Origin of the sequence: Marinoscillum pacificum, from assembly GCF_024714495.1 — a bacterium.
In the GTDB taxonomy this organism is placed as follows: Bacteria; Bacteroidota; Bacteroidia; order Cytophagales; family Cyclobacteriaceae; genus Marinoscillum; species Marinoscillum pacificum.
Genome location: NZ_JAMZMJ010000001.1, coordinates 288,357 through 519,042, shown reverse-complemented (window position 1 = coordinate 519,042; position 230,686 = coordinate 288,357). Strand labels below are relative to the sequence as shown.

Genomic DNA, 230,686 nt, shown 5'->3' with positions numbered 1-230,686 from the left:
CAATATATCAGTCCTGCCTCTGAAATTTCTATTGCCAGAACGGCAATTACCTCTGCCATGCAGGCAAAATCTGATAGTTATGCTTACCCAACACTTAAAAGAGCTCAGACTTTGTATGATTCAGCCATGAATCTTTGGTCAACAGAAAATGAACGATTCATTCTTTACAGAGATTATCAGTCGGCCCGAAATTTGGCTAACGAGGCTGCTAAAATCGCGAACTCTGCATTGCGTACCGCTAAGCTGGCGGAATCGGAATTGAAACAACTGGTTGCTGATCAATTGGGAAGGATCGATAAAATGATCCTCAACTATGATCAGAATTATGCCAATGTTCCATTAACCAAGTCCCTCAGGCAGGAGCTCGCTAATGCCAGGCTATTGTATCATGAAGCGAAATCTGCTTATGAAAGAAAAGATTTGAAACGAAGTAAGCTCAAGCTAGATAATGCACAGGTACTAATCACAGGTTTGACTGATCACACACATCAGCTACTTGCCAACTACTTTGAAGAATATGACCAATGGATGAAATGGGTGAATAAAGCTATTGTCAGATCATCCAGAGAAAAAACGACCAGCATTGTGGTGGATAAGTTTGCTCGAGAATGCAAAATCTACAAAAGCGGTAAGTTGGTGAAAACATTACCAGTAGAATTAGGTGCCAATTGGATTGGTGATAAAATGCATCAAGGTGACAAGACTACACCTGAAGGGAATTACCACATTGTGAAGACCAAGGTCAATGGCGACACCAGGTATTATAAGGCGCTACTGATCAATTATCCGAATGATGAGGATAAAATTAGATTTAGTCAACTTCAGAGTCAGGGTCGAATCAAAAAAGGAGTGAGTATTGGTAACCTTATTGAAATCCATGGAGGAGGAGGTAAGGGTGTGGATTGGACTGATGGATGCATTGCTTTAAATAATTCGGACATGGATATAGTATTCGGCTATAGCCAGGTCAATACACCGGTGACCATTGTTGGATCACTTCGACCTTTAGATGAAATACGTACATCATCATCTGCCAAACCATGATACTTAACCTTTTTAATCGTTTGTGGATCAGACTTAGACCAGTCTATTCTCACTATTTGATCCGTAGAATCTTCATTGGAGTACTTGTTCTTATTGCATTGCTGATTGGGCCGAACGTGATTCAGCAGATTCTATTAAGGGGTACATTAAGTAAGTATAACCTGGTAGAAGACTCAATTTCTGTTTCTGCTCACAAAGCGAAACTTCAAGCGGAGATCGTAAAACTTGATAAAAAACTTCAAGCTAAAATACCTGCCAATTATTATCTGGTGATTAATACGGCTGAAAACGAGTTTCAGCTATATAAGAAAACGGAGTTGATCAAACAGGATAAATGCAGTACAGGAAGCTATACGCTATTGAAAAATGGTGACCAGCAGCAATGGCTGTTTAAAACACCGAAAGGTGAATTTAGAATACAAGGCAAGACCACTTCGCCGGTATGGAAAAAACCTGACTGGGCTTTTGTGGAGGCAGGATTGCCGGTTCCAGCTGCCAATGCTGTGTCCAGGTTTGAATATGGTGTTTTGGGCGATTATGCACTTAGCCTGGGTCAGGGATATCTCATACACGGTACTTTATATCAGCGATTTCTAGGACTTCCGGTCACACATGGTTGTGTGCGCCTAAATGATGAAAACCTGGAATTGGTGTACAAATCACTTACTACTGGCTCTAAAGTATATATCTATTAACATGACGAGATATTTAACCTACGCATTTGTGGGCATTGTTTTCATATTTCTTATTTACAGAAAGATGGGCCCAGTAGCGGAGCTGAGGAGATTGGAAAAGTCCAAACTTTTGGATTCGCTCTCGCAGGATTTTTACCCGATGGCTACCAGTGACCTGGCAAGAGAATTTGCTTTCAAAAAGGAACTGCTCGACCAGACTCAGAGTGATTCTATTGGTTTGGTTATTAACCTAAATGACAGCACTGTGTCAATTAACATCCATGGTGTGACGCTTCACTCTACCAAAATGTCCGCATTGGCGGTGGATTCTTGGTTGACACGTCTGCCAGATGCATTATACCTGCATCAGTATGCTACAAGTACCAGCATTGGGTCGGTGAGATCAACAATTGTCAAAGAACCAATTGTGGTCAGAGATGCACCAAAGGATCCTGAAGAGGCTGCCGTGAATGCTTATGAACCAGATACCCTTATTCAAAACCCTGCGTATTTGCAGTTTGTTTTGGAGTCAAATCTCCAGTTGATCATAGAACAGGACAGTGGGAATACCTGGTTAGAAACTACTACCCGATACAAATTCTTTTCAGCGATGTATTGGCATGAATTCAAAACGGATTTAAAGGGTTTTTTGACATTTAGTCAACCAAGCTATACACCATCGGTCAGAGTAAAATTGCCTGTATCTGATATGCGCTCCATTTACCGGGCATTACCTGCTAGGCCTGTTGTGGTTGTAAACTGGTCTGAGTAAAATATTCTCGTTATCTATGATGTTACTTCCCTGATGATCAACGTCTCAATTATTGAATCCTGAATAATCAGGATGTCTAAAAGATGATAACAGATAGTGCTACCCTTATAATGGGTATTTTATTCACAATAGCAATTTTTGCTCCGGTAGTTTTCTTTGTTTATTTAGGGAAAAAGCGGTTGTTAAAGACCTCTAAAATTATATCCAGAATTCAATTTAAAGGGAACTTTAAGTTTACAGAAAAGGATGTTTGGAATGATCATGGTCTCGCAATTGATCCTTTGAAAAAGGCTATGGTTTGGGTGGATACTTCGACCGCCAATTATAAGTGGAGAATAATCGACCTAACGAAGGTTTGGAACAGTCAGGTGGTAGATACTCCAAATATGATACAGCTAATTATAACTTATCGTGATGACCAGAACCATCCTTTTGAAGTAATCACGCTCTTTGATGCCAAAATTGATGACCCGTTTGAAAAAGGATTTCATGGAGTGTTGGCTAAAAAATGGAATGCACGAATTCATCAGTTAATCCATAAGTCTACTTCTCCTACGATTACCCCAAGAAGAGCAGCTTAGTTGCTTGGGAGTATGGTGAATCAGTAAGTCGGTAACCAGTGATTAGTGAATGGTGTAATAGTGAACTTTCATCAACATCAGACTTCAAGCACCTAGCATCCAGCATCAAGCCTTCTCTTTGCCTATTGAGTAATTGCCTATTGTGGTTTGTTTTAGTGATTGGTGAATTAGCTGTATGCCCCTCTGTATAATTAAATGAATTCAGATTTTGTAGATGCGATATCTGAGGTTTATGGTAAAATGCCTAATTCAAAATCGTTTGGATGAACTCACCCCAACCCCTCTCTTGGGAAGAGAGGGGCTTTGATCCATATTAATGTCAAGGATTTAATGTGCTTGGGGTGAGTTGGATGATAAATGGTAATAGAATAATCGGCATCATATTGAGTCTGAAAACTGTTCTTAATAAACTGATAGCTAATCACCTAACATCCAACACCCGACATCCAACATCAAGCTTTCTCTTTGCCTATTGATTAGTTTTCTATTGCCTATTTTGATTTGACTCCCAACCCATAACTCAGAACTCCTGAACCCAGAACCCAAAACCCAGTCCATCACTCCAATTTACCATTCATAAATCCGCCTAAATCGCTGTGAATCATATTCATATATTTGTTCTTCAATCCTAATATATCATGAAGAAGATTTTTATTACCCCTTTAGCACTAGCAGTCTTGTTTAGTGCTTGCAATCCTCCTAAAGAGGAAGCAAAAACGGACATGCCTCCAGGTTTGGACATGGCCATGATGAACAAAGAAGTTAGTCCGAAAGAGGATTTTTACCAGTTTGCCAATGGTGGCTGGTTAGAGACTACTGAGATCCCAGAAGATGAAGGAAGATGGGGTGGCTTTGGTGAACTACGTGATAAGAACGACAAAATCATGTTGGACATCATGGATAAGGCTGCTCAAAATCCAGAATTCAAAGAAGGAAGTGATGAGCGCAAGGCAATCTCATTCTTCTCTGTAGGAATGGATTCTGTACTTGCTGAGAAAGTAGGAGTGGTTGCTCTTGATAAATGGATGAATGACATCAATGGTGTTGCCAATACTGATGAATTGCAGGCGTTGATTGCAAAGATGCATTTGAATGGATATGGCCCGTTTTTCGGAGTAAGTTCATTTGCTAATTTGATGGATAGCAAGGTGAATGCATTGTATGTAGGTGCTGGAGGACTTGGTTTGCCAAATAGAGACTACTACACCAAGGATGATGCAAAGTCAAAAGAAATCCGCGAAAAGTATGTAGAGCATGTGGCTAAAATGCTCACAGTGGCTAAAGTAGATGGTGATCAGGAGGCTATGGCCAATGACGTTATGGATATCGAAAATCGTTTAGCGCTTGCATCATTAACACCAATTGAGTCTAGAAATATTCCTGCATTGTACAATCCGATGACTGTTGAAGGTTTGCAAGACATTGCTTCTAACATCGAGTGGAACACCTATTTCAAAACGGTAGGTGTAGATATGAGTAAAGTTGATACCCTAATTGTTACTCAGCCTAAGTTTGTGAAAGAAGTAAATGAGTTAATCGTAGATACTGATCTTGCTGCGATTCAAGCTTACTTGAAGTGGAATGTGGTGAATAGAGCTGCCAACTTCCTGAACAATGAGATGGTTCAGACCAACTTTGACTTCTATGGTAAAGTAATTCGGGGTACGGATAAAATGCAACCACGTGAAGAGCGAGTTTTGTCTACAACCAATGGTGTGATTGGTGAGGCTATCGGTAAAGTGTATGTAGCGGAAACGTTCCCTCCAGAAGCGAAGGCTAGTGCTGAAGAGATGGTAGCAAATCTGATGAAAGCATTTGATCAAAGAATCAAGGACTTGCCATGGATGTCTGATTCATCTAAGGTTCAGGCTTTGAAAAAACTGAATAGTCTTACAGTTAAAATCGGATATCCTGACAAGTGGAGAGACTATTCATCGTTAAACGTAGAAAGCAGTGGCGAGTCTTATAGCTACTTGTCTAACATGGAAAATGCATGGAGATGGGAATTTGCTGAAAATATCAAAGAAGTAGGCGAGCCCGTAGATAAAGCTAGATGGGGAATGAACCCTCAGACGGTAAATGCATACTTCAATCCACTGAACAACGAAATCGTATTCCCTGCGGCTATTTTACAACCTCCTTTCTATAACTACACAGCAGATGCCGCTGTAAATTATGGTGGAATGGGAGCTGTGATCGGACACGAGATTTCTCATGGTTTTGATGATCAGGGAAGCCGTTTTGACTGGGAAGGTAACATGGTGAACTGGTGGACTGAAGGCGATCGTGAGCGTTTCACAGAGCGTACAGATAAACTGGTAGCTCAGTTTGACGCTTATGAAGCACTAGACTCTGTAAACGTACAAGGTAGACTGACTCTAGGTGAGAATATTGGTGACTTAGGAGGTTTGAATGCAGCGTATGACGCACTTCAAATCTATTTAGCTGAAAACGGTAATCCTGGTTTAATCGATGGATTTACTCCAGAGCAAAGATTGTTCATTAGCTGGGCAACTATCTGGAGAACGAAGTACAGAGATGAAACTTTGAGAACTCAGGTATTGACCGATCCACATTCTCCTGGTATGTTTAGAGCTATTGGTCCATTGACCAACATGGAAACATTTTACGAGGCGTTTGATCTGAAGGAAGGCGATGAGCTTTGGAGACCTGAAGAAGAGCGTGTGAAAATCTGGTAAGATTTTTTAAGAGACTAATTTAAAAAAGCATCTTGAAGATCCTGAAACAAGTTCAGGATGACGAGATGCTTTTTTTATAACCGAAGGTATTCTGAAATAAATCTGTCAGCCAATAAGCAGGGATATAAGAACGATGAAATACGTTCTTTTTTTATTCGAAAGTAATCTTATGCAATCTCAATCCTGAAGCTGGAGCTACCCACGGTAAAGATTCTTCTATGTCAGGAATCAAGGAAGCCTGTACCTGATCTAGTGTCCATTCGCCTCTGCCAACAGCTACTATTGTGCCAGCCATTAAGCGAACCTGGTATCTCATAAAGCCATTTCCTGAAACTTTGAATACACAATGAGGTAAGTTGTTGAGACGTGAATTATTGTCAGTAAGAACCTCAAATGAGGAAGAAAGTATTTCACGTTCAAACTGAATGTCACCGCTAGGCTTGTTCACATACCTTCTAAAGTTATGTGTTCCTGTAAATAGCTCTGCAGCTTTAAGCATCAATTCTGGGTCGAGCTCTTCAGGGAAAACAGCCATTTCAGAAGCCAAAAAAGGACTGGGTTTATCTCCATAGGTAAAGTGGTAGTGATACTCCTTGACCTTGGCGTCTTGTATGATATTGAAATCAGAACCGACAGGTTCAATAGATTGTGCTCTGATGTCTGGAGGAAGATTGATGATGAATTCCCTTAAGAATGTATCAGGATCGATTGGTTCAGTTAGAAACAGCTCGAAAGCATAGTCTTCTGCTGATACCTTGGCGTCCGTTCTGCTACAACCGAGTGTTTTGAACTCTTGTTCACCCATCACATAGCGAATGGTATTATCGATCATTCCATGGACAGTCTTTACTCCGGGTTGTTTTTGCCAACCAGAGTATCGAAATCCTAAAAAATCAATTCTTACCAGATAATGGATGGTCCATTTAGACATTTTGCAATACTAGTTTGCATAATGTTCTTGGACAAAATTGCTCAGCCATGTTTGTACTTGTCGACGCTGATCTTTTTTTGCTTTGATAAATCCATGATCTACTTTATCTAGTTCATGGTATTCGTTCGGAATCCCCAAAGTGTCTAATTTTTTCCTCAACTGTAGAGATTGTTCTACAGGTACCACACGATCAGAGTTGCCATGAATAATGAGCGTAGGTGGGGCTTTCTCCGTGAGATAGTTTGAAGGTGAATAGCGTTTCATGAAGTCATTTGCTCTTATACTATCTTCAGTGGGATCAAATCCAAATAGCTTTCGAGAAAGGTCTAGTCGCTGTTTGACAGAGGCAGGGAGTTTATTCAAATACGCTCCAATAGTATCTAGTGTAGGTCCATGATATAGCATATCCATATCTGCAGGCCCGTAGACATCAATGAGGTAATTGAATTTAATGGAATGAGAGGAGGCTTCGAATGCTTCTGGAGGAGCAAAAGCAGTCATCATGGCGATGTGTGCTCCAGCAGATTCTCCAAAAATTCCAACATTATTCAAGTCGAGTTGATATTCTTCTCCATGTTTTTCGAGCCAGGATATGGCATCGTAAGCATCTCTGATGCATTCTGGAAACGGAGATTTTCCATCTTTGGCAAGTGTATAAGATGGGCTAATAACACAATATCCTGCTTCTCTTAGTGTGTTGATTGCTCCATTGAAGCGATTCATGTTAATGGCCTCTTTGCGGCCAACTACCCATGCTCCTCCATGAAAATAGATTAGTACTGGAGCTTCGTCATACAGTGAATTGATGGGTCTATAGATGTCCAGTGTTTGACTGGGCTTAAAGGGTATCCGATAATGTACCTTACCTTGAAGGATAGGTGCTTTGTTGGATACAAAAAAGTATACGATACCTGAAAGTATGAGTAGGAGGAAGACCCCATTGACGATAAAAAATACCAACATCCGTCTTTTGGTTATTGTCATTTAAAACAATACCTCCAAAAGTATCAATTTGTTGCTTTCTGCCTTAAAAAATGTCAGTATGTCTGAACTTGATTTTTAAGGTTAGAAAATTTCAAATGAAGTTGATCAATTAGATATTCCAAGTTCTCCACTTCATCATATTTACGCTCTCTACGTTTTTCTAGCATTTCACCCTGTAATCGGTGTAATTCAGATTCAATATGACTGAGACTTTGGCCTGAAGTATAGTAGTTCATTTTCATGGCGGTTTAAATTTTTACTTTTCTTCTTCCCTTAAGACAATTTTGATGCCAATTACCACCAAAAAGTCCTTAAGAATTTACTGCATTAATTTTCCAATTACAACAGTTATACATCGCCTAATCTCAACTGCACTTACGTTGAAATGTTGTTCTTTAGATTTAAAATTTATCAACTTTTTTTCTTTGGCAAAATCATAAGATATTGAAATACAATTGTTAAAAATGAGTAAGTTCAATAAGTTTCGAATGGTAATATTGTCATTGATTTGATTTTGATTCCATTCGTCGAAAAGTGGAAATAGTTTTCCACATCGGACAAACTGTCATTCAAATTATTGCCTAACACTAACCTTGAATACCTTGTGGCCAAGTACCTATTTATTTGTTTCAATCTGAGTTTTGTCCTATTTCTCCTCTGTTCATGTAATCCATCAAGGTCTGATCTCTATGGTTTGTATGAGCTCCAAACCATTAACGTGGATGGGATAGATCGCTCTCATAGTCCTGAGTTTATTGAGTTTAAACAGGATGGTTCATTTGCACTCTCCCTGGTAAAAGGGGATTATCTGGGGTTTTATGAGCTCACAGGGAGCATACTCAAATTATCTTCAGAATCCGGAGGTAGATTTAATGCTGATTGGAGTCTAACCATACTTCCCAATCAAATTATACTGAAAGGACTTGATGATGGCTACAAAGTCACCGAAATGTACTTTTCAATAATTGATAAAGTCCCTGACTTTGATGATTTTGAGGAGCGTGTTCTTGGAACATGGCAAATCTATAAAACACGCGATAACGGAGATGTGAAGCATGTTGCCACCACTTTCATGCAAATAGATGCTAAAAGTTATCGAATAGAGGTGGATGGTCAGATGGTGGAAAACGGAGCTTCTGTCATCAATACGCGTCATCACAAGGTTGTATTTGAGAGTGATGACGTGATGTGGGAGGCATGGTTTTATGGGAAGGAATTGAGATTGACTAATCCGAAAAATGGATTTCAATATGATTTGAGAAGAGTAGATTAAATTGTCAAATGAATTATATTATCGCATAGTGTTGTCTAACAGGTATTTATACGGATATTCATTTCGTGTAATTTCCCTATGATTAATTCAATATTATGCATTAAACTTGTGACTTAAAGGATCACTGCCATGCACGTTTTTGACCTCATTGCGTCCATTATCTTTATATCTGGGCTATTTATTTTCATTAATACTTTCTTCCTAAAGCTGCCATCTTCTCTAGGTTTGATGATACTAACGATAGTGCTATCCTTCTTATTAGGGTTGTGCAATGTGTTGTTTCCAAGCTGGAACATAATTGGTGAAATTCGTGGTTTTGATTTCAATCAGGTGCTTAATCAATTTGTGATTAGTTTCATCTTGTTTGCAGGTGGATTGAGTATGGATATCAATAAATTGGGTAAGCAAAAAGCTGCAATTATTATCGTTTCAGTGGTAGGGGCAATTATCTCTACGATGGTGATTGGTACGATTCTGTATCTTCTGCTTAATGCTATCGGAATCGAAATCAATTACATGTACAGTTTGATTTTTGGTGCAGTAATTTCATCTACTGATCCTATTTCTGCTACTAACACCACTAAGCGATTTGCACTTCCAAAAATATTGTTAGTGAAAGTGGAAGGTGAATCCTTGTTTAATGGAGCTTTTTCTGTGGTTTTGGCTTTTGTATTGTACCATCTTGAGATAATTGCTGAGTCAGAAGCAATTACATTCTTTGCAGTTACTGAAATCTTAGTTTTAGAGCTTATTGGTGGCGTAGCTATCGGTTTTGCATTAGGCTTTCTGGGACATTACCTTCTTCGTTTTATAAATAATGATGACGTACATATTGAAGTTCTAATAACTGTAGCTCTTGTGTTAGTTGGATCGTTCATTTCAGGGTATTTCTCAATCTATTCCAAAACCGTGTCACTCGTTATGGGGCTTTTGATTGGAAATCTAGGTAGAAATAAGACTGGCGAAGGCTCAGTAGGCAAATACGTATATAAGTTTTGGTATTTGGTAGAGCAAATTATGGCCGTTATGCTTTTTGTATTGATGGGACTCGAAATGTTGGCCATCGAGTGGAAACTTGGCTATTTCGTCGCAGGATTCTTTGCTGTCAACGTGGTTTTCCTGGGTCGTTGGTTAGGTGTGTTGATTCCAGTGAAGATACTATCAGCTTCTTATGAATTCAACGTCAATACGGTCCCTGTCATGACATGGAGTGCCTTCAGAGGAGGGCTACCAATTGTGTTAATACTTGCATTAGCGACATTTCCTGGCAAGGATTTATTAATCACAATGACTTATGTCGTAGTTGTTTGTTCAATGCTGTTTCAGGGCTTCACACTACCTGCTTTAATGAGAGAGCGCTTTCCTGAAATCAAAAGCGCTTAATGTTTGACAGAAACTCATTCAATTGATATTGCTGAATATGATTTTTCATCAATCAGAATATGCATTTGATTGATATTCGCTTGTTTCGTTCAAAGCATGTAACCAATAGTTGGAAGAATAAACAGTGATTATATCTTCAGCTATCTCATGCTGCCAAACAATTCCTTCTGATTCAGGAAATTTCGTTCCCGCAATCTGCTCATCAAATAATCTATTAATGACTGCATGATCATCCATGCCATGTGCTAAAAGTCTTGAAATGAATGATTTACTGATGGTAGAGAGTTCCATCCCTTTTACTTCCAGTACACATTTTAGCGCATAGGTCTCTGGAAATTTTCTTGGAAAAGCCCACTTCAACAATACTCCAGCATTAAAGAGGTCCTTGTGTAAAAGAATGTCCTGATATTCTTCCCATTGCTTTTCATCTAGCATTTCATGAGCCAGGTTTTCGATTTGACCTGGCTTAAGTTTGTCTGCCAAAACATATTGAAGAACAATGTCAGCTGCTTCATCGGGTTCTAATTCCTGCAAAGCCAAAATAGTATAATCTTTCAGTTCAGAAGGATCAATTTGATCAATATCATCAAAGTCAGCTAGTTCCAAAACGTTGAGATAATCTTCGTTGGTCCATCCATTTGGAAGTTCAGTCACTTTTTTCAGACTGAGAACTTTCACATGATAGTTGTTCTTATTTTTCATTGATATGCAATTGAGGAGCATATACGATGAATGTGAGAAATGGATAAGGTTAAAAAAGAATATTTATCATGACTTTCTCTTGACTCCTCTGACAGCCTCAGCTGTCCAGGGATCATCTGGCCAGTGGTGCTTAGGATATCTACGCTTCAAATCCTTTTTCACTTCAAAATAAGCATTGCTCCAAAAGCTTTTTAAGTCTCCAGTGATCTGTACAGGTTTGAATCCTGGAGATAGCAGTTGCATCAATACAGAGGTCTTTCCTCCATTGATCTTAGGTGTATCTTCCAGTCCAAAGCATTCTTGCAATCTCACACTTAAGAACGGAGGTTCTCCATTATCTCTGTAGAGCAATTTGATATTGGAACCACTAGGAACTTCTATTTTCAATGGAGCCAGCTCATTCAGTATTTGCTGTTTGTCAAACTGCAGACTATGCTGTAGAATATTCACCAGATCCAATTTTTTCAAATCCTCTGGTTTCTTCACATGATCCAGATATGGAGCTAGCCATTCATCATTAGTGATTAACAAAGTAGAAGTAGTTACATCTGGCCAGTTCTGTTCTGGGTTCCATTTCTTTAGAGATAAAACGCGGTTTTGCCATTGCTCTACTTCTTCATTGAAATCCAATAGGTTAGCACCTTCTTTTTTGATAGCATCACAGATGGCTTGTACTAATTCCGATTCATCTGGATCAGGTAGAGGTTTGGATTGCAACACAATACTACCAATTCGTAGGTCTCTACTTGCAATCAATCCTCCATGTTTGGTGTCCCAGGTGATGACCTCCTTTTCCTTCACCATTGGTGCCAGGTCTCGTGGATTGAGAGGTGAGGCCATGAATATTTTTCCTAATCCATCGCGAGCGTCCATGTGAGCAATCGCCAACCACTGTTCGTGGGCCAGGTCATCGCGATGACCTGCTACGGCATATTTGCCGTTGGCGAGCTGAAACTGGGCGTTATTTCCAGGTCTTGATGAAGCGATTCGTTCTGGATAAGCAAAGGACAACACCAAACCGGTTTCATAGGCATCAACAGGTCCATTGTCAGCTTCGATATCAAACATTTGACGGTATTGACTTGCTATCTTCTCAATTCGGCTAAATTTCTTGCCTAATCGATTTTCCTCACGGAATCGTCTCAACGTTTCAATTCTCAGGTTGATATCAATTCCCGATTCTCTAGGTAATGGATCACGTTCTTCCAACAAAGCTGCTATATCAGTAGCCAAATCCAGCAACTCATGATCATCTGCTTCTATGAGCATGTGAGCAATACGAGGATGACATGGAAGCTTGTGAACACGTTCACCATGTTCTGTAATCCGTCCATTGTCCAGCGCATTGAGTTGGTGAAGCATTTCACTTGCCAATGCTACGGAAGCCCTATTAGGTGCATTGAGCCACGTTAATTGATTAGGGTTGGTGATGCCCCATTTTGCCAGATCAAGAACTAAAGAGGAGAGGTCTGCTTCCAGAATTTCTGGCGTACGATGTGGTTCCATCTGATGCTGTGTAGCAGGTGTCCACATGCGGTAACAAACACCAGGACCTAGACGACCAGCTCGTCCAGCACGCTGATCAGCAGAATCTTGAGAGATCTGAACTGTTTCTAATCGAGATAATCCCGATTTAGGATCAAACTTTTGCTTTCTACCGAACCCTGTATCTACCACCGTAGTGATACCTTCTATGGTCAAACTGGTTTCTGCAATGGAGGTAGCCAAGACCACTTTTCGTTTACCTTCCTTATTGGGCATTATAGCTGCATACTGCTTGCCTTGTGGAAGCATCCCATATAAAGGATGGATAGCAAATCCTTTAAGGTCCTTTTTTAGTAGTTCTTCTGTTTTTCGGATTTCTCCTTCTCCTGGGAAGAAGGCTAAAATATCTCCTTTTTGCTCACGACTTGCCTGGAGAATGGTTCTGGCGGCCATTTCCGGAAGCATCATCATGTCCTGGTCGCCAGTGTACTTCATTTCCACAGGATATTGGCGACCTTCACTCACTACTGCTGGCGCTTTCAATAATGCAGTCAACTGAGGCATGTCCAGTGTAGCAGACATCACCATGATCTTCAAGTCTGGCCGCAATACCTGCTGTGCTTCTCTGCACAAAGCAAGAGCTACATCCGCATGGATGCTTCGCTCATGGAATTCATCAAATATGACGATCCCGACACCTTCCAGAGCATTGTCGGAATGGATCATTCTGGTCAGAATTCCTTCTGTCAGTACTTCAATTTTGGTCTTTTCAGATACTTTGTTGTCAAAACGTACGCGATAACCTACTGTTTTACCTACCGCATCTCCCAATAGATCAGACATTCTGCTAGCGATACTTCTAGCTGCTAAGCGTCGTGGCTCCAGCATGAGGATTTTTTGATCGCCTAGCCAGTCTTCTTCCATTAAGGCCAATGGAAGCAAGGTGCTTTTTCCGGCACCCGGAGGAGCATTGACGATTAAGGTGTTGTCAGATTTTAAGTGATTCTTTACTTCGTCAATGACGTCCGTAATGGGAAGATCTATGTTGTATGGATTGAATGCCAAGGTTGTTAACTTCTTTTAACTGCAAAACTAGGGAAGGAGAACTTGTACTGATGGAAATTCTTTTCAAAAGTTTGTATCTTAACTCAATGAAAAGATTGCCTATACTGATTTTACTAATAATTGGCGCATTTGCCGCAAATGCCCAGATTAAAGAATATCCCCAGTCTCCCTATGATTTTCATAAAGGATATTCAATTAAAAATGATTCTCTGGCAGGAATTCCAAATTTTAAAGAACCGCAAGGACTTGCAGCAACCAATCCTTTTGCAACAAACCTAACCATCAAAGTAGGTACTAATCTTGTAGATGATATTCCTATTCTTCATCCTGAGATGGAAGGTTACGGTATGCCTGTAAAAGAGCCTGCCAAGAACATTGATCAGTCTTTGATCATATCTCCCGTTCCAACGAAAGAAAACGACCATTGATATTTACCGATAACTAATGAAAAATCTTTCCAAAATCATCTTTGGATGTCTATTGATGATGTCCATGACCTTATCCGTACAAGCTTTTACAGTGAATGTCAAAAGTGATGTTAAACTAAAAAAGGTATTTATTAACGAAAGATCTGGTCTGGGTAGGAGTTACTTACAGGCAGGTGAAAACTCGATTGATCTTGAGCACTATCCAAATTCGGTTTCTCTCATGATCCATAAAGGACGTGGTGATGTTCTATTGTCCAGAGTTTGGGTAAATGGACCTAATGCAATTGTAAATATTTCAATAAACCAAGATTTAGACTTTAATATAGAGAATCCTGATACAAATCAGAATGACTTGGATCAAATCTCATCTGAGATAGTCACTTGGGGGCTGTTTCCATATCAATTTCAGGAAGGAAGACCTATTGAGCCAATCCTTGCTTTGGAGGCTAAATCAATCATTGAAAACCAAACCGTATATACAAGTCGGGAAGTTTTAGCGAATTATGTGGAATTGGCAAAGGCTCATGATGTGTCTTTTTGGGCTACAGATATTATCAACGCCTATTTGCGTAAACCTTCTGAGTATTTCTATTCGGATGCTCAACTTCATCTAGTGGAAGCAAAAAATGGTGAAGAGGAATTTGTTAAAATCAAGCCTGATGGTACCAAATATTGGTTGGTGGCAGTATCTGGAAGTTGGTGTGGACCATGTTTGAAAGGCATACCAGATATGCGCAAAGCATATGATGAATTGAATGAAGAAGTCAAATTTGTTTCACTATGGAATGATACCGATTTAGATACCTTCTTAAACAATCATAAAGACAAAAAAGAGGCAATCGTTTGGACCAATCTGTGGGATGAGTATGGATTGGTTGCTAACTCCATGAAGGTACAGGCATATCCTTCCTACATGCTATTTGATCCTTCAGGAAAAGAGATCGGTCGGTGGGAAAAGCTTCCAGGAGATTTGAGTAAATATTTACCGAATTAGATTCCTGTAATTTGTGCTACGTCATTTTTAACAGAAGGTTATTCTGTCCGTTCTTATTTCAATAAGTGTACGTTTTTGTACGAAATATCAATGCGTACGAATTGTAACTAATTGATAATTAGATTATTAATTTCGTTGGCATAATGGTTGGAATATAGTGCATGACCTCAAACTAAACTGATCATGCTTAAGAACTTTTTAAAAGTTGCTGTAAGAAACCTTTCCAGAAACAAAGTCTATGTAGCTATCAACATAGTAGGGCTGGGATTAGCTCTAGCCTGCTGTATAGTGGCTTATCTCAACTCCAAATACAATTGGGACTTTGATGCCAATCATGCGCAAATAGATCACATTTATAAGGTGCATGGAATGCACGAGAGACAAGGTGATCTTCATGAGTTTGGGCGTATTCCAATGCCAATGGCTGATGCGATGAGAGAAGATCTTTCTGGGGTGGATAAGGTTTTCCGCTTTGAGCGCCATGTATTTACCGTGAGGGATGAATCGATGGCGGATAAGGTATTCAACACAGCTGTATGTTATGCAGAGCCCGGCTTTTTGGAGTCATTTACCTTTCCTCTTGTTTCAGGGAATTTGTCTGCTTATCATGAGATAGATCGTGCGGTGGTTACGAAAGATTATGCCGAGAAATTCTATGGAGATGAGGATCCAATTGGGAAGATTTTAACTGTATTTGATGATACAGGGATAAGCTTCAATTTCGTCATTGCTGGTGTAGTGGAGCGTGCTCCTCAGAATTCCTCCGTTCATTTTGAGCTACTTACCAATTTCGAGAATCGTTTTAGAATGTATGATGACAATGTGAGGAATAATTGGGCGTCATTCGCTCAGAATACTTTTGTGTACTTCAATGATCCAGCAAAGGCAACCGCATTAGAATCTCAGTTAGAACAATATCTTCCATTGCAGCAACAGGCAAATGATGGCTTTCAGTTAACACGCTTCTTGCTGAGCCCAATGAATACTCATGCACATAATTCACGTGAAATATGGGCGGATAACTTGTCTAATGCCATGGATCCAGCAGCCGTTTTGACTCCTCAGATCATGGCGTTGCTCATCTTATTGGTGGCATGTTTCAATTTTACCAATACGGCCATTGCCAACTCTAATAGAAGATTAAAGGAAATTGGTGTGAGAAAAGTGCTTGGTGGCAGTCGTAAGCAGTTAATTAACCAATTCATGACCGAAAACATGACCGTATGTCTGTTGGCTTTGATCATCTCGGTTGGTATTGCTACTTATTTGGTGCCGGCTTATGCGGCGATGTGGGAAGGAATGGAGTTGAAGCTTGAACTGACGGATGATATTGGTTTCTACCTGTTTCTATTTGGTCTATTGGTTTTCACTACCTTATTGGCCGGTCTTTATCCATCGCTTTACATTAGTAAATATCAACCTGTAAGCATACTTCGCGGTGGCTTAAGCATTGGTAGTAAAGGTGGCTTAACCAAGTTCCTTTTAGCTACTCAATACACCTTCACAGTGATAGCCATTTTTGCTAGTGTTGCTTTCATTCAAAATGCAAGATATCAGGACACATTGGACATGGGGTATGATCGTGATCAGGTGATTGCGGTAAACCTTCTGAATGAGACTCAGTACCAGAAAATGAAAGCATCAATGATGTCCAATCCCAATATTACATCGTTTGCGAGTGCGAAACATCATATCGGTCAGGGTAATTATGGGGCTACACTGATCAATGAAGGTGAAGAAGTAAACAGCAACATGATGGATGTTGGAGTTGACTATTTGGAAACCATGGGGTTAGAAATCTTACAAGGGAGATCGTACTCCAAAGATTTAGAGGCATCTGATACTAGAAGCTCTATCATAGTAAATGAAAAGTTAGTGAAGTCATTTGGTTGGGAGAACCCAATTGGTCAGCGTTTAGCCCTAAATGATACGACAACACTGACTGTTGTAGGGGTTGTAGAGGACTTCTACATGAATGGATTCTGGGCACCAATACAACCAACTGGGTTTAGACTGAGCAGTCTTAAGTTTGAAGATGATGGGACATACAGTTTCATCGCTTGTAAAACGGATATTGACCATATCACTGAAGTGTATGATTATTTGGAAGCTGAGTGGAATGGTAAAATCCCGAATAAAGTATTCTCAGGTTTTTTTCAGAACGATTTGTTGAGAGAAGCGAAAACGGTGAATAACAACATCATGACCATTTTTACCTTCTTAGGTGTTGTAGCATTCATTCTTTCTTGTTTGGGGCTGTTCACCCTGGTGTCCATTAATTTGATACGCAAAACGAAAGAAATCGGCGTAAGAAAGGTGCTCGGAGGAGAAGTAGGGCATATTGTTTATTTGATAAGCAAAGGGTATTTCTTGCTGTTATTTATTTCCTCTGTAATCGGCGTTACTGCCGGATATTACCTCATCAACGCTTTGATATCTGATATTTTCACGAACCATAAAGAAATGGACGCTTTCACTTTTGCCATACCGATGGTAACAATTATAGGAGTTTCCCTGGCAATTGCATCACTCCGAACTTTAAAAGCGGCGGTGGTGAATCCTGTGAAGTCCTTAAGATATGAATAAAACTAAGTAGCATAGTTTCAAGTACAAGCCTGGCCTGAATATCAGGTTGGGCTTTTTTATTGCACCTACTGGATATTTGATGATTATTAACTAAATTCATAGTTGATTAACTTTTAAATCTCCAGCTTATGCGTAGACTTCATTTATTATCTATTCTTATTGTTCTGTTTCCTGTATTGGTCTATCCACAGTCACATCAGTCATTGGTTGAAAAGGAAACCCTAAAAAAGCATATTCAGGTATTAGCATCTGACTCACTGGAAGGTAGGGGGACAGGATCACCTGGATTAATTAAAGCCCAAAACTATTTGATTGCGGAGTTTGCGCGATTAGGATTGAAGCCAGGGAATCAATCATCCTATTTGGAAAGCTTTACCTTGGAAAAGCGTTATATGGGCGAAACGTATTTGAGTATTGGAGATAAGCGTTGGAGTAATTTCGAAGAAGTGATTTTTATGCCTTCCGGCTATTTTCAACAAGAGGAGGTTGAGAAAGAAGTGGTTTTTGGAGGCTTTGGAAGTGATGAAGAGCTTGAACAGATTGATTTAAAAGATCGCTTTGTTGTAGTGTTTATTGACAATTTAATGGCTCACACTAAGATAGGAATGGAGCTGAATAAACGTGGCGCTTATGGCATGATTGCCGTAAAATCAAGTAATGATGTTCAGCAGATGTCTACCATGAAATCAATTTTTAGAGATCATTATCTTAAGGATCATTATGGTTTGAGAGATATTCCCAATCCTAGAGATACAGCATTCAGGTTGAAGGATGTTGTTAAGTCAGTTCGTGCAGTGATAACACCCCGGAGTGAAATGAAAAAACTGATGGGGTATAGTGTAGCCAAACTTCAGAAAATTGCAGAAAGTGGAGAGTTGACAAGCGTTCCTAATAGCAAAGTCACGGTGAAAATTGAGTTGGATACAGACGAAATGGAGTCTGCAAATGTTACGGCGTTTATCCCAGGAAATAGTGAAAAGAAGATTGTAGTAACAGCACATTATGATCATTTGGGTAAGAATGATGAAGGCATATTTAATGGTGCTGATGACAATGCAACAGGCGTTGCTGGTATGCTGCAGCTGGCAGAATCATTAAGTAGAATTAAGGACTTGCCGTATGGAATTGAATTTGTTGCCATGTCAGCAGAGGAGCCCGGACTTCTCGGATCCAAATACCATGTCAATCAACCCGCGTTTAATCCAGATGACGTCTTAATTAATATCAATTTGGATATGATTGGTAGGCAGGATGAAGAACATCAGGATTCTGATTATTTGTATGTGCTTGGTACTGATCAATCTGATCCACTCAAAGAATTGATCAATCAACTGGATGAGGTAAATGATGAAATAGTAATTGATTATAGACATGATCAATCGAAAGGGTTTGGAGGCTTTTACAGTCGCTCAGACAATTACAGCTTTCATCAGCGAGGGATTTTGGCTATATTCTTCCATACGGGTACTCATGAAGATTATCATCATCAAACCGATACCTGGCAGAAAATAGATTATTCAGCTTTAGAGAAGCGAGTGAAATTTATAGAAGAGGTAATCCTACAGCTTGAGGGTAACCAGAGTATTTTGTAAAGACCAAAAAATCTTTTGAAAGTCAATATCCGCGATTAAAACTCTACTTATTTTCATGATGTCTATTGCGTAGTTAATTGGCTACACATATATTTGTAGTCAAATAGCTACATAATGAAGTTAAGACGTGATGTATTTCAAGCTATAGCTGATCCAACCAGGAGAGCCATATTGATGTTATTGACAACTCAGACAATGACTGCAGGTGCAATTGCTGGTAATTTTGATTCGGCTAGGCCTACCATTTCCAAGCATTTACAGATTCTCACAGAGTGTGAGTTGCTACAACAGGATCAGCAAGGAAGAGAGGTTCATTATCAGTTAAACCCAAGTAAGATTAAAGAGATAGCTGATTTCATCGAGCCATTCAGGCAGCTGTGGGATGAACGCTTTAACAAGTTGGAGGATATTATGAAAAACTATCAATCTAAAGGCTAAAACTATGGAAATGAAAACTCAGGTTCACGCTGAAGACAACAAGCAGGAACTCTTTATCATCAGAGAATTTGATCTGCCTATAGAGCTTCTTTTCAAAGCTTATGAAGATCCGGAGATCGTTGCCCAATGGATGGGAACTAAAGTGATCAAGCTTGAAAATAGACGACATGGAGCTTACCAGTTTGAAACAACAGATCCTAAAGGTAATAAGCATGGTTTCAACGGAACCATTCATGAATTTGTTCCAAATAAAAAGATCACCAGAACATTTGAGATGGAGAGTGCTCCTTTTCCTGTTCAACTGGAGTATTTGAAATTTGAGCCATTGAGTGATGAGAAGTCTAAGCTTACCATGCAAGTCGTTTATCAATCAATCGAAGTAAGGGATCAGATACTCAAGTTACCCTTCGTGCAGGGGGTCAATATGGCGCACAATCGAATCGAATCACTTTTTAACAACTAGTCATGTCAAAACGCAACAAAATCATTTATTGGATTGCGACTTTATGGATGTCATTGGGAATGGTATCCACAGCAATCGTGCAGTTAATCCAAATGCCGGAAGAAATCGAGCGGACGGTAGATCATTTGGGGTACCCGGCTTACTTCTTAATCATTCTTGGTGTTTGGAAAATTTTGGGAACTATCGTTGCTTTGGCTCCAAAACTTCCTTTGTTTAAAGAGTGGGCGTATGCAGGCTTCTTTTTTGCCATGACTGGCGCATTAGTTTCTCATTTCTTTGTTGGTGATCCTTTTGGTGAAATCTTTCCATCAGTGCTTTTGCTTTTATTAACCTGTATTTCATGGTATTTTAGACCTGAATCTAGAAAACTTGTTAACCCATGATGGACATCCCAAGTGCTGATTTCTTTTTCAATAAAGAATCTAAATGGCAATTGTGCTATGAAGAATTGCGACAGATTATTCTTCCATTCAAACTGGATGAAGAAGTGAAATGGGGGAAACCTTGCTATACGCTTGATGGTCAAAATGTGGTTTTGATTCATGGATTCAAGGATTACTGTGCGCTGCTATTTCATAAAGGCGTATTGATCAAGGACCCTGAGAATCAGATGGTACAGCAAACTGAAAATGTTCAGGTACAGCGTCAATTGCGTTTTTTCAGTTTGGATGATATCAAAGGGCGAGCATCATATATCAAATCATGTATCAAAGATGCCATTCGAGTAGAGAAGTCAGGTGAGCAAGCGGAAATGAAAAAGACCGCTGATTTTGAAATGGTCGAGGAGTTTGAGTCCGCTCTCAAGGAGAATACAGATTTGAAAAAGGCATTTGAAGGTTTAACTCCAGGTAGACAGAGAGGGTACTTGCTTCATTTCAGTCAAGCGAAACAGTCAAAAACAAGACAAGCTAGAATTGAAAAGTATTGGGATCACATATTGGCTGGCAAAGGGTTGAATGATTAAATAGACAATAGACAATAGACAATAGACAATAGACAATAGACAATAGACAATAGACAATAGACATTAGTTTTAGCCAAATGAAGAATCCAGCAATTGATAATTATCTAGAAGAGGGGTGTGGTCGATGTAAACTCGGTGGTACTCCCGACTGCAAAGTGCATCGATGGCCAAAGGAATTGGTTGTTTTACGTCAGATTGTATTGGATTGTGGTTTGACTGAAGAATTGAAATGGAGTATTCCTTGTTACACCTACGAAGGAGCTAATGTTTGTGTGGTTAGTGCTTTTAAGGAGTACACGAGTCTTAGTTTCTTTAAAGGTGTATTGTTACAAGATGCAAAAGCACTTTTGCATAGTCAGGGAGAAAATTCACAATCAGCTCGAATCATTAAAATTACTTCGCTCAAACAGATCGAAGATTTGAAGGAAGATCTCAAGGCTTACGTATATGAAGCTATTGAAGTAGAACGTCTTGGTTTGAAAGTTGATTTTAAGCAGAAAGATGAATTAGAATATCCTGAGGAGTTATTAGAAGAATTTAAAAAAGATCCACAATTTCAAACAGCATTCGAAGCATTGACTCCAGGCCGTCAGAGAGGGTTTATCTTGAATTATACCCAGCCTAAACAGGTCCAAACCAGGATAAATCGCATTCAAAAGAGTAAACCTTTAGTGTTTGCAGGCAAAGGACCACAAGGGCGTTGAGAGATCAATGCTTTTATTTTTACTTATCGCTTTGCAATACAAAGTACTTTTATTTTATATTAGCGCTATGAATAGTAGAATTCGCTATGCTGTTGCCAGCTTGATTTGTATTGCTCTAGGCCTGTTTTCACGTTCATCCTTCTATGATTTTCCAGATTGGAGTGATGCGTATGTAGGGGATGTTCTCTGGGCATCAATGGTCTATTTTCTAATTGCCGTGCTTAATCCGAAAGGAAGGATTTCTTTAAAAATAACCCTGGCTATGTTATTCGCTTTCTTCATTGAGTTTACTCAACTGATTCAGACGGATTGGATGAATCAAATCAGAAGTATTCCCAGCATGGCACTTGTATTGGGATATGGATTTAAATGGAGTGATCTCTGGTGTTATACCGTGGGAATTGGAGTTGCAGCTTTGATTGATCGATATGTTGTCAAACATTAGTTTGATTCTTTGACAAACAGTGGTTTTTGGCTATTATTGATCCATACTAATCTAACCAAAGTCTATGAACGTATTCAGTCGAAGCTGGCAGATCACTAAAATGTCTTTTCGTGTTATCAATAAAGACAGGGAATTGTTGGCGTTTGCTTTACTTTCTTTTGTTTTCAGTGCCATTTTCTCCATTGCTATGATCGTACCTTCAGTGTTGTCTGAAATTATCAATCAAGGTCAACCTGTTAGCGAGCTGGAAGTATATCAGTACATCATCATTTTTGCGACCTATTTTGGTTTGGCATTCATTGCCACCTTCTTCAATGTCTGTGTGGTTTACACGGCCAAAATCAGATTTGAAGGTGGAGATGCTACTTTTGGTGAGAGTATCAGATTTGCCTTTTCTCGTATTGGGTTAATCATTCGCTGGAGTTTGTTATCCGCAAGTGTTGGACTGTTGTTAAACGTACTGGAACGAGCCGTTACAAGTTTTGGAAAAGTAGGAGAGATTGTTGGAAGAATCATTATTGGCTTAATGGGGGCTGCATGGAGTATCGCTACGATTTTCGTGGTTCCAATATTGGTATATGATGGTCTGGGTCCAATAGATGCAGTGAAAAAATCTATGAGCGCCGTAAAGGAAACCTGGGGTGAAAACATCGTTCGCAGTATAGGTCTGGGCTTGATGACTTTCTTTGCGTATGTTGCTGTAATTGCAGGAGGAGTAGGCCTAACGATATTGTTGACAAACTATTTCGAGATAGCTGGACTTATCACCGGACTGGTAATTGGTGGTTGTTTGCTACTTTTTACTGGATTACTTTTCAAAGTAGCAAGCACAGTGTTTACCACAGCACTTTTTGTGTATGCCAATGAGAAAATTGTGGCTTCTGATTATGATCCAGCGCTTATTGAAGGTGCTTTTAAATCAAAAAAGTAATATTTTGTTGAACACCAACACGGCGTTACTCCTCATAGTGATGTCGTGTTTTTTTGGTCTTGTATTTCCAAACTGGAGGAGTTTTCTATTCCTAATTTCCCGACACCATTATCCAACAGAGTCAGAGTAACCCTTACTTGTTACCAGATAATTCTTCTTTGCTTTATGCTTCGGAGATTAGCGATCAATAGGCGGTTGCACAAGTTTCAATATCCTCAGTAATACGATAAGGTTCAATTACTATTGGTTATTTGTTGATCGGAGACTTGTAGTTCTCAAATTACCGATTAAATACAGCCAATTATCGAATAAATCCTATTAAGGTAAATGAAACACGTTAATCTAGAGGTGAAATTCATTAGAATCATTTGAAATTACTCGCTCGTCATATTAGCGCGTTGATTGGTATACTAATATGCCTTACAGCTTCCTTGTCCATTTATTGGGATGAAGAATTTCAATTTTATTTTGTGAAAGAACAATCTTCACTGAAGGTAGGTGATAAAATTCTTCTGGCAGATATCAAGACAGATATATCCAAACCCTTATATATACACTTCTTTGACGAGCGATGTGTTGATTCCAAAGTCAGTTTGGAACATCTACCACTAATAATTGATAAGTACCCTGAAACATGTAATTATATGATCATAAATGGATCTTCTTTAACCGAACGGGATTTAAGAAAAGCCTATCAGTTACCAGAATCGGTTAGCATATTTCAAGATTCTAATTTTGAGCTGACTCAACAGTTAAATGTACCCACTACTCCTCATGCATTAATCATTGATAGAAATCAGAGCTTGTATTTTACTGGAAATTATTCTGACGGTAGTGGGCTGTGCAGTGCTACCACGATCTATTCGTCAGCGCCTGCTGTTGCGCTGAGGTTTTTAGCATCTAATAATCAACCACCATTATTTACGAATTATCAAGTTTCATTTACAGGTTGTCCCATAAATTAATTCGCCATGAAATTTACCCTAAGTACAAAATCGCGAAATCTTATTGATGTGAATAAAGAATCAGAGCGAATCATCACAGGAATGATAGTGATGCTTTGGATCTTTGGCATAGGAATTTCAGCTCATTACGATACCTGGAAACTTGGTATTGGAATGGGAACAGCCAACATGGTGATTTATTTGATTGCACAATGGATATATTCCACAAGACTGATATCTAGAATGTTGGGAGCGTCGGTTATGGCTTTGTATATGGTGCAGTTTCTGGCTCAGCTTCATGGATTGTATGAAATGCACTTCTGGTTTTTCATCATGCCCATGATTCTGATTATTTACAAAGATTGGTTGGTATACATTCCGTTCGCATTGATCATTGTCATTCATCATGTGAGCATATTTGTTTTGGTGCGTCAGGGACAGGAGGAATATCTCCAGTACTTCATTAATATGGATGTGCTAACAAATATGACCTTTGCCTATCATATGGGGCTAGCCGTTTTAGGTGTTGCTGTTTCAGCATGGATGTCATTTCGTTTGCAGGAGCAGACTAGAAGTCGTTATGAGAATGCGGCTAAAGTACAGTCTCAGCTAGATGAGATGAATGAACTGGCGAAAAATGTGCAAAAGGTTGCCTCCAGGATCACTAATAATGAAGCTTATCAACATCAGTCAATCAACGAGGCAATGATGGCGTTGGGCAATGATTTTAACAATATCATTGACAACATTATTGTGGAGACCAAGGATGTGGTTGACCAGGCCGGAAAAGAAGGAAACCTGGGGTCTAGAATGCAGCTTGAGAATAAGTCGGGAGTTTGGAGTAATCTGGCGAATTCTATCAATAATATGTTAGATGCAGTATCTGAGCCCATAGATCGTATCAATTTAATTGCTGCCAATCTGTCTCAAGGTAAACTTACAGATCATATAGATACCGATGCTCAAGGAGAGATCAAGGAGTTGTTCGATAACATGAATATTGCTCTCACTAACCTGAGGTCTTTATTGGGAGATGTTTCTTCCGGCATTGAGCAGATAACTGGTGCAACCAATGAGATGATGGCTTATAGTGGTGAAATGGAAATTACCACCAATGAAATCGCTGATGCCATAGGTCGGGTAAGTTCTGGAGCTCAACACCAATTGCAGGATATTGAAAATACCTCTAGAATTATCGAAGAAGTACTGTCTAGTGCTAAGCAAATGGAAGAAGATGTAGATAGCATCAACCAGGTGGCAGAAGAAGGAGCTAAAAGTAGCGATCAGGGAATTGATATTGTAACTACGGTCGTTAACGATATCAAAAGTGTTGAGGAATATGCGGGTAAGACTTTGGATTCCATTAACGTGTTATCTAAGCGTTCTCAAGAGATTGCTCAGATACTCAATGTGATCAATGAAATTACCTCTCAGACCAATTTACTCGCACTGAATGCGGCTATTGAAGCTGCCCAGGCAGGAGAAAATGGGAGAGGATTTGCTGTAGTGGCAGGAGAGATTAAGAAGCTTGCTGAAAGTGCTAAGAGCTCAACAAGTATGATCGAACAGATTGTGCAGGATGTGCAAAGTGATATTAAGCAAACATCTTCTGTGATTACAGAAATGAACAAGAAGGTTTCTAGTGGAGTAGAGTCAACTCGAAAGACACATGAGATATTGGCGGTCATTTCAGGTGAATCTAAACGAACCCTACAATATTCAAATAATGTGAAAAGTATTACGGAAGTTCAAACTCAACGAATTTCTGAAGTCTTCGAATCATTTGAATCCGTATTGTTGATTTCTGAACAGGCGGCGGCAAGTGCTGAAGAGGTTGCTAGTTCCGCCAATGAACTGTTTGGAGGCATGAAAGAGTTCAATAGAAACAGTGCTGAAATCAATACTCAAGCAACAAAGCTCAAAGACTCTATGAAAGAGTTTACTCTCTAAATAGTTTGTTTGTTTGCGGTATTTGTAAAATATTCTGGTTATTTCATTAAAACTCTGATATTTAGTTGGTTGTAATGTGTTTAATTGATTAATTTTCAATTAAGGACTAATGATTAATTGAGTATGAAGAAGTTAATACTAGTAGTGCTCCTTCCGATTTTGTTGGTTGGGTGCAAAGAAGAAGAAGTAGAGTTTGGTACACTTTTTACAACCAATGCTGTCGAATGGTTCGACTGGGTGGTAGTCTCTGATTCCAAAGGGAAAGTTTTGAATTACAAGCAAGTAACTCAGGAAGGAGAGGTTATTCGATTATCTGGAGGAACCAATGACGAATCTGTGAGTGTAACATTTGTAATGCCTGAAAGAAATGGGTATGCATTTCGTCTTAAAACTTATCACGATATTCCTAGAAATAGCAATTTTACTTTTGATGGATCAGCCAATCTAGAAATTGAAGAAAGGGAGGCTATTGGCTCGTTTACCGTTACTATTGACGATTTCAACGACGGTCTGGATGGTTTTTATTCCTTTATTTTCAACGATGGTTTTTCACAGAGTTTCTATAATATAGACAGGTCGTCGGTTATTTATGAAAATGGCCAATATACTGCCACAGTTTTTCTGTATCAGGATGAGTCAGACCTTTTGATATCAAGTTACAAAGAAGGAAAACCAGTTTATTATGAATTGAACGGGGTGTTGCCTGATGATGAACTCTCTATTTCATATGGGGATTTCAAATCAATGACACCTGTATCTATGTCACTTCCAGAACTGCATGGAAGTATAGACGGACTTTATGATGCTTCATTCAGTAGAGTTGATGAACTATCTGATTTAACTCCCTGGTCAAATTCTCAATCATCTTCAAACTCTGATCATCAAGAATTGGGTTATGTGAGTGGTTATCCATTTTATGCGGTAACTCTTGCTGGTAATGTGAGCAGCTCTTCTGATTATAATCAAAATGTATACTATCAAAGTATCGTTGAGAATCTTCCTTCAGAAATAGTTGTCAACGGTTTTTCTAGTGATGTTGCAAATACTGCTTTTGATCGTTTTTCAGTTAGTATAGATCAAGCATACAGTTATGCAGAAGTAGATTTTAGATATTCGGAAGCAGGAGATTATTTTGTTTGGAGTTTTATAACTCCAGAAGGTTCGCAGATTCAACCTATTGCCATTCCTGATGAAATCGTTGACTCTTATGCACCTCTTGGGGACATTGATAAGATTGAGTTCGCTTATGCTCAGTTTGTTAAACTAGATGAGTCGGAAACATACATCGGTCGGGTGGAAGAACTAATTACTGAAAAATCACGAGGTACCTTCACAGATGTTCGATACAGCGTGTGGCCAAAAATTCAATAGTTCAATATAGACTCTTTGTAATCGGGACTACCTTTGATGGATAATTAAGTACCATGAAGGCATACCTGTTTAAATCTCCGGGAGGAATCAATAAACTACAACTAACAGAAGTTCCTAAACCTGAAATAGGTCCTGATGAAGTCCTGATTAAGGTAAAGGCTATAGGAATTAACTACGCAGAGGTATTGTCTCGTAAGGGGCAGTATAGCTGGGCTCCAAAAAGACCTTATGTTCCGGGAATGGAGGCTGTCGGCGAAGTGGTTCAGGTTGGCTCAGAAGTGACTAATTGTATGGTTGGCGATCGGGTGATTATGGGTGCGCAGTATGGCGCTTATGCTGAATTCATGAAAAGCAAATCGCATCTGGTATTTCCTATTCCCTTAGGATGGACCTGGCAACAAGGAGCGGCATTTCTTGTCAATTATATTACTGCTTGGGTGGCATTATTCAAATTGGGAAAATTGTCTGTAGGAGAGAAAGTCCTTGTTCAGGCAGCCGCAGGTGGAGTAGGGACAGCCGCTGTCCAGTTGGCATCAAAGTTCGGAGCCAAAGTAGCCGGAACTGCGAGTAAAAAAGAAAAGCTGGAACTTATCAAATCACTGGGTGCACAACTAGCCATCAATTATCAAAATGAGGATTTCGAGGAAGTCATTCGAAATGAATGGACCAATATTGATGTTTGTCTTGAAGTAGTGGGTGGAGAGGTATTCAGGAAAAGTAAATTACTGCTGGCACCTTTCGGAAGAATGATTGTTACGGGTTATGCGAGTATTCCGCTGAAAAAATGGCAGCCCTGGACCTGGTGGCCAGCATGGCGAGACGCCCCAAAAGCCGGAGTAATGGAGCTTGCCATTCAGTCACAATCACTGACAGCAACACACATTGGCTATTTAACAACTAAGCCCGAAGTTACCAGATCCGTTTGGACTGAACTGATAGCATTCACACACCTACATGGGATAGTACCTGTCATTGGAAAAGTGTATGAATTTGAGGAATTGCCTCAAGCACATGCCTTTTTAGAGTCACGCGAAAGTGTTGGAAAGGTGGTTGTAAAAATGGGAGATCCAGTTAACGATCAATAAGGTCTGTCTATCGAAATCTAAATCTGATAGTACATTCTCACTCGTATTTTTGATTAAGAAATTATTGCAGTAGAATGTACAAAATTGAGATAAAAGATTACGGGTTCAAATTCACTTTCAGTGGGTTTATCAAAGAATTCGAAATGCAGGAGTATTTTGATAAAGCCGAGAAGACCTTGGAAGATTCCGGTCTAACTGAATACTGTGTAATGGTTGATAACAGGGATTTAAAACCATTGCCTCCAGAGTCTAAAGCGATCATTGATAAAGCACAAAGAATGTTTAAGCAAGGAGGATTGGTAAGGTCTGTTCTCTTGCTGAATAACCCGGTTACAACGCTACAATTTAAAAGAATTGCTAAGGAAACAGGAGTCTATGAATATGAGAGATTTATAGATGCTTCTCAAACGGAAAATTTTGAAGAAGTTGGGCAGGCTTGGCTAACAGATGCCATCGATCCTGATCAGGAATAATTAATAGTTGATAGTCATATTTTGAAGCCATAGAGAGATATCTCTGTGGCTTTATTAATTTCTACTAAACTGATTCACTTTAGGATCGTTATTCTTGCAGCAGATTTTACATTATGGCAATATACATCTTTGGAGCCGCCGTGGTTGGCTTAGTGTTTTATACCTGGAAAGTACTCAATCCAGGTAAGGAAAAAATCCTTCAGGCACCACAAAAGTGGAAGAACATTCTTAATGAGGAAGTTCACTTTTATCAAAACTTGAATGAAGTACAAAAGGCTCAGTTCGAATCGGATATTCGTAATTTTCTGGAACATGTACCTATTAATGGAGCTCAGGTAGATATAACACTTGAAGATCGTTTGTTAGTCGCTGCAAGTGCCGTGATTCCATTATTTGGATTTCCTCAATGGACGTATAATTATCTGGATGAGGTTATCTTATATCCAGGTCTTTTTGATGAGCACTACAACATCGGTGGTCCTAATGCAAGAATGTCGGGGATGGTGGGGAACGGACCCATGGAAGGTAAAGTGATCTTGTCCAAACCAGCCTTACACCGAGGATTTGATATCAATAATGATATGCGCAATGTAGGCATTCATGAGTTTGCCCACTTGTTTGACAAAGAGGATGGTGAAATTGACGGAATACCACCAGGTTTTCATGATAAAATGCACAGTATTCCCTGGATGGCGCTTATCAAAAAGAAAACTGATGAAATCAAAAAGGGCCATAGCAATATTGATGAATATGCCGCTTACAACGAAAAGGAGTTTTTTGCGGTAGCTAGCGAATATTTTTTTGAAAGACCGCACCAGTTGGAAGACAAAGAACCTGAATTGTATAAGTTGCTAACAGAAGTGTTTCATCAAGATCCAACCAATATCTTCTATGAGCATTCGTACAATAAACCCAAAGAGATTCCTCGTAATGCCAAATGTCCTTGTGGAAGTGGTAAGAAGTATAAAGATTGCTGTATGAAGTAGTTGGTGAGTACAAAAGGATATGGAGTTATTTCAAAGAGAGTCAAATAAGAACCTATTACCCCGGGATGGAGAAGTTCGGTATTATGGTCAGGTCTTTCCAGTGCAGGAGTCTACCAGATCATATGAACTGCTCCTTGAAGAAATAGAATGGCAACCTGATGTAGCGTTTATTTTTGGAAAACGCATAGAGACCAAGCGCAAAGTGGCCTGGTACGGAGATCAGGCATTTTCCTACACTTACTCTAATCACACCAAAACTGCTCTTCCCTGGACTCCTGAATTATTGAAACTTAAAAAGCAAATTGAAGATATTTCTGGAGAGACGTTCAACTCTTGTTTGCTTAATTTATACCATGATGGATCAGAAGGAATGGCCTGGCATTCAGATGGGGAAGAAGATTTGAAGAAGCATGGAGCTATAGCTTCAGTATCATTTGGGGCTGAGCGAAAGTTTGCTTTCAAGCATATGTCAACTAAAGAAACGGTTTCACTGGTCCTACAGCATGGGTCTTTATTAATTATGGCAGGAGTTACTCAAACATTTTGGCTCCATCGTCTTCCTCCAACAAAAAAGGCCCACTCGCCAAGAGTGAACCTAACTTTTAGAACAATTGAGAAATAAGCTTACTTCTTGATGATTCTTTTTGTTTCAAGTTGATCATCCACCTGTATTTTTAAGAAGTATTGTCCAGGCTCCAGAAACGTCAAATCAACTTTGTTGAATTTCGGAGATTTTAATTGATATAGAGATCTGCCGGAGATGTCTAGAATTTCAATTTGCTGTAAATCCTGATTGTCGGAAACTCCGATAGTAAGTATATCCTCTACAGGGTTAGGATAAACCTTTAGATCAGACATTGAGAATTCCGAAACTAATTCTGGACTAATTCGAGCCCCTGAAGCACTACTTAACTTGATCCAATTAAGATTCCAACCACCAGCAAGAGCTTTAATCGCGATTTGTTGCTGTCCAGCAGAAAGGTATACTGTATGAGATATGGAAGTCCAGTTTTGCCAGCCTCCAGTATTTGGGACACCTAATGATCCATATACTGGGCTGCCTCCCGCATTTTCTAGCTGTATACTACCTCCACCTGAGGCACTGGCCACTCGGTACTCTACCGTATAAGATCCTGCATTTGGTACATTGACGTCCCAAACAATCCAGTCATTGGCATCTATCCAGCCTACATTTAGTCCACCTTCCGAGCATGCTTCTGTTTGTACGCCTGACATGACCGCCCAGTCTTCCGCTTCAATTTGCTGTGACCAGCCACCAGCAGTACTGACCACCAATGAGCTGATGTCATCATTGAAACCATCATCTACCAGACAGGCATCATCACCAGCTTTTACTACGGTATTTCCTGTGAAGTTATCATGCTGATACATGGTTACTTGATAGCCACTTTCTATTTTCAAAGAAGAAATGTCATCATTGCTTATTCCCAGTGCCTGCAATTGACCTAGCGTATAGGATCCTTCATCTAAAGACACAGCATATCCACCATAATTACAATGCTGATACAAAGTGACCGGACCTCCAGATGTTCCCCCAGGATATCCTCCAAGTGTAATATTGATGTTGGTAGGGCTAGGAGTATGTATGGTAGCTGACTGATCAAATACATCGTCAAACGAGAATGCATACGTTTGACTGTTGTAGGAGATGTCTGATCGATGCCAGAACTTTGCATACCAATTGTAAGGCCAGGTTTGATAGTAATTTGCTTCATTGGAGAAGTCCTGCATCACACCAGATCCAAGATTCAGATTGATAGCATGTCTATTGATCGCTGCGGCTATCTGAGCCTGAACCACTAAATCCCATTGAGCTCCCTGAGCCATTACTCCACTTGCTTCCATGGCCATCTCTGTAGTTGGTTTACCAGGAATCGTTGCAACCTGGCCATCACTATCCCTGGTGAATACAAAGTTGTTGCCTGACACACTTCCTCTCCAGGTTCCTGCATCACCAGAGTTAAATACCAGCTGTTGAGAACTGTATTTAGACCAAATCTGATCTATATAGTTTTGGATTAGGCTTTGAGGAAAAGTAGATGATTTAGTAGGGAAGTGGATAGTTGTGGAGCTCTGGTCAAGCAGTCCTTGAAACTCGGCCGGTGCAGTTGCTTGCCACTCATTAAGGATTTGTTGATGGGTTTTCAATTCTCCCACTTTCTTATAGAAACCATTGCCCCAAACTTCTATTCCCATTGGGTACTGATATGAATCTACGCGAGTCGTATTGATCCAAAGCCCATAATTGTTATAGGTAAGTTCTGCTATCTCAAATTTGATTCCCTGGTTCGGATCTGTAGCATTTTCCAGGTTGGGAGCAGAGTACCCACTAGGTGCTCCGGAATACCCAAAGAAATAAAGGTATAACTGACTTTGGAATGCGAAGAAAATTCTGCATCCAGCTATCTGTGGTAAATTGACTGTGTTATTCGGAATATCGCTGAGCTTTCTGAAACAGTTGGCGTACAAGGCATTGTTTCCTGGTCCCATATTTCCACCGTATACTGGTCCGGGGACCGTATTATCTGATTGACTCATTTGATTGACTTGTCCGGTTATTGGGTCTACCCAAACATGTCCGCCTGTTATTCCTACAATAGCGACATAGACTTCATTGTCAGGATAATCTGAATTGTTGGTGATTTGATAAGGCAATGTCTGAGCATTGGTCATCGAGAATGCCAGAATGATTAGGCAATAGAGTGCTGGTCGGATGGCTTTTTGCCACCGACTCATAGTGAGTTGCATTTTCATAGTGTTGATTTTAAAAAGTAAAAGTGAGGCACCCGTTATAATGGGTGCCTCGTGAGTTATTTCTTAATGAATTGGAGTGTTTGATTGGACGCTTCCAGTCTGAGCAAATACATTCCTGACTTCAAGGAATTTACCTCAATCTGTGATTCCTGTGAAGACAGCTTTCCAGAAAGAAGTTCACGACCTCCAAGGTCTACCACCGAATAGTTGGTTTCATCTGTAATTCCTTTAACATTGAGATAGGATGTCGAAGGGTTTGGAAATACCTGGATGCTTTCTTGTTTGAAGTCCTCTGTAGATTCCATTTCTAATCGAGCTCCAGAGCCACTGACTATTTTAATCCAGTTTAGATTCCAGCCTCCAGAAAGAGCTTTAACAGCAATTTGTTGTTGGCCAGCGTTCAGGTTGACATTATGTGAGATAGTGGTCCAATTTTGCCATCCACCGGTATTTGGTACGCCCAGAGAGCCATAGACCGGACTACCGCCAGCATTTTCAAGCTGCAGATTACCTCCGCCACTAGCACTGGCTACTCTATATTGAATGGAGTATTGTCCAGAGCTAGGAACATTGACATCCCAAACCATCCAGTCGTTGGCGTCAATCCATCCAGCGTTGAGTCCGCCTTCTGAGCAGGCCTCCGTTTGTACGCCAGACATAACTGCCCAATTTTCCGCCTCGATTTGCTGTGACCATGAGTTGCCTGTGGAAATGACAAGGGAACTGATATCATCGTTGAACCCATCATCTACCAGACAAGCGTCATCACCATATTTGGTTATGCTATTGCCCGAAAATCCATCATGCTGGTACATCGTTACCTGATATCCTGATTGAATTCTCAAAGAAGAGATGTCATCATTTGCTACTCCAAGAGCTTGCAACTGTCTAACAGTATAGCTTCCAGGGTTTAGCCCAACTGCGTATCCTCCATAATTACAATGTTGATACAAAGTAACTGGAGCAGTAGGGTTGGGGTTGGATCCTGCTTGATAAACTCTTACATAGTCAATACGCATCTCAGCTGGCATAGCGCCATTGTTGATGGAAAAACCTGGCCAATTACCGCCAATTGCCATGTTCAGTATAATGAAGAAGTTGTTATGGAACTCAGATGTGCCATTAATGCCTCCAGCAATGTTTACTTCATGGTATTGAACTCCATCTAAAAACCATCGGATGGTCTGATCTGTCCATTCTATGGAATAAGTATGAAATTGTGTTACATTGACACCTGTGTAACCTCCATAATTGGCATAGTTACCATTATGATCCTGCCAGTGAATAGTACCATGAGCGGCTTGCTCCGTATTGATATGTTCCATGATATCAATTTCACCACAAGCGGGCCATCCAACGGATGTGATATTATCACCTAACATCCAGAAAGCAGGCCAAACCCCAGAAAAAGAGGGCATGGAGATACGTGCTTCTATTTTACCGTATTTCCATGATTTTCGTCCTTGTGTTTTTAATCGGGCAGAAGTGTAATTCATTCCGCCAAAGTTTTCCTGTCTGGCAGTGATTACAAGGTGACCGTTATTAATACTGGCGTTTTCCTGACGGTAGTATTGCAATTCGTTATTGCCCCAACCTCCGCTTCCGGTTCCTGTTTCAAATACCCAGTCGCTACTAAGACTGCCATTGAACTCATCTTGCCATACAAGATTCCATTGCGAGTAAGAAAGGTTACTTATTAAAATTAGAAGTGCGAACAGACTCACTCTGTTCAGAATTTTCATAGTAGAATATTTCATCATATTAGGAGTTTAAATAAGCGCAATCATTATGGTCGGGATGTCATTCTGAGTGGGTGGAATTTTTAATAATTGCACTTTGGTTTATTTCATAGGCATCGTTTTTTAATATTTTGAAAAAGATAATATTTAGGTTAAAATTATTTTAATAATGGGCTAATTGGAAAAAACGGACTACTTCAATAGTACACCAGGTAATACATCATTAATACATCAAGTGTGAAATAATGAGTTCAGGGAATTTATCATGAGTTTGAATTATCTTTTCCTACTGAACTCTTTGGCAGTTATATGGACATTACAATAAAGAATGCCTCCTTGTGGGACCAAATTCCTGATTTTGAATCATTGGATTTGAGTGGAGCGGCAATGATAATTTGCCAATTGGATAAGAAGTTGGTAACAGATATACATCAACGGTTAACAAGTCTTGGATATGAGACATTCCTCGTTCAGTTTGATGTTTCGCTGAAGCCCAATAGTGTTTATTTGATCAGTGATGATCACGAGTTTGAATGTGATGGTAGCTCAATTCAATTAAATCAGGATACTATTTCTACTAATTTGATGGAGTTGATGCTTATCAATTACCCTCAAGGATCAATCAGTTTGGCGAATGATGATTTGAATATAATTTATACATCTGGTTCTGGTTATGAAGAACATAATGTAGACCCCAATTCCATCAAAGGTATCAATATTGCGACCTTATGGGAACAGAATATTTTTGAGGGATTCCAAAAAGCACTCCCAAGTATCCGTAATGGTCAATTGTGGGAGTTTGAATCAGAGTTTCAAGGTAAGTGTTATTTGACCACTGTTTCTTGTATACCAGATCGCAAAACGTTTTATTATTTAATTAAGTCTAAGGATATTACGGAACGTCGAAAGACAGAAACCGCCTTATTAGAAAGTGAGCAGCGCTATCGTTATTTTTTGGATCAGTCACACGAGGTGATTTGTACCCATGACCTGAAGGGAAATTATAAACTCGTTTCGCCCTCAGTGAAAAAAATGCTGGGATATCATCCTGAGGAGATGTTAGGTCTTCACCCATATGACTTTTGCTACCCAGAAGATAAAGGTATCATCAGAAGCACATGGACAGAATTGCTCGAAGGCAAAAGACCTAAAAATATTCAGTACAGAGCAATTAGAAAGGATGGATCATTGATATGGGTTGATTCCTATTCTGATATAGTTACAGATTCCAAAGGAAATGTGGTATCTCTTACCACCGCGTCAAGGGATATTACCAATCTCAAGCACATAGAACTAGAACTCAGAAAGAGTGAGGAGCGCTTCAGAGGAATTGCAGACAATTTGCCGGGAGTCATTTATTTATGTCTGAATGATGAGAATTATAGCATGCTTTATCTAAATGATGAAGTGAAGAAGTTGACCGGGTACAAAAAGGAAGATTTTGTAAAAGGCAATATAAGCTTTGTCGATCTGTATCATCCGGATGATGCTCCCAGAGTATTTGAGATTGTAGATGGGGCATTGGAGAGGCAGGAATCATTTCATGTAACCTATAGGCTAAAAAATATCAAGACGGATAGTTGGGTTTGGGTTGAAGAGTTTGGCCAGGGAATCTATGAAAATGGTCAACTAATTACTCTGGAAGGGGTCTTGTTGGATATCACCAAGAAAATTGATAATCAATTAAAATTAGAGCAAAGCGAGGCAAACTTGAAGGCCATTTTCGAATCTACCCAATCAATTATTGGTCTATATAACACTGAAAATGAACTAATTGAATTTAATAGCTCCTTCAAGAATTACATACTGGCTTCAGATGGAGTGGAACTTAAGAAAGGAATGGGTCTTGCCGACTTCATAACATCAGATAAGATTGATGAATACAAATCATATCACAATCGCGTTTTAAAAGGTGAGAAATTGAAAATTACAACAGAGTACCCAACACCTTATGGTACGATACATCTACTCAGTGGATTGAACCCTATTTTTAACAAAGGAGAAATTACCGGCGTTTCCCTATTTGTAGAGGATATAACAGAGCTTAAAACATCTCAAAAGAAGCTCGAGCAGTATGCTGAAGATCTTGAAAAGTTGGTGAAAGAGCGAACGGTTGAGTTAGAGGAAAAAAATGAAGAATTGATCTTAGGTAATGAGCAATTGGAAGCTGCATTAGTCGAGTTGCAAATGGCACAAGATAAACTTGTTCAGGCAGAGAAAATGGCCTCTTTAGGGGTATTATCAGCAGGCATAGCTCATGAGATTAATAATCCACTCAATTTTGTAAAAAATGGTGCACTAGCATTGTTCAATAGGATTGAGGAGTTTCAGGACTATGATGAAGAAGAAATGAGGCCCTACATTGAGCTGATCAACGGTGGAGTAGATAGAGTTACCAGAATCATCAAAAGTCTAAGCCATTTCAGTAGAGATGCAAGAACAATGAATGAGAAATGTAATATTTCATCTATCATCGATAACTGCTTATTGATTCTTCAAAATAAGTTAACAGATCGAATTAGAGTAATCAAAGATGTAGATTCAGAAGCCATAGTGTTCGGGAATGAAGGTAAACTTCATCAGGCTATGTTGAATTTATTATCAAATGCTGAGCAGTCTATTGATGGAAATGGTGAAATCAAAATTTCGGCAAAACCTGTCGGAACGTTGGTTGAATTGATAATTGAAGATAATGGTTCAGGAATTAGTCAAGAGAATCTTGTAAAAATTGGAGATCCATTTTTCACAACAAAACCGCCAGGAGAGGGCACAGGGCTTGGTTTATTTATCACTTATTCAATTATTGAAGAACACAGAGGTAAAATTGAAGTGTCATCTATTGTAAAAAAAGGAACAAAAATTAGGATTGAATTACCAAATTTGTAGATTTAAAGGTAGAATGATCCAGCACCCAGATATTACAGTACTTTATCTTGATGACGAGAAGGACAACCTTTTTGTATTTAAGGCCAATTTTAATCGCAAGTTTGAAGTTATTACCACATTATCTCCGAACGATGCTTTACACGAATTGGATCTGCATCATGACGAAATCATCGTAGTAATTAGTGATATGCGAATGCCTGATATGAATGGAGTTGAGTTTATTAAAAGAGCCAAAGCAAAGTATAAAAACATCTTCTATTACATCCTGACCGGCTATGGTCATAACGAAGAGATAGAGGAGGCTATTGAGGATAAACTCATTGAAAAGTACTTCACTAAGCCTTTCGACGCGTTGGAAATAGAAAAAGCAATTCTTGACGCAACAAGTCATCTAAGGAGAAACTAAACCGTTAAATTACACCATCGGTAAGGAATTCTTTTTTAAATGCATTAGATTAGGTGCATGTCTCGATGGTTTTTACTACCCCTGGTATTTCTATCATGGCAGTATCTTAAAGGACAATCTATTTTAGATGTCGAACTTAGCCCTAATGATTATACTTCCCTCACGGAGGTATTAGCACAGGTGCAAGCTCAAAATGATGGACGTGTTTTTTATCTCCCCGAATGGACTGATGCTTATAGTGTTCAGGTAAGGGAGGGTATGATACTGGATGATCTCTTAGCCGATTCATTTGAAGGATCTGAATATTCCTATTTTTTAATGGATGACCAAACTCTGGTCCTCGTAAAAGATCCTAAACAAGCAATCCTCAGAAAACAACTTGTAGAGCAAGCCGTTCGAAGTAATGAACGTGTGGATAGCTATCAGTTTGGTACAGAACAAACCCGAAAAGCACGTTCAATCATCTTAACAGGGAAAGTAGTTGATCTAAAAACTGGAGATCCGATCCCATTTGCAACGATTCAAGTTGGAGTAGAGTCAAAAGGTTACAGTACCAATGAAAGCGGTGAATTTTCTATAGATCTTGTTTCAGGGCCTAATGTCTTGACTTTTAGCTTTGTTGAGTACGAAAATACAATTGTCAATCTAGATATTTATGACAATGCCAATGTGACGGTCTCAATGGAGAAGGAATCCATAATGCTCAACGAAGTGGTTGTTTCTGACAAGAGCACTCAGGAGCTTTCCAAAGTAAGAATTGGTCAGGCCACTGTTTCTGTTTCTAATATCAAGAAAGCTCCTAGTTTTTTAGGTGAGCCAGATTTAGTGAAATCCATTCAAAAGCTTTCTGGAGTAACCACTGTAGGAGAAGCGGCATCTGGATTTAATGTACGAGGAGGAAGTGTGGATCAGAACCTGATTCTTTATGATGGCATACCAGTGTTTAACAGTTCACATGTTTTCGGATTCTTTTCGGCTTTTAATGCTGATGGAATAAGAGATGTAGATTTTTACAAAGGAGGGATTCCGTCTAGATATGGAGGAAGAGCGTCTTCTGTATTGGATATTAGGAGTAGAGATGGTGATTTTGATCAGTGGCACTTTAAAGGTGGAATAGGCTTGATTACCAGTAATTTCAATGTCAATGGACCGCTCGATCGAGGAAAGACTGCAATTAATGCATCCTTTAGATCAACCTATTCAGATTGGTTGGTTCATTCTATACGAACTGAATATGCAGATCTTAGAAAAAGTAAGGTTCAGTTCTTTGATGCCAACTTAAAAGTGAGTCAACGATTGTCAGATGACTCCAAATTGTCAGTAACCACCTATGCCAGCAATGATGGTTTTCGATTGATCGGAGACACCACGTATCAATGGCACAATTATCAGGTTTCAGGTCAGTACAATAAGCAATTTACTCCTGCATTTTCAGGTGATTTTGTAGCAGGATTTTCGGCGTATGGTTATGATGTAACTAACGATGATCCGAGAACGGCCTCTGAGTTGTCATTTGATATTCTGACGAATGTATTAAAGGCCGACTTCATTTATGATCAGGGAATTCATCAATACAATTTTGGATGGAATTTTCATTTGTACAACATTCAGCCCGGTAAGACAAGACCTATCACATCTGAGAGTAACGCGAGTAACTTTTCGTTAGATAATCAAGTAGCGATTGAGAATGCCTTATATGCCGCTGATCGATTCGAATATTCGGATCGATTAACACTTGAGTATGGAGTAAGAATTCCTTTGTTTGTATCTTTTGGTGAGGCCACTCAGTATCAATATGCTGCTGATGCACCGAGAGATGAAAGCAATATTACAGACACTGTTTCTTATGGCTCATTCCAGCCCATGAAGGCTTACATAGGATTAGAGCCAAGAGCATCACTGATCTATAAGGTCAATGAACAGTCTTCTTTTAAAATTGGCTATAATACGGTCTTTCAATATTTGCACCTGATAACAAATAGTACGGCAGTAACACCAGTTGATATTTGGCAGCCAAGCAGTAAGTATTTTAAGCCACAGCGTGCTGATCAACTGTCCATGGGTTATTCCTGGGATGATAAACGGAAGAAGTACAGTATATCGTCAGAAGTGTTCTATAAAAATATCGCCAATCTGTTGGACTTTAAGGACGGTGCTGAACTGGTTCTCAATGAACACCTGGAGACTGATTTGTTACAAGGGAAGGGATTTGCTTATGGCTTTGAACTTTCAGTGAATAAAAATACTGGCAGATTAGAGGCTGATGCCAATTATACCTATTCCAGGTCATTCAGGAAAATTGAAGGAGATTATGATAGTGAAACAATCAATAGTGGATCTAAATATCCTTCCAATTTTGATCAACCGCACGTTGCCAATTTCAACTGGCGCTATATCATGAGTAGAAGATTCTCTTTTACAGGGAACTTCACCTATCATACGGGTAGACCTGTGACCATTCCACTTTCAGTCATTCAGATAGAAGGACAATCTGTAGCATATTTTTCTGGAAGGAATCAATACCGTATTCCAGATTATCATCGATTGGATCTGGCATTGGTTTTAGAAGGAAATCACAAACGAAATCAGAAATGGCAAGGAACCTGGGTGTTCTCTGTATATAATGTTTATGGCCGTAAAAACCCATATACCATCTTCTTTAAGCAAAATGAAGAGAAGGTACTGCAGCCATACCAGCTATCTATTATCGGAACTGTATTTCCATCAGTAAGTTATAACCTGAAAATACAATGAGGAGGATCTGGATATATAGTGTCGTATTGATAGCTGTTAGTTGTGTAGAGCCCATAGCTTTTGAAGTGCCACCGGCAGGTGATCAGTTGGTTGTGGAGGGATATGTGCAGTCAGGAGATGGACCTCATAAAGTACTGTTGTCCAAGGCAGGTTCTATTGAAGAATCAGATTCGATAGTAGAATATCCTGTTTCCGGAGCAGAAATTATCTTGTATGAAGACCGTGTTAAAGTAGGTCAATTTATTGAAAATGAAGCTGGTACATACATCATAGAGAAGGGGTTGCTCAATACTAAAATTGGCAGCAAGTATCACATTGAAATAAAGACAGCTAATGGTCATCGTTACCAGTCATTGCAGGATCAACTTCAGGATGTTGGCACTATTACTGAGATGCGAACAGAGTTTGATAAACGAAGCGCATTGACCGAAACAGGAGAAACGGACGCAAGTGTTTTAAAGGTTTTAGTGGATGGGAAAATGGCACAAGGTGAAGGTGTGTTAACCCGGTGGAGGTTCAAAGTGACTTACCAGGCGGAAACATTCCCTATGTGGCATTTAACGATTAATCCACCGTACGATCCATTGAAAGATCCATTCCCTTGTTCAGGATATATCGTCACTGAAGGGCCAATTTTCAGCGGAGGTTTGGTCATTAAAGTAGGAGAGTGTGAGTGCTGTGACTGTTGGGCTGATTTATTTGAACCTTATCCATCATTGTCTGATGAGGCAGTCATTAATGGAGATTCTTATTACAATATGAGTGTGGGTGAAATTCCAATTACACCTGCCGTATTTGCTAAAAAGGCGCAAATCAGTGTAGAACAGATGAGCTTGAGTAGAACAGCTTTTGATTTCTTTAGTATCATACGTTCTCAAAAGGAAAATGCCCAAAGTATTTTTCAACCTGTTTCCGGTGAACTGAAAGGTAATATGGTTGCTGCGAGCTCGGCTGATTTTGTAACTGGGATATTTTACGCTACTTCTATCAGCACGTCTACCATGATGATTGATAGTACCGATGTGCCCATTGCTATTCCGGATGCGACTTATTTGACCTGGCCTTGTGCTGAGATTTATGAAAATGCTACTTACACACAGCCAGACACATGGGAGTGAGGTGTTTACATAGTGCCCTTCAAGTTCTTCTAGCTACTCTATTTTTAGGTTGTGTAGAACCCATTTCCTTCGAGGTTCCTCCGGCTTCTTCCCAATTGGTAGTTGAGGGCTATATCGACAATCAGGCAGGTCCGCATATCGTTCATTTGTCTAGAGCAAGTAGCATAGAAGCAGACACTATCATTCAAAATCCCGTATCTGATGCAGCGATTACTTTATATGAAGATCGCATTAAAGTAGCTGACTATGTGGAGGTCTCTCCAGGCTTGTACAGGATTGCAGAGGGTTTATTTTCAGGAAGTGTAGGTCATCGATATCATATTGAAATAAGAACATCAGATGGGCATACATATCGATCACTTCAAGATGAGTTGATGGAAGTGGGAGAAATCAAGGATATACGAACAGCTTACGAAAGCCGCAGTATGCTCACTCAAACGGGTGAAACAAATGCCAGTGTCATGAGGGTGTTGGTAGACAGTGATGCAGGTGATGGTGAGCAACCATTGATTAGATGGCGTTACTCAGGGTATTTTTATGTAACCACTTATCCCATGTTTTTTTGGAGAGATGAACCTCCATACACGCCATATAAAGACCCCTGGCCTTGTTCAGGCTATATTGTTGTGGAAGGGCCACCAGGAAGTGGTGGTCTGCTATTGCAGGTAGGAGAGTGTACATGCTGTGAGTGCTGGGGCAGGCTTTATGAAAATGCTCCAACCTTATCCAATGAAGAGTTAGTCGTAGATGGAAATTTTGCCAATGTTTTGGTTGGAGAGGTGCCAGTCGCACCGATGGTGTTTTCCAATAGAATCATGATCAAAGTGGAGCAAATGAGTTTAACCAGAGAGGTGTTTGATTTTTTTAATATCCTCAGATCTCAGAAAGAAAATGGTCAAAGCATATTTCAGCCGGCTTTTGGAGAATTGAAAGGAAATATCGTAGCTGATCGATCGGATGATTTGGTGTCCGGAATATTTTATGCTACGGCAATAGATACAAAAATCATATACATTGATAGTACAGATGTGCCGGTCAAAATTCCTGAGGAAACATATATTACTTATCCGTGTACTGCTTTGATTGACGATACCTCCTACGAAAAGCCTGATTTATGGGAATGAAAATGAAAATAGTACTAGTAGTTATTCTGTCTTTATTCTTCATGAAGATTCAGGCACAGGAACTGGTATCTCAACTAGTCTTTAATCAGCCTTTTTATACAATTGGTGATACTGCCTATTTTTCTCTGCGAATGATTGAAGGAGACAAGAAGTTGACTGGTATTCTCAAAATGAATGTATTTGATGATAAACGTTCAGTACAGGAAGTTAAGTTTAAGGTAACAGATGGGCAAAGTGCCAATCAAGTAGCGGTTCCAAATGATCTGATAGCAGGTTCATATCCATTGATTATATCTAATGAAAATGGTCAGGAGCTCATGAGAAGCCATTTGAATGTTGGAGGTGTAGAGTCATCTAAATTGAATTCGGGTTCTTCCGTTAGGATCACTATGGATCATCAGAAAAGCTGGAAACCCAGAGAGAAAAGTGTGATACAGGTAAATGCTAAGGATGCGTCTGGCAATAGCGTAGATGGATATTTAACAGCCAGTATTTTGTCTAATCAGATTCTGAATGATCGACCTATCTCTACTACTTCTACCAAAACATCATTTAAGTTGTCTCCAAGAATGGTGCTCAAAGGTAGACTCAGAGATAAAGTAAGTAAGGAGTTATTGCCTTATGGAACTTCCTTAATGTTGTATTTCCAGAAATCACGTTTGCGATATTTAGCTACCGTCAGAGAAAGCGGGTACTTTGAATCAGAAATTTTGGACTATTATGGTGATGATGAGCTTTTTTTAATCGCTGAGACTCCAGATGGGAAAATCTTATCAGCTATTGAGGTCGAATGGGACGTGAATACTATTAGTAATAATGCGTCCGTTAAGCTTTTTGCAAATTCTAATACAGAGTATACCGAGTTTATGACCAGAAAAAGGTTGATGGATGAGTCCTATGGATTTTATACAACTCAGGACACATTGATGCTCGAAGTGTCGAAAGGAAATGCTTTGGATATTATCAAACCGGACTATCGTGTAAAGCCAGTCAATTTTGTGAAATTCAAGAATATGGGTGAATTTCTTAAAACCATTGTTGATCCTGTTTGGTACGGTGAATTAGATGGGAAAGAGTCAGTTCGGGTAAAATACTTAAAGCCCTATGAAGCTACATCAGAGCCCCTCTATGTCATTGATGGGATTGTAACATTGGATACTGATTATTTTTTATCACTGGATCAAGATGCAATTGATGAATTGATAGTCATTCAGGACTATCGAAAACTGGTGAGATATGGATTGCTGGGTAAAAATGGAATTGTGATTATCAAATCCAAGAATGGTAATTTAAGGCCACCTGTCGATACCAATAAGGTTTTGAAAGGGTTAAGTGAGCCTAAGCGATTTCCAGAACTTTCAACACTTGAAATAACCAATTCGAATAGGCCTTACTTTAGTGCAAACATCGCTTTTCAAACCAGAATTAAAGTTGAAAACGGGAAGGCTTTGATCTATTTTACCAATATGGACAATTTGGGAGACCATACGATATATATCGAGGGCCTTACCTCTAAAGGAGAATCGTTTTCCGCTGAATCAACCTACAAGGTGTTAAAAGGCGAACAATAGCGAATGAGCTGATTTGTGTCATTCTTCTTACTGATTTTCGAGATTTGAAATCATCAGCTATTTGCCGTACTTCATACAAAAGAAAGAAAGGAGGATAGCAGCCATGTTAACACACAAAATAAACGTTATGGATTGGTTCATTGTCTTATTTATCATAGGTTTTACCAGTATCACGGTAACTTTTGTGATTAAAATAATGACATACTTCGCACAAGGAATTATGAATCTCTTTTAGTCCGAAATAGACTAATGCAAGTACCTAATAAATCTGTTCACGGCCAGAAGAACTTCTTCTGGCCGTTTTTTTTATTCTATTTTTTTGACTGAAAGCGCAACTTTTTGTACTGTTGTGGTGTATTAGTAACATAGTACACTAGATATATAGAAAGAAATTGATACAGATTAATAACCTTTTGTACGCTTACGGCAGTAAGAAGCCACTTTTTGAGGAGTTGCAATTGCAGCTTCAGGAAGGTAATATCTATGGTTTATTAGGAAAGAATGGTGCGGGCAAGTCTACTTTATTGAAAATTATCTCTGGATTGTTGTCTCCTAATTCTGGAGAAGTTCAAGTGTTGGGTTATCACCCAAATGATAGGAATCCAGATTTTCTAAATCAAGTCTTTCTGTTGACTGAAGAGTTTGATCTTCCATCATTAACCATTGAACAATATGTAAAGTATTATGGAGCTTTCTATCCATTGTTTGAGGGTAGTTTGCTTGATCAATATCTTTTGGAGTTTAAGTTGACAAGAAGCCTTAAAATCAACGATTTATCATATGGTCAAAAGAAGAAGTTCTTGCTTTCCTTTGGATTGGCCACTAATTGTAAATTATTGATTCTGGATGAACCCACAAACGGCTTGGATATTCCGTCTAAGAGTCTATTTAGAAAGGTCGTTGCCAGTGCGATGACAGAAGATCGGACATTCATCATTTCAACACATCAGGTAAGAGATATGGAGGGGTTAATTGATCCAATAATCATTGTGGATGAAGGAGAAGTAATCCTGAACCAATCTATGGATGAAGTTGCACAGAAGTTGAAAGTAATTAAAAGCTCCAAAGTGCCTAATGAGGATGTTGCTATCTACTGGGAAGGTAATTTTGGAAGTTATGCAGCTGTGGAATTGAATGAAGATAATAGCGAAACCAATATAGGTCTGGAATTGCTTTTTAACGCCGTGACAGCAAATAAAGAACGTATTCACGAAATCTTTCAGCAATCATGAAAAGTCAATTTGATTTCCACCGGTTCATCCAATTGCTGAAACTTGAGTTGTTTCAAAGCAGGAAAGGAATTGCCATGATATTGGTTATCACCTTCGGCGCATTGTTTTTTATTGGTTTCTTATTGTCATTGTTTATTGAAAGACCAGCAACATACGATCATACCGAAAGTTTTGGAGGAGCATTGATGTTAGGAGGGTTTATCGTTTCCAGTTTGGCATTTTCAGGAATAGATAGAAAGCTAAGACGAATAGGTTTCTTAATGCTTCCTGTTTCTTCATTAGAGAGGTTCATATGTGCTTGGTTGCTTACATGCATCGGCTGGTTGCTGGCCTTTTCTGTTGGTTTTGCTATCTATGTGATGATAGCTAATCCTATTGGTCAGATGCTTTTTCCAGATACCGCTTTCAAAGGATTTAATCCATTCGGAAGTGTTGGGCTATTGACTATGAAAGTGTATGCAGTGCTGCAAGGAATCTTTTTGGTAGGTGCTGCGAAATTCCGAGGATATGTTTTTCCAAAGACGATGGTTGTGATCATTTCGGTTTTAACTGTCTGTGGATTCGTAATCTTTTTTGCTTTGAAGGAAGAGTTTACGTCGGATCATTACTGTACAGTGACTGGAGAATGTGAATTGGTGGATGCATTTGCTTTGCATTCCGTCTATTCTGTTGCCAAAGTGTTGTTTTGGTATGTACTTGCTCCTTTGACCTGGGTGATCGCCTATTTTGGACTTAAAGACCAGGAGGCATAATGGAGTTTAAGGATAATCAGGCCATATATCTCCAGATTGCAGAGCTCTTTTTTGAGAATATTCTGTCACAAAAATGGCTGCCCGGGGATCGAATACCATCCGTGCGAGAGATGGCAGTAACAGTAGAAGTCAATCCTAATACCGTCATGAGAACATTCACCTATTTACAAGACAAAGGCATTATCTACAACAAAAGAGGAATCGGTTATTTCGTTGCTGATGATGGGTTTGAGTTGACTAAAGCACTCAAAAAAGATGATTTTGTAAGTCAGGAATTACCCGAATTATTCAAAGCGATGGACTTACTGAATGTCTCGCTTGATGATTTAAAAACATATTATGAAACCTATCAACAAGGAGGGATGTCATGAAAATGAGTAATAAACTATTAATCGGGGTGTCCATCCTTTTAATCCTGCTGTTTACAACGGCGCTTGTTCTGCTAAAAGGTGAAGCCAAGCGAGTAGTCAAACAGTATAGTTTGCAAACAGGATTGAATCGGATAGAAACAGGGGCTTTTCACTCAGTAGAAATTGGCCCAGGGTATGATGTTTCCGTCATTGGTTGGGCTTCAACAGCAGTTTCATGGGATACCTCTGCCAAAGTAAAAACCAAATTAGAAAACATAGATGGAACACTTCGTTTCTCAATTGAGCCAGATACTACAATCAACCAGAATGAATTGGTTGAGCTCAATATTCGCGTAGAAAATATTCAATCAATAAAGTCAATGAAAGGATCAAAGTTGAGTTTAATCGCTTTGTCATCGGATTCATTGAGCGTTACGCTAGAGGACAGTCAGTCATTGGAAATGATCAACTGTAATATCAAGTATCTAGAAATCACCGATAAGGATGGTTTGACCATCACATCCACACAATCTGAAGACATGATGTAAGCCTTAAAACACCTAAAATATAATAACCACCAGATCAACAGGCTGAAGTGCCTGAACAGGTGAAGTACGTCCAAAAATGTGCTGTCTCCTGATAGATTACCATAAGTCTGTTGATCAACTTTTTACACTCAATCGAATAGATTTTGACATAAGTGTTGAAGAGCTCCGGGAGCTCAATGACCTCTTATTGCCCAAAGTTTATTCCCAAACTCGAAACTCAATGAAATTAAATCGACTATTAGCGATCATGGGATTGGTATGTCTACTCCATTCCAACCCAATTTATGCCCAGGACCAGTTCACGGTCAGTGGCTATCTCAGAGATTCCTCCAATGGGGAAGCGCTCATCGGAGCGACCATTCGCATTACCGGAGAAAGCATAGGTACAGTTACCAATGTCTATGGATTTTACTCTATAACATTAAGTAAAGGGAACTATGTTTTAGATTACCGATATGTAGGTTATGATGCTTTCACGCAAAGTGTGGAATTGAATTCCAATACCCGATTGGATATTGAATTGAAACCATCTGAGCAGCAATTGGAAGCAGTGGTCATTTCAGGTAAGGCGGCTGATGATAATATTTCTAATATCGAAATGAGTACTGCAGAATTGGACATTAAGTCCATTCAGAAAATGCCTGCATTCGCTGGAGAAGTAGACGTAATCAAGAGTATTCAGTTGTTGCCAGGAGTCACTACTGTAGGTGAGGGAGCTGCAGGTTTCAATGTGCGTGGCGGTTCTGTTGGACAAAACCTGGTGCTGCTGGATGAAGCGCCAGTTTATCAATCATCACATTTAATGGGTTTCTTTTCAGTGTTTAATCCTGATGCGGTTAAAGATGTCAAACTCTACAAGGGAGGAGTTCCTGCGCAGTATGGAGGTCGTGTTTCATCCATATTGGATATTCGAATGAAAGAAGGAAATAGCAAGTCCTACGATGTGTCTGGCGGTATTGGTACAGTATTTAGCCGATTAGCTATAGAGGGGCCAATCAAAAAGGATAAAGCTTCATTTATTGTCGCGGCAAGACGGTCTTATGCAGATGTGATTGCCAAAGTGTTTACCGATGCACTTTCAGATGGTACGGCGATGTATTTCTATGATCTTACGGCCAAAACCAATTACCACATCAACGAAAATAACCGGATATACCTTTCTGGTTATTGGGGACGTGATGTGTTGGAATTTGATGAGAATCAAGGTTTTGATTGGGGTAATCGAACAGCTTCTTTCAGGTGGAATCATCTCTACAGTGATAAGCTGTTTTCAAACCTGACCATGTTCTATAGCAACTATGACTATGGCTTCAAATTCGGTGACAAAGATGATCTGTTTCAAATAGGTTCGGAGGTGAGTACTGTCAACATGAAACCTGAGTTTAACTGGTTTTTAAATACCAATAATGAGCTGACATTCGGGGGAGAAGCCATTATGTATTTGTTCGAACCTGGGACGATGATTAACAAAAGTGTTGGAGAAACGACCAACTCTAGCCTGGAATCTCGTAGAGCATTGGAAGCAGCTATTTATGCAAGTAACAATCAAAAAGTCACTGAGCAGCTGTCACTTCAGTACGGTTTGAGATTGAGTTACTTCAATTACCTGGGTGGAACGGTCTTTGAATATGGGGATACCATTCCTGGTAATACCAAGCCCATAGTTGATGAATACCAATACAAGAAATGGGGGTCAATAGCCGATTTCTATAATTTGGAACCAAGACTTTCTTTCAATTATAAAATGTCTACTACTGCTTCATTGAAAGGGAGTTTCACTCGAATGAATCAGTACATCCATTTGATTTCGAATACCACGGCAAGTACGCCGATCGATGTATGGCAGCCATCAACGAATAATATTGATCCACAGGCAGCAGATCAGGTTGCGTTGGGGTATTTTAAAAACCTGAGCAGCAATGAGTTTGAATTGTCTGCTGAAGCTTACTACAAGTGGATGCATGATCAGGTAGACTACATCGATGGTGCTGATGTTTTTGTCAATCAATACCTGGAATCTCAATTGCTAAGTGGAAAAGGAAGAGCCTATGGCTTAGAGCTTTATGGTAAGAAAAATCAGGGCAGACTGACAGGTTGGATGAGTTATACACTTGGCTGGACCGAGCTGAAAGTGGATGGCATCAACTATGGCGGAGATAAAGTCAACCGGATAGGAGATTGGTATCCAACCAGATATGATCAGCGACATAACGTGAAACTAGCTGCCTTTTATGAGTTGAATGACAAGGTTTCATTCTCCGCCAATTTCAGCTATATCTCAGGTACACCAACGACTTTTCCTACAGATCGCCTGAACGTGGCTGGGTATGTGGTTCCATACATCAATAATAACGAACGCAACAATTACCGCATTCCGGACTATCACCGATTGGATCTGGGTATGAGCATCAACAACGTGTGGAGAGGTAAGAAGGGTCGAAGTGGCGAAGACAACATTGCTATCTCTGTCTACAATGCCTACGGTCGTCAGAATCCATTCAGTATTTATTTTTCACAAGAAAGAGGCCGCATTCCGGTTGGTTCTCCAGTAGAGACAAACGCCACTCAACTCTCCATCATCGGGTCTGTAATTCCTGCCATTGCTTACAACTTCAAATTCTAAATCGTCATGAAAAACATTCTATTAATAATTGCCATAGTCATGCTAGCTAGCTGCGAATTTGAGATTCAACCCAAGTTAGATACTCCTGAAGAACTTATGGTAGTAGATGCCTTTCTGACGGATCAGTTAGGCCGTCAGGAAGTGAAAATCACTCGTTCCCAACCATATTTTGAAAGCTCTAAACCAGAGTTGATTACTGGTCTTTCAGTTACTCTAGAGGATTTAACAGCTGATGTTTCATACGCTTTAATAGAAGGAAGCGACAGTTATTATTTGGATGTTTCAGAACCTATTGGGTTTGTGGGTCATGAGTATCGATTGGTGGTAGAAACTCCAGACGAAACGTTCGAAGCTATTGCCAAAATGAACAGAGTTCCGGGTATTGATTCTGTTGGTTACGAATTTAATGAAGCCAACTTTCTTGTTGATCAGGATCATTTCACCGCTCAATTTTACTCAATTGATCCAGAAGGGACGGGCGATTGCTATTGGATCAAGGCATGGAAAAACGGTAACTACTTTGGCAAACCAGAGGAGCTCAATATGGCTTATGATGCCAGTGTGAGCCCAGGTCAGCCTATAGATGGGCAATTGTTTGTTTTCCCAGTGAGAGCAGGGTTCATCAACCCTTATACCAGTGATGATCCTGAAATCAGTGAATCACAACCGCCATATGTCGTGGGAGATTCCTTGTACGTGGAGATTCACTCGATTGATCGCGCAGCTAATGATTTTCTCTATGCGCTTTATTTCCAAATCAATCGAATGGGAGGTTTTGGGGAGATTTTCTCATCACCATTATCCAATGTGTCTACCAATATTATGAGCACAGACCCAGGCTCTAAAACCAATGTAGCTGGTTTCTTCAACATGTCAGCAGTCAGTGCAAGCGGACGAAGACTGACATCAACCGTCGCGGAACAAGCAAAGACAAAATATTACGAATAATAGAAACATATAAATCACAGAAAATGAAAAAGTTAAAAATGATTGTCGTGTTAGCATGTTTAATGGGAACTATCACCTCATGTGGAGTGAGTAATGCATTCGTGCTGAATCACAATACAAATAGCACACAGGTTCAATTGAATCAAAAAAACTATGAAGTCATTGGCCAGGCTGTTGGTGATGCGGAAGTGTCTTATGTTTTGGTTTTTGGAGGCGCTAAAAAGCGCAGATTGTATCAAAACGCATATGCTGAGATGGTTCAGAATGCCAAACTTGAATCTGGAGCAAAAGCTTTAACCAACATCGTTACCGAAGAACACCTAGGAGGGGTGCCACCATTCTTCAATAAGCGCACGATTACGGTAAGTGCTAATGTGATAGAGTTTACGAAATAGCAATGGACGCTCGTAAGTTTCCGAAGTGGAGAAGTCACGTATTACGAGGACTGTTTTTCCTCAACTTCATAAGTCTATTCTTTGATAATTGGTCTCAGGTATTAGGCGGTGATCTAGCAGAGGCTATTTATCCTGCAGTTACGGTAAGTTTTTGGGCGGCCTTTTCTTTGCTCAACGTTTTTGGGGTAATCAATCCTCTTCGATTCATACCTATCCTTTTGCTGCAGCTAGTGTATAAGTCTGCCTGGCTGGTAGGAAGTTATTGGCCTGCCTTTGCTTTAGGATCTATTACAGAAGATCAACAAGAGTTCTTCTGGATTTGTGTAGCAGGAATCGTTCTCAACCTGCTGATCATTCCATGGAGGTACACTTTTAACATTTATATCAAGTATCAACAAACCAAATAATCATGAATACATCAAATCAAACAATGAACAAGTCCAATAGTAGTCCCGCAAGTTGTATTTACTTGCTGGGAATGATTGGCGCAGCAATCTATTTTATTGGAAATGCCAGTGGTTTTTGGGCTGGGGTATTAGGCTTCCTGAAGGCACTGGTATGGCCAGCATTTCTTGTTTTTGAAGCGTTTAAATCCCTGGGAGTATGAGTGTTGTTTTAGATAAACCGGTGCCGTCTACAAGGTTGACGGCTTCTAAAGCGCTCAGCCTTTCCGCCAAAATTTGGGTAGGCATAGCGTGTATCGGATTCGCTTTGTTTATCTACCACATCCTGTTTTTCTACGGAGGCACTACCTTATCTGGCGATCTTGCAAAATGGAATGATCGATTGTACAATGGCCTGGTAACAGGCGATCGCCTGGGAAATGTGGCGCTCTTCGCACATGTGTTTTTGGCAGCTTTAATCACTTTTGGTGCGCCTTTACAGCTGATTCCTGCTACCCAAACTAAGTTCAGGAAGTTTCATCAATGGAATGGTCGAATCTATATGGTCACTGCTCTTGTTATGAGTATTTCTGGGTTGATCATGGTGCTGAGCCCACATCGAACGGTGCTTGGAGGATGGACAATGGCTTCAGGAAATATCATTAATGCCACTTCCATTCTCATAGCTTCATTGGTTGCCTGGTATTATGCGGTCAAAGGCAGGTTTGTTCAACATCGAGAGTGGGCTCTACGATTGTTTATGGTAGCTAATGGGGTTTGGTTTATTCGGGTAATGTTCGGTTTCTGGATTTTGATCAATGGAGGAGCACCGGGACATACGGATTTGTTTCAAGGACCGTTTGATATCTTTCTGGCCTTTTCGCACACTTTGATGCCATTGGCATTTATGGAGCTCTACATAAGAGCTGGCAGATCCAAGAATACCTTTTTCAAATGGCTAATTACTGGGTTAATTGCTGCATTGACTATCTTTTTAGGAATGGGCATATTCATGGCAACCATTATTTTCTGGATCTGAATCATGGAATTACTCATCCTTCGATCCACCATTAATACAGCAGAAGAGGTGCATCGAGTTGCAGATCGATTGGATAATCATCCTGCGATCCGAAGATGGACAGTCGATCTGGACGATTGTGATCGCGTTCTTCGGATCGAAGCGCTAAATGCTTTAAATGAATCAGATATCCAACACCTGATCAGACCTTTAGGACTTGACTGTGAGGATTTACCAGAATAATGAGCCATATTCAGGCAAGGTCAAAATTTGAACCTAAAACTCTAGACTTAAAACATATAACGCAGAACCTAAACCTCAAAACTTAAACTATGAAAGCAATTCAATTTAAAAACTATGGCGGTCCAGAGGTCCTTGAATATGTTGACCTCCCAAATCCAACTCCTGGACCAAATGAAGTACTCGTAAAGATTCATGCAGCAGCATTGAACGCTGCAGACTGGCACATTATGCGTGGAACACCGTATTTCATGCGATTAGCGTTTGGCTTATTCAAGCCCAAATATACTCGCCTCGGGTGTGATTTATCCGGAGTGGTGGAAGCTGTAGGCGAAGAGGTTACAGCATTCTCAGTGGGCGATGAAGTGTGCGGAGAGGTCAGTGGTGGCGAAGTAGGTTTTGGTGCTTTTAGTGAGTATTTGGCAGTTAAATCCGAAAGGCTCATTCATAAGCCAACGAAACTTTCTTTGGAAGAAGCTGCCGCATTGTCGCTTTCAGCAATTACTGCCTGGCAAGGGTTGAAGAAAGGTGGCTTGAAAGCAGGAGAGAGGATACTTATCAATGGCGCTTCTGGTGGTGTTGGCACGTATGTCATCCAGTTGGCTAAAGCATTAGGTGCACACGTCACGGCTGTATGTAGTACAGGTAAAATAGACATGGTCAAGCAATTGGGTGCTGATGATGTGATCGATTATACCCAAACGGATTTTGTACAGCAAGACAAACAATATGATATGGTCTTTGCGGTGAATGGCTCCAAATCCATCAAAGACTATAAGAAAGTATTGAAACCGCAAGGTCGATATATCATGTGTGGTGGGGAAAATAGACAATTGTTTGAGGTAATGATTTTCGGGGGATTCTACTCCAAAAAAGGAGGGCAGCAGTTTCATCCTGTGATTGCAAAATACTCAAAAAGTGATTTGGAAGCTATCAAAAAGTTGGTAGAAGCGGGAAAGGTCAAGCCAGTAATAGATAGAACATATTCGTTACCGGATGTTGCCAAAGCCATGGCGTACCTGGAAGAAGGCCATGCGAGGGGGAAGATTGTGCTAACAATAGGAGCATAGGACTATTGCATGTTTGTGGTTTATTCCGTTAGTTTGGAGTTAACAAGCAGTGATTAACCGTATTTAAACGTTTATAAAAACGGATAATCCAAATTATAAAGAGTATATGTTCCACTTGTGGATCATATACGGAAGTTGGGAATAATCAGAATTTGTCATGAAGCATTACTTAGCCTTTTTCTTTATTTTAATTTCTTCGCTAGTCTTTGCTCAAGCCAATTCTTATGACTCCTTAGCTTATGACATAGATAACCAGATAAAAGAACTAAAGGAAAAAGTCAATTCTTTAACAGAAAAAGAAAATAGGGATGATGAACTCATTCAAAATTATCAATTAACGAATGATAGGATAAATAATCAACTCACCTATATAAGTGTAATTGCAACAATATTCGGGGTGATTCTCGCACTTGGATCAATTTTTTTGGGATTCGAGAGCCTAAAATCTAATCGCGAAAGAAAGGATGCATTAGCTACATTGGAAGAAGCAAAAGCATATGTTAATAAAAAGAAAGATGAGTTCGACAAGCTTATTGCTGATAAACTTGAAACAATAGATACAGAATACAAAAAGGTACTGAATCTTGCTAAAGATCAATTAATAGAAAACATTGATAATGAGACAAATAGAGTTAAAAATATCGCTTTAGCCAAATCAAAAGAGATTGAAGAGATTAAAGTTGAGAATGCCTCGGAAGAACTTAAATTAGAATTTGATAAGAAGATTGAATTTTTAGAGAGTATTGGTATTCCAGATGACCCAGATGTTCTAAAGTCAAAAATCGAATTACTGAGAAATAGAGAGATGTATGAAGAAGCTGTAAAATTAGCTTCGAAACTTATCGAAATTGCACCTGAAGATCATAAAGGATATTGGGAATTGGCCTATTGTAATGCTAGCATTGGAAATTCTGATATTGCTATTGAAAATTACGAAAAAGCTCTAAAAATATTTCCAAAGAGTAGCAGTGCCCTTAATAATTTAGGAATTCAATTTGAGAAAACTGATAAGTTATATGATGCTCTCCAAAAAATTGATATGGCTATTGAAATTAATAATGAAGAAAGTCTTTATCACCGAAATAGAGGTAGAATACTCTTCAAGCTAAATAGCCCGGAAGATGCAATTTCTTCATACAAAAAGTCCATTGATCTTAGTCCTGATAAATACTTCATATATTCCTATTTGATTCAACACTTAAAAGAGTTGGAAAGATATGATGAAGCAATTGAAATTTTTGACTCTGCGATTAGTAATATTGAAGATCGAAATCTTGAGATAAATTTTGATAAGGCTGAATTTTTGAAGGAGATTAGTCGATTTGAAGAATCTAAGAAGATTTTTAAAATTCTCATTCAAAGCAACTACAAAACTGAGTTATCGTATATTAGAATCTCACAAATAAATTTTGAAGAGAATAATCTAAAGGATGCTATTTCGAGCATTGATGATGCCATTTCTTTGAATCCAAAAGCACAATACCTGCATCAATATAAAATCATTTTACTTTTCCATATGGGTAAAAAAGATGCCTGGCAGTATGTATCTGAAATTGGTACCGAGTTCGACAGTGAACATTTTTTTCAACTCTTGGGTAGGAAACTTTTTGAAGAAGGAATGTTAGAGGATTCCAAAAAGATGTATGTAAAAGCAAATAAGGTTATTCAACCAAAACTTGCTGATAATAATGATCCTGATATCGTGAATTATTTTGAGGGTCTGATTATCTCGTCAGGCTATGACGAATCAAATAAATTTTACTCTGAATACTTCCCTAAAGTTAAAGAAATGAATTACCGGTTGGTCATGCAGTTTCTGCAGGACATAAATTCTTTATGTGAAGGAAAAATTAATTTCGGGGATATTAAATTAATAGACATCAAAGAATATTATGAAAGCTCAAAATCAAAGTGGGATTTCAACGATATATTAAATTACATATCTTTAAAAGATATAGGTGAAAGTAATATTAAAAAAATAAAAAATATTACATTTTACATCAAAGGAGAACTCAGCCTTTTGGACTTGGAAGCTATATTAAATCCTGAAAATTCCTAACAAACACTAAAATGAATATGCGAACTGAGCCTTATGATATAACAATGCGAAACAGATACTTCAGTGCATCTAGCAACTGTGGCGCATACTCATTTTAGTTGGTCGTTATGTAGCACTTCTGCAATGAAAACAGTTTTTCACTTACTTCTTATTTCAGCGTCTTTGAACCTCTTCGCACAAGAGAGAACTTTTAACAATCTAGATATTGCAGAGGACACAACTTTTGGATCGAACGAACATGCTGAACGAGTTGAGCAACTGAATAACATTATCAAGGCTAACCAAGAATTCATTTCGAAGTACGAAGATCAAGTTGAACTTATGGCTATCGTTGGAACTTCAACTGAACCAATCAACTTACCAGATAGACAATGGCCAGATAACGTTTCAACTTCCATTAATATCATAAAATCCGAAAGTGGAACCCTAACTTATTATGCAGAATACCCGTCAAGTGAATCGGGTGACTGGTTTATAGGTTACCGATACTACCTAGATTCAACAACTGGTAGAGTCATCGCAGGCTAACTTCTTTAACAGCATTTGTACATCAGGTGTAGCAAAGGAACTTTCAACTTACTATTTCTCAGCAACTGGTGAACTCATTGCCAAGTCTTACTCATTGGTGAACAACGAAGGAGACGATTTAACTGCTGAACGGTGTTATTTCAATTACGATCACGAATACCAAATCGCAAAAACAGCTGGTGAACTGCTAAAATAGAGCTACATAACAATAGCTAGAACGAATGCACCAACTGCTATTTTACACACTTCAGTGCAAACTTCACCGCGCCGCGTAGGCCATGAATCAGCCACTGGGAAAGGGCGTTGCTTTCTATTGAGTTCGGCTCGCAGGATTTTTTCTCTTTCTTTTCGCGGCGCATTCTGGATACTTTGGAAGCACCAGAAGATTTCACTATTTTGCTGGTATTAGCCAGTGAGGCGCACTCAGCGCCATACAGGGGCTTTAGAGCGAATTGATGACAGCATTACTGATAATTCTTCACAGCTTTTTAGCCGGAACAACTCCGAATTTAAAAGACAACTCAATTGGATTGGTTTATCTCAAGGCCTTGGTCTCTGATAACTCTGCTGATATTGAGATTGCCCTACCTGAATCATCTGTGAATGAACTTCCAAATGGATATAAGTAGAAGTATTTCGATTCTGGTGAAATTTTAGAGATACCATTTGACGGTGAACTCCAACTCTTTGACTCGAAGGGTGAACTCATATTTCTTCAAGGCAAGCAAATTTTCAAAATGCGGATTTGGTGTGAAAATGATGGGGGTATCCAATTTAGACCAACACTCGAACTGAATATCCCTTTGGACGATTTCAATAGACTGTTTGATGTTGAACCAGAACTTCAAAAACTCATTGGATTTGTCATTACTAACCCTGAATTATCAAAACTGGGCAGACCAGCTTCCGAACACTTATCCAAAGATGTGAGGTTAGCTGGCGACATTGACGTAGACGGAACTCCAGAGGCTGTAGTGTTTGTCTTTTATGACGATGCTGAGAACTGTGATGGAGAACCACAGAATAACCTTGTAATCAATTTAGCAACATCTGAACGGAGCTTTTGGATGAGATGCTGTGGGCCGTAAACTCAGTCTAACATTATGTATAAAGACATTGTGCTTACGTGCTTTCTATAAACGGCATCAGGATTTACCGTGAGTAAGTCGCCAAGAAACTGAAAAGCTCTCTATAAACTTATTCTTTGGGAGTTTCTATAACCTGCCTGCCAAAAGGCTTTAGAACTACCCCTTGGCCAGTCGCAATAGATAAGCTACTTTTATCAGAATTAAAAAACCAGGGAGCCATATCCTGAATATGCGTTAGAAAGGTTTCAAACCTGGATTGGAAAACATTAACAGAAAAAAGTGAAGATTAAACTATTTCTAGCTCTGATATTGGTGTCTCAATCACTCATTGCACAAACCACTATAGAGCATTTAACAATAAATTCAGAACACCTTGATGAGACTAGAACGCTTAAAATTGCGTTGCCAAGTGAGTATGAAAATTCAATTAAGAACTATCCAATTATCTTAATTTTAGATGATGGATTGTTATTTAACCCCACAACTGCTATTGTCAATCAGTTAAGCAATACTTCACGGATGCCAGAATCGATTGTAGTATCCTTGAGCCCAGGAGAGAAGCATAGAAATCACTTCGCACCAGACCTATACAATAACCATCGAAATAGAATGTACAATTATGGTAATCATCAAGAGGAATTTGTCAATTTCGTGGAGCTTGAGTTATTACCACTACTAGAAGAAAAATACCGAACGAACCACTTTAAAACTTTTATTGGATTTTCACCATCTTCAGCAATTGGGCTTTATACCCTAATGAACAAACCCAACTTGTTTCAAGCTTACATTTGTTTTGCAGCAGCTAATATAATAGGAGATGGGTTTGACAAAGGCGAGCGACTTATTGAGAGATTAGAAACGCTTTACATTCAAGAAAACATCGAACAAAGCTATTTATATGTTGTGTCAGGTAGTAAAGATGCCGATTCTCAGCCCTACATCAATGCTAATATTCAAGATTTCAATAAAAAGCTGTCTAAATTCAATGGTTCAAACATCCAAACAAGAGCTAACATAATTCAAGGAGAGGGACATACCGATGTAATTTTACCTGGCTTACTTTCCGCTTTCGATTTTCTTTTTCCAAAAGAAAAGTGGCCGGTCGATTACCTTGAATTGATTGAAAATGAAGGATCAGCTAAAGACAATATTTCCTCTTTTTATCAAAAACTTTCTGAAGAATATAAGTTTGAAATTTATCCAAACGCAGACAGATTATATAGTATGAGCTGTCTGAAAAATATAGGAAGAAGACTGCTAGGAGCTAATAAAATAGACCAGGCTATAGACATATATCAATACTGGGTTGAACTCTATCCTTCATCTCATTTGGCTCATTATAATTTGGGATTAGCCTACGAACAAAATAAGGATAATGGTATGGCCAGAACAGCATTTAAAAAAGCCCATGACCTGGCCTTATTACAAAAAAGCGAAGACGCAAAAACCTATAATGTTGCTATTGATAATCTAAACAAATAGACTGCTTGCCAGCAATATAGGAAAGTAATACAGGTTTATGTGGTATAAATAAAGGATTAAACATCAAGCAATGGGCGGTACGAATCAGAATGGATAGTGAGTGAAAAATCGGCCATAATTATACACTAATACTATTTGCAGCCATCTGCTGAACTCAACCAGTCAATCTTTACATCTTGATAGCGCTTGATTCCAATGCTGCATTTCTTATCTTTAGGTTAATCAATCCGCTTCTTGAAATATTTAATTGAATAGAAGCCAAACCCCTGGAGAAGCCATGAAAAGAATTGTTCTAGTTGTATTCATTTTAGTTTTTGGGTGTACACGAGAGAAGTCAACTCAAACGGAAGTAATTGACTCCAGTGACTTGCAAAAAAGAATTGCCATGTGCTTGCCTGTTCTTAATGACAAGGAATGGTATGAAAATTCGGATAACAAAGCACCTCTGATAGATGGACTTGATGTACTGAACTTTCCCATAACAACGAATAATCCATTAGCTCAGAAATATTTCAATCAAGGACTAATACTTTCGTATGCATTCAATCATGCTGAGGCAGCAAGATCTTTCTACTATGCATCAAAACTCGACTCAACTTGCGCCATGGCTTACTGGGGGTATGCATATGTCCTTGGTCCAAATTTCAATGCAGGAATGAGTCCGGAAAATTTTCAAGCAGCATATGAAGCCATTCAGAAGGCCAAATCTCTGATCACGGAATCAAGCTCTGAAATTGAAAGAGATTTGATTTTAGCTTTGAATGAAAGGTATGTAGCTGACCCACCAAATGATAGATCCACATTAGATGTAGCTTACTCTGAGGCAATGGAGAGAGTTTTCATAAAGCATCCATACAGCGCAGATGTTGGTGCCCTATACGCTGAATCAGTCATGGACTTACATCCATGGGATATCTGGGATCAAGAAGGGCGGCCAAAGCCATGGACTTCTGATTTGTTAGCCATCTTCGACCAAGTATTTGAAGTTGACTCAGTGCATGCCGGGGCACATCACTTATATATCCATTCTGTGGAAGCCTCCGCTACCCCTGAATTGGGGCTAACAAGTGCTCGGCTTTATGATGCTGACCTGGTTCCCGGAGCTGGACATTTGGTGCACATGCCATCTCACATTTACATAAGAACCGGTGACTATCATGAAGGTACAATGTCTAATCTTCGATCCGTTAAAGTTGACAGTTCGTATTTGTCTAACTGCTATGCTCAGGGAACCTATCCGCTAACGCTTTACCCGCATAATTATCATTTTATGTCAGCGACAGCTACGTTAGAAGGTGATGGTGATCTGGCCATTTTCGCAGCACAAAAGGTTGCAGATCATGCCAATCGTGAGTTGATGAAAGCACCCGGATGGGGCACAATCCAGCACTATTATACCATTCCGTATTATGTCAAGGTCAAATTTGGCAAGTGGAACGAAATACTCAAAATGAGTAATGAAGACACTACGCTGGCATATCTGGAAGCCATACGTCATTATGCACGGGGCATGGCATTTTTGAAACTAGGAAATGAGAATCAAGCGTTCGAAGAATTAAACAACCTAAAACTGCTTGCTCAAGATGAGCATCTGAAGGAGGTGACTATATGGGACTTTAATAGCACGCACGAATTGTTACAAATAGCACAGCGTGTTTTAGAAGCAGAAGTGCTAGCGGAGCAAGGTGAATATGATTCAAGCATAGAACTTCTTCAGGAGGCTGTTGAGATTGAAGATAACCTTAATTACCAAGAGCCGCCAGATTGGTTCTTTTCCGTAAGGCATCAGCTAGGAAATGTTCTAATCAAGGCTGATCGGTTTAGTGATGCTATAGCTATTTACAACGAGGATTTATCAAAACTTCCGAAAAATGGCTGGGCTTTAAGTGGATTGAAACTGGCTTATCAAGAGATAGGAGATGTGGCGAAGGCAGAAGTAATAGACAATCAATTAAAAACAGCGTGGAAGTATGCAAATGTCGATCTTAACGGCTCAATTATTAGTAACTAATCGCAATTGTGCTAAAAGGTAAATTGGATCAGTACCGCTATCGGTGTTGAATTGACTTTTTTAATCACGACAATATGTATTACCAGCGGCTTATGGGAAACGTTTTTTGTTAGTTTATAATTTCATTATCAGTTTTTTCAATGCATGCGTAAACGTCATTTTTTCATATTAGCATTCTTTGTTATTGGCTGTCGAGCTAAATATGCCGGGTTTATTCCAATGTACAAGGACGAATTCATTGGTACAACTAATGAAAGATCATTCGAACTTATTGAATCATTAACTGGCTACATCATTCGCTTTCAGCCTAGTTATGACTGTACGAATGACTCTATTATAAATAACTCAACTTCAATAATCAGACTGGACAATGGAGATACTGTAACTGTTTATTCACCGTGCCAACTAGATAACCTTGAAATTGGAAGTTTGGTAACGGTTGAACCTGTGAGCTTACATGGTAGATCTATTCAACAAACAAAACGAGAGGTCATCCAACAATTCCCAAAGAAACATCAGAACTATCCATATTGGGAGTGTTTTTCCTGTAAATACCCGAATACTATTGGCAAAGTGGTTGCTCAAGAAAGGGGCTAGATGCGAAATATCAATATGCTTTGTACACACTTTCTTAATTAACTAAAACCTTGTAGATAATGTATTAATCTACGTTTTGTCATGGCCTATTTCCGCTAAATACTATTAATTTGCCATGATTTTAACTGATTAACTAACCAGACCAATGAAGTCTTTAAAGCTTATTCCATTCCTAATTTCATTCTTATTAATTGAGTCCTGCGGGCTGTTAGAGCAAGAAGAAATAGAAATTCCTGATTATGCCTCAGATTTAGTAGGTAACTATGAAGTGATTTATTCTAGTAAATCATTCACCTCCTTATCGTCCATAGTAAAGGTGGAGAAAAGTAGCAATGATGAAATCTTGATTATACCTTCCGTCCAATCTGGACATCATGCATTCACAGCAACGCTAGCTTTAACTACAACGGATAATTTAGGTATAAAAATTAGTGAACAAGCTTCAGGAGATATTACCATTACTGGTGGCACACTCCAAAACTCGACTTTCAATGGAGGGTACTTGTATGAGGACAGTACTTTCGTTTATACCGTTGTTTATACCCAGAATGGTGTATCGGATACAGTGCTTGCTGTTGGCAACTATACATTTGATGAATTTGGAAGTGAGGAAGATAACGGCGGTGGAAATGGTGGTGAAGAGCCTGTTCTGGCTTCCTTCCCGGTTGATACGTTGTTTGAGAGTGGAGAAGATATCTGGATGTTCGACTTTCTGGATGTAGGTCACGGAATTGTTTATTCTGAAACAGCAGTATCCAAAAGTCTTCATGTGACAAGTGATGGTGGAACTACCTGGACTAAACAGGATTGGAGTGGAGATAGAATTAGGGATATTGAATATTTTGATGCGAATAAAATCCTTGTTTCAACTGGTACCACTTACTTATCGGAAGATGGAGGAACCACCTGGGAAAACGTTGTTTCAAGTGATTTTGTCACTGCATATGGTAACTCTCATTTTGTAACTTCTTATTTCCATTCCACAGACGGGAGGACTTGGTCGGAGATTATCTTCGACACTTCAGAGTTTGAAGATTTTGGTGCAGGCATGTTTGATGCATATTACTATGATGAAACACATCTTTTTGCATTCTTTAGAGATGGGTCAAACGGTAATATTTATGTAGGAACATCAGCAGATGGTGGTGCTACTATTAAAATCATATCACAACCAATCAATTCCTATGTAAATGGAAATGTATTCGTAAGCGAGTCGGAGGGCTTTGCTATTGGAGATTTTGGTGGTATTATTCATACTGCAGATGGTGGGATCAACTGGGAAATTGTATCTGGAACATCTGAAGAGCAGTTCGGGCATGGAATTCACATTGATGGACAATATGGTTTTGCTATGTACAACTATCCTCTGTTTACCAATAACGGAGGTGAAAGTTGGACTAAAATTTATGATCCAAGACAAGAATGGGAGTATTTCATTGCAACAGGTTCAGGTTCATCGATGATTGGAATGGGTGAAGAAGTAATATACACAGATGGTGCAAACGGCGGGAGACTCTATAAAATTGACCTATCGGAAGTGGAGTTCCCTGAGGACTGATTTATTGTTTTGTTCGGTTAAAAAATCAGAATGAATGGATGTTGAATTCTAATAAGGTAGCAGTCTTCTGTTTTTCATTAGTTCTATTGGTTTGTTCCTGTGCTCCAAAGCGTACCTGTGAAGATTACCGTAATGGTCAGTTTAGAATCACTGACTGGGACAATGATATGAGTTTTTGAATCATGAGGCAAGATTCTATTCAGGTAGAAACGAAGGAGGGAACAGGAGATACCTCTCGATATATTGTTCGATGGTTGGACACCTGTGAATATCAGTTGGAACTTGTAGAAGGAAACCCGGAGATGATGGAATTTTTCAAAGGGAGGTCACTAAACGTTGAGATTTTGGAAGTACTCCAAAACGGATATCAATACAAGTCCTATTTTGAAGGAACAGAAATGGTGTTTTACCAAAATCTTACTAAAATCGATTAGTCGAGTGGTTGGTTTGTTTCACCGAAAAGAAGTCAACTTCCATTGTAAGTTACTTTTATGCAAGACCTAGAAAGGTTAGATTAGGGTATTGATCAGCAATGTTCAACCCTTAACACCTTGAAAGAATGAGAAGCATCACGACCTTTTTTGTCGCCTTGTTATTATTCTCCACTCAACTCACCGCTCAAGAATCCCTAACCGAAAAGGCAGAAACCCTGGATGATAATTCGCGATTAGTTATCAGAAAACGAGCTTATGAATTTTTAAAAACCTGGAATCCATCTGCAGATGAAATTCGTCCTATAGAAAAAGAACTAAGTGAGAAAATACTTGAGAACAAGCAGAAGCGCAAAGACCCGGAAAAAGGGACCGAAAAGATTCGTGAAAGGTATGAAGAGACAGTAGAACAAGATGGAAAAGAGCGTTCCTTTCTTGCAGAAAGCTTTGCCCAACCCATGCTTCATGAATTGAGTGAGGTGGGAATTCAACTTCCTCCAGAAGATATCTACACTGCCCAGTATGTAATTAAGTTTGTATTAGGTGTACCTCGATTCAATAGCAGAGAATTGGATGTGGACGATCATGATCAAATGGCTCACGAATTAACAAGCCTTATTTCTACTTATCCAGACAATGACGCACATGATCAGGAAATTGATGGGCATGTAATTGCCGTTTTTACAGAAGAAGCCAATGCATTTTTTGAGAAATTTGTGGCTAGAAATCGCGCAGATTATGAAAGTGGAATTGGCGCTTCTTCAGGTCCTATTACCGGACTGGTTGGGATGACTTGTCAGGAAAAATACAATTACCTAAAGTCAAAAGGAATTATGCATTGATTCCGTATAGGATTAGATAAAGTACTATTTTGTTTCATCAATAGAAAATAGTGTTCGCTGTTGTATTCATTTCTTAGTTCCAATAATAGACCGATTATCCTACGATTTACATTTTTCTGCTGACCATGATTTAAGAATGTCTCTTTTATTATAAAGGATAAAAGAATGATACAGGATTGTTAGACGCTGCTCCTCTTAATAATCCAAATAATCTAATTCCTATTTAGATACATTGCATGTTAGAAGTAATTTTCTTCTTGTGAATTTGTTCCAGAAGTTTACAATCCTAGCTGAGTATAGATGCCTTAGTTTATACGATTTGAGAATTAGTAGTTAGGTATAATCACTTGATAAGTAGGATTTTGAAAATTAATAAGGGGTAGGAGTAGGTATAGTACCTATTTACTATCAACAATATGTACTTGCATATTTTCAGCCAGAAACTTCCGCTATATTTAATTAATAGAAGTCACTGCCTATGAAGTTCCGCTTGAACACCATACCCTTACATGATAAGATCACATTTTTGGTGTGTGTAGTAGCTGTGGTTATCTCTTCATGTTTAGGATATTACGCCTATCATCGTATATATGACCTTAGTTATGAGAAAGCCATTGACAAGTTGGCAACTGACACTAGGCTAATGTCAGGACAAGTTTCCAGTCAATTTACTCGTATATATGATGATTTATTAATTATTTCTGGAACACCTCCATTTTCAGGCATAATTAGAAGTAAGGAAAACCTGGGAATTGACCCAAAAGATGGGTCTTCAGAGGATGTTTGGAAATCAAGGCTGTCGGAAATTTTCTTTTCTGTAATGGAAGAGCGGCCTTATTACATGCAAATGAGATATATCGGACTTTCCGATAATGGTAAGGAGCTGGTAAGAGTAAACCGATCAGACGAAGATTTGGTGATTGTATCTGACCCAGAATTACAAGAGAAAATAGGTGAGCCTTACATGCTTAATTTGGATGGCTTGCTGAAAGATCACGTTTACTTTTCTGATGTAACTTTCAATCGCGAGAATGGTAAAATAGATACCGCTCGATTGCCAACCCTTCGTGCCATTACACCGATCTTTTCAGGCTCTGAATTATTTGGAATATTTATCATCAATATCAATTACCCAGAGTTCGTCAAAGGGCTTGTAAAAGGCTTTTTACCTAATCATGACATGTACCTGGTCAATGACCAGGAGGATTACTTGATGATTAAACCAAGTGGAGAAATTTTGCCATTTGAATACCATGAAGAGTATAGCAAGCAGCCACCAAAATTCATAAGTGCCTTGAATGATGGCTTTAAGAATAATCACTTCGTCGATAATGAAGAGCATATAGCCTATTATGCAAAAATCCAAATGCCAGGACATGAAGAAATGAAGCATTTTGGAGTAGTTTTTCAAGCCACATATGATGACATCATGTTTGAGGCAATTGAAGCAAGGAACAATGCGATTTTGCTTAGTGCTATTTTCATTTTAATTTCTGGAATCGGATCCTATGTTCTTGCCAGAAATTTTGTAAAACCTTTTAGGGAAATGACCAAATCCATTGCTTCATTCAAGAGTCTACAAGAAGAATTGGTATTGCCTGATGCAGGCAGTTTGGAGTTGAAGGAGTTAGCACAGGCATTTGAGGTAGCAGTAGCAAATCTTAAAGAGAGTGAAGATATGGCCAATGTGATTTTGGAAACTGCTTCGGATGGGATCATTTCTATCAATTCTCAAGGCATAATAAGTCGGTTCAATAAATCAGCAGAACATATTTTTGGTTATTCTCCAGCTGAAATTATTGGCCATAATGTAAAAGTCCTAATGCCTGGAAATCATAGAGATCAGCATGATAATTACCTTCAAAATTATAAAGAAACAGGAGTTGCCAAAATCATGGGTAGTGAGCGGGAGGTTATTGGAATTAGATCCTCAGGAGAAGAGATACCACTTGCGGTTTCCATCAGTGAAGTGAAAACAAAGAAAGGTAGTGAGTTTACTGCTATCATACGTGACCTAACATATCGTAAGGAAACCGAAGATAGACTAAATGATTTACTCGCTGAACTAAAACGTTCCAATGCAGATTTGGATGAGTTCGCTTATGTGGCATCTCATGACCTTAAAGCACCATTAAGGGTTATTGACAATGCGTCAAGTTGGTTGGAAGAAGATCTAGATGGACAGTTGGATGAAGAAAGTCAGGAGAACTTGGCATTGCTGAGAGGTCGTGTGAAAAGAATGGAGAATTTGTTAGATGATTTGTTGGAATATTCACGAGTTGGAAAAACAAAAGATCAGCGCTATGATGAAGTAATTAATGGGTGTGATTTGCTAAATGATATACTTTTTATGCTGAATCCACCGGAACAGTTTTCAGTGACTGCTGATGAGGAATTTAAAAACATGTTGTTTCATCGTATGCCAGTTTATCAAATTCTCTATAATTTGATAAACAATGCCATAAAGCATCACCATGTGGATAATGGTAAGATTTCGATAACAGTGAGTTCAGATAAAGGAAGGAAAGTCTGTAAAGTCACCGATGATGGTCCAGGAATTGAAGAGCGTTATTTTGACAAGATTTTTCAGGTATTTCAGACATTGAAGCCGCGAGATCAAGTAGAAGGAAGTGGTATGGGATTGTCAATCATTAAAAAACATGTGGAAAGTTATAAAGGCGAGGTAGGTGTTAATTCTGTATTAGGCGAAGGCACTACTTTTTGGTTTACTCTTCCTTTAGTAAAAGACAAGTCACCCGATTCAATTAAAATGTAAGAAGCATGAATGAACAAATGTCACAAGTGAAAATCCTTTTGTTGGAAGATGATGATGGAGATGCTAAGGCAATTTCAAGAGCGTTTAAAAAAGCCAAGATTGCGAATCCAATTATCAGAGCTGTTGATGGTATAGATGGTTTGGAAATTCTAAAAGGCGAAAATGGAAAGGAAAAGCTTGAACCACCATATGTTCTTTTGGTCGACATTAATATGCCGAGAATGGATGGTTTAGAATTTATTGAGCATTTAAGACAGGATGAACAGTTGAAACAAAGTGTTATATTCATTCTTTCTACTTCCAAAAACGAAGAAGACAAGCACAAGGCTTATGAATTGAATGTGGCTGGTTATATTTATAAAGAGACCGCTGGTAGCGATTTTCTCAATTTGGTTGACTTAATGAAGATGTATTGGAGGATTGTTGAGCTTCCAAAGATTCGACAATAATATATGGATTTAGAATTGAATATACTGGTTATTGATGATGACTTGGGTGATCGCAAAACACTTAAGAGGTCATTAATTAAGAATGGATTTAATCGGGAAATTTTTGAAGCAGAGAGCATTGAAGATGCCGTTCAGTTCGAGGGTAAATTAGTTGATTGTGCTGTTGTCGATCACTATTTGCCAGGGCTGAGAGGTTTGGAAAGTGTTGAATTTTTAAGAGATAGTTTTCCTGATGCTTGTATCATTCTTATATCAGGGAAGGGTGATGAAGAGCTTGCTCGAAATGCATATAAGGAAGGTGCGGATGATTATATTCCTAAAAGGTTAATTAATGATCAGATCATTAAACAGTTAATGGTCAATGCGATTGAACGGAGACGGTTAAAAATTCAACTCGATAGAGATTTAAATGAGTTGAAGAAATTCAATATGTTACTGGAAAAGGATTTCAGTTTTCAAATGATTTCTATGAAGCAAATGACCTCTGCATTGAGTGATGCTTTGCTAAGTGAAGATCATGATAAGGTAGGAGAGTTGATAGAAAGTATGGAGGCCGAGGGTACGCATGTTCAAGGCCTTATTCAAAGCATGATACAATACCACGCACTGAGAGATGTGATTAACCCAGTGATGAAGGAGGTACGTGTTGAAGCCATTCTGGATAAGGTGAAATTACATTACAGAGATGTTTTTAAGGATAGTGAGTCTTCGTTGGATTATTCCATTTTGCCATTTGTAGAAGGGAACACTTCCCTCTTAACCAAGTTGTTTCAAAATCTGGTTTCAAATTCAATTGTGTATTGTAAAACAAAACCGAAAATTCATGTGACAGCTGAGGAGCTGGATGAAAACAAAGTACGCATTATTTTTTCTGATAACGGAGTGGGCATTAGTGAAGAACACCATGAAAGGATTTTTGAGCCATTTGAGCGAATGCCATTTAAGAATCAATATAATGGAGCGGGTCTCGGATTGGCTACTTGTCGCAAAATTGCAGAAATACATCATGGAGAAATCAGTTGCGACTCGGAAATAGGTCGAGGTTCACAATTCAAAATCACTCTGAATAAAGCTAAATCTACAAAACGTTAATTTATCAAAAGAGCATTGATAGGTTTTCCAATTACGCCCGATGATTCTATGATAATTATCAATTCAAAGTAAAAAATATCTTCTAGCGGTTTTGTAATTCGTTATTAATGAATAGATTAGGAGTAAACTCGTTAAAATTTACTCTCTATGAACTTATTTCACCTTGGCATCAAAGATGATGTTACGCCCTACATGAAAGGGAAAATTAAGTTGACCAACCAGGTGTCAACCATGTGTGCATTTATTGGATTCTTCTACAGTTTCTTTGTATATGCTCATTATCCAGAATTGGTAGTTTATCCGGCATCTCTTTTTGTAATTTCATCTATTCTTCTAGTGCTGACAAAGTTTGGTTTTGTAAGCACTGCACGGTTTCTGGCTTCCTTTGAAATGTTGGTATTGGCCTCCTTGTTTCATGCATCCATTATTCAATCAGGAGACTCGGTATTGGTTTCATTTTTCTGCTCTATGTTGGCAATGACTTTAATTCCCTGGGTGCTATTTGGAATGCAAGAGAAAAAAGAATTGATTACCTCTTTGGCTATTTGTTACGGGTTGTTGTTGTTTCAAGGAGTGCTGAACAAACAAATTGAAGTGCCTGTAGATGTTACTTTCTTTAGAGAAAGCTATTTGGATATTATGACCTATGCCTTTGCTATTGCCATAGCTATAGTATTGATGGTCATGATGAAGCAGGATAAGAGCGAGCAATACGCTTCTTGATTTTATAGATAAAAATTAGATAGAGAAAAGCGCATCATGTGTCACATGGTGCGCTTTTTAGTTTTAGCTTTCCAGAACCCCATGTTCCGATGGGGTATAAAAGAATTGCTCCATCACAATTTTTCCATTGGCTACCTGGTAGACACATACCTCATCCATTTGTATGGGCTCAGGTAAATCTTTCAGCTTTACTTTCATTTTCATTGTTAGAGTGAAGTAATTCTCCGCTACTAATGGATCTGAAACCTCAGAAGAATAGACTTGTTCTACGCTTTTATTCCATTCCATGCCTTTTTGCATTAATTGTTCCATTCCGGTAACGTTTTCAAAACGTGCTCCTTTTGGTTCGATACTATTAATAGCTTCAGCATCGTACAGCTCTTGGTAGATTTGTTCAAATTTGCCTTCTCGACAAAGAGCAACTAATTCGTTAGCAATTGTTGTTGTGTTTTTCATGTGATTGTTTTTGCTGTAAAGAAAACCTCCAGAGTGACAACCCTATGTCACAGGATTATCTGGAATTTTTATTGTCAAATGACGTTTCGTATGAAATTGAGCCTTTATCTATATATCCATATTGTTGATAGAATATCAGTATGAATATTAGCTCGCTGGATGATTATTGATTATTTTGATAACTCCAAGCCCTGAATGATGAGAAGAGTTTTTTACTGTATACTATTATTGTTGGCATTTGTCGATCTAACAGGGCAATCACCTTCCTTTAGACACTTGACAAATGTCGATGGCCTGTCGGAGAATTGGGTTAGGCAAGTGATTAAAGATAGCAGAGGGTATATCTGGATCGCCACCTCTTTAGGCTTAGACCGTTACGATGGCTATAATATTGTGAATTACAGAGCTAATATTGAGGATTCTACTGCTCTCCGTTCAAATGACATCTATCATCTCTACCTCAATTCATCTGGAGATTTAATGGTTGGAACAGGTGAAGGTGGAGTAGCACAGTTTGACTATTCTAAACAGCATTTCAAAAATTATCATATCCAGAGTGACTTAGGAGAAAACCTTCAAACCCAAAGCGTGATGCGTATGTCTGAGACGAATAATGGGTGGTATTTATTCGGTACTTATGGAGCGGGATTATTTCTATTTCACCCTGCATCCGGGGTGGTAAAACAATTTCGACATGACAATGGGGTGACAAATTCTGTTTTGAATGATCAGGTGTCAGTCATAGAGAAATTGGATGGAACTACTTTTTTGATTGGAACTATTGAAGGTGGTTTATCAAAATTAACTGTAAATGAAGCTGGTATTTGCAGTTTCGAACATTATGAAGCCACTTTAGGTAAAAGCATTTACAATGTGAAGGTCTCTAGTGCCAGGCAGTTATGGATTGGTACGGGAGGAAGTGGTGTTGTACATTATAGTAGTCTAGATCCGAATAGTAAATCGGCTGTATATGTTCACAGCGATAGGGATCCATATTCTATTGGAGCAGATTTTATTTCAGATATAGAAGAGGATAGCCAGGGCAATATATGGATTGGCAACTCTGCTTCTGGAATAGATAGATTTGAGCCCATTTCTTCACATTTTATACACTACGGAACTGGAAGTGATATGCCAGATTTGTTCCTCAGCATTTTCGATATGGGGGATATTCATCTAGACAAGCAAGGCAATCTTTGGTTTGCTAGCGGGGGAGAAGGTTTGTTTTTGTATGACCCACTGAGCGATCAGTTCCAATCCTTTGCATATGGAGGGATTATGGAAGATGGTATTATTTCATCCAATAAGTTGAGAACCATTTATGAGGAAGGAAATGGTACTATTTGGATAGGTAGTTTCTCAGGTGGAGTAAATATTTACAGTAAATACAATTCATTTTTTAGTACTTATAAGCATTTACCTGGCCAGTCCAATACTTTGACCAATAGTAGTGTGATCTCCTTCGAAGAAGTTGCAGAAGATAAGGTTTGGGTTGGTACGGATGGTGGTGGAATTAATGTTTTTAATACATCCACCAGAACGGTTGAAGAGAGTTTTGAAATGGATTTGAATGACCCAAAAAGTATAAGCTCCGATAACGTTTTACGAATTCTTAAAGACGATCAAGGTATAAAGTGGGTTGGAACCTGGGGTGGTGGACTAAATCGATACAACGATGAAACTGGAACTTTTGACCATTTTGATACGAAGTATGTTGGTAATTCATTGATCAGTAACAATATCTGGCAGCTTGAGCAAGATGAGAAAGGTCGTTTGTGGGTTGGGTCTATGCTAGGCGGCTTGCACCTGAAAGAAGAGAGTATTGATGAGTTTATTCGGTTTTATTCGAAGGATCATAAAAATCGATTGAATGAGGAGAATATTTGGAGTATACACGAAGACCGCAATGGTACATTGTGGGTTGGTGGTAAATACCTCAACAAGATCATTGAGAAGGAAAATGAGATTCTATTTGAGACCTTTTTCACGAATGATGATGATAGCTGTCTTGCAGTCAATAACAAGTCAGTAACGGCAATACATGAAGACTACAAGGGTAAGCTTTGGGTTGCTATTAGTGGTACCGGGTTATGCATGTTCGATAGAATTGAGAAGTGTTTTACATGTCTCGATGAGAACTCAGGGTTGTCCAATACCAATATTAGTGGTTTAGTGGAAAATGACGGTTTTCTCTGGATTGGTACTAATGATGGGTTATTTAGGATGAATTTGGATGATTTGTCGTTCGTTCATTTTGATAGAACAGACGGCCTTCAAGGGAACATATTTGCTCATGGCGCATGTATGAAAGACTCAAAAGGTCTTTTATATTTTGGTGGTGCTAATGGAATGAATGTCTTTGATCCTTCTAAAATTAAAATAGATTCCAGTCATTCACGTATTGCAATAACTGATTTCAAAGTTTACAACAATTCAATGGCCATTGGAGAAGGTGATAATGAATTGATGCATTTTGTAGATGAACTGAGTCAGTTATCTCTAAACAGTAATCAAAGGGTTTTTACAATAGCGTTTGGAGCCCTCAACTTTATTGCACCTGAGAAAATTGAGTATGCCTATCAGCTCGAAGGGTTTGATGACTCATGGAACTATGTAGGTGCCAATCGATCGGCAACTTATACCAATCTGGATCCAGGAACATATACCTTCAAAGTAAAAAGTAAGAATCACAGTAGGGTATGGAACGATAATCCACGTGAAATTGAGATTACGATAATTCCACCTGTTTACCAGACTCTTTGGTTTAGAATAATGGTCATATTGATCATTGCGTTGTTGATTTATGGGTATAATGATAACCGTCTAAGAACTATCAAGCGAAACCAACAGGTGTTGGAACAAAGAGTAAAAGAAAGAACCGAGAAGCTGAGTGATGAGATCGAGCAACGGATCTTAACGGAAGTTGAGTTGAGTAATGCATTAAAAGAATTACGTCAAACTCAATCACAGCTTGTACAGTCTGAAAAGCTCGCTTCAGTAGGTCGATTTGTGTCAGGAATTGCACATGAGCTTAATAATCCATTGAATTTTATCCAGGGTGGATTGGAAATCTTGAAGAACGAGGAAAATACTTCAGATGGAATCCGACTGGTAAGTGATGGATTTAAAAGATCGTCCAAAATAGTGAAAAGTCTTACCAGCATATCTTTCAATAATTCCTCAGTTTTGAAACAGGTAGAAGTGGATCAGATCATTCGAAATGCTATGCAAAACCTGAGTGTGCTGTTTCAAGAAGATATCTTACTGGAGACCAATTTGGCTATTGCAAACAAGTACTGGGTCATTCCTGATATGCTACACACCGCACTTGAGAAAGTATTTGAAAATGCTGTGTATGAAATGAAATCTAGTACAGACAAGTCATTGATTCGGGTGGCGAGTTTAGTGGATGAAGAAGATGATGTTATTAAAATTATGATTTTTAACAAGGGAAATCCTATCCCTGAAGAGATTAGAGAGAAAATATTCGACCCGTTCTTCACTACTAAGGAGCCAGGAGAAGGGATAGGACTTGGTTTGGCGATTGCGTATTATTTCATCAAACAACACGATGGTGAAATAGATGCTGTCAACCAGAAAGATGGAGTGACCTTCGTCATTACTCTACCGATAATTACCAAAGACACTTAGACAAGAAAAATACCTCTAATAGGTGAATCAGGTCTATTTCTTGATTAGTTTCCAGACTTTTGATGCTCCGCTAATCACAAGAAGAACAATAAATCCAATAACAAGTCCTGCTAGGAACTCAAAGGCAATCGCAGGCATTGGAACCAATTCTTCGAAATGATGAACAAAATGTAGGTTATGTACGAACAAGCCGCCGGAAACAAGGAAAAGGGCAATTGTTCCGATAATAGATAGACTTTTTACAACCTTTGGAAGCGCACTAACGAGGAGTTTTCCAACCTTATCAGAAAAGGAATCATCTTCTTCATTTAGATTGATCAATTTCAACCCCAGATCATCCATTCGAACAATCAGAGCTACAATCCCATAAACTCCAACAGTAGCTATCAGTGCAATTAATGTAACGACTGGAATCTGTATGGAAATTGATTCTTCAGGTACTGAACCTAAGGCTATGATGATGATTTCAACAGAAAGAATAAAATCAGTTATAATGGCTGATTTGACCTTTTGCTTTTCTAATTCAAGAATTTCACTCTTCGTTAAGTTCTTTTTTTCGTCAAGTTTGGATGTATGCTCATGAGGCACGAAAAATTCATAGACTTTTTCGGCTCCTTCATATGCCAGATACAAACCACCGATGATCAGGATGACCGTGATGGCTTGTGGGAGAAATGCGCTTAACAGAAAAGCTATTGGGAGTATAATGGCTTTGTTTAGCAATGAGCCTTTGGTGATTGCCCAAAGCACTGGTAACTCACGAGAGGATACAAATCCTGAAGCTTTCTCAGCATTAACTGCCAGGTCATCTCCAAGAATCCCCGCTGTTTTTTTGCCCGCAACTTTACTCATCGTTGCCACATCATCCATTAAGGAACCAATATCATCAAGTAATGCAAATAAGCCTGAAGCCATAGTGTCTGATCTTTGTATGCGAAAATAAGAGGAATTTGTTAACCTTGAGAATCATTCGCTGGTTGATTCTAGTGAGTTAAATGCTAAAAAGCATATTTTGGTAAACTCTAAATTTTTTGACGTGTTTACAGAATATGACTAAAGTACTGATTACCGGTTCGAATGATGGTTTAGGGTTTTTAGCAGCCAAACGATGTGTTGAAGAAGGAGCTCAGGTATTTCTTCACGCTAGAAACCAAGAGAAACTAGATAGGGCTGTTGCTCAAATTCCAGGCATAAAAGGTGGTTTTGTAGCCGATTTGTCTGATATACGGCAAGTTCAAAAGCTTGCTGATCAACTTAATAATGGAGGACCTTTCGATGCAATCATTCACAATGCCGGTGTTTATCAATCTACTTCCGAAGAACTATTCAGAGTAAATGTCCTGGCTCCGTATTTGCTCACAACTAATGTAACTACTCCAAAGCGATTGATCTATGTAAGTTCTCAAATGCATAAAGGCGGCTCTTTTCCTAAATCAATTAATCAATTAACCTATTCTGACTCCAAACTTTGGCTAACGATGCTGATGACAAGTTTTAGTATGCAGTTTCCAGAATGTTATGTGAATGCCGTAGATCCGGGCTGGGTATCAACCAAGATGGGAGGTAAAGGAGCACCAGATGATTTAGATCAGGGAGCGGAGACTCAGGTTTGGTTGGCAACTAGCAATGAACCCGAAACTTTGGTGTCTGGTAAGTATTTCTATCACAAAAAGGAGCAGGCACCTCATAGTGATGTTCACAATACAAGCAAGCAAGAGGAATTGATCGAATTACTCAGCGAATGGAATTAAAGTCTATTCATTGATGTTTGGTTTGAATACCTTAATTTTAAATCATGGCAGCCAAAGTAGAACGATCACTTTCAGAGTTCAATAACGAATTAAAATTGAAAGGTTTTAATGTCTTTCAGATAGAGAAAGATTCTCATGCTACGAAGACGTATAGTCGAAAGGATTTTTATAAAATCTGTATGACTACAGGGAAGAGCATGATCCATTATGCAGATCGTAGTTTTGAACATGAAGGTACGGTGTTGTTCTTTGGAAATCCTCATATTCCGTATTCCTGGGAAACACTTTCGACTACCTATGCGGGTTACACTGTGCTATTTTCAGAAGACTTTTTGAATCTTTCTGATAAAGCGGAGAGCCTTCAGAAATCGCCTTTGTTTCGAATAGGAGGCACACCAATTCTCAAAATCAGTGAAGAACAACGACAGTTTTTGAACGGAATGTTCAATAAAATGATTGAGGAGCAACAATCTGATTATGCTCATAAGGATGATCTAATCAGGAATTATATTCATTTGTTTCTACATGAGGCAATGAAAATGCAGCCTTCAGAAGATTTCGACACGAAGAAAAATGCAGCATCTCGTCTGACCTCAGTTTTTCTGGAATTACTTGAGCGTCAATTTCCTGTGGAGTCTGCAGAGAGTCCGCTGAAGTTGAAAACGGCACAGGATTATGCTAATCAACTATCTGTTCACGTCAATTATCTCAATCGTTCGGTGAAGCAAGTGACAGGTAAGTCAACAACAACACATATCACTGAGAGAATTCTCGCAGAAGCAAAGGCCATCTTGCAGCACACTGATTGGAATGTAAGTGAGATCGCTTACGCTCTTGGGTTTGAGTACCCTACATACTTTAACAATTTCTTCAAAAAGCAAACGGGAACCACACCCAAGTCCATGCGGACTGAGATGGTTTGATATTCTTAAGTTTTGATTTGATTTCCTTTAACAGGAGCACTCTATTCATTCGGATCTTTGCATTGGATATTACTTATGGTCAATTAATCAAGTCTATTGATTGAATGATTTAGCATCCAACGAGCCTGTTTGGTTTGATATTTATACTTATTGGTTTGAATATCATACCATCAACATTGATTTGAGCTCGTTAAATGTAGTAATTGATAATAAAAAGATTTGAATTATGAAATATTTGAAATTGATGGTGGTATTAGGACTAGTAGCCTATACCAGCCATGTATACGCAACAGATTTAGATAAGAGAAATCAAAACGACAAAGAAATGAGTGCAGAAGAAAATTACACATTTGATTTAAGTAAGCAGGTGACTCGTACAGCAGTTACTTTCAAAAACAGGTTTGGCATTACAGTAGCCGGGGATTTATATCTCCCAAAAGATGCACGTAACGAAAAACTGGCAGCTTTAGCAGTTAGTGGTCCTTTTGGAGCGGTTAAAGAGCAAGCATCAGGTTTATATGCTAATCAAATGGCGGAAAGAGGTTTTGTGGTATTGGCTTTTGATCCATCATACACAGGCGAAAGTGGGGGAGAACCAAGACATACATCTTCTCCAGATATAAACACCGAAGATTTTAGCGCGGCTATTGACTATTTAGGTCTTCAGTCTAATGTGGATAGAGAACGCATAGGAATCATCGGTATCTGTGGTTTTGGAGGTTTTGCTCTAAACGCAGTAGCAATAGATAAGCGAGTGAAAGCGGTTGCAACAACAAGTATGTATGATATGTCAAGAGTCATGTCAAAAGGATACTATGATTCGACAACACCTGAGCAGAGAAGTCAGGCACTAGAGCAAATGAGTCAGCAGCGTTGGGTAGATGCAGAAAATGGAACTGTGGCATTGTCTGGACAAGGTTTACCAAATGAGATTACAGGAAATGAGCCTGAGTTTGTTCAGGGATACTTTGACTACTACAAAACAGAGAGAGGATTTCATCCAAGATCGATTAACTCTAACAGTTCATGGACAGTGACTACTCCACTATCATTGATGAACATGCTGATCATGACCTACATCGATGAAATCTCTCCAAGACCAATTTTGTTGATTGCAGGTGAAAAAGCACACTCAAGATACTTTGCTGAGGATGCATATAAAGCCGCAAATGAGCCTAAGGAATTGATGATTATTCCAAATGCAGTACATACCGATTTGTATGACAAGGTCGATGTAATCCCATTTGATAAATTAGAATCATTCTTCGACACGTATTTGGTTGCTGAAAAAGCAGAAGCTGTGGCCAATCAATAATTCGTAACTTGAAGGAAGTGTCATTCTAACGATATAATCAACAATGGAAGATAGAGAAAAAGACATTTTCAAAAGGTTGAGATCCGGATCATCCATACCTATGGATGATCCGGATTATGGCAAGTTGCGTGAAGTGGTCAATAGAACCATGAAGTTATCTGTGAAACTCAACAATTCGGAAGATACAGATGAAGCAAGGGCTTATCTAAGTGAGATCATTGGTCAACCGATTGATGAATCCACAGTGGTTTTTACGCCCTTTCATACCAATGTAGGAATCAATATTCAGCTTGGTAAGAATGTGTTCATCAATCACGAATGTAGCTTTTTGGATATCGGAGGAATTATCATTGAAGATGAGGTGATGATAGGTCCTCGAGTCAGTATTACTTCTGAAAATCATCCAGTTTCCGTGAAAAACAGAAAAACCATGGTTCCTTCAGAGGTGGTCATCAAGCGAAATGCCTGGGTTGGAGCAGGAACAACAATTCTACCTGGTGTAACAGTGGGTGAAAATGCAGTTGTAGCAGCCGGAGCTGTGGTAACTAAAGATGTTCCAGCCAATACTGTTGTCGGGGGAATTCCAGCGAAGGTTCTGAAGGAAATTGAAGATTAAACAGCTTATTTGGTTCCAGATAATTGACTTATTATTTGTAGAGGATTGAATTCATTAATGATTGGTTTGATTTTCATACTAACCAATTCCTCACTTTTTGACTTATAAGAAAATTAACCATACAACTTATTGACTATGAAAGAACTATCACTATTTTTTCTAGGTGGTTTGCTGATGATAGTATCATGCTATCAGCAACAAGAAACCTCAGAAACCACCAAAAAGAACACTCAGAAAGTCTCTGCGATTTTTCCAAAAGGTAACAAAGGGTCAGATCAATTCTTTACTGGAAACGCTTACAACTACGGATTGGTGATGGATACTACGTTGACAACCATCGCAGGGAATGTGTACTTCGAGCCGGGAGCTCGTAGTAACTGGCATACACATCCTGGAGGTCAAATATTAATTATCACTGATGGGGTTGGTTACCATCAGATAGAAGGTGAGCCTATCCAAATCATCAATAAAGGAGATGCCGTAACCTGTCCTCCAAACACAAGACATTGGCATGGAGCTAGTCATGATGTAGCATTACAACAACTATACATTGTGCCTAACATAGAGAAAGGTGTAGTAGACTGGATGGAGGCTGTTACCAATGAGCAATACGATCAAGTACTCAACAAATAAATACGTTGATCTTGAAATGACAAATAACTATAAATGAGCTTAATCAATATAGTTCAACACCTTTTCAAGTTCGGCTTTATAGTAATCCTTAGGTTGATATAATAATTTACCTTCCGGGGAAATGAAGTAATAAGTAGGGTAGTAGCTCACATTATAGTCCTTGAGAATGGGATGATTGGCTCCTGCATGAAGTTTGGTTCCAATGAATTCGAACCGGTCAGCAATGGCTAATCCCTTATCAAAATCATCATAACCATTTATAGAAACGAACTCTACTTTCCCTTGATACTGATCGATAATGGAAGGAAGCCCTTTCATTGCCGCGATACATGGTTTGCATTTGGAAAACCAAAAATCGAGGTAGACATACTTACCTTTTAGGTCTGACAAAGAAATCGTATCGCCTTCATAGGATATTAAGCTAAAATCTGGTACTTGTTGACCAATTGCTAGAGTTCTTGTACGGCTAATACTCTGCGCATAATTGAAAATAAAGTCATTAGCTGGATTCTGAGTGATTTCATTTAAGTAAGGATCGATGGTGTTTGGTGTGTCATTTAAATCAATGAAATACGAGTGATAGTAATGGTTTAGTTGAGATAGTTGAGCGAGTTGTCTTGTCTCTGAGTTATCAATCTTACTGATAAAGTCCATGGCTTCAAAAAAGGCCTTTTTATATAGGATTTTAGATTGTTCATTTGAATAATAAGAACTTCTTTGGAAATACTGAAGTAAGATATTGCCGAAAATAAAGTCAAACGAATTCAGTAAAATGGGATTATCAAATGGACTGCCCACTGCTAAAAGTACTTCATTGATAGTGCTTTCAAACTCTTGTATGTCTTCTTTCTTAAAGGCATTGATTAGTAAAAATGAGGCAAGGTAGGAATCGATATATTCTTTGTGAGTTGTGTAATAGGGTTGAGATCTGATTTTCTCTATTCTACGATTGATCGTGCGGATTTCATTTCGGTTGTTTTTAGTACTTCTCCCGAGATAAAGGAAACCAAGAAATTGGTCTTTACTTCCCTGATAGTGCTCTTCTTTCGTGTAGAGATCTTTAAAATGCTGATCAACAGCCTTTATAATGGTATTGATCTCACTATTAGATTCTTTCAATTCTACCTGAAGCGGATTCGTATGATTGATTACAAGGTCATAGGTTCCATTGGGCTCCACATAAAAGGAGAAAGACTCATTGTCAACTTTCAAAAGTATTTCTTCAAGAGGAGGTTCATTTTTGAAATCAATAATGAAAGTTTCTATGTTATCTGAATGTGCTTCAACTATCTCAGAATGTGAGGGATTAATCACTTTAGCAAGTGTAAAACTCGAATTAAAAGATGATGATTGGTTAATTCGAATTGTACTTTGGCCAAAGATAGGAAGACAAGAAAAAAGGCAAATCAATCTGATTATTGGTTTCATATGGCTTTGTTGAGCTGATATTGAATGGATTGATCTAGGGTAAATATGTTAGATCAACTATTAGTCATAATGAATATAACCTTTTTAACTAAGCGATAGTATCAAAAAAGCTCAGATTTCAACGTATTTTAAACAATATAATGCATAAACATTCTAGGATTATTGACGTGCAAGTCGGTATGAAAAAAGCCCGAATCAATGCGATTCGGGCTTTTGGATTTATAAACATGTCAGTCAAAAAGCTGTTTTAATATTCTCCTCGGATTTTGATCACCATGCCGTCCATTTCGTCTTTCAGTTGAAGCTGACAAGCCAGACGGCTGTTGTCATCTGCGTCAGGTAGGGTGTCCAGCATGTCATATTCCTGATCGATTCGCTCACCTAGTTTATCAAGTCCCTCCAGCACTTCTATGTGACACGTTGCGCACATAGCCATACCACCGCAGGTGGCCATTATATCGTACTCACTTGCTTTGAGAAACTCCATGAGGTTAAGTCCCATGTCTGTAGGAATCTCCAGTTGTTGCTGGGTTCCATTTCTATCTTCAACGGTTATATTTACCATGTTGATGTGTTCTGTTTACTTATAATTTAGAAGGAGTTTACTCCATTTACAGTAGTATATTTGAAGCTAAGCTTTTGCTCTGGGTATACGTATTTGAAAGCACTCTGTGCCATCAAGGCTGCTTCATGAAATCCACACAATATCAGTTTCAGTTTACCTGGATAAGTATTGATGTCTCCAACTGCGAAAATGCCTGGTACGTTAGTTGAATAGTCAAAAGTATCCACTTGAATAGCATTACGGTCTACATTTAAGCCCCAATCGGCTATAGGGCCAAGTTTCGGACTCAATCCAAATAATGGAATCAAATAATCTGCGGCATGTGCGGTTTCATCTTTGTTATGATCAGCGATAACCACTTCATTCAACTGTCCATTCCCACTTATTCGAGTAATGTTCGATTTTAGGATCAAGTTAATTTTTCCATCATTGGCCAATTGAAAAACTTGCTCAGCACTATCAGGTGCACCACGGAAAGTCTCATTTCTATGAACCAAAGTCAGAGATTTAGCAATTTTGGATAAGTGAATGGTCCAGTCCAACGCGGAATCCCCGCCGCCTGCTAGAACAATATTTTTGTCTCTGAAAAGCTCGGGATCTTTGACCATGTAGATTACTCCTTTACCATTTTCAAACACATCCAGATTCTCAATAGCCGGTTTTCTTGGCTCGAATGAGCCCAGGCCTCCAGCAATAACAATTACTTTCGCATTGACCTGAGTTCCTTGATTGGTAGTCAAAGTAAAGCTTTCATCCGCTTGCTTCTCCACTGTTTCTACTCGCTCACCTAAGCTATATGTAGGACTAAATGGCTCAATTTGTTTCAATAAATTGCTGATGTGATCCTGAGCCAATATCCCTGGAGATCCAGGAATATCGTAGATCGGTTTTTGAGGGTAAATTTCAGATAATTGACCGCCTACTTGTGGCAATGCATCAATGAGATGACATCTCATTTTCAAAAGGCCTGCTTCAAAAACGGCGAATAGTCCCACTGGACCTGCTCCAATGATGCAGATATCTACTTGTTTCATACAGAATTTCTATTATTTAAATGGAATTTTTAGAGCTAGATGAAGGACCTTTAGTCAATACATCTAGTAACATGTCAAAACGCTTCTGATAGTCCTGACACAACTCGTTTCCATTAAAGAGATCTCCACGTTTGATAGGTATGCTCAGAGGAGCAGTCCATGCTCTCAGTGCTTTTGCTACCGAATCCATCGCATTGATGCCTTGCATGGCTTGTACGCCATCTGCCCAACACACCAGACCAATTGTTTTTCCTGTTAAATACGGTTCTGGAAGACCAGCGCTACATTCCAGCCAATCCAGGCAGTTTTTCATGGCTCCAGTCATGCTGCCATGATATAGTGGGGTAAGCCAAATGTGAATGTCTGCCTCTCTGAAAATAAGGTTCATTAATTCTACAGACCGTGGAGTGCTTTTGGTGTTCGTATCAAATAAGGGAATGTCTGCTTCTGCTAAATTGAATTGCTGTACATCAAATCCCTTTTTACTTAAAGTTTGGTTTAAGAATAAGCTGAGGCGGTTAGAAGTGTCTGTTTCTCGGTGCTCCATAGCACCATTGAAGACTAATATTTTCATTTAGAGGTTGGTTGAGAATGAATAACAGTGGTCTATTGTTGATTTTACAGATGACTTTTAGTTGTCCTGCTTCAGCATACATCAGCGATTTGACTATTGGATTTGTGCAAGCTGCAAAAGGAGGACCGGTTTAAATCGTGAAGTGTTGTTTTAAAAAATGGAGAAGAAGATTTTGGTAAAACACATTAAAAAGATGTTATCTTCTTCATCCATATAGTAATCAGTAACCGCTGGTTACTTCAACTTTGAAATAACTTCTTCGTATTTTTTCTCTACAGCAGCCCAGTCTAAAACATCCCAGAATGCATTGAGGTAATCAGGACGCTTATTTTGATACTTTAAGTAGTACGCATGTTCCCAAACATCAACTCCAAGTATAGGGAAGCCTTGATTGGTTTCATTGATATCCATCAAAGGATTGTCCTGGTTAGGAGTAGACGTCACTCCAATAGTACCATTGTATTTTACAAATAACCAGGCCCATCCAGAACCAAATTGGGTAGCTCCTGCATTATTGAATTGCTCTTTAAAAGCGTCAAGACTACCGAATACCTTATTGATTTCTTCCGCTAGCTTTCCTTCAGGTGCTTTTTTAGGAGTAGGAGAAAGGATTTCCCAAAATAATGAGTGGTTGTAGTGACCTCCGCCATTGTTTCTTACACCTGCGCCGTACTTGCTGATGTTTTTGATAATTGCCTCAATATCGTCTGTAGGTGCATCCGTTCCTTCGATTGCAGCGTTCAGCTTGGTAACATAAGCCTGGTGGTGTTTCGTATGGTGGATGGTCATTGTTTCTTTATCGAAATGAGGCTCTAATGCATTGTATGCATAAGGTAGCTCAGGTAATGAGTAACTCATGATTTTACTTGTTTTATGTTCTAAATTGTTATGCAAATCTATAATCAGGAACGATTAAAACAAGTAAAAGGTTTGATAAATAGGAAAATAAAACAATGAGTTGCTTTGTTTAAATTGCTAAGAAGCCATTTTGAACCAGCTATTGCAATTTTTATATTATTTTTACCTCGAATAAAACAATAATTGAATTGGATATTAATTCTACGGTCAACAAAATACTCGTCTCTATAAAAATGAAGGGAGAAGTGACAGCTGCCTCACTCGCTGATGAGCTCGGTATGACCAAAGAAGGAGCCAGGCAGCATTTGTTAAAGCTTGAAAAACTGGAGCTGATTCAAGGGAAAGCTAAAAGTGCAGGCGTTGGAAGACCAGTTACTTACTATCAATTGTCTTCAAAGGGACTAGATGAATTTCCTGATTCTCATGCTCAGGTCACTATAGACTTACTGAATTCGGTCAGAAATTTACTTGGAGAGAATGCGTTGAGCCTTTTAATAACTGATAGAGAGCAGAGAACTTACGCTCGCTATAAGGCCGCATTGGAGTCGGATATAACACTAGAGAGCAAGTTGAATAAATTAGCTGAACTTCGCTCTAATGAAGGGTACATGGCAGATTGGAAAAAGGAAGATGATGCTTATTATTTGATAGAAAATCATTGTCCTATCTGTGCTGCAGCAAAGGCATGTCAAGGATTTTGCAAAGCCGAATTAAAGAACTTTAAACAATTGATCGGGGAGGAGTATCAGGTAGAGCGTGTCAAGCATATACTTTCCGAAGATTCCAGATGTGTATACAAGATAACCTCGAACGGGTAATGCTTTGTCAGTTTATGGATTTGTGAATAGTACCTTATCAACGATAATCAATTGATGACACCATGTTAACGGTTAGCTGTTATTAGGAAGGCATATTTGCTGAAGAAAAATAAACCAATACCAGCAAATGAGTTATTCTTTTCAGGCCTTAGTGCAGGAGCGCAGATCGTCCAACTTTTTAAACCTGCGAACCATTTCGAAGATCAATCAATTTGATATTGTTTATCAACCGTTAATTGAGGATTTTAAGAATAAAGTAAGGTACACCAAGTCAGGTGAATTGGTGATCAATATGGATTTTTTAAATAAAGAAAGGGCTCGTACACTGTTTGGTCTGTTCAAATTTTTACAAACTGAGCAACGATTGGGTGCGGTTTTAAAAATAACCTGGGAAGTGCCACTTTCTAATATCTTGATGCTCGAAACAGCCATGGATTTTGCCGAACTCTATGAACTGCAGGTGACGATATCTATTGATTAAAGGTAAGTGAGCGTATAATAGTTAACTAGAAAAGTAGTTAATAGACCAAAGCATTAGCTGAAATACTATAATTTAGCAGTAGTTGATGTCGAATCAACATATTGTAATTATTAACTATGAAAACTCACAACCTAATGAAGAAAACGCTTTTAGCGGTGGTCATCTGTGCGCTTGCATTTGTGACTTTTGCCCAGGAAAAAGACATCAAAGGTCAACTCGATAAACCTTTGACAAGTCCTATTCCAATGGATCCTAACGTTCGAGTGGGAAAATTGGAAAATGGATTGACTTATTACATCCGTAAAAACGATAAACCAGAAGATAAGATTGAGTTTAGACTTGCAGTAAATGCTGGATCTATTCTTGAAAATGAGGACCAGAAAGGTCTGGCTCACTTTGTGGAGCACATGGCATTCAATGGAAGTAAGAATTTTCAAAAGAATGAATTGGTGAATTACTTGCAGTCTATCGGTGTGGAATTTGGTGCTGACTTAAATGCCTACACGAGTTTTGATGAAACCGTGTATATGTTGCCTATTCCAACTGGTGATCCAGAAGTATTGGATCAGGGATTGAAGGTGTTGGAAGACTGGGCTGGTGGACTGGAGTTTTCTCCGGAAGAGATCGACAAAGAAAGAGGTGTCGTAATCGAGGAGTGGAGATTAGGTCAGGGTGCAGATCAGCGTATGCGTGACAAGTGGTTCCCGATTATGTTCAAGGATTCTCGCTATGCTGAGCGCTTGCCAATCGGTGAAAAAGAGATTATCGAAAATGCGGATTACGAAACCATTAAGAGTTTCTACAAGACCTGGTACAGACCAAATTTGATGGCGATCGTAGCTGTTGGTGATTTGGATCCTGATGCTATGGAAAAAGAGATCAAAACGCGTTTTGGTAAACTGAAGAACCCAAAGAAACCACAGGAAAGAAAAGTATTTGACGTGCCGAGTCATGAGGATACTTATGTGGCTATAGAGCAAGATAAAGAAGCATCTTTTACCATGGTAAGAGTGGTTTATAAAATGGATGATGAAGACGGATCTAAAGAGCTTAAAGACCTTAGAAAGAGCTTGACTTATAGTTTGTTTAATAACATGATCAATCAGCGTTTGAACGAGCTTCGTCAATCGGCAACTCCTCCATTCGTATTTGGAAGCACAGGTTATGGTAGCCTGGTAAGAACTAAAAACAACTATTCTTCTTTTGCAATGGTAGGAGAAGACGGTATCATGAATGGTTTGGAAGCGCTTGTGACAGAAAACGAGCGTGTAAAACGCTTTGGGTTTACGGAAGGTGAATTGAAGAGAGCTAAAGCAAGATTGCTTAATTCATTGGAGCAGGAAATGAAAGAGCAGGACAAAACAGAAAGTGGCCGATTGGCTATGGAGTATGTGAACTCCTTCCTAGAAACAGATCCAATCATTTCTCCATACTTCACTTATGAGTTTGCTAAGAAGCAGTTTGAGAGTATCAAAGTAGCTGAAATCAATGCCTATGCTCCGAAATGGATCAAAGACAGTGATCGAGTAGTGGTTATCACTGGTCCTGAAAGAGACAATCCAGATGTGACCAAAGAGAGCGTGTTGGCTACACTAAAGGATGTAGGATCAATGGAGCTTGAGCCTTATGCTGATGAGATGTCTGATTCAGAATTGCTGGCTGAGAAACCAAAGAAAGGATCTGTTGCCTCAGAAAAAGTTATTGAAAACGTAGATATCACGGAGTTGACCTTGTCTAATGGAGTGAAAGTTGTATTGAAAGCAACTGACTACAAGAATGATGAAATTCTAATGTCTGCAAGCAGTGATGGTGGACATTCATTGTATGATGATGACAACTATGAGAATGCTACTTACTCTTCGAGCATCGTTAGCGAAAGTGGTGTGGCAGATTTCTCTAAAACGGATTTGGATAAGCTATTTGCAGGTAAGACCGTGAGAGTTTCTCCGTTTGTAGGAACATACAGTGAAGGCTTTAGCGGAAGCGCTGCTCCTAAGGATTTGGAGACGATGATGCAAATGATCTATTTGTATTTCACAAGCCCAAGAAAAGATGCGGCAAGTTTTGAGTCATTCAAGACAAGAAATACTATGTTGTATGGCAACCTGATGTCGAATCCGGCATACTATTTCCAAAATGAGATGATCAAAATCTTGAGTCAATACAACAAGCGTGTTGGTTTCCCAACTGCAGAAGAATTGGCTAAAATTGATCTGGACAAATCATTTGCGATCTACAAGGAGCGTTTTGCTGATCCAGCTAACTTCACGTTCTTCTTCGTGGGTAACTTCAAAGTAGAGGAGATTAAGCCATTACTTGAAACGTATTTGGCGAGTATTCCAAGTGTAAAAAGAGAAGAAACCTGGAAAGACCTGGGCATTAGACCTCCAAAAGGTAAGTACACGAAAGTGATCAACAAAGGTACTGATCCAAAGAGCCAGGTGTCTATTAACTACAAAGGTGAGGCAGACTACAGCAAAGAGGAAAATTATATCTTGAGCAGTCTTGGTGAGGTAGTTACTAATCGTTTGATCGACTTGATTAGAGAAGAAAAGAGTGGGGTATATGGCGTAGGAGCTAATGGTTACATCAGTGAGCGTCCATATGAAAACTACACGTTCTCTATTTCATTCCCTTGTGGTCCTGAAAATATGGAAGAGCTGAAGCAAGCGGTTTATGACGAAATTGAATTGATCAAAAAAGAAGGCGTAACCGAAGAAGATTTAAAAGAGATCAAGGAATCTCAAAAAATCAATCGTAAAGAGAGCTTGAAGGAGAACCGTTACTGGTTGAATAGTCTTTCTTCCTATTACTCATACAACAGAGATTTAGCTGATTTCTATGAGTATGAAAAGCTTATCGAAGAATTGAAGCCAAAAGATCTACAAGAAGCAGCTAAGAAGTATTTAGTGAAAGGCAACTTGATCGAGATTGTCTTAATGCCGGAAGAATAAATAAAGATCTAAATGTATCAAAAAGGAGCCCTGTCAGTGATGATGGGGCTTTTTTGTTTGGCTAATTGTAGAATCGATTATAGGTAATTAGTTGTTGTACGACCGGTGACTGTTTGACTTAAACTCTGTTTTCAAGTTTGCGTCGGAGGTTACTGGATAAAAAAGCCATAATGAAACCTAATGTGATCAATGCTGATGCAATAATGAAAAGTGCAAAGAATGGATTGTGAAAGGATCGGATTTGGTTATGGACTTCACTAATATTATCGAAAGTCAGTGATTTCACACCAATAAATAATAGTATTAAAACTCCTAAAGTCATTAGGAAATAGCCCAATGATTTGAAAAACCGAATACGTTCCTGAAAGTTTGATTTCATAATTGGCGGAGAAAAAAGCTGAATAGTATGCCTAAGATTATAAAGAGTGAAACACAAGAAATGTAAAGTTCGATTTGCTTATTGATAATGTTCTGACCGATTTTGGGTGTTTCAAAACAGTGAAGTACATATTTTGTATAACTCCATAAGACTGGAAAGATCAAACGTATTTGTTTATTGAATATCATCTAGGAACTTTTAGTTAGATGTATTGAATATTTTTTTAAAAAGGAGATCAAATCGATCATTTCATCTTCGGTCAACTGGAAGGATTTCATTCGGTGGTTTCGATGATCAATGAATGATATACCGAGATTAGCACCATATTCAAATGCCAGGGTTTAGCCCTTTATTTCTTTACGTAAACTGTTTGTTGTCTTAGCGAAAGCCATTGTTAATGGTTTTGTGTGATACATCATTTTCAAGGTTTTCACTTCCTATTGGATAATTCATTGAGTTTTTTCTTCTGGTTAGTACTAAAGTGTGTAGGATTAAAAAAGGCTCGAACAATATGTCCGAACCTTTCAGTAACCGAATATGAATAAGATTAGATAATCTCTACTTTGGCGGCAAATTCTCCTCTATCTCCTTGCTCAATGACAAACCTTACTTTGTCATTCTCAAGTAGCTTTTCCTTTGTGTTAGACTTATGTACGAAAAGTTCTATGTTGGTTTCATCTTGAGTAATGAACCCATATCCTTTTTCCTCATTAAAGAATTTTACTGTTCCTTTTTCCATAATTGTACTATTTTATTGTTCTTTTTCTGGTTCATTTTGGATATTTCCATTGAGGTCTACAAAGGCCATCATGTCTTCCAGCTTTCCACTGGATTTGGAGGCTTTATGATCTCGTTTTCTTTGGAGTTTTTCCTCACGCTTTTTGTTCTTGCCAATAGCGCGTTGTTTTTTCATGAATTTGTTCTGTGACTTTGCCATACGATATCTTATTTGATTAATCGATTAGCGTAATTGCCCTTCCCGTTTTACCTGCCCTTCCTGTTCTACCTATTCTGTGGACATAATCAGCGTAGTTTCGAGGAGTTTGATAATTGATGACTAATTCTACATCACTGATATCAATGCCTCGAGCGATCACATCCGTAGCGATCAGAATGTTAATCTTCCCTGTCTTGAAGCTGCTAAGTGTTTGATCACGTCTATTTTGTGACTTGTTACCATGGATAGCGTCGGCAGCATAGGAGTCGTTGATTAGCTTCTTTAATAATTGATTTGCGTGTCTTTTAGTTTCACAAAAAAGGATTGTTTTAGCATCTATTGGCTGGTTGAGAATGCTTTTCAGCACCTGAAACTTATCCTTACCTTCTGTATAAACCACTTGTTGATCGATAGAGGAGGACCTGTGCGTGGAAGTGGCCGATTTTACTACAATAGGCTTATTGGTAATTTCTCGGATTAGATGTTCTTGAGCAGGATCCAGCGTAGCAGAAAAGAGTAGGGACTGTTCTTTGCTTGTCATCTGATTATTGATCTTTTGAACTTCTCTGGAGAAACCCATGTCTAGCATTCGATCAAACTCATCCAATACCAATACTTTGAACTGACTATAGTCTATTGCACCCTGTGCATTCATGTCTTGTAGCCTGCCTGGAGTGCCAATGATTACATGATTGGTTCTTTTCAGCGTATTCAATGTCTGAAATACGGAGGTGCCACCGATTAATACTGTAGAGTAAAGACCAAGTCCCTTGGATAGCGAGGCGAACTCTTCGTTGATTTGGGTGGCTAGTTCTCTGGTAGGTGCAATGATCAAAGCATGATTATGACGCTTGTTTTCAAGCAACTGTTGGATGAGTGGAATCAGAAAAGCAGCTGTTTTTCCAGTACCTGTACCTGCTATCCCAATTATATCTTCGCCTTGAAGTATCGGTATGATGGATTTGTCTTGAATTTCAGAAGGTCTTGAATAACCTTTCTGAGCGATCAGAGTTTGCAGCTTTTGATGCAAGGGGAACTCTGTAAACGTATATTTATTTTGATAAACTGTAGCCGTTTCAGGACTTTGTTCACCAGTATGAATGTATTGATTGACGTCTATCGTTTTATTGACAGATTTAGTGGTTGTTTGTTTTCTTGTTCGCTTTCTGCGACTGTATGATATATTATGCATATGATTTTTTCGTTTTTGTAGGCTCTGAACCGAGTTCTTTGAGCATGTATAAATGTTGATAGACAGCAGTAGCTAATGTAGGCTGCGTATGATAGGGCAGGTTGTACTCGCTGGCGGTGGCTGCTACTATGCCGGAAATTTTACGGTAATGAATGTGGCAAATATGAGGAAACAGGTGGTGCTCTATCTGATGATTAAGACCTCCGGTAAACCAAAATAAGAGTCTGCTATTAGTTCCAAAGTTGGCGGTGGTTTTCAGTTGATGAGCCAGTCTATTCTCAGGTATATGACCATCTGGTGAATTGATAAACTCTGATGAATCCATCACATGCGCGCATTGGAAGGTAAATGTCAGTATACTTCCAGCCACAAAGTGCATGGTCAGGAACATCAGAGCCACCATCCAAAATGGGTAAGCCAACCATATGGATGGAAGAACAAGAAAAAGAGAAAAATAAACAGCTTTTCGTATGATGATTTGGGTGATGTGGAGATTGAAATCTTTGCCTGACTTAATAAAACCCTCATTTTTGTATTTGACAGCTTTAGCAAAGTCCTTGACTGTCACCCAGATCAGTGTGCCTAACCCATAAAAGAAGAAGGCATAAAGATGTTGGTATTTTTGAATGGATAACCTGGGCTGATGTGGTGAAAACCGAAAGATGAACCTGGGTTCTATGTCTTCGTCAGCGTGTTCTATATTGGTAAAGCTATGGTGAAGTACATTGTGCTGAATTTTCCAGTTTCGGGGGTCCACACCAACTAACCACGTGCATAGTGCCACAAGCTGATTGGTAGATGGTTTGTTTGAAAATGATCCGTGCAGACTGTCATGCATTACCGACATGCCTATAAAAGCCTTACCAAACCCCATAATGGCCCAAAGTAGAAATAGCAGTGGGAGTGAAGAGATTTGAAATACGAGTAAAGCAACAAAGGGCAACAGGTAAATACTCAGTGCAGAAATGGTTTTCATTACCATTTCTGTGTTGGCTCCTTTGCTGATGTGGTTGTCTTTAAAGTAGGAATTGACCCGTAATTGTAATGTTTTAGCGAACGCTGAATTGATCTCGGATGAGAATTGGCAATTTATCAAGTATGATAAGTTAAAAGTTAGTTTCTGTTTGGAAGCAGTAACTAATCAATTAAACTTGATTTACTGGTTCTGAAACAAAAGAATATCGAGAGATTTTCTCTCAATGAATAATGCAGCCAGAAAATGCAAAAGGGAAACGTTGTAAGGATTTGACTTGAGAAGTCTCTGAACTTGATGTGCCAAAGGACGACAATTAAATTGACAATACCTATTATCTCAATGGATTCTGTCATCTGCATGTTTTTTATGGTTTCTTGCTGATAATCACTAGAATCCAGTTTAAATCCTGAGAAGAATAGGAATATCCAAAAATTAAGAACTAGCTTTGCTACGCTGTATTTAGAATTAGACAAATTCTTATTCTCGTTTTGAGCCAAGGAATTGAATGAATTTTAGGATTTATTTGATTCCAATCAATAAGCACCTCTCTCGACTAAGCTAATCGCTCTTGCAGTTGGGTTCATTGAAAGCCCCGAATACTGAGTAAAATCTAGACTGATCATGTAACGCTGCCTTCTGGTATATCCAAAATTGTGGTATTGTTCATTATTGTTTCATGTGCAGCCGAAATACGTAATTAATTAATCATAATAGAATGCAAGAAGGAACTGTAAAGTTTTTCAATAATTCCAAAGGTTTTGGATTTATTAGTCCCACAGAGTCAAGAGAAGATGTTTTTGTACATGAGTCAGGGCTGATCGATGATATCCGTGAAAATGATAAAGTGACCTATGATCTGGAAAGAGGAAAAAAAGGAATGAATGCTGTCAACGTAAAAGTTGTAAGCTAAAATCACACATAAAAAAACCATCACTTAGGATGGTTTTTTTATGTAAATAGGTTTCGCCAAGAAATGTAATAATTTGGATACATTTCATTCAAACCAGAGTTATTCAAAGTGCCATTCACCCTTGATTTTTCTCTAACTACACCACGCAATGAAACAACTTAAAATACTTGTTCAAATAACGAAAAGAACGCATTCATTAGAGCGGTATTTTCAGGAGATTGACAAAGTGGAGCTGATTTCCGCTGAAGAAGAAGTTCGGCTGACTCAGCGTATACGAGAAGGGGACGAACAGGCGCTGGAAAAATTGACCAAAGCTAATTTGCGTTTTGTGGTTTCTGTGGCTAAGCAATATGATCGAGGTTTTCCCAATATCACCTTGATGGACTTGATTAGTGAAGGGAATATAGGTCTGATCAAAGCTGCTACACGGTTTGATGAAACCAGAGGATTTAAGTTCATCTCCTATGCTGTGTGGTGGATTCGACAGTCAATTGTTGCTGCCATTTCGCAAAATTCGAGAACGGTTAGGCAGCCTTTGAATAGGGTAAATAGTTACAATAGAGTCATCCATTCTTTTACAGCGTTAGAGCAAAAGCTAGAGCGTGAACCTACAGATGACGAGTTGGCTGAAGAAATGAATGTGTCTGGAGATCAGATCACTGACATAAAGGAACTAGGTGCTAAAACAGCTTCTTTTGATGCACCATTGATGGCTGATGAAGCAGTTAACTTACTTGATGTGATGGCTGACCCAGCTGGACAAAATCCTGAAGAGAGTTCCATTGCACTTTCATTGAAGTCTGATATTCGCAGTGCTTTTAAGGTACTGACATTCCGTGAATCACAGGTATTAATTCTTTTTTATGGTCTCAATGATGAGCCAAACATGACACTAAATGATATTGGAGAGCGATTTGATCTGACAAGAGAACGTGTGCGTCAGATTAAAGAGTGCGCTATTCGCAAGCTTCAGCACAACCCAAGTGGAGGTGCACTTCTTAAATCTTATTTAGGTTAAACTGAATTAGTTATCGGTATTTCAGTAAGTCGGTTTATCGGTAAATCAGTAATCGGTAGGACGCAGTTTAGGAAGTTGGTTAGCAGCCTATAGCGGTATCCATACAGTTAACTGAAAACTGTCGACTGGTTAACTAATCACTAACTAACCAATGATATGTATGGACTGCCCGACGAGTTTCCATTGGCCTTTGATCTTTTCCAGCATGCGAATTTCATACGACTCTTGCGAACTTCCATCAGGACTATAGGAGACTTCTTTGTGGCTCACCCAGGCTGATTTTCCATTGATACTAAATCGATAATCGCTGTTTTCTGCTCTACCACCTTTACCGAAGATCTCCGGACTTGGATTGAGCATTACTTCCACTGGGATATCCAGAAACTGTCCGTCTTTCGTAGTGATGAGGATTTTGCTGTAAGGGCGTGCCTGCCAGCATGCAGCATGTCCTTCTTTATCTCCAGCTCTCCAGGTAGCAGATTCTTTTTCGAGTACAGCGATGATGGCTTGTTCTTCCTTTAGTTGAGCTTGACTAGCATCGGCCATTCCAATGCCAGCAAGTCCCATAGCCGATTTGATAGCAAAATCACGACGATTGAGGGTGTTCTTTTTCATCTTCAGGTTAGTTGATCACCGATGAAGGTAGTGATTTTACTCGAATTCCGAATTTAAAGTAAGCTGTTACTTGTCTCTCTTGGCTTTGATTTCATTTGGCGCAATTGCTGGATTGGAGTTGCCAAAACTGTTTCTTATGAAATTCAATACGTCGCTTACTTCCTGATCGGATAACATCTCATAGGAAGCCATTTCTCCATTGTATCGGGTACCGTTGATCATCAAAGGCCCTTTTAACCCATGGAGTAGCACCTTAATCATTTGGTCTTTGTCTGAAACTCTTGGCGACTTAGCCAATGATGGAAATACCCCGCACTTAGCACCCAACATCAAGCATCTCACACAAAAAAGCCCAGCCTCATTTCTGAAACCGAGCTTACGACACAATTTTACTAATACTTTTATCCTAGTGTAATTCTATCCTTACTTAAGAATGGCTGATTGTAATGCCGCTTGTCAGTGGCTTTGTACAATGCATTCGCCACTGCTCCGAAAATAGGAGGGAATGGAGGCTCGCCAAGTCCTGTTGGATCTATTTCATTTTGTACGAAATGTACGTCAATTGCTTTTGGTGCTTCGTTCATGCGAATCATACGGTAACGATCAAAGTTGCTCTTTTCAGGGATTCCGTTTTGGAAAGTCATCTCTCCGAAGAACGCATTTCCGATACCATCTACGATGGCTCCTTCCGCCATGTTGGATGCGGCATCTGGATTGATCACTACACCACAGTCCATAGCGCAGGTTACTTTTTCCACCCTTGGAGTTCCGTTTACCAATTTGAGGTCAACAACGTGCGCTGCGTAGCTGTTGTGACAGAAATAAGCCGCTACTCCGCGATGTGTTCCATCGGATGTTTGACCCCAGTTGGATTTATCACGAACCAATTCCAGTACTCCTGCATAGCGATCTGCATCGTAATCGTTGTTTTCACCAACAGGCTTTTCTTTAGAACGTTTCAAGAGGTCCAGTCTAAACTGGATCGGATCTTTACCTGCTGCTTCAGCTACTTCATCCAGGAAGGATTGCTCCACACCTCCAAGGAAATTGGACCTTGGAGCTCTAAATGCACCAATGGTGATGTTCGATTGAATAGACCATTCTTCTGCTAAGTAATTGTCAACGCAACCTGCAGGGAAGCGATTGGCTGCACCTCGTCCCAAAGGACTTTCAGGAATGCCACCCGCTTTCACATGATATCCAATCAGGTTATTGTTTTCATCCAATGCCGCTCGATAAGTTGCCATATATGCTGGACGGTAGATTCCAAAAGTCATGTCATCTTCACGAGTATACATCAGTTTGACAGGCTTTTGCACTTTCTGTGAAATCACTGCCGCTTCCACCATGTAGTGGCAATAAGCTCTTCGGCCAAAACCACCACCCATACGAGACATGACAATCTCCACTTGCTCTACCGTCATCCCCAGACGATCAGCGATTGCTGGTTCTATAAAGCCAGGAGCTTGTGTCGGAGCAGAAATAATCGCTTTATCCGCTGTAACATCCGCTACACAGTTGATTGGTTCCATCATGTTGTGTGCCAAAAAAGGAGCGGAGTAAGTTTTTTCAATGACTTTGACTGCTTCCTTAAAAATCTTTTCAGGATCCCCATCTTTACGAAGTTGGGTGCCTGGTTTGCTGGCGACTTTGTGCATTTCAGCCATATGAGACTGGCTACTTTCTAGTCCTGCAGGTACTTGAACTTTTATTTTGTCTCCGCCACCCCAACTATTCATTAGAAAAGATTGCTCGCTAAACTTTTCCCATTCTACTTGTAGAGCTTTCTTCGCATTCATCACTTCCCAGGTGCTGTTCCCAACAATGGCAACCATTTCTGGGAAGGTATCAGTATCAAAGAAGTTTCGGCCAAACTCATCATTGTAAGTCTTGAATGAAAACACGTCAACAATCCCAGGCATTGACTTGACGGATTCAGCATTAAAGTCTTTCAGTTGCAATCCGAAAGCAGGAGGATGTGCAATCATAGCCGTCAACATTCCTTCCTTTTTGATGTCCAAACTGAAGAGCTTATCGCCTTTAATGATTTTCTTACCCTCTACATTCTTCTTAGAATTTCCAATGACTTTGAAATTCTTGACCTCTTTTAGCTCAACTTCCTCCGGCGCTTCTAATGCAGATGCTGATTTCGCAAACTCTCCATATCCAGCTGATTTTCCTGAAGCTTTGTGGATGAGTTTACCAGCGTCAGTGGTAATGTCCTTTGCAGAAACGTTCCAGGCATTAGCTGCTGCTTCTTTCAGCATGTGACGAGCAGTGGCTCCAGCCATTCGCAGAGGATTCCACGCCGTGCGAATTCCCTGGCTTCCCCCGGTGAATTGGCGATTGTACAATGCTGTGTTGAACTCAGCCATTTCAACAACCACATTCTTCCAGTCCATATCCAGCTCTTCAGCAATCATCATCGGCATGGAGGTCATTACATTCTGTCCAAACTCAGGATTGGGGCAGAAGATGGTCGTCATTCCATTTTCACCAATCTTCAAATAGGCATTCAGCTCAAACCATTCTTCAGGCATAGCCAGCACTTCAGCTTTGGTTGTGGAGCTTGTACAGCTAGCCAACCAACTAAAACTGATCATTAAACCACCTCCGGCTGCTGCAGAAGTCTTTAAAAAAGAACGTCTTCCTAGTTTTGTTTTCAGTACAGTCATGACTTAGGCGTTTTGGATTTTAGCTGCTGTTTTAATTGCTTCCTTGATGCGAACATAAGTGCCACATCTGCAGATATTGCCACTCATTGCCGCCTCAATTTGCTCATCCGAAGGACTAGGATTGGATTTCAATAGAGATGCTGCACTCATGATTTGTCCTGCCTGACAATAGCCGCACTGAGGTACATCATGTTCCAACCATGCTTGCTGAACTGGGTGGTTGGCTTCTTCAGCCAACCCTTCAATTGTGGTGATTTCATTGTCACCTACCACAGAAACGGGTAGCATACATGAACGAGTAGCGGTTCCATTCAAATGAATTGTGCATGCACCACATTGTGCAATACCACATCCATATTTGGTTCCAGTGAGATCCAGGTGATCACGGAGTACCCAAAGCATGGGTGTTTGTGGATCAACATCCACTTCCATGTCTTTGCCATTAATTTTCAGATTGAATTTTGCCATAGGGATTGATTTTGGGAATACAAGTTGTGAGAAAGCTTGAGTATTAACTTATGCTTATCAAATAATAAGTTACGAAATTCAAATAGCATTTCCTTATCCACTCTTTGGTCAGGTTCTTATTGTTTTAGCTTTTCTGCTACACTATCGTAATATTCCTGAGAAAGTACCTCGGTCCATGTGGTAGGATGCTCACCTCCATATAAAGCTAAATAGGTTACATCGCTCTCTTTGGTAGAGGAATGCCAATGCTCGACATCCTTGTCGCATTTGATGACGTCTCCTGCTTTTAAAATCACTGGATCTTTTCCTCTTTCCTGATAATATCCTTCTCCATCCACATAGATCAATACCTGAGCAGAAGAATGTTTGTGCCAGTCAAGAGTGGAATTGGCTTTGAAAGTTGCTTTGGTGATGTTGTAGCTAATATCGTCATCTGCGGTAAGTAAACCATTCAGCCAGGCTTCTCCAATGTAATGGGTATTGGGAGCTTTGAATCCGTCAGAGAGAAAAGAGGAAACAGCATAGGTTTCTTCTTGAGCAAAGACCAAAAAGGGTGCGATAAGCGATAAGGCAATAAGATATTTTTTCATTTTCAAGTAGGTGTAATTCAGGACAGAACTTTAATGAGTTAGAAGCAATGCCATGATACAATGTTACATGTGGAATATTGGAATAATGTATATCAATTACGGTATTCAGTACCAATATTACTGATGGCCTCAAAATCCCGTATAAAAGGAAGTAGATTAGTCCTATAGAAATAAGAAGCTATGAGCGATCACAAAATATTTGATTCAATCAAGTCGTACAATGACTTCAATAATCACTCAACATTACATCCATTGGTTAGTGTGCTGGACTTTTCCAAAGCTGATCAGCGACATGGCTACAAAATGTCTTTTGGGATTTATACGATTATCTTAAAAGAAGTAAAATGTGGAGATCTGGCTTATGGCAAACACACCTATGATTACCAGGAAGGAACACTGGTTTTTATTGGTCCTGGGCAAACCATAGATGTCAGTAACAAAACGGAAATCTATCAGCCTGTAGGTAGGGGGTTGACTTTTCATCCGGACTTGATTATGGGAACGCCACTGGCCAAACAGATCGATGAGTGTGGGTTCTTTTCTTACAATCTCACAGAGGCTTTACACCTTTCACCAGAAGAGCAATCAACAATTCTAGACTTGCTTGTGAAAATTGACAATGAGCTCAAGCGACCAATAGATAAGCACAGTAAGAAGCTCATTACTGCCAATATCAGTTTGTTTTTAGACTATTGCGAGCGTTTCTATGATCGTCAATTTATTACGCGCCAGCATGTGAATAAAGGCATTCTAGGTCAGTTTGAAGAATTGATGACAGATTACTTCCACTCAGAGAAGCCATACTCAGAAGGGTTGCCGTCTGTTGGCTATTTTGCGAACGAACTCAACTTATCGGCCAACTATTTCGGCGATCTGATCAAGAAAGAAACAGGCAAGACGGCTCAGGAATACATTCAGAATAAGCTCATAGATATTGCCAAGGACAAGATTTTTGGTTCGGATAAATCCATCAAAGAAATCGCATTCGAATTGGGTTTCAAGTATCCGCAGCATTTCAATAGAGTATTTAAGCAGAAGGTGGGGATCACTCCGAAGGAGTTTCGGGAGAATAGGTGAGTCGGTGAATTGGTGATTAGTGGATTGGTAATTAGTGATTTGGTGAGTAGGTAGGTCGGTATTCAAGTAATCGGTAAGTCGGAAGGAGGATTGTGCTTTATGAGAAAAGCGTCATTCTCCGAATGTTAGATGAAGATGATCAATTAAGTAGGATTTAAATCATTCAAGGGGAATCGGGCATTTCTAACATCCAAAATCGAATATCTAGCTTTTTCATTGCCTATTGAGTGTTTGTCTATTGTGGTTTGTTTTTAGTGATTGGTGAATTAGCTGTATGCCCCTCGGTATAATTAAATGAATTCAGATTTTGTAGATGGGATATCTGAGGTTTTTGGAAAAATGCCTAATTCAAAATCGTTTGGATGAACTCACCCCAACCCCTCTCTAGGGAAGAGAGGGGCTTTGATCCATATTAATGTCAAGGATTTAATGTGCCTGGGGTGAGTTGGATGATAAATAATCGGCATCATATCGAGTCTGAAAACTGTTCTCCATAAACCGATAGCTAATCACCAAGCACCCGACACCCAACATCAACCTTCTCACACTAAAAAAGCCCAACTGCATTTGCAATCAGGCTTTTGTATGATCAAGTCAATATTCGTTACCCTACCTCCATGTCAATCTGGTCCTGAGGGGCCGTGCTGAATGGCGTGTGGTAATAGCGCTTACCCGTAGCTTTGTACAAGGCATTGGCTAAAGCGCCTTGAGCTGGTGGTAAACCAGGTTCACCCAGTCCGGTAGGAGAGATCTCATTCTCTACAAAGAATACCTCAATGTTTTTCGGTGCCTGTGAGTGACGAATCAGCTGATAGGTATTGAAGTTGTTGTGAACAGGCTTGCCGTTCTCAAACTTCATCTCACTGTACATGGCATGACCAATACCGTCTACTACACCACCTTCTATGATGTTGGTAGCTCCTTCTTTGTTGATCACAATCCCACAATCTACTGCACACCATACTTTCTCTACGATCGGTTGCCCTTTGTCCATACGGATGTCTATGACCTCAGCCACATAGGAGTTATGACAGAAATAGGCTGCTATTCCACGATGGATTCCAGGAGTATCCTGTCCCCAGTTACATTTTTCTCTTACAAGTTTCAGCACACCCGCGTAGCGATCTGCATCGTACTCATGTTCCTCACCAACAGGATTGCTTTTTGCTCGTTCGAATAACTCCAAACGGAAGTCTATGGGATCTTTGCCTGCCAGTTCCGCTACCTCGTCTATGAAAGACTGTTCTGCTCCAGCTGTAAAGTGGGAGCGAGGGGCTCTCCACGCACCGGTAGAGATGTTCGTTTCAGATCCGAGCTTCTCGGCGCTGTAGTTGTCTACTGCACCAGCAGGGAATCGTTTCGGGAATACTGGTCCTTCTGGTAAACCAACACCTTTCACTGAGAAAGCGATCAGGTTATTGTTTTCATCCAGTCCAGCTTTGTATGTCGACATGTAAGTTGGTCGATACGTTCCTTGTGTCATGTCATCTTCACGGGTATAGATGAGCTTCACCGGAGCGCCTAATTTCTTAGAGATCGCAGCGGCTTCCATTCCATAATGGATGTACAAACGCTTACCGAAACCACCACCAATTCTGGTCATGTGTACTTCGATGTTTTCAACTGGAATGTCCAGCATAGCAGACACACGCTCTTCCAATGATTTTGGAGTCTGAACTGGCCCGATCAATTCCACGGAGTTTTCCTTCACGTCTGCGTAGAAGTTCATCGGCTCCAGCGTGTTATGCGCTATGAAAGGAGAGGTGTAGGTTCTCTCAATGACTTTGGCTGCGTTTGCAAAAGCTGCATCTGGATCACCGTCCAATCTACTTTCCAGTACTTTTCCGTTTTTCAGGTCTTTCTTTAAGCGAGCAGAGTGTGTATCAGAACTTTCTGGTTCACTCTCAGTATCATAAGAGACTTTCAGTGCTTTCTTGGCGTTCATTAGCTGCCAGGTAGATTCACCAATGATGGCTACTAAGGTATTGAACGCATTGACTTCCGTCCATGCTGGCTCAGCAGTGGAGCTATCGATGATGAACGCATCAGAGACGCCATCCATCGCGACGATTTCGTCACGGTTGAAGTCTTTTACTTTCATTCCGAAAGCAGGAGGATGATGGATCATCGCCAGCTTCATGCCTTCTTTCTGGAAGTCCAATCCGAACAATGGCTTACCCGTGACAATCTTCTTGCCTTCTACGTTTTTCTTAGCGGTACCAATGATTTTGTAATCTTTAGGATCTTTCATCTCCAGATCCTCCGGTACTTCGATGCCTACGGCTTTAGTAGCGATCTCTCCATATCCAACAGAACGAGCACCACTAATTTCCATAATCATGCCGTTTTTAGCGGAAAGAGAATCTACATCCACTTGCCATTCTTTGGCGGCAGCCTCCAGCAACATTCTTCTGCCAGCGGCCCCAGCCATTCTTAGGGCGTCCCATCCCAACATGATGGACAAGCTCCCTCCGGCAAACTGAGGGTTTTTAAAAGAGTCTTCGTCAAGTTTCCCTTGCTCCACGATGACATTCTTCCAGTCCACATCCAGTTCCTCTGCCACGATCATCGGCATGGAAGTCATTACATTCTGACCGATCTCAGGATTAGGTGAGTAAATGGTTACGACTCCATTGTCACCGATTTTGATATAACCATTGAGTTTGAACCACTCTTCTGGCATCGCTAATATTTCTTCTTTGGTTCGGCCAGGCTTACAAGATGCCAACCAACTAAAACTAATGAGAAGTCCTCCACCTGCTGCAGCTGAAGTCTTTAGGAATGTTCGTCTTCCTACTCTGGTTTTAATTACTGACATTGGGCTTAGGCGTTTATGTTGTTGGAAGCTTCTTTAATGGCTTTTTTGATACGGGTATAAGTACCGCATCGGCAAAGGTTGCCACTCATAGCTGCTTCAATTTCTTCATCAGACGGTTTTGGGTTGGATTTCAACAGTGAAGCCGCATTCATGATTTGTCCTGCCTGACAGTATCCACATTGTGGTACGTCGATCTTCAGCCAGGCCTGTTGTACCGGATGATCAGCATCTTCCGAAAGTCCTTCGATGGTAGTGATTTCATTATCGCCAACTACTGAAACGGGTAGCTGACATGAGCGTGTGGCAGAACCATTCAGATGCACCGTACAAGCACCACATTGGGCTACACCACATCCGTATTTAGTTCCAACCAGGTTAAGATGATCTCTTAATACCCACAGCATTGGGGTTTTAGGATCTACATCTACTTCCTGGGACTTGCCATTGATTTTAAGTTTAAAGAGAGCCATAGGGAAATTTAGAATTGTTTATTGATCAATTTGCTCGTTTTTTGACAACTAAAACTATAGATATCAAACTATAAGTTACAAAATTCAAATGTCAATAGTTGTCACATCATCATTTCTTAATGATAGTTGGTCAATTCATTGGGTGAGTGGGAATAGGTTGATGGTTCTGAGTTTAAGGTTCATAAGTTGACCTTGCCTGAATACGGTTGCCTGATGAACTGGTCCGACTTTAAACCAAAAACCTAAAACTTTAGTGCTTTGGTATGTCCAGCTTTTCTTATGTATCAGTTGCTGAAGTCTACGGATTAGCGGAGAATTAACATATTGAGCATTGACACATGTCAGAATTATTCCATATTTAGGCTAGTAGATTAGCCAAAACGAACATCCTATGCCTTCAAAAATTGACAGAGAAACCTACGAGAAATCACTTAAGAATCTTCAGCTTGAACTGGTTTACCTTCAAGAATGGGTGAAATCCCAGGGATTGAAAGTAGTCGTCATTTTTGAAGGTCGAGATGCGTCAGGTAAAGGAGGAGCTATCAAGCGGATCACCGAACCATTAAATCCACGAGTTTGTCGTATTGTGGCTCTAGGGGTGCCCACAGAGAAAGAAATGAGCCAGTGGTATTTTCAGCGCTATGCGAAACATCTTCCTGCTGCGGGAGAAATCGTACTGTTTGATAGGAGCTGGTACAACAGAGCAGGAGTGGAGAAGGTGATGGGTTTTTGCACTGATGAAGAGTATCAAGAATTTTTACGCAGCTGTCCGTTGTTTGAAGAGATGCTGATCAAGTCTGGGATCATTTTGATCAAGTATTGGTTCTCCGTTAGTGATGAGGTGCAGGAAAAACGATTCAAAGAACGAATCAAAAGACCTGAAAAACGATGGAAATTCAGTCCAATGGATTTGAAGTCTCGTGAACGATGGATGGAATATAGCAAAGCCAAGGATGATATGTTTCAGCACACGGATACAGAAATCAGTCCATGGTTTGTGGTGAATGGTGATGATAAGAAAATGGCTCGATTAAGCTGCATTCAGCACTTGCTCAATCACATTTCGTATGAGCCATTTGAACTCAATCCAATAGAGTTGCCAGAGGTTCCAGATCAGGAAGGCTATGAGCGCATGCCTTTTGACAATCAGAAGTTTATTCCGGATTATAAAGAAGATTAGATGCTGGATGCCTGAAGTTGGATGATTACAATACCTCGGTCATTTGACCTTCCAGTCTTCGCACATGCTGTAGGTATTCCGGCATATTTTGTTCTGTGATGTCTGGACGTCTCGGGAAATCAAAATCCAATGGATCTCGCTGTTTTCCTTTGTACCACACTCTTAAGCATAAATGAGGACCTGAAGACCAGCCTGTACTTCCTACATAACCGATTACCTGGCCTTGCTTCACTCGACTTCCTACATGAATGTTGGAATCGATCTTGGTCATGTGTAGGTATTGAGTGGAGAGATCAGCACTGTGTTCAATTTTTACATTGTTGCCATTGGCACGACCATATCTTGCTCTTGTAATTACTCCATCTTGGATAGCCTCAATTGGAGTACCCAAATCTGCTTCAAAGTCCATTCCATAGTGTGCTTTGTAGCGGCGCTGAGTAGGATGAAATCGCTTTTGAGCATAGAGTGAAGTGATCATGTCAAACTGCAGTGGCGCATAGCTCATGTTATGGCCTTCAGCATCAAATAGTTCATGACCCGCCCCATTATCAAACCCATATGCCGCATATTGTACATCTTCATGGTTGAATTGAATGGCCAAAATATTGCGAACACCCAATATTTCCGATCCGGAAGTTTCCTTTTCGTAGATCACTTTGAAGTAATCACCTTTTTGTAAATGTCTAAAGTCGATTTTCCACGCAAAGACACTCAGTATTTTGTCAGCCAATTCTTCTGGAGCTCCATGCTTTAAGACTGTTTGAGCCAACGAGCCATTGATCACGGCATCCAGTAACTCTACAGTGATGTCTACAATCTTATCCTTGATTTCAACTTCCGATGATTCAAAGGTGACGTGAAGTTCCTTACGGTCTTCCAAATCATAAATTAGCGATACTGGCTGCTTTGTTCGTTCATCGTATTTGATACGGTAAATATTCCCAACCTGAAACTGATTTAAGTCGATGGTTTTGGATATTTCATAAGCCAGTTGGTTAGCCAATTCATGCTCAAGTCCAAGATCTTTAAGAATGACAATGAATGAATCTCCATACTTGACTTTATAGTTCCTAACATTAGGAGCCGTCTTGTCAGTAGTAAATGTGGGGATGATTACTGCTTCAGGTATAGACGGCTTTAGAGGCCACAATACCTTAGCTGTTTGTTCTTGTTTTACTGCTTTTTTGGAGAAGAATTTCTTAGCGGGAGATTCTTTATTTGGATCTTCTACCTGGAAATAACTTGTCCATACGAGCATTCCTAGTACGATGACCAGGAACAGGGTAATAATTCTCTTCACGGTGGAGTGTGGAGTTTTATTGTTTATTGACAACCAAGCTTCAAACTTAATGGAATTTCAAAAAGGGTACAAGTCATCTTTTATTAGGGACTTTTAGAGGTTAGTTCTATAAAGTAGAAGAAATAATTAAGGGTTTGTTCTATAAAGTAGAATAAATTAACCTAAGTTTGTTCTATTAAATAGAACTAATTATGTCTAAAGATCATCTTGGAGAGTTAGAAGAGCTCATTTTATTGGTCATTTTGAAGCTGGAAGAACAGGCATACGGATTGGCTATTCAAAAGGAAATTCAATCAGAGACTTCTAGAAATGTAACCATCGGTGCTGTGCACGGAACAGTGAATCGACTAGAATCGAAAGGTTTGCTGGAGTCAGCTTTTGGTGGAGCTACCGAAGAGCGTGGTGGTAGAAGAAAGCGTTTCTTGAAGATTACTTCGGCTGGAATGGATGCTCTAAGACAAAGTAAGGAGCTACGACTTGGTCTTTGGAATCAGATACCATCACTAGCCATTACAAAGGACGATACTCTATGAGTAGGAGACCGTCCATATGGGTTGAGCGATTGATTGAAAGGATTTGTATAAAGGACTATTCTGAAGAAATCATAGGGGACTTGTACGAGTACTACGGAGAGGTACAGCATATGAACTATGCGAAACGACAGCTTCTCTTCGTAAGACATGTGCTATCTACTGTTCGGCCGGACCTACTCAAAAAACCAAAGTTCAATCCAAAACTCAAAAACTTTATGGACGTCATCAATTTAGCACTTAAACTCAATTGGCGTGGTTTTAAAGCCAACAAACTCGTTACCATACTAAGCTTGATGATCCTAATCATAGGATCTGTGAGCTTCCAATTTGTAAATGCCTGGTTAACGAATGAGAAAACCACAGATCAGTTTCACCAAAACATTAATCGAATTTACTTAATGACTGCACAATTCAATCCAGGTTCTGATTGGAGCGCGTTGGATGTGCAGCGAATTTTTAATCTGGATTACTCTAAATGGCCAGAAGTGTCAAATACGCTTAAAATTCATGGGTATAACAATGGGGAGATCAAAATATCGAATGGCCAAACAGAGTTTTTCGGTACTGCTTTTATGGCAGATAGTACTTTTTTTGACTTTTTTGATTTTCCATTGAATACTGGTGATGTGGCATCTTTCGCTGATCCAGCCAACGTGTTTCTGACGGCATCATATGCAGAGAAATTATTTCCAGATAAAGATCCAGTAGGTGAGCGCATTTCCATTCAATGCGATCAAACCGGAGAGTACTTTGTTGCAGGAATTTTAGAAGATATCCCATCCAACAGTTCCATCAATTTTGATGTACTCATTCCAAGACATTCTAAACGCATGTGGAGACGAATGCCACAAAACCTGATCATGGTGAATGAAGAATTTGATCAAGAAGCATTCAATCAAAAAATAGCGACTTTAGGACAGGAGAATCAGCGTTTTCCAGAGTCTACCTTAGGAGCTACAGCATTAGCGGACTTGTATTGGACTCAGTTCGTATCTGTTCCCATTATCTCTAAGTATGGTAGTGAGCGTTATTTTGAAAATCTGCAGTGGGTTTCCTGGATCATTATCATCATTACGGTAGTTGCTTTTGTAAATCTGCAGACCACCGTTCAGTTAAACCAGTACAAGAAAACAGGCTTGCAACGCATCATTGGTGCTACCAGACGGCAGTTAGTGCATGAAGTTCTTTCTAGCAGAATCTTATTGACAGTTACGGCTATTGCACTAGCATCTGCTGTATACTATGTCCTTTTTGATGATATCTCTAATTACCTGGATTTAAACCTGGATTTTCTGGTTTGGCCATCCATCATTGGCATATCAATGCTTGTCTTAGGGTCTGGCTTGTTGTCGTTCTTAACCATGATCTACAATATCTACCAGCAGGATATCATTGATGTGGTGACTGGTACCTTTAGAATCAAAGTGCCACAGTTTCAGCGACTCGTGATGGTGGTGCAATATAGTTTTACCATTTTGCTACTCAGTGGTGCCATGATCATGTTTCTCCAGGTGCGCTCCATGCTCACGATGGACACAGGGGTGAATCAAGAAAATATTGTAAGTGTTGATTTCTTTGGAATTGTTCCTAATCAGTCACAGGATAGTCTTGCGGCATTGGAGCATCAGCGAAAGTTGGATTATGTGAAATCTCATATTCATTCAATGCCTGGAGTTACTGCTGTTACGCAGGGAATTATGCCGCTGAACAGAGCCTATCAGAGTTCCTGGAAAAAATTAGGTGAAGAAAACTTTGTATTGATCAATGCGATGGTGGTCGATCCAAGCTATGATGAGGTATTTGGTCTTCAATTGAAAGAAGGTCGATTCTTTAGCGATTCCTTGGACTCCAATGGAGGGTCAGCTTTGATTATCAATGAAGCTGCAAAAGAACTCCTTGGTATTGATGATCTGATGAATGCTCGTTTGACTACAAGCACCAGAGCAGCTAATCATGCCGATTGGCAAATAGTGGGAGTGGTAGAGGACTATCATTACGAGCATTTGGCAGATGACATAGAACCTCTTTTACTCGTTTATCAGATTCATGATTCTCGTGAATTTGTAGTGCAGTTTGATCCGAATCAAAGAGCATCAGTGATGAGCGAATTGGAAGACATTTATCGTCACGTGAATCCCGCTGGGATCTTTACTTACCGGGAAATGGAAGATCTGGTTCTTAGACAATACGAATCAGAAAAACGCATGGTGGCTATCTATTCACTCTTTAGTCTTGTAGCAGTTGCCATCACTGCTATTGGTTTGTTTACATTCACTTACTATGAAGCGCAAAGACGCACCAAAGAAATGGGAATTCGCAAAGTAATTGGCGCCGAGTTTAAGAATGTCTTTTGGTTAATGAACAAGACTTTTCTAATGGCTCTGACCATTGCATTTCTAATCTCAGTCCCTGTTTCATGGTTTTTCTTGGATGAATGGCTGCAGGGATATGCTAATCGCATCGATGTTAGTGCCTGGATGTTCATAGTTGTAGGGACATTCATTGGCGCTGTAGCTATGCTGACTAGTTTGTGGTCCACTTTAAAGTTATCACATAACAATCCAGTGGATAGTTTACGATATGAGTGAGATTAGTTAGGAATTCCGTAACTAAAAATGTGTTTTGTGGTTGAAAGAGGTAGAATCAATTAACAACAAAACACATTTAATCCATGTCAAACACAGTAAAAGTAACAGAGGTGCTGTCTCTGACTCATGACGTCAAGCAGATCAGAACAGAGAAACCCAACGGATATCAATTCACTCCTGGACAGGTTACAGAAGTCGCTTTGAATAAGAAAGGATATCAAGAAGAGAAACGCCCCTTTACCTTTACTTGCTTGCCATCAGATGACTATCTCGAGTTTGTGATCAAGTCTTATTTTGATCACGATGGAGTAACCAAACAAATAGATGAAATTCAGATAGGAGATGAGTTAATAATTGATGAAGCCTGGGGAGCCATTGAATACAAGGGCAAGGGTGTATTTATTGCTGGTGGAGCTGGTATAACTCCATTTATCAGCATCTTCAGAGACCTGGAAGCGAAAGGAGAAGTGGAAGGAAATAAGCTCATTTTCTCCAACAAAACTGGTAAGGATGTGATTCTGGAGCCTTATTGGGACGAATTACTAGGAGAAGACTTTACTTCTACCATTACTCATGAGAAAATAGAAGGGCATGAAAATGGAATGATCAACATGGAGTTCCTGAAAAAGCATGTAGATGATTATTCGCAGCATTTCTATGTGTGTGGTCCAGATCAGATGATTAAAGACATTTCACGGTCCCTCAAACAACTCGGAGCGTCACCTGACGGAATCGTGTTTGAGAAATAGGTTAGAAGTAACAAACGATATATTAAGCAGGCATCTCAGTAATGGGATGCCTGCTTTGTTTTCTGGTATATGAAAATCTGTTGATTCCATTTTTGATTAGTTTTCAGGTGCCATGAACAAATACCTCAAAATCATTGGTCCTGGATTATTGGTCGCTGCAACAGGTGTAGGAGCTGGTGATCTGGCTACTTCGGCCTTAGCAGGAAGTCATATCGGCTTGACTGCTATTTCAGCCATTGTCATCGGAGGTATCATCAAATACTTTCTAAACGAAGGAATTGCGAGATGGCAATTTCATACGTCCACCACTTTGTTAGATGGTGCATTGTTATCATTCGGCAAAGCAATCACCTGGATGTTCTTAATCTATTTAATCATTTGGTCTTATACGGTAGCTGTAGCATTGATCAGTGCGAGTGGAGCTTCTTTCTACGCTATCCTACCGATTTTTGAGAATCCAAGAGTCGGTAAAATTATCTACGGTATAGCGCTTAGTCTTCTTGGATATGGTTTAGTCAAGGTCGGAGGTTTCAAAGTGTTCGAGCACGTCATGAGCGCAGCTGTTGTTTTGATGGTTTTAGCTGTTTTCTATAGTGTTTTTCAGCTTGATTTTAGTGAATCAAAAGAGTATTCTGTTGTGCCGTCCAGTGAAGATATTAGCTGGTATCTAGCAGTCCTTGGAGGAGTAGGTGGTACCGTTACAGTACTTTGTTACGGGTACTGGGTGATAGAATCGCAAAGAGACCTCTCTAAAATGACTCAAACACGTATTGATTTAGGGATTTCCTATTTTATCACGGTATTACTTGGAGTCAGCATGGTGCTGATAGGTACCAGGATTCAAGTCAGTGGCGGTGGCTCTGGTTTGTTAATCAATCTCTCTAATCAACTCGATCAAGAGGCTGGACTAGTAACGGGTTGGGTCTTTAGAATTGGAGCCTTTGCTGCAATATTCAGTAGTTTGTTAGGAGTGTGGCAGAGTGTTCCATATCTCTTCATTGATGTCATGAAACCTATCCGTAAAGACCTCAATGAACTTTTGTTTTATCAACGGTATTTGTTAGCCATAGCTGTAATTCCCTTGACGGGATTATACTTTGGATTTACCAGTATGCAAAAAGCTTACGCATTGAGTGGTGCATTATTTACACCCATGTTGACTTTGGCATTATTGATTTTAGGATTCACCTCTAAGTCATTTAAAAACAGCTGGTTATCGGTGGTTTTTTTGGTGCTAATCTTATTTTTCTTCGTTGGATTGTTGGTAATGGCGTCATAAGGCGTGTAGATTCACCCTTAGAATCTGCCAAATCATGAAAACTCTTCCAAAAGCGAACCCTAACAGTAGTTCCTTTAAAAACCTCAAGCCTTTTCAGAAGAATCCGGTGGCCTACATGCAATCAGCAGTGGAAACACAAGGATCACCAGTAGACCTCAATCTACCTATGGGTGATTTCGTCGTGTTGAATGATCCAGAGCAATTTGCTGAAGTATTTGCCGCGGAGAGAACTCATTACAGTAAAAGTAGAGGTTATAAGGAAATTGCTTTGGTGCTTGGGAATGGTTTGTTGACGGCTGAGGGAGACGAGTGGCATGAACAACGAAAGGCATTGCAGCCATCTTTCCATCAAAAGGAACTTCGTAAGCTATTGCCATCGATTTGGGAAACGGGTGATCAATTCACTAGCAAACTGAATGATGATCAGGTCTTGCGACTAGATGAAGAAATGAGCGGGCTCACCATGACTATCTTGCTCAATTCCTTGATTAAATACCAGGATGAGCAAATGGTGACCAAAATGAGTGAGCATATCTTGTTTGGTCAGGACTTCATCGTTGATCGCATCAGAAGTCCATTCAAATGGCCTGTTTGGGTGCCTACCAAAACCAATAAGCAGTATCACAGAATGATGCAGGAGGCCAATGACATCATTCAGGAATGCGTAGACAATCGTAAACTGGAAACAGAGAAAGTAGATGATCTGCTGAATGTGCTGATGGAGTTTTATGATCCAGATGAACAGTTCATTGATATCCGAAATCAACTGCTGACCTTGCTTGTGGCTGGGCATGAGACCTCAGCAATTGCCATGACCTGGACGTTGCATTTGCTAGCGCATCATCCGGAAATACAGGAGAGACTTTTTCAAGAATTAAAAGATATCCAATCGTTCGAAGATATGGATGTGATGAATTTCTCCAACACCGCTTACCTACAGCAAGTGATTAAAGAGTCTCTGCGGTATTATCCACCTATATGGAATATCGTTAGATTGGCACAAAAAGATCATCAGGTAGGAGGAGTGGACATCAAAGCCGGTAAGCAATTAATGCTGAACATCTTCCTAATGCATCGCAACGAAGCGTATTGGCTTGATGCCAATGTGTTTAATCCAGATCGATTCGATAAGCCTGAGTTCAAGCATAAGCAACAGTATTTGCCTTTTGGCGGTGGCGGCCGCTTTTGCATTGGTAACAACTTTGCACTTTACGAGATCATGATCTTACTGATTCAGTTCGTGAGGGACTTTGAAGTACTTCCCAAGTCTCCTGAATTCATTGATTTCAATCCATTGCTGACCTTGCGGCCAAAAGATCCAGTGAATGTGACACTGAAGAGTAGAAAGTAAAGACCTGTTCCATCCTTTAGGGTAAGGGGTAAAGAACAGGTCTATTTATTAAATCATCAATAGTTTGCCTCAAAGTAATCTTGAGTCATTCTGAAACTTGCCGTTCGCATTTATTTCAGAATCTAAAAATGAGGGTCTTATCAAAAAGATCCTGACATTCCATGCGGAGCTAGTTCAGGATGACAATGCAAAATTTGAGGCAAACATCAGATAATATTTTTACTTCTCCACAATCACCCTAAAACCTACATGCATAGATGAAGATGGAAGTTCAGAGTTCATGGCATCAACAAAGTCATAAGCACTGAAATCATAGATTTTCAATTTTCCACCATCCAAATAGTATTCGGCTACATTACCTCCCAGATCAAATACCTTCGCTGATTTATGAACTGTTACAGCGGCTTTTGTTCCTACAGGTTGAATCAGGCTCGACTTCATGTTTTCAAGCTTCTCAGCGAGCTTATTTGCGTCTAGAATGGTGAGTTCATAGCCAGCATAGTAATTCAGGTTGTTTTGACCTGTAGCACTTACTGCTAGCTTGTGTAAGGCTTTAGCTTCTTTTGCATTTGGAAGCCGGTAGGTTTTGCCAGTCTTTTCGGTTAACCATGCTAAGTATTTGGTTATTTGCTCCTGACTCAAACCAGTTATTGGTTGGTTGGCAACTAATCGATCATAATCTTCTCCAGTTGAGGCATGGTATTGCGCGATAGTCACTTCAAATACACCAATAGAGATACTATCCTTACTAAGTGGAGTCACTGCAGGGAGTAACAGTTCTTCTTTGGTGACACCTGCCAAACCATCAGTCGTAGCACTGTCCAGAGTCAAGATTGAAGCCAGTGGACTATCTGTTTTGAATGCTTCATTCTTATCATCCTCTTTTTCGAAAAGATATTTATCTATCCACGCAATCTCTTCTTTCATTTTCCTCAACTGATGCGTAATCTTCTGAAGTCCATGGGGCTGTCCAGGGAACCAAAGGAATTTTACAGGTGTCTTACCGACTTGTTGCAATCCTCTATAATATTCCCAGCCTTGATCTCTTGGAACTGCTCGGTCTTCGCTACCATGAAAGATGATGGTAGGAGTCTTGATCTTTTCAATCTCGAAAATAGGAGAGTTGTTGATGTACCATTCATTGTAGTGCTTACCATTGGTATCGTCCCATGGAGCACCACCAAAGTAACTTTGATCAAAAGTGACCCCAAACTGACAGGTGCCGTAATCAGAAGTCCAGTTGATGTCTCCAGCACCCGGAGCTGCGAACTTGAACATATCTGGATATTTCAAAGTCATCCAGGTAGTTAGGATCGCTCCATTGGACCAACCCATGGTTCCTAACTTATCCATATCAATTAGTCCCTTTTCATTCAGGTGCTGAATTCCATTGTAGATATCGATTTGCTCCAGGCTGTAGTAATTACCATTCTTGATAGATTCAATAAACTCTAAAGAGTGATTACCTGATCCATGATAGTTGGGTTTAAGGACGAAAGCACCTTTCTGAGTAAGAATCTGCGGATAGGTAGACCATCGCTCACTCCAGCTGTCCTGATCAACTCCTGTAGGTCCGCCATGAATGGATAAAATCAATGGATACTTCTTGCCAGCTTCATAGTCTTTTGGATAGTAAAGGATACCATTTACCTGCTCGTCATTAGCACCTGTCCAATAGATTACTTCTGACCTGGCAATCGTCTTTTTCTTCAAACCATCATTAAGTGATGTGAATTTCTTTTCGTTAGTGAAGGAAATGGTCTTCTTCTTAGCAGAAATGTCTGCTGTATAATACTCTGGAAGTTTGGAAGCTGTGGAGTACGAATAAAGAACCTTCTTACCGTCATCACTTACTGCCAAAAGACTTACATGCTGTTGCTTGTCACCAAGATCGATTTCTGAAGGTGTCCAGGTGGATCCGCTTTTGGAGTAATAACGAATCTTCTGGTAAGGTCCATTGGCAAGCTCAGTCAAAACATTGGATCCAATTAGGTAATAATCAGATATGCCATTTTCCCAATCCAAATCCACTTTCTCAAACGAGTTAGTGGCTAGTGTGAAATAGTATAATTCTTCAATACCTGCACCTTCCCATTCAGGGTTAGATGACTTGGTAGCTGTGAAATAAAAGCCTTTACCATCTTTAGTAAATTCAAATCCGGATGGTGTTTGAAGGTCAATGAAGGGTGTTGTTTCTGTTCCTTTCACTACATCTTTCAAAACAATGTTAGGTTTCGTTTTGCCATCTACACCATAGTGAGGAGAAGTGGTTTCCCGATACACTAAATACTTTCCGTTCTCTGAAACACTGTAGTTAGAAATTTGGAAGCTGTTTTGAGTTAGTCTTTGTATGGATTTGTCGTTAATGTCGAAAGTGAACAAACGTTTCGGTGCCCAATGAATACTGTCTTCTACAATCTCGGTATCATCCTTTTCATTGGTGAGGTCAAAAAGTGTTTTGCCCTCTCCAGCTATAAAAACCAATGTGCTGTCATTTAACCAGTCAACGCTGCTAATACCATTTTTGAATTCGTGTACTTCTTCAGGCTCACCGCCATAAATGCTTAGTTTCCAGAGTTTTTTGCCTTCTTCTCGAGACGATAGGAAGTAAATGGATTCATCATCTTTGCTGAAAAATGCGTTGTACTCATTATGCTCTCCTTGTGTTAACTGAATGGTTAGAGGAAGTTCTTTTTTAAGTTGATCCAAGCGAGTCAAGTAGAGTTTGCTCACGAACTTATCTTTCTCTTTTAGGCCTTCTCTTTGTGACCAGACCACCATGGAGCCATCATTGGAAAATGAAGGACTGGAAACGTATTTCGTATGTATGATTTCTTCTGGAGTCCATTGATCTTTTTGACCATGCAGTGCGGTGAATCCAAAGGTTAATAAAGTTAGAATTAGGATTTGTTTCATTGATTTGATCATTTCAACCTTGAAAATAGTGCAAAATGCTGATTGGGTGCTAATGAAATTGCTAAACGGTTATTCTAAGTTGTAATCTGTTCTGAATAGTTCTGATACCTTTGAATGATGTTAGAAGTGACCTGTGCAGTGATTATTCAGAATGGTCAATTGCTCGCTGCACAACGTAAAGAAAACGACCGACATCCACTGAAATGGGAACTGCCTGGCGGGAAAGTAGAAGCCGGTGAATCCTATTCGGCGTGTATTCAAAGAGAACTTATGGAAGAGCTTGATATTCAGGTGATTGTGGTAAATGAGTTAAATTCAACTATTCATCATTATCCAGATTTGTCACTCAAGTTGATTCCACTGCAATGTGAGATTGTTGATGGAAGTCCCAAAGCTTTGATTCATAAAGAGATATGTTGGATTGGCTTTAAGGATATTTGGGCTCTTGATTGGGCAGAAGCGGATATTCCCATACTTAAAAAGCTTTTGGATTAATAGTGTAATGCCAAAATCGCTGAACAATTTGCATTTAGGAAAGTTGTATAAGTGTATTATAATCAAGGAATTATGACAAAACAAGAGATACAACTACACTTAAATCAAATACTATCAAATATAGCTTCTATTAACTCTACTGTTAAGGGACTGGAATACAATGATTTTCATGCCAATGAGCAAGTGAAAGAAACCGTGTTTAGTTACTTACAGGAAATTGGGCAAGCAGCTTTTGAGTTGAATAATGAAACTCACGAAGTGCTTTCAGAATCTTTAGCCTTGGGTCAACTTTCGAATTTACGACATGCTCGTTACAATCAAGAAACAGAATTTGCAGAACAGAATGTGTGGGGAATCATTACGAATGATCTTCCAGAGATTGGTGAAGAAATAGAACAGACCGAGCTCTATGCCGTCATGTAAAATATAGGTGAAGAATTTACTGAAGCGATGACCGAATAAGTTGTCGCTTTTTTTACGTCTAGTGACATAGGGTTGTCACTGAGCAGTAGTAATTTACTAACATGGAAATTATCGAGAGCCAGGAAGTGTATGATTTATTGGAAAGCTATCCTGAGAAACCAAGAGAAAAATTAACAGAACTAAGATCATTGATCATTGAAGTTGCTGAATCACTGGAACTCCCTAAATTGTTGGAAACAACCAAATGGGCGGAGCCAAGCTACGTGGTAAACAAAGGAAGCACGATTCGCATGGATTGGAAGTCTAGGACTCCGGATAAGTTCCATTTGTATTTCATTTGTTCTACCGAGTTAGTTAGCACCTTTCGATTTCTTTTCAATGAAGAGTTAGAGTTTGAAGGCAATAGGGCTATAGTACTTGATATAGATAAGCCGTTGCCAAAGCCACAATTGAAGAAGTGTATTGAATTGGCTTTAACATATCATAAAGTTAAAAATCTGCCTTTTTTAGGAGCCTAATTCTACCCAATGTCGGAATTGTTTAAGTATGTGTCGGAATAGTAATAGTCCGGGTACCCGCAATAGAGTAATTTGAAACTTTAATAGAGTGCGACCCAACCAGCGGGTTTTAGATGTGGTAACCTAACCAGTTGCTAGTATTTATGAGAAGGCCATTCATGGCCTTTTTTTATACTCTAGCTGGATTTGGGAATCATTTCTTCGATTTTCCCGACGTTTCAATCGGGCTTTTTTCTTTCGTTTTTTCTTAAGATCCTTATAGGAAATGAGCACTTTTCTGACTGAGAAACCAACTTGACCATCGTACCAGTTTTCTCTTCCTATAAGATTGATATTTGGTTTGTAGTCCAGCGAAACGTTTAATCCTAATAAGGTAAGTTCAGCACCCAGCATCACATCGGCACCAATTGTTGGATTGTCATAAGTTGTGATCAATTGCTTTGATTGTTCATCTTCGATGATGGATTCTTCATTTCCCATAGAAATACCTGTACCGACGTATATGTTTAGAAATTTGCCCAAAATTGGTTGGTGCTGTTTGATCAAGGCATGCGCTGTAGTATTTCGATTAAAATCTGATTGAAATATTCCTTCAGCACTTAGGTAACCAAACAAATGCTGATTATATGTTAGGCCAATAGTTCGTTGATTGCCATTGCCAAACCTTAACCCTAATGAATTGCCGTAACGCTGGGCATTGATCTGACTTGTTACTAATAAAGACAGTCCTAATACAATTCCGATTCTCCTCATGCTTGCTCGATTTTGGTTGCTAACGTTTAGTTCTTATACAAATTGTATGCACTAATCCATAAACCGTACCAGTTTGTCGAAAGCCTCACAAATAACTAATTAATGCCTTTTTCAGAATTCTTGAGATAACATATCTTGGCGCCAAACTTAACCAATGGATCAAATCAACCCATCGTATCGACTGCTTAGAAGAGCGGTTGGAATTCTTGGTATTTCATTACCAATTCTGATAGTCATAGGGCATGGTCATATCGAACGAGCCATGAGTTATTACTACTATACCAACATGAGTACCGTTTTTACGGGAGTGCTGATCACTTTTGGGTTAGTGTTATTCACCTACAGAGGAAAGGTAGTTCCTGGTGAGAAGTTTAGTGAAAATAGACTGACTAACGCAAGTGGCTTCTTTGCGTTGATTGTTGCATTAGTTCCAACTCAATTTGGGCAGCCTATCCAGGCAATTTATTATGTGCACAATGACCCAGTAAGGGGATTAATTCATAATGGAAGTGCTGTAATCTTTATTCTGCTGATGGGAATTATCGTGTTGACCAAATTTACCAAAGCGAAGTACTTTAAGCGGTTTTACCAAGTAGCAGGCTGGGGGGTGATTTTTGGTTTGATATTTACTATTTTCTCCTATGTGTACATGAGAGTTAGTCATCATCAGTTATTTCCGGGAGCAGTAATTTTGGGTCAGACAATTGCTCTATGGGCATTTGGAGCTGCCTGGTTAAGACGCGGGATTCCACACCCTGATGCTGCTAAGCAATAGCTAATATCGTCATAGGACGCTTTCTAGGGCCTAGCTCCAGTATAGCCTGTTCATTTGTCTTTTTACCGTTTAATACCTTGGCCACAGGAGCAGTAAAAGCAATTTTATTTTGTTTTACATCTGCTTCATCTACACCTACAATTTGAAATGTTTGTGTTTGGTTTTCATTGTCAAACCTCACTGTAACTTTAGCTCCAAATCGAACTTCTTCCATTTCCTTATCAAACTGAAGTAGTCTAGCAGAACTTAATCGCTCCTCAAGAAGGTTTAGTTTTCCCTTCTCAAGCTGGAGCTTGTACCGTTTTTCTTTACTGTCCTCGCTTTTAATAAGATGTTCAATTATCCCGTTGAGTTCTTCACGCTCGTCTTGTAATGCTTTTAATCCAGCAGGCGTTACATAGTTCGTTACGCCTTTGGGCAAAGGTGCTCTTGGTGGAATTAATGGAGCTTCTTCCTGATTATCTTCGTTTACAAATGCTCTGCTCATCGTATGTACAATGAATTTTTACGTCAGAATGTTCAAATAACTTTAAAATGAACAACCTAGTGATGATGATGTTGAGCAGTGATTTTCTCCATATTTATGCCAACGGACTTGGATGCAGGTGTATGACTTCTTCTTGCGCTGAGCGTTAACGGAATCAAAGGATTGGCTTCCGGGAAATACGTGGCAATACAGCCAGCAGGAATGTCATATGGCACCACTTTGAAACCTGATACCTTTCTTACTTTTCCATAGTTATTGGATAGCGCTACCGTATCCATTTTCGCCAGACCAGCTTTTTTTACGTCTTCTGGATTCATGAAAACGACATTTCTACCTCCAAAGATGCCTCTGTATCGATCATCCAATCCATAAATAGTGGTATTGAATTGATCATGTGATCGAATGGTCATCATAATGTATTGGTGACCTTCTGGAATTGCTTCAGGTAATTGGTTGATAGTGAACTTAGCCTTATGATCTGAAGTATTGAACTCACCGACTCTGGCTCCATTGGGTAGGTCAAAACCTTGTGATTTCTTCAATCGCTCATTGTAATTTTCAAATCCTTTGATGGCTTTGGCAATCAAGTCTCGGATTAAGTCGTAATCATCCACCAATCCTGACCAGTTGATATCATCGTTGCCAAGCGTAACTGCTGCGATGGAAGCAACTATTGCGGGTTCACTTAACAAGTGTCTCGAAGGAGGAGTGAGTACTCCAGCAGAACTGTGGACGACTCCCATAGAATTCTCTACCGTAATGACTTGCTCTTTTCCGTTCTGAATATGCTTGTCTGTACGACCTAAACATGGTAAAATCAACGATGTTTTACCAGGTGCAAGATGTGATCTATTGAGTTTGGTACTAACATGGACTGTGAGCTCACAATTTTGAAGTGCTTCTTCAGTGACTGGAGTATCAGGTGCTGCAGAAAGCAAATTACCACCCATAGCCATGAAAAACTTCACTTTTCCTGACTTCATGGCATCAATTGATTCTACTACGTTATATCCAGGGGATTCAGGAGGCTCAAATCCAAAGGTGTCTTTGAGCTTATCTGTCCATTCTTTGGTTGGTCGTTCCCAGATACCCATGGTTCTATCTCCCTGCACATTGCTGTGACCTCTGACAGGGCAAGTTCCTGCTCCGGGTTTTCCAATACTGCCTTTTACCAGCAGCAGGTTTACAACTTCTCGTATGTTGTCAACGGCATTGACATGTTGAGTTAATCCCATGGCCCAGCAGGCAATGATTTTATTGTTGGATTTAAGTAATTCGGCTGTTTCTAATATTTGACTTTTGGGTAATCCAGTTGCCTTAATTAATTCGTCTAATGGATAGGAGGAGAGGTCATTTTTAAGTTCTTCAAAGCCAGAAGTCTTTGATTGGATGAACTCCTGATCAAGACATTCTTCATCAACAAGGAGCAGCTTAAGCCAGGCTTTTATTAAGGCTACATCCTGGTTAATCTTGATTTGAAGGTAATGATCTGCGATTTCGGTTCCAGAACCAATCCAACCAGAAATCTTTTGCGGATTTTTGAATTTAACCAGTGCTGCTTCTTTCAATGGATTGATCACAATGATCTTAGCTCCATTTTGCTTTGCTTTTTCCAAAGAACTGAGCATTCTAGGATGATTGGTGCCTGGGTTTTGCCCAATAATGAGAATAATTTCTGAATGATTAAAGTCCTCTAAGGTGACCGAGCCTTTTCCAATACCTACGGTCTCTGTTAAGGCTACTCCGCTTGATTCATGGCACATATTGGAGCAGTCAGGAAGATTGTTGGTGCCATATTTTCTTACGAAAAGCTGATAGAGAAAGGCCGCTTCATTACTGGTTCTTCCTGAAGTATAGAATACTGCCTGGTCTGGATGATCTAGTGATTTTAAGTGATCTCCGATTAGTTTAAAAGCATCTTCCCAGGCAATGGGTACGTATTTACTATTCCCATGGCGTACGATCATTGGTTGCGCTAATCGCCCTTGCTGGCCTAACCAATAATCACTCTTGCTTCTCAAAGAATTGATGGAGTAGTGCTTGAAAAACTCTGCATCTGCCAATTTGTGTTGGGCTTCTTCAGCTATTGCTTTGACACCATTTTCACAAAACTCACCCAGCTTAGAGCGCTTTTCAGGATCAGGCCATGCACAGCCAGGGCAATCTATTCCGGACTTTTGATTAAGATCTTTTAAGACCTTCAGAGCCTTCCATGGAGGCATAGCTTCTAAAACCATTTTACTAGCAATACGAACTGCTTTTGGGCCTGCAGCGTATTTGGGTGTTTCGTCACTCGATAGATGGTTGTGTTTTGCCATGGAGGTTAAAGATAAGAACACTATTTTTATCAAATTAGACAGATTGTAGGTTCATTTGACAAACAATCAGATTTAAGACGTTAGAGACGGTAAACCGAGATTTATGAATTTGAAGAATGTAATACTTTACTGTGGAATAATTGTGATGGCTATAGCGTGTGCTAGCCAAAAGAATCAACCTCCTAAATTACTTATGGAGATGTCCAGATCTTCTTGCATGGGTGTTTGTCCAGTTTATATCATGCAAATTTATGACAATGGACTGGTACAACTTGTAGGGGAAAAGAACATTGAGCAGATAGGAACTTACAAGGCTATGCTTACTAGCGAGGAATTGATAGCTTTAAAAAAGCAGTTTGATGAAATAGACTTCTTTACTCTGGAGGATGAATATGTTAAGCGGGTTTCGGATTTACCTACCACATATATATCCTATACATTAGGTGATCAAACCAAGCGAATTAAAGATTATTATGGAGCACCAGAAGGCTTAAAAAACCTTGAGAATTACATCCAAAACTATTTGAAGGAGTTAAAGTGGGATAGTACAGAAGAAGTAGAAAACGAATAGTTGTTAATCTAATTGTAAATGATGAACATGTTCATCTATGATGTCAATTCGCTCCGTGATAATATTAATATAAGCAACTAGTTCTTTCTCAAATTTTTTGATAGCCTTTTCGTATTGTTTGATGGTTACTGCATCAAAGTCATCTCTTATAACTTTAATTTGACCACATTCTTCCTGGATAAACTCTTTAAAATTCAACGTAGTAAAGTCCGCTTCTAGCGTTTCAATATCTTTCAGCGTAGCAGCGGCTTCCTTGTCTTGAGTTTTTTCATATTTCTCCTTGACGACATAATAGAGGGTGGTGTCCCAATGATGAATATCATCTAAAAGTTTAAGGGTTTTCTCCTTTTCTACTTTGCTTGAGCAGAATTCCTGAATGCCATGGTAGTCTTTCAGCGAAATGGCTGTTTCATCCCAGTTGTATCTCAAGTCGTCAATGACTTTTACAATGCTGTACTTACGTTGAGCATTACTAGTAAATGCGATGCATAGTATTATAACTCCTAATGAGATCTTGGTCAGATTGGAAAGCATACGTTTTGGTCAGTTAGAGAACCACTAAGATAATGCCGTTTGGCGATAATCAGAAGCGATTAACTTATTCTTGATCAGTAGATAAACGTTTGATGACTTCAGCTGCCATGGTCATTCCAAACATTGCCGGCATGTAGGATATAGTACCGTAAAACGACTTCTTATAGTTAGTGCCATCCGTCTTCTTCAGGGAATGTTTTAACTGGATTTCATCTGAATAAACACATAAAACTTTTTTATCTACACCTTTGTTTTTCAGCATCTTACGTAATTGTTGGCTGAACTTACATTCTCTTGTGTTACTGATATCAGCAACCTTTATTCGAGAAGGATCTAACTTGCCACCAGCACCCATGGAAGAAATGAATTTGCACTTCATTCTACGCAAAGTTAGGATCATGGAGAGCTTTGGTAAAAAGCTGTCAATACAGTCAAGCGCAAAGTCAAAGGAATTTTCTCGTAGGAATTGATTCATCACATCTGGTTCCATGAAATGATCAATTACCCGAATATTGAGGGTAGGATTGATGTCCAGGAATCGTTCTTCCAAAACATGTGCTTTTTGTTTACCAATGGTAGAATTTAGCGCTTGAATTTGACGATTCTTGTTCGTTGCATCTACATCATCTCCATCTATAATGGTGATGCTTCCAATACCCGCACGAACAAGGGTTTCGGCAGCATAACTACCGACGCCTCCTAGGCCAACAACCAATACTTTGGAACCTTTTAATTTGTTTAATGCTTCCGTTCCAATCAATAATTCAGTTCTCTCTAACCAGTCACTCATATTCCAAAAAACGCTTTTGCGTTGTAATTCATTTGTTGTTTTAATGCCTCCAATCCAATAGTAGTAGTTTTTGATACCTGATCATAAATCTCAATAATACTAACATTAGGCATACTGTCAGTTTCCAAAAATAGGCGATCATGAGGCAATTGCTCAAACCATTCCGCATACTTTTCATCTTTTGAAGGCATTAGGGATAAATAGCATCCTTGATCAATCAATTGCCTCGCCAGGATTAAATGACGGCCATAACCATGGATGCACCAGTTGGGAATGGCAGGAAACTCTTTTTTAATTTTCAGGAATTGATCAAAAGCACGAACACAATGTATAATTACGGGCTTTTCAAGGTCATTGGCAATGGCTAACAAACTTCTTAGAATATCCATTTGAGTATTCATATCAGGGCCTTTCAGATTGTCCAAACCCATTTCTCCCATGGCCAAACATTTTTCTTGATTCAAATATGAAACCAATTTAGCTTTTTGGGTAGAAGTGACTGGCTGATCAGTCCACCAGGGATGCATACCCATCGTGAAAAAATGATAATCTTTTTGCTGACCAAGATGAACTGAGATTATTTCTTGAACTAATGGATTGTCAGCGTTTCTCATACTGTGTGTATGAAAATCAAGAATGGTAGGTTCATTAAAAAAGGTGCGCTGGCTCATGTTGTAAACATAATCATCACACCTTAAATCATAGTCCAGATTAAGCTACAGCTATACTTTTCTTTTTACGCTTAGCCTTCTTTTTCAGTTTGTTTACCCATATGATGGTTCCTGTTACGGGTAAACTAGTTGCTATGAGACAGGAAACGAAGTATATTATCTTGGAAAAAGTTCCGAAGACATCTCCGACATGAAGCGCCTTGATAGATCTTGCCACTTTCTCATTGAATGGATTATCTGAAAAAATTTCCTTTGAAATTATCCTTCCACTTCTAGAATCAAGTGTCAAGTTATCAGATGCAGGTCCAGCAAAAAATCCAGAGGAATACTTCCTAATGCTAACCGATTCTTTGTCTTCGTTAGGTAGGTCAATTCTATAGGTGCCTTTATAGGTCAACTCCGTATTAGCTATTGAAATAAGCTTTTCCGTAGATAAAGTTGGTTGACTAGAAGTTGTAGAGTCTTTAGGTGCCTTTTCTTCAGGTCTACCGCCACGTTGAGGAGCTTCCACGCCCAAAACACTTCTCAAGCCATCTCGGTACCAGTCAAAAGACCATTGTAAGCCAGTAAGTCCCATGATCAATAAAAAAATAGCTGTATAGAGACCCAGTGAATTGTGTAAATCGTGATTGATTCTTTTCCAATTGCCACTCCATTTGATTTTTAAACCTTGTCTCCAGGATTTGGCTTTTTGTGGTACCCAAATTACCAAACCTGTTAGGATAATCAGTATAAAGATAACTGTGCTCCACCCAACTATCGGTCTGCCGATTTTGGTATCTAGCATAAGCCATCGGTGTAGTCTGAACATGACCATAAAAAACTCTGAAGCTCCACTTTTGGTATCTCCCAAAACCTCTCCTGTATACTGATTCACCAGGTATGTGGTACCTCGTCGTTCGCCTTCTTTTCTCACAGAAAATTGATAAGAGACCTTGGGGTCTTCACTTATCACTACTGAAGAAGCACTGCCGTCTACAGATTCTGCTAGTTGCTTAGAAAGATCTTCTATTGAAAGGGGAGTGGCTCCACCCTCAGGCAGGTCTACTGAATACTTATGACTATTGATCGCATGATCAATCTCTTCATGAAACGTGTATACGGTTCCAGTAAAGCACACGACAAATAAAACAAGTCCTGCTCCAATACCCATCCACAAGTGAATGTCATTGAACAGTTTTCTTACACGCTTCCAGGTTGATGCTGAGGCCATATGAGGATGATTGTGAAATTAAATGTGAGGTAGAAACCCAGTACAAAATCAATAATTCAATTAACAACTAAAAGGGAAGCTTTACCAGAGGCTCATTTTTTAATGAGAATGGTAAAACTTCCCTTATATAGAATACGAATGAGTATTTAGAATGCCCCGATAAAGTGACTTCCTTCTACGTTAACTAATTCAGCACCTTTGGTTACTTCACCAGTTTCTGTATCTACCACATAAATATTTCCATTTTTACCAACTGGAGCTTGTGTTAGATAAATTTCAGATCCGTTAGCAACAAAACCTTGATATTGGAATAAGTAAAAATCAGCTTCATAAGGAATGTCTGTGATTTTTTGAGCAGTTTTAGCTTCTAAGTCTACCAAAGCAAAAAAGCCCTGTGCTCCGGCAACACCTTCTGCAGATGTAGCGTCACGATAAGCCACTACTGCTTTTCCGTTAGAAGCAGGTCTCCAAGCTAAGATGTAAGACTCTTGTGTACCCAATGCATCATCAAGACTGAAAACATAAGAATCATCGTATTGATTATTAGCATCTATCTTCAATATGTGAGAACCATTAGGATCTCCCTGATTAGCCTGGTAAACACTTCCATTGTATTCGAAAGAGTTGATGCTACGGTAACCGTTAGTATTACCATGACCTACAGCTGAAGTAATAACAGTTGGATTTAACAAAGATGGGTAGTCAAGAACGATGGTTTTAGAACCCAAAATTTCACCATTTCTATCAGACTCACCTGTTGCAGGATCTACTTTACTTAAGCGTGCACCGATGTACAATTTATCTCCAGCCGTATTCAGAGTAGGCATGTCAATTCTTGAAATGTAGTAACCCTGAGCTTCTTCTTCGTCAGTTAATTTTAAAGAACTCTCTTGAAATTCATTAATAGATGAATTGACCAAGTCTAAGGTCACAACGCCCATTGTTGCTTCATGACGTAAGTAAACATCATCAGATGCATCATCTGGTGTACCATTGTCATCAAATTGAGCTTCTGCAGAGACATAAACCGCAGATCCTGTTTGGTCACCGTCAAATAATTTGATCCATCTTGGCGCTGAACCTACATAAGGAGCAATACTTATTTCAGTACCTGTTTTGACAAAGTCTTGTCCACCTTCTACCGTGTACTTGGAGTAGTTTCCTCCTGTATCACCTGCATAGCTAATGTTAAAGATTGTGTTACCATCTTCAGATGATTGTAATCTTGCTGTTCTGTTAGAAGGAACAATAAATCCATTATCAAATGGCGCTATAGAAAAAGTAGGATCTTTGGCATCTTCACTAGAAAGTGAATAAATCAACGTTCCTCCGTTGCCATCGCCAGGGTTATCACCCATTCGAGCAGCAGCAACTGTGATCCATCTTCCATCTTCAACTTGTTCCGGATCTATTTCATTATCGTCAGTACATGCAGTATTTAAGCCAATTGTTAGCAGTATTCCTGCTAAGGTTTTATAATTCAGGTAGCTTAATTTCATATATGGTTTAATTAAAAGTGTTAAAATTTATTTATTCGATAATTGATTTTTAAATAAAAGGCTCTACCAGGTTTTTGCACTGATAGGTTATCATAGACAGGCTTGTCAAATACGTTCTTAACATCAAAACTCACTACGAATTCATTGCTTGGGAAAACATAGCTAAAGCCTAAATCTTGTGAAATCTGGGTTGGAATCTTAAAGAAATCATCACCCACAGTATTCGTCCCCTGACGGACCAGATAAGAGAACTCATCCGTGAAATACATGGTATAGAATAGGTTCAATCGAGAGTCTTCTTGGATAAGGTTTTTCAATGAATAACGCAGACTTCCATTCATGGTGAAGAATGGAGTATTTGGGACATCAATTTCGACCCCTCTGTTGATCACTTTAAGGTCAAATCGCGAAAGGTTAAAATTAAGTCCGAAGTTGTTATTGTATTCATATTCGAACTGTGCTTCAATACCTTTGGAAGTACCATTTCCTTGGTTTTCGTAAAGAATGGTTTCATCGTTTACGTTCAGCGAGGTTTCTATTGGTAGTCCAATTCTGTCTTTAATATTACGCGCAAAGAAGTTTGTTGTGATTGTGAAGTCGTGCTTTTTATAACTGAAGGTTCCTATCTTGAATCCTAAATTGTAATTATGACTCAACTCTGGTCTGATGCTTGGGTTAGCAACAACATTGTCCCCGTCATTACCAAAAACTTCACTTTCATTTGGTAGCCTAATGGCCTTTTCAGCCGAGGTAAGAATTATAACTTTAGGCAGCAGGGCATACGAGAGAGTAAAGCCATATCCATTATCCTTCACATTTGCACTGGTAATATCGTCTACTATTTCATTGGATTCTTCGTCTATTTCAGGGTCAATGTTAACAGTATTTTGCTGATAGAATTTTCCGAATACATTTGCCTTGAATCTCTCATCTAATGCTTTCATTTCGTAGGTGGCTGAGAGTATATTTTTAGTCAAATCTCTCGTTCCCCGGAAGGTATTTTCTAAAACAGACCTAAGAGCATCGCTATCTTCTCTATCAATGCTACTGTAAACATGATTGAATAAAATCTTGTGATCTTTGTTGAAGGAATAGGACAAACCCGTTCTTACTGAACCGACTGTTCGATTAATTTGAGATAGCGTAGGGCCACCTTCTTGTTGAGATCTCCAGGAATACTGGTATTCATTTCCTCTAAAATCTGTTGCTCGTTCTCCGTTCCAACTGTAGGCCCAGGAAACTGTATCACTGACTGATCGGTTTCGTTTGCCGTACAATCCATTGATATTTATATCTAAACCTTTTATGAAGAGGTCTTTTTTAGCGTAAGTAAGGTTGCCTAACATCGCATCAGACTCTAAAAAACGATCCTTATACGGAATAATGGTCATAAATGCTCCATGCTGGACTTCTTTATAATCACTAGATCCTGTGACTCCAATTAAGAATTGATCAGCCCACTTGACATTGGTGAAGCCAATTTGAGTCATCCCACCGGTAGATCTGTAAGCGTCATTAAACCTTCTCGCTGTTATTGGCGTTTGCACACCACCTAAGCCAGTTACGACAACACTTCGTCCGGATACCTTGTAGTCATTGTCCGAGTAATTGTGAAATATTGAAGCCTTAACGGTAAATCCCGAATCATCAAATCGATAAAGCCCATTCGCACTTGCTTGAAAGGTATTGAAAGAGCCATAAGAGACAGATGCATTAAAATTGGTTTTGGTTTCCTTATGGAGTACGATGTTAATCGCACCCCCAAGTGCATCATCAGACAAATGTCCAGGAACAACCCCTTTGTATACTTCGATTTGTTTGATCATGGAAGGAGGTATGCTGTTCAGGTTGAACGAATTTCCATAGGTGGATATAGGAATGCCGTCGATGAATATTCTAACAGAACTGCCAGAAAGACCATTTAAACTGTAACTAACATTTGATCCTAGTCCTCCGTTTTGACGAATTTTAACTCCGACTGTTGTATTCAGCAATTCGTTTGTTTGAATACTTCTTAAGCTTGCCTCTTTCGTTTCAACAACATTTACCGAAAATCCCTTGGTTTCAATTTCCCTCTTTACTGATGCGCCTTCTACTGTTACCTCCGAAAGAACGCTTGCCTCAGCTTTTTTAACCTTGATATTCAGCTTGTTTGATGCAGAATTGACCTTGATTTGTTGAACCTTATTATCTATTTCAATACTACTAATTTCTAACTGGTAGTTACCATAAGGAATATTGGTTAATTCAAACCATCCATTTTCAGATGTAAGAGTGTGATTTTTTGTTTTGGCTAAATTGATAGTCGCGTACGCAACTGGTTGTCCATCTTCAAATAAGATTTGACCAGAAAGAGTACCCGTTTGAGCATACATTTCTAGAGGTATGATGAACATACCTACTACGATCAGGACTAAATTTCTAAACATTTACTTCTACGGCTATTAACTAGTCTTATTCTTATTTAGACTAATTAAAAATAATAATGCAAAAGTAAGTTTGACAATTACTTGATCCTATCACTACCAGTAGGGAAATACATAGCTCCAATCACTAGAAGTAGTGAGAATCACATTAGAATATCATTAGAAACATTCTCTTTTTCTAATCTATAATTTTTCTATTACGTATATCGATCCAATTACGTAATGGATACTACCAATTCAGGTCTAAACTATGCAGGGTTTTGCATAGCAGACAAGATCGATTTAGTTGGCTACAAACTTCAGTTTCCTGACATGTTAGTGGCTTCAACTTCTAAAGAATTATACTATCAGTATAGTGCTACTAAGTATTTGTATTTGCTCAGCTATGGCGTGGCTGTATTTTCAGATATGAGTGTTTCCGAGATCTCTGCACACATTGAACGCATTAAGCCGTATTGTTCTAATTCAAGAGAATCATTAAAGGAAGATGAGTTTAAAGTTAAGGTTGCTGATCAAGAAGGGATGATTGAGTTAACCTTTGATGCCTTGTCTTTGGGGCGTTTTGATCACGCGGTAAATAAGATGATCATGATGCACCTGGCACAGTCCGTGGCATTGGATTACTACAATGGTATGAGTCAGTCGCTCTTGAGTGAACTCAAAGACTATACCCAATACATGGAAATACATGGTAAGGTGAAATTGAGTCATAAAAAGGCATTGAAATTTATTGGAAAGAGCTTAAATGCGAAGAACAGTATTGCTCAAAACCTCTATATTCTTGATAGTCCTGAGACAGCATGGGAAGATGAATATTTGGATCGTTTACATAACACGCTCGCCAAACACTTTGAACTAGTACAACGCTATCGAGAGATAGATAGTACGCTGAAGATCATTGAGGATAACTTGGAAGTGTACATTTCCTATAATCACCATAGAGAAAGCAGTCGTTTGGAATGGATCATTATCATATTGATCATCATTGAAGTGATCGATACGTTTGCAAGCAAATGGTAAAAATCTGAAGTGGGAATTGCGACCAATAGATATCAGTTATAACTTGCCTGTTCAACTAATTGTAATTTTATGTTTGACGGTTCTGATTTTCCTAAATCTCTAGATGAAGAGGTGTTTGATGAATGGCTGGAAAAGGGGAGGCAGAGTAAAATCAGTTACAGCATACTCTTGATTGTATGGGATGCCTTTGAGAACAACTATGTGCCAGTCTATACCGAAAACAGAACTGAGCTAGCCAAGTATGAGAAATATCAAACAGCTACTGGAAGAGAGTCTTTAGTAGCTGCATATGACTTGTATAGTGAGTCCAGGATATCATAAAGAAGGCCAACCTGATGGCTGGCCTTTGTTTTTTAATGCTTGATAATAAACTTTTGTTGATACTTTCCTTTGGCTGTGTTTATCTCTAGCAAGTAGATTCCATTTGGTACACTCCTGATATCCATTTGATAGTTGCCTTGATTGGCTGATTTACTTAAAAGTTCCTTTCCATTAAGATCTCTGATGATGATAGATAAATCAGCAGGACTGTTTTTAAAGCCAATATAGTCAGTTGCTGGATTCGGGAACAGCTGGATGGATTGCAATTCAGGTGTTGAGGCAATCACTGCTATTGGAATGGTCAACTGGATAGTGTCGCTATTGAGCTCACCGTCATTGACTGTAACTGGAACTATAATATCACCATTAAAGTCAATAGAAGTAGTGATTCCAGTATTGATGACTTCATAGTTAGCACTCTCTAGAATTTTCAATGTGAAGTCATCTGGATAAACATTATCTACGTCCTCAGCAGTGAAATCCGCCAACGTTATCTCAATATCTTGTCCTTGTGTTCCAGTGAAATTTGTATTGGAAGTTAGATTTGTAGGAGGGTCATTGACAGGTGTAACTTCCACTGGAAATTCATAAACATATCCTTCATGAGATTCATCATCTACTCGTAGTTTGATCATCAATGGTCCATTGTAATTCTCATCTGGAATTATTTGTGCGTCCTGATAAGTATAATTTACGTTATCAAGTACAGTTAATTTCAATGTAGAAGGGTCACTATCTTCATCAATGATAGTTGCATTATCCAATGAAATTGAAGTTGGCTCATCTTCGACTATAGATTCTATATCCAGGTTCGTAATTGTAGGATATTTATCCCCAAAGGTGAGTTTGAGAAGTTGGTGTTTTGTTTCTGAAATTAGGAAATCCCCAACTAAATAGACGCTATTAGGGTCAGTTTGATCAAACGAAATATCAAAGAGGCTGTAGATGTAAACTTCAGGGATCATTTTAAAATCACCAATTATATTACCATCAGAATTTTTAAAGCTGTATCCGGAAAATCCGTCAGAATACATAAATCCTTTTCTACAACCTTCCAAGCTTGTTAGCCTATACATGTCATTTTCAAATGTATTGATGAAATTCCCATCACTATCTATTAAAACTATTTTTGATAGTTCAATACCTTCAAAATGAGTGAAATCACCTGTAATTGCTATTTCTCCAAATTGGTTAATGTTGATTAGATGGATATATCCATTGAATTCTTCAAACCCATTTTTGAATGAGTCATCAATGTCTCCATCAGATTTTAATTTAAGTAATGGGCCATTAGAAACATCATCGATTTTAATGTCCCCACCCCCCAATATTATTTCTCCAGATTGTAGTTCTTTGAAAACTGAAACTCCTGTAATTGTATTTTTTAGAAAATTATGATCGATCGTACCGTCTATATTATAGGCGAAAAGTTTTTGATTGAAACTAATAAGGCGCAGGTTGTTACTCAAAATACAGTAGCTGTCTAGACTGTAAAAAGGAATGCCGAAACCAGGGTTTTCAATGGAAAATAATTTTTCGCCACTTTCATTAACGACATTGAGATTTCTTTCGTAATCAAATATTAAATAGGAGTTCGAATCCCATTTATACATATTCATACGAGAGTGTTTATTCTCCTTAACATCAAAGTTCAGAATATTTCCTTGCAAATCTAGAATCGCCCCATTTTTAACTTTAACGTCATTAACTTGATTGAAATCACCTACTAGATAGATTAGACTGCCCTCATTATACACCTCATACAAATGCCCTTGGTCATAGAATTTTGGTGCGAAGGATAGGGTTACCTCACCATTGTGAATTTTTGTAATCCCATAATAATTATGATCTTGATCTAACTCAATACTTGTATAAATTGATCCATCAGATGTTGTGTAGTAATAAGGTAAATTTGAAGAGGGAATTGTTTTTATCATGGAAAAATTCTCATCAATAGTGCCATTTTCGTTTAAACGGACTAAATAATGATGATGTGGATCTTCAAAAGAGTAAAGATGAACAAGTGCTTTATTGTTTTGCAGTTCAAGTTTGTTAGAACCAAAGTACTTATCCGAGTCATTAAATGAATAAGTTTCATCAATAGCTCCATTTTCGTTTAACCTTATTATATCAGGATCATTGTTAATAATACATATTAGTTTACCATCTGACTGAATTTTCATATCTAGAACCTCAGTTGATTGGTCAATTTCAGGATTGAAGTTTGGGCTAACTTCTCCAGTTGATAGGATTTTAGCTAGTCTCGGAATGTTTACATCATTCACTACATCGAAATAACCAGATATATATACATTGTTATCTTGACACAGTATGTTGCTTATACTTCCATTTGTTTCAACAGTAAAGCTTTCATCAATATTTAGGTCTTGATCATACTTAATTAGATTGGTACCACTGACTACAACAATCTCATCACTTGAAAGTACTCCAACTCCACCAATATAACCTTCTAAGTATTTGGTCTGAATTAATAAACCACTTGGATCAAGTTCATCAATTCTTCCGTAGCTAGTAACGATAATATTACCATTGTTCTTAACATAAAATTGTCCTCCAAGCTCAGTTTTAAAGCTTTCATCAATTTCCCCATTTGGTGTAATTCTGTAGATTAATGATTTGTTAGGGTTCTTTGGATGTATTCCAGATATTAATATTTTACCGTCAGTAAATTCAGCAAATGACCGCAATACAGAGCGTCCTCTGACTTGAATATTCGGGAAACTCTCATCGAGCACTTGAGCACTGAGTTGGGATAATAATAGAAATGTAGTTAGAAGAGATGTAAAAGCTAGTTTGTCAATCATAATGTATTTTTTTGCTAAAATGCTTAATTCAATCTTAGTTATGAAAATCTAACCTTAATTTCAACAAGAATTAATCGGGAGAGTTGTTATATGGTTCTCGCCGCTTTCTACAATAATTTCATTTTCTAGTTGACATTCGGTTAGGTAATATCTATTTTCCAGCTCATTAAGAACCTAACTGATATGAAACACTTTGCCATCGTCATTGTAGTGGCATTACTGGCAATTGCCGTGTTACTTTTTCTATACAATCCAGGTATTCTGGAAGATGTCTGGTTATGGATTGTTGGTTTGATTGGTGTGATCATTTCTGCAATCAAAAGTGCGATTGAGGGTTTGAAGAATCTTTTCAAATCAGATCAGAAAGAAGTTAATTCAATCAAGCAGCCAGAAACCGTAAAGAATGCATCTCCAAGTCAACCAGACTTAGCGATCATCACACAAGCAAACGAAGAGTACCGCAAGTCCATTTCGGAGTATAAAATCAGAATCAATGATTTAGAATCGCAAATCAATGTATTGGAATCTAAACTCTCCTCCACACTACCAAAAGATGAATTTAACGGAACAACTCTTTCGGTTATCCGATATTTCGATGATGGGGAAACAACGCTTGGTCTATTGTTTATAGATAATAAGTATTTCTGCTACACTCTTGAGGATACCTACAGAGAAGTGAAAGTCAAGGGGAAAACACGAATTCCAAAAGGCACTTATAACCTGGACTTTAATCGGTTTGATACCAGTTTGACTCTAAAATACAGAAAGACTCGACCATGGTTTACTTATCACTTGCATGTACAGAATGTTCCAGGTTATGAGGGGATTTACATTCACAGTGGAAGTACGCATGAGCATACTGAAGGCTGTCTTTTGGTGGCTAGAAGCATTTATTCAGATGATGCCAAGAGTTCCATCTTTAATTCCAAAGTAACCTTTGAAGCATTATACAAGCAGCTAAAAACTAAACTTGACGCGGGTGAGCGATTACGTATCATCTACTATGACGAAGACTTTATGAACTACTCACTATTAAATAACAAAGCCTCATGAAGAAGCTATTCAATCATCGCTGGCTATTCAGAGCATTCAATGTGATTGCCGGGATTATATTCGGGCTTGGAGTGCTTTCATTTTTCTACATTTTTTTGATTCAGCAAGATCTTTATGAGGCTTTAGGAATCTTCATTGCCTTCTCCTGGACCAGTATTTTTATTTGGTACTTCAGTTGGGCCACGTATTTCTACAATGTCAATTATGGCTGGACAGATCGTGATTGGTTAAACTGGGAAGAAGCCCTTGAGAAGAAGAAACAGGGTGAATATGTGACCAAAGAGGAATTAGAAGCCCCTCAATTCAACCCTTACAGAAGTCAGAGTTTTGGATTGCCAACTGGTACTGTGCGAGGAATGATCACTTTCACCTTACTATTTGGAGCGATTAGTTTGATGATCAGTAGTTTCGGTAAGGACGGTAATATCAGTCAGGATTCGTTTTATTGGGATCATTTTGAATTCTTCAAGACAGCTTTCTTAATGATGATTGCTTTCTATTTTGGTGATAAATCCCTGAAATACTTGTCTAATAGATCAAATGCTGCTCGTGAGAAGAATTGGTTGAAGTACAAGCAAGAATCCGGTGCGCCAACAAGTCAGCTGGATGAAGATGATCTAGAGTTTCAGGCTCAGATGGGAACTACAGAAGTAAAAGCATTTGATGGTTCACCCGCCAGTCCTCCTGCTAACCTGAGTGCCTTGAAAAAAGCTATTGCAAATTCAGAAAATGATGCTGTTGGTTCTGGGATGTTTCCAGTGATCGATGCGGGTCATGGGGGGATAGATCCTAAAACGAAAGAGTACACCACAGGAAATGCTAAAAGGCATCATTTTACAGATGCAGATGGAAATCCATCTTATGAGATTCTGGAAGGTGTAATTAACCGAGGGATTGCATCGAAACTGATTGATTTACTGAAGCAGTTCAATATTCCTTACTTGGAAAATACGGTGTACACGCATCAGGATGTTTCACTAAAAGATAGAGTCCGTTTTGCTAATGAAGAATATGCTACCAATAAGAATGTCTACTTTTTATCCATTCATAGCAATGCGGTAGCAACTGCAAGTCCAGGTCCTGGAGAGCCAAAAGCTAAGGGTTTTGAAATTTTTACTAGTGTAGGTCAAACCAAGAGTGATCAATTGGCAGACATAGCTGCCAAGTGGTACAAAAAGGATTTCCCAGACTTTAAGTTCCGGCAAGACATGGTAGATGGTGATGCTGATAAAGAAGCGGATTTTTATGTACTAAGAAAAACAGCATGTCCTGCTTTTTTAGTTGAAAATCTGTTTTTTACCAATGAAACAGAAGCACAATTTTTGTTGTCTGAGGCTGGTCAGATGCGTATTGCTACCTGCTTGTTTAAGACTGTAAAGGAGATATATGAAACACAAAACAATGGCATCCTTGGGTAGAATTAGCCTGTTCTGTATTTTGTTAACTCTCCTCATATCTTGTCAGAGAGATACCAGAGGGTTGGTAGTTGGTAAGATTCACAAAGCATCTAAACTAGCTACTACGGAATTCACCATTGACAAGATTGTGCATGGCACCAAAACCAAGAAACTTGGATGGTTCATCAAGCTAAGTGAGGCCAGGTTCATAGCATATAGCAAGGCGAAAGTTACAGCAGGAGTGAACCTTCAAAAGCTTGGAAAGGATGATATTGAGATTGACGGAAGGAGTATTTCCTTGAGGTTGCCACCAATCGAAGTGATCAATTTCTCTTATCCGCCATCAGATTTTGTAATGGACAACAATATCTCAAAAAATGGATGGGCTAGTAAAGTCACCGTGTTTGATCAGGAGGAATTTTTCCGTCAGGCTGAGATGGATATCCGTAACAACCTCGAGCATATGGGCATAGTAGAAACCACTCAGGAGAAAACCAGAAATATGCTGACTGCTTTGCTTAGGTCTTTTGATTATGAAGAAATCTACATTGAGTTTAAGAGTAATGAGTTGATCATAGATAAAGTGCCACTGATAAAAGAAGAGGAGTCATGATCATCAAACTGCTATTCAAAAACTGGAAATTGATTCTCGATATAGTAATCGTCCTTGCGATCATTGTATTGATCTTTCTTTGGAACCCAAAGAACATTTTTGGGAATGGCTTGGAGCTTCATGATACCGCCAATATGGTGGCCGAGATCAAGGAGATAGGAGAGTTGATTACTGCTGAGTACTATGGAGAGGTGATTGCTTCTGACGAGGAAGCAACTTTAGGGATTCTTGATATCGATTCGGTAGAATTAGAAGGAATAAACCTCTATAATGGTACAGTTAAGAAGATCATTTTAACTCAATATGTTGAGGAGTCAGCTTTAGTTTATGAAAAAGCAAGTGAGAAGAAGTTCTTGTTTGAAAGTGGTAAGAACAGATATCTGAACAATCAGCTTTCATTGGTCAAAAGCAAAGTGGTTGACACGGTTTACAAGGAATTGGACGATGCGCTCAAAGATGATGATATGAGTGCGTTACTGCTTTTTATTGCCAACTATGAACATGGGACTGGTATCAATCAAAAGAAATTCATTAGAAAAGATAAGAAGAACAGAACCGCATATGTTAGAAATGTTCTAAAAAGCATTATTGAAACGGAGTATGATCGTGTAGTTAAATATGCCGATGGAGATCCTGACTATCAGAATTACCTTCAGCAAGGGTTCACCACAAATCACCGATATACTGACTTCTATTTTGACTTTATGGACAAAGGCTTGTCCAGGAAAGAGCAAAAGGTTGAGATTGCTGTGATTGGTAGGGGTAGCGTGAAGGCAGGTTTTAAGTTTGATAAGCTTGATGAACGAAACGTGGTGTATGACTCAGAAAAGCAAGTTATTCATTTGTTTGGGTTCAATGCAGAGGTGTTATATCAGGACATTAACCCCTGGTTTATACCAGAGCAAAGTGTGCCAGGATATCAAATTGTGATGGCCGAGAATGCATCGTTTGAAAAGATGAAAGAGCTTAAAATGCATTGTATTGATAAGCTACGATACAATGCTGAGGTGGCTGGCATCATTCAGCAGGCTCAAGATAATGGAGAAGAAGCCATTGCAGAATTCTTCGGACTACTACTTGGAACAGATATTAAAAAGGTCGTTTTCAGGAATGATTTGTTGGCAATTGAGGCCAAATATCTGATTGAGGATAGTGTAATAACTCACTCAGAATTGATTCTGATTGATTCCTTGATCAACAAAGAGATTGTAAAAATCGACCAAGAAACAGGTGCGGTTAAAGAGCGAAGACAATTGCTTCTGCAATCTTTTATTTCAGGCTTGTCGAAGTATCCAATTAGCTGGAGAGATCAAGAGTTTAGTTTTAACTACTTCAATAGACATATTCCCTCACTGATGAAAGATTCGATCATCTTGTTTGTGACAGGAAATAGACAAGACTTGTTTAATAATGAATATCAAGTTATTCAGGATTTAAAAGGGAGTTTCTTCAATAATCAATTCAAATTTCCTGATGACTACCAGTTTTGGTCGGATGATAGTCTACAGTATTTTACTGAATACAATCAATTTGTTTCTCTGCTAAGCCGATCAAGCAAAATCAAAAAATATCAAGAAGATTCGACTATGAAATTTGATGCCAATGTGAATTACAATCTGGTATCCAAAAATGGTTTAGATACCTTAAACTACCTGTTTGTTGGCGATACCATCTATTTGTATCACTTGGATCCTTACACGGACTTAGCCTTGATGAAATACACGATGAAGGATTCTGCTGATCTAACTAACGAGTTCATGTTAAAAAACATCGATGAGTCATTTATTAAGAGTCAACTAAATTCTTTGGGTATTGTCAGCGCTGATTCACTTTTTAATTATCTGGTGAATGCTAAAATTCAGTTCAACGCCAGAGATAATGGATTCAAGCGTTTTCGCAGAAAAATGGACGGAAAGTCTGAATTCAGCGAATCCATGAATTCGGCTAAAAAAGGAATGGATAATTTTGCGCAGTGGGCTAAATCCTTAATGGCAAATTAAGGTTTCGTGATTCCTGACAAATCAATGCTGTCGTCAGCCCATGATAAGGTGATTGTTAATTGATTTGAGACAGCAAAAGTCATTTTTTTGAATGACGTTAAGCATTACAAAATCTTCAATTTCTAGGGTTATTTGTTGAGTCAAATCAATTATAGCCATGAAAACAATCCTAGTTGCTACCGATTATTCAAAAGCCGCCAATAATGCCCTGAAATATGCTGCCAATTTAGCTGCTGTTCTAGATGCCCGATTAGTGTTGTTCAACGCTTTCAAGGTAAGTGAACATGCCTTGAATGGTTTAGCGTCTTCTACATCCATAGATCACATGACTGATCAAAAGCGTCAACAGCTAAAAGAACTTGCTGAACGAACATCGCTTAAATATCACCTGGAAGTAGAGGCGGTAAGTCATCAGGGCGATATCGAGGAGCTTTTGAAAAGGCAAACTGAGCAATCTAAGCCTGATTTGGTTGTTCTGGGAATGGAATCCAATATTTTGGCCTATGAGTGGTTTGGAAATACCACAACGTCGATGATCAAAACACTGAAGGTCCCGATCATGGTGGTGCCAAATGAGGTGCCTTATGAAAACATCAATCGAATTGTGTTTGCGTATGATCCTAAGTTTGTTTCTGAATCCAACGACTTCCTATTATTGAGAGAGATCACGAATCAGTATAATGCCAAATTGGAAGTGTTCCATGTAAACACCAATCAAAGTGAGCATGTCGCATTGAGCTCAGTAGAAGAGGTTTTTGAAGATGTCAGCTTCATCTATCATGAAATAGAGAGCTCCAATGTGCCTGCTAGTATATCAAGCGAAGTGGAAAAGTTCGGGGCCAATATGTTGGTGATGGTTCCACATAAAGTAACTTTCTTCGAGTCGTTGACTACAGGTAGTACCACTCGAAAATTTGCTCTGAAAAGCAAGATTCCTTTATTGATTTTACCTAACTCTTAAAAAGTTTTCATTTTCCTTGTGACTATTTCCATTCACTGGATTGTAAGGGTGAATTATCTCTCATTTAACACAATCTATAATGGAACCAAAGAAACACGAATCACTGGATTTAGAGCGTAAGAGACCCTTATTCTTCAATATCGGACTTGCTATTGCTTTGTCATTGACCATTCTTGCATTCAATTGGAAGGCGGAATACAAACTCATTGATCTTGAACCTAAAAATGAAATCTTCGAGGATACTTACATTATTCCCGCTACCAAGATTTCAGAACCTGAACCACCAAAACCTAAAGTGGAGAAGAAGGAAGTAAAGAAGAGTCTTCAACCACCGATTATTGTAGAAACTGACGAGCTTGAAGAAGATACTAAGGAGCTACTAAATCTGGACCAGAATGAATCTAAGGATGAAGATTTTGACCTTTCAGGAGTTATAGATGATATCGGGGAAGAACTTCCTGAAGAGGTTTTAGATTTCGTAGAAGAGATGCCTTCGTACCCGGGCGGAATCCAAGCGTTTTATCAATATGTGAGCAAGAACATGGATTACCCGGCTAGGGCTAGAAGGATGGGGATAGAAGGAAAGGTGTTTGTTCAATTTGTGATCGATACTGATGGAACTATTACAGCAGTTGAGACCGTGAAAGGTTTAGGGGCAGGTTTAGACGAAGAGGCTGCTCGGGTTCTAGCTGAAGCACCTAAATGGAACCCAGGCAAACAAAGAGGAAGAGCCGTGAAAGTCAGAATGATTTTACCGATAAATTTTTCACTCAATTAATGGACTGAGGGATAAGCCAATGGTCAATTGAGGGGTCTCAGTTGACCTTGGTTTATTTATTGAAGATGGTATTCATCTTATCATAGTGTATTTCACTAAAGTCATTAATAACCAAATCAGCTTTGCTATAGTCCTGATTTTTAGAGTGTACACTGTCAAATCCCACACAGAAAATTCCTGCACCTTTTGCTGCTTCAATTCCATTGGTAGCATCTTCAATCACAATACATTCTTCAGCAGAGAATCCGGTAGCTTCAGCGGCTTTGATGAAGATCTCCGGATGTGGTTTGGAAGCTTTTAATTCTGCTCCACTGAGCTTCGCTTTGAAGTATTGATTCAGGTCAAATCGTTTGAAGATGCGGTCAATACTCGCCATGGTAGCTGAAGATCCCAATACAAGGGTTAAGCCATTCTCGTGGTAATTCTCGATGAGTTGACGAACACCTTTGATCAAATCAAAGTCTTTGTCATTCTCGAAGATAACATCATAGTGCTTACGTTTGATGGAGGCCAGTTCTATTGGCTCTTGTGCTAATCCAAAATGCTCTTTTAGCTGCTTGCAAACATTAATGGTGGATTTGCCTGTAAGCGAATCATAAAGTTCTGCCGAAACATCTATTCCTACTTCATCAAACATCTGATGGTATGCGCGATAGTGAAGTGGTTCACTATCAATAATTACTCCATCCATGTCGAAAATAGCAGCCTTTAGCATGATGTTTTTGTTTGCGAAGATAGGACAGGAAGCCTTACCTGTTTAATGAAAATGAGAATAATAGACTATCTAGCCCATTTAGCTAACTTGCATTTATAAATCAGAGATCACGTGTTAGACCAACAATTTAGCCTTCAGCATATCGAAATTGAGGAGCTTCTTGAGCTAGTTCAGGAGGAAACCCCATCTTTTGACTATCAGCATAAAAAACACCTCATCTCACTGCTCAATGATGAAGGAGATGAAATGGGTTACATCAGATTGCCTCTTCATTTTCAGCTTGATGAGCAACTAAATTTGGTCTACGAAGATGCTAATGCGCTTTACCTCTCCATAGAGTCTGGAAACGCAGCTATATGTATGATGGAGGGAAAGGAAAATGTCTATCATACTACTTTTTCGGCCTATATGACCCGTAAAAAGCAAGGCTTCAGTCAAATCAAATACCTTAACAAAAAGGGCAAATCAAGAGCAGGTTCTAGAATCAGGCTTTCAGAAACAGTAACCTTCTTTGAAAACATCAATACAACGATGAATGAACTCTGCGAAGAGTTTTTGATTGATCGTATCGCTCTTGATTGCAGCAAGACTTTATTACCATACTTGTTTCAATCGAAAGTAGAATTTCCAATAGAAAAGGATGACCTTAAACTCTATAAAATTCCGATGCACATAGCACAGTCCAATTATACGAATTTAATTGCTGCTATCGAGAAACTGCAAAAGCCATTGTTGTTATATAATGAGGCATTTAAAGTTGAATTGGAGTCGGTATTCATGGGGCATTAACTGCCAACATAACCTAAGCGGATAGCGATTTCACTACACTTAAGGCAGTAGTGAATTCACATGATTTTTGTCAGATATTGATGATTTAAGAGAAAGACCTATGATAGCACATCTTGAATTGGAATAAACTTGCGCTGAATTAATAAACACCCAAAACATATTAAAATTATTCACCAGCATGGTCAAATGGGAACAGCGGTTTGAGACAGGGTTTGAAGAAGTGGATGAGCAGCATCAGTCCCTTTTTAATTATATCAATGATTTAGAGGAATGTATCAATGATAAATACTTCGAAGGAGCAAGGATTGAGATCATTCTCAATTTCTTCCAGATGTTTTGTGCTACGCACTTTAGTTTGGAAGAATCTTGCATGCTTCGAGAGCACTGTCCTGCTTATGAGAAGAATAAGGAAGCTCATGGTAAATTTCTAGAGTATTACAAGAAATTTAGAGTGAACTATAAGCCTGCTAAAAACAAAGAGGAGCTATTGAAAGAGTTTCATGGTGTCTTGATTAAATGGCTGGTCAATCACATCATGAAAATCGATATGAATCTGAAAAAGGCTAGCTAGTAGTTTATATAGCAGAATTGACATGGAGTGATAGGTATGATTGCAGATGAATGTATTATCATTGCTACGGTGTTCGTTTGGCCGTCAACCTATTATTTACTCCATTTTAACTGACATTGATTAAGGTTAAAGTTGTCTTTTTTATACTTATTGGGATCTGTTGGTGTCTTTTCTCAGGGTGCTCCAGTGCTAGTCAATTGAAGGTAGATTATACATTTTCGGTTGCCAAGGATGTTGGTTATGACGCTTCTCAATTCGATCAAATCGAGTTTAAACCCGGCAATCATTTGGATTTAGGTTTCTATGAAGGAGCTGTATGGATTCGTTTAGAAGTTGAAAATACCGGTAACCCGACCTCTGTGGTTGTTTTGTGTGGAGACCTGATTAATCAAAACTATCGCTTCTACGAACTTGACAAACGTAGTAGTAAGCTAAGTGCAGTTAATCAGGGTATAAATACCAGTTACAATGATCATAGAACTTATCATTTTGCGAAGCCCAATTTTCAAATAGATTTAGGCACAGGAGAGAAGAAAACTTACTTCATATCCACATCCAGTGATGGCAGAATTCTTCAAGGAACACCACGCCTGGTCTCTTTGAATGAATTTCATTCCATTAAACAGGGGACATTTACTTTTGATATTGTATTCTATGGGTCAATCGCCATACTCGTGTTGATCAACCTGTTTTATTTCCAAAGCATACGCAGCAATATCTATTACTATTACGGAGCCTATATAATCTGTAGTTGTTTGATGTATCTGTTTGTAGAGGGTAGGCTGTATGGCTGGGGATGGAGTCATGCAAGCATCGATCATCTAATGTTTCTATCCATTAGGCTTTGGATTTTGACGAGTATATTATTCTCCATGAGGTTCCTCAAAACGAAGGAAACTAACCAGCGATTCTACCAATTCATTATCATTCTTCTAATAGTTACTCTGGGAGGTGCCACCATGTATCAACTTTTGTTTCTGAGTACATCTATCAGTACATTACATATGGCCGAGAACCTACTGGGCTTTTTGTGGATAGTGCTATCGCTTTTCATCGTAGGAAACTCGTACAAGAAAAGGAAACTGGAATCTACCTACTACTTAATAGCTTATTCATCCTTTATCTTTTTCGTCACTTTAGGTCTTTTGGATAGTCATATGACGATGTTGCCGGGAGATCCTTTCTCTTATTTTAAAATCGGAACCATATTTGAGTTCATAGGATTTACCTATTTCATCGCAATCCTGATCAGAAAGAAGCTGAACACGAGCAATGAATTGGAAATGGAACTTAATCAAACTCGACAAGTTCTTGGAGAACGGGAGAGGGAATTGAGTGGAGATCGAAAAGTCAATAAAACAGATTTTGCCAGTATTTTAAAACTTGTTGAAAGTTCACTTTCTTCCGAAGAAGAATGGGATAGTTTCAAGGCCCATTTTGATCAACTGCAACCTGATTTTTATAATCAATTGATCAGTCAACACCCAGAATTGACTAAGTCAGAAATCAGACTTCTTTTGCTGATTCATATTGGGTACTCTCAAAAAGAAATTGCAGAGATTCTAATGATAGCTCCTGACAGTGTGAAGAAGGGCCGAACAAGGGTAAGAAAGAAACTGGCGATTCCAGCAGATACCAGGTTAGAGGATTTTCTACAACAGTTGGTAAAAAATTAATTACCTCTATTTCAGTTACTTACTAAGATGTCCCCCCATTTGTCACCCTAGTGTTTCTGTCTGGAATGACTAGTGTTATATAGGTTCGTAGCTATAAGTACATGAACTGATTTACGATGAAGTAATCAGCTGACAATAGACGGTTTATCGCTAATAGAAGAATGTGGAAAAGACACTAGGAATAGGGAGATCCATGTCACCAACGATGGTGGTTGTTTCTAACAAGAATAAAAAGGATTCGAATGCTGTCAACTTGAACCTAAGGAGTATTGAGCCAGCTGCCGAATTTACGAACAATGGGACTAGCAATAACCTCAGAAGGAACCTGGTCTTGTCTTTAACTGACAGCTATCAAGTGGTTGATTTGCAGGAGCTTCTATATTGTGAGTCTGATGGAGGCTACACCAGATTTCATTTAGCTACTGGGAAAAGTTACATGGTATCCAAACCACTTAAGTCCTACGAGGAAAGGCTGGAAGTTTCTTATTTTACCAGACCACACCAATCTTTTATGGTTAACTTAAGGTTCATCGATAAGGTGGATAAATCTGGAACGATACACTTGGTTAATGGTACGGAAATTCCTGTATCTTCCAGGAAGAAGGAAGAATTTTTGACGACATTTCTCAATTATCATGGTCTGTAAATCTTCCTTTATGATCAATATACTTCCAGGTGATTTATATAGACCTTTAATATTTAAACTATTGTCAATGGCAGAATGGATTAAAAATGTGGGGAGTTACGCCATTTGGATTTGCCTTTCAGTGATCATGGGATTTGTCCATATGTTCGTAGTTCTAGGTCCAAACACTGCTGGATCTGAAGGAATTGACTTTTGGTTTGATATCATTTACAAAGTTGCTCTGATTAAAGTAGGATTGATTGTGGGAGGTATTATCGCCATTCTTTTCATATTGGTGGATTTCATGCTCCTGAGGCGCTCATCAAACATCAGAAAACAGATTATTGCCTCCCGTATACTCACAATTATTATTTTGACAATTGTTGTAGGAAGCACCCATTATCTTTTGGAAAAAACTTTCGACCTTATTTAACCAATCATGAAAATTATTCATCTGTTAATTATTGCCTTGTTGATTTCGTGTAGTCAAAAGCAACCGCAACAAGGAGCGATTGAAATATTGGAAGAAGAAACAGAAGTTGTGATAACTGCTGATCTTGCAGAAGCCGCTGTAAAAACAATCGACCAGGATCAAGACTTTCATGAAGTGATTAACAACCTTCAAATGAGGACATTGCCATGGATTGAGCATTCCAATTTTGATCAATTCATTGATGAAGCTGATGTAAAAGGAATCAATCATCAAGCCCTTAAAATGACAGAAGTGTATCCTGATTTCGAACCGGAAGGATCCAGATATGAAGCAATGACATCCTACAGACTAGACCTTTCTTCCAATTACTTCACCGTGATTGTGGTCTACAAATTGGAGAATTATGAGATGTTATCAACTCTGATCAATTATGATATGGAGGGAAATGTAATAGATCATGTGCTGGTGGCTTATGATGAGATTTCAACCGGCATGACACAATCAGCCTCCAGGATCAGTGAAGACAAGATTACCTACCACGATATTTATTGGACAGAAAAAAAGGAAATCAGACAAACGGATTACAAGATCAATTACGATGGCAAAATTGAAAAAGGAGATTCTCAGGTGCTCAGTGAGGTTTTTCAGAATTACACCTTGATTTTGTCCGCATTAGATGAGCTGAATCTGGACATGCTTCAGGTCAAATCGGACCTGATGGTCTATTCTGCAAAGCCAGAAAACATGGATCAATACATACTGGTCATTCCAGAGATTGTAGAGGAAGCGACAGAGTACTTTACGCTAAACAGTCATGTAGTGATAGTTGATGAAATAAGTGGCAAAATCTTACAGCGATTCTCAGAAAGTCATGAATACAATGGCTGGGTATCGGACGCTATAGGACTAACATCAATTGACATAGATACTGCGCCTTACATGGTCACACCAGGTCATAGAGCCTTTGGAGTTAGAGTGTCATTTCATGGAATGTCACGGGTTAATCCTTATGACAAGGAAAGCATTTCTCTGTTTGTCAATTTCGGCGATCATCTAAAGAGACTCCTGAATGCTTATACAGCTGTGGAATCCAGAGGAGAGTGGGATGGCAGTTGTGAAGGGGTATTTACCGCCTCCAAAAAAGTGTTCATCATGTCAGAAAATCAAACGGATGGGCTCTTTGATATCACGGTGAAAAACAAGATTAATGTCTCGAAAAGTATAGAAGATGAAAATGGTGAATGTAATGCCGAAGACACCAATTTTACTGAAACGTCAGTATTGAAATACAATGGGCAGGAATACATTGAGCATCAGTAAGTAATGAAAATACGAACGTTTTTATTGATAATCTGTGGCTTCAATATGTGTAATCAATTGCATGCACAAGATGTACAAATGAAAGACCACCTGGCCAGGGTGGATATAATTCTAAAAGCTCCAGAATTGACATTGCAATTTGACAGTACTGGCTACTCCGAGTTTAAGGATTTCAAGTTCTTTACCAAAAATGGAGATACAGGTATTTTCTTCTTTGATTCTGCCAAAGTTCACTTGATAGACTTCAATCATGATGGGTTAAAAGATGTGATCATTGAGGAAAGAAGGCTGCATAACGCGACGTTCATTTTTGCTAATGATGGTAAAAATTTTCATGAAATATGGGCGGGTCCTGGGTCTCCTGTTTTCATCGAAAATGCTGAAGAAACTACTGTTTACATGTACAGTGGTTATATCGGCTGCATTGATATTCAGTTATTGTTTGAGGTTAAAATCGGTTCCAGAAATAGAGTAGAAGAGCATTTGTTTAGCTACCACCATCAAACCCAAGTTCAAGATCTCAATCAGACTTTTATCACGAAAACTTTTACAGGAATCCTACGAACTACTCCGGCTATAGACGACACAGACACACCCGACACTTGTACTGGCGAAATGAGGAAAGGAAATCAAATAAGAGCCATAGAAAATGAATCGGTAGTCGTCATTAAGGAGACTAGCGATTGGCAAATGATCATTTATACTCAAATGAATAATAGCATCATTGCATGGGTTGAAAAGAACTGATCCTACTATTGAAATAAATGAACGGGAATTATCGATGAGTTAATGAGCATAGAAAGTCAGTAATAAAATGAATTTGGTCTTCGCATCGTGATACATTTGTATTACCCCTTTTTATAACCTAAAGATGAGTAGAGATGAAGATCAGGTACATCGCCCTGTGCGTGGGATTGCTGGTAGGTTTATCCTGTGAGATATGTGCTCAGCAACACATCGTTCAGCACCAGTACAATTTTAAGCAAAAAACCGTTGATGATGGCTTGTCCAACAACCGTATCAGCGCTATTCATCAAGATAATCGAGGTTTTATTTGGTTTGGTACCTACAATGGTTTGGATCGATTTGATGGTAGGAATATTGTCAATTATAAACATGATCCTTCGAAACCAGGGACAATCTCTGACAATGATATTCGTGCAATTTTCTCAGATAGTGAAGGGACGCTTTGGGTAGGAGGTAACGGTGGTTTGGATTATTTCGACCTGCCGAAAGAGCAATTCATTACTTTTGACCATGACAGCCTCTCTGGCGGAATTGGCAGAGTAGATGCTATTAAAGAAGATCAGTCATCCAATCTATGGATTGCCAGTACCAAAGGATTATTTAGGTATAATCTCCAATCAAAAGAGTTTTATCAGTTTCCTCAAAATGATGATTCTGGAAGCCTACCTGAGGGACAAATTTCAAGAATTTTGGTGGATCGGAACAATAACCTTTGGATAGCCATTTACAAGAAGTATTTGTGTTATTACAATCAGAAATCTGGTGAAATCTTTACCTTTAAGAATGAGCCTCGCAATTCAAGGTCCTTGAGTGGCAACCAGATAGAGCGGATGTATGAGGATCGAACAGGAAATGTTTGGTTTGGAACCATGAACAATGGCCTTAATCGATACAATCCAGCGACCAGGGATTTTACCAGAATTATACCAGATGCTAATGATGATTATTCCACCAGAGTTCGAGCTATTTTTGAGGATTTTGAGGGTAATTTCTTTGTAGGTACTCGTGGCGGAGTTTACATGAGAAACCGTAATAACGGCCAGTTTTTTATGTATGCCAGTTCAGAGCATCCATTCTCTACTTTAAGTCAAAACTCCATTCAGTGCAGCTATATTGATTCTACGGGTACTCTTTGGATAGGCACATTTGCTGGTGGTGTGAACTTCACAAATCTGCAGCGTAAACCATTCATTCATTACAGTTCCAAAGCGGATAATAGTTATTTCCTTTCCTCACCCAATGTCTATGCTTTTTGTGAAGACAATCAAAACAATTTATGGGTAGGTACAGACAATGGATTGAATCGATTGGATCGAAATTCAGGTCGCTTTACGGCTTATTTCAACAACCCAAATGATCGGGGATCATTGAGTTATAATGACGTAAAAAGTCTTTCCAGTGATCGAGAGGGTAATATTTGGGTAGGAACCAACCAGGGAGGACTCAACTTTTACAATCGCCGTACAGGAAGGTTTAGCACATACATGCATGATGATAATGATCCGGGAAGCATCTCTACAGATAAGATTTATGGATTGTTATTAGATCGAAATTCTGACTTGTGGGTGCTCAATGGTGTTGGCTATTTGGATATTCTCAGAAATGGTTCCAGTGTGTTCGAACATACAGCTATAAAGCCTTATTATGGAATCATAGAAGGTAGCAACGATAAGCTTTGGATAGGCGGACAGGAAGCTATTTATGCTTATGACTACAACTCTGGAGATTTCACGGAAATTCAAGAAGACTCACTTTTAGGAGATGTCTATACCCTCATGGAAGCCAGCAATGGTGAACTATGGATAGGTGGAGAAACCGGAATTGTGATTTATCATATAAAGGAGGATTTCTTTGAGGCGTTAAATGTAGAAAACGCTCCATTGAATGAAGTGTATGGTATCAAAGAAGATCAGAATCATCAGATATGGATCAGTACTGAAGAAGGCTTGATTAAGCTAAGCAATGCCCTGACTTCTGATCGTACAAATATCAAGTTTCGGGTTTATACCAAACACGATGGATTACAGTCGAAACAATTCAATTACAATGCCCACTATCAATCCGCAAACGGTGAATTGATGTTTGGTGGAATAAATGGATTCAACATTTTTGACCCTTCTGAAATAAAGAATAATGACATTCCTCCATATGTTGCATTAACGGATTTAAAAGTGTTTAATAGATCCGTGCAGATTGGTGAGTCGAAGAACGGAAACACCATTCTCAGTGAGTCTATCAGCACAGCTAAAGAATTAGCGTTTAACAGACATCAAAAGTCCTTTACGATAGACTTTGTAGGACTGCATTATGCACAACCTGATGCTAATCAGTATCGATACATGCTGGAGGGCTATGATGAAGACTGGACCTACACGAATGCAGCTAGAAATTTTGCACCCTATAGTAATTTGCCAGGGGGAGAGTATACATTCCGGGTTAATGCTGCCAATGTAGACGGTGTTTGGGCTGTTGAGGACAGAACTGTTGTAATAGAAGTTATTCCTCCATTCTGGAACACCTGGACCTTCCGGCTTTTGGTGTTAGCACTGTTGGTTGGTGGAGTAGTAGCCTATATGAGATGGAGAACTGCACAGGCTAGAGAAAACCAACAGCGATTGGAACGCAAGGTGGCTGAAGCTACGGACAAAGTAAAACACCAAAACGACGCGCTGCGTGAACAAAGCGATTTGTTGCAAAATGCCATTAAAGAAACCAATGAAGTGGTCAAAGAAGCTGTGGAATCCGGCAATTTCTCAGCAAGAATTGATCTTTCGAATAAAAAAGGTGAGTGGAAATCGTTGGGAGAGTCCATCAATCATTTGTTCGAATCTGTGGCAAAGCCTTTTACAGCGATCAATGAGGTGGTCAATAAGCTAGCCGATGGAGACCTGACTGGTAGGTATCATGGAACTGCCAGAGGAGACATTCAGAAGCTCACGGACAATCTTAATAAGGCAATTGTGAACCTATCCAATCTTTTGAGTGAAATAGCGGAGCGCGCCCGGTATCTGAAAGAGTCTTCGTCAGAAATGCTCAATAGCGGTGAGCAAATGAAATTAAGTACAGGAGAGATTGCGTCTGCTATAGGAGAGATGAGCAATGGAGCACATGAGCAGGTTCGTAAAATAGATGAGTCATCCAGTTTGATAGAAGGAGTATTGGCGTCATCGACTAATATGGGTCAGCAGGCAGATGCTATTCAGGAAACAGCCAAGCAAGGAGCTGAAAAGAGCCGATCTGGAATGGATCTGGCTCAGGATATGGATAAAACCATGAAGCACATTTTGGCTTCCTCCAAGCGAACCAATGAAGCGGTTTCAAGTTTAACCAATCGGTCCAAAGAAATCTCATCTGTGCTAAGAATCATCAAGGAAATTGCGTCACAAACCAATTTGCTCGCCTTGAATGCGGCCATAGAAGCTGCACAAGCAGGAGAAAGCGGACGAGGATTTGCAGTAGTAGCCGAAGAAATTAGGAAACTAGCGGAGAGTTCTAAAAAGTCAACAGCAGAAATCGAAGAGCTCATCTCTGCGGTACAAAATGACACGTCTGAAACAGCAACTCTTATTGGCGATATGAGTTCTTCCATTAAGTTGGGTGAACAGACCACAAGTCAAAGCTTGACGACCTTCCAGGAGATCTATAAGTACTATCAAGAGACATTGGATAAGTCTGAAAGCATTGCTCTGGCTACTAAAAAGCAAACAGAAGACATTAGCAATGTGGTGAACATTATCAGTGGAGTGGTGGTGATCTCTGAAGAGACAGCTGCCGGCACGGAACAGACCGCAAGTTCATCTGCTGAACTTTCCGCTGGAATGCAAAACTATCAGGATAAGAGCGAGCAGGTATCATCTATTGCTGACGAACTACAAGAAAAGGTGTCCAGGTTTAGACTTTAATCTAAAAGTAGGAATATGTAACATTCTCGAGTTGAAAGGCTTTGAGAATGATGTATTCCGTTTAAAGTAAGTTGTACTCTGGTTATTTAATATGTTAGTTGTAAACAAGAACTCCTGGTAAATCCATTATTGATAGATGACTTGGTTTAGGGAAGTAGCTGTTAATCGTTATTGCTTACTTTAGCCAAAAAGTTTGAACCATGTTGTGCATTGATAACTCAAGTCAGGAACCCTATTTCAATCAGGCTGCCGAGGAGTATTTCCTTAGAGAGTTTGGGGAAAACATCTTTATGCTGTGGCGTAATGACAATGCAATCATTGTAGGGAAACACCAAAACACTCTGGCGGAGATCAATGTAGACAATGTGCGTGAGCGAGGTATTAAAGTGGTTCGACGACTGACAGGTGGTGGTGCAGTCTTTCATGACCTGGGCAACATCAATTATACCTTCATCATGGGCTATGAAGATACGGCTGTCATCAACTTTCGTAAATACAACCAGCCAATCATCGATGTACTCGCATCATTAGGCGTAGAGGCTCATTTTTCTGGTAGAAATGATATCCTCATTGGCGATCAGAAGTTCTCCGGAAATGCTGAGCATATCTTTCACAAGAACAAAAGAGTGCTGCACCACGGAACGTTGTTGTACGCATCAGAAATTAAAGACATCTCAGATGCGCTCAATGTCAATCCGCTCAAGTTTGTAGACAAGGCTAGAAAGTCTGTTCGAAGCAGGGTGACGAACATTTCCTCTCACCTGAAGGAAGACATGGGTGTGGATCAGTTTCGGCAGAAAGTCATGGACCATGTGGTCAACATGTATCCAGATGCCAAACCTTACACCATCACTGAAGCAGATATAGTAGCCATACAGCAACTAGCAGATGAGAAATACGGCACCTGGGAGTGGAACTTTGGTCAGTCGCCTAACTATGGACTGAAAAATGGAGTGAAGACGGCTGGTGGTCACGTGGAAGTTCACATGAATGTGGAGAAGGGCGTGATTACAGCCTTAGAGATCTTAGGAGACTATTTTGTGAATCGAGAGATAGATCCGGTCATAGAAGCACTAATAGGGAAGGAGCACCGTGAAGAAGTGATTCTTCAAACGCTAAAAGACGTGAAAAGCCACGAATACTTTAACAACATCTCCGAAGAGGAATTGGTGAAGGCGTTTTTTTAGGGCTGGAGTCCCAGAGGTGCATCGTGGGCATTATCGCTCACGGACGTCTACTCGATTAGCGGTATTTAATTATATCGTCTTTGTGCGTTTTTTAGTCCACGACTCATTTGTTCGTCAACTGTTGCTGTTGTACTTTCAATGTGCTTCAAAAAACCAGAGTTATCAAGCATACTCAAATTATCTTTTTCAATATCTAACAGATAATCCAAAAAGATATTTATTCTTTCAATTCGTAGTTCTAGACGTTTAGGAATGTCATGTTCCTGCTCAATCTGCTGTGACAACTCAACTAATTCGGCCCAAGTCTCAGAATTAAAAATGGCTGTGTCGTGAAGAATTGATTCTAAATAGACAAACCTTTTTGATAGAAAGACAACATAGTATCCACCAGAAGCCGTGATGTAAACAATAGAATTACTATTTATTTTGGTTGAGTCCTTGCTATTAATTAATCCAGCTTTATTCAATTCAGATAAAGCCTTAATAATAGCATTTTCAGAGGCTCCTTGACTCGAGAATTTTTCAATTAGCTCCATACTCTCCACTTCTACAGTTTTTTCGTCTAGAGCTTTTAAATGGAGGTATTTAAGAAGGAATAATCTTAAGAGTAATAAATTTCTAGATCCAAATCTTGCATCGTAAATATTGATTGCCTCAGATCGCTCTTCTTTAAAATGTTTCCATTGTCCAAGCATTGCACCTTTAAAAAGCTCATGATAAGGAAATTTGAAGCTTGCATCTCCATTTATATAATTCTTAATTCCCTTGTCAGCTTGAATGTGCCCTGAAGTAAGAAAATTTCTTACTAAAGTTATCCCTTTCCGAATGTTTCTGTCGCTTAGCGACTCCAAGAATTTACCATTTTGTGGATTCAAAATACTACTTTGAACTATATCAAAAAATATCCCTAAATCAGGAATCATAAGAGTAGCTGAATTTGGTAATTCGAGCTTGGCTTTTTTGTTGGTCAAAATATGCCTTGAGTATGATAATCGCTTGGACAAAACATCTTTGAAAGGGGGTGGGTCTAGCCACAATTTTTTTAGCTCAAAAGCATTAAAAATTGAGTCATTTCTATGTTTTACAAAAGTTGTATCTCTGATCGAGACAAGTATATTGCATCCGATTTTTTTAGAGATGGCCACTGCTTCTGAAAACACTGACGTCTCAAGTTCATCGTCCTCGTATAAATCCACATTATCCAATACAATTACACAAAGGTTTGCTGAACCTATGTATTTAAATACTTTATTGACATACGGTTCTCTTTCTGTAAAGTCCTTGTGAATTAGCTCACTTATTTTTTCATTGAACTTAGCCTTGTCTGTAAATATTTTTGCGTAAGGTCCTCTTGCAAGTGCATTGATCTCAGTCTCATATGCTGGTTCAATTACTGAATTGTAATCTGTTGGGTTTTCAGGATGCTCTTCCAATAGATATGAATTCAACTTATCATATAAGAACTTTCGAGGGTTACCTTCTTTTCCCATTTCCTCGAAATCAATATAAACCCAATGAGATTTTTCCTTTGAAATTAATTTTTTCCCCTTGACTAGCTCAAAGTGCTTCAAATAGGTGGTTTTACCGGCTCCTACAGGACCTATCACTAACGTTACTGGACTCGATTTGTAGCTTTTTGATTGTTTGATTACTTCTTCTATTCCTCCTGAATCTTTGCTTTTTTTAATTCGTTTGGCAGGTTGCACAGTAATGGGCTTAGAATCCGCTAGGTGCATATTCAAAATTGAATCAAACTTGGTTCGACCTTCAGTTGTGACAAAACATCTCTCAAGCTTTTCGGAATCTTTTAATAAGGTTTCAGAATATAGAGCATTATCCAAGGCAGGAGCGATCAAGTCTGCGATATTGTTTCTGTCTATTCTGGCATCTGCATCCTGAACCGTCTCTAGTATTCTGTTTTCATGGGCGAATGGTTTTTCTGAAGTTAGTTCTAACAGACTATCATTTTCCACATTGTGACACGCAAAAAAATCAAATAGTAATTCAGCATCTTTTGCATCATCAAATGGAAATAATATGGTTGCATAAATCTCGTTTCTATCTTGATTGTTTAGAGGATAAAAGCACCAGCAACTTCCATTAGTAGCAATAACAATGTCAGCCTTTTTATCATTAGCATATTCCTCAGCTTGTTTAAGTGCTTCGGTTATTGCACCTGTTCCGAGTACAGGTCCAGTTAACTTTAGCTTTTTGGATTTTGTTGGAGAGGGAAAGGATACACCATTTTTTTTTGCTTCGATAATTAATGTGTAGTCTGCTGAAATGAGTTTGTAATCAATAAAACCTGCCTTTTCTCCTTTATTAAATTCTTCAACACTAATCTGTCCGTGGTTCCATTGTAGAATTTCTCTGATTATTCGATCAATTACATCAAATCTTGTCTGTGCTTCTGATTCATTCGCAAGCCTTTTGTTAAAAGCAGTTTTTTGAATTTCAAGGTATTTTTCAGATACCTCCCCCCAATCCTGATATGATATGTTTTCCATGATTCAAATATTACCGCTGACGATTAGCTAGCGATTGTTGTGCTTCGCTTTCATCTCACCCAATTCCACTCTCCATTTCTTATTCGACCTTGAGATTTGCTAAATCCAAGCCATTGTCCATCCAGTTCTTTATCGTTCAAGTCGATTAATAGTTGAAATGCTCCATGATGTCTATTAGTCTTGATTGGATGATACCAGATTCCTGTAAAATAGTGATTGTCCGCGATCTCACCTCTCAACCTAAGAACTTTTTGAGGTTTCTGAGACTTTTCTGGAGTTGCGGTTACCCTACCGTAAACTGTTCCTAAGAAGGTGCTTATTTCGATTTCTTCTGTTAATTCTGTATCTCCGTAATCAAATGTAGCTATCCATCTTCCGTTAATTCCTTTACCTCCTGATCTACTGAACTTAACAATCCATGGAGCAAACAAGTCTTTTATTGCATTCGAAAATACATATGCAATAACCACTGAAATTATTGCTGCAGCTAGAGTTGACGTAAGCCAAAATATTAATTCACCTGTATCCATCCGAAATATAATCTTAAGTTATATCCAAAATAAAATATGAATTCCATAAATAAAAACTTAATCAGCTTCCAGATGATGAAGTGCAACAATTTCATAAAAGCATTGCACTTTATGAGTACTGCATCATTCCAAATCAAGCCAATTTTCAATATCCAGACCCATTAAAGTTGCAACAAGGATATTTTCAATTGTTTCCTCCAAACTAACGGAATCTGCCTTTAAAAACAATGTTCCATGACGTGATCAAAGGGTTTTCAAATCAATCTTTTCATGTCAAGTGCCCTTTTTTCAAAGTCAAGGGTAATTTGCTCTGTGAAGCACATTCTGTTTTCATTGTACCACCTCATTTGTTCTCTGTCAGACCCAGTTTATCCAATGTCAATTATAATTTTTCCAGTGTAGATGTCAACCTATTTCAGGACGTGACCGTTACTTTTGACAGCCTATTCCAGACTTGATCAGCCCATCTTACTATTAAATCAATCCATGGATTTGCACCCAACTTTAAAAACCTTCAGTTTTGAAGGCAATGAATCTGGAGCATGAAATAGTAGTCATAACTGGTGGATCCATAGTCAGCAGCCAATCGGTGCAGACGCTGTGGAGTGGGTATGGAGAGATTAGAAGGTATTGGATCAACGGTAGCAACACAATGAGTATCATTGTCAAGCATATCAAGCTCCCCAAACCACAGCATCATCCGCGGGGATGGAATACCGACATTTCGCATCAGCGGAAGCTTAAGAGCTATGAAGTGGAGCGTAACTGGTACGATGGTCTTGCCAGACAAACTACTGCTTATTGCAGAACGCCTCAGGTGCATCAATCGGTGGAGCAAGAAGGTGAAATATGGCTAATCATGGAGGATCTTAATGCTTCCGGGTTTGATATCCGGTTGTCTCCGGGTTCTGTCAAACTCTCTCATACCAAAGCTTGCTTGAGTTGGTTGGCACATTTCCATGGACAGTTCATGAATGCTAGTGCTGAAGGTCTTTGGCCCATTGGTACGTATTGGCATCTGGACACGCGTCCGGATGAATGGGAACGCATGGAAAATCAATCTTTAAAGCAATCCGCGAAAGCCATTGATACTCACTTGAATAATGCCTGGTATCAAACCATCGTCCATGGAGATGCCAAACTGGCCAATTTCTGTTTCCATGCTAATGGTCAGGTTGCAGCGGTGGATTTTCAATACGTAGGCCGTGGCTGCGGAATGAAAGATGTAGCTTACTGCATTAGTAGCTGCTTTGAGGACGATGACTGTGAGCGATATGAAGAGGAACTGTTGAATCATTACTTCAGTCAACTTGAATTGTCGTTGGATAAATCCATTGACTTTAAAGAAGTTAAGCAGGAGTGGAGCGAGTTGTATAATTACGCCTGGGCAGACTTTTATCGGTTTTTGGATGGCTGGAGTCCAGGACATTGGAAGATGCACGGTTATAGTGAACGCATTGCAAATCAGGTGATTAAGGAATTGAGATGAAACTGACGAATGAGCAACTAACCAAGCTATGTGAAAGAGCTAAAGTCGCTGCTCTTGAAGCAGGCACGTACATTCAATCTCAATTTGATCAAGAATATGAGACTCAAGGAAAAGTTGGTGGAGATTCATTTGCTTCGCAAGTGGTAACTGAGGTGGATTTCAAAGCACAGGAAATCATTCTTAACCACCTTATGTCATCCATTCAAACCTATGATTTGGGACTATTGACAGAGGAGTCTGCTGATGATAATTCACGACTTGAGAAAGACTATTTCTGGTGTGTCGACCCAATGGATGGCACCTTGCCTTTTACCGTAAGGCGTACAGGTTATGCGGTGTCTATTGCTTTAGTTGCTCATGAAGGTTTTCCGGTCATCGGAGTGGTTTATATTCCAGATTTGAATCAATGTTATAGCAGCATCAAAGGAGCTGGTGTTAGTCTCAATGAAGAACGAATGGAGCTAGTTGGAGCAGCAGATCAAACTACACTTCATTGGTACATGGATAGAAGCTTTCAGTCTGAACCATACTATCAACAGGTTGTAAATCAAATGATGCAATACTTTAATACGCATGAAGTAGTCATTCATGCAGAGTTTGGAGGTGTTCGAAATGCTATTGGCGTTATTACGTCTGGAAACGGCTGCTATTTTAAATTTCCAAAGAAAAGAAATGGATGCGGAAGTATTTGGGACTATGCCGCCACAAGATTATTCTTTGAGGAGTTAGGCATGCATGTCACTAATACTCAAGGTGATGAACTTCATCTAAATGATTCATCGAGCACTTTTATGAATACTCAGGGAATTGTCTATGCTACTGATTCAAATCTGTTTCAACTGATCAAAGAAGTGGAAAGTTTAACAGAGCAAGTTGGTTGATATGGAAACTGTAGGCTTTATGACCAATTTATTCATCTTTGAGAGCTTTCCAAAGTGGACAATCCAAAGCTACTGGTTGTCCGCTTCGGTATTGTTTCAAAATAGCCAATGATCTTTGTGCTAGCTGTTTTCTGACTTTACGTCTTTCGCCTTTTATACGAGCTATTTTCAGATTGTCGTAGTTGGTGGTTTTGTGTCTCATCCATGCAATCACAGCTTTGCCGGCACGCTCTTCAACGGGAATCATATTGGTCCGAGCTACCGTACCACTTCCAATAGGAATGGCATGTTCCGTGACCAATTGAGCCATTTTAGATTGCAAATCTGAATAGCTAGTGTGGAAATTCAAGTATTTAGCTACTTCCAGCTGAAATTCAGCCATGTAGTTTTCCTGTTTCTTCGCTCGGGACTTGGCTGCACTAGCTTGTTTTTTGGCGTAGCTTGGGTCTGCTCGCATAGCCTCAACATCTACCTTGGCTTGACTGATATTCGATTGTGGAGCCCATATTCCCAATGAATGAAGTCGTCTTCCTTTTTTGATTTGAACACGCCAAATTGGCCCGGCTGCAGTTACTTTTCTGGTAACCGCCGAATCTCCAGCTTTTAAAAAAGCCCAATCAGGAGGGGGCGTTTCACTTATCCCATATTCATTGATCAGTTGTCCATTGTGTCCAGGTTTCATTAAGCGAATGTCACTCATTGAGAATATTTGTTTTGCTCGCGAAAGTAATAGGAATATAATTCTTTGGTTGCATCAAGTGAATTTCTAAGTATTAGATTGCGATTACCTATTTAGGGGTATGGAGAATGGTAATTAGTTCTTGCAACTTTGATCCACTATAAAACCAAACTATCATGGCAAATATTCAAGTAATTGTAACAATTAAAGGTGGAGCAGGAGAGGTCATATTGACCATGGCTGGGATACCGGACATTCATCTCACTTCATCATGTACTGCAAATTTACCCTTATCCTCTGGTGATCATTTTATTATGGTTGGAGCCATTCCTCCGGATGGAGGAACTATTGAAATTTCCTTTCATCAGGACGATACCTCATTAGCATCACATACTTTCAAGTCTCCAAAAACGATCCCTTTTTTATTAGAAGTATCATGAGAAAAGTTATCCAAATAATACTGCTCCTTACGGTTTCATTAACTGCGTTAGGGCAAGAAAATGATGTGGCTCCGTCCAAATCTTTTATGAGTCGGGAAAGTTTCACAAGAATATACAAAGTGGCTGCGGAGTCCGGTTATCTCGGTAAGGAGGATGGCAAGTACACTTTAGATGCGTCGCTTTTCGGCCTGAAGGCACTAGTCAATCCAAATGTTAAGGTAGATACCAATTATCTAGAAAACTCTAACGCATTTCTAAGACGAGTACAGCTAACGATGAGTTTAGGTCTTGGTGATCAAAATAAGATCGAATCTTTTGCCCCAGGAGTCAAAGTAGCATTGATCAATAATACAGACATGACTGAAGGCTCTTTAAGAAAAACAACGTCTAACTTGATCAGAATGGTGAGTCGGGCAATGGTAAATGCTGTTTCAAGGTATTCAAAAAGAGATGAAGATTCGTTTAAAATACTGATGAAAAAATATCAAGATGGTGAAAGTGTAGAGCTTTCTGATTTTGATGAGGAGTTTCAAGGACTATTTAATGCAGAATGGAAATCTCAAATTGAATTATTTAAAAGTGATCCAATCTATGAATTTTTACAAACGCGTTTAGATTCTATTAATCTTGGAAATTTCAATGAATACGTTCAAAAGGAATGGGATTATGAAAAAGAACGTTTCAGCAGAAGAGCATTATTAACGGCAGCTGTACTGCCAAGCTTTGAAAGTGGGAATTTGAATGATATGAGCTTGGAAGTTTCTTTTCTTCAGGGGCTTAATCCTAACAAAGTGAAAAAATCACCTGCAAACCTGGAGTTGAAAGCGGCCTATATTTTCTCCAATGACACTGTAATTGCAGAAGATAGTTTTGATGAAAGAAGGCTGTGGAAAGTTGATGGGAATTTTGGTAAGGTATTGTGGAAAGACGAGGAAAATGATTCAAAATTAGAATTGAAATTAGGAGTAGGGTATCAATCAATCATCAAAGGATTGCATGAAGATGAAGATGAAACTCAGTTTACGTTGAATTTTAGCCTGACACCTAGATTGACAGAGGACTTATATTTTCCAATTGAGTTAAAATATGATCCTGAAAATGCTAATGTCCTGGGTAAGTTCAGCTTATCCTGGAATTTAAACCCGGAGGACTAATGACTTTACAGATGTAGGTCTTATCAATTTGAGAAAGCTTTTAGGACTAATTTGATGCAAACTCTCACCATTTAGTTACCTTTAATTTTTATTAATAGCTAACCTAATGAGTGAGAGTCCTAATAACACTGGTAAAATTGTTGGAATAAGCCTGGCTGTAGTCATAGTAATTGTTGGAATTGTGGCTGGTTGGTATGGTTTTATTTATCTACCAGAACAGGAAGCAAAGGAAAAAGCCAAACAAGAACAATTAGCTAAAGAAGCAGCTGCTAAAAAGGCGGCAGAAAAGCTCGAAAGGGATAATGCGAACTATGAGCAGCTAATCAAAGATGGTGATGATGCCTTTGCACAAGAGGATTGGCAAACTGCATATGATAAATATACTGAAGCTTCTGGTATATTCTCTGATAGACAACATCCAAAGGATCAGTTAGTTATCGTTAATCAAAAATTGGCTGAGATAGCAGAGCGAGAAGCACGTAGAGCAGCAGCAATTGTGGAGAGAATTAATGCTCGCACAGGTCGTTATTACGTTATTGTTTCAAGTAGTATCGATGAAGATCTTGCTTTGGATTTCGCCAATAAAACCGCTAAAGAAGGCAATTTGGTTAAAATCATCCGTCATGAAACGGATAAACATATCTTCTTCAGAGTCTCCTTAGGTGATTTTGCTTCAAAAGAGCAAGCAGATGCTGCTATTGGTAACTTCTCTTCCTATGGAGAAGATGTTTGGGTATTGCCTTATTGATAGCAACCATTCTACTCTGTAGAAACAACGATCATTTATAAACTTTTAAATGTTACATTAGACTAGGAGTGTCGGTTCATCATGATGGATTAGAGTTTTGCTCGATTTTCAACACTCTTTTGACCAGTGGACCTATAGTTAACCCCTGTGTAATGATGGAAAATACCACCACTACATAAGTAATTGTTAAGAACAATTCTCGTTCCATCTGAGGCTGTAGAGAGAGTGCCAGAGCAATAGAGATTCCACCTCTAATTCCACCCCATGTCATGACTAAATTTGTTTGTGGAATGAACTCCAGCTTCCGTTTGAACAATTGAATGGGGCCAGATAGTGCTAAGTAACGAGCTATTAGCACAAAAGGAATCGCTAAAAGACCAAAAAGTAAGTATTGACCATCCAGTGCAATTACAATAAGTTCCAATCCGATTAGGACAAATAAAATGGCGTTGAGCAACACATCAATTAATTCCCAAAACTTATCAACATAACTAATTGTATTGCTAGACCAGGCAGTTGTAGGAGCCGTGTTACCAAGTAATAGGCCTGCAACTACCACAGCCAGAGGTCCTGAAACATGCAGGTATTGAGCCAAGGCCGAAATTCCCATGACCAGAGCTAATGTAATGATCACTTCAGTTTCATAGTTGTCAATGACTTTGGTCAATTGAAAAACAATCCACCCAGATACCAACCCAAGTAGAATACCACCAGCTACTTCCAATAGGAAAAGCCAGCCTACATCACCTGCACTCATATTACCCAACCCTTGTTCAGCAATTTTAAACAGAACGATGAACAGAACCACACCAACTCCATCGTTGAACAGTGATTCTCCTACTATCTTGGTTTCTAATTTTTTAGGTGCGTTGGCTTCTTTTAGAATCCCCAAAACAGCGATCGGATCAGTTGGAGAGATTAGTGCTCCAAATAACAAACAATAGATGTAGTCAATAGGATAATTGAACAAAATGAAAACATAAAAAATACCCGTACCAATCAGAAAGGTTGAAATCAACACACCTACAGTAGCAAACATAGCTATGGGGCCTTTATGTGTTTTTAAGGCATCTAGATTAGTATGAAGAGCACCTGCAAAAAGTAAGAAACTTAGCATGATATCCAACAGAGCTGTTTCAAAATCAATGGCCTGAACAAACTCCTTTGCTTCATTAAGAATGAACTGATTGATGTGTCCTAAAATCGTAACCAACAGTGTAAAGACAATGGCAATTATCATCAACCCAATAGTAAAAGGAAGCTTTAAAAATTTAGTGTTGATGAATGCAAAAATGGCAGATATGATAATAAGTGTGGTGATAATGTTGAAAATGCTCATAAGCGCGAGTATAAAATCTTCTCTAATAATTGATGAATACAATCTTAACTCTCAATACGTATTTTTGATTGACTTCTGGTAGATACTTTTCCATCGATAACCTTTTAGCTGGTAACTTGCATAGCCTGGTAGTCAAAACATTTAATGTCATTGAATACTTATTCTTTCAGAAGTAGAAGGTATGTTGAAATCAGATTTTTGTAAAAGGTTAGCACTTTACCTGGTGCTAGGTCTGCTTATAAGACCCTTTACATCTCATGGACAAGGCATAGTTGATCGCGTTTGGAACTATATGTTCAATGATACAACGCATGCTGAAAAGCCAAAATTCATGGCATATCCAACTATTGCCTACGCTCCGGAGACCAAATGGGAGTTTGGATTAAGTGCGTTGTATGTTTATTATATGAACCAGGACACTTCCAACAGGTTAAGTGAATTGAATCTATTCACTTTCCTTACTCTTGAGCAACAATATGGATTGTGGCTGGATCATGCATTGTATGGAGATCAGAGTAAATGGTTCTTTTTAGGAAAGGTTCGTTTGCAACAATTTCCACTGTTTTATTATGGTATTGGACCTGAAATCACCGGAGAAGAATTAGCACAAATCGATGCGGGTAGTCTGGCCATTCGTGAGCGAGTGCTACGTAAGGTGTGGGGAAGTTTATACCTGGGGTTAGAAACTGATTTTCAGCGTCTTGCCAATGTTCAAATCAATCAGTTTTCGGAAGATTCATTTCACCAACCACCTGGAGCAATGCCATATTTAAATTTAGGACTTGGCCTGGGGTTGGTATATGATAACCGGCATAATGTTTTGAACGTACGGGAAGGTTTTTTTGGCGAGACAGGTTTTCTTCGATATGATAATGCCTGGTGGAGCGATTATGAATTTACTTCCTACTTTCTAGATGCTCGTTATTATCTCACGACTGCCAAAAATCAAGTATTAGCCTCACAGGTTTATTTCACCGATGTGGTGAGAGAAGCGCCCTTCAATCAACTTGCTTTGATGGGCGGCGAAAGTCTGATGAGAGGCTATTATACTGGACGATATCGTGACAAAACCCTTTTAGCCGCACAGACAGAATATCGATTTCTACCATTTCCATTTAGTCGAAGATGGGGAGCCGCAACTTTTCTGGGGATGGGAACCGTTGGAAACCGTCTTCAGAATCTAGATTTCAAACACATCAAAATTGCTGGTGGGCTAGGTGCTAGATTTCTGTTGTTTCCTAACAAAGACATTTACACTCGTTTTGATATAGCCTTTTCTGAAGACGGTCCTGGTTATTATTTTTTCATTGGTGAAGCATTCTAAGCTGCGGTTTTGACCGAAATGGTTTCATCTTCAACTATAGGCTTCCTCAATAAGAAAGTACTGAAAAATACATTAAATGCTACTGCTAAACTGATGGCAATTGTACTCCAACCGGTGTAATGAGATAATGCTGATTGGTGTAAAACGAATACTAAAGCTACACCTACAAAAAGGCTTCTGACGATCTCTAATGCAACAGCCCATTTTTTAGCTTCTAAGATGCCTCCCCAGCTAATCACCGTTAAGAAAATTCCAATGGATAAAAGGATTCGATGATTCGCAATAATGGGCCATTGCAAGTTCACGGTGATAAAAAGTACAATCATAGAAAGTGTAACTTGGACTATCAAATAGGTGTTAGCATTGATCATCGGCTTACTTTGAAATTTCACTTGCTGCGATTTATTGTATCCACCTTTTCCGTAAGGTTTTAGGCCTCTTGGTCTCCAGCCAAGTGGCATAAACCATATTCTGATCTTATCCCAGAAGTAAGGTGCTGCAACAGCATCATCCCATAATTGCTTCCAAAATTGAAAATTAATGGAAATTGGATTCCAGGTCCTTGGAGGATGAGTCACGCCATAGCATACTTCTTCTTCTTCCGGTTCAAAGGAGCCAAACCACTTATCCCATACGATTAAGAATTCGGAGAAATTTTTGTCTAGGTATTGAGGATTAACTCCATGATGCACACGGTGGTGTGAGGGTGTAACAAAGAGCTTTTCAAACCAACCCAGCTTCTTGATGTAAGCTGTATGATGCCAATAGGCTAGGAGCAAATGAATACCTGCTATGGAATAAACCGCTTCTGGTGTATAGCCAATGAAGACCAGGGCCCAATCGAAGAACATGAATTGAAACAAGCGTTGGGTAAAACTAGCTCTAATACCTACAGACAGATTCATCTCTTCTGATGAATGATGTGGCATGTGTGCCGCCCAGAAGATATTGATCGTATGTCCCAATCGATGAAACCAATAAAAGATAAAGTCCTGAAGTAGGAGTAGAAGAATCCCTGACCACCAGGTTAGTTCTATGCTAAATGGTGTTAAGTCGTAAATGAAGCCGTACCATTTGTAGACAAAGAAAGCTACAGCCAGATTCACACATTGGTTAGCAATACCAGTACCAAGGTTGGTGACCGTGTCTTGAAAGGGATACTTGCCATTTTGTAATCTCCAGGTTACAATGATTTCTGCTAGTAAAAGCAAAACCACAATGGGAATGATAAATGCATAGACGTTCATGAGTGGGTATTATTAGTTGAATGACTAACCTACTCAAGAGAATCATGTATTCTTGATAATAAAACGGTGTTTGTGGTGAGTTCTAACCTTTTTGTGGTGAGTTATTCTGCCCTGTTTACTACATGAAGATAAGATTTAGAAACAGGGATTATTTCATTGATCCATTTGATTTGCACAGATGCCTTGGTTTTGGAGGCTTGTATGTGTGCAGCATTCTCCAGGTTAATGGCATAGGTTCTGTGGCATCTTGTCAGGCAATCTATTTGATCTGCCAGATCTGAGATTTTGATTCGGAATAGCTTATGATTTACAACCCCTTGAGCATTTAGATAAAAAATATTGCAATAGTTGTCCTCTGCTCTTGCATACAAGATTTTATCTGATGTGGTATGGAGAACTTCACCTGATGAAGCTCCTTTCAGTATTACTTCATTGGTAGCATCTATTTCATCTCCTTGACGAATAGCAATCCGTGCAGTCCGCCCAATGTAAATCATGGGTAATACGATGAACCCAAAGGGGAGCATTACTCGAAAAGTAAACGGAATAAAATCATTCCAGGAAAGTGGTTGTGCCTTGATGATCATTAAATCATACAGATATATGGAGAGGTCACTCAATAGGAACAGCGTGATAAAGAAAGCCACCGTTCTATTCGCCCAAATGGGTTTCAGGTGCTTGAAAATGGTGTATTCAAAGAAGTAGGCGAGACCATAACTAGCTAAGAAACACCCGCTATATCCCAAAACGAAGATCGTACTACTCTCTGCAGTTTTAAACGGTTTTAAAAATAGATTGATGAATGAGATAAATACGGCTAACACTAATCCAACAGCCAGCGACCGGGTCCAGTCCATGTTGGCACTAGAAGCTGGTTGTATGATTAAGATGTTTTTATTTTTCACGTGGCTAGTTGTATGCTGGTAAAACAAAAATAAACGGATTTAAGAATCAAGGTGACAATGACATTATTTGCAATGGATGACAATATCAAGTTGAAAGCAGGTATTTAATTCAAAATGCCAATTCAAAGACTTAACCTTCTCATAACCTGCAGTTAAAGCTTGTGGCGTAGCTTGCAAACTGCAAAATGGCCTATAAGACATTCAAATTACCTGAGGATTTATTGATGGGTTCGGCTACTGCTGCAACCCATATAGAAGGAGGAGAGCAACCGCACAACTGGTATCGCTGGTCTGAGTTGGGGAAAATTCAGGATGGTTCACACAGCAAAGTGGCTTGTGACCATATCAATCACATTGAATCAGATGTCAAACTGCTTAAAGCCATTCAAACGGAAACGTACCGAATGGGCATCGAGTGGAGCAGAATTGAGCCTGTAGAAGGACAGTTTAGCCAGGAAGGGATCGAGCTCTATCGAAAGGAAATCAAGCTGCTCCTTAAAAACAATATCCGCCCATTGGTCACTTTATGGCATTTTTCTAATCCACTATGGATGGAAGATGATGGTGGCTGGATCAATCCAAAATGTGTAGATCGTTATTTGAATTATGTCCGATTTGTAGTTGATGAGCTGGGTGATTTAGTCACAGACTGGGTCACCATCAATGAACCAAATGTTTACTTGTTTTTTGGCTATTTCGAAGGTCGTTGGCCTCCAGGGATGCGTGGCAAAGTAAGGAAATACTTACGCGGTGCTAATCATTTTGCTAAAGCGCATTTAAAGGCCTATGATCAAATTCATGAGCAATTGAAGGCAAAAGGGCATAAGTCGGAAGAAATACATGTAGGAGTTGCTCATCATCTCCGGATCTTCGACATGTTTGATAAGCGACATCTTACCAAAATGGCTGCTTATGTCAGTAATCATCTATTTCAGTGGATGTATCTGGAAGCCATGACTCATGCACGATTTGTGTTTCCTCTAAAATGGCATCGCGAGTTTCCAAAGAAGAACTATTGCGACTTTATTGGCATCAATTACTACTCCCGAGACCTGGTAAAGGGTATTTACAATCCTGGAACACTGTTCAATGAACTGTATGTCAAGAAAGGGAAGGCTGTTAATGATTTAGGTTGGGAGATTTATCCAAAGGGACTTTTCAGAATTTGCAAACGTGTCTATAAGCACTACAAAATTCCTATTTTCATTACGGAGAATGGTATTTGTGATGCCAACGATGAGCAACGAGCAAAGTTTATCTATGACCACCTGAAACAGCTCAATAAAGCCATTAAGAAAGGAATTGATATTCGCCGGTATTATCATTGGTCCACGATGGACAATTTTGAGTGGGCAGAAGGAGTCAGTGCGCGATTTGGCTTGTACCACAACAACTATGAAACACAGGAACGCACCCTTCGAGATAGTGGTAAGTTCTATGGAGAGATCTGTAAGAAGAAAAAGGTCAGTCGTAAAATGATTAAAAAGTATCTACTAAAAAGAGAAGAAGTAGAAGCTTAAGCCATCACTCTGATTCCACCAGAAACTACTTCCAGGTCTATTTTCTTTACTTTGCCTCGAGCTTCACCATCTATGTGCAGGTGGATCTTTTTCTTGCTGGTAATGGTTGCTTTTTGGATCACATATTCCCGGTGAAGTTTAGACTTGTCAATGGACTTGTTAAACATCAACCAGGCAAGGTAGGGTAGTGATATCCAATGGAACGGTTTGAAGGTCACTATTCGCAATTTTCCATCATTGAGTTTTGCATTAGGAGCTATATGTGCATTGTTTCCAAACTGGCTACTATTGGCAAAGCTCACAAGAACGACACGTTTGGTAATCTTCTTTTTATCAATGGCAATCTTCACCTTATGGGATTTCATCTTCTTGAGTTCATTCAAGGTGATTTCCGCATAGGATTTGAAGCCTCTGGAGGTGCTCTTTTTGAATTTACTAGCGATCATCGCATCAAATCCAACTCCAGCTACATTGATAAAAGGTTCTCCGTTGATTAACGCATAATCAATATTTTCAACTGCTGCTTGATTCAAATGACGAATAGCACCAGGAATATCCATTGGTATTTTCAATGACCGAGCGAGTCCATTACCAGAACCATTAGGGATAACCGAAAACCATTTATTCGAGTTGACAATGGCGGTAAAAACTTCATTGACGGTGCCATCTCCTCCAACAGCTACAAACCCATCGTATTTATCCAGTTTCTTTAGAACCTTTCTATAGCCATCACCAGCACGCCTAGTTTCGTAGATTTTGTAAGTAAACCGACTGTGATCCAGATACTTTTCTACGTACTCTGGACGAAACCGACCTTTTCTGCCTCCTGAAATCGGATTGACAATGAATAGTATGTGCTGCTTTTCCATGTATTAGCAGGGCAAAGGTAGAGTCTTGAAATAGCTTGACAATGAAGCCATTATTATGAAACTGTTAATGCTAGCGGAGATTGTCGTGTTTGGTGATGATATGACCGTGCGGAAATAGTTCATTTTATGGGAATCACTATTCAGAGGTCGTTAACTAGCCGCGTTTTTTGGAATATGATTTTGTTGATTTCCATCAGAAGGCACGCTTTTTTGGACTTCTTGTAATAATTGTGCCCATTGTAAGCCTACAGCCATTTTTACTAAATAATGTTATAGATTTATTCTTTCAATTTCATACCAGATTTTACATGTCGATACGAGTTGCTGTCCGCCATTTTACCAAATACAGCTATGATAGGCACATAGAGTTGAGTCCTCAGGTTATCCGATTACGTCCAGCTCCCCATTCCCGAACTCAGATCAAAGGATACTCGCTGAACATCAAACCTGAGAATCATTTCATCAATTGGCAGCAAGATCCATTTGGCAATTACCTGGCCCGCATCGTATTTCCTGAAAAGGTGGATCATTTCGAAGTAGATGTGGAAGTGATTGCGGACATGGTAGTCATCAACCCATTTGATTTCTTCATTGAGGAATATGCTAACAAGTTTCCTTTTGCCTATGAGGAGCATGTCAAGCGACAGCTGCAACCGTATCTGGAAGTAACTGAGAATGATGCTTATTTGCAGGACTTCCTCAAAAGAGCTAAAGCATTAGTGACCAATGATATTACAACTATTGATTTGTTGGTTGCTGTTAATCAATTAGTATACAATGAGTTAAAATACAACATTCGACTAGAAACGGGTGTTCAGAGTTGTGAGGAAACGCTAAAGCTAGGTTCAGGTTCATGTCGTGATTTCTCCTGGTTATTGGTTCAGGTACTACGACATATGGGGCTGGCAGCTCGATTTGCATCAGGTTACTTGATACAGCTAAAGGCTGATGAAAAGTCCCTGGATGGCCCGTCAGGTGCGGAAGAGGATTTCACAGATCTTCATGCCTGGGCGGAAGTTTATGTGCCTGGTGCAGGTTGGATTGGGTTAGATGCCACATCAGGCTTGTTTGCGGGAGAAGGACATATTCCCTTGGCTTGCACACCAGATCCTCAAAGTGCGGCCCCAATTTCTGGTTTTGCAGAGCCATGTGAAACCAAATTTGAGTTTGAGAATAAAGTCACAAGGATTCTAGAAAAACCTCGAGTCACCAAGCCTTACAGTGATCAGCAATGGGAACAGATTGTAGCTGTGGGTGATCAGGTAGATGAAGATTTGAAAGCCAATGATGTGCGCTTAACCATGGGAGGAGAGCCTACTTTTGTTGGGATAGATAATACCGATGCGGCAGAGTGGAACTCAGCCGCTGATGGAGAGCACAAAAGAAGCCTCGCTAATCAATTGTTTCATCGAGTAAAGGATAAGTTCGGTAATGGAGCATTGATGCAGTATGGACAGGGTAAATGGTATCCTGGTGAGCCATTGCCGCGTTGGAAGCTGGCATGTTATTGGAGATTAGACAGTCTGCCAATTTGGAACGATTCTCAATGGTTAGCGGACATTTCCAAAGACTATGGCATTGATCATCAAACGGCTGAAAAGTTCTCTCAAACACTAGCCGAGGAGTTGAATATTGATTCAAAGCTATCTCTACCAGCCTATGAAGACCCATTCTATTTCATTTGGGAAGAGAGCAAAATGCCATCTAATATAGATCCGTTAAAAGCCGATCTTAAATCCTCATTAGAGCGTCAAAAGCTTGCAGAACTGCTCAATCAAGGGTTAGATATTCCTGTTGCGTTTTCGATTCCAGTTCGGTGGGATTACAATCAATCTACCTGGCAGAGTTGTGAATGGCATTTTAGACGAAACCACTTGTTTTTAATGCCTGGTAATTCACCTGCAGGTCTGAGATTGCCTTTGGAGTCTATTCAATATGCAGAGAAAGATCAACAAGAATTTGAAAGAGATCGGTTTGCAGAAAATAGCGAATTGGCTAAGGCTGATGATTTGCTAGATAACCAAAAAGCGAAAGCAGGTTTCAATACCTCTACCGAAATTTTCAAGACGTGTTTAGTAACGGAAGTTAGGCAAGGAAAGCTATTCGTATTCTTTCCACCAGTTACGCTTTTGGAGCATTATTTGGGATTGGTTACCGCTGTAGAACGAGTTGCTTCTAAACTCAATATCCCAGTATTGATAGAAGGGTATGATCCACCATCGGACAATCGCCTCCAGAAGTTTATGATAACGCCAGATCCTGGAGTGATTGAAGTCAACATTCATCCATCCACATCCTGGAGAGAGTTGTTAAACAATTACGAAACGCTGTATACCTGTGCTAAAGAATCTAGATTAACTACAGAGAAGTTCAATTTGGATGGTAGACATACAGGAACCGGAGGTGGTAATCACGTAACACTTGGAGGATTAAAACCAGCTGATAGTCCTTTACTTAGGAGGCCGGATGTGTTAAAAAGCTTTATTACGTATTGGCAGCATCACCCGTCATTGTCTTATTTGTTTTCGTCACAATTTATTGGGCCAACGAGTCAGGCTCCACGTGTGGATGAAGGTCGGGATGAGATGTTGTACGAGCTGGAAATTGCATTCCAACAGATTCCAGATTTAGCAGAAGATGAAGTGCCTTACTGGCTGGTAGACAGGGTGTTTAGGAACTTATTGGTTGACATAACAGGCAACACGCATAGAGCCGAGTTCTGCATTGATAAATTGTATTCCCCTGATAGCAGTTCAGGCCGATTGGGGATTCTGGAATTCAGAGGTTTTGACATGCCACCACATTTCCGGATGAGCATGGTCCAGATGTTGTTGATTCGTGGATTGCTGAGTTGGTTCTGGAAGAAACCGTATAACCACAAACTCGTGCGGTGGGGAACCTCACTGCATGATAAGTTCTTGCTTCCTCATTATTGTTACAAAGATCTCAGTGAAGTGGTTAATGACTTACAATCAGCAGGATATGGCTTTGATATGTCCTGGTTTGATCCATTCTTCAGTTTCAGATTCCCATTCCTGGGTGAGTTGCAAGTAGATGATATTCATATTGAGCTGAAAATGGCTATTGAGCCGTGGCATGTATTAGGTGAAGAAATGTCCAATTCTGGTACAGCTCGTTTTGTGGATTCATCTCTAGAACGCCTTCAAGTGAAAGTCTCTGGTTTGACTGATTCGAGATATTACTTGCTATGTAATGGTATCCGAATAGCGATGAAGAATACGGGTGTTCAGGGAGAATACATTGCTGGAATAAGATATCGCGCATGGCAGCCACCATCTGCGTTGCATCCTACCATTGGTGTTGATACACCTCTGACGATCGATTTATATGATACCTGGACTAAGAAGTCGGTTGCCGCATGTAAGTACCATGTGGCTCATCCGGGAGGACGAAATTACGACACTTTCCCGGTCAATAGCTTTGAAGCGGAATCGCGTAGAATATCTCGTTTCTTTGATTTTGGTCATTCAATAAACTTTGTGGAACCTAAAGTCGTTGATAATCAATCTGCGGGTAGGTTTGTGACGAAAGAAAACATAATCACTGATTTCACAATAGTTGAAGAATCTGTTCATTCGGAATATCCCCACACGATGGACTTAAGAAGATTCAAACGATCGAAATAGATCAACCCAATAACTGATGATGCATTAAATGATCAATTCATATTTACAAGAAATACAATCCAGTGATGGCAAGTTTCTGGATGAACTGTCTACACGTGATGGACAGATCACCCCAAAATGGGTAAAACTGGCCAATTATTACGAAACAGTCGGTTCCGAAAAGGTAGCAGAAGGATTAGAGCAGGTAAGTCGTCAATTACGTGAAAATGGGGTTACTTATAATCTCTATGGTGATCGTGATGGATTGAATCGACCATGGAATTTGGATCCAATACCGATGGTGTTTGATGCCAAAGAGTGGGAGTTTATTGAGCGTGGACTCAAGCAGCGTGCTCATTTACTGAATCTCATACTGAAAGATATTTATGGCAGCCGCCAGCTTATTCGAGACGGATTGATTCCATTCGAATTGATCTATCATCATCAGGGTTTCTTACGAGAAGCGGATAAAATCATGCTCGATTCGGAGTTGCAGTTGATTCAATATTCCGCGGATTTGGCCCGAGGCTCCAATGGACAAATGTGGGTGTTGGATGATCGAACAGACGCTCCTTCAGGAGCAGGCTATACTTTGGAGAATCGTGCAGCAATGACCAGAGTATTTCCTGAATTGATTCGAGAGAATGAAGTGCAGAAAATCTCTTCGTATTATCAAACGCTGAAAGACACTCTAAGTCAGCTCTCATCTACTAATATTGAGAATCCAAGGATCGTCATGCTGACTCCTGGTCCGGCCAATGAGACTTATTTCGAACATGCCTATCTATCTTCATTCATGGGCTATACGCTGGTTGTAGGAGAGGATTTGACGGTCAGTGATGGACATGTATGGCTGAAGACCATCAAAGGGCTGGAGAAAGTGGATGTGATCATCAGGCGTGTGGATGATGTCTTTTGTGACCCGTTGGAATTTAAAGGTGACTCACAACTTGGTGTTGTTGGTTTGATGGAAGCGGTGCGTCAAAAGAATGTATTGGTCATCAATCCATTAGGTGTTAGAGTATTGGAAAACCCGGGCTTAATGGCATTTCTGCCCAAACTTTGTCAACACATTTTAGGAGAGGATTTAATTCTTAATTCGGTGGCTACCTGGTGGTGTGGACATACCAACGAAAAGAACTATGTCATTGAAAATATCGACCAATTGGTCATTAGAAGTATCAATGCTTTTGGTGAAACAGTATTTGGTGGCAACCTGAGTTCGTCTGAAAAAACGGATTTAATTAATCGCATCAATACGGATCCATATTTGTTTGTAGGTCAAGAAGTTGTGGACTTTAGCACTACACCTTCATGGATCAATAATAAGTTGGTTGCTCGTAATGCGGTGTTCCGAGGTTTTATGGTGGCTGATGTGCTGGAAAAGGATTATCATGTGATGCCAGGAGGACTTTCTAGAAGTGCTCCAGAGCAAGGCGTCTTTTTGGTTTCCAATCAATCAGGAAGTATCAGTAAAGACACCTGGATTACCGGTAAACGTACAGATATTGTAGCAGATAATCCTGTTATTTCTCCTTCCAGAAAGCTCATGCGACAACTGCATGTGATGCCTAGCAGGACCGGTGAGCGCTTATTTTGGCTTGGTCGATATATGGAGCGGTCAGCCTATACCATTCGTCTGATGCGTATGGCGCTTTTGGCCTATAACGAAGCGGATGAGGACATTCACGTACATGAAGATGTAGTGCTATCGGCTTTATTGGTTAGTTTGACTAATCTAACTGGAACAGGCCCTGGTTTTACCGAGAAACGCACCTTAAAGAATCCTGAAAAAGAGCTTTTGTCGCTGAATACTGACATTTATCGTATAGGAAGCTTAGCGCATAGTATTCAATCTTTCTTATCGAATGGTTACGCTACTCGAGATCGTCTGAGTTTGGATACCTGGAGAATTCTGGAAAGTGTTTCTAATGAATTGAATAAAGTACGAAAGAACAATGCCTCACTTATGGAGGTATATGATGCGTTGGATAATATGGTCATTCGAATGATGGCTTTCTACGGCTTGAACATTGACAATATGACCAGAACATCTACCTGGCATTTGCTCAATATGGGACGCTTCCTGGAGTCATCGGGTAACTTCTGTGTCCTTTTGAGGTCTTTGTTGTCTAAAAAGTACGATATGGAAACCGATAAAGAGCTTTGGGAAAATACCTTGCGAAGCAATGAGAGTTTGGTGACCTATCGCTATCAGTACCGATCGAATTTAGAATTACGAAGTGTATTGGAATTGTTGCTAATCACAGAGAGTAATCCACGTTCTTTGGTATACCAGGTGTTGAAAATAGATAATCATTACCAGGAGATGGTGTCCAAGGAGTTTGGGCATTCTACGGAATTATCCAACATTCGCAAGAAGCTGTTGGAAGCTGTAACCAAAATTCGTCTGGTGAATATAGATCAGCTTTGTACCCTCAATGAAAAGAAGAATAATTATCCGTATCTAATTGATTTCCTGAATGATATCGAACGATTAGTTAGAGAAGCTTCAATGCTAATTAGTGAGGAGTTCTTCAATCATACCAGTAGTCGTTTTATGCGTATTCAAACTGCTCAGCTTCCTGAAATATGAAGTATCATATCACACATATCACGGATTACGTTTATCAGTCACCTTCTTCATTGTGTCACAACACGATGGTGCAAACTCCTTGTGATTTACCGTTTCAGCAGGTAGAGAGCTTTGAGCAAACTATTGAGCCATCGCCTCAATACATTCAGTCAACCAAAGACTTTTTTGATAATGAAAAGGTCTATTTTTCGATTGAAAAGACACATTCTAAATTGACGGTTACCAGTAAGAGTGTAGTTACGCTTTCCAAACCGAATTGGATGGATGTTGTTCCTTCAGAAACACAGCCCTGGGAAAAGGTGCAGCAGTGGTTACAGACCACTGAGGCCATGAACGATATTCGCCAGTTCTATTTGCCTTCCAAGCATGTAGAGTTTCCAACAGGCATTCAGGAATATGCTCGTCAGTCCTTTTCTGAGGGAAGACCTATCATGGAAGCCATGTTGGACTTGAATCATCGAATCCATTCAGATTTCACCTTTACTCCTGGATTTACGGATATCAGCACACCAGTTTCGAAAGTATTCGAAACCAAGAAAGGAGTCTGTCAGGACTATGCCCATTTTACGATTGCCTGCTTAAGATCTATTGGTTTAGCTGCTAAATATGTCAGTGGTTATCTGGAAACATTGCCACCTCCAGGTAAACCTAAAATGGTTGGGGCTGACGCGTCACATGCCTGGGTTGCTTTGTACATACCAGGACTTGATTGGGTGGAGTTTGATGCAACCAATGATTTGCTGGTTAGTGATATGCATGTGCGAGTGGCTTTTGGGCGTGATTTCGCTGACGTGACGCCACTAAAAGGGATTATCTATAGTGCAGGCAATCAAATGATGAAAGTTAGCGTAGACGTGCGTAGACCAGAAGAATTGGATCAGTTGAAGCAGTCCGTTTAGAATCGTTTCCATAGTTTTGCGGCTCACAAAATTCACAGAAACCCACAATTGATATGTACCAAGGAGTATTGAAGAAAATGAGAACGGAATTCGGTTCACCAATCAACTATTTCTTAATGCTGGAAAATGAGGAAATACATATTAATGAATTGCTGGATAAAAACATTCAAATCAAGTTTGAGGGTTATCAGTGTCTGAACTGTGGAAGTACGAAGAAGATCTTCCGAATGGGGCATTGCTATGACTGTTTTTACAAGATGCCACAAACAGCTGATTGGGTGATTAGACCTGAATTGTCACAAGCACATCTGGATATCGAAGACCGGGATTTAGACTATGAAAGACAAGTGCAATTACAGCCTCATATTGTTTATTTAGCGTTATCCAGTTCTGTGAAGGTAGGAGTGACAAGAAAGACGCAAGTTCCAACTCGTTGGATTGATCAAGGTGCATCTAGTGCTTTGGAGATTTTGGAAACACCGAACCGATATCTTGCTGGTGTTGCTGAAGTTGCTTTAAAGGATTGGTTTACAGACAAAACCAACTGGCGAAAAATGCTTCAAAATGAAGTCGCTGAGGAAGATTTGTTTGAAATCAGAGAACAAATCATCGAGCATCTCCCGGATGAAGTGCAAGAATACTTTCTGGAGAATCATGAAGAATACTGGGAACTGGATTATCCTGTGTTGCAATACCCTCAAAAAATAAAAAGCTTGAACCTGGAAAAAACTCCGTCATACCGGGGAGTCCTAAAAGGAGTGAAGGCTCAATACTTCATTTTTGAAGACAATACCGTTTTCAATGTACGTGGAAATGAAGGGTTGGTGGTGTCATTGGATATTTAAGGCCAAGACACCTGAGTTCTCCATTAACCTCTAATCAATTGTCCTTTGCGATAAGCATCTGATAATGCTGCTGGTATGGAAGCTTCTGCATCAATCACCGCTGCTCTTGCTTTTTGTATTTCAGCCATCATTTCTTGTTCGTGGGCTACAGCCATAGCTCGGCGTTCCTCTGCCTTTGCATGAGCGATTTCTAAATCAGCTGCCGCTTGATCGATTTGTAGCTTAGCACCAATGTTTTGTCCAATATTGATGTCAGAGATGTCAATTGATAAGATCTCGTAGGCTGTTCCTGAGTCTAATCCATCCCTCAAAACACGTCTAGAAATGACTTCAGGCTGTTCCAACACGGTTTTGTAACTAGGAGCTTCACCCATACTGGAAATGATTCCCTGGCCTACACGGGCTTTGATGGTTTCCTCTCCAGCACCACCAACTAACTGCTGGATGTTTGTTCTGACCGTTACTCTAGCTTCAGCGATTAATTGGATGCCATCAGCCGAAACACCGGTAATAGACGGAACGATGATCATGTAAGGAGAAACGGAAATTTGCAATGCATCCAGTACATTTCTTCCTGCCAGATCAATTGCCGTTGCCTGTTGAAACGACATTTGTAAGTTGGCTTTATCCGCTACGATCATGGCTTTTATCACATTGGTAAGATTGCCGTTGGCGAGATAGTGGGTTTCCAACATTTGAGTGGTAATTCCCGGTATTCCGGCTTTAGTCGCTAATATGAGTGAATTAACAATTAAGTGCGGTGGCACTTTTCGGAATCTCATGAACAGCAACTCCATCAAATTAACGCGAACACCCGAAAAAACAGCGGTTACCCACAATCCTACAGGGACTAAATACAAGAACAGCCAAAGGCCAAAGGCAACAAGCGCGAAAATGATAATGAGTTGTGTTGTCATAATTACAGCTTAGGTCACCTGATGGAAGTTGATCAAGCGCAGACCGAAGGTAACGCTATTTTCATATTAGATAGGAGGTACGTTGAATTATCTTTTTCGAGTTAGGCTTAAGGTCCATCGGTAAGAGATTCAGCTACCTACTATCAGTCCGTTTTCAGTAAGTATATTAATTGAATAATATCTCAGGAATTGACTACAGTGTACTATACAAATAACGGATTGTGTTATTCTACTTAAGTATCCAATTTAATCTGTTGATATTCATATAGTTACATGTGATATACCTCTAAAGGGGTATTGAAAGCTTATGTATAAGCATCTAGATTCGATTACATTTCAAATATTAAATCACATGAAGACACTTTCATTATTTTTATTACTTGCCTCCTTATGTATTCCAGTATTCTCGCAAACTCTAAAAGGAGTAAATTTTGCAGAAGGTGATTCAGTTGAGGTGAAGATTTTTCTTGATGGAAACCTGAGAGGTATTGCTAATGGCGAAAATAATTCCGATGAAACAACAAATGCTAGTGGAATGGTTGGGCTGGAAGTCGCATCAGATAAATCCGTAATTAATTTAGCGGTTAATATAGCTTCAAGCATTGATAGTATCGGTACTAACTTTGGTTCCATCGTTTTAAACCCATATTCAGGAAGAAGTTTTCAAAGTGGATTGTTAGATGTAAGACTAAAGCAGTTTCCCTTACACACCTATTTTTCAGTATCCAACTTGTTTTTTAAAACAGAATCAAATAGAGAAACTGCTTCCATACTTTACTATGGGGCTTCATATTATCACTCTATTTTTTCAGGGGATGTCGGGAATAATAAAGTTGAAGCATTTTGGGAGACGGGATTAGGTTTTAGACATATTTCAGGAAATGCAGCAAACAATTCTGACTTTTATCAAGAGATTTTTAAAACCGACAGAAAGTTTTTTCCGGGATTAGAAGGAGGGATTCAAATTGGATTTAATGATTTAACAGCCGGAATTCAAGTGTATTATTTACTAGATGGAGACAAAGACCAAAATATAAATGACATCAGCGGCCTACAAATAACTGGTGGAGTTGGTTTTAGAGGTGCCTTTTTTAAAGGTAAGGCTAAGAAAAAAGAATAACCCGGGAGTTTAAACAGGAATGTAGTTTGTGAATTTGCTAGCTAATTCCCCTTGACCCGTGTCCATAGTTCGCCGAGCATTTTTCGAGCATTTCGAGGGTCTTTTTCTACTTCATGAAGTGTGACCAGACCTTGAGCATCTTGCTTGATTTCATATTTGAACACAAAGTCTGTGGAACCTGGCTGAGTTGTCAATAAGCCAAATCGAAAGTCATTGAAATACAAAGAGCCGTTTTCTTGAGTGATGATGAACCAACCTTTTGAAATGTAAATCATTCGTTGGATTTGCTCATTATCCTTCAAGTCGCCCAATAAGTGGTGGTTTTTCTCATATACCTGAAAGGATACAGGTTTTGAATCCAGGAGCGAGTAATCTGCCAAGAAGTATGCATCGCCCGTATCAATGTTAGCATTCCATAAAATGGTATTGAAGGCGGCCGGACGCGTATTCATATCCACATAATTGATGGTTTGACTTTTCAATGCTTCTTTGAACTGGAAATAGGTGTATCCTTTCAACATAACCGTTAACATGAGATAGCCAGAACTTATACCGATTCCCCAAAGATTCCATTTTCTACGCTTAGGATTACTCCTTTTGTAAAGCATGGCCATGATCACACAGATCAAAAATGGCAAGGTGTAAAGCGGATCCACCACAAAGATGGTTTTGAAAGCTAAACGCATATCAAATGGCCAGAACAACTGCGTTCCCCAGGTGGTGTAGGCATCTAGAAGTGGGTGTGTGACAAACCCCCAGAAAAACAACCAAGTCCAGTCTATTAGACTCTTATGTTTTTCATAGCGAGAAACAAGCCAACCAAAAACTGGGGCGAATAATACCGAGAAAACGATAGAGTGCGTAAAGCCTCGGTGAAATTCCAGTGATCGGCTCGTATCCAGAAAGTGTGCAGACAAGACATCTAGATCAGGAATGGTTCCTGCAAGGGCTCCATAAAGCATGGCTTTGTTGCCAACTTTTCTGCCTAAAACCACTTCGCCAACAGCGGCACCTAAGACTATTTGGGTTAATGAATCCATTTAATTGATTGGTCTTCCAATGAGTTATGCAAAATAACAGGACTTTTTCAGCTAATAAACTGTCTGCCAATTTTACTCAATGCATTAACTTGAGGGCATAATTAGATCGCCTATGTTTAATGCTAAGTTGTTCTTCGAATCCTTTTTAGCAACTATTTTGGTATTCGCAGTATTGGGGATTTTTTCGATCTTTCCATACGACATCAAATTCCTAAATCCGATTAAAATCCTCATGAAGGATTTTAAGTACACAGACATTTATTATTCCAAACTAGCGGATAAAGACAAGCCTGTCAATAATGAAATTGTCATGGTGAATATTGGAACGATGGATCGTATGGGTATTGCGGCAATTCTAAATGGCTTGCAACAGGCAGAACCTGCTGTAATAGGAGTGGACATCATGTTTTACGGCCAGCATGATCCTGATTCGGACATGTTTTTGAAAGAGGAATTGTCCAAACCAAATGTGGTGGTAACTAGTGTCCTTCATGATGAGGAAGAAACCCCGTACATTTTAACCTCTCATAGTTCTTTTGGGGATTTAAATTACGCTTATGCCGATTTAGTAGCAGGTGATTCACTCAATTCAACCATTCGCGAAATCATGCCCTTCTATGATGATGGGGAATATTATGCAGAAGCTTTTACCAGTAAAATTCTGGAGATGTATGATCCGGAAGCATTTAAAGACCTGGAAAATAGGGGAAATGAAATAGAAATCATTAACTATTACGGTACGTATAAGCAGTTCGTAGATTATGAAGGAGAGCAGATTATCTATGGAGAGTTTGACCCAGAGACGATTAAAGATAAAATTGTACTGCTGGGTTACATGGGCAATTTTGTAGGGGATGCCTCGAACCTTGAAGATTTCAAGTACACACCGTTAAATCATGAAGTGGTGGGGAAGAGTATACCTGACATGCATGGACTAACAATTCATGCGAACATCCTTACCATGTACATGCACCGTCAGTATATCGACAAGATGCACACAGCCGCGTCCTTCTTTTTGGATTTCATTGTGTGCTACGTTCATGTGGTGTTGTTCATGTTTCTGTTTGTGAAAATGCACCTGTGGTATCACTTGTGGGCCAAGGTAATTCAGTTTTTAACAGCGGTGGTGCTGATTTATATCTTGTTTTACTTCTATGAGATGCATCACTATTTGATCAATGCGACGCTTATCCTGATTACGGTGTTGATTTCAGTAGATGTGCTGTATTTGTATGAAACCTTAGCAGTCGTTGCTTACAAACGGTTTGGCTGGAAAAGCTACTTTATCCATGAGCATTGACATGGCTCGCTAGGTATGAAAATATAAACTTTGGTGGTTGATTTGTCTTTTCCCGGAAGACATGTTTTCGTTCATTTTGATGTTACACATCATATAGTTAGTTTGACTATAAGATTAATCATCAATTGAATGCATCCTACAACAAAGATCATCATCCTATCTATCCTGGTATTATCTTTTCAATATGCCTATTCACAGGGCAATTGTCCATATTTGGCTGTACAGGGAAATAAACAGCATTTAGTCGTAGATGGAAAGCCCTTTATCGTTCGTGGAGGTGAATTAGGTAATTCGTCTTTTACCAGTGTGGAATACATGAAACCACATTGGGCCACCTTAAAAGAGATGCATTTAAACACGGTATTGGCTCCTGTCTATTGGGAGTTGATAGAGCCGAAAAAAGGTCAATTCGAATTCGGTTTGTTGGATGAACTTATTCAGGAAGCTCGAAACAATGATTTAAAGCTCATCTTACTGTGGTTTGGCTCCTGGAAGAATAGCATGTCCAGTCACGTGCCTGCTTGGATTAAAACCGATCAATCGATCTATCCTCGAGCGGTAGATGAACGAGGCAATAGTCAAGAGATCCTAACTCCATTTAGTCAGGAAAATTTAGAAGCCGACAAGCGTGCTTTTGTGGCGTTAATGAACCACCTGAAAGAGATTGATTCAAAGGATCAAACCGTGATCATGGTACAGCCAGAAAACGAAATTGGAATGTTGCCTTCAGCCAGAGATTATCATGATTTTGCCAATGCAGCTTTTAGTGAAGAGGTGCCCGTGGAATTATTGACGTATCTGCAAGCCAATAGAGAGGACTTAGTGCCAGAATTCAAAGCGTTATGGAAAAGGAATGGCTACAAAACCGAGGGGAATTGGGAAGAGGTATTCGGTGCGGGATACCAAACCGATGAACTATTTATGGCCTGGCATTTTGCTCAATACACCGAAGAAATTACGAAAGCAGGAAAAGAAGCTTATGGTCTTCCGATGTTTGTCAATGCGGCATTGATTCGTCCAGGCAAGATTCCCGGAGAATATCCAAGTGCCGGTCCGTTACCTCATTTGATGGATATCTGGAGAGCCGGTACACCGAGTATCGACTTTTTCAGTCCTGATTTTTATAACCCAGATTTTGAATATTGGAATGACCTATATACACGGCAAGCAAATACTCTTTTCGTGCCAGAACATGCTTTTGATGGTACTGTAGGAGCGAAGGCATTATTCACTATTGGGCATTATGAAGGTATTGGATTTTCTCCTTTCAGTATTGAGAATGGAGTCAGCAATCAACTAAAAGGAGCTTATAGCGTGCTGGAGCAATTGGAGCCTCTAATTGGACAAAAAATTGGTCAAAATGCACTTGAAGGCGTGTTGTTGGATGGAAGCAAAGTGATGACCACCGTGGTATTGGGTGACTATGAGTTTTCGTTTAAAAACAGTTATACCCTGGGTTGGGAAGCAGGAGCTAGTAAAGAAGTGTGGGATTCTGGAGGAGCATTAATACTTCAGGTGGGTCCTAAAGAGTTTTATATTGCAGGATCAGGAGTTGTAGCAACTTTCAAAAATTGGAAGAACAGATCAAAAACAGTTGGCATTTTGAAATGTGAAGAAGGAAGGCTCGAGAATGGTCAATGGCAAATTATCCGACACCTGAATGGAGATCAAACACATCAGGGACGACATGTTCGGATTTCTCACGACCAATATTCTATTCTACGAGTACAGTTGTATGAGTATGATTAAACTGATTGGATATTTGATTTTAATCGAAAGACAGTCTGCTATTTCTTCACTTACGAATTGTGTACTGATAAATCTTGATTGGTTTTTTACCAAAGCGTTCACTGATGGATATGAATCCACCTAATGGATTCCAACATATCGCTTCACCAAGAGGTTCTCTACGGTAGCGAATGTTCTTGCTTTTAGTTGTGGTAAGTCGTTTAGCAGCGTTTAGTTGTTTTCGTGCTTTCCAATAAAATACATGTCCATAGTTCTTTAGTAGTATATCTCCCTCAGGGCTGATATCTCCTCCGGTGATCCATTGGTGGTTGATACGTCCAAATGGAGCCACAGTCACACTCGAATCTTTAAATGGGAAGCTATAAACATAGGTCCTAAGCTCTCGCTTGGTCACAATAATCAGCTCATTGGTTTGCTGATCATACATTAAAGTTTCAGCATCTCTGGGACCATTTGTATAACTCAGATGCATGATTTCTGCAGTTACTTCAAACTCCTTATCTATCGATTGAGGTTCACGAATCTTATAGACCTGAACATTCTCGCGGAGCCTTCTATTGTTTCCAATATCTCCAATGTAGAGATAACTCACTCCGTTTTCTTGTCCAATGGTAAGATCTTCCCAGTCTCTGTTCTTAGCATTGGTTATACTCACTTTTGATTGTATAACCCCGAATGTGTCAATCAAGTAAAGATAGGGCTCGTTTCCACCATCGTTATGCACCCAAAACAGTCCCGGATGGAAACTGCAAGGAGCAATGCCGCTAATTTCCGATAGTTCCTGATTTTCAATCATTCCACTCGATGCTCTGTGATAGCGAATAGCGCAGGAAGAACAAATCAGTACTACAAGTATGATAAAGTAAGATCTGAAGCTGGTGAATTTACTCTTCAAAAGGCTTAAGACTTGGTTTCAGGAGATCCTTTATCGTACTCGATGCTGTTAATCTTCCAGGTGAAATTGGCAATCTTGGTTTCTACAATTACTTCATCACCTACTTGCTTTTGATGTAATGCTTGAGCCATAGGGGAGTCCATCGAAATGTAATCTTTGTTGGTTGTCAACTCTTCATAACCGACAAGCCGTAAGCGTTTTTTGAGCTTTTTCTCCAAGTTTTCAATCTCTACCCAGGCACCAAACATCACTTTGCCTTCTTGCTTGGGGTTGTAGTCGATTACCTGAAAGTCATCAATGCATCTGCGTAAATACAGTAATCGTTTATCAATTTCACGAAGACGCTTTTTATTGTAATGATAATCCGCATTTTCAGATCGATCACCAAGACTGGCAGCCCAGGCAACCTTTTTGGTGGTTTCTGGTCGTTCCACTTTCCATAAGTGATTGTGCTCTTCTACCAGGCGATCCATTCCTTCTCGTGTGATTAACTTGGATCGATTGAGCTTCGGAAGAGTAGATTCTGGAATTTTACGACGCATAGGGGGATTATTCTTGGTTCTAAAACTGATTACAAAGTAACAAAATGTTCTTGTGATATGTCACCAGAATTGTTGGAAGACACCTGTCTGCTCTTTGGTCGTACAACAACATAGGCGTATTGATCCGTAGATCCTACATTCTCCTCAGTAGTTAGATCTTTCAGTTATGTTTTACCGAAACCTTACGATGTTAATGATAATGTCCATGTTCCTCAGACCATACTTTACCTGCTGGTGCCTGACCATTGGGTCTGGTGGATTTTTGAGCAAAAAATAAGCTATAGGTGGCAATAGCTAGAAAAGCAAGCAGCAAGCCGATGTAAAGAAGTGATTTGTTGTTGAGTGTTTTGGATTTCTCAATGGAAGCATGGCAGTTCTTGTATTTCTTGCCACTACCACATGGACAAAGATCATTTCTACCTACTTTTTTCATAACATCAGGGTTTGTTAAGCGGGAATTTAGAGAAGAATGTATATACATCAAAATCATACTCGTTGATTTAATGAACGACATAGGTGTAGTCAATACTTTCGATTCAGGTTTTTGACTGATGTTTAGAAATCCTATGCCTTCACGCTTTTATGGGTTTTAAGGGATCTGCAAACGCAGGAAGTTCTTCTTTGACTTATGAGGTATACATGCGGATAAATACAAGTCTGACAATGGCTCGCATTTTTTACTATATTCGCTACATGGGTAGTTGGATCCTCCGTATACTTATTTTACTAATCTCTGCCAATGTCGCCTATGGCACGCAGGGAGATATCTATGCGGACAAGATACAAGCGCTGTTACAGGATCCTGATACACATATTAGCTATAGTTTGTCAAGTAACAATGACTTGTTCTTTTCGACTAAATGTAATACACCGACTAAATCAAGAGGCTTTATTAAACCTCTTAGAAGTCTGCAGAATTGGGAGGGTATCGGATGTATTTGCTTTAAATCGCTCCAAATAATTTCCACATGCAGTAATCAAGAGGAGTTGATTTTTATCACGGTCCAAATGACCCGTTGGATGGTCTTTCCACATCATTTCTTTTCTTAGTAAGAGGTTCCAAAAAAGGTTGCTGGGAGAATGATTGTTCTTCCACTTTTTTCCCTAAAGTAAAGGGAATGATTCATCTTATTATATCCTCTTATCCTTAATAAAAGCTCATGATAGATCCAATGTTACAAATGTATCTTATGGCTAATGTGTTTGTTGTTGTAGTCATTCTACTTTTTTGGAGAGTATTCCGTAGGGTTATTAGTATTTCCTCATCCAAACATGTTGATGAGAAGATGGGGTATCAAAGAGTAAAACGTATTCGTTCGGTTTATTGGGTAATATTTTTCCTTTTTGTTTTCATGGTCGTTGTTTATTCGGTACTTCCCGATTTGTATTTTTTGTTTTTTCCACTCGATTTATTCCATCACCCATTGATCAATGGGATTGGGATATTGATTATCAAATTGGCTATTGTTGTGATCATCGTCGCTCAGCTTCATATTGATAAAGAACTATTTAAATATAGTAGAAATATCGAAAGCCTTGCTGTGATGGAATTGGTGTATTATTCAGAGAGAATGCTGCTCGTCGGCATGCTGTTTTTCTTTCTGGGTGTTGCTATTACGATCACCAATATCATTGGTTTGGTATTAACTGCTTCCAGTGGGATATTTTACCTTAAAACTGATTTGCATAAACATTCATCTTGATTTGGGTACTGATTAGATGTTATGCTGTGTGGGTCTTAAGAGACTCTGCGCTTATTACATGTACAATCTATTAATATCATATCAATTGCTTCAATTGCTTGTTGACATGGATTTGTTCATACGTGCCTTTGTTAGTTTTAATTGAATTTTACACATTTACAGCAAGTAAACAAGTATTAAGAAGAATCTATTATGACCAGAGGTGAGTTACCCAGGTAGAATGCAACTATTGATTTTCACTGATCGATAAGAACGCTTCAATAATAATCAAGCACCTTTGTGGACAGGTTTGTGAAAATATCCGAACTTAATACTCATATTTTCCCTTGTCTTATTTTAAAACCATCATTCAAACTTTGAATTGCATATGAAAAAACTAGGAATTCTTTGCCTTGGTACTGTACTATTGACGGCAGCTTGTACTACTTCTCCAAAGGAAAGCTCCTCCGCTCAGGAAGAAACAACCGAAGTAGCATCGACTGACAACTCATACGCTATCGTGGCAGGCAGCGCTAAAGCGAATTTTACAGCTTATAAAACCACTGACAAACTACCTGTGGGAGGAACATTCAAAACCATTAACATCACCAAGTCTGGTGAAGGAGAGACTGCTCTGAAGGCACTGGACGGTACCGAATTCAGTATTCCGGTAAGCAGCCTTTTCACCAATGATGCTACGGGTACAAGAGATCCGAAAATTTTGGAGTTTTTCTTCGGCGTGATGACCGATACAGAAAACATCACAGGAACATTTAAGCTAGGAGAAAATGACTCTAGCTCCATTGAAGTAAAGCTAAATGGTGTGACCGCCAGCATTCCGCTGACCTACGAAGTATCGGGTGATGAATATACCTTTAAGGGTGTAATGGAGCTTGAAAACTGGTCTGCACTGGATGCTGTAGCCTCTATCAACAAGGCGTGTGAAGCACTGCACACAGGATCAGATGGCGTGAGCAAAACATGGAGTGAAGTAGCAGTGGAAGCCATTGTGACCGTATCAAAAAAATAAGAAATTCATTGGAGCAGGTATTTAGATCTGCTATTGTTATTTATTAAGAAAGGCCGTCGGTAGATGGCCTTTCTTGTTTTGAAACCTACCTTCGCCACTTACTAGGAAGGGATGAATTTCCTATGAATCTTACGACTGCAGAGTAGTAGGGAAAGAATTAGAAGAAATCATGACAGCAGCCTGACAATCAATTCAGCCATTCGTTCACCTGGTTGAAGGTTTATCAATTCACCTGGAGTGAGCTGACAGCTTGCTCCGGCTATGGGTTTTTAGTCAAAAGTGATTTCTTCCAGTACCCGATTGCTCCATCCTCCGTATCGTTGTACGTTTTCGAGGTAATTTCCGAGCTCCGCATCACTGTAAGCACAGCCATCATAGATCTCAACGCTCATTTCTACAAGCTCCCAATCATCTTCTTTCAGATGCCAACTAAAGTGGTGGGAGGCATTGGTATTGTATCCACCAGAGCCATTTGCTAACAGTCCTAATGGAAACAAGTTTCGCTCATCAAAAGGTACAGCCAATTGATCCAGGCACTGCTGTATGACATTAGGGTCAGCCGTTGCAGCTATAAAACTGGTGTCCTGCCAGTTACCATGATTTTCTGCTGGACAACTGCTAAACCTGAAGAAACGCCAATCCTCATTCATTTCGATTTTTTCCGTGTCATCTTTTTTGCATCCTGCCAGCATCAGCGTGGCTACTGCAATTACCAATAGTTTATTCAATAGCATATTGGAAATTGGTCATCCAAAATATTCTATTGAACATTGACGAAATAATTCTTGAATGAAGAGTTATTTGTCAGGTGATGACGAAGCTACGCTTGTCACATCCTAATTTTACATCATGGGGTAACCGCTACGGCTGACCTTCCTGACATTCGCTGGCTGGCGAATCGTCAGCCCTTCTGGCAAATCATGCTTTAATGCATGATTTGATTCGAATAATCTAGTTTTATTTTGAGTGTTTTACCTCAACAGCGTTGGCTGGTTGACGATGGCGTGTCTTATCCTGGCTCGAGCCAATCAGGCACAAATCACTGTTTTTTATGAAGAAATTGCGTGTCAACGAACTTTCTGTTCTTTTACTACCAGGGTATTTCTCCTGACTTTGGATTGGTTTCTTCACTGAAAAACTTTCCAGTAGGTCCATCTTCATCAATCATTGAATACTTAATTACTCTTTTGGCTGCCGTTTCCACTTCACCACCATGACCCAAGGTAAAATCTGTTGCAGTTAAACCGGGACAAACCGCATTAATTTTGAAGTTGGTATCACGAAGTTCATATGCCAAATGGATGGTGTACATATTCAGTGCTGCTTTTGAGGCCGCATAAACTGCATATTTAGCATAATTGTAGGCAGGCCAGTTAGGGTCGCTTTGCAAAGAAAGTGAGCCTACGCTCGTACTCAAGTTTACAATTCTTGGGGTATTAGAATTTCGTAACAAATCCATAAAGGCCTGTGTCACTCTCGCTGTTCCTATCACATTTGTGTCAAATGCGGCCTGAAATTCTTCTGGCTTTGAGGTTAATGCGGTATAAGGTTCACTTCCTCCGTTGATGCCGGCATTGTTGATGAGGACATCTAAAGTACTCGTCTTTTTACCAATTTCTTCACGAGCTTTCTGAACGGAAGTTTCTTCCGTCACATCTATCTGGATCATTTCTACATTTGTTAATCCTTCCGCTTTCAACAGGTTTACAGCTTCTGCGCCATTGTACCTATTTCGGCTACCGATATAAACATAAAACCCATGTTGTAATAAGAGTTTCGCAGTTCCAAAACCTATGCCTTTGTTGGCTCCTGTAACAAGTGCTTTTTTCATTTTTGTCCTTTTTTACGATTTATGAAACAAAGCTGGGAGGATTTAGAATGGTCTGCTTTACCATATGGTAAAAAGCAATTAGCGAATATTTTTTCTGATCCTACTTAAAGATTGTTGGGTAATTCCCAGATAGGAGGCAATGTAGGTCAATGGAATGCGATTGGTCAGGGTAGGGTAGTTTTTCAGAAACTCCAAATAGCGGGTGGTGGCATTTTGTGAAATCACGGGACCTTTTCTAGACTTTTGGTACATACATAGTTGCACCATTTTGTTCTTAATATTGTCCCAGCCTACGATGGTGTGTGACAATTCAATCCAGTCTTGTTTAGAAAATACAATGAGATTACAGTCCGTACAGGCTTGCAAATACTCAGAAGAAACCGTGTTTGCTTCAAAATTGACATAGTCTACTATAAGGCTGTTTTCACTAATAAAGCAACGGGTGACTTCCTCACCTTGATTGTTGTAGTAACATCCCCTTACAATACCCTCTATAACAAACCCAACTTGTTTGGGAGGTTTTCCTGCTTCGGAAAAATAAGCATTTTTTGGGAGCTGTAATACTTTTGATTTTGAAAGGATCAGATCAATTTGTTGCTTGTTTAGGTCACCAAATTGTAAAATATATGCTATCAATTCTTTCATTGGTGCAAGTTGATAAATGCAATATTTGGGTAATTTATCATTTGGTAAAAAGAGCTGGTTTCGATAGGCGATATGAACTCAATAACCTACGTCGTTTTACACTTTAAGCTTCTTCAATAATAGCGAATCGCTAAAGTAGTGGGTTTTGACTTACCTTATTCATTTCCCATTTATCGCCCTGATTTTTATTCCTTTTTGTTTGTCAAAGATGGACTTGGGCAATACTCCATTGATGATCAGCCATTTTAATTTCAACCCCGAACGGTCTAACTCGCCAAATTTGTCAATGGGCAACACCTTTTGGTCAAAGGTGGAGCCAATCAATAAGTCACTTATCATGTGGGTCTAGGAAGGTTAGCAGGATCGCTGGTCCTGCTGATTTTAGTATTCCTTTCGCCTCGTCATTTCTGTGTTTTTTGTAAAACTTATCATGTTAATTTATAGTGAAAAGTCCTAATTTGGCTTTTTTGTTCATATTTAAAGAAATGCATTCAAGCTTACGAAACCATATTGAAAGAGTAGTTGACCTCTCTGATCAGGAGTTCGGTTACCTACTTGCACATTTTGAATATGCGGACTTTGGCAAGGGTGATCTCATTTTTCAAAAGGGCGAACAAGTGGTTCGCGCCTACTACATTGTTTCGGGTTTGGTGAAGCTAATTTACCATGACGAGAATGTAAATGAACACATTGTGTCATTTGCCATGGAGGACTGGTGGGAGAGTGATTTTAATGCCTTTTTTAACCGATCAACAGCGAATTATACCCTCAAGTGTCTGGAGGCAACCAAGGCTTATTACATTTCCATAGAAGGTTATGAGAAAATCTGTAAGGAGATTCCAAAAATCCAGCCTTTTTGGTTTCAGAAGGCTATTGGTGGGTTTGCTAGCTCACAGCGCCGAATCCTTTCCCTACTTACCAACAGTCCGAAGGTAAAGTATGAGCAGTTTTTAAAAGACTATCCGACTCTTTCACAAAGAGTTTCCAAAACTCAGATAGCTGCATATTTGGGTGTTTCGAGAGAGACATTGAGCAGAATTTATTCCTAACCGGACATATTGTGATCCAAATCACCACCCAACCACCAATTTTGTGAGTTGGCGCACAGCTTCATTCTATTCAGGGTCTTCAATTTTGAGGTATGAAATTTTATACATCAGTGAGATGAAAATGAATACACTAATGGTCTTATCCATGTTACTAATGGCAAACCTTTATGCTCAAGAAAATACAGAGAAAATTATGGAAAGAAAAGTGTTTAATCCCTGGACCTGGCAAAATGAACGACAATATGTACAAGCTGTGGAGGTGAAAAATCCTGAAAGCACATTGTACATTTCAGGCCAGACGGCTATTGATACAAATGGCGTATCAAGTACTGCCAACTTTGCTAATCAATTGCTACTGACCATTGCAAATTTAGAAGAAGTGATCGCCAATGCTGATTATAGAAATGCGGATATTACTAGAATTACCGTATACACCGTTTCTTTCGATGAGTTAGGTCAAAACTTTAACATCATTCAGGACTGGATTGCTGAAAATGATATGAAAATAGCTGTCACTGTAGTGGAAGTAAGCAAGTTGTATGAAACGACCTTAGTGGAGATGGAAGCCATTGCTGTGAAGTGAGATTTTAAGGTTTTCCTATCAATGGACATGGTAAATGTCCGCTGATAACCCCATCATCATGGAAGCATTGGTTGTTGAGCTAGTCACTTTCAGTAGTGCAGAAGATCTTCCTTTTTCTTTTAAAGCCAGACTATTCAATAGAATATTAGAAGATGATAATCCAAACTATTCAGCTAACTAATTCCACATTATGGCAACACACCACACTGTTTAACCAAGTCAAACTAGAGGACATGTGAGATCTGCTATTTCCCTGTTGATCCATTAGGTGAATGATCTGCGAAATTCGATCGGGGACTGCTGGGTTTTGTTTTTGAAAAACTTGCTAAAAGACTGTGTGTGTTCAAATCCAAGCTCAAAGGCTATTTCAGTAATGGATAAATTGGATGTGCTTAGACGTACTTTAGCCAGATCAATTAGCTTGTTTTGAATGTGTTGCTGCGTGTTTTGTTTCGTGTGGAGGCGCAACAAAGTGCCCAGATAGTTAGGGGAGATGTGTAACTGATCCGCTATTTGCTTCACCGAGGGGATGCCGTTTTTCAGTGGTTGGCTGCTTTGAAAATAATCATTTAGGACTATTTCCAACCGGTCCAATATGTCATGGTTGGTTTTTTGTCTGGTAATGAACTGACGCTCATAAAACCTCTCAGAATAGATTAATAGTCGCTCCAGTTGCGCAATGATAAGGTCTTGACTAAACTTATCGATATTGGATTGATACTCTGACTTTATGCTCTGAAGAATGTCTACGATGATATGCTCTTCCTTGTCAGACATGAATAGTGCCTCGTTCACAGCATACTGAAAGAAATCGTATGTCTTGATTTTCTTTGCCAGTGTAGTATTCCATAAAAAATCGGGGTGAATAAGTAAAAGCCACCCTGAAGGGTCCACTACAGCACTTGGATCGATTTCTAATTTCAGAAATTGGAGAGGTGATACAAAGGTGAGTATACCATTGTTGAAGTCCAATTGCTGCTGGCCGTAATTGAACCTGGCATTGACATTTCGTTTCAGCCCTACTGAATAGAAGTTTTGAATCCACTTGAGTTCCTTATCATCTACCGGATATTTGACCAGACTATAGTCTATGAGGCTAATCAGCGGATGCTCTGGACCAGGGAGGTTGCAAAACCTATGGAACTCAGCAATCGAATTGAAACGAAATGTCTTATCCATTGGGTCAATTAATCATTTTTCTTTGTATAAAACCATTCCTGCATGATATAAAATACCCTCTTTGAACTCTCCATCAGCAGTAAAACCGGTATCATCTTGATAGTCAATATGATTTCCAGAGACCTGATAGTTGCCCTGGTAGGCACTTTTCCGGTTGCCACGCGCTTCATCATATCGGTTGTTTGGCAATAACTCATGACGAATGTACCCATCCTCGGTGACCCACAGTCCTATATAATCACCTGATTCCTGAATTGTTTTGTCTGACATTACAGTGCCTTTTGTGCTGTTGGTCTCACCACTAATTCATTGACATCTACATCATCAGGTTGAGCTATGGCATAAGCAGTGGCTCTGGCAATAGCGACTGCAGGCAGCAGGTCTTTTCTAAACTGTTCTATAGCCATTTTTTTAAGATCGGGATCTGAAATGCCTTCGGCAAGTTCTGATTCTGTTGCTCCTGGCGCAATAAGTGTCACTCTGATATTTCTGCTTACCTCTTGTCTCAGTCCATCTGAGAGAGCCCTAACGGCAAACTTGGTGGCACTGTAGACAGTGGAAGTTGGCCCCACCCAGCGATCAGCTATGGAGGTGATGTTGATGAACTGGCCACTATCTTTCTCTTCAAAAATAGGGAGAGCAGCAGCAATACCATGAAGCACACCTTTGATGTTCACATCAACCATCTGGTGCCATTCGGCTATTTTATATGTATTGAGCATCGAAAGAGGCATCACTCCAGCATTATTGACGAACACATCCAGACTTCCAAAATGTGTAACAGCAAAGTTGGCAAATGCTATGACTTCTTTGGGCTGAGTGACGTCCACTTGATGATAGATAGCTTGTCCTCCATTTTTGGTGATCTGATCGCTTATGCTTTTTAAACTTTCCTCCCTTCTTGCGCCCAATACTACCTTAGCACCTTGGTTCGCCAGGTGTCTGGCTATTGCCTCTCCAATACCACTACTAGCGCCGGTTATGGCAACCACTTTACCTTCTATGTTATCCATGATTTTTTATTGATTTATTGAAATAATGATGCAAAAGTCATTGGTAGACTATCGACATACTTAGCTCAATCATTGGATGATGTAGTCAGATCGTATAAAAGTGAATTGGTAAACATTCAAGTCAATCAGCCTAGAGCAATGCAGGTGTTGTTTGATTTAACTTTTTGCCATATGGCAAGTAATCATTGCTTACCACCAAATAGCTTTGCTCTTATGGAGTCGCTAATCGATTATTTGTTACAGTTTGGTCATCTCAATCAGCAGCAGATTGACCTAATTTTAAGAAAAACAACCTCCCTGGAACTGAAGAAGGATGAATACTTCTCCGAAGCTGGGAAGACTCCTAAGCGCATTGCATTTATTTTGGAAGGAATCTTACGAGTATGTTATTACAACAGCAAGGGAGATGAGATCACAAAGTATTTTATAGAGGAGCATCATTTTGCGGTGGACATCAATAGCTTCAATCAGAAAATTCCGTCCTCAGAGTATGTCCAGGCTGTTACTACTTGCCAGCTTCTAATATTTACCACACAAGCCTGGGAAGAGCTTTCGTCCACCATTATCCCATGGGATGGTATCGTTGCTAAAATCACCGAGCGGGCCCTGATCGAAAAAGTCAATAAATTAAGCCCAATGCTCTCTGAAGATGCTACTTCCCGATACCTTGCTTTCCTTGAGAAATTCCCCTCGCTTGCCAATAGAGTTCCTTTGTCTTATTTAGCCTCCTATCTGGGCATTACCCAGTCGTCATTGAGCCGAATAAGAAAAAACATCCGGTAGGAGGCTATTTGCCAAATGGCAAATGATTTCATTTTTCGCTACACCAAGTTTGCAGTGTACCAAAAATTAACAAGATGAAATCAATCATTATTACAGGAGCTACAAGTGGTATCGGTTATCAATGCGCCCTTCACATGGCCAGGATAGCTCCACATTCTCAAATAATCCTGCCATGCAGAAACCTGGAGACTGGTAATCAGACCACCCGCAGAATCAAGCAAATAACAGGTCATAGTCACCTTATCTGCATGTCACTTGACTTAGCCTCTTTACAGTCGATCAGGGATTTTAAAACGGCTTTTTCAAGTCTCGAATCCAGTGAAATTTCCGTATTAATCAATAATGCAGGTATCCAGAATATTGGCAAGACACAGTACACCACGGACGGGTTTGAAATTACTTTTGGTGTTAATCATGTAGCATCACTTTACCTGACTCTGTTGCTTTTGCCTTTTCTCGAAAAAAATGGGAGTATTGTCTTCACAGCCAGTGGAGTGCACGACCCCAGGCAAAAAACGCCCATCACCGTACCGTTTTTTCAAGATGCTAAGTCATTGGCTTATCCTAAGGAAAACAGTGATACAAACAAAATCAATGGTGAACGAAGGTATTCGACATCAAAACTCTGCAATATCCTGACCGTCTATAAGCTCCATGAACTATTATCAGCGACCGACATACGAATCAATGCGTTTGATCCCGGGATGGTTCCGGGTACAGGCCTTGCGCGAACATACCCTTCATTTATGCAGTTCCTTTGGAAAAACATATTCCCAATACTCATCCACCTCAAGTCAAATGTAAATACCGCACAGAGCTCAGGAAAACGATTGGCCAATCTTGCTTTTGCTAACAATTATAGTAGTGCCAGGGGCAAATACTTTGAAGGGGAAAAAGAGATTGACTCTTCGGATGATTCTTACAATAAATTATATCAAACAGAACTGTGGACTTCTTCCTTAGAACTACTTAATCTAGGGCAGTCAGATTTACCGATGGTATTAAAAACATAGACTTACAAAGTCCTGCGAGAAGTTTGTTGGAGGAATACATCGAGAAATTTAGTTCTTTAAGGCATGCATTTATTCTAATTGGTTAAGATTCCTGAATTGTATAGGAGTTTGTCCAAATTGAAAGGAACTTTTAACCGAATTGCAAATCCTTCTAATATATACTTTTATCATTGGCTTGGATCCAGAGCAAATTATGATCATGAAGATAGATGACTGGAACAACATTCATGAGTTGTGCTATAAACACACACAAATTAATATTCCAAGGAATAAATATTTAGACGCTCATGTGAATTTGTTGAAGTCTCAATGTGATACTTTGTTAAATCAAATCAAAACAGAGCACTTGTATAATACGTTGAATCTTGTCTTAATAATGAATGGAATTGAAGCTACGGTCAACAAGGAAATGTTGAAACTATGTTTTGGCAGAATTCATTATTTAAGACATGGTAGAATCAAATCTGTTAGGGAGTTTTTGAAACAGTTTTTTAATTGTGATACGCACATTGATTTACTAATTAAATTACAGTTAGTTGACAGTGTACATTACACTACAATGCTTCGAAATTAGCAACTTGAAAATTCTCTGCACCAAATCGCTAATTAACTTTGATTCATAATGCATAGTTTCACTGTATATAGATCTGATCTTATATTAACCAGACTTGAAGTTTGGGTGTAGAATACTATTTAAGTTATATAATGGCAATGTGTTATGCCTAGGCGGCGCCGTTAATATAGCTTTGGCTTGAGTGGGAGGGGATAAAGTTTTTTAAGGGAAGAGAAAATATACATTTAGGAGGGCAGGAGTCTATGAACTACTCCGTGCGGCTCTTTTGAAATTCTGGACTCAGAAATGGCCTTAAGCGGATGGCAAAGGTGTGCAGAGAAAGCAAAGGTTATTCGTTGATCTGAAAACGCTAATACTAGTGACAAACCATACACTATCCATGCTTTATCTATGGAGTATCTATGCTTTATCCCTACTTAGTGTCAATTGTATCGTCCTAAAATAACTAGTGTCAATTTGCTTCTTTAGAGAACAAGACCAGATGCGAATACGTATACTATAATAGTAGTACTTCTGCGAGCAATACCTTAAGATTCTAAAAAATTTCTTCTTTTTGGTTACTTTTAAGATAACGCTGTTAAAGACATTCTCAATGTATAGTCGCATTTTAAAGTGCTATTATACCAACCTCAAAAACGATGTACCACTATAACAAACTTCTGATTCCGCTCAATTTGACTGCTTTAGATGATGCTGCGATCAGTTATGCCGCCATGGTTAGTACCATGACTCCATCTGACAAGGCTCATTTCTTGCATGTGAAGCGGCCTTCTGAAGTCCCAAAAGATATACTGGAAGAATACCCTCAGCTACTCAATCCAGAACTTGAGGATAGAATGCAAAGAATGAAAGAGGTGGCTGGTGAGAAGTTTCACGGCCATTCAGAAACCAAAGTTGTATTCGATATACAAGAAGGAAAGCCACTGGATATTCTATTGGAGCAAATAGTGGAAAAAGACATTGATTTGGTGGTGCTCGGTAGGAAAGCAGATGCTAAAGAAACCCGACAATTACCCATCAAGCTTGCGCGTAAAGCACCTTGCTCTGTACTTGTGGTTCCCGAAGGGACAAAGTATTCTATTTCCAACATTTTAGTTCCAGTAGACTTTTCTGATTTCTGCGCCAATGCCGTGGAATTGGCGGTGAATGTCGCAAAGGCAAATGGTCAGACAACAATTCACTGTCTTCATGTATACAATTTACCGATAGGCTACTCTAAAACAGGAAAGAGCGAAGAAGAGTTTTCGGAGATCATGTTGAATAATGCGAAAAAGAGTTATGAACGGTTCATAAGTAAAATAGATCTTAAAGGAATAGAGGTTAAACCCATATTCATGCTACATGATAAGCCTGCTCAGGCTATTCAAAATGTAGTGAATGAAAATCAAATTGACATGTTGGTTTTAGGTACTAGAGGAAGAAATGCCGGTGCTGGCCTATTGCTGGGCAGCGTTACCGAAAACATTATCCTCCATACCAGGGTGCCCATCCTCGCGGTGAAAAAGAAAGGGACAGGATTATCATTCCTGGAGGTGCTGTTGAAACATGTATAACCAGAAAATATTGAAGTAGCAATGAGTTAGGACCAAAACGTAAACATTATGAAACTCCTCGAAAAAATTCTGGTGCCGACTGATTTTCACGGCTCGGCAGACCTATCAATTGATAGGGCGATAGACCTGGCGTTAAAGCTCAATTCTGAGATCATCGTACTCCACATACTCCCTGATAATCCTGATTTGAATGAATTTGGAGAAGCCATCAAACGAGAAGTTAATCGACAGTTGGAATTGATTCTTACTAAAATTCAGAATCAGGGTGTGAAGCAAGTATCCTGTGTTGTCCGTAAGGGTAGCAAGTTTGTAGAAATCAACCGGATGGCAGAAGAAGAGGATGTGAATTTGGTCATTATGGGGTCCGGTGAAAAGAAAACAGGTGATCATCATAACCTGGGTACAACTACCAGAAGAGTCATCGAGTCATCCACTAAGCCGGTTTGGGTTACGGTAGAGTTGTCTACGCAGCCTATCAAAACCATTCTTTGTCCGGTAGATTTTTCGGAACCTTCAAGGCGTGCTTTAGGAAACGCCATACATCTTGCTCGACACTTCAATGCAGAACTGGAGGTTTTATCAGTTAGCGAATCCTATGCAGACCTGCTGGATGGACTTGACGTGGGGTTGAATAAGGAGTTGACGCAACAGGCAGAACATGCTGAAAATCAGATGGAAAAGTTCTTGAAGCAATTTGATTTTCATGGAGTAAAATGGCGTAAAAAGTTTCGACAAGGCAAACCTCATGCAGAAATCATCAAGTCTGTCGAAGGGAAAGCAAATGAAACCTTACTGGTCATGGGAACTACAGGTCGGACTGGTCTTAGCAAACTCCTGGTCGGTAGCGTGACGGAAAAGGTAACTTGTGAACTGCCATGTTCTTTTATAACCATGAAACAGGAAGATTTCATCGTGGTGCAAATGAATTCTGATCTGCATGATCTCGAAACACATTTTAAGCAAGGCATGGAATTGCTGGAAAATGGATTGCCAAAAGAAGCTTTGAATCAGTTTAAACTGGGGATTGGTATAAATGATTTGCATGCTCCATCCTGGGATGGAATGTCTCTGGCTTATGCCAGATTGCGGGACGATAAACGTGCAGAGGACAGTCATCAAAGAGCTATAGATATACGGACCAGACTGGAAGAACAAAAAATAGTGGCTGAAATCCGAAGCAAGCACTGGTTAGCTGGAGGCAAATGACCAGGATGAATTCGTGCGGTTTAAGAGTCATTTTTTGGATGGTATCAGCCCAAATCTGGTCGATTGCGATCGATTCAGAGTTTATAGTAAGTCAGTAATACCGGACACTCAGGATCAATGGATCAGAGTGAAATGTAAATTCTCCAAATCTAAATTTTATAGGAGGCTTTAACTGGTATAATCTAAAAAGAAACAATCAGGGTTTTGCACTCAGGTACAGAGCCAGTTTTCTATATACAACAGTTTACCAATGTCAGAATACAACAACATTGATGCACTAGCAGATCAGCTTTATCAGGAAGGATTGGAAAAAGCCAAAAAAGAGTCTGAGAAGATTCTAAAAGAAGCTCATAACACGGTGGAAGATAAACTAGCACAGGCCAGTCAAGAAGCAGAAGAGATCATTGCCACGGCAAAAAAAGAGGCTGAAAAACTAAAAGATGCCGTTGAGAGTGAGATCCGACAAAAATCGAAACAAGCGGTACAGGATTTAAAAAATAACATTGCTCAGCTCATCAATGTGCAGTTATTGAATAATCCAATCAAAGAAATACTGTCCGAAAAAGAGTTTGTCAAACAACTGATCATCTCTACCCTTGATGCCTGGAAGGATGGAAGCGATCTGGAGTTGTCAATTCCAGAATCTCTGAAAGAAATGGAATCTGACATTATGGCAAAGGTCCAGAAGCATCTGCCTGGTTTGAAAGTAATTCCAAATGTGCATTTGGATAATGGTTTTACCATCGAAAACAAAGAAAAAGGATACGTCTTATCTTTTACTGATGCTGATTTTAGAGCTCTATATGAGCCGTATCTAACCGAAAAGGTGGGCCAGATGCTGTTTAGCCAGAAGCCATGAAATACTATTACCTCATATCATTATTACCCACTCTGGATTTGGAAGATGATTCATATTCATTAGAACAGCTGGATGAATTGCTTGATCAAATCTCGAGTAACCTTGCAGATGAGGATAGAGAATTTTTGAACTACTTATTACATGAAAACGATAACCAAAACCTCTTATACATTCTATTCAAGGAATATAAGGATTTTGAGATTCGGACATTTAACCAACCACTTTCTATTCCAATGGAGGTACTTCAAAACTACCGCAGGTCCTACGCCTCTTTACCAAGTTACCTAATCGATTATCTCAATGACTTTGCTGGGACTTTTTCATCCATGAGCATGACGGAAATGGAGCAAAATCTCAATAGGTATTTTTATGATTCCTTGCTGCAGCAAAACTGTTTGTTTCTACACACTTATTATGCGTGGTTGTTCCAATTGAAGCAAACCATATCCGAGCTAAACCAAAAAACCTTTCCATTTCTTCCCACAGCGACCGAAACAGCAGAGCCTTTTTTTCCAAAAGTACGAACCTTAAATAGCCTCAAGAATCGTGAAGAAGTAGTCAATCAACTGATGCCTTCCATTCTTTCTGGAGATCTGGAAGGCATCGAGCGCAGCATCAATGAGCGTTACAGGGACTTTGCAAATGAATGGCAGGAGCCTTTTTCAGCTGACCAGGTATTTGCCTATGTGGTACTTCTTGTTCGTCAGTACCGATGGAATGTATTGACCTCTCAAAAAAATAAAGACCAAACTGGTTTTGATCAATTGATTGAAAGCATAAAAGATAAAAAACCATCACCTAAAATGCCTGTAATATGACAAAAGGAAAGGTAATAGGGGTTATTTCCAATCTGCTGATGATAGAAGTAGATGGTCCTGCCACACAAAATGAGATATGCTTGATCAATGCCGGCAAATGGTTAAAAGCTGAGGTAATTCGAGTCAGAAATAATAGGGTATCCGCTCAACTATTCGAGTCTAGCTATTCAATTCAGATTGGTGCTGAAGTTCAGTTTACAGGGCACATGTTGGAAGTAGAGCTTGGGCCTGGGGTGCTTTCCAGAAAATATGACGGTCTTCAGAGTGATTTAGAAAGAATGACTGGCACGTTCATAGAAATAGGGGATAGCACGGATCCGCTGGACTATGAAGAACTTTACATGTTCAGTCCCTTAGCAAAGAAATCGGATCATGTAACAGCGGGCAGCTGGATAGGGTATGTAAAAGAAAACAACATTGATCACAAGATCATGGTGCCCATTTCATGGAAGGGAAGATATAAAGTCGTTTCTGTTGCTACAGCGGGCAGCTATCGTCTCAAAGATGTAATGGCGACTGTTGAGGACGAAGGCGGAAAAACCCTGGAAGTGACCATGGTTCAGAGATGGCCGGTAAAGGTGCCATTGACCGGATATTCCCAAAAATTGCGTCCAGGCAAAATATTTCAAACCGGCTTTCGTGTCATTGATACCTTAAACCCACTGATGGAAGGAGGTACTGGTTACATTCCCGGACCATTTGGTACAGGCAAAACGGTGCTGCAACAAGCTATTGCCAAAAACAGTGAAGCGGATATCCTCATAGTTGTGGCCTGTGGAGAGCGCGCCAATGAAGTGGTCGAGATCTTTTCTGAGTTTCCTAAGCTGATAGATCCGGTAACTGGCCATAAACTGGATGAAAAGACCATCATCATTTGCAATACCTCTAACATGCCCGTAGCAGCACGAGAAGCATCAGTTTATGTAGGAATGACACTGGCAGAGTACTATCGATGTATGGGCTATAAAGTACTGCTGTTGGCCGACTCAACGTCGCGTTGGGCACAGGCACTAAGGGAAATGTCCAACAGAATGGAAGAATTACCAGGTCAGGATGCTTTTCCGGTGGATCTTCCCTCGACTATTGCTAATTTTTATAGCCGTGCAGGCATTGTAAAACTCGGCAATGGACAGTTGGGTTCTGTGACCTTTATAGGAACCATCTCTCCAGCAGGAGGCAACTTTAAGGAACCGGTCACAGAGTCTACCAGCAAAGTAGCAAGGTGTTTTTATGCCCTATCTCAAAAGCGCGCAGATTCTAAACGGTACCCTGCCATTGATCCATTGGCTTCTTATTCCAAATACATTGATTATCCTGAGTTTGCACAGTACAGTGATACACACATTCAGAAGGGCTGGGTGCAACAGATCAAACTATTAAAAAATTACTTAAGAGTAGGGCTGGAATCGCGAGATCAGATACTTATCCTGGGTGACGATGCTGTCCCGCTGGATTACCATGTTAGCTTCTGGAAAAGTGAACTGATAGACTTTGGAATCATCCAGCAAAATTCATATGACCCTATCGATATGCGTACAGATATCGAACGCCAGCGATACATGCTCAATTTCATTCTGGAGATTTGCACTATGGAATTCAAGTTTAAGGATTTCGAAGAGGTCCGCACATTTTTTAAAAACCTGATTAACCGTGTGTTTCAGATGAATTTTACTGATTTCCAATCAGAATCTTTTCGAAAATATGAAGAAGGTTTAAGAGAATCTTTACCAGACAAAGCAGAAATTTATGAAAACCAGAGCATTTCATAAAACCTATACCAGAATCGAGCAAATAACCAAAGCGACTTGTGTGCTTCGGGCAACATCTGTAAAATACGGAGAACTTGCCTGGGTCAATGACCGGCCAGCCCAGGTGATCAGTATCATGGAAGATAGGGTGACGCTTCAGGTATTCGGTGGTACTGAAGGGGTATCTACTCAATCACAGGTGGTTTTTACTGGTAGACCGCCTTCTCTTAAGGTGAGTGATTTATTAGCAGGTCGTTTTTTCAATGCTCTGGGACAGCCTTTAGATGGTTACTCTGTCATTACCGGGGAAGAGCGCGTCATAAAAGGTGCCGCTGTAAATCCAGTGAAAAGGGCTAAACCAAATACGCTACTGGCAACAGGTATAGCAGGCATCGATCTTAACAATACGCTGGTAACCGGTCAGAAAATACCTTTTTTTGCGGACCCTGATCAACCGTACAATGAAGTAATGGCGGAAGTAGCACTCAGGGCCGAAGCAGATAAGATCATACTGGGTGGCATGGGACTTTCGCATGATGACTTTCTGTTCTTTAAAAATACCTTTGAGTCCGCTGGTGTCCTGGACAAGATTGTTGGATTCATCAATACGTCGGAAGATCCTCCATTGCAACGACTACTCATCCCAGACATGGCCTGTACCGCCGCAGAATACTTCGCTAATGACAAAAAGGAGAAAGTCCTGTTGTTGCTGACCGATATGACACTCTATGCAGATGCGCTGGCCATTGTCGCTAATAAAATGGATCAAATTCCTTCCAAAGACAGTATGCCGGGATCCTTGTATAGTGATTTGGCTAGCATCTATGAAAAGGCCGTTCAGTTTGAGCACGGAGGCTCCATCACAATAGTGGCAGTGACCACCCTCAATGAAGGGGATATCACCCATGCCATTCCTGACAACACTGGATATATTACTGAGGGTCAGTTATATCTGAAACATGACTCAGATATTGGCAAAGTGATCGTAGATCCATTTAGGAGTCTATCCCGCTTGAAACAAAATGTCATAGGCATCAAAACGAGAGCTGATCATCCACTAGTGATGAATGCCCTGATTAGGCTATATGCTGATGCAATGAATGCCAAAACGAAAAAGGAGAATGGCTTTGATCTCAATGATTATGATCTGCGCTGCCTTGCATACGCCAAAGATTATGCCTTGAAACTGTTGGCAGTGGACATCAATATTTCCATTGATCAAATGTTGGATACGGGATGGGAACTGTTACAAACTCATTTTAAAAAATATGAAGTGGGTATAAAAGATGAGTTTCTGAACCAATATTGGAAAAAGTAAAACAGATATCGCAATGGCTATAAAGTTCCAATACAATAAAACGACCATTCAGCAAATGAGCAAGCAACTCTCCATGCGTCAGAAAGCATTGCCCATTTTGAAGAATAAGGAAACAGCCTTGCGACTGGAAGTAAAAAAACGCCAGCATGAATTGGAAGCAACCGAAGACAAACAGGTTGCCGTCCAATCCAGGATGAAACAGTACCTGAAGTTTTGGGATGAGTTTCCCAATATTCTATTCATTAACAAGCTGAATACCGGCACAACGATTATTATAGGTGTGAAAGTGCCAGTAGTTCAGGAAGTTGAATTTAAAATGGCAAATATCAGCTGGTGGCAATATCCAGCCTGGATTCCTTCTGCTATTGAAATACTCAAGGAAGCGATTACTCTGGATATTCAGGCACATGCATTGCAGCAACAAATTGCCATACTGGATAATGCCAGAAAGAAAACTACCCAAAAGGTGAATCTGTATGAAAAAGTGCAGATCCCTGAAATGGAGCAGGTGGTGGTGAAAGTAAAAAGGTTTTTGGAAGATAAGGAGAACATCTCCAGATCAGGTCAAAAAATCATGAAAAACCGAAAGTCTCAATTAGAAGTCTTGTGAAAACTAAATTCAGGAAATTGATTTTGATGACAGACGAAAGTCGTCGAAGCGTGCTCACCCAATCGATGCAAGAACTGGGACTGTTGCATATCGAGCATGAAGCCATTGATATTCCGGAAGAGACAGAAACACTGCTACATGAGCAAAATCAGGTTAAACGATTGATCCATATATTGGAAAATGCGGGGTGTTCTGGAGGCCAGCCTTCTGGCAACCGTATGGAGATTGGGGAAGTGATTCAGCAACTTCTGAAGATCAACGAGCAGACAGAAGCCATCCATCAGGAAAAAGAACAGTTAGAGCGGAATGTAAGGCATCTCGCTCCATGGGGAAATTATCATTTTCACAAATTTCAGCGGCTTATGGAGAATGGGTTGTATGGCTATCTTTGCCATACGGATAAGCAATCTTTTGCCCGGATTAACCAGAGTGATGCCATTGTCGAGAAGATCAATCAATTCGGCAACAACGTCTATTTTGTGGTGATCACTCAAGACAAGGATTATTCCCCATCCTTTGAGTATTTCCCGGTACCTAAAAACTCACCTGCTGATCTTGCAGAGGCTATCAATCAACAGCAAAATCAATTAACAGAAACCATAGCAACACTTCAGAGCTATTCAGGTTATTTGCCAACACTACAGCAGTACCTGATAAAGGTAGCAGATGCCATTGCTTTGTCCAGGGCTGAAGCGAGCTATCATGAGCATTCAGATGGCCGACTGATATCCATTTCTGCATGGTTTCCTGCAAAAAATGAGCAGAAGGTACTTCATTTTTTAGATCGGGAACGGGTCGCCTGGAAAATCCGAGATCCGCAAAAAGAAGAAAAGGTGCCAGTAGTGCTTAACAATCGATCTTACCCCAGACTTTTCGAGCCTATCACTCAAATATTCGAGCTACCCAACTATAACGAAACTGACTTAACACCTTTTTTGTCAGTGTTTTACCCGATACTCTTTGCCTACTGTTTAGGAGATGCTGGCTATGGGTTTGTTCTGATGGTATTAATGATTGCTGGGTATTTTTCAGTTTTCAGGCAGACTCGAAGTATTGCTGTATTGGGAATCATACTGGGTGGAGTTACTACGGTAATGGGTTTTATCAAATCCGGCAGTTTATTTGGGATTGCGCTGATGTCTGATCACCCTCAGGCATGGATTCGCCAACTCTCCCAATGGGTAATGATACCTGATGACAGTACACGAATATTCAATGCTTTTAATGTGGCCTTAATGATCGGCGTGATTCAGATCCATACCGGCATTGCTATTGCTATTTATAACAAAATAAAATACAAAGGGTACACCTATGCCCTGGCTCCGGTTGGAAAACTACTGGTGGTCAGTAGTTTAATTTGGATCTTCCTGGCGGATATGCAGGAGATTGCTGAATTGAACGTGTTGGGTGATTTTAGAAACTACCAATTGATCTCGGGAATAGTGCTGGTGGTATTTTTCCATGACATGGATTTATCATTGGCCAAACGCCTGGGTGGCTTCTTTATGCCTTTGTTTTTCATTTTCACAGGCATATTGGGGGACATCTTGTCTTATGTGCGATTGTTTGCTTTAGGACTGGCTTCTTCTGTGTTAGGTCTTGTTGTCAATCAAATAGGTCTTCAAATCATGGGAGAGAGCATTTTCAGCATGATTCTGGGTGTGGTTTTTTTAGTGCTCGGTCATGCGCTCAATTTTGGGATCGCTGCATTAGGTTCTTTTGTACATCCCTTGAGGTTAACCTTTGTAGAGTTTTATGGTAATGTTGGTTTCCAGGGAAAAGGACTGACTTACCGGCCATTTAAAAAATCTAAACTAACTGTATAATTATGGAAGTAACACCACTCATTGTCGCATTTATAGGTATTGGTCTGCTCGTAGGCCTGACCGGTTGTGGTAGTGCTATTGGTACTGCAGTAGCCGCAATGGCGTCTATTGGCGCTATGAAAAAACGCCCGGATTCCTTTGGTTCATTCATCGTACTTAGCGCTTTGCCGGGCACGCAGGGGCTGTATGGATTTGCCGGTTTCTTTATTTTACAGGACTTAATCACCCCAGAAATCACCATGCTGCAGGGAGCAGGTGTGCTAGGGGGAGGACTTGCTCTCGGACTTGCAGGTTTGTTTTCAGGAATGTATCAAGGCAAAGTCTGCGCTAGTAGTATTGACAGCATAGGGTCGGGTAATGATATTTTCGGTAGAGCGATGATTATGGCCGTTTTTCCTGAACTCTATGCCATTATTGCTTTTGCATCATTGTTCCTGATCAGAGGAACCCTCTGAAGTTCAGCTTAAAAGAATACCTTGGTTAACCAAAACTTGTTGTAGTCTCTGTGAAGATTGTTTCTATGATATTGGGAAATTAACCTTTCATTGGTATCTAATATTACTTAGATACTTGCAAAAACGACTGTATCGTCCTTTCATGTTCCAAAACCGTCTATTTGGGTAAAGTTGTGCTATTGTGATCCTTGACGTGCCCTGATGATACCAAATTAGGAAAGTGTATTTGATAATCTGATGAGCTTAGCTGAAACTAAATTATAAACAAATGGCTAAGCAAAAAGGGATAGTTAAACTCACTGGTACAATAGGCGATGTATCATTCTATAAAAGCCAAGATGGATTTTTGGCTCGCGGTAAAGGTGGAGTCGATAAATCAAGAATCAAAAATGACCCAGCCTTTCAACGAACCCGCGAAAATGGTCAAGAATTTGGAAGAGCAGCTAAAGCTGGAAAAGTACTGCGAACGGCGTTCAGGAGACTCATACAGAATGCCAAAGATCGACATGTGGTTGGTCGGATGACTAAATCAATGTTAGAGATTGTTAAATCTGATAAAAGCAATCTACGGGGGCAAAGAACAGTTCAGACGGGCAATCAAAGTTTACTCAGAGGTTTTGACTTTAATATTGACAGTCCATTAGGATCAACTATATATGCAGGGTATTCCTTAGCCATTGATCGTGCATCAGGAACGGTAACCCTAACTATTAGTGAGTTTATTCCAGATCAAATCCTTTCGTTTCCATCGGGTGCTACTCATTTTAACCTCATTTCAGGGGTCGGGGCTATTGATTATTCAACTGAGGCGTTTGAGGTTTCTATTGTTAAATCCGCTGACATTGTCATTGACAATACACCCCATGAGTTGTTAGCGCAATCTCATGAACTCAATACTAATGGTGAGCAGGATATATATGTCGTTTTGGGCGTTGAGTTTGTAGAAGTTATTCATGAGGTTAGCTATCCGCTAAAAGGTGGCAGCAATTGCTTGGGGATTATTGCAGTAGATCAATACCATCAAGAAGAATAGATAAAGCACCTATTTTATTAATTTTCTAACACTTGAAGAAAGAAGAGTGGCATTCAATTGTTTCAATACTTCTATGAGTTTATCTATGGTTTCAGGTAAGGATTCTGGTATTGATTGTGAAAGGGACTCAATGTAATGATCCGGGTCGGCCAAAAGGATTCTTATCGGATTTACTTGCAGCAGTTCAGCAACTTGCTGTAACATACCGGTCACCGTGTGTTTCTTCTGCTCCTCGGCCGCTGGGCCAAAAGAGAAGGGCACCCCCATAATGGTTAGGACTTTTTATGATACTTTTCCTCAAGCCGGAAGGGCTCATACTTTCTGTTTTGATACAGAAAGTATGCAAAGAAATCAAGGCTGTAAATCAAATCGCTAAATTTCTGCTCGTTACATTGAAAAATCATAAACTCGCTACGCTCAGACAGTATGATTTTTTTAACCATTTCACTCTCTGAAATTCTTAACGCATTTGATTTAAGGCCAAAGACAAAAACAGATTATTCACCGATTCAAGATTTAACCTTCCAGGCAATTATCAGGGATACCTTGATTAACAATCATCGAATATTTAAATGGTTCACGCTGGCCTTGGATGCCCAGCCGCAGATCCTTTTAAAAATCACAATTTCTGATCGGTATTTAACGGTTCGCCGCTGCGATCAAGGCCAGTCTTGTAATTATTGACCCAAAAACCTAAAGTGAAAAAAGGCCACTCCTGATTCAGATCTTATCATTACTTGAATAAATGCTGAAATGCACGATCAGTTGTTTCAATAGTTCTATGAGTTTATCTATGGTTTCAGGTAAGGATTCCGATATTGGTTGCGAAAGGGACTCAATGTAATGATCCGGGTCAGCCAAAAGGATTCTTATCGGATTTACTTGCAGCAGTTCAGCAACTTGCTGCACCATCCCGATGGTAATTTGGCTTTCGCCACGCTCATACTTGGTGTAGGTAGCTTCTTTCATACCCAAATATTCAGCTACTTCCCAAGCCTTTTTGTGTCTGAGTTTTCGGAAAGTGGCCAGGTTCATACCTGTGGTATGGTTGTTTAGAGTAGGGGGCATAAGTTTATCATAGCCCAGTAGGGTCATATTTTTTTTAATTTGAATGCATTTATTCTATCCTAATGTTACTTTCTGTCTTGACACAGAAAGTAACCAAAGAAGTCAAGGCTGTTATTCATTTTTTAACGCTTTATGATCCTACAAATCAGGAAATAAAAAAACTCGCTCAATTCAATTCCATAATTGACGATAATCATATTAAGAGCTCAAACAGTTTTTATTTCTGTTCTGATTTTTTCGTCTCCAAAGCTAAAATGAATAAAGGCCAGTCTTGTAATTATTGGCCCAAAAACCTAAAATGAACAAAGGCCACTCTTGATTCAAGTAGCCTAGTATGTTCAAGAATGAACCAAAATACTTTCCTCACTCGTGTTGAGGACTAGTGCGATGCGATCGTTGACTATTTCACGAGAGAGGGAAAGTAGTTTTTCTACACGGTGATTCAGGGTCTGGAAGTCTGCGTCTGAAACTTCAAAATCATTTGCATAACGACCATTGATATAGGCATCTTCCAGTAACTGCAACAGTCTCTTTTCTTCTGAAGTGTTGGCTGGGAGCACTTCATTCAGCGCGGGAGCGACACGTCGGGTGATTTGCTTTAATGCCTTGAAGCTGTGGGTCTTTTTCTCACATCCATAAAGTACCAATGCGACTGTGCGGAAGATCAACTCTGCGGCTTGCTGAAGCATGAACAACCCTAAGGAACGCTCCGATTGATTCAGTGCACTTGTGTGGAATGCCTGTGCTTTCTGATGACCTGTGTCAAATGTTTTCTGAGTCTCTGCAATGACTTGACTCAGGGTTTCTGGTAACACCCCTCTGCCTTCGGCATCTTCTCTCAATGCTATTAAGTTAAGCTCATTCTTAGAACTCACCCTGCACCCTCTCTTAGAAAGAGAAGGCATCGATTGTCTTAACTTAATAGCATCAGCATCTCCATTAAAGGGAAGGGAATTTAGAGATCCGTAAATGAGGTTTTGTGAAATGCAAACCAATGAAAAATAGATATGTCCTGATTTGAGTTTGTCTATGATGTGACTGGAGGTGTGAAGTGAACAGGAAAAAAAGCGATCACTCACTGTGATCAGGTCAATAATCGGTTCGAGTTCGGAAAGTCGCTTTTGGCGACTGTCAGGAACTACGATCAGCAATTCTGTAATAGATGTATTCTGATTGCCTACTGATGGGTGTCTGACTTCAAAGATCATCTGTGGAGCCAATGCCTCGATGATCAGTTTGACCACCGGATCGAGGTATTCCTGATTTGGGTGATCCTGCAGGTGTAGTAAGTACATGCTTTCCAGAAGTCCTTCAATGAGTTCGAAGGCCTCAAGATCTACATCGTTACTAAAGTCGAGCATGGAGCTTCTACTGAGGCTATATTCGGCCCAGGAGTGGAGTATCTGATACCATTCTTTTTTGCTGTTGATGTATTGGAAAAAGCGATGGAAGAAAAGTAATGGATTTTCTGTTTCTGCTTTGGAGAGTCTGCGAACGGTACCTTTATAACGGGTAATAAGGTCGTCTAACTGAAGCATGTGTTGTCGTTGCTGTTCGATGCATTCTTCAGATAATGGAGATAACATCTGATGCTCAGCAACAAACTCCTCTTTGTGCTTTTGATGCAGGTGCCATGCATAGCGAATCATTCTTTTGAACTTCCTTTCCATAAACAGGATGAAGGAGGGATCACCCATGTGGAGATACAGTTCATTATTAGAGGCTGCTTTGATCCAGCGCCAAAGCTCTTCATGGATACAATTGATGTCTTGCGGATCGAATACTTCGTAAAGGCTTTGTTTTAAGTTTTCTAATTTGTGCTTACGTTTAGTCATGATGGCTTTAGTATTTAAGGTTCTATGATCGGTAATCAGTGATCAGTAAATCAGTTTTCAGTGACTAGTTGTAATCAGAGATAACTTTTTTGCGAATAACTAAATGATGATTCAAATGAAGGAAATTCTGAGGGGGTAGGTTACAACTGAGGGTTGTGGTTTACTGGTAAATAACTTTTAGACTCTTCCAAGATAGCAGGTTATCCAACACTGATTATTGTGCCTACTATCACTTCGGCCAGTTATAATTCCCGGTACTCTATGGGGTTCAACCATTTCTCTCATACTTTTTTCACCGATGCGTCGGACCGTGCCAAAAAGCCTCTGCGGCCCAGTATCAAAAAGCTAGGCCTGTAAATCTTTTACTAAAAATGGAATGTGTTTACTGCACGCAAAATAAACTCCTACAGACTTAGGTCTGTAGTCAAACAGTATTTTGCAAAACATGTACCTGGCATTCCATTTTTTTACGTAAAATATTTCATGGCCAAAAATGGTAGCGACTCAAACAATTTTTATTTCTTATCTGATTTTTACGGCCAAAAACTAAAATAAATATACATCAGTTTGACCTCACCCCAAACCCCTCATTAGCCGTGCGCCTAAAAGCAAGGGGCTTTTTGATTACTTGATAACCTTCATTTTGCCTTGATGCAAAAGAATCGCAGCGGCGAACCGTCAAAGTTGATGTAGTGAACGTTCTAGAGAAGATTTAATCTTCCAAGCAATTATCAGAGATACGTTGATTAACAATCATCCAATATTCAAATGGTTCACACTGGCCTTGGATGCCCAGCCGCACACACAAATGAGTATCCAGATTGAAGACTTTCTTTTCTAATGTTATTGTCTATTGGAATGTATTCCCTGAAAGGTGGAAGTTTCGTATCATTAACCGTTTAATCTCAAATATTGCATATCATGGAAACTGCTACTAAATCTCCCAAACCACACATAGGCCGTAAGATCAGCGGCATACGTGAGCTGCGTGGGATGAAGCAGGACGCTCTGGCCCTGGATTTATGCCATTTGTTGCTTTAAACCACATAAATGGGCGATTTGCTGAAAAGTATGGACTCATTTGTCGCTTAATGGGACTTTTTATGATGCTTTATCCTCGAGCCGGATGGCTCATACTTTTGAGGCCAAAAGTATGCAAAAGCCTCTGACTGTAAAGAAATAGGCTAAAAAGCTTGTTGCTGATGGAAAAATATAAACTCACTCAGGTTGCACCTGACCTCAAACAGTATATTTTTCTGATCATCAGCTGCCTACTCTTTTCTTAACGCTATTTCTTTAAGGTCATTTCTGTATAGACGTGACCCTCAATTGGTAGCACCTGAATGATTATTGTATGGAACGGTCTTGACAGTAAGGGTGAAACTGGTGTATCTTTACAAATGTTGTATCATTGAAAGTTTATGATGGATACGGGTTAGTCTTTTATCATACTTTCAGATATTAATTTTTAATCTCAACTAACAGACACCATGGAAACTGCTACTAAATCTCCCAGACCGCATATAGGCCGTAAGATCAGCCGCATCCGTGAGCTACGTGGGATGAAGCAGGATGCACTGGCTTATGAGCTGGGCATCACCCAACAAGCGGTATCCAAAATAGAGCAAAGTGAAACGGTGGAAGAGGAGACTCTAGACAGAGTTGCCAAGGCTCTTGGTGTGACCAAAGAAGGTATTGATGCCTTTAGTGAAGAGGCAATCTTCAATATTATTTCCAATACATACAACAATACAAGTAACGATAGTTCGTCGTTAATTGCTAGTTCTGTAAACTATCAACCAACTTTCAATACCATTGAAAAAATTGTTGAGTTATATGAGAGGTTACTGGCTTCTGAAAAGGAAAAGGTTGAGTTGTTGAAGAGTAGTAAGAAGTAAGTAAAACAACATCATTTTTATTTTCCAAGGAGAAGAGTGTTCCCTTTTCTATTTTCTGTTCAATTCTTAAGGTTGATGTAGCTCTTCAAACTGCATTTTTCGAATATCTAATTATATTATTTTTAATCAAACGGTTCAGCCTATTGTATTGACAATGACTTGTGTCAAAAATACCAGAAAGAGGGTATTGTCATTTTACAGTTGCGTAAGGAACTTTAACTACTGGTTTTAATCAGAAGATTTCAACTCGTGAATTTTAAACGACTGATAATTTTAAATAGCTCAATGTGGAGTGGGGGAGATGATAGTTCAAACAGTTGCAGCAGGGAAACTGAATGAGATTCGAAATCAACTTAACCTTAGAGGATTCGAATATCAACTAGTCTGCAATGCCAATCTCAACTACGCAGTATTGGATAAGGCTGTGAATTTTATAATTGCCATCAATTACTCTTCAGACTTAAACTATCCATCTTCAGTTGCTAAAGCACTAAAGCAACCACACTTTAATCACAGCAAAATTTCAAAAGACAATTTCTCCATTGGCTTTGCCATTGGAATGTGGAACGCCAATGGTCTCTTCATATTTGTATTACAATCGGATATTATGTTTTTAGGTTCTTCAGCAGTTAGGGACCATTTTAGAGGCTGGAGGAAAATATTGTTTCACCACATCATTCAAGAGGCATATTTAAAAAGAAGCGACCTTTATCTTGTAAGTGCCCACGATGTAATTCACTGTTGTAAGCCAAAGATGAAGCCAAAATGCGTGCCTGAAAGCTGGATTAATATATATGACAAGACCGCAGAATATTTTGATATGGAACAAGTGGAAATTTCGACATCCATTAATATTCAACCTTATCGCTATGGCCCAAATCATTTTGTCAATTCTTTTTATAAAAAATGAAGATAAGTATCAGGGAAATTTTCTGTGAGATTTTGAGCGGTTTTGTCATGATTATGGTTTTGGCAGCATTTATATGTATAAAATGTGAACTTGATCAAAGTAAAATACTTACATGGATTGTTAGTTTTACAGAAAGCCATTTGGTGCTACTTATCTTTTTCAGCTACCTAGTAGGACTTGTTGTAGATGCAGTGGGGTTCGCTTTTGGGGAGACAGGTTTTGACTTGCTTGTATTTAGAAGATGTAAAATGGATCCTCCCGCTCAGCAATCATCATTATGGGCTCAAATTTCGGAACATGTATTGGCATATAGAGACAGACAATGGGCTTATTATAGCTGCTACCGGAATCTATTCTTGTTGTTCATTCCAGGAACAGTAGCATGGTCTATTCTCATTTTCAATCTTTGCGGATGGCTGACGATGTCTGTGTTTATTTTTATGATGTTAGCAACCGAAGTTTCTCTTTGGTTTTCTATGATTGGCCTTTTGAGAATCTATATACGGATTGGTAAAGAGTTTGAATCACAAAATAATCCTGCGAAGGATTGAATGATCCATAAACACAATCACGCCTAATGCACTAGTGTTATTCCAGATTCTATATCTGATCTTATGTTAATATAGCTTTGGTTCAGAGGGTTGGGATTAATAGTTTAGGGTTTGGCCTTTTTCATCAATCACAAGTAGTCACATCAATTTATTGAAGTAACGAGCACTCTTTTGCCACTCGTCACGAGCGAGGAATCACCATACCGCAGTGAGGGATGTAGGCCAGAAGGGAAGGACCTGTGGTGACCACAGCGTCACTAGAGTGGCAAATGAATGTGGTTTAGAAGTGATATTATCAATAAAAAATGCCAATTTAGAAATGTAAAGTTAAAGTGAAGATTGAATCAAATTGGTGATTGTTTTAGTAGTTGCTACCTAATAAAAGTTAACATTAACCTTTGAATTGGTCGTATAAGTTGCAAATACAGTTTAAAGTCAAGACTATTCAATAAAGATCCCAAAACGATGAATATGATTCCAACATATCGAGTTATGGAAATTTCAACCCAAAGTGTAGATAGCAATATGAACAATGAACCAATGGTACTGAAGAGAAAGGGAGTAATTCCATTTCTTTTTTTTCGAGCTCGAAAAATGATCAATAAGTGCAGACCTAAGAATATAAGTAACACAGGAAATAGCCAGGGGCTATATGGAATGGTTTTTAATCCGCTGATGCCTAAGACACTTAAATAACCATACCAGCACAGAGGACATTTGGGAAAGAAAGCTATACTCAGGCTTATCAAGGATGCTCCCATCGTATTTAGTCCATGACAAGCTCTCTTTTTGAATGCAGAAATAAAATAAGATCCCTGGTTAAGTAAAGTCCAGTTACTTTGAATCCATGTAAAAACCTCTTCCTCTTTCCACTGTAACCTTTTAAATGATTTCTTTACAATACCATGACGATCAGTTACAAATAACTCTATAGTATGTTGGCTTACTGTGGAGTTAGCAAAATTTACTCCAAGGCCGAAGTATTGCATTAATAATTGAAAGTCTGAGCTGGACGTCCGAACGATCTTGGAGCTATGTGAAAAATCAAAACTCTTGTTTTCTCCATAACCTTTCAGCCGGTTCGGGTTATCAAAATCTGAATCATAAGTAAAAAGAATGATGTTTACCTTGTTAGCGTAATGCTTTTGTTTAAGTAGATTATGTAGTCGGCCTAGTTTGCTAACTGTCAGAGCGCATTTATTGGGGTTTGTACATCTTGTATAAAAAAAGCTGATTATTGTAGGCTTCTTTAGTAAATCATTCAAGGAAAAAACTTCACCATATTGATCTTGCACCTGCAATTGTTTGATGAAACTAAAATCGAGCTTAGAATCTGGAGAATCTATTTCTGGAAGTGTAATGGAACAACAATTATCTACTTCTTCCTCATCATTTAGGATAAGTTCGATTGTAGTTTTTATTTTATTTCGGATGAGGTGATTGAAACTGCTGTCTTCTGAAAGTTCCGTTAGCAGAGGTATGGCTTCTTTCGCATAAGCACCCATCCATTCCAATGTCTCCAGTAACTCATTAAGAGCTGTGGTCCACTTGGACTCGCCCCAATCTGGAGCATAAGTATCAAGATTTACAGCATCATCCCTGAGCCTCATATTGATTATTCCTTTGAGAAGATAAGGAACCACATGGACGTTTTTTTCAGACATTCCTCGTATAGCCATTGCAGAAGCAGCAGTCAGGTAGGCAGTTCGACTATTCTCCAATTCCTCTAAAACGTAGATCAGTGCTTCTTCTGGTAAGCTCACGGAGTAAAATGAGGCTAAAACATATCCTTTAATTCTATTAATTTGATTTGTGCCTTTACCCCTGTAAATAGCATGATGTTCTGAAAGTAGAGGAACCAATGCATATCCAGTACGGGCTCTAAGCCGTAAATCATTCAAGTACTCAGCTACCTCTTCTTCAGAAGTGATACTTACACATTCAGTATTTTTTGTTTTTAAGTTCACCTTATTTACGAAACGACTTCAGTTGTTTACTAAGGACTCTTTTAGTGACTTTTTGTAATGGGGTAGCCTGAGAAGCAACTGATAATTCAGAGAATTTAGCTTGTAGTTCTTCATCTGTCGATAACCTGTTACTATCTCCTAAAACTGAGGCTGTGTTGAGCAATGCGGCTCTGAATTCATCATCTTCTTCATCATCTAATAGAATTTTTCTTACATGATCATACAACTCTGACGAATCCAAGGCTGCAATACTATTGGCACTTGCATATCTTATTTCATCGTTTTCGTCTTTATCTGTCAGTGTATTCACAAGAATACTTTTAGCACTTTGATCACCAGACAGTGCCCGAATTGCTTCTTTTTTTGCAGCGGGAGTTGGTGGTTCTTCTACAATTTTCTTCAAGATGGGGTAATATTCGGCATGGAGGTCATAGGCAAGCAGTTGAATGGCCCTATCAGGTTCTACCCGTGCCTCTTTAGGGGACTCTAAACCTTTAAGTAACATTCGCTGTACGAATTCATCTTTCTCTTGAGCGAGTGATTCCAGAACTATATACAAAATGGCCGGTAGAAGGTCTTTTTTGGTTAATAGGTTTTTCAGTTTTTGATGATATTCCGCCCTAAGGCTGGAAATTATAGCTGAGCTAAACTGTCCTGCCTGAAAAATATTGATGACTCCCAGTTTAATCATGTCAGATTCCTGTTCATCTTCGAGCAATTCTAGTACCCTAAGTGCAAGTTGCTCATCGCTACCAATAGCAACATTCAAATTCTTTAGTGCAGCTATTCTTACTTGAAGGGATTCCTCACTTGAAAACAAAACACTTGCTGCCACACTGATTTCTTCTTTTCCGCTAAACGAGCCACAACTCGGAGCGGCTCTTAAACGCTCTTCAACTGTTTTTTGCTGATCTAGAAATATACCTACAGCAGCTTTTCTTCTCTGTTTTGTTTGTTCCAGTGCCTTCAATTGTTCGTCTCTGTATACTGACATGGTCTATAAATTGTATCGTTAAAACTCAAAAGGAATATCGTCGTAAGTAAACCCAAGCTGGTTTTCTATATTTACTTGTCCTTGATAATCAAACATTTGTTCGACCTTAGGGTCCAATCCAGGCTTGTCAGTAATTTTGGTATCAGGGAATTTACCGCCAAAAGTATTTCCAGGCCGGGGCGCAGTTGTGTCGCCATTCCAAGGCCACATCGTATCGTTTAAGCAATTCCCAATTCTTCGGGGGTTGCCCAGATTGTTCGTTCTGATCCCATTTCCATTATGAGGGTAAGAATCCGGATTTTGGATGTCATACCTATTGCCTAGCCATTGCCATAGAGCCCAGAGTCTGTCCACGTTGCAGTGTAGCATGTAAAATAAGGGATCTGCCGGAGCACTACCCGGAAAGGAGATCTCTCCCAGAAAGCTGTTATGAGCTGCTCCATGAGGATCACCTTCCATTGCTTCAAAAAGTGAATATTCATAGTTGCCACCTGGTGAAATCCCCATATTCACTGTATCATCCTGACCATTATTCACCATTACCGCTCTGCTTGTGGTAGGGTCATAAGGGATCACCTGAAAAGACCCATCCGGATTTCGATCAACAATGCCAGCGTGAAACCTGCGAATTCTCATTCCACTTCCTCCATTGATTCTATTGACCCAAGCGGTCATAGGGTTTCCGCTAGCGAACTCAACGGTACCACTTGGATTGGGTGTACCCATAAAATCACCATTGAAAATATTTGGAGCTGGCTGGTCAAACCGCCAATAAGGCAAAGTAACAGCAGGATTGATCTTTTGAAGCTCTCTTTCTAAATCAAGAAGATAGGCTCTGTGCCACGGCAAAAAAGAACTTCTTCTATGAAGTTCATTATCGCCAAGATTTGAATGAATATTCTGAAAGTCCCTAAATTGAATCACGCCGTTGGAATTCATTGAATTAAGCTCCACCATGGCTTCCAGGAAATCATCCCTTTCATCATCAGTAAAATCTCTACTGTTGGCATTCTTTCTAACTCTGACCATCAAGTCTTTGGTAAAGGCGATATTTCCTCGAGCATCGATAATCTCGATAGTCGAATCCTTATCTTTTTTACTTGGAGAGCCAAATTTTCCAGCAATAAACAACTGAGTTTCTGCTCCATTTGAAGGCATCTCTACTGTAATCTCATTCACTGGTATCATCTCTAAGGTAGATAAGAACACTACTTGTCCAACATTTCCAACTGCATTACGCAACGTGAGCCGTTCACCTGCATGTTCTCCTGAAGAGAGGGTGCATTTTGCAGGACACCAACCAACGTAATTTGCTTCAGGAGCAGAAGATTCATTTACTTTTAGTTCAACACTCATAACGAAAATGATGATTTTAGGATAATTAATACGTCATATACCGCTATTTAAAATTGACAAAACATTCTCAAAAGCCAAATACCTAAAAGGGGGTATTCTTCGAGTTGCAAAAGGGTATTTTCTGGTTATAGGTAGAAGAATGGGACGTATGCAAATCGAATTCCGTGAGCAACAGGACTAGCCTCCATCGATCTACCACAGACAACCTATATATAGATCTGGGATTATGCGATCCACGCAGATTAATCAAGACACCATCCGGGTTTTGACCACAAATCCATATAGCTATGTTACCGAAACGTCGGACCGATAATGGCCTGCGTTATCACTAGGCGTGCCCGTTAATGTAGCTTAGGGATTGAGGATAGGGACTAATCAGCTACGCGCCTCGATTTTTCTTTTAAGAGAGGGGAGAAAAGAGTTTTTCCATAGGGCAGGGGAGACATACTCTTTTGACATCTTAGGTTGTGAGAGGGATTTGAGCGGATGGCAAATGTGTGTGGCTCTATTGTAGGCTAATGATCAGCTAGTCTTTGATTTTAGCGTACGAACCTCCAATGGAGTAAATCAAACTCAAATTCCATAAAAATTGATCTCCGGCAATTTCAGTCTTAATTGACTGATTGAGAATGGATTCTATTGTAATAGGAAAATCATCTCTTTTAAGAGCAATCGTAACGGTGGCATAGTATCCCGTATTTTTATCCATTTTTAAGAAGTAAACCTGCGGATACAATGTCATGTAATAATCATTGGAAATGGTTAATCGTGAAAAATAGGCGTTGATGGTGATGAAATCACTGTTTCTTGTCCCAGAATTCTGAAATCCGTGACCTTTGAGATAATACATTCCGATTCGAACGTGCTTTGCCACCCGGTAGGAAGGGGCAAGTTCCCCTGCGATATATCTATGAGCCTCTATCATGTCCTCATTATTTGACGGGTCAGCATTAGGAATAGTTCGAAAAAGAATCGCAGGATGTGCACCTACCCGGAGATTGAACCTATTGTTCTTCTCAAATAATTGGTAACGCCACCAAAAAACAAATGCCCATGGTTTTCCCTCAAGCGAAAATCGTAGTTGAGGTTCAAAACTGAATTGATTTCCAATCCTAATATCCAGAATTCCAGCTGGTTTGCCCAGTGAAAAAGAGGGAAGTAGAGATATGCCGTTGTTAGTTAATGCAAATGAGCTTGAAAAGTTTATGCTGTCAGGAGCTTGTGCCACTGACCTGGTAAAGACCATTAAAAATAGAATGCTTAGAAATAACCATTTGTGGCCGGTTCTGAGATTTGGAACATGCATTTATTCTAATTAGTTAAGATTCCTGAACTGCAGTGGAGTTTGTCCAACATGCTTTTTGAAAAGTCGAGTAAAGTGCTGTGGATATTGAAATCCAATATCATAAGCTATTTCACTTATCGATTTGCGCTCGTTAAGGATAAGATCCTTAGCGCAGTTGATGACCTTTTCATGGATAAATTCAAGGGCTGTTCTACCGGTTTCTCTTTTAACAAGATCGCCAAAGTAATTGGATGACAGGTGGAGTTCATCTGCACAATAAGAAACCGATGGAATACCCAAAGAAGAGGGTTTATCTGATTGGTAATACTCGTTGAGAATATTTTCAAACTTCACCAATACATCTTTAACCGCATGCTCACGGGTTATGAATTGCCGGTCATAAAATCTCAAACAATAGTTGAGCAACAATTCAATGTTGCTGGCAATAAGTTTCCTGCTGTGTTTGTCAATTGATTGTGCCAATTCCAGTTGAATGTTAAGTAAGCAATCCATGATCGTTTTTCTCTCTCGTTCAGAAAGATGAAGTGCTTCATTGGCGTTATATGAGAAAAAGCTGTAATCCGCCATATGAGTACTAAGCGAGGAGCCATGAATCAGATCGGGATGAAATGCTAATGCCCAACCATTAGGTTGATAGATACCATCTTCCTCAATTCCCATCACCTGACCAGGTGCGACAAACATCATCGTACTGTCTTGGTAGTCGTAGTGATTCCGACCATACTTGATCTCGCTGCACTTGCTGTCTTTCAGAAATACGATGTAGAGACTGGAGATCCATTTGGTAGGAGATAGGGGAGTACTTTTTGATTGATCCAAAACAGTCACCAAAGGATGCTCGGTTGATTGACCTCTTTCTGTATTAAACTGGGATACTGATTTTAGTTGGATGATGTTTTGTCCCATTGGCGTCATTTGTTTTTCAAGGATTTTAAGTCAAAGGGTTCTCCTGGGGCTAACAACACGATCCTTTCTGGGTTGATGACTGTGCCATAGAGATCCTCTGGGTCTCCGTTGAAGGGAGCGAAATCCGGTGCGTCAATTGTTCCCCAATGATGCAACAGGAGTGGGGTATTCGGATAAGTATTTGCAAGTTTTATTGCTCCCTCCAAAGTAAAATGCCATTCACTGTCTGAGAAATCAAATAATATGACATCTGGTGTTTTCATATTCAGATGTTCGTCCATCAATCGTGAATCTCCAGTCACCCAAATGCTTCCATCGGGAGTTTCAATCAAGAAACCAGTACAGTCTTCCTGACGAAAAAAGCGATCACTGGCTCCTGGGTAAGCATTTTGCCAAGAATGATCTGCTGGAGTAAGAGTTATGGTGATGTTGTCCACTTTAAACTGGTCATCAATCTCATATCCAAAGGATTTGAAACCCTGATTCTTCATTAACGAATCGACATAAACTGTTGAGTGAAATGCATTCGTAACAGCTGCCAATTCTTTGAGTGTAGGAATACTGTAGTGGTCATTGTCGCTATGGGTAACTAATACAGCATCTAAATGTGGAATGCTCTGAGGAGAAATTGGAATATCAATCATGATGGGCATATCAAAGCCCTGCATCAGTGGGTCAACCATAAATGTTGTGCCCCGGCTATTGATCAAAAAACCCGCATTGCCGAGCCATCGGATTGTTGTTTTATCTGATGGTTCAAAAGCCTCTCCTCCAAAGGGTTGGGTAGCAGGAGGTCTGGCCTGAATGTTTTTCTTACCAATTAAACCTTGCTGCAGTTTGGAGTTCAATGCAAATGGAATCACTTCGGTCCGGTTAACCGACTTAACCCATTCTCCGGCAACAGCCTGAAATTTTAGATAATGGTTCGTTTGCTGATGAGAAGAATGATCTTCTTTGGAGGAGAATGTTTCAATAACAAATACACGACCGGAATCTTGTTTGTCGTACACTGCATAAATTTCCAAAGCTCCATCTTCCAGTCTAACTGCTGCGTCAATGTCTTCCCTGAGAGCCGCTTTGAACTTCGGAATCTGTGACTTTTCTACTGTAAGCTCCACTATACGCATATATAGCGGAATGTCTTGAGCTTGAGCGCTCAGAGTTAGCAATAGTAGGGTAAATACAAATGAAAGGAACCTCATACACTTAATTATTTAATTTTTCAAAAATGGATTGCATGGTTTCCGCATCAATAACATTCATATCAATCAATCTAAGTTCTTTGACCATGTGCAAAGTGCTGGTTTTATAATGCTGAAAATGATCTGAAGCGATGTGTGATTTGTAAGATTCTTCATCAATGTAAAATTCAAGGATTCTGATTTGAGTAGAATCTTGCTTTTGGATCAAAGGAAATATAGAAATGACCCCAGGTTCTTTGATCACTGAAGCCCTGGACTCTTCCTTTAAAATATTTATATACTCCTCAAAATATTCAGGATAGATTTCAATTTCTGATATTCGAATCAGGTGGTCTTCAGAGCTTTTTTTACCTGGAGTAATGATTTGCGCCATCAGGACATTGAGTTGTGACATTAACAGTATAGCAAGTGTGATAATTGTTTTTTTCATTGGAATTAGTAGTTGACTAATTATTGATATACAGATGTTGACAAATGTACGGTAGCTATTCCCTCGAATACTGATATAAAATACTGGTTGTTTTACCAATTTCACAGATTATTTAAGAGGTATTTACTTGATAGGCGCGTTGGCCCGCCAAAATACCCGGGCGTGGGTCGGCCTGTGCGGGTGATAGGTGATTATTTTGGTCCGGCGTGGAGCGCTAGGGTTTTTGAATACTTTTGACGGTCCGCCGCAGCGGGCCAATGCCAAAAGTATTTGCCTGCCCGGCATGAGGGCTTACAGAAAAAGTCATTTGAAACCCGATCTCAATATTCTGCCGAATCTATAATTAATAAGGCACTCAAAGGAAATTCTGGATCAGTTGCTTGATGCAATTGAAATTAGAAAACTAATAGTCGATTGCTATGAGAATACAGCGTCGGCTTGCAAAGTGTATCACAGGCAATTTTGTAACGCCTGAGAATTGCGTAGATGGATTGATCGTGTACGAATGATCGAATATGGTAAAATAGAACATCACAATTGCCTGTGATTCTCTTGCTGTTGAATGGCCAATATCCAGCCTTAGCTGGAAGCGGGTTGTCAAAAAACTTTATCAAGTCGTAGAGGGCTTAGGCCTGGGCGCCCCCGGCACGGTGTGGGTCGGCAGACCTGGCCTTAGACAATTAGGCTTACCAGCAGCGAACAAGATTTATTAAGTAACATAGTCGCTGCGGTATCGAATGAAGTTGTGGCCAGGCTAGGCGCCCCCGGACTACGGCGGTGGCGCAGCGGCTATTTACACATAACACAAATTATATAACATGGGAAACCGCCAAAGGAAAAGTCAAGCTTCAGGTGCACTACACGTCCAAACTCGCCGGCTACTGCCGGCTTAACATAATAGTCAATTATATAAGCAGGATTCGTGTGAGGGATATGGATTTGTTTTAACATATAATCGACCGATCTACAACAGGCGAGCCTGGCCGGCCGCACTGTATATAGATCTGATTATATGTTAACCAGCAAGCTGGTCTCAAATCCATATACTTAAGTTATATAATTTATATTATGTTAAGTTAAGTATTTTGGAACCTCTACTCTAGGGATAATTCTTAATCGCTTACGTTTCTCAATACACACTCTTGTTATCCGCATAATTCCTAAGCGCTGAGAATCACGTAGAATCTTTTGAGTCGTCCTGTGGCTCGTACAGCTCGAAAATTTGATTAACCCCATATCGACATTGCACAGATATCTCTGTTCTTGAGTTAGTCATCTACAGCGCTGTACAGCTCATCGATTGTTGGCCTGATCATTGTATGTCTTCTATTACCTTGATATCAGTTCTCATTTTTAAATAAGACGATCATGATAGACACAGCAACCCTTGAAAAGAAAATTACCAGATTGTTGATTACCGCAAAGCATATTCAAATGCACGGCGTTGATCCGTTAGTGACTGAAGATTTTGAAGATCAGCTATACGAACTCAAAATTAAATACGGTCAGTATTTGAATGACATTTTGTTCGACATCTATGATGAATACTGTGAAGACGATGACTGTCCAGACATCATCGAGTTTTTAACATCGGATAAAGTCGCTGTACATCCAGACGAATTGTTTCTAAGCGACGCATTCCTGGAAATGAAAACGAATCCACTAAGAATTGAATTGTCAGGCAACAATGATCAGTTCCATGAAGTACTTTGGAAAGTAGCCTGAGTAATTTGATAATGAATAAGTTAGTATTTTAGTTTCTATTAGTTGTATCGGCCATTGGGTTTATGAATTGATTTTAGGCAATCAATTTGCGAAAAGATACACTCAATTCTCAGGTTGAACCAACAAGATTTCTACTCGTCTATTGGCTTGATGTGCCTCTTCTGAACAAGTTCCTGGTTGAGAACATTCTTGTGCTAAATGCGATTCACCATAATAGTTAGTAATGATTCGCTCTGCTGTAATTCCCTGCTGAATCAACAGCTTCTTCACATGCAATGCTCGTTCTTCGGATAACCCAAAATTGTAGGCGTCTGCTCCCTGTATGTCCGTATGCCCATCCACTATAGCATACCAGGTTTTGTGTGTCTCTAGCCCTTGTTTTACAGATTGTAAGCTGTTCAATTGATCCTTTGGCAATATGAACTCATCCAGATCAAAATAAACCGTCACCACTTTGATCACACTATCTGTTAAGTTGATGGGTTTAGACTGCATGCGATCTCGATATTGATCAATTAAAGCATCATGAATAGTCAACTTGTCAATGGATTTATAAGCAACAATATAGGATTGCTCCAACTCACTATCCTTTTGGATTTCACGAACCAGGAAGTAACTCGGCAATTGTGTGATGTAATACTTATAGTATTGGTTTTCTTTAAAGGATTTTATAGTCAATGGACCGTTGTAGATTCGCTTAAGCTCATCGTCTTTTAGCGGACGAATAGCCGCTGCAACTTGTAGTCGATACAATAGGTTGCTTTCCTTATCTGGATGAATACTCAAGTCAGACAATAGGCGTATTTTCTTTGTTTCTTCTGACAAATGCTTCTTAGCTACAACCAGACTTGATGCCTGTGCTATTGTGTCACTTGTATCCGTAAGAACAACTTTATCTTCCGGCTCTTCAACCATCAGGTTTGCTGCTAACTCTTCTTCTGTGTCTGCTAATTCAACGGTATCTTCTACAGCAATTAAGGATTTAGGTTCATCCATATCTTGAGACTCTGGAATTGAATCCCTAGAAGCAATACGATCAGAAGATTCAATTTCTGGTTGCTCTGTTAAGGTGTCGGTTATCTCGATTGACTCCTGTAAACTTTTCTCCTTTTGCTTATAAACGAAGGCTGTCGCTTCAGTTGATGAAATGGTGTCTGTTAGTTCTTCAGGTGCCTTTATTTCTTCCACAATTTCAGGTTGTGCGGTAGCTATAATATTGTTAGAAAAAACTGCCGGACATTTAGTAATAAAGGCATCTTGGACACCACTACTCAGCCTTAACTCATTGGCTTGCTTGTAAGAACTTACTTCTGCGATGTAATATTTGTAATAGCCTTTATCATCATAAGTCATCACAGTTAATGGGCCAGAATATATGGATCTTAATTCCTGATTTGTAATAGGCTTAAGCGCTGCTGCAACCTGTACTCTATAACAATTACTTGATGGTCTTTCTGGTTGTATATCAGCTTGCTCCTCTCCTGTTTTCAGCTTTAAATCACTGTTGATAACCTGTTTATTTATAGCTAGTTGTGAGGTATTGATTGAATCTTCAGATTGAGATTGGCTATTCACAATGTACTGGTCAGTTATTGTTGCTCTTTGTTCATTTTCTTCTTTGACTATGAACTCCATAGAATCATTTATTACAAAAAGCTCATCACTCAGGCTTTTAGCTAGTTCAGTTGATTTCAAGGAGTCCGTTATGCTGGTTATATCAGCCATCAAAGTGGTATTATCCGTCAATAATGCATCGTTAGGTTCTAATTCCTCAGCATCCTGTGAAGCTATGACTGAGCTGTCTGATACCGCATCTGATGCTAGTGCTATTTGAGTGGTGCTATCTTCAATTAAAACACTATCCAATGTGGCGATCAGTTCCACGTCTGCAGTGTCTAGTGCTATAAATTCTTCTGTAATAACCTCATCTATCAACGTGTCTGAAGCAAGGGATTCCTCTGCAAACAGTTCTTCCTGTATTGGTTCTGGTTCTCTGATGTACTCTTCTTGCTCTTCATTCGAATCAAAACTTTCTTCGATCACATAGCCAAAATCTATGGTGTCAGTAGCAGACAAAGTCTCTTCATAATCACCGTATATAATGCGTGTTTTTGTACTTGCAGTTTTGGACAAAGGAAGCAACTGAAAGGTCACCAAATCACCGGGATACAATCGAATATCCTCAATTCTGTTTTCGTTGGGATCCAGCCATCCTGACTGGTGCTTTTGACCTAGAGAAACTGTGCGAATATTGAAAGTGAACAAATCTCCTTTAGGAAGGTTAAAAACGCGAGATTTCAGCTCCTGTGGACCGTGTCTATGATTTTCAAGGTGGACGTTCATCCTATAGTTTGTCCCTGGAATAATGATGAAATCAATGTTTTCTTCCGGACTCTTAATCAAAACTGTTTCTCCGCTCGATGAATAAATTGGCAATCCGCCCTTAGAGACATTGATGATCATTCGCTCCTTCTTTTCTTCAATAGGAATCGCAAAGTTGAACTGGGTGATGGCAAGCACCTGGAGATGTCCTGTCTCGTTATCTCTGATCAGATAACCCTCATCCTTACTCGTCCAAAATACTCCTAGTTCATTCTCTTGACTATTAAGGGGTTTTGGTAAGGCCCTTGCTTTGTTGGTTTTAACATCATAAGCGTGCACGTCATACCCTTTTTCATAGGTTCCAGCGCCAATAAACAGTGTCTGCCCGGATGCGAAGTTTGGAAAAGATAGATTTCCTGAAACTCCAGCAAGTGTTTGCTTTACGGGCTGTTCCCATTTCTTTCCACTCCATCTGCTTCGGTACAATTCACTCATTCCATTTATGGGATTAACAGCGGTAAAATAGAGTGCATTTTCTTGCAAATTGGATACTAAATGCTGAACACCTGGCTCAAACTTCTTCCATTTGATCTTATTCAAATCATCAAGTCGATCCGTTCCTCCTTCGGTATAATACAACTTATTATTACTCGAAGACTCTTGCACCAATAGAATGAATTGATTCAAACCTTCTATTTGTGAAATAGATTGAAGTTTTGATAACTCGATTCCTGCTAAGTCAAAATCTTTGACATTCTGACCATCAACGATTTTCCAATTGCCAGTGTCGTTTTTATAGATAAGTTGATCTTTCCATAAAGTAATACTCTGATTGTTATCGGATAAGGATATTGGCAACGGATCAAACGTTACAAAGGAAGTGTCTTTGTATTCTGACAGGTCTATATCCTTAAGTGCTGCTTGATAGGCTTCAAGCAAGCCATAAGCTCGTTTTGAATGTCCTTTTCTAATCAAGCTGAATAGGTATTCTCGATAATGCTTTTCTGTAAAGGGATTGCCAGTGAGGAATGCTTGCTCATACCAATAGAATGCGGTATAGAGTTGATTCTGCTGATAATAAATACTTGCCATTTCAGCCATAGCATACCCGGCGTTAGGTCTGTCTTGAATGGCTTTCTGATAATGTAGAAAAGCGTTCTTTAAATCGAAGTAATCGTTGTAATAATCTGCTTTCAAAGAATATACAGACTTTACGGGTGTCTGTGCATCCATAGTCATTTGTGCCTGAGACGGCAAAATGAATAATAGGAATGCTACACCTATTGATAGATGTATACAGAATGTGCTGAGTTTGGAGATCAAAAAATTAGCTGGTTGAATCCATATTGAAATTAGTGGATTTATCCATTATCTGCGAACCAATTTGGTGTGAACAGGAATATTTTACAGCTCAATGGTCTTGAAGGGTAAAAAATCTTAGTTCTTTGCGATGATAGATGAAGGTTAGCTGACCTTTATAAAATTCCATACAGACCATAGTTGTCAGTGAAAATTATCATGTCGACCACAACATATTCCAAGAGACAGAGTTATTATTGAACCAATTCAGCAAATGACTAACCAGCTTCAATCATATGGACTACAGTTATTTAGCCTGTTACTGGCTATTTACATGATCAATTGGTCTGTAGATTCTCCGGATTTAGAAGGTCGCTTTAATGGACAGGTCAATGAGATTGAATCCGTTGTTGAGCTGATATATGAAGTCGTGCTGGATCGTCCCAACACCTTTTCGGAGTTTGATGAACCAGATCCTGAGCAATCGTCCATAGTCTCCAATTATACGATTAAATCCTTCGAATTTGATTTAAAACCAAACCACTTTGACTGGATTGTTGATTCCCATTTTGATGACATTACGGAAACTAAATGTTATGATCCATACCTGGCTATTCCTACTCCACCTCCCGATTTTAGCTCTTAGCAAACACATTACTACCTTGATTTAACAATCAGTTTATCAATCAATTACAAAGTCAGTAATTATGTTTCTATTGATCGTATTCTCCATTGTGTCAACGGCGTTAGGAGTTTGGATTGGGTTTAATGGAAATGAAGCTTTTCATGCACCCATTCGAAAGAAATAAAGATTTTAAGGTATCTCAATGAATTTTGGGATACCTTTTTTAGTTATTAGCCGTAGGCAATAAATACTAATTTAAGTTATGAGCGAAACAACTATCAGACCCCTACTTTTAGAGAAACCAATACCCGTAAATGGCTATGATATTGATGTCTTAGGAATCGTAAGCAATATTGTTTACGTCAGGTGGTTTGAAGACCTTAGAATGCACTTTCTGGACACTTATTATCCTTTTCAGGAATTATATAAAGAAAACAAATCTCCTGTATTGGCTACTACTCAAGTAGAATACAAATACCCTCTGACCATTTTGGACCAACCGACTGGTTATGTATGGTTATCCAATGTTTCCAAATCGAAATGGGAATGTTCATTTGAAATAAAAACCGATTCTAAAATACATGCCAAAGGAATTCAGGACGGATATTTTATTGATATAGAGCGTAAGAAACCCACTCGAATTCCTGAAAAATTCATGGATTTATATAACAACAGTTTGAATGAGTTAAGGAGTAGCTAAGTGATTCCGCAAGAAACTGATAGCCACGAGTAACCCAAGTATACTAAAGCCAACCAGAACCATAAATAAGTATTGATGCCCCAATGCTCCTGGATTATGATCAAGGATGACACCCATGAGTGGACCCATGAATATATCTGGTGTATATCCTATCACGGACACTATTCCCGCAGCACTTCCTGTTACTTTCAAGGAAAGCTGTGATTCCTCAAATAGCGCATAATAGACTCCTCTAAGTCCATAAATGGCTACACTGGTGAGTGTTAATGTGATCACCAGATAAACTTCCATTCGCACCATCCAACCACTAGCAATCAAGGCACTTCCAATAGCCGTAATGATAAATCCAGCTATGATCGTTTTAGACGTGAGCCATTTATCAGCGATAATGCCACTTATAACCGCAGCGACAGGTCTGGCCCAGAAAGTGATGGCTGCTAGCCGTGCTGATTCTACATCATCATAATGAAGTGTGTCACTCGCATAAAGTGAAAAATCATCCGTGCACTTGTAACCTACATAGGCGCACAACACAATGATGGCATGTTTCCAGATGACCGACTTTTTAACGATAGACTGGACACCTTTCATATTAAACCCTGGCGATGAACTCTGATCATCTTCTAGTACGAAATAGGCCAATACGGCGCATAGAGCAGTGAATATGGTGAAGATTAAAATAATCGACTGAAAAGCACATTTTAAGTTTAAGTACGAAACACTATCCGGATCATTAGGAATCAGATGGTCCAATAAAAACACCGCGACAAACGCCATCAGAGCGGCTATAACGCCTCGTCCTGCATCTACTAAGCCAAATGATTTACCCTGACCTGTTTGCAATCCAAGTATTCGCTGTGCTTTGACAAATGAAGACCAAAAGAGCAAAATCGTAGATGCTCCCCAAAATGCATACAACACTATCATACTTGTCATGGAAGGAATGGTATACATCCATATTCCACCTAAAGAAGTCATAAGCAATGCAAAAGGAATGAGCTTTTTTGGATTGAATCGGTCTGCGATTGGTCCACCAGCGAAATAGGCGATCATTGCAACAATACCATAGGCTGAAAAGGCGGTTCCAATCTCAAGATTAGTTGTTTCAAAAACCGTTAAGAATGTAGGACGAAAGATTCGGAGTATCACGAATGGCAATATGAACACCACCTCTCCTATAATCATCAGCGTAACTAAAATGAGGACATCCTTGAGTTTCATGTCCCTGCAACTTAAGGTTTATTACTTGGAAACTGGTACAAAAAAGAACTTTCAACCGATGGATGTTACATTTAGCCAAAATCAAAATGCATTTGCCTTTCGGACAAAGTGTACTATTTTAGCTCATGATTGCGCACTAAAACTATCACAATGGAAATAAAGCAAATATTTGACAACAATAGAAGTTGGGTTGAGGACCGATTAAAGCTTGACAAAGACTATTTTGCAAAATTGTCAGAGGGACAAAGCCCTGAAATCCTTTACATCGGATGCTCAGATAGTCGTGTGACTGCTGAGGAGCTGATGGGTGTTCAACCTGGCGAAGCGTTTATTCACAGAAACATTGCCAATATGGTTCCTAACACGGATCTAAGTGCCATGTCCGTTATCGAGTATGCTGTGAAGTATCTGAAGGTAAATCACATAGTGGTTTGTGGACACTATTACTGTGGTGGCGTGAAAGCGGCTATGCAGTCTCAGGATTTGGGTATCCTAAACCCATGGTTGAGAAACATTCGTGATGTATATAGAACTCACAAAGAGGAGTTGAATGGCATCGAAGATGAAGAGCAACGTTACAAGCGTTTAGTTGAACTAAATGTAGAAGAGCAGTGCATCAATGTAAGTAAAGCTGCAGTGGTACAACATGCATTTAGAGATAGAGGCATTAGCATTCATGGTTGGGTATTCGACATTCACTCAGGCAAACTGATTGATTTAAATGTGGATTACAGCAAAATCATGTCCAACATTATGGAAATCTATCACTTGGATTAAGGTATAGGTTTAAACCAATAATTGGCATTTGAAATAACTAACTAAAGGTCGCTGCATGGAGTAGTGACCTTTTTTGTTAGGTGACATTTGATACAACACATTTACTCATTGGCGAATGAGTTTTGTCCTCGCATGAAGTAGCTAATTAATATTCGTTGTATCAGATTATGGCATAATTGAAATTCGGAGTAACTAGAATCTTCCTTCCTTTTTCAGCGCTGCTAATTCCTCTTCTGAAAGCAATCTGGATCGAATAAGAAACCGAATGCCCATAGGGATTTCGAGGGAAAAACTACTTCCCCTACCTTTTGTGATATCCAAAGTCAGGTGTGTATGTTTCCAATACTCATATTGCTCTTTGGACATGTAAAAGGGACAATCATCTACATGCCCTAGTAAGATGTCACTTTCTCCTATTTTGAAGTCTCCATCCTCAAAACACATGGGTGATGAGCCATCGCAACAGCCACCGCTTTGGTGAAACATGAGCTTTCCGTACCTTCCTTTCAGGTCCTCTATTGCAGCAGATGCCGCTTTGGTTATTCCGATTCGTTCTATCATTTTGGGTGTATTGAGTGGGTTTAATGGGGTGATTGAGATGGTTAAAGACTCGCTTAGACTCATCTTAATTGCTAGTAGTCACTGAGGTTTAGACGTTGATTCAGTGAGTGACGACAAAGTAAAAACATGCCCAACCCAGTGGATCAGGCATGTCAACAACATTAGTCAATAAGTCCGGTAACCAGCCGAACCCCCTTTACCCTGACAATGATTTCAATAAGAAGTCATTCGTCATTATGGGTCTAACCTTTGGATTAGATTTTTAGAAGAATCCTAATTTCTTCTTATCGTAGCTGATCAACATGTTTTTGGTGTTTCTATAGTGATTCAGCATCATTTTGTGTGTCTCTCTTCCGAATCCAGACTTCTTATATCCTCCAAACGGAGCATGCGCCGGATAAGCGTGATAACAGTTTACCCAAACTCTACCTGCTTTGATCTCTCTTGGCATTTTGTAGATCTCATGAGCATCTCTGGTCCAAAGACCTGCACCCAAACCGTACAAGGTGTCATTGGCGATTTCCAACGCATCGTTCACATCTTTGAACGTAGTAACAGAGGTTACTGGACCGAAGATTTCCTCCTGGAAAATTCTCATTTTGTTGTGGCCTCTAAAGATGGTTGGTTGGATGTAATATCCGTTTTCCAATCCACTATTCAAGTTGGCAGCTCCACCACCACAAAGTGCTTCGGCTCCTTCTTTTTTACCAATATCCATATAGCTCAAGATCTTCTCATATTGATCGTTGGAAGCCTGAGCACCCATCATAACAGAACCATCCAGAGGATGACCCAATTTAATCGCATTTGTTCTTTCCACTACGCGCTCCATGAAACGATCATAGATAGAATCATGAACTAGTAATCTTGAGGGACAAGTACATACTTCACCTTGATTCAAGGCAAACATCACCGCACCTTCCACACATTTGTCAAAGAATTCATCATCTGCCTCAGCGATTGATGGCATAAAGATGTTTGGAGACTTACCTCCTAGCTCCATAGTCACTGGAATCAAGTTTTCCGATGCATACTGCATGATCAAACGTCCTGTAGTAGTTTCACCTGTGAAAGCCACTTTAGCTACTCTTGAGGAAGTTGCCAACGGCTTACCAGCTTCTGTACCAAATCCAGTAACCACGTTGATTACTCCCGGAGGCACCACTCCTGCAATCAACTCCATTAACACCATAATAGATGTTGGAGTTTGCTCAGCTGGTTTCACAACAGTTGTACAACCTGCAGCCAAAGCTGGAGCTATTTTCCATGTAGCCATTAACAATGGGAAGTTCCATGGAATAATTTGTCCAACCACTCCTAGCGGCTCTTGTAGGTTAATGCTTACGGTGTTTTCATCATGCTCAGACATGGTGCTTTCGTCACCTCTGATCACACCAGCGAAATATCTAAAGTGATCTACACAAAGTGGTAAATCAGCAGCTCTTGTTTCTCTAAGAGCCTTACCATTATCGATGGTTTCAACTCTTGCGAGCATTTCTAAATTATCTTCAATAATGTCTGCAATTTTCAACAAGACATTGCTTCTTGCTGCTGCAGATTCTTTGGACCATGTGGCAAACGCCTTGTGGGCTGCGTCCAATGCTTTTTCGACATCAGTGGCATTTCCTCTTGCAGATTGAGTGAACACTTTGCCATCTATGGGGCTAATGTTGTCAAAGTATTCACCAGAGCTTGGCTTTACCCACTCTCCTCCTATAAAATGCTCATATTGCGACTTGATTGCCGGCCGCTCGACTACTTGATAAGCTTCTGTTAAAGTTTCCATACTCATTTTTAAAGTTGTTGTTATTAAAAGCGTTCTCTAAAACTCCTTCAATAAATTCAACTTCATTTTGCTGAGCGTCTAAAACGATTTGCTGAGCGTCTAATCTTTGAAAATTCCTTAATCTCACACCTTATATATGCGAAAGTTTTTGCATATTGGTAAAATGTTGGCTTTTTAGAAGTCAATTACACAATCTTGACATGAAGAAGTACCTGATTGATACATTTGCCCCGAAAGATGAGCGCTCGCTTTTCACACTAGTTGAAAATCGCACGGCCCACTCATTTGACATGTGCGAACTCAACTTGTTTGAGACACATCAGAGTGCAGAAAATGTCAATTTAGTTTTCAATCACTTCGTGCTAACCAGCATGCTTTCTGGTAAAAAAGTCATGAAGTTGCCTAAGCGTCAAGCTTTCGACTACCTACCGGGTGAGTCTGTCATTCTACCTCCTGGAGAATTGATGAACATTGATTTTCCAGATGCCAAGAAGCAAAGTCCTACGCAATGTATCGCATTGACCATTTCAGATGATGTGATCAAAAAAACGATCGATAATCTGAACGATTTACATCCAAAAGCTCAAACCTGGGGTGACTGGAACATCGATCCTTCCATTTTCCATTTAACCAATAACATGGAATTGGCCGATACGGTCAACCGTATTGTGAAGATTACCAAGAGCGAACAGGGAAAAGTAAAGGACTTGATGGTCGAGCTGACTCTTCGAGAAATGCTCATTCGACTGATGCAGACCCAAGCCAGAGTCTTGTTTGAAGAATCTTACAACATGTTATCGGCAAGTAATGCATTGGCCAATGCTGTTCAATACATCAAGGTGAATCTTCGTGGTAAAATTGACATGAACAAACTGGCTGATCAGGCTTGTATGAGTCGTGCCTCTTTCTTTAAGAAGTTTAAAGAAACCATGGGCGTTACTCCTGCTCAATTCATTTTGAAATCACGCATTCAATTGGCTCAGAAAGATCTTAAGTCCTTGAAAACCAGCATAACAGAAGTCTGTTATGCAAGTGGATTTGAGAATGTGTCCCACTTCACCAAAAGCTTTAAGCAAGAAGTGGGTATGACTCCTAGAGAGTATCAGCTTTCTGTTTCTTCTACTTGATCATAATTCTTTGCCAACAATTCTATCGTCATTTTAGTGCTGTTTATTAGATAGACTTCCTGACCATTGATTTCTTGAAACAAGTATATCAATCGTAATAACTGAGCTAATTGAACTCTTTCTTCATACATCTCATTTGAAAAGAAGAAATC

208 protein-coding genes (2 of these 208 only partly in view) are annotated in these 230,686 nt (G+C 39.5%); 136 read left to right on the top strand and 72 right to left on the bottom strand.

The features are described from left to right. The 5 genes from NXS00_RS02240 to NXS00_RS02220 all read left to right on the top strand — a co-directional run. Positions 1–1,044 carry the 3' portion of a L,D-transpeptidase family protein gene (locus NXS00_RS02240; RefSeq protein ID WP_258097486.1) on the top strand. The gene continues 78 nt to the left of window position 1, outside the view, so the window shows 1,044 of its 1,122 coding nt (coding positions 79–1,122); its start codon lies beyond the left edge, outside the window; it ends in the stop codon at positions 1,042–1,044. Further along, positions 1,041–1,739 carry a L,D-transpeptidase gene (locus NXS00_RS02235; protein ID WP_258097485.1) on the top strand — a complete coding sequence of 233 codons (699 nt, stop codon included), beginning with the start codon at positions 1,041–1,043 and terminating at the stop codon, positions 1,737–1,739. Before NXS00_RS02240 ends, NXS00_RS02235 begins: the two co-directional genes overlap by 4 nt. 1 nt (position 1,740) lies before the next feature. After that, a complete protein-coding gene (locus NXS00_RS02230; protein WP_258097484.1) occupies positions 1,741–2,490 on the top strand; it encodes a hypothetical protein in 750 nt (249 codons plus the stop codon). Between the two features lie 83 nt (positions 2,491–2,573). Beyond that, positions 2,574–3,071 carry a hypothetical protein gene (locus tag NXS00_RS02225; RefSeq protein WP_258097483.1) on the top strand — a complete coding sequence of 166 codons (498 nt, stop codon included), beginning with the start codon at positions 2,574–2,576 and terminating at the stop codon, positions 3,069–3,071. A gap of 638 nt (positions 3,072–3,709) precedes the next feature. Next, positions 3,710–5,770 carry a M13 family metallopeptidase gene (locus tag NXS00_RS02220; protein WP_258097482.1) on the top strand — a complete coding sequence of 687 codons (2,061 nt, stop codon included), beginning with the start codon at positions 3,710–3,712 and terminating at the stop codon, positions 5,768–5,770. A gap of 151 nt (positions 5,771–5,921) precedes the next feature. Here NXS00_RS02220 and NXS00_RS02215 read toward each other — a convergent pair whose 3' ends face one another. From NXS00_RS02215 to NXS00_RS02205, 3 genes are all read right to left on the bottom strand, one after another. Then, positions 5,922–6,701, bottom strand: a complete 780-nt coding sequence (locus NXS00_RS02215; protein WP_258097481.1) for a tRNA pseudouridine synthase A — start codon at positions 6,699–6,701, stop codon at positions 5,922–5,924. 9 nt (positions 6,702–6,710) lie between these two features. After that, positions 6,711–7,664 (bottom strand): alpha/beta hydrolase, encoded by a 954-nt coding sequence (locus NXS00_RS02210; protein WP_258097480.1) that lies wholly within the window; start codon positions 7,662–7,664, stop codon positions 6,711–6,713. A 74-nt stretch (positions 7,665–7,738) separates the two neighbouring features. Then, on the bottom strand, positions 7,739–7,921 hold the full coding sequence (locus tag NXS00_RS02205; RefSeq protein ID WP_258097479.1) for a hypothetical protein: 183 nt from the start codon (positions 7,919–7,921) through the stop codon (positions 7,739–7,741). A 482-nt stretch (positions 7,922–8,403) separates the two neighbouring features. Between NXS00_RS02205 and NXS00_RS02200 the strand changes: the two genes are divergently transcribed. Then, positions 8,404–8,958, top strand: coding sequence for a hypothetical protein (locus NXS00_RS02200; protein WP_258097478.1), 555 nt, complete (start codon positions 8,404–8,406; stop codon positions 8,956–8,958). 129 nt (positions 8,959–9,087) lie between these two features. Continuing rightward, positions 9,088–10,341, top strand: a complete 1,254-nt coding sequence (locus NXS00_RS02195) for a cation:proton antiporter (protein WP_258097477.1) — start codon at positions 9,088–9,090, stop codon at positions 10,339–10,341. Positions 10,342–10,389: 48 nt separating this feature from the next. Here NXS00_RS02195 and NXS00_RS02190 read toward each other — a convergent pair whose 3' ends face one another. Then, complete coding sequence (locus tag NXS00_RS02190; RefSeq protein ID WP_258097476.1) at positions 10,390–11,043, bottom strand: hypothetical protein; 654 nt, start codon at positions 11,041–11,043, stop codon at positions 10,390–10,392. Between the two features lie 66 nt (positions 11,044–11,109). Next, positions 11,110–13,593: an ATP-dependent helicase HrpB gene (hrpB, locus tag NXS00_RS02185; protein ID WP_258097475.1), complete on the bottom strand. Its 2,484-nt coding sequence runs from the start codon at positions 13,591–13,593 to the stop codon at positions 11,110–11,112. Positions 13,594–13,643: 50 nt separating this feature from the next. Between hrpB and NXS00_RS02180 the strand changes: the two genes are divergently transcribed. From NXS00_RS02180 to NXS00_RS02095, 18 genes are all read left to right on the top strand, one after another. Further along, the gene (locus tag NXS00_RS02180; protein ID WP_258097474.1) at positions 13,644–14,021 is read left to right on the top strand and encodes a hypothetical protein; all 378 of its coding nucleotides are present in this window, start codon (positions 13,644–13,646) and stop codon (positions 14,019–14,021) included. Between the two features lie 16 nt (positions 14,022–14,037). Then, a complete protein-coding gene (locus tag NXS00_RS02175; RefSeq protein ID WP_258097473.1) occupies positions 14,038–15,015 on the top strand; it encodes a TlpA family protein disulfide reductase in 978 nt (325 codons plus the stop codon). A gap of 183 nt (positions 15,016–15,198) precedes the next feature. Continuing rightward, positions 15,199–17,601, top strand: a complete 2,403-nt coding sequence (locus tag NXS00_RS02170) for an ABC transporter permease (protein WP_258097472.1) — start codon at positions 15,199–15,201, stop codon at positions 17,599–17,601. A 128-nt stretch (positions 17,602–17,729) separates the two neighbouring features. Beyond that, positions 17,730–19,193 (top strand): M28 family peptidase, encoded by a 1,464-nt coding sequence (locus NXS00_RS02165; protein WP_258097471.1) that lies wholly within the window; start codon positions 17,730–17,732, stop codon positions 19,191–19,193. Positions 19,194–19,307: 114 nt separating this feature from the next. Next, positions 19,308–19,631: an ArsR/SmtB family transcription factor gene (locus NXS00_RS02160; protein ID WP_258097470.1), complete on the top strand. Its 324-nt coding sequence runs from the start codon at positions 19,308–19,310 to the stop codon at positions 19,629–19,631. Between the two features lie 4 nt (positions 19,632–19,635). Then, positions 19,636–20,094, top strand: a complete 459-nt coding sequence (locus tag NXS00_RS02155) for an SRPBCC domain-containing protein (RefSeq protein ID WP_258097469.1) — start codon at positions 19,636–19,638, stop codon at positions 20,092–20,094. Positions 20,095–20,096: 2 nt separating this feature from the next. Beyond that, entirely contained in the window at positions 20,097–20,477 is a 381-nt protein-coding gene (locus tag NXS00_RS02150; protein WP_258097468.1) for a DoxX family protein, read from the top strand. Then, positions 20,474–21,058 carry a YdeI/OmpD-associated family protein gene (locus tag NXS00_RS02145; protein WP_308708276.1) on the top strand — a complete coding sequence of 195 codons (585 nt, stop codon included), beginning with the start codon at positions 20,474–20,476 and terminating at the stop codon, positions 21,056–21,058. Before NXS00_RS02150 ends, NXS00_RS02145 begins: the two co-directional genes overlap by 4 nt. A gap of 77 nt (positions 21,059–21,135) precedes the next feature. Further along, positions 21,136–21,762: a YdeI/OmpD-associated family protein gene (locus NXS00_RS02140; protein ID WP_258097467.1), complete on the top strand. Its 627-nt coding sequence runs from the start codon at positions 21,136–21,138 to the stop codon at positions 21,760–21,762. A 67-nt stretch (positions 21,763–21,829) separates the two neighbouring features. Next, a complete protein-coding gene (locus NXS00_RS02135; protein WP_258097466.1) occupies positions 21,830–22,207 on the top strand; it encodes a ribosomal maturation YjgA family protein in 378 nt (125 codons plus the stop codon). Between the two features lie 64 nt (positions 22,208–22,271). Beyond that, entirely contained in the window at positions 22,272–23,138 is an 867-nt protein-coding gene (locus NXS00_RS02130; RefSeq protein ID WP_258097465.1) for a DUF6159 family protein, read from the top strand. Between the two features lie 470 nt (positions 23,139–23,608). Then, the gene (locus NXS00_RS02125) at positions 23,609–24,103 is read left to right on the top strand and encodes a DUF6436 domain-containing protein (RefSeq protein ID WP_258097464.1); all 495 of its coding nucleotides are present in this window, start codon (positions 23,609–23,611) and stop codon (positions 24,101–24,103) included. A 6-nt stretch (positions 24,104–24,109) separates the two neighbouring features. Next, on the top strand, positions 24,110–26,032 hold the full coding sequence (locus NXS00_RS02120) for a methyl-accepting chemotaxis protein (RefSeq protein ID WP_258097463.1): 1,923 nt from the start codon (positions 24,110–24,112) through the stop codon (positions 26,030–26,032). Between the two features lie 123 nt (positions 26,033–26,155). After that, on the top strand, positions 26,156–27,403 hold the full coding sequence (locus NXS00_RS02115) for a hypothetical protein (RefSeq protein ID WP_258097462.1): 1,248 nt from the start codon (positions 26,156–26,158) through the stop codon (positions 27,401–27,403). A 53-nt stretch (positions 27,404–27,456) separates the two neighbouring features. Continuing rightward, positions 27,457–28,488 (top strand): quinone oxidoreductase family protein, encoded by a 1,032-nt coding sequence (locus NXS00_RS02110; protein ID WP_258097461.1) that lies wholly within the window; start codon positions 27,457–27,459, stop codon positions 28,486–28,488. 74 nt (positions 28,489–28,562) lie between these two features. Then, complete coding sequence (locus NXS00_RS02105) at positions 28,563–28,961, top strand: hypothetical protein (RefSeq protein WP_258097460.1); 399 nt, start codon at positions 28,563–28,565, stop codon at positions 28,959–28,961. 113 nt (positions 28,962–29,074) lie between these two features. After that, positions 29,075–29,947: a M90 family metallopeptidase gene (locus NXS00_RS02100; RefSeq protein ID WP_258097459.1), complete on the top strand. Its 873-nt coding sequence runs from the start codon at positions 29,075–29,077 to the stop codon at positions 29,945–29,947. A gap of 19 nt (positions 29,948–29,966) precedes the next feature. Continuing rightward, a complete protein-coding gene (locus NXS00_RS02095; protein ID WP_258097458.1) occupies positions 29,967–30,569 on the top strand; it encodes an alpha-ketoglutarate-dependent dioxygenase AlkB family protein in 603 nt (200 codons plus the stop codon). Positions 30,570–30,571: 2 nt separating this feature from the next. On the opposite strand, the gene NXS00_RS02090 is transcribed toward NXS00_RS02095, so the two are convergent. Together NXS00_RS02090 and NXS00_RS02085 are read right to left on the bottom strand one after the other, a co-directional pair. Beyond that, entirely contained in the window at positions 30,572–32,722 is a 2,151-nt protein-coding gene (locus tag NXS00_RS02090) for a beta-1,3-glucanase family protein (protein ID WP_258097457.1), read from the bottom strand. A gap of 56 nt (positions 32,723–32,778) precedes the next feature. Beyond that, positions 32,779–34,464: a carbohydrate-binding protein gene (locus NXS00_RS02085; protein ID WP_258097456.1), complete on the bottom strand. Its 1,686-nt coding sequence runs from the start codon at positions 34,462–34,464 to the stop codon at positions 32,779–32,781. Positions 34,465–34,770: 306 nt separating this feature from the next. On the opposite strand from NXS00_RS02085, the gene NXS00_RS02080 reads away from it, so the two are divergent. The 32 genes from NXS00_RS02080 to NXS00_RS01925 all read left to right on the top strand — a co-directional run bounded on the left by NXS00_RS02080 (position 34,771) and on the right by NXS00_RS01925 (position 69,515). Further along, on the top strand, positions 34,771–37,347 hold the full coding sequence (locus NXS00_RS02080; RefSeq protein ID WP_258097455.1) for a PAS domain S-box protein: 2,577 nt from the start codon (positions 34,771–34,773) through the stop codon (positions 37,345–37,347). Positions 37,348–37,360: 13 nt separating this feature from the next. After that, positions 37,361–37,753 (top strand): response regulator, encoded by a 393-nt coding sequence (locus NXS00_RS02075; RefSeq protein ID WP_258097454.1) that lies wholly within the window; start codon positions 37,361–37,363, stop codon positions 37,751–37,753. Positions 37,754–37,810: 57 nt separating this feature from the next. Further along, on the top strand, positions 37,811–40,507 hold the full coding sequence (locus tag NXS00_RS02070; RefSeq protein ID WP_258097453.1) for a TonB-dependent receptor: 2,697 nt from the start codon (positions 37,811–37,813) through the stop codon (positions 40,505–40,507). Continuing rightward, positions 40,504–41,625, top strand: coding sequence for a DUF4249 family protein (locus tag NXS00_RS02065; RefSeq protein WP_258097452.1), 1,122 nt, complete (start codon positions 40,504–40,506; stop codon positions 41,623–41,625). Before NXS00_RS02070 ends, NXS00_RS02065 begins: the two co-directional genes overlap by 4 nt. Further along, positions 41,622–42,749 carry a DUF4249 family protein gene (locus NXS00_RS02060; RefSeq protein ID WP_258097451.1) on the top strand — a complete coding sequence of 376 codons (1,128 nt, stop codon included), beginning with the start codon at positions 41,622–41,624 and terminating at the stop codon, positions 42,747–42,749. The genes NXS00_RS02065 and NXS00_RS02060 overlap by 4 nt, the downstream gene beginning before the upstream one ends. Before the next feature lie 2 nt (positions 42,750–42,751). Continuing rightward, positions 42,752–44,320 carry a hypothetical protein gene (locus NXS00_RS02055; protein ID WP_258097450.1) on the top strand — a complete coding sequence of 523 codons (1,569 nt, stop codon included), beginning with the start codon at positions 42,752–42,754 and terminating at the stop codon, positions 44,318–44,320. Positions 44,321–44,712: 392 nt separating this feature from the next. Further along, the gene (locus NXS00_RS02050) at positions 44,713–45,552 is read left to right on the top strand and encodes an ABC transporter ATP-binding protein (protein WP_258097449.1); all 840 of its coding nucleotides are present in this window, start codon (positions 44,713–44,715) and stop codon (positions 45,550–45,552) included. Further along, on the top strand, positions 45,549–46,304 hold the full coding sequence (locus NXS00_RS02045) for a hypothetical protein (RefSeq protein WP_258097448.1): 756 nt from the start codon (positions 45,549–45,551) through the stop codon (positions 46,302–46,304). Before NXS00_RS02050 ends, NXS00_RS02045 begins: the two co-directional genes overlap by 4 nt. Continuing rightward, on the top strand, positions 46,304–46,675 hold the full coding sequence (locus NXS00_RS02040) for a GntR family transcriptional regulator (protein ID WP_258097447.1): 372 nt from the start codon (positions 46,304–46,306) through the stop codon (positions 46,673–46,675). Before NXS00_RS02045 ends, NXS00_RS02040 begins: the two co-directional genes overlap by 1 nt. A 2-nt stretch (positions 46,676–46,677) precedes the next feature. Next, positions 46,678–47,202, top strand: a complete 525-nt coding sequence (locus tag NXS00_RS02035) for a hypothetical protein (RefSeq protein ID WP_258097446.1) — start codon at positions 46,678–46,680, stop codon at positions 47,200–47,202. 220 nt (positions 47,203–47,422) lie between these two features. Next, positions 47,423–49,825: a TonB-dependent receptor gene (locus NXS00_RS02030; protein ID WP_258097445.1), complete on the top strand. Its 2,403-nt coding sequence runs from the start codon at positions 47,423–47,425 to the stop codon at positions 49,823–49,825. Between the two features lie 6 nt (positions 49,826–49,831). Next, complete coding sequence (locus NXS00_RS02025; protein WP_258097444.1) at positions 49,832–50,773, top strand: DUF4249 domain-containing protein; 942 nt, start codon at positions 49,832–49,834, stop codon at positions 50,771–50,773. Positions 50,774–50,796: 23 nt separating this feature from the next. Further along, positions 50,797–51,168 carry a DUF6567 family protein gene (locus tag NXS00_RS02020; protein WP_258097443.1) on the top strand — a complete coding sequence of 124 codons (372 nt, stop codon included), beginning with the start codon at positions 50,797–50,799 and terminating at the stop codon, positions 51,166–51,168. Between the two features lie 2 nt (positions 51,169–51,170). Beyond that, positions 51,171–51,575, top strand: a complete 405-nt coding sequence (locus NXS00_RS02015) for a hypothetical protein (RefSeq protein ID WP_258097442.1) — start codon at positions 51,171–51,173, stop codon at positions 51,573–51,575. 2 nt (positions 51,576–51,577) lie between these two features. Next, positions 51,578–51,775 (top strand): hypothetical protein, encoded by a 198-nt coding sequence (locus NXS00_RS02010; protein ID WP_258097441.1) that lies wholly within the window; start codon positions 51,578–51,580, stop codon positions 51,773–51,775. Then, positions 51,772–52,590 (top strand): DUF2306 domain-containing protein, encoded by an 819-nt coding sequence (locus NXS00_RS02005; protein ID WP_258097440.1) that lies wholly within the window; start codon positions 51,772–51,774, stop codon positions 52,588–52,590. The genes NXS00_RS02010 and NXS00_RS02005 overlap by 4 nt, the downstream gene beginning before the upstream one ends. A 3-nt stretch (positions 52,591–52,593) precedes the next feature. Continuing rightward, positions 52,594–52,812 (top strand): hypothetical protein, encoded by a 219-nt coding sequence (locus NXS00_RS02000; protein ID WP_258097439.1) that lies wholly within the window; start codon positions 52,594–52,596, stop codon positions 52,810–52,812. Positions 52,813–52,901: 89 nt separating this feature from the next. Further along, positions 52,902–53,879: an NAD(P)-dependent alcohol dehydrogenase gene (locus NXS00_RS01995; protein ID WP_258097438.1), complete on the top strand. Its 978-nt coding sequence runs from the start codon at positions 52,902–52,904 to the stop codon at positions 53,877–53,879. Positions 53,880–54,036: 157 nt separating this feature from the next. Continuing rightward, entirely contained in the window at positions 54,037–55,938 is a 1,902-nt protein-coding gene (locus tag NXS00_RS01990) for a tetratricopeptide repeat protein (protein ID WP_258097437.1), read from the top strand. Positions 55,939–56,061: 123 nt separating this feature from the next. Beyond that, entirely contained in the window at positions 56,062–56,466 is a 405-nt protein-coding gene (locus NXS00_RS01985) for a hypothetical protein (RefSeq protein WP_258097436.1), read from the top strand. A 455-nt stretch (positions 56,467–56,921) separates the two neighbouring features. Continuing rightward, positions 56,922–57,095, top strand: coding sequence for a hypothetical protein (locus NXS00_RS01980; protein WP_258097435.1), 174 nt, complete (start codon positions 56,922–56,924; stop codon positions 57,093–57,095). Between the two features lie 108 nt (positions 57,096–57,203). After that, positions 57,204–57,554, top strand: a complete 351-nt coding sequence (locus NXS00_RS01975; RefSeq protein WP_258097434.1) for a hypothetical protein — start codon at positions 57,204–57,206, stop codon at positions 57,552–57,554. Positions 57,555–57,833: 279 nt separating this feature from the next. Further along, complete coding sequence (locus tag NXS00_RS01970; RefSeq protein ID WP_258097433.1) at positions 57,834–59,036, top strand: alpha/beta hydrolase; 1,203 nt, start codon at positions 57,834–57,836, stop codon at positions 59,034–59,036. A 277-nt stretch (positions 59,037–59,313) separates the two neighbouring features. Then, the gene (locus NXS00_RS01965) at positions 59,314–61,047 is read left to right on the top strand and encodes a tetratricopeptide repeat protein (RefSeq protein ID WP_258097432.1); all 1,734 of its coding nucleotides are present in this window, start codon (positions 59,314–59,316) and stop codon (positions 61,045–61,047) included. Positions 61,048–61,191: 144 nt separating this feature from the next. After that, on the top strand, positions 61,192–61,644 hold the full coding sequence (locus NXS00_RS01960) for a hypothetical protein (protein WP_258097431.1): 453 nt from the start codon (positions 61,192–61,194) through the stop codon (positions 61,642–61,644). 145 nt (positions 61,645–61,789) lie between these two features. Continuing rightward, positions 61,790–63,202, top strand: a complete 1,413-nt coding sequence (locus tag NXS00_RS01955) for a WD40/YVTN/BNR-like repeat-containing protein (protein ID WP_258097430.1) — start codon at positions 61,790–61,792, stop codon at positions 63,200–63,202. A 182-nt stretch (positions 63,203–63,384) separates the two neighbouring features. Next, positions 63,385–63,636: a hypothetical protein gene (locus NXS00_RS01950; RefSeq protein ID WP_258097429.1), complete on the top strand. Its 252-nt coding sequence runs from the start codon at positions 63,385–63,387 to the stop codon at positions 63,634–63,636. A 125-nt stretch (positions 63,637–63,761) separates the two neighbouring features. Next, complete coding sequence (locus tag NXS00_RS01945) at positions 63,762–64,475, top strand: hypothetical protein (RefSeq protein ID WP_258097428.1); 714 nt, start codon at positions 63,762–63,764, stop codon at positions 64,473–64,475. A gap of 478 nt (positions 64,476–64,953) precedes the next feature. Beyond that, a complete protein-coding gene (locus tag NXS00_RS01940; protein ID WP_258097427.1) occupies positions 64,954–67,251 on the top strand; it encodes a sensor histidine kinase in 2,298 nt (765 codons plus the stop codon). A gap of 5 nt (positions 67,252–67,256) precedes the next feature. Then, entirely contained in the window at positions 67,257–67,700 is a 444-nt protein-coding gene (locus NXS00_RS01935; RefSeq protein ID WP_258097426.1) for a response regulator, read from the top strand. A 3-nt stretch (positions 67,701–67,703) separates the two neighbouring features. Further along, positions 67,704–68,792 carry a sensor histidine kinase gene (locus tag NXS00_RS01930; RefSeq protein ID WP_258097425.1) on the top strand — a complete coding sequence of 363 codons (1,089 nt, stop codon included), beginning with the start codon at positions 67,704–67,706 and terminating at the stop codon, positions 68,790–68,792. Positions 68,793–68,939: 147 nt separating this feature from the next. Further along, on the top strand, positions 68,940–69,515 hold the full coding sequence (locus NXS00_RS01925) for a hypothetical protein (protein WP_258097424.1): 576 nt from the start codon (positions 68,940–68,942) through the stop codon (positions 69,513–69,515). 63 nt (positions 69,516–69,578) lie between these two features. Here the strand turns inward: NXS00_RS01925 and NXS00_RS01920 are convergent, their stop codons facing one another. After that, positions 69,579–69,971 carry a SnoaL-like domain-containing protein gene (locus NXS00_RS01920; RefSeq protein WP_258097423.1) on the bottom strand — a complete coding sequence of 131 codons (393 nt, stop codon included), beginning with the start codon at positions 69,969–69,971 and terminating at the stop codon, positions 69,579–69,581. A gap of 195 nt (positions 69,972–70,166) precedes the next feature. On the opposite strand from NXS00_RS01920, the gene NXS00_RS01915 reads away from it, so the two are divergent. Next, a complete protein-coding gene (locus NXS00_RS01915; RefSeq protein WP_258097422.1) occupies positions 70,167–73,622 on the top strand; it encodes a sensor histidine kinase in 3,456 nt (1,151 codons plus the stop codon). Between the two features lie 33 nt (positions 73,623–73,655). On the opposite strand, the gene NXS00_RS01910 is transcribed toward NXS00_RS01915, so the two are convergent. Then, a complete protein-coding gene (locus NXS00_RS01910) occupies positions 73,656–74,537 on the bottom strand; it encodes a DUF808 domain-containing protein (RefSeq protein WP_258097421.1) in 882 nt (293 codons plus the stop codon). Between the two features lie 134 nt (positions 74,538–74,671). Between NXS00_RS01910 and NXS00_RS01905 the strand changes: the two genes are divergently transcribed. The 5 genes from NXS00_RS01905 to NXS00_RS01885 all read left to right on the top strand — a co-directional run bounded on the left by NXS00_RS01905 (position 74,672) and on the right by NXS00_RS01885 (position 78,860). After that, positions 74,672–75,373, top strand: coding sequence for an SDR family NAD(P)-dependent oxidoreductase (locus NXS00_RS01905; protein ID WP_258097420.1), 702 nt, complete (start codon positions 74,672–74,674; stop codon positions 75,371–75,373). A 44-nt stretch (positions 75,374–75,417) separates the two neighbouring features. After that, positions 75,418–76,296 (top strand): helix-turn-helix domain-containing protein, encoded by an 879-nt coding sequence (locus NXS00_RS01900; RefSeq protein WP_258097419.1) that lies wholly within the window; start codon positions 75,418–75,420, stop codon positions 76,294–76,296. 226 nt (positions 76,297–76,522) lie between these two features. After that, positions 76,523–77,611: an alpha/beta hydrolase gene (locus NXS00_RS01895; RefSeq protein ID WP_258097418.1), complete on the top strand. Its 1,089-nt coding sequence runs from the start codon at positions 76,523–76,525 to the stop codon at positions 77,609–77,611. A 43-nt stretch (positions 77,612–77,654) separates the two neighbouring features. Continuing rightward, positions 77,655–78,227: a DapH/DapD/GlmU-related protein gene (locus NXS00_RS01890; RefSeq protein ID WP_258097417.1), complete on the top strand. Its 573-nt coding sequence runs from the start codon at positions 77,655–77,657 to the stop codon at positions 78,225–78,227. Between the two features lie 135 nt (positions 78,228–78,362). Beyond that, on the top strand, positions 78,363–78,860 hold the full coding sequence (locus tag NXS00_RS01885; RefSeq protein WP_258097416.1) for a cupin domain-containing protein: 498 nt from the start codon (positions 78,363–78,365) through the stop codon (positions 78,858–78,860). Between the two features lie 39 nt (positions 78,861–78,899). On the opposite strand, the gene NXS00_RS01880 is transcribed toward NXS00_RS01885, so the two are convergent. From NXS00_RS01880 to NXS00_RS01860, 5 genes are all read right to left on the bottom strand, one after another. After that, positions 78,900–80,174: a TlpA family protein disulfide reductase gene (locus NXS00_RS01880; protein WP_258097415.1), complete on the bottom strand. Its 1,275-nt coding sequence runs from the start codon at positions 80,172–80,174 to the stop codon at positions 78,900–78,902. A 361-nt stretch (positions 80,175–80,535) separates the two neighbouring features. After that, positions 80,536–80,853, bottom strand: coding sequence for a 2Fe-2S iron-sulfur cluster-binding protein (locus NXS00_RS01875; RefSeq protein WP_258097414.1), 318 nt, complete (start codon positions 80,851–80,853; stop codon positions 80,536–80,538). A gap of 26 nt (positions 80,854–80,879) precedes the next feature. Further along, positions 80,880–81,887: an NAD(P)/FAD-dependent oxidoreductase gene (locus tag NXS00_RS01870; protein ID WP_258097413.1), complete on the bottom strand. Its 1,008-nt coding sequence runs from the start codon at positions 81,885–81,887 to the stop codon at positions 80,880–80,882. Positions 81,888–81,903: 16 nt separating this feature from the next. After that, positions 81,904–82,461 carry an NADPH-dependent FMN reductase gene (locus tag NXS00_RS01865; protein WP_258097412.1) on the bottom strand — a complete coding sequence of 186 codons (558 nt, stop codon included), beginning with the start codon at positions 82,459–82,461 and terminating at the stop codon, positions 81,904–81,906. A 234-nt stretch (positions 82,462–82,695) separates the two neighbouring features. After that, positions 82,696–83,319, bottom strand: a complete 624-nt coding sequence (locus tag NXS00_RS01860) for a superoxide dismutase (RefSeq protein ID WP_258097411.1) — start codon at positions 83,317–83,319, stop codon at positions 82,696–82,698. Positions 83,320–83,507: 188 nt separating this feature from the next. Between NXS00_RS01860 and NXS00_RS01855 the strand changes: the two genes are divergently transcribed. The 3 genes from NXS00_RS01855 (at position 83,508) to NXS00_RS01845 (ending at position 87,572) form a co-directional block, all read left to right on the top strand. After that, positions 83,508–84,137 (top strand): helix-turn-helix transcriptional regulator, encoded by a 630-nt coding sequence (locus NXS00_RS01855; RefSeq protein WP_258097410.1) that lies wholly within the window; start codon positions 83,508–83,510, stop codon positions 84,135–84,137. A gap of 127 nt (positions 84,138–84,264) precedes the next feature. Further along, on the top strand, positions 84,265–84,618 hold the full coding sequence (locus NXS00_RS01850; RefSeq protein ID WP_258097409.1) for a SiaC family regulatory phosphoprotein: 354 nt from the start codon (positions 84,265–84,267) through the stop codon (positions 84,616–84,618). Between the two features lie 116 nt (positions 84,619–84,734). Beyond that, a complete protein-coding gene (locus NXS00_RS01845) occupies positions 84,735–87,572 on the top strand; it encodes a M16 family metallopeptidase (RefSeq protein WP_258097408.1) in 2,838 nt (945 codons plus the stop codon). A 118-nt stretch (positions 87,573–87,690) separates the two neighbouring features. Here NXS00_RS01845 and NXS00_RS01840 read toward each other — a convergent pair whose 3' ends face one another. The 5 genes from NXS00_RS01840 to NXS00_RS01820 form a co-directional block, all read right to left on the bottom strand. Continuing rightward, a complete protein-coding gene (locus NXS00_RS01840) occupies positions 87,691–87,951 on the bottom strand; it encodes a hypothetical protein (protein ID WP_258097407.1) in 261 nt (86 codons plus the stop codon). 547 nt (positions 87,952–88,498) lie between these two features. Beyond that, complete coding sequence (locus tag NXS00_RS01835; RefSeq protein WP_258097406.1) at positions 88,499–88,690, bottom strand: cold-shock protein; 192 nt, start codon at positions 88,688–88,690, stop codon at positions 88,499–88,501. A gap of 12 nt (positions 88,691–88,702) precedes the next feature. Next, entirely contained in the window at positions 88,703–88,888 is a 186-nt protein-coding gene (locus NXS00_RS01830; RefSeq protein ID WP_258097405.1) for a cold-shock protein, read from the bottom strand. A gap of 16 nt (positions 88,889–88,904) precedes the next feature. Beyond that, positions 88,905–90,080 (bottom strand): DEAD/DEAH box helicase, encoded by a 1,176-nt coding sequence (locus NXS00_RS01825; RefSeq protein ID WP_258097404.1) that lies wholly within the window; start codon positions 90,078–90,080, stop codon positions 88,905–88,907. Further along, the gene (locus tag NXS00_RS01820) at positions 90,073–91,056 is read right to left on the bottom strand and encodes a fatty acid desaturase family protein (RefSeq protein WP_258097403.1); all 984 of its coding nucleotides are present in this window, start codon (positions 91,054–91,056) and stop codon (positions 90,073–90,075) included. The genes NXS00_RS01825 and NXS00_RS01820 overlap by 8 nt, the downstream gene beginning before the upstream one ends. A 715-nt stretch (positions 91,057–91,771) precedes the next feature. On the opposite strand from NXS00_RS01820, the gene NXS00_RS01815 reads away from it, so the two are divergent. Continuing rightward, positions 91,772–91,966: a cold-shock protein gene (locus NXS00_RS01815; RefSeq protein ID WP_258097402.1), complete on the top strand. Its 195-nt coding sequence runs from the start codon at positions 91,772–91,774 to the stop codon at positions 91,964–91,966. A 148-nt stretch (positions 91,967–92,114) separates the two neighbouring features. Further along, complete coding sequence (locus NXS00_RS01810; RefSeq protein WP_258097401.1) at positions 92,115–92,984, top strand: sigma-70 family RNA polymerase sigma factor; 870 nt, start codon at positions 92,115–92,117, stop codon at positions 92,982–92,984. 144 nt (positions 92,985–93,128) lie between these two features. On the opposite strand, the gene NXS00_RS01805 is transcribed toward NXS00_RS01810, so the two are convergent. The 5 genes from NXS00_RS01805 to NXS00_RS01785 all read right to left on the bottom strand — a co-directional run bounded on the left by NXS00_RS01805 (position 93,129) and on the right by NXS00_RS01785 (position 97,332). Further along, on the bottom strand, positions 93,129–93,599 hold the full coding sequence (locus NXS00_RS01805; RefSeq protein WP_258097400.1) for a hypothetical protein: 471 nt from the start codon (positions 93,597–93,599) through the stop codon (positions 93,129–93,131). A gap of 66 nt (positions 93,600–93,665) precedes the next feature. Then, entirely contained in the window at positions 93,666–93,860 is a 195-nt protein-coding gene (locus NXS00_RS01800; RefSeq protein WP_258097399.1) for a c-type cytochrome, read from the bottom strand. A 140-nt stretch (positions 93,861–94,000) separates the two neighbouring features. Beyond that, positions 94,001–96,274, bottom strand: coding sequence for a xanthine dehydrogenase family protein molybdopterin-binding subunit (locus NXS00_RS01795; RefSeq protein WP_258097398.1), 2,274 nt, complete (start codon positions 96,272–96,274; stop codon positions 94,001–94,003). Positions 96,275–96,277: 3 nt separating this feature from the next. Beyond that, positions 96,278–96,742: a (2Fe-2S)-binding protein gene (locus NXS00_RS01790; protein WP_258097397.1), complete on the bottom strand. Its 465-nt coding sequence runs from the start codon at positions 96,740–96,742 to the stop codon at positions 96,278–96,280. Between the two features lie 116 nt (positions 96,743–96,858). Further along, positions 96,859–97,332 carry a cupin domain-containing protein gene (locus NXS00_RS01785; RefSeq protein WP_258097396.1) on the bottom strand — a complete coding sequence of 158 codons (474 nt, stop codon included), beginning with the start codon at positions 97,330–97,332 and terminating at the stop codon, positions 96,859–96,861. Positions 97,333–97,512: 180 nt separating this feature from the next. Between NXS00_RS01785 and NXS00_RS01780 the strand changes: the two genes are divergently transcribed. After that, complete coding sequence (locus tag NXS00_RS01780; RefSeq protein WP_258097395.1) at positions 97,513–98,409, top strand: helix-turn-helix domain-containing protein; 897 nt, start codon at positions 97,513–97,515, stop codon at positions 98,407–98,409. A 604-nt stretch (positions 98,410–99,013) separates the two neighbouring features. On the opposite strand, the gene NXS00_RS01775 is transcribed toward NXS00_RS01780, so the two are convergent. Together NXS00_RS01775 and NXS00_RS01770 are read right to left on the bottom strand one after the other, a co-directional pair. Then, complete coding sequence (locus tag NXS00_RS01775; protein ID WP_258097394.1) at positions 99,014–101,227, bottom strand: xanthine dehydrogenase family protein molybdopterin-binding subunit; 2,214 nt, start codon at positions 101,225–101,227, stop codon at positions 99,014–99,016. Between the two features lie 5 nt (positions 101,228–101,232). Continuing rightward, the gene (locus tag NXS00_RS01770; protein ID WP_258097393.1) at positions 101,233–101,697 is read right to left on the bottom strand and encodes a (2Fe-2S)-binding protein; all 465 of its coding nucleotides are present in this window, start codon (positions 101,695–101,697) and stop codon (positions 101,233–101,235) included. Positions 101,698–102,088: 391 nt separating this feature from the next. On the opposite strand from NXS00_RS01770, the gene ppk2 reads away from it, so the two are divergent. Further along, the gene (gene ppk2, locus NXS00_RS01765) at positions 102,089–102,877 is read left to right on the top strand and encodes a polyphosphate kinase 2 (RefSeq protein ID WP_258097392.1); all 789 of its coding nucleotides are present in this window, start codon (positions 102,089–102,091) and stop codon (positions 102,875–102,877) included. A gap of 25 nt (positions 102,878–102,902) precedes the next feature. Here ppk2 and NXS00_RS01760 read toward each other — a convergent pair whose 3' ends face one another. Beyond that, a complete protein-coding gene (locus tag NXS00_RS01760; RefSeq protein ID WP_258097391.1) occupies positions 102,903–104,177 on the bottom strand; it encodes a M23 family metallopeptidase in 1,275 nt (424 codons plus the stop codon). Positions 104,178–104,368: 191 nt separating this feature from the next. On the opposite strand from NXS00_RS01760, the gene NXS00_RS01755 reads away from it, so the two are divergent. The 5 genes from NXS00_RS01755 (at position 104,369) to NXS00_RS01735 (ending at position 110,677) form a co-directional block, all read left to right on the top strand. Next, the gene (locus NXS00_RS01755; RefSeq protein ID WP_258097390.1) at positions 104,369–104,710 is read left to right on the top strand and encodes a PadR family transcriptional regulator; all 342 of its coding nucleotides are present in this window, start codon (positions 104,369–104,371) and stop codon (positions 104,708–104,710) included. Then, on the top strand, positions 104,707–107,298 hold the full coding sequence (locus NXS00_RS01750) for an ABC transporter permease (RefSeq protein ID WP_258097389.1): 2,592 nt from the start codon (positions 104,707–104,709) through the stop codon (positions 107,296–107,298). Before NXS00_RS01755 ends, NXS00_RS01750 begins: the two co-directional genes overlap by 4 nt. Before the next feature lie 83 nt (positions 107,299–107,381). After that, positions 107,382–108,047, top strand: coding sequence for an FAD-binding oxidoreductase (locus tag NXS00_RS01745; protein ID WP_258097388.1), 666 nt, complete (start codon positions 107,382–107,384; stop codon positions 108,045–108,047). Positions 108,048–108,159: 112 nt separating this feature from the next. Then, entirely contained in the window at positions 108,160–109,326 is a 1,167-nt protein-coding gene (locus tag NXS00_RS01740) for an Nramp family divalent metal transporter (RefSeq protein ID WP_258097387.1), read from the top strand. Positions 109,327–109,360: 34 nt separating this feature from the next. Continuing rightward, the gene (locus tag NXS00_RS01735; RefSeq protein ID WP_258097386.1) at positions 109,361–110,677 is read left to right on the top strand and encodes a cytochrome P450; all 1,317 of its coding nucleotides are present in this window, start codon (positions 109,361–109,363) and stop codon (positions 110,675–110,677) included. Positions 110,678–110,896: 219 nt separating this feature from the next. Here NXS00_RS01735 and NXS00_RS01730 read toward each other — a convergent pair whose 3' ends face one another. After that, positions 110,897–113,593 carry a prolyl oligopeptidase family serine peptidase gene (locus NXS00_RS01730; protein ID WP_258097385.1) on the bottom strand — a complete coding sequence of 899 codons (2,697 nt, stop codon included), beginning with the start codon at positions 113,591–113,593 and terminating at the stop codon, positions 110,897–110,899. 114 nt (positions 113,594–113,707) lie between these two features. Here NXS00_RS01730 and NXS00_RS01725 point away from each other — a divergent pair, with 114 nt between their 5' ends. The 3 genes from NXS00_RS01725 to NXS00_RS01715 all read left to right on the top strand — a co-directional run bounded on the left by NXS00_RS01725 (position 113,708) and on the right by NXS00_RS01715 (position 115,029). After that, entirely contained in the window at positions 113,708–114,088 is a 381-nt protein-coding gene (locus NXS00_RS01725) for a (deoxy)nucleoside triphosphate pyrophosphohydrolase (protein ID WP_258097384.1), read from the top strand. Between the two features lie 72 nt (positions 114,089–114,160). Next, positions 114,161–114,511 (top strand): HepT-like ribonuclease domain-containing protein, encoded by a 351-nt coding sequence (locus NXS00_RS01720; RefSeq protein WP_258097383.1) that lies wholly within the window; start codon positions 114,161–114,163, stop codon positions 114,509–114,511. A gap of 101 nt (positions 114,512–114,612) precedes the next feature. Then, on the top strand, positions 114,613–115,029 hold the full coding sequence (locus NXS00_RS01715; protein ID WP_258097382.1) for a DUF1801 domain-containing protein: 417 nt from the start codon (positions 114,613–114,615) through the stop codon (positions 115,027–115,029). Positions 115,030–115,185: 156 nt separating this feature from the next. Here the strand turns inward: NXS00_RS01715 and NXS00_RS01710 are convergent, their stop codons facing one another. Further along, positions 115,186–115,782, bottom strand: a complete 597-nt coding sequence (locus tag NXS00_RS01710; RefSeq protein WP_258097381.1) for a hypothetical protein — start codon at positions 115,780–115,782, stop codon at positions 115,186–115,188. A gap of 154 nt (positions 115,783–115,936) precedes the next feature. Between NXS00_RS01710 and NXS00_RS01705 the strand changes: the two genes are divergently transcribed. Further along, the gene (locus NXS00_RS01705; protein ID WP_258097380.1) at positions 115,937–116,557 is read left to right on the top strand and encodes a hypothetical protein; all 621 of its coding nucleotides are present in this window, start codon (positions 115,937–115,939) and stop codon (positions 116,555–116,557) included. Here NXS00_RS01705 and NXS00_RS01700 read toward each other — a convergent pair. After that, the gene (locus NXS00_RS01700) at positions 116,547–117,044 is read right to left on the bottom strand and encodes a GreA/GreB family elongation factor (RefSeq protein ID WP_258097379.1); all 498 of its coding nucleotides are present in this window, start codon (positions 117,042–117,044) and stop codon (positions 116,547–116,549) included. The genes NXS00_RS01705 and NXS00_RS01700 overlap by 11 nt on opposite strands. Before the next feature lie 56 nt (positions 117,045–117,100). Next, a complete protein-coding gene (locus NXS00_RS01695; RefSeq protein WP_258097378.1) occupies positions 117,101–119,362 on the bottom strand; it encodes an FdhF/YdeP family oxidoreductase in 2,262 nt (753 codons plus the stop codon). 103 nt (positions 119,363–119,465) lie between these two features. On the opposite strand from NXS00_RS01695, the gene NXS00_RS01690 reads away from it, so the two are divergent. After that, complete coding sequence (locus tag NXS00_RS01690) at positions 119,466–119,933, top strand: DUF6438 domain-containing protein (RefSeq protein WP_258097377.1); 468 nt, start codon at positions 119,466–119,468, stop codon at positions 119,931–119,933. 3 nt (positions 119,934–119,936) lie between these two features. On the opposite strand, the gene NXS00_RS01685 is transcribed toward NXS00_RS01690, so the two are convergent. The 6 genes from NXS00_RS01685 to NXS00_RS01660 form a co-directional block, all read right to left on the bottom strand. Further along, on the bottom strand, positions 119,937–120,467 hold the full coding sequence (locus NXS00_RS01685; protein WP_258097376.1) for a hypothetical protein: 531 nt from the start codon (positions 120,465–120,467) through the stop codon (positions 119,937–119,939). A gap of 64 nt (positions 120,468–120,531) precedes the next feature. Beyond that, the gene (locus NXS00_RS01680) at positions 120,532–121,257 is read right to left on the bottom strand and encodes a tRNA threonylcarbamoyladenosine dehydratase (RefSeq protein WP_258097375.1); all 726 of its coding nucleotides are present in this window, start codon (positions 121,255–121,257) and stop codon (positions 120,532–120,534) included. Further along, on the bottom strand, positions 121,254–121,928 hold the full coding sequence (locus NXS00_RS01675) for a TatD family hydrolase (protein WP_258097374.1): 675 nt from the start codon (positions 121,926–121,928) through the stop codon (positions 121,254–121,256). The genes NXS00_RS01680 and NXS00_RS01675 overlap by 4 nt, the downstream gene beginning before the upstream one ends. Before the next feature lie 40 nt (positions 121,929–121,968). Beyond that, positions 121,969–123,141 (bottom strand): PepSY-associated TM helix domain-containing protein, encoded by a 1,173-nt coding sequence (locus tag NXS00_RS01670; protein WP_258097373.1) that lies wholly within the window; start codon positions 123,139–123,141, stop codon positions 121,969–121,971. A gap of 146 nt (positions 123,142–123,287) precedes the next feature. Then, on the bottom strand, positions 123,288–124,640 hold the full coding sequence (locus NXS00_RS01665; protein WP_258097372.1) for a DUF4374 domain-containing protein: 1,353 nt from the start codon (positions 124,638–124,640) through the stop codon (positions 123,288–123,290). A gap of 20 nt (positions 124,641–124,660) precedes the next feature. After that, entirely contained in the window at positions 124,661–127,069 is a 2,409-nt protein-coding gene (locus tag NXS00_RS01660; protein ID WP_258097371.1) for a TonB-dependent receptor, read from the bottom strand. A gap of 219 nt (positions 127,070–127,288) precedes the next feature. On the opposite strand from NXS00_RS01660, the gene NXS00_RS01655 reads away from it, so the two are divergent. Together NXS00_RS01655 and NXS00_RS01650 are read left to right on the top strand one after the other, a co-directional pair. Then, entirely contained in the window at positions 127,289–128,086 is a 798-nt protein-coding gene (locus tag NXS00_RS01655) for an RMD1 family protein (protein ID WP_258097370.1), read from the top strand. Positions 128,087–128,155: 69 nt separating this feature from the next. Next, positions 128,156–128,407 carry a hypothetical protein gene (locus NXS00_RS01650; RefSeq protein ID WP_258097369.1) on the top strand — a complete coding sequence of 84 codons (252 nt, stop codon included), beginning with the start codon at positions 128,156–128,158 and terminating at the stop codon, positions 128,405–128,407. A 32-nt stretch (positions 128,408–128,439) separates the two neighbouring features. On the opposite strand, the gene NXS00_RS01645 is transcribed toward NXS00_RS01650, so the two are convergent. Beyond that, entirely contained in the window at positions 128,440–131,232 is a 2,793-nt protein-coding gene (locus NXS00_RS01645; RefSeq protein ID WP_258097368.1) for a T9SS type A sorting domain-containing protein, read from the bottom strand. Positions 131,233–131,415: 183 nt separating this feature from the next. Between NXS00_RS01645 and NXS00_RS01640 the strand changes: the two genes are divergently transcribed. From NXS00_RS01640 to NXS00_RS01615, 6 genes are all read left to right on the top strand, one after another. After that, entirely contained in the window at positions 131,416–132,285 is an 870-nt protein-coding gene (locus NXS00_RS01640) for a DUF5675 family protein (RefSeq protein WP_258097367.1), read from the top strand. Then, positions 132,282–133,703, top strand: a complete 1,422-nt coding sequence (locus NXS00_RS01635) for an N-acetylmuramoyl-L-alanine amidase (RefSeq protein WP_258097366.1) — start codon at positions 132,282–132,284, stop codon at positions 133,701–133,703. Before NXS00_RS01640 ends, NXS00_RS01635 begins: the two co-directional genes overlap by 4 nt. After that, the gene (locus NXS00_RS01630) at positions 133,672–134,295 is read left to right on the top strand and encodes a DUF4230 domain-containing protein (RefSeq protein ID WP_258097365.1); all 624 of its coding nucleotides are present in this window, start codon (positions 133,672–133,674) and stop codon (positions 134,293–134,295) included. Before NXS00_RS01635 ends, NXS00_RS01630 begins: the two co-directional genes overlap by 32 nt. Next, positions 134,292–136,295 (top strand): hypothetical protein, encoded by a 2,004-nt coding sequence (locus tag NXS00_RS01625; protein ID WP_258097364.1) that lies wholly within the window; start codon positions 134,292–134,294, stop codon positions 136,293–136,295. Before NXS00_RS01630 ends, NXS00_RS01625 begins: the two co-directional genes overlap by 4 nt. Before the next feature lie 157 nt (positions 136,296–136,452). Beyond that, a complete protein-coding gene (locus NXS00_RS01620) occupies positions 136,453–137,256 on the top strand; it encodes a universal stress protein (protein WP_258097363.1) in 804 nt (267 codons plus the stop codon). A 79-nt stretch (positions 137,257–137,335) separates the two neighbouring features. Further along, entirely contained in the window at positions 137,336–138,034 is a 699-nt protein-coding gene (locus NXS00_RS01615) for an energy transducer TonB (RefSeq protein WP_258097362.1), read from the top strand. Positions 138,035–138,086: 52 nt separating this feature from the next. Here NXS00_RS01615 and NXS00_RS01610 read toward each other — a convergent pair whose 3' ends face one another. Further along, positions 138,087–138,749 (bottom strand): HAD family hydrolase, encoded by a 663-nt coding sequence (locus NXS00_RS01610; RefSeq protein WP_258097361.1) that lies wholly within the window; start codon positions 138,747–138,749, stop codon positions 138,087–138,089. A gap of 111 nt (positions 138,750–138,860) precedes the next feature. Here NXS00_RS01610 and NXS00_RS01605 point away from each other — a divergent pair, with 111 nt between their 5' ends. The 9 genes from NXS00_RS01605 to lplA all read left to right on the top strand — a co-directional run bounded on the left by NXS00_RS01605 (position 138,861) and on the right by lplA (position 149,999). Continuing rightward, positions 138,861–139,538, top strand: coding sequence for a VLRF1 family release factor (locus NXS00_RS01605; protein WP_258097360.1), 678 nt, complete (start codon positions 138,861–138,863; stop codon positions 139,536–139,538). Positions 139,539–139,716: 178 nt separating this feature from the next. After that, on the top strand, positions 139,717–140,109 hold the full coding sequence (locus NXS00_RS01600; protein ID WP_258097359.1) for a bacteriohemerythrin: 393 nt from the start codon (positions 139,717–139,719) through the stop codon (positions 140,107–140,109). Positions 140,110–140,306: 197 nt separating this feature from the next. Further along, complete coding sequence (locus NXS00_RS01595) at positions 140,307–141,785, top strand: 7TM diverse intracellular signaling domain-containing protein (protein ID WP_258097358.1); 1,479 nt, start codon at positions 140,307–140,309, stop codon at positions 141,783–141,785. Between the two features lie 163 nt (positions 141,786–141,948). Then, the gene (locus NXS00_RS01590) at positions 141,949–142,431 is read left to right on the top strand and encodes a LytR/AlgR family response regulator transcription factor (RefSeq protein ID WP_258097357.1); all 483 of its coding nucleotides are present in this window, start codon (positions 141,949–141,951) and stop codon (positions 142,429–142,431) included. A gap of 10 nt (positions 142,432–142,441) precedes the next feature. Beyond that, positions 142,442–142,843 (top strand): hypothetical protein, encoded by a 402-nt coding sequence (locus tag NXS00_RS01585; RefSeq protein WP_258097356.1) that lies wholly within the window; start codon positions 142,442–142,444, stop codon positions 142,841–142,843. Between the two features lie 6 nt (positions 142,844–142,849). Beyond that, positions 142,850–144,163 (top strand): PA3715 family protein, encoded by a 1,314-nt coding sequence (locus NXS00_RS01580; RefSeq protein ID WP_258097355.1) that lies wholly within the window; start codon positions 142,850–142,852, stop codon positions 144,161–144,163. Between the two features lie 78 nt (positions 144,164–144,241). Then, positions 144,242–144,910, top strand: a complete 669-nt coding sequence (locus NXS00_RS01575; RefSeq protein WP_258097354.1) for a hypothetical protein — start codon at positions 144,242–144,244, stop codon at positions 144,908–144,910. A 134-nt stretch (positions 144,911–145,044) separates the two neighbouring features. Then, on the top strand, positions 145,045–148,812 hold the full coding sequence (locus NXS00_RS01570; RefSeq protein WP_258097353.1) for a two-component regulator propeller domain-containing protein: 3,768 nt from the start codon (positions 145,045–145,047) through the stop codon (positions 148,810–148,812). Between the two features lie 200 nt (positions 148,813–149,012). Then, positions 149,013–149,999, top strand: coding sequence for a lipoate--protein ligase (gene lplA / locus NXS00_RS01565; RefSeq protein WP_258097352.1), 987 nt, complete (start codon positions 149,013–149,015; stop codon positions 149,997–149,999). Between the two features lie 65 nt (positions 150,000–150,064). Here lplA and NXS00_RS01560 read toward each other — a convergent pair whose 3' ends face one another. Together NXS00_RS01560 and NXS00_RS01555 are read right to left on the bottom strand one after the other, a co-directional pair. Further along, positions 150,065–152,506, bottom strand: a complete 2,442-nt coding sequence (locus NXS00_RS01560; protein ID WP_258097351.1) for a hypothetical protein — start codon at positions 152,504–152,506, stop codon at positions 150,065–150,067. Between the two features lie 50 nt (positions 152,507–152,556). Beyond that, positions 152,557–153,036 (bottom strand): hypothetical protein, encoded by a 480-nt coding sequence (locus tag NXS00_RS01555; protein ID WP_258097350.1) that lies wholly within the window; start codon positions 153,034–153,036, stop codon positions 152,557–152,559. Positions 153,037–153,565: 529 nt separating this feature from the next. Between NXS00_RS01555 and NXS00_RS01550 the strand changes: the two genes are divergently transcribed. Both NXS00_RS01550 and NXS00_RS01545 read left to right on the top strand, forming a co-directional pair. Beyond that, positions 153,566–154,525, top strand: coding sequence for a phosphotransferase (locus NXS00_RS01550; RefSeq protein ID WP_258098435.1), 960 nt, complete (start codon positions 153,566–153,568; stop codon positions 154,523–154,525). Beyond that, positions 154,522–155,406 carry a 3'(2'),5'-bisphosphate nucleotidase CysQ family protein gene (locus NXS00_RS01545; protein ID WP_258097349.1) on the top strand — a complete coding sequence of 295 codons (885 nt, stop codon included), beginning with the start codon at positions 154,522–154,524 and terminating at the stop codon, positions 155,404–155,406. Before NXS00_RS01550 ends, NXS00_RS01545 begins: the two co-directional genes overlap by 4 nt. Before the next feature lie 28 nt (positions 155,407–155,434). Here the strand turns inward: NXS00_RS01545 and NXS00_RS01540 are convergent, their stop codons facing one another. After that, on the bottom strand, positions 155,435–156,106 hold the full coding sequence (locus tag NXS00_RS01540) for a DUF2293 domain-containing protein (protein ID WP_258097348.1): 672 nt from the start codon (positions 156,104–156,106) through the stop codon (positions 155,435–155,437). A gap of 155 nt (positions 156,107–156,261) precedes the next feature. Here NXS00_RS01540 and NXS00_RS01535 point away from each other — a divergent pair, with 155 nt between their 5' ends. The 3 genes from NXS00_RS01535 (at position 156,262) to NXS00_RS01525 (ending at position 158,427) form a co-directional block, all read left to right on the top strand. Continuing rightward, positions 156,262–156,525: a hypothetical protein gene (locus tag NXS00_RS01535; protein WP_258097347.1), complete on the top strand. Its 264-nt coding sequence runs from the start codon at positions 156,262–156,264 to the stop codon at positions 156,523–156,525. Further along, complete coding sequence (locus tag NXS00_RS01530) at positions 156,522–157,679, top strand: hypothetical protein (RefSeq protein ID WP_258097346.1); 1,158 nt, start codon at positions 156,522–156,524, stop codon at positions 157,677–157,679. The genes NXS00_RS01535 and NXS00_RS01530 overlap by 4 nt, the downstream gene beginning before the upstream one ends. 106 nt (positions 157,680–157,785) lie before the next feature. Then, on the top strand, positions 157,786–158,427 hold the full coding sequence (locus NXS00_RS01525) for an SPOR domain-containing protein (RefSeq protein WP_258097345.1): 642 nt from the start codon (positions 157,786–157,788) through the stop codon (positions 158,425–158,427). Between the two features lie 79 nt (positions 158,428–158,506). Here the strand turns inward: NXS00_RS01525 and NXS00_RS01520 are convergent, their stop codons facing one another. After that, entirely contained in the window at positions 158,507–159,766 is a 1,260-nt protein-coding gene (locus tag NXS00_RS01520; RefSeq protein WP_258097344.1) for a cation:proton antiporter, read from the bottom strand. A gap of 181 nt (positions 159,767–159,947) precedes the next feature. Here NXS00_RS01520 and NXS00_RS01515 point away from each other — a divergent pair, with 181 nt between their 5' ends. Further along, positions 159,948–161,090 carry a BamA/TamA family outer membrane protein gene (locus NXS00_RS01515; RefSeq protein ID WP_258097343.1) on the top strand — a complete coding sequence of 381 codons (1,143 nt, stop codon included), beginning with the start codon at positions 159,948–159,950 and terminating at the stop codon, positions 161,088–161,090. Here NXS00_RS01515 and NXS00_RS01510 read toward each other — a convergent pair. Then, positions 161,087–162,337, bottom strand: a complete 1,251-nt coding sequence (locus tag NXS00_RS01510) for a sterol desaturase family protein (protein ID WP_258097342.1) — start codon at positions 162,335–162,337, stop codon at positions 161,087–161,089. The two genes, NXS00_RS01515 and NXS00_RS01510, sit on opposite strands and share 4 nt — an antisense overlap. A gap of 101 nt (positions 162,338–162,438) precedes the next feature. Then, positions 162,439–163,242 carry a LytTR family DNA-binding domain-containing protein gene (locus NXS00_RS01505; RefSeq protein WP_258097341.1) on the bottom strand — a complete coding sequence of 268 codons (804 nt, stop codon included), beginning with the start codon at positions 163,240–163,242 and terminating at the stop codon, positions 162,439–162,441. A gap of 185 nt (positions 163,243–163,427) precedes the next feature. Between NXS00_RS01505 and NXS00_RS01500 the strand changes: the two genes are divergently transcribed. After that, positions 163,428–164,762, top strand: coding sequence for a glycoside hydrolase family 1 protein (locus NXS00_RS01500; RefSeq protein ID WP_258097340.1), 1,335 nt, complete (start codon positions 163,428–163,430; stop codon positions 164,760–164,762). Here NXS00_RS01500 and NXS00_RS01495 read toward each other — a convergent pair. Then, positions 164,759–165,631: a diacylglycerol/lipid kinase family protein gene (locus tag NXS00_RS01495; RefSeq protein ID WP_258097339.1), complete on the bottom strand. Its 873-nt coding sequence runs from the start codon at positions 165,629–165,631 to the stop codon at positions 164,759–164,761. The genes NXS00_RS01500 and NXS00_RS01495 overlap by 4 nt on opposite strands. Before the next feature lie 308 nt (positions 165,632–165,939). Between NXS00_RS01495 and NXS00_RS01490 the strand changes: the two genes are divergently transcribed. The 4 genes from NXS00_RS01490 to NXS00_RS01475 are packed head-to-tail and all read left to right on the top strand — an operon-like array spanning position 165,940 to position 173,597. Further along, positions 165,940–169,278 carry a transglutaminase family protein gene (locus NXS00_RS01490; protein WP_258097338.1) on the top strand — a complete coding sequence of 1,113 codons (3,339 nt, stop codon included), beginning with the start codon at positions 165,940–165,942 and terminating at the stop codon, positions 169,276–169,278. A gap of 28 nt (positions 169,279–169,306) precedes the next feature. Continuing rightward, a complete protein-coding gene (locus tag NXS00_RS01485; RefSeq protein ID WP_258097337.1) occupies positions 169,307–171,853 on the top strand; it encodes a circularly permuted type 2 ATP-grasp protein in 2,547 nt (848 codons plus the stop codon). Then, the gene (locus NXS00_RS01480; protein ID WP_258097336.1) at positions 171,850–172,752 is read left to right on the top strand and encodes a transglutaminase family protein; all 903 of its coding nucleotides are present in this window, start codon (positions 171,850–171,852) and stop codon (positions 172,750–172,752) included. The genes NXS00_RS01485 and NXS00_RS01480 overlap by 4 nt, the downstream gene beginning before the upstream one ends. Positions 172,753–172,805: 53 nt before the next feature. After that, positions 172,806–173,597 carry a DUF2797 domain-containing protein gene (locus NXS00_RS01475; RefSeq protein ID WP_258097335.1) on the top strand — a complete coding sequence of 264 codons (792 nt, stop codon included), beginning with the start codon at positions 172,806–172,808 and terminating at the stop codon, positions 173,595–173,597. 23 nt (positions 173,598–173,620) lie between these two features. On the opposite strand, the gene floA is transcribed toward NXS00_RS01475, so the two are convergent. Further along, positions 173,621–174,514: a flotillin-like protein FloA gene (gene floA, locus NXS00_RS01470; RefSeq protein WP_258097334.1), complete on the bottom strand. Its 894-nt coding sequence runs from the start codon at positions 174,512–174,514 to the stop codon at positions 173,621–173,623. Positions 174,515–174,866: 352 nt separating this feature from the next. Here floA and NXS00_RS01465 point away from each other — a divergent pair, with 352 nt between their 5' ends. Then, positions 174,867–175,634 carry a hypothetical protein gene (locus NXS00_RS01465; protein WP_258097333.1) on the top strand — a complete coding sequence of 256 codons (768 nt, stop codon included), beginning with the start codon at positions 174,867–174,869 and terminating at the stop codon, positions 175,632–175,634. A gap of 41 nt (positions 175,635–175,675) precedes the next feature. Here NXS00_RS01465 and NXS00_RS01460 read toward each other — a convergent pair whose 3' ends face one another. Further along, a complete protein-coding gene (locus tag NXS00_RS01460) occupies positions 175,676–176,674 on the bottom strand; it encodes a metal-dependent hydrolase (RefSeq protein ID WP_258097332.1) in 999 nt (332 codons plus the stop codon). A 112-nt stretch (positions 176,675–176,786) separates the two neighbouring features. Here NXS00_RS01460 and NXS00_RS01455 point away from each other — a divergent pair, with 112 nt between their 5' ends. Then, positions 176,787–177,974, top strand: a complete 1,188-nt coding sequence (locus NXS00_RS01455; RefSeq protein WP_258097331.1) for a CHASE2 domain-containing protein — start codon at positions 176,787–176,789, stop codon at positions 177,972–177,974. Positions 177,975–178,103: 129 nt separating this feature from the next. After that, positions 178,104–179,723: a GH35 family beta-galactosidase gene (locus tag NXS00_RS01450; RefSeq protein ID WP_258097330.1), complete on the top strand. Its 1,620-nt coding sequence runs from the start codon at positions 178,104–178,106 to the stop codon at positions 179,721–179,723. A gap of 46 nt (positions 179,724–179,769) precedes the next feature. Here NXS00_RS01450 and NXS00_RS01445 read toward each other — a convergent pair whose 3' ends face one another. From NXS00_RS01445 to NXS00_RS01435, 3 genes are all read right to left on the bottom strand, one after another. Then, positions 179,770–180,618: a hypothetical protein gene (locus tag NXS00_RS01445; protein ID WP_258097329.1), complete on the bottom strand. Its 849-nt coding sequence runs from the start codon at positions 180,616–180,618 to the stop codon at positions 179,770–179,772. Between the two features lie 5 nt (positions 180,619–180,623). Continuing rightward, on the bottom strand, positions 180,624–181,160 hold the full coding sequence (greB, locus tag NXS00_RS01440; protein ID WP_258097328.1) for a transcription elongation factor GreB: 537 nt from the start codon (positions 181,158–181,160) through the stop codon (positions 180,624–180,626). Positions 181,161–181,350: 190 nt separating this feature from the next. Next, positions 181,351–181,593 carry an SEC-C metal-binding domain-containing protein gene (locus NXS00_RS01435; RefSeq protein ID WP_258097327.1) on the bottom strand — a complete coding sequence of 81 codons (243 nt, stop codon included), beginning with the start codon at positions 181,591–181,593 and terminating at the stop codon, positions 181,351–181,353. A 727-nt stretch (positions 181,594–182,320) separates the two neighbouring features. Between NXS00_RS01435 and NXS00_RS01430 the strand changes: the two genes are divergently transcribed. Both NXS00_RS01430 and NXS00_RS01425 read left to right on the top strand, forming a co-directional pair. Next, positions 182,321–182,863, top strand: a complete 543-nt coding sequence (locus NXS00_RS01430; RefSeq protein WP_258097326.1) for a hypothetical protein — start codon at positions 182,321–182,323, stop codon at positions 182,861–182,863. Positions 182,864–183,230: 367 nt separating this feature from the next. Then, positions 183,231–183,872, top strand: a complete 642-nt coding sequence (locus tag NXS00_RS01425; RefSeq protein WP_258097325.1) for a YceI family protein — start codon at positions 183,231–183,233, stop codon at positions 183,870–183,872. 269 nt (positions 183,873–184,141) lie between these two features. On the opposite strand, the gene NXS00_RS01420 is transcribed toward NXS00_RS01425, so the two are convergent. From NXS00_RS01420 to NXS00_RS01410, 3 genes are all read right to left on the bottom strand, one after another. Continuing rightward, positions 184,142–184,606, bottom strand: coding sequence for a BP74-related protein (locus NXS00_RS01420; RefSeq protein ID WP_258097324.1), 465 nt, complete (start codon positions 184,604–184,606; stop codon positions 184,142–184,144). Between the two features lie 356 nt (positions 184,607–184,962). Beyond that, positions 184,963–185,703, bottom strand: coding sequence for an SDR family NAD(P)-dependent oxidoreductase (locus NXS00_RS01415; RefSeq protein ID WP_258097323.1), 741 nt, complete (start codon positions 185,701–185,703; stop codon positions 184,963–184,965). Positions 185,704–185,781: 78 nt separating this feature from the next. Further along, positions 185,782–186,348 (bottom strand): Crp/Fnr family transcriptional regulator, encoded by a 567-nt coding sequence (locus tag NXS00_RS01410; RefSeq protein ID WP_258097322.1) that lies wholly within the window; start codon positions 186,346–186,348, stop codon positions 185,782–185,784. A 485-nt stretch (positions 186,349–186,833) separates the two neighbouring features. Here NXS00_RS01410 and NXS00_RS01405 point away from each other — a divergent pair, with 485 nt between their 5' ends. Genes NXS00_RS01405 through NXS00_RS01395 form a run of 3 tightly spaced genes read left to right on the top strand, consistent with a single transcriptional unit; the run spans position 186,834 to position 188,161 of the window. Then, entirely contained in the window at positions 186,834–187,397 is a 564-nt protein-coding gene (locus NXS00_RS01405) for a Crp/Fnr family transcriptional regulator (protein ID WP_258097321.1), read from the top strand. A gap of 43 nt (positions 187,398–187,440) precedes the next feature. Then, positions 187,441–187,980 carry a RidA family protein gene (locus NXS00_RS01400; RefSeq protein WP_258097320.1) on the top strand — a complete coding sequence of 180 codons (540 nt, stop codon included), beginning with the start codon at positions 187,441–187,443 and terminating at the stop codon, positions 187,978–187,980. 34 nt (positions 187,981–188,014) lie between these two features. Further along, entirely contained in the window at positions 188,015–188,161 is a 147-nt protein-coding gene (locus tag NXS00_RS01395) for a hypothetical protein (protein WP_258097319.1), read from the top strand. An 83-nt stretch (positions 188,162–188,244) separates the two neighbouring features. Here NXS00_RS01395 and NXS00_RS01390 read toward each other — a convergent pair whose 3' ends face one another. From NXS00_RS01390 to NXS00_RS01380, 3 genes are read right to left on the bottom strand one after another with little or no spacing between them, the layout of a single operon-like run. Next, the gene (locus tag NXS00_RS01390; protein WP_258097318.1) at positions 188,245–189,159 is read right to left on the bottom strand and encodes a helix-turn-helix domain-containing protein; all 915 of its coding nucleotides are present in this window, start codon (positions 189,157–189,159) and stop codon (positions 188,245–188,247) included. Positions 189,160–189,171: 12 nt separating this feature from the next. Next, complete coding sequence (locus NXS00_RS01385) at positions 189,172–189,429, bottom strand: Atu4866 domain-containing protein (RefSeq protein WP_258097317.1); 258 nt, start codon at positions 189,427–189,429, stop codon at positions 189,172–189,174. After that, positions 189,429–190,172 carry an SDR family oxidoreductase gene (locus tag NXS00_RS01380; protein WP_258097316.1) on the bottom strand — a complete coding sequence of 248 codons (744 nt, stop codon included), beginning with the start codon at positions 190,170–190,172 and terminating at the stop codon, positions 189,429–189,431. The genes NXS00_RS01385 and NXS00_RS01380 overlap by 1 nt, the downstream gene beginning before the upstream one ends. A gap of 171 nt (positions 190,173–190,343) precedes the next feature. Between NXS00_RS01380 and NXS00_RS01375 the strand changes: the two genes are divergently transcribed. From NXS00_RS01375 to NXS00_RS01320, 12 genes are all read left to right on the top strand, one after another. Beyond that, positions 190,344–190,955, top strand: a complete 612-nt coding sequence (locus tag NXS00_RS01375) for a Crp/Fnr family transcriptional regulator (protein WP_258097315.1) — start codon at positions 190,344–190,346, stop codon at positions 190,953–190,955. Between the two features lie 74 nt (positions 190,956–191,029). After that, a complete protein-coding gene (locus NXS00_RS01370) occupies positions 191,030–191,968 on the top strand; it encodes an SDR family NAD(P)-dependent oxidoreductase (protein ID WP_258097314.1) in 939 nt (312 codons plus the stop codon). 1,212 nt (positions 191,969–193,180) lie between these two features. Then, positions 193,181–194,095 (top strand): universal stress protein, encoded by a 915-nt coding sequence (locus NXS00_RS01365; RefSeq protein WP_258097313.1) that lies wholly within the window; start codon positions 193,181–193,183, stop codon positions 194,093–194,095. A gap of 48 nt (positions 194,096–194,143) precedes the next feature. Next, complete coding sequence (locus NXS00_RS01360) at positions 194,144–195,301, top strand: universal stress protein (protein WP_258097312.1); 1,158 nt, start codon at positions 194,144–194,146, stop codon at positions 195,299–195,301. 250 nt (positions 195,302–195,551) lie between these two features. After that, positions 195,552–196,160 (top strand): hypothetical protein, encoded by a 609-nt coding sequence (locus tag NXS00_RS01355; RefSeq protein WP_258097311.1) that lies wholly within the window; start codon positions 195,552–195,554, stop codon positions 196,158–196,160. Further along, positions 196,157–196,978 carry a DUF2764 family protein gene (locus tag NXS00_RS01350; RefSeq protein WP_258097310.1) on the top strand — a complete coding sequence of 274 codons (822 nt, stop codon included), beginning with the start codon at positions 196,157–196,159 and terminating at the stop codon, positions 196,976–196,978. Before NXS00_RS01355 ends, NXS00_RS01350 begins: the two co-directional genes overlap by 4 nt. Further along, positions 196,975–198,747: a V-type ATP synthase subunit A gene (locus tag NXS00_RS01345; RefSeq protein WP_258097309.1), complete on the top strand. Its 1,773-nt coding sequence runs from the start codon at positions 196,975–196,977 to the stop codon at positions 198,745–198,747. Before NXS00_RS01350 ends, NXS00_RS01345 begins: the two co-directional genes overlap by 4 nt. Next, positions 198,725–200,044, top strand: coding sequence for a V-type ATP synthase subunit B (locus tag NXS00_RS01340; protein WP_258097308.1), 1,320 nt, complete (start codon positions 198,725–198,727; stop codon positions 200,042–200,044). The genes NXS00_RS01345 and NXS00_RS01340 overlap by 23 nt, the downstream gene beginning before the upstream one ends. 13 nt (positions 200,045–200,057) lie before the next feature. Beyond that, the gene (locus NXS00_RS01335; RefSeq protein ID WP_258097307.1) at positions 200,058–200,654 is read left to right on the top strand and encodes a V-type ATP synthase subunit D; all 597 of its coding nucleotides are present in this window, start codon (positions 200,058–200,060) and stop codon (positions 200,652–200,654) included. Then, on the top strand, positions 200,651–202,480 hold the full coding sequence (locus NXS00_RS01330) for a V-type ATP synthase subunit I (protein WP_258097306.1): 1,830 nt from the start codon (positions 200,651–200,653) through the stop codon (positions 202,478–202,480). The genes NXS00_RS01335 and NXS00_RS01330 overlap by 4 nt, the downstream gene beginning before the upstream one ends. A gap of 2 nt (positions 202,481–202,482) precedes the next feature. Next, positions 202,483–202,935 (top strand): ATP synthase subunit C-like protein, encoded by a 453-nt coding sequence (locus NXS00_RS01325; RefSeq protein ID WP_258097305.1) that lies wholly within the window; start codon positions 202,483–202,485, stop codon positions 202,933–202,935. A 268-nt stretch (positions 202,936–203,203) separates the two neighbouring features. Beyond that, entirely contained in the window at positions 203,204–203,968 is a 765-nt protein-coding gene (locus tag NXS00_RS01320; RefSeq protein WP_258097304.1) for a hypothetical protein, read from the top strand. 9 nt (positions 203,969–203,977) lie between these two features. On the opposite strand, the gene NXS00_RS01315 is transcribed toward NXS00_RS01320, so the two are convergent. The 3 genes from NXS00_RS01315 to NXS00_RS01305 all read right to left on the bottom strand — a co-directional run bounded on the left by NXS00_RS01315 (position 203,978) and on the right by NXS00_RS01305 (position 206,871). Then, positions 203,978–204,235 carry a hypothetical protein gene (locus tag NXS00_RS01315; RefSeq protein ID WP_258097303.1) on the bottom strand — a complete coding sequence of 86 codons (258 nt, stop codon included), beginning with the start codon at positions 204,233–204,235 and terminating at the stop codon, positions 203,978–203,980. A gap of 453 nt (positions 204,236–204,688) precedes the next feature. Continuing rightward, positions 204,689–205,036: a helix-turn-helix domain-containing protein gene (locus tag NXS00_RS01310; RefSeq protein ID WP_258097302.1), complete on the bottom strand. Its 348-nt coding sequence runs from the start codon at positions 205,034–205,036 to the stop codon at positions 204,689–204,691. Between the two features lie 338 nt (positions 205,037–205,374). After that, complete coding sequence (locus NXS00_RS01305; RefSeq protein WP_258097301.1) at positions 205,375–206,871, bottom strand: HEPN domain-containing protein; 1,497 nt, start codon at positions 206,869–206,871, stop codon at positions 205,375–205,377. Between the two features lie 1,490 nt (positions 206,872–208,361). Here NXS00_RS01305 and NXS00_RS01300 point away from each other — a divergent pair. The 3 genes from NXS00_RS01300 (at position 208,362) to NXS00_RS01290 (ending at position 210,230) form a co-directional block, all read left to right on the top strand. Further along, complete coding sequence (locus tag NXS00_RS01300) at positions 208,362–208,769, top strand: helix-turn-helix domain-containing protein (protein WP_258097300.1); 408 nt, start codon at positions 208,362–208,364, stop codon at positions 208,767–208,769. Between the two features lie 301 nt (positions 208,770–209,070). Further along, entirely contained in the window at positions 209,071–209,679 is a 609-nt protein-coding gene (locus NXS00_RS01295; protein WP_258097299.1) for a hypothetical protein, read from the top strand. Continuing rightward, positions 209,676–210,230 carry a hypothetical protein gene (locus NXS00_RS01290; RefSeq protein ID WP_258097298.1) on the top strand — a complete coding sequence of 185 codons (555 nt, stop codon included), beginning with the start codon at positions 209,676–209,678 and terminating at the stop codon, positions 210,228–210,230. Before NXS00_RS01295 ends, NXS00_RS01290 begins: the two co-directional genes overlap by 4 nt. Positions 210,231–210,601: 371 nt before the next feature. Here the strand turns inward: NXS00_RS01290 and NXS00_RS01285 are convergent, their stop codons facing one another. From NXS00_RS01285 to NXS00_RS01255, 7 genes are all read right to left on the bottom strand, one after another. Further along, on the bottom strand, positions 210,602–212,197 hold the full coding sequence (locus tag NXS00_RS01285) for an SCO family protein (protein ID WP_258097297.1): 1,596 nt from the start codon (positions 212,195–212,197) through the stop codon (positions 210,602–210,604). 1 nt (position 212,198) lies between these two features. Continuing rightward, entirely contained in the window at positions 212,199–213,191 is a 993-nt protein-coding gene (locus tag NXS00_RS01280) for a HEAT repeat domain-containing protein (RefSeq protein ID WP_258097296.1), read from the bottom strand. A gap of 18 nt (positions 213,192–213,209) precedes the next feature. Further along, positions 213,210–214,547, bottom strand: a complete 1,338-nt coding sequence (locus NXS00_RS01275) for a tyrosinase family protein (protein ID WP_258097295.1) — start codon at positions 214,545–214,547, stop codon at positions 213,210–213,212. Between the two features lie 526 nt (positions 214,548–215,073). Next, complete coding sequence (locus tag NXS00_RS01270) at positions 215,074–215,853, bottom strand: hypothetical protein (RefSeq protein WP_258097294.1); 780 nt, start codon at positions 215,851–215,853, stop codon at positions 215,074–215,076. 9 nt (positions 215,854–215,862) lie between these two features. Then, positions 215,863–216,759, bottom strand: a complete 897-nt coding sequence (locus NXS00_RS01265) for a helix-turn-helix domain-containing protein (protein ID WP_258097293.1) — start codon at positions 216,757–216,759, stop codon at positions 215,863–215,865. A 5-nt stretch (positions 216,760–216,764) separates the two neighbouring features. After that, positions 216,765–217,961 (bottom strand): MBL fold metallo-hydrolase, encoded by a 1,197-nt coding sequence (locus NXS00_RS01260; RefSeq protein ID WP_258097292.1) that lies wholly within the window; start codon positions 217,959–217,961, stop codon positions 216,765–216,767. 4 nt (positions 217,962–217,965) lie between these two features. After that, positions 217,966–218,391 (bottom strand): putative quinol monooxygenase, encoded by a 426-nt coding sequence (locus tag NXS00_RS01255; RefSeq protein WP_258097291.1) that lies wholly within the window; start codon positions 218,389–218,391, stop codon positions 217,966–217,968. 1,368 nt (positions 218,392–219,759) lie between these two features. Here NXS00_RS01255 and NXS00_RS01250 point away from each other — a divergent pair. Then, positions 219,760–220,116: a hypothetical protein gene (locus NXS00_RS01250; RefSeq protein WP_258097290.1), complete on the top strand. Its 357-nt coding sequence runs from the start codon at positions 219,760–219,762 to the stop codon at positions 220,114–220,116. 102 nt (positions 220,117–220,218) lie between these two features. Here NXS00_RS01250 and NXS00_RS01245 read toward each other — a convergent pair whose 3' ends face one another. Beyond that, positions 220,219–223,761 (bottom strand): OmpA family protein, encoded by a 3,543-nt coding sequence (locus tag NXS00_RS01245; protein ID WP_258097289.1) that lies wholly within the window; start codon positions 223,759–223,761, stop codon positions 220,219–220,221. A 250-nt stretch (positions 223,762–224,011) separates the two neighbouring features. Between NXS00_RS01245 and NXS00_RS01240 the strand changes: the two genes are divergently transcribed. Together NXS00_RS01240 and NXS00_RS01235 are read left to right on the top strand one after the other, a co-directional pair. Further along, positions 224,012–224,383: a hypothetical protein gene (locus NXS00_RS01240; protein ID WP_258097288.1), complete on the top strand. Its 372-nt coding sequence runs from the start codon at positions 224,012–224,014 to the stop codon at positions 224,381–224,383. Positions 224,384–224,624: 241 nt separating this feature from the next. Further along, positions 224,625–225,062 carry an acyl-CoA thioesterase gene (locus tag NXS00_RS01235; RefSeq protein WP_258097287.1) on the top strand — a complete coding sequence of 146 codons (438 nt, stop codon included), beginning with the start codon at positions 224,625–224,627 and terminating at the stop codon, positions 225,060–225,062. On the opposite strand, the gene NXS00_RS01230 is transcribed toward NXS00_RS01235, so the two are convergent. Continuing rightward, entirely contained in the window at positions 225,048–226,283 is a 1,236-nt protein-coding gene (locus NXS00_RS01230; RefSeq protein ID WP_258097286.1) for an MFS transporter, read from the bottom strand. The genes NXS00_RS01235 and NXS00_RS01230 overlap by 15 nt on opposite strands. Before the next feature lie 150 nt (positions 226,284–226,433). On the opposite strand from NXS00_RS01230, the gene NXS00_RS01225 reads away from it, so the two are divergent. Beyond that, on the top strand, positions 226,434–227,060 hold the full coding sequence (locus NXS00_RS01225) for a carbonic anhydrase (RefSeq protein ID WP_258097285.1): 627 nt from the start codon (positions 226,434–226,436) through the stop codon (positions 227,058–227,060). A 192-nt stretch (positions 227,061–227,252) separates the two neighbouring features. Here the strand turns inward: NXS00_RS01225 and NXS00_RS01220 are convergent, their stop codons facing one another. Next, positions 227,253–227,621, bottom strand: a complete 369-nt coding sequence (locus tag NXS00_RS01220; protein WP_258097284.1) for a DUF779 domain-containing protein — start codon at positions 227,619–227,621, stop codon at positions 227,253–227,255. A 262-nt stretch (positions 227,622–227,883) separates the two neighbouring features. After that, positions 227,884–229,413 carry an aldehyde dehydrogenase family protein gene (locus tag NXS00_RS01215; RefSeq protein ID WP_258097283.1) on the bottom strand — a complete coding sequence of 510 codons (1,530 nt, stop codon included), beginning with the start codon at positions 229,411–229,413 and terminating at the stop codon, positions 227,884–227,886. Between the two features lie 194 nt (positions 229,414–229,607). Here NXS00_RS01215 and NXS00_RS01210 point away from each other — a divergent pair, with 194 nt between their 5' ends. Further along, entirely contained in the window at positions 229,608–230,534 is a 927-nt protein-coding gene (locus tag NXS00_RS01210; RefSeq protein ID WP_258097282.1) for an AraC family transcriptional regulator, read from the top strand. On the opposite strand, the gene NXS00_RS01205 is transcribed toward NXS00_RS01210, so the two are convergent. Beyond that, on the bottom strand, positions 230,510–230,686 hold the end of the coding sequence (locus tag NXS00_RS01205) for a hypothetical protein (RefSeq protein ID WP_258097281.1). The gene runs 480 nt beyond the window's last position; only the last 177 of its 657 coding nucleotides appear in the window; its start codon lies beyond the right edge, outside the window — the gene reads right to left on this strand; it ends in the stop codon at positions 230,510–230,512. The two genes, NXS00_RS01210 and NXS00_RS01205, sit on opposite strands and share 25 nt — an antisense overlap.

What these genes read in the sequence shown, in the direction of transcription:
- NXS00_RS02235 (WP_258097485.1), top strand. Translation starts at nt 1,041, where the DNA reads ATGATACTTAACCTTTTTAATCGTTTGTGGATCAGACTTAGACCAGTC.
- NXS00_RS02230 (WP_258097484.1), top strand. Translation starts at nt 1,741, where the DNA reads ATGACGAGATATTTAACCTACGCATTTGTGGGCATTGTTTTCATATTT.
- NXS00_RS02225 (WP_258097483.1), top strand. Translation starts at nt 2,574, where the DNA reads ATGATAACAGATAGTGCTACCCTTATAATGGGTATTTTATTCACAATA.
- NXS00_RS02220 (WP_258097482.1), top strand. Translation starts at nt 3,710, where the DNA reads ATGAAGAAGATTTTTATTACCCCTTTAGCACTAGCAGTCTTGTTTAGT.
- NXS00_RS02215 (WP_258097481.1), bottom strand. Translation starts at nt 6,701, where the DNA reads ATGTCTAAATGGACCATCCATTATCTGGTAAGAATTGATTTTTTAGGA.
- NXS00_RS02210 (WP_258097480.1), bottom strand. Translation starts at nt 7,664, where the DNA reads ATGTTGGTATTTTTTATCGTCAATGGGGTCTTCCTCCTACTCATACTT.
- NXS00_RS02205 (WP_258097479.1), bottom strand. Translation starts at nt 7,921, where the DNA reads ATGAACTACTATACTTCAGGCCAAAGTCTCAGTCATATTGAATCTGAA.
- NXS00_RS02195 (WP_258097477.1), top strand. Translation starts at nt 9,088, where the DNA reads ATGCACGTTTTTGACCTCATTGCGTCCATTATCTTTATATCTGGGCTA.
- NXS00_RS02190 (WP_258097476.1), bottom strand. Translation starts at nt 11,043, where the DNA reads ATGAAAAATAAGAACAACTATCATGTGAAAGTTCTCAGTCTGAAAAAA.
- NXS00_RS02180 (WP_258097474.1), top strand. Translation starts at nt 13,644, where the DNA reads ATGGAAATTCTTTTCAAAAGTTTGTATCTTAACTCAATGAAAAGATTG.
- NXS00_RS02175 (WP_258097473.1), top strand. Translation starts at nt 14,038, where the DNA reads ATGAAAAATCTTTCCAAAATCATCTTTGGATGTCTATTGATGATGTCC.
- NXS00_RS02170 (WP_258097472.1), top strand. Translation starts at nt 15,199, where the DNA reads ATGCTTAAGAACTTTTTAAAAGTTGCTGTAAGAAACCTTTCCAGAAAC.
- NXS00_RS02165 (WP_258097471.1), top strand. Translation starts at nt 17,730, where the DNA reads ATGCGTAGACTTCATTTATTATCTATTCTTATTGTTCTGTTTCCTGTA.
- NXS00_RS02160 (WP_258097470.1), top strand. Translation starts at nt 19,308, where the DNA reads ATGAAGTTAAGACGTGATGTATTTCAAGCTATAGCTGATCCAACCAGG.
- NXS00_RS02155 (WP_258097469.1), top strand. Translation starts at nt 19,636, where the DNA reads ATGGAAATGAAAACTCAGGTTCACGCTGAAGACAACAAGCAGGAACTC.
- NXS00_RS02150 (WP_258097468.1), top strand. Translation starts at nt 20,097, where the DNA reads ATGTCAAAACGCAACAAAATCATTTATTGGATTGCGACTTTATGGATG.
- NXS00_RS02145 (WP_308708276.1), top strand. Translation starts at nt 20,474, where the DNA reads ATGATGGACATCCCAAGTGCTGATTTCTTTTTCAATAAAGAATCTAAA.
- NXS00_RS02140 (WP_258097467.1), top strand. Translation starts at nt 21,136, where the DNA reads ATGAAGAATCCAGCAATTGATAATTATCTAGAAGAGGGGTGTGGTCGA.
- NXS00_RS02135 (WP_258097466.1), top strand. Translation starts at nt 21,830, where the DNA reads ATGAATAGTAGAATTCGCTATGCTGTTGCCAGCTTGATTTGTATTGCT.
- NXS00_RS02130 (WP_258097465.1), top strand. Translation starts at nt 22,272, where the DNA reads ATGAACGTATTCAGTCGAAGCTGGCAGATCACTAAAATGTCTTTTCGT.
- NXS00_RS02120 (WP_258097463.1), top strand. Translation starts at nt 24,110, where the DNA reads ATGAAATTTACCCTAAGTACAAAATCGCGAAATCTTATTGATGTGAAT.
- NXS00_RS02115 (WP_258097462.1), top strand. Translation starts at nt 26,156, where the DNA reads ATGAAGAAGTTAATACTAGTAGTGCTCCTTCCGATTTTGTTGGTTGGG.
- NXS00_RS02110 (WP_258097461.1), top strand. Translation starts at nt 27,457, where the DNA reads ATGAAGGCATACCTGTTTAAATCTCCGGGAGGAATCAATAAACTACAA.
- NXS00_RS02105 (WP_258097460.1), top strand. Translation starts at nt 28,563, where the DNA reads ATGTACAAAATTGAGATAAAAGATTACGGGTTCAAATTCACTTTCAGT.
- NXS00_RS02100 (WP_258097459.1), top strand. Translation starts at nt 29,075, where the DNA reads ATGGCAATATACATCTTTGGAGCCGCCGTGGTTGGCTTAGTGTTTTAT.
- NXS00_RS02095 (WP_258097458.1), top strand. Translation starts at nt 29,967, where the DNA reads ATGGAGTTATTTCAAAGAGAGTCAAATAAGAACCTATTACCCCGGGAT.
- NXS00_RS02090 (WP_258097457.1), bottom strand. Translation starts at nt 32,722, where the DNA reads ATGAAAATGCAACTCACTATGAGTCGGTGGCAAAAAGCCATCCGACCA.
- NXS00_RS02085 (WP_258097456.1), bottom strand. Translation starts at nt 34,464, where the DNA reads ATGAAAATTCTGAACAGAGTGAGTCTGTTCGCACTTCTAATTTTAATA.
- NXS00_RS02080 (WP_258097455.1), top strand. Translation starts at nt 34,771, where the DNA reads ATGGACATTACAATAAAGAATGCCTCCTTGTGGGACCAAATTCCTGAT.
- NXS00_RS02075 (WP_258097454.1), top strand. Translation starts at nt 37,361, where the DNA reads ATGATCCAGCACCCAGATATTACAGTACTTTATCTTGATGACGAGAAG.
- NXS00_RS02070 (WP_258097453.1), top strand. Translation starts at nt 37,811, where the DNA reads ATGTCTCGATGGTTTTTACTACCCCTGGTATTTCTATCATGGCAGTAT.
- NXS00_RS02065 (WP_258097452.1), top strand. Translation starts at nt 40,504, where the DNA reads ATGAGGAGGATCTGGATATATAGTGTCGTATTGATAGCTGTTAGTTGT.
- NXS00_RS02055 (WP_258097450.1), top strand. Translation starts at nt 42,752, where the DNA reads ATGAAAATAGTACTAGTAGTTATTCTGTCTTTATTCTTCATGAAGATT.
- NXS00_RS02045 (WP_258097448.1), top strand. Translation starts at nt 45,549, where the DNA reads ATGAAAAGTCAATTTGATTTCCACCGGTTCATCCAATTGCTGAAACTT.
- NXS00_RS02040 (WP_258097447.1), top strand. Translation starts at nt 46,304, where the DNA reads ATGGAGTTTAAGGATAATCAGGCCATATATCTCCAGATTGCAGAGCTC.
- NXS00_RS02035 (WP_258097446.1), top strand. Translation starts at nt 46,678, where the DNA reads ATGAGTAATAAACTATTAATCGGGGTGTCCATCCTTTTAATCCTGCTG.
- NXS00_RS02030 (WP_258097445.1), top strand. Translation starts at nt 47,423, where the DNA reads ATGAAATTAAATCGACTATTAGCGATCATGGGATTGGTATGTCTACTC.
- NXS00_RS02025 (WP_258097444.1), top strand. Translation starts at nt 49,832, where the DNA reads ATGAAAAACATTCTATTAATAATTGCCATAGTCATGCTAGCTAGCTGC.
- NXS00_RS02020 (WP_258097443.1), top strand. Translation starts at nt 50,797, where the DNA reads ATGAAAAAGTTAAAAATGATTGTCGTGTTAGCATGTTTAATGGGAACT.
- NXS00_RS02015 (WP_258097442.1), top strand. Translation starts at nt 51,171, where the DNA reads ATGGACGCTCGTAAGTTTCCGAAGTGGAGAAGTCACGTATTACGAGGA.
- NXS00_RS02010 (WP_258097441.1), top strand. Translation starts at nt 51,578, where the DNA reads ATGAATACATCAAATCAAACAATGAACAAGTCCAATAGTAGTCCCGCA.
- NXS00_RS02005 (WP_258097440.1), top strand. Translation starts at nt 51,772, where the DNA reads ATGAGTGTTGTTTTAGATAAACCGGTGCCGTCTACAAGGTTGACGGCT.
- NXS00_RS02000 (WP_258097439.1), top strand. Translation starts at nt 52,594, where the DNA reads ATGGAATTACTCATCCTTCGATCCACCATTAATACAGCAGAAGAGGTG.
- NXS00_RS01995 (WP_258097438.1), top strand. Translation starts at nt 52,902, where the DNA reads ATGAAAGCAATTCAATTTAAAAACTATGGCGGTCCAGAGGTCCTTGAA.
- NXS00_RS01990 (WP_258097437.1), top strand. Translation starts at nt 54,037, where the DNA reads ATGAAGCATTACTTAGCCTTTTTCTTTATTTTAATTTCTTCGCTAGTC.
- NXS00_RS01985 (WP_258097436.1), top strand. Translation starts at nt 56,062, where the DNA reads ATGAAAACAGTTTTTCACTTACTTCTTATTTCAGCGTCTTTGAACCTC.
- NXS00_RS01980 (WP_258097435.1), top strand. Translation starts at nt 56,922, where the DNA reads ATGACAGCATTACTGATAATTCTTCACAGCTTTTTAGCCGGAACAACT.
- NXS00_RS01975 (WP_258097434.1), top strand. Translation starts at nt 57,204, where the DNA reads ATGCGGATTTGGTGTGAAAATGATGGGGGTATCCAATTTAGACCAACA.
- NXS00_RS01965 (WP_258097432.1), top strand. Translation starts at nt 59,314, where the DNA reads ATGAAAAGAATTGTTCTAGTTGTATTCATTTTAGTTTTTGGGTGTACA.
- NXS00_RS01960 (WP_258097431.1), top strand. Translation starts at nt 61,192, where the DNA reads ATGCGTAAACGTCATTTTTTCATATTAGCATTCTTTGTTATTGGCTGT.
- NXS00_RS01955 (WP_258097430.1), top strand. Translation starts at nt 61,790, where the DNA reads ATGAAGTCTTTAAAGCTTATTCCATTCCTAATTTCATTCTTATTAATT.
- NXS00_RS01950 (WP_258097429.1), top strand. Translation starts at nt 63,385, where the DNA reads ATGAGGCAAGATTCTATTCAGGTAGAAACGAAGGAGGGAACAGGAGAT.
- NXS00_RS01945 (WP_258097428.1), top strand. Translation starts at nt 63,762, where the DNA reads ATGAGAAGCATCACGACCTTTTTTGTCGCCTTGTTATTATTCTCCACT.
- NXS00_RS01940 (WP_258097427.1), top strand. Translation starts at nt 64,954, where the DNA reads ATGAAGTTCCGCTTGAACACCATACCCTTACATGATAAGATCACATTT.
- NXS00_RS01935 (WP_258097426.1), top strand. Translation starts at nt 67,257, where the DNA reads ATGAATGAACAAATGTCACAAGTGAAAATCCTTTTGTTGGAAGATGAT.
- NXS00_RS01930 (WP_258097425.1), top strand. Translation starts at nt 67,704, where the DNA reads ATGGATTTAGAATTGAATATACTGGTTATTGATGATGACTTGGGTGAT.
- NXS00_RS01925 (WP_258097424.1), top strand. Translation starts at nt 68,940, where the DNA reads ATGAACTTATTTCACCTTGGCATCAAAGATGATGTTACGCCCTACATG.
- NXS00_RS01920 (WP_258097423.1), bottom strand. Translation starts at nt 69,971, where the DNA reads ATGAAAAACACAACAACAATTGCTAACGAATTAGTTGCTCTTTGTCGA.
- NXS00_RS01915 (WP_258097422.1), top strand. Translation starts at nt 70,167, where the DNA reads ATGATGAGAAGAGTTTTTTACTGTATACTATTATTGTTGGCATTTGTC.
- NXS00_RS01910 (WP_258097421.1), bottom strand. Translation starts at nt 74,537, where the DNA reads ATGGCTTCAGGCTTATTTGCATTACTTGATGATATTGGTTCCTTAATG.
- NXS00_RS01905 (WP_258097420.1), top strand. Translation starts at nt 74,672, where the DNA reads ATGACTAAAGTACTGATTACCGGTTCGAATGATGGTTTAGGGTTTTTA.
- NXS00_RS01900 (WP_258097419.1), top strand. Translation starts at nt 75,418, where the DNA reads ATGGCAGCCAAAGTAGAACGATCACTTTCAGAGTTCAATAACGAATTA.
- NXS00_RS01895 (WP_258097418.1), top strand. Translation starts at nt 76,523, where the DNA reads ATGAAATATTTGAAATTGATGGTGGTATTAGGACTAGTAGCCTATACC.
- NXS00_RS01890 (WP_258097417.1), top strand. Translation starts at nt 77,655, where the DNA reads ATGGAAGATAGAGAAAAAGACATTTTCAAAAGGTTGAGATCCGGATCA.
- NXS00_RS01885 (WP_258097416.1), top strand. Translation starts at nt 78,363, where the DNA reads ATGAAAGAACTATCACTATTTTTTCTAGGTGGTTTGCTGATGATAGTA.
- NXS00_RS01875 (WP_258097414.1), bottom strand. Translation starts at nt 80,853, where the DNA reads ATGGTAAATATAACCGTTGAAGATAGAAATGGAACCCAGCAACAACTG.
- NXS00_RS01870 (WP_258097413.1), bottom strand. Translation starts at nt 81,887, where the DNA reads ATGAAACAAGTAGATATCTGCATCATTGGAGCAGGTCCAGTGGGACTA.
- NXS00_RS01865 (WP_258097412.1), bottom strand. Translation starts at nt 82,461, where the DNA reads ATGAAAATATTAGTCTTCAATGGTGCTATGGAGCACCGAGAAACAGAC.
- NXS00_RS01860 (WP_258097411.1), bottom strand. Translation starts at nt 83,319, where the DNA reads ATGAGTTACTCATTACCTGAGCTACCTTATGCATACAATGCATTAGAG.
- NXS00_RS01850 (WP_258097409.1), top strand. Translation starts at nt 84,265, where the DNA reads ATGAGTTATTCTTTTCAGGCCTTAGTGCAGGAGCGCAGATCGTCCAAC.
- NXS00_RS01845 (WP_258097408.1), top strand. Translation starts at nt 84,735, where the DNA reads ATGAAAACTCACAACCTAATGAAGAAAACGCTTTTAGCGGTGGTCATC.
- NXS00_RS01840 (WP_258097407.1), bottom strand. Translation starts at nt 87,951, where the DNA reads ATGAAATCAAACTTTCAGGAACGTATTCGGTTTTTCAAATCATTGGGC.
- NXS00_RS01835 (WP_258097406.1), bottom strand. Translation starts at nt 88,690, where the DNA reads ATGGAAAAAGGAACAGTAAAATTCTTTAATGAGGAAAAAGGATATGGG.
- NXS00_RS01830 (WP_258097405.1), bottom strand. Translation starts at nt 88,888, where the DNA reads ATGGCAAAGTCACAGAACAAATTCATGAAAAAACAACGCGCTATTGGC.
- NXS00_RS01825 (WP_258097404.1), bottom strand. Translation starts at nt 90,080, where the DNA reads ATGCATAATATATCATACAGTCGCAGAAAGCGAACAAGAAAACAAACA.
- NXS00_RS01820 (WP_258097403.1), bottom strand. Translation starts at nt 91,056, where the DNA reads ATGAAAACCATTTCTGCACTGAGTATTTACCTGTTGCCCTTTGTTGCT.
- NXS00_RS01815 (WP_258097402.1), top strand. Translation starts at nt 91,772, where the DNA reads ATGCAAGAAGGAACTGTAAAGTTTTTCAATAATTCCAAAGGTTTTGGA.
- NXS00_RS01810 (WP_258097401.1), top strand. Translation starts at nt 92,115, where the DNA reads ATGAAACAACTTAAAATACTTGTTCAAATAACGAAAAGAACGCATTCA.
- NXS00_RS01805 (WP_258097400.1), bottom strand. Translation starts at nt 93,599, where the DNA reads ATGAAAAAGAACACCCTCAATCGTCGTGATTTTGCTATCAAATCGGCT.
- NXS00_RS01800 (WP_258097399.1), bottom strand. Translation starts at nt 93,860, where the DNA reads ATGATTAAGGTGCTACTCCATGGGTTAAAAGGGCCTTTGATGATCAAC.
- NXS00_RS01795 (WP_258097398.1), bottom strand. Translation starts at nt 96,274, where the DNA reads ATGACTGTACTGAAAACAAAACTAGGAAGACGTTCTTTTTTAAAGACT.
- NXS00_RS01790 (WP_258097397.1), bottom strand. Translation starts at nt 96,742, where the DNA reads ATGGCAAAATTCAATCTGAAAATTAATGGCAAAGACATGGAAGTGGAT.
- NXS00_RS01785 (WP_258097396.1), bottom strand. Translation starts at nt 97,332, where the DNA reads ATGAAAAAATATCTTATTGCCTTATCGCTTATCGCACCCTTTTTGGTC.
- NXS00_RS01780 (WP_258097395.1), top strand. Translation starts at nt 97,513, where the DNA reads ATGAGCGATCACAAAATATTTGATTCAATCAAGTCGTACAATGACTTC.
- NXS00_RS01775 (WP_258097394.1), bottom strand. Translation starts at nt 101,227, where the DNA reads ATGTCAGTAATTAAAACCAGAGTAGGAAGACGAACATTCCTAAAGACT.
- NXS00_RS01770 (WP_258097393.1), bottom strand. Translation starts at nt 101,697, where the DNA reads ATGGCTCTCTTTAAACTTAAAATCAATGGCAAGTCCCAGGAAGTAGAT.
- ppk2 (WP_258097392.1), top strand. Translation starts at nt 102,089, where the DNA reads ATGCCTTCAAAAATTGACAGAGAAACCTACGAGAAATCACTTAAGAAT.
- NXS00_RS01755 (WP_258097390.1), top strand. Translation starts at nt 104,369, where the DNA reads ATGTCTAAAGATCATCTTGGAGAGTTAGAAGAGCTCATTTTATTGGTC.
- NXS00_RS01750 (WP_258097389.1), top strand. Translation starts at nt 104,707, where the DNA reads ATGAGTAGGAGACCGTCCATATGGGTTGAGCGATTGATTGAAAGGATT.
- NXS00_RS01745 (WP_258097388.1), top strand. Translation starts at nt 107,382, where the DNA reads ATGTCAAACACAGTAAAAGTAACAGAGGTGCTGTCTCTGACTCATGAC.
- NXS00_RS01740 (WP_258097387.1), top strand. Translation starts at nt 108,160, where the DNA reads ATGAACAAATACCTCAAAATCATTGGTCCTGGATTATTGGTCGCTGCA.
- NXS00_RS01735 (WP_258097386.1), top strand. Translation starts at nt 109,361, where the DNA reads ATGAAAACTCTTCCAAAAGCGAACCCTAACAGTAGTTCCTTTAAAAAC.
- NXS00_RS01730 (WP_258097385.1), bottom strand. Translation starts at nt 113,593, where the DNA reads ATGAAACAAATCCTAATTCTAACTTTATTAACCTTTGGATTCACCGCA.
- NXS00_RS01725 (WP_258097384.1), top strand. Translation starts at nt 113,708, where the DNA reads ATGATGTTAGAAGTGACCTGTGCAGTGATTATTCAGAATGGTCAATTG.
- NXS00_RS01720 (WP_258097383.1), top strand. Translation starts at nt 114,161, where the DNA reads ATGACAAAACAAGAGATACAACTACACTTAAATCAAATACTATCAAAT.
- NXS00_RS01715 (WP_258097382.1), top strand. Translation starts at nt 114,613, where the DNA reads ATGGAAATTATCGAGAGCCAGGAAGTGTATGATTTATTGGAAAGCTAT.
- NXS00_RS01710 (WP_258097381.1), bottom strand. Translation starts at nt 115,782, where the DNA reads ATGAGGAGAATCGGAATTGTATTAGGACTGTCTTTATTAGTAACAAGT.
- NXS00_RS01705 (WP_258097380.1), top strand. Translation starts at nt 115,937, where the DNA reads ATGGATCAAATCAACCCATCGTATCGACTGCTTAGAAGAGCGGTTGGA.
- NXS00_RS01700 (WP_258097379.1), bottom strand. Translation starts at nt 117,044, where the DNA reads ATGAGCAGAGCATTTGTAAACGAAGATAATCAGGAAGAAGCTCCATTA.
- NXS00_RS01695 (WP_258097378.1), bottom strand. Translation starts at nt 119,362, where the DNA reads ATGGCAAAACACAACCATCTATCGAGTGACGAAACACCCAAATACGCT.
- NXS00_RS01690 (WP_258097377.1), top strand. Translation starts at nt 119,466, where the DNA reads ATGAATTTGAAGAATGTAATACTTTACTGTGGAATAATTGTGATGGCT.
- NXS00_RS01685 (WP_258097376.1), bottom strand. Translation starts at nt 120,467, where the DNA reads ATGCTTTCCAATCTGACCAAGATCTCATTAGGAGTTATAATACTATGC.
- NXS00_RS01680 (WP_258097375.1), bottom strand. Translation starts at nt 121,257, where the DNA reads ATGAGTGACTGGTTAGAGAGAACTGAATTATTGATTGGAACGGAAGCA.
- NXS00_RS01675 (WP_258097374.1), bottom strand. Translation starts at nt 121,928, where the DNA reads ATGAGCCAGCGCACCTTTTTTAATGAACCTACCATTCTTGATTTTCAT.
- NXS00_RS01670 (WP_258097373.1), bottom strand. Translation starts at nt 123,141, where the DNA reads ATGGCCTCAGCATCAACCTGGAAGCGTGTAAGAAAACTGTTCAATGAC.
- NXS00_RS01665 (WP_258097372.1), bottom strand. Translation starts at nt 124,640, where the DNA reads ATGAAATTAAGCTACCTGAATTATAAAACCTTAGCAGGAATACTGCTA.
- NXS00_RS01660 (WP_258097371.1), bottom strand. Translation starts at nt 127,069, where the DNA reads ATGTTTAGAAATTTAGTCCTGATCGTAGTAGGTATGTTCATCATACCT.
- NXS00_RS01655 (WP_258097370.1), top strand. Translation starts at nt 127,289, where the DNA reads ATGGATACTACCAATTCAGGTCTAAACTATGCAGGGTTTTGCATAGCA.
- NXS00_RS01650 (WP_258097369.1), top strand. Translation starts at nt 128,156, where the DNA reads ATGTTTGACGGTTCTGATTTTCCTAAATCTCTAGATGAAGAGGTGTTT.
- NXS00_RS01645 (WP_258097368.1), bottom strand. Translation starts at nt 131,232, where the DNA reads ATGATTGACAAACTAGCTTTTACATCTCTTCTAACTACATTTCTATTA.
- NXS00_RS01640 (WP_258097367.1), top strand. Translation starts at nt 131,416, where the DNA reads ATGAAACACTTTGCCATCGTCATTGTAGTGGCATTACTGGCAATTGCC.
- NXS00_RS01635 (WP_258097366.1), top strand. Translation starts at nt 132,282, where the DNA reads ATGAAGAAGCTATTCAATCATCGCTGGCTATTCAGAGCATTCAATGTG.
- NXS00_RS01630 (WP_258097365.1), top strand. Translation starts at nt 133,672, where the DNA reads ATGAAACACAAAACAATGGCATCCTTGGGTAGAATTAGCCTGTTCTGT.
- NXS00_RS01625 (WP_258097364.1), top strand. Translation starts at nt 134,292, where the DNA reads ATGATCATCAAACTGCTATTCAAAAACTGGAAATTGATTCTCGATATA.
- NXS00_RS01620 (WP_258097363.1), top strand. Translation starts at nt 136,453, where the DNA reads ATGAAAACAATCCTAGTTGCTACCGATTATTCAAAAGCCGCCAATAAT.
- NXS00_RS01615 (WP_258097362.1), top strand. Translation starts at nt 137,336, where the DNA reads ATGGAACCAAAGAAACACGAATCACTGGATTTAGAGCGTAAGAGACCC.
- NXS00_RS01610 (WP_258097361.1), bottom strand. Translation starts at nt 138,749, where the DNA reads ATGCTAAAGGCTGCTATTTTCGACATGGATGGAGTAATTATTGATAGT.
- NXS00_RS01600 (WP_258097359.1), top strand. Translation starts at nt 139,717, where the DNA reads ATGGTCAAATGGGAACAGCGGTTTGAGACAGGGTTTGAAGAAGTGGAT.
- NXS00_RS01585 (WP_258097356.1), top strand. Translation starts at nt 142,442, where the DNA reads ATGATCAATATACTTCCAGGTGATTTATATAGACCTTTAATATTTAAA.
- NXS00_RS01580 (WP_258097355.1), top strand. Translation starts at nt 142,850, where the DNA reads ATGAAAATTATTCATCTGTTAATTATTGCCTTGTTGATTTCGTGTAGT.
- NXS00_RS01575 (WP_258097354.1), top strand. Translation starts at nt 144,242, where the DNA reads ATGAAAGACCACCTGGCCAGGGTGGATATAATTCTAAAAGCTCCAGAA.
- NXS00_RS01570 (WP_258097353.1), top strand. Translation starts at nt 145,045, where the DNA reads ATGAAGATCAGGTACATCGCCCTGTGCGTGGGATTGCTGGTAGGTTTA.
- lplA (WP_258097352.1), top strand. Translation starts at nt 149,013, where the DNA reads ATGTTGTGCATTGATAACTCAAGTCAGGAACCCTATTTCAATCAGGCT.
- NXS00_RS01560 (WP_258097351.1), bottom strand. Translation starts at nt 152,506, where the DNA reads ATGGAAAACATATCATATCAGGATTGGGGGGAGGTATCTGAAAAATAC.
- NXS00_RS01555 (WP_258097350.1), bottom strand. Translation starts at nt 153,036, where the DNA reads ATGGATACAGGTGAATTAATATTTTGGCTTACGTCAACTCTAGCTGCA.
- NXS00_RS01550 (WP_258098435.1), top strand. Translation starts at nt 153,566, where the DNA reads ATGAATCTGGAGCATGAAATAGTAGTCATAACTGGTGGATCCATAGTC.
- NXS00_RS01545 (WP_258097349.1), top strand. Translation starts at nt 154,522, where the DNA reads ATGAAACTGACGAATGAGCAACTAACCAAGCTATGTGAAAGAGCTAAA.
- NXS00_RS01540 (WP_258097348.1), bottom strand. Translation starts at nt 156,106, where the DNA reads ATGAGTGACATTCGCTTAATGAAACCTGGACACAATGGACAACTGATC.
- NXS00_RS01535 (WP_258097347.1), top strand. Translation starts at nt 156,262, where the DNA reads ATGGCAAATATTCAAGTAATTGTAACAATTAAAGGTGGAGCAGGAGAG.
- NXS00_RS01530 (WP_258097346.1), top strand. Translation starts at nt 156,522, where the DNA reads ATGAGAAAAGTTATCCAAATAATACTGCTCCTTACGGTTTCATTAACT.
- NXS00_RS01525 (WP_258097345.1), top strand. Translation starts at nt 157,786, where the DNA reads ATGAGTGAGAGTCCTAATAACACTGGTAAAATTGTTGGAATAAGCCTG.
- NXS00_RS01520 (WP_258097344.1), bottom strand. Translation starts at nt 159,766, where the DNA reads ATGAGCATTTTCAACATTATCACCACACTTATTATCATATCTGCCATT.
- NXS00_RS01515 (WP_258097343.1), top strand. Translation starts at nt 159,948, where the DNA reads ATGTTGAAATCAGATTTTTGTAAAAGGTTAGCACTTTACCTGGTGCTA.
- NXS00_RS01510 (WP_258097342.1), bottom strand. Translation starts at nt 162,337, where the DNA reads ATGAACGTCTATGCATTTATCATTCCCATTGTGGTTTTGCTTTTACTA.
- NXS00_RS01500 (WP_258097340.1), top strand. Translation starts at nt 163,428, where the DNA reads ATGGCCTATAAGACATTCAAATTACCTGAGGATTTATTGATGGGTTCG.
- NXS00_RS01495 (WP_258097339.1), bottom strand. Translation starts at nt 165,631, where the DNA reads ATGGAAAAGCAGCACATACTATTCATTGTCAATCCGATTTCAGGAGGC.
- NXS00_RS01490 (WP_258097338.1), top strand. Translation starts at nt 165,940, where the DNA reads ATGTCGATACGAGTTGCTGTCCGCCATTTTACCAAATACAGCTATGAT.
- NXS00_RS01485 (WP_258097337.1), top strand. Translation starts at nt 169,307, where the DNA reads ATGATCAATTCATATTTACAAGAAATACAATCCAGTGATGGCAAGTTT.
- NXS00_RS01480 (WP_258097336.1), top strand. Translation starts at nt 171,850, where the DNA reads ATGAAGTATCATATCACACATATCACGGATTACGTTTATCAGTCACCT.
- NXS00_RS01475 (WP_258097335.1), top strand. Translation starts at nt 172,806, where the DNA reads ATGTACCAAGGAGTATTGAAGAAAATGAGAACGGAATTCGGTTCACCA.
- floA (WP_258097334.1), bottom strand. Translation starts at nt 174,514, where the DNA reads ATGACAACACAACTCATTATCATTTTCGCGCTTGTTGCCTTTGGCCTT.
- NXS00_RS01465 (WP_258097333.1), top strand. Translation starts at nt 174,867, where the DNA reads ATGAAGACACTTTCATTATTTTTATTACTTGCCTCCTTATGTATTCCA.
- NXS00_RS01460 (WP_258097332.1), bottom strand. Translation starts at nt 176,674, where the DNA reads ATGGATTCATTAACCCAAATAGTCTTAGGTGCCGCTGTTGGCGAAGTG.
- NXS00_RS01455 (WP_258097331.1), top strand. Translation starts at nt 176,787, where the DNA reads ATGTTTAATGCTAAGTTGTTCTTCGAATCCTTTTTAGCAACTATTTTG.
- NXS00_RS01450 (WP_258097330.1), top strand. Translation starts at nt 178,104, where the DNA reads ATGCATCCTACAACAAAGATCATCATCCTATCTATCCTGGTATTATCT.
- greB (WP_258097328.1), bottom strand. Translation starts at nt 181,160, where the DNA reads ATGCGTCGTAAAATTCCAGAATCTACTCTTCCGAAGCTCAATCGATCC.
- NXS00_RS01435 (WP_258097327.1), bottom strand. Translation starts at nt 181,593, where the DNA reads ATGAAAAAAGTAGGTAGAAATGATCTTTGTCCATGTGGTAGTGGCAAG.
- NXS00_RS01430 (WP_258097326.1), top strand. Translation starts at nt 182,321, where the DNA reads ATGATAGATCCAATGTTACAAATGTATCTTATGGCTAATGTGTTTGTT.
- NXS00_RS01425 (WP_258097325.1), top strand. Translation starts at nt 183,231, where the DNA reads ATGAAAAAACTAGGAATTCTTTGCCTTGGTACTGTACTATTGACGGCA.
- NXS00_RS01420 (WP_258097324.1), bottom strand. Translation starts at nt 184,606, where the DNA reads ATGCTATTGAATAAACTATTGGTAATTGCAGTAGCCACGCTGATGCTG.
- NXS00_RS01415 (WP_258097323.1), bottom strand. Translation starts at nt 185,703, where the DNA reads ATGAAAAAAGCACTTGTTACAGGAGCCAACAAAGGCATAGGTTTTGGA.
- NXS00_RS01410 (WP_258097322.1), bottom strand. Translation starts at nt 186,348, where the DNA reads ATGAAAGAATTGATAGCATATATTTTACAATTTGGTGACCTAAACAAG.
- NXS00_RS01405 (WP_258097321.1), top strand. Translation starts at nt 186,834, where the DNA reads ATGCATTCAAGCTTACGAAACCATATTGAAAGAGTAGTTGACCTCTCT.
- NXS00_RS01395 (WP_258097319.1), top strand. Translation starts at nt 188,015, where the DNA reads ATGTCCGCTGATAACCCCATCATCATGGAAGCATTGGTTGTTGAGCTA.
- NXS00_RS01390 (WP_258097318.1), bottom strand. Translation starts at nt 189,159, where the DNA reads ATGGATAAGACATTTCGTTTCAATTCGATTGCTGAGTTCCATAGGTTT.
- NXS00_RS01385 (WP_258097317.1), bottom strand. Translation starts at nt 189,429, where the DNA reads ATGTCAGACAAAACAATTCAGGAATCAGGTGATTATATAGGACTGTGG.
- NXS00_RS01380 (WP_258097316.1), bottom strand. Translation starts at nt 190,172, where the DNA reads ATGGATAACATAGAAGGTAAAGTGGTTGCCATAACCGGCGCTAGTAGT.
- NXS00_RS01375 (WP_258097315.1), top strand. Translation starts at nt 190,344, where the DNA reads ATGGCAAGTAATCATTGCTTACCACCAAATAGCTTTGCTCTTATGGAG.
- NXS00_RS01370 (WP_258097314.1), top strand. Translation starts at nt 191,030, where the DNA reads ATGAAATCAATCATTATTACAGGAGCTACAAGTGGTATCGGTTATCAA.
- NXS00_RS01365 (WP_258097313.1), top strand. Translation starts at nt 193,181, where the DNA reads ATGTACCACTATAACAAACTTCTGATTCCGCTCAATTTGACTGCTTTA.
- NXS00_RS01360 (WP_258097312.1), top strand. Translation starts at nt 194,144, where the DNA reads ATGAAACTCCTCGAAAAAATTCTGGTGCCGACTGATTTTCACGGCTCG.
- NXS00_RS01355 (WP_258097311.1), top strand. Translation starts at nt 195,552, where the DNA reads ATGTCAGAATACAACAACATTGATGCACTAGCAGATCAGCTTTATCAG.
- NXS00_RS01350 (WP_258097310.1), top strand. Translation starts at nt 196,157, where the DNA reads ATGAAATACTATTACCTCATATCATTATTACCCACTCTGGATTTGGAA.
- NXS00_RS01345 (WP_258097309.1), top strand. Translation starts at nt 196,975, where the DNA reads ATGACAAAAGGAAAGGTAATAGGGGTTATTTCCAATCTGCTGATGATA.
- NXS00_RS01340 (WP_258097308.1), top strand. Translation starts at nt 198,725, where the DNA reads ATGAAAACCAGAGCATTTCATAAAACCTATACCAGAATCGAGCAAATA.
- NXS00_RS01335 (WP_258097307.1), top strand. Translation starts at nt 200,058, where the DNA reads ATGGCTATAAAGTTCCAATACAATAAAACGACCATTCAGCAAATGAGC.
- NXS00_RS01325 (WP_258097305.1), top strand. Translation starts at nt 202,483, where the DNA reads ATGGAAGTAACACCACTCATTGTCGCATTTATAGGTATTGGTCTGCTC.
- NXS00_RS01320 (WP_258097304.1), top strand. Translation starts at nt 203,204, where the DNA reads ATGGCTAAGCAAAAAGGGATAGTTAAACTCACTGGTACAATAGGCGAT.
- NXS00_RS01315 (WP_258097303.1), bottom strand. Translation starts at nt 204,235, where the DNA reads ATGGGGGTGCCCTTCTCTTTTGGCCCAGCGGCCGAGGAGCAGAAGAAA.
- NXS00_RS01310 (WP_258097302.1), bottom strand. Translation starts at nt 205,036, where the DNA reads ATGCCCCCTACTCTAAACAACCATACCACAGGTATGAACCTGGCCACT.
- NXS00_RS01305 (WP_258097301.1), bottom strand. Translation starts at nt 206,871, where the DNA reads ATGACTAAACGTAAGCACAAATTAGAAAACTTAAAACAAAGCCTTTAC.
- NXS00_RS01300 (WP_258097300.1), top strand. Translation starts at nt 208,362, where the DNA reads ATGGAAACTGCTACTAAATCTCCCAGACCGCATATAGGCCGTAAGATC.
- NXS00_RS01295 (WP_258097299.1), top strand. Translation starts at nt 209,071, where the DNA reads ATGATAGTTCAAACAGTTGCAGCAGGGAAACTGAATGAGATTCGAAAT.
- NXS00_RS01290 (WP_258097298.1), top strand. Translation starts at nt 209,676, where the DNA reads ATGAAGATAAGTATCAGGGAAATTTTCTGTGAGATTTTGAGCGGTTTT.
- NXS00_RS01280 (WP_258097296.1), bottom strand. Translation starts at nt 213,191, where the DNA reads ATGTCAGTATACAGAGACGAACAATTGAAGGCACTGGAACAAACAAAA.
- NXS00_RS01275 (WP_258097295.1), bottom strand. Translation starts at nt 214,547, where the DNA reads ATGAGTGTTGAACTAAAAGTAAATGAATCTTCTGCTCCTGAAGCAAAT.
- NXS00_RS01270 (WP_258097294.1), bottom strand. Translation starts at nt 215,853, where the DNA reads ATGCATGTTCCAAATCTCAGAACCGGCCACAAATGGTTATTTCTAAGC.
- NXS00_RS01265 (WP_258097293.1), bottom strand. Translation starts at nt 216,759, where the DNA reads ATGGGACAAAACATCATCCAACTAAAATCAGTATCCCAGTTTAATACA.
- NXS00_RS01260 (WP_258097292.1), bottom strand. Translation starts at nt 217,961, where the DNA reads ATGAGGTTCCTTTCATTTGTATTTACCCTACTATTGCTAACTCTGAGC.
- NXS00_RS01255 (WP_258097291.1), bottom strand. Translation starts at nt 218,391, where the DNA reads ATGAAAAAAACAATTATCACACTTGCTATACTGTTAATGTCACAACTC.
- NXS00_RS01250 (WP_258097290.1), top strand. Translation starts at nt 219,760, where the DNA reads ATGATAGACACAGCAACCCTTGAAAAGAAAATTACCAGATTGTTGATT.
- NXS00_RS01240 (WP_258097288.1), top strand. Translation starts at nt 224,012, where the DNA reads ATGACTAACCAGCTTCAATCATATGGACTACAGTTATTTAGCCTGTTA.
- NXS00_RS01235 (WP_258097287.1), top strand. Translation starts at nt 224,625, where the DNA reads ATGAGCGAAACAACTATCAGACCCCTACTTTTAGAGAAACCAATACCC.
- NXS00_RS01230 (WP_258097286.1), bottom strand. Translation starts at nt 226,283, where the DNA reads ATGAAACTCAAGGATGTCCTCATTTTAGTTACGCTGATGATTATAGGA.
- NXS00_RS01225 (WP_258097285.1), top strand. Translation starts at nt 226,434, where the DNA reads ATGGAAATAAAGCAAATATTTGACAACAATAGAAGTTGGGTTGAGGAC.
- NXS00_RS01220 (WP_258097284.1), bottom strand. Translation starts at nt 227,621, where the DNA reads ATGATAGAACGAATCGGAATAACCAAAGCGGCATCTGCTGCAATAGAG.
- NXS00_RS01215 (WP_258097283.1), bottom strand. Translation starts at nt 229,413, where the DNA reads ATGAGTATGGAAACTTTAACAGAAGCTTATCAAGTAGTCGAGCGGCCG.
- NXS00_RS01210 (WP_258097282.1), top strand. Translation starts at nt 229,608, where the DNA reads ATGAAGAAGTACCTGATTGATACATTTGCCCCGAAAGATGAGCGCTCG.